196 protein-coding genes, 1 tRNA gene and 2 pseudogenes (2 of these 199 running past the window's edge) are annotated in these 230686 nt (G+C 31.9%); 77 read left to right on the plus strand and 122 right to left on the minus strand.

Annotation, left to right across the window (positions count from 1 at the left end; translation table 11 throughout):
• The 3 genes from ACQ654_RS22875 to ACQ654_RS22885 form a co-directional block, all read right to left on the minus strand.
• Positions 1 to 1029 carry the 5' portion of a S41 family peptidase gene (locus tag ACQ654_RS22875; RefSeq protein WP_430412667.1) on the minus strand. Its footprint begins 24 nt before the window's first position, so the window shows 1029 of its 1053 coding nt (coding positions 1–1029); the start codon lies at positions 1027 to 1029; the stop codon falls past the left edge of the window.
• Between the two features lie 191 nt (positions 1030 to 1220).
• The gene (purL, locus tag ACQ654_RS22880; protein ID WP_430412668.1) at positions 1221 to 4910 is read right to left on the minus strand and encodes a phosphoribosylformylglycinamidine synthase; all 3690 of its coding nucleotides are present in this window, start codon (positions 4908 to 4910) and stop codon (positions 1221 to 1223) included.
• Positions 4911 to 5098: 188 nt separating this feature from the next.
• Positions 5099 to 5641, minus strand: a complete 543-nt coding sequence (locus tag ACQ654_RS22885; RefSeq protein WP_430412669.1) for a DUF4287 domain-containing protein — start codon at positions 5639 to 5641, stop codon at positions 5099 to 5101.
• Positions 5642 to 5752: 111 nt separating this feature from the next.
• On the opposite strand from ACQ654_RS22885, the gene ACQ654_RS22890 reads away from it, so the two are divergent.
• Entirely contained in the window at positions 5753 to 6856 is a 1104-nt protein-coding gene (locus ACQ654_RS22890; RefSeq protein WP_430412670.1) for a bestrophin family protein, read from the plus strand.
• Between the two features lie 309 nt (positions 6857 to 7165).
• Entirely contained in the window at positions 7166 to 7999 is an 834-nt protein-coding gene (locus ACQ654_RS22895) for a carbonic anhydrase (RefSeq protein ID WP_430412671.1), read from the plus strand.
• A 64-nt stretch (positions 8000 to 8063) separates the two neighbouring features.
• Here the strand turns inward: ACQ654_RS22895 and fumC are convergent, their stop codons facing one another.
• Positions 8064 to 9461 (minus strand): class II fumarate hydratase, encoded by a 1398-nt coding sequence (gene fumC, locus ACQ654_RS22900; RefSeq protein WP_430412672.1) that lies wholly within the window; start codon positions 9459 to 9461, stop codon positions 8064 to 8066.
• 237 nt (positions 9462 to 9698) lie between these two features.
• Here fumC and ACQ654_RS22905 point away from each other — a divergent pair, with 237 nt between their 5' ends.
• Both ACQ654_RS22905 and ACQ654_RS22910 read left to right on the plus strand, forming a co-directional pair.
• The gene (locus tag ACQ654_RS22905) at positions 9699 to 11036 is read left to right on the plus strand and encodes a metallophosphoesterase (RefSeq protein ID WP_430412673.1); all 1338 of its coding nucleotides are present in this window, start codon (positions 9699 to 9701) and stop codon (positions 11034 to 11036) included.
• Between the two features lie 90 nt (positions 11037 to 11126).
• On the plus strand, positions 11127 to 11291 hold the full coding sequence (locus ACQ654_RS22910) for a hypothetical protein (protein ID WP_430412674.1): 165 nt from the start codon (positions 11127 to 11129) through the stop codon (positions 11289 to 11291).
• A 72-nt stretch (positions 11292 to 11363) separates the two neighbouring features.
• Here the strand turns inward: ACQ654_RS22910 and ACQ654_RS22915 are convergent, their stop codons facing one another.
• The 3 genes from ACQ654_RS22915 to ACQ654_RS22925 all read right to left on the minus strand — a co-directional run bounded on the left by ACQ654_RS22915 (position 11364) and on the right by ACQ654_RS22925 (position 13977).
• On the minus strand, positions 11364 to 12044 hold the full coding sequence (locus ACQ654_RS22915) for a type 1 glutamine amidotransferase domain-containing protein (RefSeq protein WP_430412675.1): 681 nt from the start codon (positions 12042 to 12044) through the stop codon (positions 11364 to 11366).
• A gap of 163 nt (positions 12045 to 12207) precedes the next feature.
• Positions 12208 to 12801 (minus strand): Crp/Fnr family transcriptional regulator, encoded by a 594-nt coding sequence (locus ACQ654_RS22920; protein WP_430412676.1) that lies wholly within the window; start codon positions 12799 to 12801, stop codon positions 12208 to 12210.
• Positions 12802 to 12927: 126 nt separating this feature from the next.
• Positions 12928 to 13977, minus strand: coding sequence for a hypothetical protein (locus tag ACQ654_RS22925; RefSeq protein ID WP_430412677.1), 1050 nt, complete (start codon positions 13975 to 13977; stop codon positions 12928 to 12930).
• A 234-nt stretch (positions 13978 to 14211) separates the two neighbouring features.
• On the opposite strand from ACQ654_RS22925, the gene ACQ654_RS22930 reads away from it, so the two are divergent.
• Complete coding sequence (locus ACQ654_RS22930; protein WP_430412678.1) at positions 14212 to 15849, plus strand: ABC-F family ATP-binding cassette domain-containing protein; 1638 nt, start codon at positions 14212 to 14214, stop codon at positions 15847 to 15849.
• 174 nt (positions 15850 to 16023) lie between these two features.
• A complete protein-coding gene (locus ACQ654_RS22935) occupies positions 16024 to 17469 on the plus strand; it encodes a DUF1254 domain-containing protein (RefSeq protein ID WP_430412679.1) in 1446 nt (481 codons plus the stop codon).
• 96 nt (positions 17470 to 17565) lie between these two features.
• On the opposite strand, the gene ACQ654_RS22940 is transcribed toward ACQ654_RS22935, so the two are convergent.
• The 3 genes from ACQ654_RS22940 to ACQ654_RS22950 all read right to left on the minus strand — a co-directional run bounded on the left by ACQ654_RS22940 (position 17566) and on the right by ACQ654_RS22950 (position 20311).
• Positions 17566 to 18828: a hypothetical protein gene (locus tag ACQ654_RS22940; RefSeq protein ID WP_430412680.1), complete on the minus strand. Its 1263-nt coding sequence runs from the start codon at positions 18826 to 18828 to the stop codon at positions 17566 to 17568.
• Positions 18829 to 18892: 64 nt separating this feature from the next.
• On the minus strand, positions 18893 to 19342 hold the full coding sequence (locus ACQ654_RS22945; RefSeq protein WP_430412681.1) for a hypothetical protein: 450 nt from the start codon (positions 19340 to 19342) through the stop codon (positions 18893 to 18895).
• Positions 19343 to 19390: 48 nt separating this feature from the next.
• Positions 19391 to 20311, minus strand: a complete 921-nt coding sequence (locus ACQ654_RS22950) for a LysR family transcriptional regulator (RefSeq protein ID WP_430412682.1) — start codon at positions 20309 to 20311, stop codon at positions 19391 to 19393.
• Positions 20312 to 20395: 84 nt separating this feature from the next.
• Between ACQ654_RS22950 and ACQ654_RS22955 the strand changes: the two genes are divergently transcribed.
• Genes ACQ654_RS22955 through ACQ654_RS22965 form a run of 3 tightly spaced genes read left to right on the plus strand, consistent with a single transcriptional unit; the run spans position 20396 to position 21955 of the window.
• Positions 20396 to 20662: a hypothetical protein gene (locus ACQ654_RS22955; protein WP_430412683.1), complete on the plus strand. Its 267-nt coding sequence runs from the start codon at positions 20396 to 20398 to the stop codon at positions 20660 to 20662.
• A gap of 11 nt (positions 20663 to 20673) precedes the next feature.
• Entirely contained in the window at positions 20674 to 20964 is a 291-nt protein-coding gene (locus tag ACQ654_RS22960; protein WP_430412684.1) for a hypothetical protein, read from the plus strand.
• Positions 20965 to 20992: 28 nt separating this feature from the next.
• Positions 20993 to 21955 (plus strand): sodium-dependent bicarbonate transport family permease, encoded by a 963-nt coding sequence (locus ACQ654_RS22965; protein ID WP_430412685.1) that lies wholly within the window; start codon positions 20993 to 20995, stop codon positions 21953 to 21955.
• Between the two features lie 64 nt (positions 21956 to 22019).
• On the opposite strand, the gene ACQ654_RS22970 is transcribed toward ACQ654_RS22965, so the two are convergent.
• The 15 genes from ACQ654_RS22970 to prfB form a co-directional block, all read right to left on the minus strand.
• Positions 22020 to 22409, minus strand: coding sequence for a hypothetical protein (locus ACQ654_RS22970; protein ID WP_430412686.1), 390 nt, complete (start codon positions 22407 to 22409; stop codon positions 22020 to 22022).
• Positions 22410 to 22711: 302 nt separating this feature from the next.
• On the minus strand, positions 22712 to 23458 hold the full coding sequence (locus ACQ654_RS22975) for a LytR/AlgR family response regulator transcription factor (protein WP_430412687.1): 747 nt from the start codon (positions 23456 to 23458) through the stop codon (positions 22712 to 22714).
• Positions 23445 to 24752 carry an ATP-binding protein gene (locus tag ACQ654_RS22980; RefSeq protein ID WP_430412688.1) on the minus strand — a complete coding sequence of 436 codons (1308 nt, stop codon included), beginning with the start codon at positions 24750 to 24752 and terminating at the stop codon, positions 23445 to 23447. The genes ACQ654_RS22975 and ACQ654_RS22980 overlap by 14 nt, the downstream gene beginning before the upstream one ends.
• Before the next feature lie 591 nt (positions 24753 to 25343).
• On the minus strand, positions 25344 to 25871 hold the full coding sequence (locus ACQ654_RS22985; RefSeq protein WP_430412689.1) for a hypothetical protein: 528 nt from the start codon (positions 25869 to 25871) through the stop codon (positions 25344 to 25346).
• A 103-nt stretch (positions 25872 to 25974) separates the two neighbouring features.
• Entirely contained in the window at positions 25975 to 26760 is a 786-nt protein-coding gene (locus tag ACQ654_RS22990) for a hypothetical protein (RefSeq protein WP_430412690.1), read from the minus strand.
• Positions 26761 to 26862: 102 nt separating this feature from the next.
• On the minus strand, positions 26863 to 27513 hold the full coding sequence (locus ACQ654_RS22995) for a hypothetical protein (protein ID WP_430412691.1): 651 nt from the start codon (positions 27511 to 27513) through the stop codon (positions 26863 to 26865).
• 283 nt (positions 27514 to 27796) lie between these two features.
• Positions 27797 to 28075: a RebB family R body protein gene (locus tag ACQ654_RS23000; protein WP_430412692.1), complete on the minus strand. Its 279-nt coding sequence runs from the start codon at positions 28073 to 28075 to the stop codon at positions 27797 to 27799.
• 47 nt (positions 28076 to 28122) lie between these two features.
• Positions 28123 to 29337 (minus strand): DUF4272 domain-containing protein, encoded by a 1215-nt coding sequence (locus tag ACQ654_RS23005; RefSeq protein WP_430412693.1) that lies wholly within the window; start codon positions 29335 to 29337, stop codon positions 28123 to 28125.
• 134 nt (positions 29338 to 29471) lie between these two features.
• Positions 29472 to 30515: a serine hydrolase domain-containing protein gene (locus ACQ654_RS23010; protein ID WP_430412694.1), complete on the minus strand. Its 1044-nt coding sequence runs from the start codon at positions 30513 to 30515 to the stop codon at positions 29472 to 29474.
• A gap of 77 nt (positions 30516 to 30592) precedes the next feature.
• Positions 30593 to 30892: a hypothetical protein gene (locus ACQ654_RS23015; RefSeq protein WP_430412695.1), complete on the minus strand. Its 300-nt coding sequence runs from the start codon at positions 30890 to 30892 to the stop codon at positions 30593 to 30595.
• 8 nt (positions 30893 to 30900) lie between these two features.
• Positions 30901 to 31497 (minus strand): aspartyl/asparaginyl beta-hydroxylase domain-containing protein, encoded by a 597-nt coding sequence (locus tag ACQ654_RS23020; RefSeq protein ID WP_430412696.1) that lies wholly within the window; start codon positions 31495 to 31497, stop codon positions 30901 to 30903.
• Positions 31498 to 31677: 180 nt separating this feature from the next.
• Positions 31678 to 34113: a TonB-dependent receptor domain-containing protein gene (locus tag ACQ654_RS23025; RefSeq protein WP_430412697.1), complete on the minus strand. Its 2436-nt coding sequence runs from the start codon at positions 34111 to 34113 to the stop codon at positions 31678 to 31680.
• 137 nt (positions 34114 to 34250) lie between these two features.
• On the minus strand, positions 34251 to 34592 hold the full coding sequence (gene arsC / locus ACQ654_RS23030) for an arsenate reductase (glutaredoxin) (protein ID WP_430412698.1): 342 nt from the start codon (positions 34590 to 34592) through the stop codon (positions 34251 to 34253).
• Positions 34592 to 35215: a hypothetical protein gene (locus tag ACQ654_RS23035; RefSeq protein WP_430412699.1), complete on the minus strand. Its 624-nt coding sequence runs from the start codon at positions 35213 to 35215 to the stop codon at positions 34592 to 34594. The genes arsC and ACQ654_RS23035 overlap by 1 nt, the downstream gene beginning before the upstream one ends.
• 65 nt (positions 35216 to 35280) lie before the next feature.
• Positions 35281 to 36388, minus strand: a protein-coding gene (gene prfB / locus ACQ654_RS23040; RefSeq protein ID WP_430412700.1) for a peptide chain release factor 2 whose coding sequence is annotated in 2 segments (ribosomal slippage) — positions 35281 to 36324 and positions 36326 to 36388 — 1107 coding nt in all. Because the reading frame shifts where the segments join, the coding sequence is not laid out codon by codon here.
• Positions 36389 to 36526: 138 nt separating this feature from the next.
• On the opposite strand from prfB, the gene ACQ654_RS23045 reads away from it, so the two are divergent.
• The gene (locus ACQ654_RS23045; protein ID WP_430412701.1) at positions 36527 to 38941 is read left to right on the plus strand and encodes a zinc-dependent metalloprotease; all 2415 of its coding nucleotides are present in this window, start codon (positions 36527 to 36529) and stop codon (positions 38939 to 38941) included.
• A 417-nt stretch (positions 38942 to 39358) separates the two neighbouring features.
• Positions 39359 to 39598, plus strand: coding sequence for a hypothetical protein (locus ACQ654_RS23050; protein WP_430408597.1), 240 nt, complete (start codon positions 39359 to 39361; stop codon positions 39596 to 39598).
• Positions 39599 to 39601: 3 nt separating this feature from the next.
• On the opposite strand, the gene ACQ654_RS23055 is transcribed toward ACQ654_RS23050, so the two are convergent.
• Positions 39602 to 42256 carry an N-6 DNA methylase gene (locus ACQ654_RS23055; RefSeq protein WP_430412702.1) on the minus strand — a complete coding sequence of 885 codons (2655 nt, stop codon included), beginning with the start codon at positions 42254 to 42256 and terminating at the stop codon, positions 39602 to 39604.
• 856 nt (positions 42257 to 43112) lie between these two features.
• Between ACQ654_RS23055 and ACQ654_RS23060 the strand changes: the two genes are divergently transcribed.
• The 10 genes from ACQ654_RS23060 to ACQ654_RS23105 all read left to right on the plus strand — a co-directional run bounded on the left by ACQ654_RS23060 (position 43113) and on the right by ACQ654_RS23105 (position 58452).
• Positions 43113 to 44282 (plus strand): hypothetical protein, encoded by a 1170-nt coding sequence (locus ACQ654_RS23060; RefSeq protein WP_430412703.1) that lies wholly within the window; start codon positions 43113 to 43115, stop codon positions 44280 to 44282.
• A gap of 3 nt (positions 44283 to 44285) precedes the next feature.
• A complete protein-coding gene (locus ACQ654_RS23065) occupies positions 44286 to 46787 on the plus strand; it encodes an NACHT domain-containing protein (RefSeq protein WP_430412704.1) in 2502 nt (833 codons plus the stop codon).
• A 165-nt stretch (positions 46788 to 46952) separates the two neighbouring features.
• A complete protein-coding gene (locus ACQ654_RS23070) occupies positions 46953 to 50795 on the plus strand; it encodes a hypothetical protein (protein WP_430412705.1) in 3843 nt (1280 codons plus the stop codon).
• 83 nt (positions 50796 to 50878) lie between these two features.
• Positions 50879 to 51430: a hypothetical protein gene (locus ACQ654_RS23075; protein ID WP_430412706.1), complete on the plus strand. Its 552-nt coding sequence runs from the start codon at positions 50879 to 50881 to the stop codon at positions 51428 to 51430.
• Between the two features lie 11 nt (positions 51431 to 51441).
• Positions 51442 to 52155 (plus strand): hypothetical protein, encoded by a 714-nt coding sequence (locus ACQ654_RS23080; RefSeq protein ID WP_430412707.1) that lies wholly within the window; start codon positions 51442 to 51444, stop codon positions 52153 to 52155.
• 29 nt (positions 52156 to 52184) lie between these two features.
• The gene (locus ACQ654_RS23085; RefSeq protein ID WP_430412708.1) at positions 52185 to 53036 is read left to right on the plus strand and encodes a hypothetical protein; all 852 of its coding nucleotides are present in this window, start codon (positions 52185 to 52187) and stop codon (positions 53034 to 53036) included.
• A gap of 18 nt (positions 53037 to 53054) precedes the next feature.
• Complete coding sequence (locus tag ACQ654_RS23090; RefSeq protein ID WP_430412709.1) at positions 53055 to 53978, plus strand: hypothetical protein; 924 nt, start codon at positions 53055 to 53057, stop codon at positions 53976 to 53978.
• Between the two features lie 74 nt (positions 53979 to 54052).
• On the plus strand, positions 54053 to 54796 hold the full coding sequence (locus tag ACQ654_RS23095; RefSeq protein WP_430412710.1) for a hypothetical protein: 744 nt from the start codon (positions 54053 to 54055) through the stop codon (positions 54794 to 54796).
• Between the two features lie 297 nt (positions 54797 to 55093).
• Positions 55094 to 56365, plus strand: a complete 1272-nt coding sequence (locus ACQ654_RS23100) for an SIR2 family protein (RefSeq protein ID WP_430412711.1) — start codon at positions 55094 to 55096, stop codon at positions 56363 to 56365.
• On the plus strand, positions 56365 to 58452 hold the full coding sequence (locus ACQ654_RS23105; protein ID WP_430412712.1) for an ATP-binding protein: 2088 nt from the start codon (positions 56365 to 56367) through the stop codon (positions 58450 to 58452). The genes ACQ654_RS23100 and ACQ654_RS23105 overlap by 1 nt, the downstream gene beginning before the upstream one ends.
• Positions 58453 to 58917: 465 nt before the next feature.
• Here ACQ654_RS23105 and ACQ654_RS23110 read toward each other — a convergent pair whose 3' ends face one another.
• The 9 genes from ACQ654_RS23110 to ACQ654_RS23150 all read right to left on the minus strand — a co-directional run bounded on the left by ACQ654_RS23110 (position 58918) and on the right by ACQ654_RS23150 (position 65873).
• Positions 58918 to 59082, minus strand: a complete 165-nt coding sequence (locus ACQ654_RS23110) for a hypothetical protein (RefSeq protein ID WP_430412713.1) — start codon at positions 59080 to 59082, stop codon at positions 58918 to 58920.
• Positions 59083 to 59255: 173 nt separating this feature from the next.
• Complete coding sequence (locus ACQ654_RS23115) at positions 59256 to 59444, minus strand: hypothetical protein (protein WP_430412714.1); 189 nt, start codon at positions 59442 to 59444, stop codon at positions 59256 to 59258.
• Positions 59445 to 59457: 13 nt separating this feature from the next.
• Complete coding sequence (locus ACQ654_RS23120) at positions 59458 to 59805, minus strand: hypothetical protein (RefSeq protein WP_430412715.1); 348 nt, start codon at positions 59803 to 59805, stop codon at positions 59458 to 59460.
• Between the two features lie 24 nt (positions 59806 to 59829).
• The gene (locus ACQ654_RS23125; RefSeq protein ID WP_430412716.1) at positions 59830 to 62514 is read right to left on the minus strand and encodes a TonB-dependent receptor; all 2685 of its coding nucleotides are present in this window, start codon (positions 62512 to 62514) and stop codon (positions 59830 to 59832) included.
• A gap of 5 nt (positions 62515 to 62519) precedes the next feature.
• Positions 62520 to 63260 carry a GLPGLI family protein gene (locus ACQ654_RS23130; protein WP_430412717.1) on the minus strand — a complete coding sequence of 247 codons (741 nt, stop codon included), beginning with the start codon at positions 63258 to 63260 and terminating at the stop codon, positions 62520 to 62522.
• 2 nt (positions 63261 to 63262) lie between these two features.
• Complete coding sequence (locus ACQ654_RS23135; protein WP_430412718.1) at positions 63263 to 64063, minus strand: GLPGLI family protein; 801 nt, start codon at positions 64061 to 64063, stop codon at positions 63263 to 63265.
• Between the two features lie 69 nt (positions 64064 to 64132).
• Entirely contained in the window at positions 64133 to 64549 is a 417-nt protein-coding gene (locus ACQ654_RS23140) for a hypothetical protein (protein WP_430412719.1), read from the minus strand.
• Between the two features lie 28 nt (positions 64550 to 64577).
• Positions 64578 to 64862, minus strand: a complete 285-nt coding sequence (locus ACQ654_RS23145) for a hypothetical protein (protein ID WP_430412720.1) — start codon at positions 64860 to 64862, stop codon at positions 64578 to 64580.
• A 744-nt stretch (positions 64863 to 65606) separates the two neighbouring features.
• Positions 65607 to 65873, minus strand: coding sequence for a hypothetical protein (locus ACQ654_RS23150; protein ID WP_430412721.1), 267 nt, complete (start codon positions 65871 to 65873; stop codon positions 65607 to 65609).
• Positions 65874 to 66118: 245 nt separating this feature from the next.
• Between ACQ654_RS23150 and ACQ654_RS23155 the strand changes: the two genes are divergently transcribed.
• The 5 genes from ACQ654_RS23155 to ACQ654_RS23175 all read left to right on the plus strand — a co-directional run bounded on the left by ACQ654_RS23155 (position 66119) and on the right by ACQ654_RS23175 (position 71131).
• Positions 66119 to 67792 (plus strand): helix-turn-helix domain-containing protein, encoded by a 1674-nt coding sequence (locus ACQ654_RS23155; protein WP_430412722.1) that lies wholly within the window; start codon positions 66119 to 66121, stop codon positions 67790 to 67792.
• 119 nt (positions 67793 to 67911) lie between these two features.
• Positions 67912 to 68148 carry a hypothetical protein gene (locus tag ACQ654_RS23160; protein WP_430412723.1) on the plus strand — a complete coding sequence of 79 codons (237 nt, stop codon included), beginning with the start codon at positions 67912 to 67914 and terminating at the stop codon, positions 68146 to 68148.
• Positions 68149 to 68216: 68 nt separating this feature from the next.
• Positions 68217 to 69884 carry a S8 family serine peptidase gene (locus ACQ654_RS23165; RefSeq protein ID WP_430412724.1) on the plus strand — a complete coding sequence of 556 codons (1668 nt, stop codon included), beginning with the start codon at positions 68217 to 68219 and terminating at the stop codon, positions 69882 to 69884.
• Between the two features lie 123 nt (positions 69885 to 70007).
• A complete protein-coding gene (locus ACQ654_RS23170) occupies positions 70008 to 70577 on the plus strand; it encodes a hypothetical protein (RefSeq protein WP_430412725.1) in 570 nt (189 codons plus the stop codon).
• A 32-nt stretch (positions 70578 to 70609) separates the two neighbouring features.
• A complete protein-coding gene (locus ACQ654_RS23175) occupies positions 70610 to 71131 on the plus strand; it encodes a hypothetical protein (RefSeq protein WP_430408578.1) in 522 nt (173 codons plus the stop codon).
• Positions 71132 to 71464: 333 nt separating this feature from the next.
• Here ACQ654_RS23175 and ACQ654_RS23180 read toward each other — a convergent pair whose 3' ends face one another.
• Entirely contained in the window at positions 71465 to 72460 is a 996-nt protein-coding gene (locus tag ACQ654_RS23180; protein WP_430408577.1) for an IS110 family transposase, read from the minus strand.
• Positions 72461 to 73777: 1317 nt separating this feature from the next.
• Between ACQ654_RS23180 and ACQ654_RS23185 the strand changes: the two genes are divergently transcribed.
• Positions 73778 to 75109, plus strand: coding sequence for a hypothetical protein (locus tag ACQ654_RS23185; RefSeq protein WP_430412726.1), 1332 nt, complete (start codon positions 73778 to 73780; stop codon positions 75107 to 75109).
• A 212-nt stretch (positions 75110 to 75321) separates the two neighbouring features.
• On the plus strand, positions 75322 to 76344 hold the full coding sequence (locus tag ACQ654_RS23190; protein ID WP_430412727.1) for a threonine aldolase family protein: 1023 nt from the start codon (positions 75322 to 75324) through the stop codon (positions 76342 to 76344).
• Between the two features lie 112 nt (positions 76345 to 76456).
• Here ACQ654_RS23190 and ACQ654_RS23195 read toward each other — a convergent pair whose 3' ends face one another.
• On the minus strand, positions 76457 to 76786 hold the full coding sequence (locus tag ACQ654_RS23195; protein ID WP_430412728.1) for a YegP family protein: 330 nt from the start codon (positions 76784 to 76786) through the stop codon (positions 76457 to 76459).
• Between the two features lie 249 nt (positions 76787 to 77035).
• Here ACQ654_RS23195 and ACQ654_RS23200 point away from each other — a divergent pair, with 249 nt between their 5' ends.
• A complete protein-coding gene (locus tag ACQ654_RS23200; RefSeq protein WP_430412729.1) occupies positions 77036 to 78718 on the plus strand; it encodes an OmpA family protein in 1683 nt (560 codons plus the stop codon).
• Positions 78719 to 78928: 210 nt separating this feature from the next.
• On the opposite strand, the gene ACQ654_RS23205 is transcribed toward ACQ654_RS23200, so the two are convergent.
• A complete protein-coding gene (locus tag ACQ654_RS23205; RefSeq protein ID WP_430412730.1) occupies positions 78929 to 79252 on the minus strand; it encodes a YbaB/EbfC family nucleoid-associated protein in 324 nt (107 codons plus the stop codon).
• Between the two features lie 139 nt (positions 79253 to 79391).
• Here ACQ654_RS23205 and ACQ654_RS23210 point away from each other — a divergent pair, with 139 nt between their 5' ends.
• The 3 genes from ACQ654_RS23210 to ACQ654_RS23220 all read left to right on the plus strand — a co-directional run bounded on the left by ACQ654_RS23210 (position 79392) and on the right by ACQ654_RS23220 (position 84071).
• Positions 79392 to 81452: a S9 family peptidase gene (locus ACQ654_RS23210; RefSeq protein ID WP_430412731.1), complete on the plus strand. Its 2061-nt coding sequence runs from the start codon at positions 79392 to 79394 to the stop codon at positions 81450 to 81452.
• Between the two features lie 83 nt (positions 81453 to 81535).
• Positions 81536 to 82576: a PLP-dependent cysteine synthase family protein gene (locus tag ACQ654_RS23215; protein ID WP_430412732.1), complete on the plus strand. Its 1041-nt coding sequence runs from the start codon at positions 81536 to 81538 to the stop codon at positions 82574 to 82576.
• A gap of 235 nt (positions 82577 to 82811) precedes the next feature.
• On the plus strand, positions 82812 to 84071 hold the full coding sequence (locus ACQ654_RS23220) for an aminotransferase class I/II-fold pyridoxal phosphate-dependent enzyme (protein WP_430412733.1): 1260 nt from the start codon (positions 82812 to 82814) through the stop codon (positions 84069 to 84071).
• Between the two features lie 63 nt (positions 84072 to 84134).
• Here the strand turns inward: ACQ654_RS23220 and ACQ654_RS23225 are convergent, their stop codons facing one another.
• From ACQ654_RS23225 to ACQ654_RS23290, 14 genes and pseudogenes are all read right to left on the minus strand, one after another.
• Entirely contained in the window at positions 84135 to 84821 is a 687-nt protein-coding gene (locus tag ACQ654_RS23225) for a hypothetical protein (RefSeq protein WP_430412734.1), read from the minus strand.
• Positions 84822 to 84844: 23 nt separating this feature from the next.
• The gene (locus ACQ654_RS23230; protein WP_430412735.1) at positions 84845 to 86557 is read right to left on the minus strand and encodes a hypothetical protein; all 1713 of its coding nucleotides are present in this window, start codon (positions 86555 to 86557) and stop codon (positions 84845 to 84847) included.
• A gap of 41 nt (positions 86558 to 86598) precedes the next feature.
• Complete coding sequence (locus tag ACQ654_RS23235; RefSeq protein ID WP_430412736.1) at positions 86599 to 88044, minus strand: hypothetical protein; 1446 nt, start codon at positions 88042 to 88044, stop codon at positions 86599 to 86601.
• 76 nt (positions 88045 to 88120) lie between these two features.
• On the minus strand, positions 88121 to 89377 hold the full coding sequence (locus ACQ654_RS23240) for a hypothetical protein (RefSeq protein WP_430412737.1): 1257 nt from the start codon (positions 89375 to 89377) through the stop codon (positions 88121 to 88123).
• A 5-nt stretch (positions 89378 to 89382) separates the two neighbouring features.
• Positions 89383 to 92844, minus strand: a complete 3462-nt coding sequence (locus tag ACQ654_RS23245) for a hypothetical protein (protein ID WP_430412738.1) — start codon at positions 92842 to 92844, stop codon at positions 89383 to 89385.
• Positions 92845 to 92846: 2 nt separating this feature from the next.
• Positions 92847 to 94358, minus strand: coding sequence for a hypothetical protein (locus ACQ654_RS23250; RefSeq protein WP_430412739.1), 1512 nt, complete (start codon positions 94356 to 94358; stop codon positions 92847 to 92849).
• A gap of 32 nt (positions 94359 to 94390) precedes the next feature.
• Positions 94391 to 94813: a hypothetical protein gene (locus ACQ654_RS23255; protein ID WP_430412740.1), complete on the minus strand. Its 423-nt coding sequence runs from the start codon at positions 94811 to 94813 to the stop codon at positions 94391 to 94393.
• A gap of 6 nt (positions 94814 to 94819) precedes the next feature.
• The gene (locus ACQ654_RS23260; RefSeq protein ID WP_430412741.1) at positions 94820 to 96313 is read right to left on the minus strand and encodes a hypothetical protein; all 1494 of its coding nucleotides are present in this window, start codon (positions 96311 to 96313) and stop codon (positions 94820 to 94822) included.
• Between the two features lie 158 nt (positions 96314 to 96471).
• On the minus strand, positions 96472 to 97101 hold the full coding sequence (locus tag ACQ654_RS23265) for a hypothetical protein (protein WP_430412742.1): 630 nt from the start codon (positions 97099 to 97101) through the stop codon (positions 96472 to 96474).
• Between the two features lie 19 nt (positions 97102 to 97120).
• On the minus strand, positions 97121 to 98161 hold the full coding sequence (locus ACQ654_RS23270; RefSeq protein WP_430412743.1) for a hypothetical protein: 1041 nt from the start codon (positions 98159 to 98161) through the stop codon (positions 97121 to 97123).
• Positions 98162 to 98354: 193 nt separating this feature from the next.
• Positions 98355 to 99848, minus strand: a complete 1494-nt coding sequence (tnpC, locus tag ACQ654_RS23275) for an IS66 family transposase (protein WP_430412744.1) — start codon at positions 99846 to 99848, stop codon at positions 98355 to 98357.
• 49 nt (positions 99849 to 99897) lie between these two features.
• Positions 99898 to 100250 (minus strand): annotated as a pseudogene (gene tnpB / locus ACQ654_RS23280) (IS66 family insertion sequence element accessory protein TnpB).
• Positions 100238 to 100588, minus strand: coding sequence for an IS66 family insertion sequence element accessory protein TnpA (gene tnpA / locus ACQ654_RS23285; protein ID WP_430412745.1), 351 nt, complete (start codon positions 100586 to 100588; stop codon positions 100238 to 100240). Before tnpA (ACQ654_RS23285) ends, tnpB (ACQ654_RS23280) begins: the two are co-directional and overlap by 13 nt.
• A gap of 330 nt (positions 100589 to 100918) precedes the next feature.
• A complete protein-coding gene (locus ACQ654_RS23290; protein WP_430412746.1) occupies positions 100919 to 101701 on the minus strand; it encodes a DUF4440 domain-containing protein in 783 nt (260 codons plus the stop codon).
• 304 nt (positions 101702 to 102005) lie between these two features.
• Here ACQ654_RS23290 and ACQ654_RS23295 point away from each other — a divergent pair, with 304 nt between their 5' ends.
• The 5 genes from ACQ654_RS23295 to ACQ654_RS23315 all read left to right on the plus strand — a co-directional run bounded on the left by ACQ654_RS23295 (position 102006) and on the right by ACQ654_RS23315 (position 109146).
• The gene (locus tag ACQ654_RS23295; protein ID WP_430412747.1) at positions 102006 to 103208 is read left to right on the plus strand and encodes a DUF4856 domain-containing protein; all 1203 of its coding nucleotides are present in this window, start codon (positions 102006 to 102008) and stop codon (positions 103206 to 103208) included.
• A gap of 102 nt (positions 103209 to 103310) precedes the next feature.
• Positions 103311 to 104423: an imelysin family protein gene (locus ACQ654_RS23300; RefSeq protein ID WP_430412748.1), complete on the plus strand. Its 1113-nt coding sequence runs from the start codon at positions 103311 to 103313 to the stop codon at positions 104421 to 104423.
• Positions 104424 to 104485: 62 nt separating this feature from the next.
• Positions 104486 to 105859 (plus strand): HTTM domain-containing protein, encoded by a 1374-nt coding sequence (locus tag ACQ654_RS23305; protein WP_430412749.1) that lies wholly within the window; start codon positions 104486 to 104488, stop codon positions 105857 to 105859.
• Positions 105837 to 108266, plus strand: a complete 2430-nt coding sequence (locus ACQ654_RS23310; RefSeq protein ID WP_430412750.1) for a TonB-dependent receptor domain-containing protein — start codon at positions 105837 to 105839, stop codon at positions 108264 to 108266. Before ACQ654_RS23305 ends, ACQ654_RS23310 begins: the two co-directional genes overlap by 23 nt.
• A gap of 361 nt (positions 108267 to 108627) precedes the next feature.
• Positions 108628 to 109146: a hypothetical protein gene (locus ACQ654_RS23315; RefSeq protein WP_430412751.1), complete on the plus strand. Its 519-nt coding sequence runs from the start codon at positions 108628 to 108630 to the stop codon at positions 109144 to 109146.
• A 482-nt stretch (positions 109147 to 109628) separates the two neighbouring features.
• Here the strand turns inward: ACQ654_RS23315 and ACQ654_RS23320 are convergent, their stop codons facing one another.
• Entirely contained in the window at positions 109629 to 110066 is a 438-nt protein-coding gene (locus tag ACQ654_RS23320; protein WP_430412752.1) for a hypothetical protein, read from the minus strand.
• A gap of 299 nt (positions 110067 to 110365) precedes the next feature.
• Between ACQ654_RS23320 and ACQ654_RS23325 the strand changes: the two genes are divergently transcribed.
• A complete protein-coding gene (locus tag ACQ654_RS23325) occupies positions 110366 to 110584 on the plus strand; it encodes a class I lanthipeptide (protein WP_430412753.1) in 219 nt (72 codons plus the stop codon).
• Between the two features lie 69 nt (positions 110585 to 110653).
• Here the strand turns inward: ACQ654_RS23325 and ACQ654_RS23330 are convergent, their stop codons facing one another.
• The 6 genes from ACQ654_RS23330 to ACQ654_RS23355 form a co-directional block, all read right to left on the minus strand.
• The gene (locus ACQ654_RS23330; protein ID WP_430412754.1) at positions 110654 to 112447 is read right to left on the minus strand and encodes a sodium:solute symporter; all 1794 of its coding nucleotides are present in this window, start codon (positions 112445 to 112447) and stop codon (positions 110654 to 110656) included.
• A gap of 120 nt (positions 112448 to 112567) precedes the next feature.
• On the minus strand, positions 112568 to 115099 hold the full coding sequence (locus ACQ654_RS23335) for a PIG-L family deacetylase (protein ID WP_430412755.1): 2532 nt from the start codon (positions 115097 to 115099) through the stop codon (positions 112568 to 112570).
• A 203-nt stretch (positions 115100 to 115302) separates the two neighbouring features.
• Positions 115303 to 115488 carry a hypothetical protein gene (locus tag ACQ654_RS23340; protein WP_430412756.1) on the minus strand — a complete coding sequence of 62 codons (186 nt, stop codon included), beginning with the start codon at positions 115486 to 115488 and terminating at the stop codon, positions 115303 to 115305.
• 67 nt (positions 115489 to 115555) lie between these two features.
• Positions 115556 to 115837: a hypothetical protein gene (locus tag ACQ654_RS23345; protein WP_430412757.1), complete on the minus strand. Its 282-nt coding sequence runs from the start codon at positions 115835 to 115837 to the stop codon at positions 115556 to 115558.
• Positions 115838 to 115862: 25 nt separating this feature from the next.
• Positions 115863 to 116048: a hypothetical protein gene (locus tag ACQ654_RS23350; protein ID WP_430412758.1), complete on the minus strand. Its 186-nt coding sequence runs from the start codon at positions 116046 to 116048 to the stop codon at positions 115863 to 115865.
• Between the two features lie 324 nt (positions 116049 to 116372).
• Positions 116373 to 116570 carry a hypothetical protein gene (locus ACQ654_RS23355; RefSeq protein WP_430412759.1) on the minus strand — a complete coding sequence of 66 codons (198 nt, stop codon included), beginning with the start codon at positions 116568 to 116570 and terminating at the stop codon, positions 116373 to 116375.
• Positions 116571 to 116740: 170 nt separating this feature from the next.
• On the opposite strand from ACQ654_RS23355, the gene ACQ654_RS23360 reads away from it, so the two are divergent.
• Positions 116741 to 118603, plus strand: a complete 1863-nt coding sequence (locus ACQ654_RS23360; protein ID WP_430412760.1) for a M1 family metallopeptidase — start codon at positions 116741 to 116743, stop codon at positions 118601 to 118603.
• A 400-nt stretch (positions 118604 to 119003) separates the two neighbouring features.
• On the opposite strand, the gene ACQ654_RS23365 is transcribed toward ACQ654_RS23360, so the two are convergent.
• A complete protein-coding gene (locus tag ACQ654_RS23365; protein ID WP_430412761.1) occupies positions 119004 to 119939 on the minus strand; it encodes a septum formation inhibitor Maf in 936 nt (311 codons plus the stop codon).
• 316 nt (positions 119940 to 120255) lie between these two features.
• On the opposite strand from ACQ654_RS23365, the gene ACQ654_RS23370 reads away from it, so the two are divergent.
• Entirely contained in the window at positions 120256 to 122811 is a 2556-nt protein-coding gene (locus tag ACQ654_RS23370; protein WP_430412762.1) for a T9SS type A sorting domain-containing protein, read from the plus strand.
• A gap of 208 nt (positions 122812 to 123019) precedes the next feature.
• Here the strand turns inward: ACQ654_RS23370 and ACQ654_RS23375 are convergent, their stop codons facing one another.
• From ACQ654_RS23375 to ACQ654_RS23390, 4 genes are all read right to left on the minus strand, one after another.
• A complete protein-coding gene (locus ACQ654_RS23375) occupies positions 123020 to 125815 on the minus strand; it encodes a CHAT domain-containing protein (protein WP_430412763.1) in 2796 nt (931 codons plus the stop codon).
• A 188-nt stretch (positions 125816 to 126003) separates the two neighbouring features.
• Positions 126004 to 127665: a T9SS type A sorting domain-containing protein gene (locus ACQ654_RS23380; RefSeq protein ID WP_430412764.1), complete on the minus strand. Its 1662-nt coding sequence runs from the start codon at positions 127663 to 127665 to the stop codon at positions 126004 to 126006.
• Between the two features lie 12 nt (positions 127666 to 127677).
• Positions 127678 to 128229, minus strand: coding sequence for a hypothetical protein (locus ACQ654_RS23385; RefSeq protein WP_430412765.1), 552 nt, complete (start codon positions 128227 to 128229; stop codon positions 127678 to 127680).
• Positions 128230 to 128240: 11 nt separating this feature from the next.
• Positions 128241 to 129020, minus strand: coding sequence for a DUF4412 domain-containing protein (locus ACQ654_RS23390; protein ID WP_430412766.1), 780 nt, complete (start codon positions 129018 to 129020; stop codon positions 128241 to 128243).
• A gap of 102 nt (positions 129021 to 129122) precedes the next feature.
• Between ACQ654_RS23390 and ACQ654_RS23395 the strand changes: the two genes are divergently transcribed.
• From ACQ654_RS23395 to ACQ654_RS23405, 3 genes are all read left to right on the plus strand, one after another.
• Positions 129123 to 129662, plus strand: coding sequence for an RNA polymerase sigma factor (locus tag ACQ654_RS23395; RefSeq protein WP_430412767.1), 540 nt, complete (start codon positions 129123 to 129125; stop codon positions 129660 to 129662).
• Positions 129662 to 130402, plus strand: coding sequence for a hypothetical protein (locus ACQ654_RS23400; protein ID WP_430412768.1), 741 nt, complete (start codon positions 129662 to 129664; stop codon positions 130400 to 130402). The genes ACQ654_RS23395 and ACQ654_RS23400 overlap by 1 nt, the downstream gene beginning before the upstream one ends.
• A 168-nt stretch (positions 130403 to 130570) precedes the next feature.
• Positions 130571 to 130780 carry a hypothetical protein gene (locus ACQ654_RS23405; RefSeq protein WP_430412769.1) on the plus strand — a complete coding sequence of 70 codons (210 nt, stop codon included), beginning with the start codon at positions 130571 to 130573 and terminating at the stop codon, positions 130778 to 130780.
• A gap of 275 nt (positions 130781 to 131055) precedes the next feature.
• On the opposite strand, the gene ACQ654_RS23410 is transcribed toward ACQ654_RS23405, so the two are convergent.
• From ACQ654_RS23410 to ACQ654_RS23425, 4 genes are all read right to left on the minus strand, one after another.
• Positions 131056 to 131649, minus strand: a complete 594-nt coding sequence (locus tag ACQ654_RS23410; protein WP_430412770.1) for a Maf family nucleotide pyrophosphatase — start codon at positions 131647 to 131649, stop codon at positions 131056 to 131058.
• Between the two features lie 3 nt (positions 131650 to 131652).
• On the minus strand, positions 131653 to 132570 hold the full coding sequence (locus ACQ654_RS23415) for a geranylgeranylglycerol-phosphate geranylgeranyltransferase (RefSeq protein ID WP_430412771.1): 918 nt from the start codon (positions 132568 to 132570) through the stop codon (positions 131653 to 131655).
• A gap of 284 nt (positions 132571 to 132854) precedes the next feature.
• Positions 132855 to 133385 carry a KdsC family phosphatase gene (locus ACQ654_RS23420; RefSeq protein WP_430412772.1) on the minus strand — a complete coding sequence of 177 codons (531 nt, stop codon included), beginning with the start codon at positions 133383 to 133385 and terminating at the stop codon, positions 132855 to 132857.
• Positions 133375 to 134280 (minus strand): Rossmann-like and DUF2520 domain-containing protein, encoded by a 906-nt coding sequence (locus ACQ654_RS23425; protein ID WP_430412773.1) that lies wholly within the window; start codon positions 134278 to 134280, stop codon positions 133375 to 133377. Before ACQ654_RS23425 ends, ACQ654_RS23420 begins: the two co-directional genes overlap by 11 nt.
• A 54-nt stretch (positions 134281 to 134334) precedes the next feature.
• Here ACQ654_RS23425 and ACQ654_RS23430 point away from each other — a divergent pair, with 54 nt between their 5' ends.
• The 4 genes from ACQ654_RS23430 (at position 134335) to ccsA (ending at position 138884) form a co-directional block, all read left to right on the plus strand.
• A complete protein-coding gene (locus ACQ654_RS23430) occupies positions 134335 to 134619 on the plus strand; it encodes a hypothetical protein (RefSeq protein ID WP_430412774.1) in 285 nt (94 codons plus the stop codon).
• 28 nt (positions 134620 to 134647) lie between these two features.
• Positions 134648 to 135085 (plus strand): hypothetical protein, encoded by a 438-nt coding sequence (locus ACQ654_RS23435; protein ID WP_430412775.1) that lies wholly within the window; start codon positions 134648 to 134650, stop codon positions 135083 to 135085.
• Complete coding sequence (locus tag ACQ654_RS23440; protein WP_430412776.1) at positions 135085 to 135474, plus strand: group III truncated hemoglobin; 390 nt, start codon at positions 135085 to 135087, stop codon at positions 135472 to 135474. The genes ACQ654_RS23435 and ACQ654_RS23440 overlap by 1 nt, the downstream gene beginning before the upstream one ends.
• A 119-nt stretch (positions 135475 to 135593) precedes the next feature.
• Positions 135594 to 138884: a cytochrome c biogenesis protein CcsA gene (gene ccsA, locus ACQ654_RS23445; RefSeq protein ID WP_430412777.1), complete on the plus strand. Its 3291-nt coding sequence runs from the start codon at positions 135594 to 135596 to the stop codon at positions 138882 to 138884.
• Positions 138885 to 138924: 40 nt separating this feature from the next.
• Here the strand turns inward: ccsA and ACQ654_RS23450 are convergent, their stop codons facing one another.
• From ACQ654_RS23450 to ACQ654_RS23465, 4 genes are all read right to left on the minus strand, one after another.
• Positions 138925 to 139098, minus strand: a complete 174-nt coding sequence (locus tag ACQ654_RS23450; RefSeq protein ID WP_430412778.1) for a hypothetical protein — start codon at positions 139096 to 139098, stop codon at positions 138925 to 138927.
• Positions 139099 to 139220: 122 nt separating this feature from the next.
• Positions 139221 to 140006 (minus strand): LytR/AlgR family response regulator transcription factor, encoded by a 786-nt coding sequence (locus tag ACQ654_RS23455; protein WP_430412779.1) that lies wholly within the window; start codon positions 140004 to 140006, stop codon positions 139221 to 139223.
• Positions 139996 to 141009, minus strand: coding sequence for a sensor histidine kinase (locus ACQ654_RS23460; RefSeq protein ID WP_430412780.1), 1014 nt, complete (start codon positions 141007 to 141009; stop codon positions 139996 to 139998). The genes ACQ654_RS23455 and ACQ654_RS23460 overlap by 11 nt, the downstream gene beginning before the upstream one ends.
• Before the next feature lie 270 nt (positions 141010 to 141279).
• A complete protein-coding gene (locus ACQ654_RS23465) occupies positions 141280 to 143649 on the minus strand; it encodes an outer membrane beta-barrel protein (protein WP_430412781.1) in 2370 nt (789 codons plus the stop codon).
• Between the two features lie 137 nt (positions 143650 to 143786).
• Here ACQ654_RS23465 and ACQ654_RS23470 point away from each other — a divergent pair, with 137 nt between their 5' ends.
• The 5 genes from ACQ654_RS23470 (at position 143787) to ACQ654_RS23490 (ending at position 150178) form a co-directional block, all read left to right on the plus strand.
• Positions 143787 to 143978, plus strand: a complete 192-nt coding sequence (locus ACQ654_RS23470; protein WP_430412782.1) for a hypothetical protein — start codon at positions 143787 to 143789, stop codon at positions 143976 to 143978.
• Positions 143979 to 144499: 521 nt separating this feature from the next.
• The gene (locus ACQ654_RS23475) at positions 144500 to 148510 is read left to right on the plus strand and encodes a chemotaxis protein CheB (protein ID WP_430412783.1); all 4011 of its coding nucleotides are present in this window, start codon (positions 144500 to 144502) and stop codon (positions 148508 to 148510) included.
• Position 148511: 1 nt separating this feature from the next.
• Positions 148512 to 148931 (plus strand): response regulator, encoded by a 420-nt coding sequence (locus ACQ654_RS23480; protein WP_430412784.1) that lies wholly within the window; start codon positions 148512 to 148514, stop codon positions 148929 to 148931.
• A gap of 311 nt (positions 148932 to 149242) precedes the next feature.
• Positions 149243 to 149440 carry a hypothetical protein gene (locus ACQ654_RS23485; protein WP_430412785.1) on the plus strand — a complete coding sequence of 66 codons (198 nt, stop codon included), beginning with the start codon at positions 149243 to 149245 and terminating at the stop codon, positions 149438 to 149440.
• Positions 149441 to 149977: 537 nt separating this feature from the next.
• Positions 149978 to 150178, plus strand: a complete 201-nt coding sequence (locus tag ACQ654_RS23490; protein ID WP_430412786.1) for a hypothetical protein — start codon at positions 149978 to 149980, stop codon at positions 150176 to 150178.
• 122 nt (positions 150179 to 150300) lie between these two features.
• Here ACQ654_RS23490 and ACQ654_RS23495 read toward each other — a convergent pair whose 3' ends face one another.
• The gene (locus ACQ654_RS23495; protein WP_430412787.1) at positions 150301 to 150549 is read right to left on the minus strand and encodes a CHAP domain-containing protein; all 249 of its coding nucleotides are present in this window, start codon (positions 150547 to 150549) and stop codon (positions 150301 to 150303) included.
• A 156-nt stretch (positions 150550 to 150705) separates the two neighbouring features.
• Between ACQ654_RS23495 and ACQ654_RS23500 the strand changes: the two genes are divergently transcribed.
• From ACQ654_RS23500 to ACQ654_RS23565, 14 genes are all read left to right on the plus strand, one after another.
• A complete protein-coding gene (locus tag ACQ654_RS23500) occupies positions 150706 to 151317 on the plus strand; it encodes a glutathione peroxidase (protein WP_430412788.1) in 612 nt (203 codons plus the stop codon).
• Positions 151318 to 151630: 313 nt separating this feature from the next.
• A complete protein-coding gene (locus tag ACQ654_RS23505) occupies positions 151631 to 153040 on the plus strand; it encodes an MATE family efflux transporter (protein ID WP_430412789.1) in 1410 nt (469 codons plus the stop codon).
• 47 nt (positions 153041 to 153087) lie between these two features.
• On the plus strand, positions 153088 to 154245 hold the full coding sequence (locus ACQ654_RS23510; RefSeq protein WP_430412790.1) for a trans-sulfuration enzyme family protein: 1158 nt from the start codon (positions 153088 to 153090) through the stop codon (positions 154243 to 154245).
• A 140-nt stretch (positions 154246 to 154385) separates the two neighbouring features.
• Positions 154386 to 155435 carry an FUSC family protein gene (locus ACQ654_RS23515; RefSeq protein WP_430412791.1) on the plus strand — a complete coding sequence of 350 codons (1050 nt, stop codon included), beginning with the start codon at positions 154386 to 154388 and terminating at the stop codon, positions 155433 to 155435.
• A 73-nt stretch (positions 155436 to 155508) separates the two neighbouring features.
• Positions 155509 to 156225, plus strand: coding sequence for a bacillithiol biosynthesis deacetylase BshB1 (gene bshB1 / locus ACQ654_RS23520; protein WP_430412792.1), 717 nt, complete (start codon positions 155509 to 155511; stop codon positions 156223 to 156225).
• An 11-nt stretch (positions 156226 to 156236) separates the two neighbouring features.
• Positions 156237 to 156455 carry a hypothetical protein gene (locus ACQ654_RS23525; RefSeq protein WP_430412793.1) on the plus strand — a complete coding sequence of 73 codons (219 nt, stop codon included), beginning with the start codon at positions 156237 to 156239 and terminating at the stop codon, positions 156453 to 156455.
• Positions 156456 to 156546: 91 nt separating this feature from the next.
• Positions 156547 to 156622, plus strand: a tRNA-His gene (locus tag ACQ654_RS23530).
• 499 nt (positions 156623 to 157121) lie between these two features.
• Positions 157122 to 157850, plus strand: a complete 729-nt coding sequence (locus ACQ654_RS23535) for a hypothetical protein (RefSeq protein WP_430412794.1) — start codon at positions 157122 to 157124, stop codon at positions 157848 to 157850.
• Positions 157851 to 157858: 8 nt separating this feature from the next.
• Positions 157859 to 158218: a fibronectin type III domain-containing protein gene (locus ACQ654_RS23540; protein ID WP_430412795.1), complete on the plus strand. Its 360-nt coding sequence runs from the start codon at positions 157859 to 157861 to the stop codon at positions 158216 to 158218.
• Complete coding sequence (locus tag ACQ654_RS23545) at positions 158218 to 158688, plus strand: hypothetical protein (RefSeq protein WP_430412796.1); 471 nt, start codon at positions 158218 to 158220, stop codon at positions 158686 to 158688. The genes ACQ654_RS23540 and ACQ654_RS23545 overlap by 1 nt, the downstream gene beginning before the upstream one ends.
• Positions 158689 to 158691: 3 nt before the next feature.
• On the plus strand, positions 158692 to 159966 hold the full coding sequence (locus ACQ654_RS23550) for a hypothetical protein (protein WP_430412797.1): 1275 nt from the start codon (positions 158692 to 158694) through the stop codon (positions 159964 to 159966).
• Positions 159954 to 160271, plus strand: a complete 318-nt coding sequence (locus tag ACQ654_RS23555) for a hypothetical protein (RefSeq protein WP_430412798.1) — start codon at positions 159954 to 159956, stop codon at positions 160269 to 160271. The genes ACQ654_RS23550 and ACQ654_RS23555 overlap by 13 nt, the downstream gene beginning before the upstream one ends.
• Positions 160264 to 160734, plus strand: a complete 471-nt coding sequence (locus ACQ654_RS23560; protein ID WP_430412799.1) for a PulJ/GspJ family protein — start codon at positions 160264 to 160266, stop codon at positions 160732 to 160734. Before ACQ654_RS23555 ends, ACQ654_RS23560 begins: the two co-directional genes overlap by 8 nt.
• A complete protein-coding gene (locus ACQ654_RS23565; protein WP_430412800.1) occupies positions 160731 to 161870 on the plus strand; it encodes a type II secretion system F family protein in 1140 nt (379 codons plus the stop codon). The genes ACQ654_RS23560 and ACQ654_RS23565 overlap by 4 nt, the downstream gene beginning before the upstream one ends.
• Before the next feature lie 99 nt (positions 161871 to 161969).
• Here the strand turns inward: ACQ654_RS23565 and ACQ654_RS23570 are convergent, their stop codons facing one another.
• The 7 genes from ACQ654_RS23570 to ACQ654_RS23600 form a co-directional block, all read right to left on the minus strand.
• Positions 161970 to 162179, minus strand: coding sequence for a hypothetical protein (locus ACQ654_RS23570; protein ID WP_430412801.1), 210 nt, complete (start codon positions 162177 to 162179; stop codon positions 161970 to 161972).
• A 566-nt stretch (positions 162180 to 162745) separates the two neighbouring features.
• The gene (locus ACQ654_RS23575) at positions 162746 to 163258 is read right to left on the minus strand and encodes a hypothetical protein (RefSeq protein ID WP_430412802.1); all 513 of its coding nucleotides are present in this window, start codon (positions 163256 to 163258) and stop codon (positions 162746 to 162748) included.
• Positions 163251 to 164357, minus strand: coding sequence for a hypothetical protein (locus ACQ654_RS23580; protein WP_430412803.1), 1107 nt, complete (start codon positions 164355 to 164357; stop codon positions 163251 to 163253). The genes ACQ654_RS23575 and ACQ654_RS23580 overlap by 8 nt, the downstream gene beginning before the upstream one ends.
• An 89-nt stretch (positions 164358 to 164446) precedes the next feature.
• Entirely contained in the window at positions 164447 to 166651 is a 2205-nt protein-coding gene (locus tag ACQ654_RS23585) for a type II secretion system protein GspD (RefSeq protein ID WP_430412804.1), read from the minus strand.
• Between the two features lie 6 nt (positions 166652 to 166657).
• Entirely contained in the window at positions 166658 to 168067 is a 1410-nt protein-coding gene (locus ACQ654_RS23590) for a GspE/PulE family protein (protein ID WP_430412805.1), read from the minus strand.
• Positions 168068 to 168069: 2 nt separating this feature from the next.
• Positions 168070 to 168513, minus strand: a complete 444-nt coding sequence (locus tag ACQ654_RS23595) for a hypothetical protein (protein WP_430412806.1) — start codon at positions 168511 to 168513, stop codon at positions 168070 to 168072.
• 35 nt (positions 168514 to 168548) lie between these two features.
• Positions 168549 to 168959 carry a prepilin-type N-terminal cleavage/methylation domain-containing protein gene (locus ACQ654_RS23600; protein WP_430412807.1) on the minus strand — a complete coding sequence of 137 codons (411 nt, stop codon included), beginning with the start codon at positions 168957 to 168959 and terminating at the stop codon, positions 168549 to 168551.
• 234 nt (positions 168960 to 169193) lie between these two features.
• Here ACQ654_RS23600 and ACQ654_RS23605 point away from each other — a divergent pair, with 234 nt between their 5' ends.
• Positions 169194 to 170123 (plus strand): DDE-type integrase/transposase/recombinase, encoded by a 930-nt coding sequence (locus tag ACQ654_RS23605; protein ID WP_430412808.1) that lies wholly within the window; start codon positions 169194 to 169196, stop codon positions 170121 to 170123.
• 86 nt (positions 170124 to 170209) lie between these two features.
• A complete protein-coding gene (locus ACQ654_RS23610; protein ID WP_430413048.1) occupies positions 170210 to 170476 on the plus strand; it encodes a hypothetical protein in 267 nt (88 codons plus the stop codon).
• A gap of 102 nt (positions 170477 to 170578) precedes the next feature.
• On the opposite strand, the gene ACQ654_RS23615 is transcribed toward ACQ654_RS23610, so the two are convergent.
• The 11 genes and pseudogenes from ACQ654_RS23615 to ACQ654_RS23665 all read right to left on the minus strand — a co-directional run bounded on the left by ACQ654_RS23615 (position 170579) and on the right by ACQ654_RS23665 (position 184876).
• Positions 170579 to 170812 carry an IS1 family transposase gene (locus ACQ654_RS23615; protein ID WP_430413049.1) on the minus strand — a complete coding sequence of 78 codons (234 nt, stop codon included), beginning with the start codon at positions 170810 to 170812 and terminating at the stop codon, positions 170579 to 170581.
• Complete coding sequence (locus ACQ654_RS23620) at positions 170813 to 171073, minus strand: transposase-like zinc-binding domain-containing protein (RefSeq protein WP_430412809.1); 261 nt, start codon at positions 171071 to 171073, stop codon at positions 170813 to 170815.
• A 172-nt stretch (positions 171074 to 171245) separates the two neighbouring features.
• Positions 171246 to 171668, minus strand: coding sequence for a hypothetical protein (locus ACQ654_RS23625; RefSeq protein ID WP_430412810.1), 423 nt, complete (start codon positions 171666 to 171668; stop codon positions 171246 to 171248).
• Complete coding sequence (locus tag ACQ654_RS23630) at positions 171640 to 172482, minus strand: RHS repeat domain-containing protein (RefSeq protein ID WP_430412811.1); 843 nt, start codon at positions 172480 to 172482, stop codon at positions 171640 to 171642. Before ACQ654_RS23630 ends, ACQ654_RS23625 begins: the two co-directional genes overlap by 29 nt.
• Before the next feature lie 127 nt (positions 172483 to 172609).
• Positions 172610 to 173266, minus strand: coding sequence for an IS1 family transposase (locus tag ACQ654_RS23635; protein ID WP_430408590.1), 657 nt, complete (start codon positions 173264 to 173266; stop codon positions 172610 to 172612).
• 460 nt (positions 173267 to 173726) lie between these two features.
• Positions 173727 to 181472 carry a DUF6443 domain-containing protein gene (locus tag ACQ654_RS23640; RefSeq protein WP_430412812.1) on the minus strand — a complete coding sequence of 2582 codons (7746 nt, stop codon included), beginning with the start codon at positions 181470 to 181472 and terminating at the stop codon, positions 173727 to 173729.
• A gap of 40 nt (positions 181473 to 181512) precedes the next feature.
• Entirely contained in the window at positions 181513 to 181911 is a 399-nt protein-coding gene (locus ACQ654_RS23645) for a LytR/AlgR family response regulator transcription factor (protein ID WP_430412813.1), read from the minus strand.
• 554 nt (positions 181912 to 182465) lie between these two features.
• On the minus strand, positions 182466 to 182573 hold the full coding sequence (locus tag ACQ654_RS23650; protein ID WP_430413050.1) for a DUF4113 domain-containing protein: 108 nt from the start codon (positions 182571 to 182573) through the stop codon (positions 182466 to 182468).
• Positions 182574 to 182594: 21 nt separating this feature from the next.
• Positions 182595 to 182894, minus strand: a pseudogene (locus ACQ654_RS23655) (SOS mutagenesis and repair protein UmuC); the annotation flags it as partial.
• Positions 182895 to 183251: 357 nt separating this feature from the next.
• Positions 183252 to 183902: a DUF4386 domain-containing protein gene (locus ACQ654_RS23660; protein WP_430412814.1), complete on the minus strand. Its 651-nt coding sequence runs from the start codon at positions 183900 to 183902 to the stop codon at positions 183252 to 183254.
• Between the two features lie 386 nt (positions 183903 to 184288).
• The gene (locus ACQ654_RS23665; protein ID WP_430412815.1) at positions 184289 to 184876 is read right to left on the minus strand and encodes a Crp/Fnr family transcriptional regulator; all 588 of its coding nucleotides are present in this window, start codon (positions 184874 to 184876) and stop codon (positions 184289 to 184291) included.
• A gap of 273 nt (positions 184877 to 185149) precedes the next feature.
• Between ACQ654_RS23665 and ACQ654_RS23670 the strand changes: the two genes are divergently transcribed.
• Complete coding sequence (locus ACQ654_RS23670) at positions 185150 to 185725, plus strand: hypothetical protein (protein WP_430412816.1); 576 nt, start codon at positions 185150 to 185152, stop codon at positions 185723 to 185725.
• A 93-nt stretch (positions 185726 to 185818) separates the two neighbouring features.
• Positions 185819 to 186715, plus strand: coding sequence for an alpha/beta hydrolase fold domain-containing protein (locus ACQ654_RS23675; protein WP_430412817.1), 897 nt, complete (start codon positions 185819 to 185821; stop codon positions 186713 to 186715).
• 68 nt (positions 186716 to 186783) lie between these two features.
• Here the strand turns inward: ACQ654_RS23675 and ACQ654_RS23680 are convergent, their stop codons facing one another.
• Positions 186784 to 188169 carry an exonuclease domain-containing protein gene (locus tag ACQ654_RS23680; protein WP_430412818.1) on the minus strand — a complete coding sequence of 462 codons (1386 nt, stop codon included), beginning with the start codon at positions 188167 to 188169 and terminating at the stop codon, positions 186784 to 186786.
• Positions 188170 to 188172: 3 nt separating this feature from the next.
• Complete coding sequence (locus ACQ654_RS23685; protein WP_430412819.1) at positions 188173 to 188943, minus strand: XRE family transcriptional regulator; 771 nt, start codon at positions 188941 to 188943, stop codon at positions 188173 to 188175.
• Between the two features lie 287 nt (positions 188944 to 189230).
• Between ACQ654_RS23685 and ACQ654_RS23690 the strand changes: the two genes are divergently transcribed.
• Positions 189231 to 189374, plus strand: coding sequence for a hypothetical protein (locus ACQ654_RS23690; protein WP_430412820.1), 144 nt, complete (start codon positions 189231 to 189233; stop codon positions 189372 to 189374).
• An 84-nt stretch (positions 189375 to 189458) separates the two neighbouring features.
• Here the strand turns inward: ACQ654_RS23690 and ACQ654_RS23695 are convergent, their stop codons facing one another.
• A complete protein-coding gene (locus tag ACQ654_RS23695; RefSeq protein WP_430412821.1) occupies positions 189459 to 189815 on the minus strand; it encodes a hypothetical protein in 357 nt (118 codons plus the stop codon).
• A gap of 96 nt (positions 189816 to 189911) precedes the next feature.
• Positions 189912 to 190814 carry an IS982 family transposase gene (locus ACQ654_RS23700; RefSeq protein ID WP_430409500.1) on the minus strand — a complete coding sequence of 301 codons (903 nt, stop codon included), beginning with the start codon at positions 190812 to 190814 and terminating at the stop codon, positions 189912 to 189914.
• A 234-nt stretch (positions 190815 to 191048) separates the two neighbouring features.
• Here ACQ654_RS23700 and ACQ654_RS23705 point away from each other — a divergent pair, with 234 nt between their 5' ends.
• On the plus strand, positions 191049 to 191198 hold the full coding sequence (locus ACQ654_RS23705) for a hypothetical protein (RefSeq protein ID WP_430412822.1): 150 nt from the start codon (positions 191049 to 191051) through the stop codon (positions 191196 to 191198).
• A gap of 80 nt (positions 191199 to 191278) precedes the next feature.
• Here the strand turns inward: ACQ654_RS23705 and ACQ654_RS23710 are convergent, their stop codons facing one another.
• The 3 genes from ACQ654_RS23710 to ACQ654_RS23720 all read right to left on the minus strand — a co-directional run bounded on the left by ACQ654_RS23710 (position 191279) and on the right by ACQ654_RS23720 (position 194200).
• Complete coding sequence (locus tag ACQ654_RS23710; RefSeq protein ID WP_430412823.1) at positions 191279 to 192844, minus strand: M28 family metallopeptidase; 1566 nt, start codon at positions 192842 to 192844, stop codon at positions 191279 to 191281.
• Between the two features lie 228 nt (positions 192845 to 193072).
• Positions 193073 to 193396: a hypothetical protein gene (locus ACQ654_RS23715; protein WP_430412824.1), complete on the minus strand. Its 324-nt coding sequence runs from the start codon at positions 193394 to 193396 to the stop codon at positions 193073 to 193075.
• A gap of 24 nt (positions 193397 to 193420) precedes the next feature.
• Positions 193421 to 194200: a DUF3108 domain-containing protein gene (locus tag ACQ654_RS23720; protein ID WP_430412825.1), complete on the minus strand. Its 780-nt coding sequence runs from the start codon at positions 194198 to 194200 to the stop codon at positions 193421 to 193423.
• 108 nt (positions 194201 to 194308) lie between these two features.
• Here ACQ654_RS23720 and ACQ654_RS23725 point away from each other — a divergent pair, with 108 nt between their 5' ends.
• The gene (locus ACQ654_RS23725) at positions 194309 to 194887 is read left to right on the plus strand and encodes a hypothetical protein (protein WP_430412826.1); all 579 of its coding nucleotides are present in this window, start codon (positions 194309 to 194311) and stop codon (positions 194885 to 194887) included.
• A gap of 79 nt (positions 194888 to 194966) precedes the next feature.
• On the opposite strand, the gene ACQ654_RS23730 is transcribed toward ACQ654_RS23725, so the two are convergent.
• The 12 genes from ACQ654_RS23730 to ACQ654_RS23785 form a co-directional block, all read right to left on the minus strand.
• Positions 194967 to 195341, minus strand: a complete 375-nt coding sequence (locus tag ACQ654_RS23730; RefSeq protein WP_430412827.1) for a DUF423 domain-containing protein — start codon at positions 195339 to 195341, stop codon at positions 194967 to 194969.
• Between the two features lie 19 nt (positions 195342 to 195360).
• Positions 195361 to 195756: a heavy-metal-associated domain-containing protein gene (locus ACQ654_RS23735; RefSeq protein ID WP_430412828.1), complete on the minus strand. Its 396-nt coding sequence runs from the start codon at positions 195754 to 195756 to the stop codon at positions 195361 to 195363.
• An 82-nt stretch (positions 195757 to 195838) separates the two neighbouring features.
• Positions 195839 to 197545: an efflux RND transporter periplasmic adaptor subunit gene (locus ACQ654_RS23740; protein ID WP_430412829.1), complete on the minus strand. Its 1707-nt coding sequence runs from the start codon at positions 197543 to 197545 to the stop codon at positions 195839 to 195841.
• A gap of 95 nt (positions 197546 to 197640) precedes the next feature.
• Positions 197641 to 198360: a heavy-metal-associated domain-containing protein gene (locus ACQ654_RS23745; RefSeq protein ID WP_430412830.1), complete on the minus strand. Its 720-nt coding sequence runs from the start codon at positions 198358 to 198360 to the stop codon at positions 197641 to 197643.
• Positions 198361 to 198459: 99 nt separating this feature from the next.
• On the minus strand, positions 198460 to 200058 hold the full coding sequence (locus tag ACQ654_RS23750) for a recombinase family protein (RefSeq protein WP_430412831.1): 1599 nt from the start codon (positions 200056 to 200058) through the stop codon (positions 198460 to 198462).
• A 2184-nt stretch (positions 200059 to 202242) separates the two neighbouring features.
• Positions 202243 to 203730 carry an IS66 family transposase gene (gene tnpC, locus ACQ654_RS23755; protein ID WP_430412832.1) on the minus strand — a complete coding sequence of 496 codons (1488 nt, stop codon included), beginning with the start codon at positions 203728 to 203730 and terminating at the stop codon, positions 202243 to 202245.
• 49 nt (positions 203731 to 203779) lie between these two features.
• Complete coding sequence (tnpB, locus tag ACQ654_RS23760; protein WP_430409483.1) at positions 203780 to 204133, minus strand: IS66 family insertion sequence element accessory protein TnpB; 354 nt, start codon at positions 204131 to 204133, stop codon at positions 203780 to 203782.
• The gene (tnpA, locus tag ACQ654_RS23765) at positions 204121 to 204453 is read right to left on the minus strand and encodes an IS66 family insertion sequence element accessory protein TnpA (protein WP_430409484.1); all 333 of its coding nucleotides are present in this window, start codon (positions 204451 to 204453) and stop codon (positions 204121 to 204123) included. Before tnpA (ACQ654_RS23765) ends, tnpB (ACQ654_RS23760) begins: the two co-directional genes overlap by 13 nt.
• A gap of 300 nt (positions 204454 to 204753) precedes the next feature.
• On the minus strand, positions 204754 to 205164 hold the full coding sequence (locus ACQ654_RS23770) for a hypothetical protein (RefSeq protein ID WP_430412833.1): 411 nt from the start codon (positions 205162 to 205164) through the stop codon (positions 204754 to 204756).
• Positions 205158 to 210326: a DUF6443 domain-containing protein gene (locus ACQ654_RS23775; protein WP_430412834.1), complete on the minus strand. Its 5169-nt coding sequence runs from the start codon at positions 210324 to 210326 to the stop codon at positions 205158 to 205160. The genes ACQ654_RS23770 and ACQ654_RS23775 overlap by 7 nt, the downstream gene beginning before the upstream one ends.
• A 13-nt stretch (positions 210327 to 210339) precedes the next feature.
• Positions 210340 to 213408, minus strand: coding sequence for a hypothetical protein (locus ACQ654_RS23780; protein ID WP_430412835.1), 3069 nt, complete (start codon positions 213406 to 213408; stop codon positions 210340 to 210342).
• A gap of 364 nt (positions 213409 to 213772) precedes the next feature.
• Complete coding sequence (locus tag ACQ654_RS23785; RefSeq protein ID WP_430412836.1) at positions 213773 to 214168, minus strand: LytR/AlgR family response regulator transcription factor; 396 nt, start codon at positions 214166 to 214168, stop codon at positions 213773 to 213775.
• A 1338-nt stretch (positions 214169 to 215506) separates the two neighbouring features.
• Here ACQ654_RS23785 and ACQ654_RS23790 point away from each other — a divergent pair.
• Positions 215507 to 215881 (plus strand): helix-turn-helix domain-containing protein, encoded by a 375-nt coding sequence (locus tag ACQ654_RS23790; RefSeq protein WP_430412837.1) that lies wholly within the window; start codon positions 215507 to 215509, stop codon positions 215879 to 215881.
• Here the strand turns inward: ACQ654_RS23790 and ACQ654_RS23795 are convergent.
• The 12 genes from ACQ654_RS23795 to ACQ654_RS23850 form a co-directional block, all read right to left on the minus strand.
• A complete protein-coding gene (locus tag ACQ654_RS23795; RefSeq protein WP_430412838.1) occupies positions 215878 to 216102 on the minus strand; it encodes a hypothetical protein in 225 nt (74 codons plus the stop codon). The two genes, ACQ654_RS23790 and ACQ654_RS23795, sit on opposite strands and share 4 nt — an antisense overlap.
• Positions 216089 to 216667, minus strand: a complete 579-nt coding sequence (locus tag ACQ654_RS23800) for a hypothetical protein (protein WP_430412839.1) — start codon at positions 216665 to 216667, stop codon at positions 216089 to 216091. Before ACQ654_RS23800 ends, ACQ654_RS23795 begins: the two co-directional genes overlap by 14 nt.
• On the minus strand, positions 216627 to 216755 hold the full coding sequence (locus tag ACQ654_RS23805) for a hypothetical protein (RefSeq protein ID WP_430412840.1): 129 nt from the start codon (positions 216753 to 216755) through the stop codon (positions 216627 to 216629). The genes ACQ654_RS23800 and ACQ654_RS23805 overlap by 41 nt, the downstream gene beginning before the upstream one ends.
• A 666-nt stretch (positions 216756 to 217421) precedes the next feature.
• A complete protein-coding gene (locus ACQ654_RS23810) occupies positions 217422 to 218645 on the minus strand; it encodes a TolC family protein (protein WP_430412841.1) in 1224 nt (407 codons plus the stop codon).
• Entirely contained in the window at positions 218635 to 222348 is a 3714-nt protein-coding gene (locus ACQ654_RS23815) for an efflux RND transporter permease subunit (RefSeq protein WP_430412842.1), read from the minus strand. Before ACQ654_RS23815 ends, ACQ654_RS23810 begins: the two co-directional genes overlap by 11 nt.
• 101 nt (positions 222349 to 222449) lie before the next feature.
• Positions 222450 to 222863, minus strand: coding sequence for an HYC_CC_PP family protein (locus tag ACQ654_RS23820; RefSeq protein ID WP_430412843.1), 414 nt, complete (start codon positions 222861 to 222863; stop codon positions 222450 to 222452).
• A gap of 295 nt (positions 222864 to 223158) precedes the next feature.
• Entirely contained in the window at positions 223159 to 223410 is a 252-nt protein-coding gene (locus ACQ654_RS23825) for a hypothetical protein (RefSeq protein ID WP_430412844.1), read from the minus strand.
• 47 nt (positions 223411 to 223457) lie between these two features.
• Entirely contained in the window at positions 223458 to 223646 is a 189-nt protein-coding gene (locus ACQ654_RS23830; protein ID WP_430412845.1) for a class I lanthipeptide, read from the minus strand.
• A 177-nt stretch (positions 223647 to 223823) separates the two neighbouring features.
• On the minus strand, positions 223824 to 224195 hold the full coding sequence (locus ACQ654_RS23835) for a response regulator (RefSeq protein ID WP_430412846.1): 372 nt from the start codon (positions 224193 to 224195) through the stop codon (positions 223824 to 223826).
• Positions 224186 to 226390, minus strand: a complete 2205-nt coding sequence (locus tag ACQ654_RS23840) for a PAS domain S-box protein (protein WP_430412847.1) — start codon at positions 226388 to 226390, stop codon at positions 224186 to 224188. Before ACQ654_RS23840 ends, ACQ654_RS23835 begins: the two co-directional genes overlap by 10 nt.
• Before the next feature lie 329 nt (positions 226391 to 226719).
• On the minus strand, positions 226720 to 227520 hold the full coding sequence (locus tag ACQ654_RS23845) for a hypothetical protein (RefSeq protein WP_430412848.1): 801 nt from the start codon (positions 227518 to 227520) through the stop codon (positions 226720 to 226722).
• 31 nt (positions 227521 to 227551) lie between these two features.
• On the minus strand, positions 227552 to 228121 hold the full coding sequence (locus ACQ654_RS23850; RefSeq protein ID WP_430412849.1) for a hypothetical protein: 570 nt from the start codon (positions 228119 to 228121) through the stop codon (positions 227552 to 227554).
• A 110-nt stretch (positions 228122 to 228231) separates the two neighbouring features.
• Between ACQ654_RS23850 and ACQ654_RS23855 the strand changes: the two genes are divergently transcribed.
• The 3 genes from ACQ654_RS23855 to ACQ654_RS23865 form a co-directional block, all read left to right on the plus strand.
• Positions 228232 to 228735 carry a putative phage abortive infection protein gene (locus tag ACQ654_RS23855; RefSeq protein WP_430412850.1) on the plus strand — a complete coding sequence of 168 codons (504 nt, stop codon included), beginning with the start codon at positions 228232 to 228234 and terminating at the stop codon, positions 228733 to 228735.
• A 686-nt stretch (positions 228736 to 229421) separates the two neighbouring features.
• Positions 229422 to 230186 carry a DUF6261 family protein gene (locus ACQ654_RS23860; protein WP_430412851.1) on the plus strand — a complete coding sequence of 255 codons (765 nt, stop codon included), beginning with the start codon at positions 229422 to 229424 and terminating at the stop codon, positions 230184 to 230186.
• A 249-nt stretch (positions 230187 to 230435) separates the two neighbouring features.
• Positions 230436 to 230686, plus strand: the 5' portion of a protein-coding gene (locus ACQ654_RS23865; RefSeq protein ID WP_430412852.1) for an Eco57I restriction-modification methylase domain-containing protein. It continues 3664 nt past the right edge of the window; 251 of the gene's 3915 nt are visible here — the first part of the coding sequence; it begins with the start codon at positions 230436 to 230438; the stop codon falls past the right edge of the window.

Here is a 230686-nt window from a genome sequence, read left to right on the forward strand (position 1 = left end):
TGCTTTGTCAATCACTTTTCCTTCGAGAAGGTTATTTAAGTCCAATTCTTCACTCACAATTATATCAGGAATGATTCCGTTGGTATGTACCGTTTTGTCTTTGCTCATATAATAACCTGTCATAGGAGCAAAAACCCATTTGTCTGATAACACAAACCATCCATTTGTGCTTGATAAACCACTTGTTTTCTCTCCAATAATTTTTATATGGTCTTGTGCTTTTAAACTAGATACCACAACTTCTCCAGAACTCGCAGTATATTTGCTCGTCAATACAGCAATTTTTCCTTTACTACTGATGTTTTCACATTGATTGTCTGCTTTGTAATTGGAATTTCCATTCTCATAGAAGTTTCCGTTTTCAAACGACCATTTTGAGTAGAAATTTTTTCCATCTTTTGTATCACCGCCTAAATTGGCATTTGGAATTAATTCAGCCAAACCAGCCATCATCGGATTCATGTTGCCACCAATATTACAACGCAAATCAATAATCCAGCCTTTCGGATTTTTCTTTTTTAATTTACAAATGGTGTTTCGGATTGTATCTCTCGCAGCATCAATTTGAGTTCCTTGCATAACGCCCGTTGCTAAAATTTCAAGGTACGCGATGTTGTGTTCTTTGAGGATTTCTCCGTGAACGGCATACGGCGAATTTATTTTAGTGGCACCAATGGTTCTGTACGTACTATCATTTGGTGGGCCTATATTTTTTGATCGATGATTGAAGGCAACTTTATAATCAAACATCAGCATTCCATGAACATCTCCAAGTGTTTTGAACATCAATTCAGCAGGCTTGCCTAGTTTGTCAATTGAATCATGATTTGTAGACATCAATTTCATTTCCTTTTCCAATTCGTCCCAGTTTACTGTTGCAGCGTAATATGAATTTTGTTTGGCAAGTGAAATAAGCGAATCTAACAAAATTGCTGTTTCTCCACTTGGAGTTGCTAGATTTTCTTGTGCAACATTTTTACAGCTTGTTAGCAATAGACAGAGACTAAAAATTATGATGAGATTCTTCATAAGGTTGGTGTTAGTATTATATGTAGTAAAAAACTATAACGCGGAATAAGATACAATATTTTAAAGTAAATAGTTTGTGAAGTATTAGACGTTAATTTATAGAATACGATCAATTTTTAACATACTAAGTCCAATACAAAAAAGACCTGCTGTTACACAAGTCTTTTTCTATATAATCTAGTTGATTTGAATTATTTATTTTTAGCCTCAATCCACAATCTAGCATTCACAAATGCTTCTAACCACGGAGAAACTTCGTCTTTTCGTCCTGCTGGATAATTTGCCCAATTCCATTGGAATGTAGAACGTTCAATATGTGGCATCGTTACCAAATGTCTTCCTGTAGCATCACACAACATTGCTGTGTTAAAGTCAGATCCATTTGGGTTTGAAGGATAGCCTTCGTAACCGTATTTGGCAACAATATTATAGTGAGATTCTTCTTGCGGAAGCTTAAATTTTCCTTCTCCATGAGAAATCCAAACACCTAACGTTGTTCCTGCTAACGTTGATAACATTACCGAATTGTTTTCTTCAATTTTGACAGAAGTAAACGCACTTTCGTGTTTTTGAGAATCGTTATATGTCATTTTTCCATGTGCATCATGTTCAGGATTAATAACTTCTAATTCCATAAACAATTGGCAACCATTACAAATTCCAACTGAAAGTGTATCTTCTCGTTTGAAGAAGTTTTTCAACGCCGTATTTGCTTTTTCATTATATAAAAACGCGCCTGCCCAACCTTTTGCCGAACCCAATACATCAGAGTTTGAAAATCCTCCAACAGCGCCAATAAACTGAATATCTTCCAAGGTTTCACGACCAGAAATCAAATCGGTCATATGTACATCTTTCACATCAAAACCAGCTAAATACATTGCATTTGCCATTTCGCGTTCAGAATTAGAACCTTTTTCACGAATAATTGCCGCTTTTGGCTTCTCGACTGCGCTCGAAGTAACATCTTTTAATTTTCCAGTAAAATGTGTTGGAAATGTATATGTTAATGGTTGATTCTTATAATTTTCATAACGATCTTTCGCTAAATCATTTGCCGTTTGTTTTTGATCGAGTAGGAAAGAGGTTTTATACCATGTATCTCTTTTCTCAGCAACATCAAACACAAACGAATCTTCGTGGTTTTTTATCGTAACTTCTGCTGTATTTGTCACGTTTCCGATGTTAAAGAATTCGATCGCATTCGCGTTAAGCGTTTCTTCTACAGAAGCTTCTGCTTGGAAAACAATTCCTGCATTTTCAGCAAATAATACTTTAATTGAATCTTCTTCTCCTAAATTTGAAATGTTTAGGTCTGCGCCTACATTGACATCGGCAAAACACATTTCGAGCAACGTTGTGATCAATCCGCCTGAAGCGACATCATGACCAGCGATAATTTTAGTTGACTTAATTAAGTTTTGAATTGTGTTGAAAACCGTTTTTACATACGAAGCATTTGTTACGTTTGGCGCTTCATTTCCAATTGTATTAAGTGTTTGATTGAATGAACTTCCACCCAATTTGAAATCATCTTGCGAAATATTGATATAGTAAATGTTTCCACCATTTAGTTGTAAAACAGGTTCTACCACTTTGCTAATTTCATTGCAATTTGCCGCCGCAGAAATCACAACCGTTCCTGGAGAAATTACTTCATCATCACCATATTTCTGTTTCATAGATAAGGAATCTTTCCCTGTTGGAACATTGATTCCTAAGTCGATAGAAAATTCTGAAATTGCTTTTACAGCTTCGTATAAACGCGCATCTTCACCTTCATTTTTACACGGCCACATCCAGTTTGCAGATAGTGAAACACTTTGTAAATTGTCTTTTAATGACGCCCAAATAATATTTGTTAATGCTTCCGTGATTGAATTACGACTTCCTGCAATCGGATCAATCAACCCAGAAATTGGCGAATGTCCAATAGACGTTGCAATTCCTTCTTTTCCGTTATAATCAAGTGCCATGACACCAACATTATTTAGCGGGATTTGCAAAGCACCAACACATTGTTGTTTGGCAACTTTTCCACCAACACAACGGTCAACTTTGTTTGTCAGCCAATCTTTACAAGCCACCGCTTCTAACTGTAAAACCTGGTTTAGATAGATGTGAATATTTTTAGTTTTGTATCTCGGATTCTTATAATTACGCTCAACAGTCACATCAGTCATGATGGTTTTCGGAGAACTTCCAAACATATCACTTAGGGCTAAATCCATTGGTTTGTCGCCTTTCGTTACCGATTCAAATGTAAAACGGTCGTCTCCCGTAACATCTCCAACCGTGTACATTGGCGAACGTTCACGCTCCGCAATTTTGTTGAGTGTTTCTAGGTGTTCTTCCGCAATCACGAGTCCCATACGTTCTTGTGATTCGTTTCCGATAATTTCTTTTGCAGACAGCGTAGGATCGCCCACAGGCAATTTGTCCAAATCAATCTTTCCACCAGTTTCTTCCACCAATTCTGACAAACAGTTTAAATGTCCACCAGCACCATGATCGTGAATTGAAACAATATAGTTTTCATCACTTTCCACCATGCCACGAATAGCGTTTGCCGCACGCTTTTGCATTTCTGGATTGGAACGTTGTACTGCATTTAATTCAATTCCTGTTGAAAAAGCACCTGTATCCGCAGACGAAACTGCCGCGCCGCCCATTCCAATTCGGTAGTTTTCACCACCAAGAATGACAACTTTATCACCAACTTTCGGTGTATCTTTTATAGCTTGTGAAGCTTTTCCGTAGCCAATTCCACCAGCTTGCATAATTACTTTGTCGTATCCTAATTTTCTAGGGTTTGCAGTACTTGAGGATGAATTTTCTTCATGTTCAAAAGTTAATACAGAACCACAAATTAGTGGTTGTCCAAATTTGTTTCCAAAATCAGAAGCTCCATTGGAAGCTTTAATTAAGATGTCCATTGGTGTTTGGTATAACCAATTTCTAGCTTCAAATTTTTCTTCCCAATATCTTTTTTCTTCCAATCGTGAATAGGAAGTCATGTATACCGCAGTTCCTGCCAATGGTAACGAACCTTGTCCGCCAGCAAGTCTGTCTCTAATTTCTCCACCAGAACCAGTTGCGGCTCCATTAAATGGTTCAACAGTTGTTGGAAAGTTATGTGTTTCGGCTTTTAGTGAGATTACAGATTCAAATTCTTGTGTTTTGTAAAAGTCTGGCTTATCAGCTGTTTTAGGTGCAAACTGTTCTACTTTTGGACCTTTTATGAACGCAACATTGTCTTTATAGGCTGAAACAATATCGTTTGGATGTTGTTTGGCGGTTTCTTTGATGAGTTTGAAAAGTGATGTTGGTTTTTCTTCACCATCAATTATAAACGTTCCGTTGAATATTTTGTGTCGACAGTGTTCTGAGTTTACTTGCGAGAATCCAAATACTTCTGAATCTGTAAGTTTTCTGCCTAATTTTTTAGATAAATTGTCTAAGTATTCAATTTCATCAGTATTTAATGCTAAACCTTCTTGATTGTTATACGCGGCAATATCATCAATTTCTAAAATTGCTTCTGGTTTGATGTCAATTGTAAACGTATCTTGATGTAAACCAGTAAATTTTTGAGAAATCATCGGATCGAACTCTGAGAAATCTTCAGCAACAGCGTTAAACTCTTCAATACGGATAATACCTTTAACGCCCATATTTTGAGTAATTTCAACAGCATTCGTACTCCAAGGCGTAATCATTGCGGCTCTTGGACCAACAAAAAAAGCATCCAAAGATGCTTGTTCTATTTTTGAGACGTTGCCAAAAAGCCAGTTCAGTTTTGCAACGTTTTCTGTTGATAATTCTTTTACTGTTTGTACAGCAAAAACTTTGCTGTGTGCGTTTCCAAAGAAATGAATCATTATGTAGTTTTTGTGTTGTTGTTTTTAAAAATGCAAATTTAATCTATTTACAGGTAATTTAACTCAAAATTGAGCGTATAATTAAGGAGTTATTCACGAGGTTTTGAACAGACTCACTTTGCTCTTGGATTTTGGTATGTTGTTATTCGTTGATTTGTTAGCAAACTAATTACCAAAACCCCAAACCATTACCCAGCCGCTTCATACGCTTCTTTGATCCAGTTTTTTATGGCTTCTGAAATATCTTCAATTGTAGTTAGGCGAATTCTGTGCGAACACATTGCGTTGAAACTTCCAGAAAGTTCTAATGCACCAGTAGCTTCTTTGCCTTTTAAATTTAATCCTAAATCAAGTCGTGTTTTGGTTGATGGCTGAATGATTGCAAATTGTTTTTTACGACGCACACTTACATAGGCTTTTTTTGGCGCAAATTCGATATCAGTACCTAAAGTTGCTATGTATGTTTTTAGAGCTTCATAAATTGGTTTTAAGTCAGACTTTTTTTCGTATTGTTGACTAACCAAATCAACTGTTTTTGTAGTATCTTTTTTAGAGATATGTACAATCGTATTGGCAAAACCATGTGTAACGTCATGCTCTTTTTTCAAGAAATTTACAGCTTCAGAATGTTTTGTAAATGTTTGTTTTTTTAGAATGATAAGCCATTGTTCAAGTGATTTTCCTGTTTTTTCGGGCATGTTGCCAATCATTGTTTCCAAAGCTTTGTCCATGATGAGAAGATTTTTATAATTAAGTATGAAAGATATAAATTCTTATCAAATTTAGAAAAAGAATAGTTTGGATCCTTTTTGTATCTTTCTAACACTAATTTAAACCAATTTATGTATACAAGACGAATATTTCCCGTTGCGGGCGTTTTAAAATGGACACGTCGCCATATTTTCTTTTTCTTTATTTTAGCGACAATTCCAGTAATTTTATTTGATGTTTTAGGAATGAAATGGTTTCGAGTACCTTGGTTGCCATTGGGCGTTTTAGGTACAGCCGTAGCTTTTATTGTCAGTTTTAAAAATAATGCTTCGTATGATCGTTTGTGGGAAGCCCGAAAAATTTGGGGTGGCATTGTAAATACATCACGGTCATGGACAATAATGGTGAAAGATTATATCACAAATGATTTTGCAGAAGTTGCTATTGCAGAAACAGAATTATATGGTATAAAACGTGAATTGGTACACAGACATGTAGCATGGTTGACGGCGTTGCGTTATCAACTACGAAAGGATAAGCCTTGGGAAATGCACATAAAAAAGAAACGATCTAATACAGAATTTCGTTCAGAACAATACAAAGTATGCGAAGATGAAGAACCAATTTCGGAAGTGATCCGATCTTATATTTCTCAAAAAGAACACGATGAAATATTCGCCAAAGGAAATCAAGCTTCACAGTTGTTAGGAATTCAATCGAAACGATTAAAAGAATTGAAAACGAAAGGTTTGATTGATGATTTTCGTCACATGGAAATGACCAATATTTTGGTAGAACTTTACACATTGCAAGGAAAAAGTGAACGAATTAAAAACTTTCCATATCCAAGACAGTTTGCCACATTGAATTATATTTTTGTGTGGATTTTCATCATTTTATTGCCTTTCGGAATTATGGATGGTTTTGAAACTATTGGCGATCATATTACAGCAGATTTGGCAACACACGATTCTACTTTTTCAACTATACATGCCATACAAGAATTTATAGCGAGCCATTTTGAATGGTTTTCTATTCCGTTTAGCGTACTGCTAGCGTGGGTTTTTCATACGATGGAAGCTATTGGAGAAAATACAGAAAATCCTTTTGAAGGCGGACCAAATGATGTGCCAATTACAGACATGAGTCGCGGTATTGAAATTGATATTAGACAATTAATCGATGATACAGATATTCCAACTCCGTACGAATGGAAAAATGATATTGTGATGTAGATTAGCTGTGTTGTGTTGTTGGTTATCAGTTGTGGATTGGTGTGAAATGTTCTTTTTGTATCATGCTATAAGCTTTAAACTGTTGATTTGTGTTGTCTTTTGGGAATTGAGAATTCAGGATTTCGTTTGAAAACTTCTTACTGCCTTCTAAATCAAGTTTGCGTTTATTCCACTTTTTTGGTCACTCATGCTAGAAAACATCACTTTTAGAAATCTTTTTCTTACAGATTTTCGTTTTTTATTTATCTTGATAGCGAATTTTTTAAACCAATGGGTTTAGAGATAGTAACTAACCAAAATAACTATAGTATGTGTCAAGAAGAAAAAAAATGTAAAGAATGTAAAGAATGTACAGGATGTCCTGAATGTAAAATTGACGATTCAGGTGTATTTCAACAAGATTGTGAAAAATGTCAAAATTGTAAAGATTGTGAAAATTGTAAAGATTGCGAAAAACAAAATAGACAAGAGAAATGTAATCAATGCAAGGGAAATATGCATGATCGTAGTGATTTTAAAGTAATTAAAACACGTTTAGAGGAAGGAAACAAGCGTTTTAGAGAAAACACACCAATACATCCAAACCAAAGTCGAAAACGCAGAGAATGTACTGCAAAAAAAGGGCAAAAACCGTTTGCTATAGTATTAAGTTGTGCTGATAGTAGAGTGCCGCCTGAATTGGTTTTTGATACAGGAATCGCTGATTTATTTGTCGTACGTGTTGCAGGAAATATAGCTAATATATCTTCCATTGCAAGTATTGAATTTGCTGTAGCTGCTTTAGGATGCCGTTATATCCTAGTTTTAGGGCATGAAGGTTGTGGCGCAGTAAAAGCAGCGATGTCAAAAGATCCTGCTCCAAGTGATAATTTGAGTCAATTGGTTGGACATATTTTACCTGCTGTTAATGCTTGTAAATGTTCATGTAAAGCTGAAAATGACGATTATTACACTATTGCAGAAGGAGAAAAAGAGCCTTTGAAAAAAGTCACTATTGAAAATGTATTTCATAGTGCAAATGAACTCACACGATGTTCCGAAATTATCAGAAATGCTGTTAATTCGGGTAATGTTAAAATTCAACCAGCATATTACAACTTAGGCAAGGGAAAAGTAGATTTTGATATAAAATCAGAATGTTAGTAAAAAATAAAAACCGCACTAAAACGATATTCAGTGCGGTTTTATATATTTTAATTTGAAACAATTATTTCATTGCTCCAACCATGTTTTCTGGTTTTACCCATTCGTCATATTCTTCTGGAGTTACGTAGCCTAAATTCACAGCTTCTTCACGTAACGTTGTTCCGTTTTGGTGCGCAGTATTTGCAATTTCAGCCGCTTTGTAATACCCAATTTTGGTGTTTAACGCAGTAACTAACATTAACGAGTTGTTTACCAATTCCGTAATTCTTGAATGATTTGGCTCAATTCCCGCTACACAGTTTTCATCAAAACTTACACATGCATCACCAATTAATTGTGCCGATTGTAATACGTTGGCAATCATCATTGGTTTAAAAACATTGAGTTCGTAATGTCCTTGCGTTCCACCAACAGTTACCGCAACATCGTTCCCCATAACTTGTGCACAAACCATTGTAATGGCTTCACATTGTGTTGGATTTACTTTTCCTGGCATGATAGAACTTCCAGGTTCATTAGCTGGTATGATTAATTCTCCAATTCCAGAACGTGGTCCAGAAGCCATTAAACGAATATCATTCGCTATTTTATTGATAGAAACGGCTAATTGCTTCAATGCGCCGTGTGTTTCCACCATGGCGTCATGTGCCGCTAATGCTTCAAACTTGTTTTCGGCAGTAATAAAAGGCAATTCAGTAAAACGTGCGATAAACTCAGAAACACGCTTTGCATATCCTTTTGGTGTGTTTAATCCTGTTCCAACAGCAGTTCCACCAAGTGCGATTTCGCTTAAATGTGGCAAGGTGTTTTCTAAAGCTTTTAAACCATGATTTAATTGTGAAACATACCCAGAAAATTCTTGTCCTAAAGTCAAAGGAGTCGCATCCATTAAGTGTGTTCTACCAATTTTTACAACATTTTTAAACTCTTCTGATTTCTTCTTTAATGTATCGCGCAATTGTGAAACACTTGGAATTGTATTTTCAACAATCTTTTTGTAAGCCGCAATATGCATTCCTGTTGGAAATGTATCGTTTGACGATTGAGATTTGTTTACATCATCATTTGGTTGAATGGTTTTTTCGCCTTCGCCAATCTTTTTTCCAGCAAGCTGCTGTGCTCTGTTTGCAATAACTTCATTCACATTCATATTTGATTGCGTTCCAGAACCTGTTTGCCAAATTACTAATGGAAACTGATCGTCATGCTTTCCTGCTAAGATTTCTTCACAAACTGTTGCAATTAAATCTCTTTTTTCAATCGGTAATACACCTAACTCACAGTTTGTAAAAGCCGCAGCTTTTTTCAAATAAGCAAATCCGTACACTACTTCTAATGGCATACTTGCAGGTGCGCCAATTTTAAAATTATTTCTTGAACGTTCCGTTTGTGCTCCCCAAAGTTTGTCTGAAGGAACTTTAACTTCGCCCATTGTATCTTTTTCAATTCTATATTCCATGGTATTGATGGTTTTTCAAGGTGCAAAATTAAATATTTTACATGGAGTAACGTAGTTTTTTAGACTTTTTTATGATTAATTATACACATAAAATCATCATTCTTGCTTACAAGATAGTTGTTGTTTATGTATCAGACACACAATTTGTTGCATACAAATCACGTGAAAATACTTGTATCAGATTGTTAGTGTTTTTAGTATCTTGTACGCTAACACATAACCAATACATAACGAATAATGAAGACAACTTTTTTATATGCGATGCTTTTTAGCTTACTATTTTTAGGGTGTAAAGGCAAACCTGAATCGCAACCTAAACCAACAACAACTCCGAAAGCTGACTCGCAAATAGAAATAGCAGCAACAACGACTGCTAAGTTTTTATCCTTGTCAGATGTGCATGTTGATGTAGATTTGAAGCAAACCACTTTCGGTTCAAGTAGTATAAGTGTAACAAGTGATGTTTTGTGGGGAAAAACAAAAACAAAAATTGAAAGTGTAGTAAAAGCCGAACAACCAGAATTTATGATCTATTTAGGCGATTTACCTGGCTATGATGATAATGAAAGAAAAGAAAACACACATGCAATGCTTGAAAACTTGCGAAGCTTGCAAATAGGAATTCCTATTTTATATTTACCTGGAAATAATGATTCGTTGGAAGGTGATTATCATTCTTTTACAAATGCTAATGGAAATACTGTATTGACTAAAGATGCAGATCCAAGCAATCCGTGGCCAATACTCAATACTAGTTCAACAATTACACGATCAACGAATTTAGACTTTAATAAAGAGTTTGGATATTATGCTGTAGACTTAATTACTAATGGAAAAAAATTAAAAGTAATAGCTTTAAACACCGTACTATTTTCAAATAGTGGTAGTCATCCATATACGGGTGATGATGGCGTTTCGCAACAAAAAGCAACACAAGATCAAATGCATTGGTTTGAAACTACACTGAAAAGCATGGACACTACGGATCGTGTTATGATTGTGATGCATATTCCTATCGGAATTGATGGTTATGGTGGGAAATCAATGTGGAAACAATCGCTTACATTTACAGATTTATCAGGAACTTCACATGCTTTGCAAAATGGATTTATAGATATTTTAGATCGTTATAAAACAAATATTACGGGACTATTAAACGGACATACACATACAGATGGATTGCGTCGTATTTACAAATCGCACACATCAGACGATAAGAATGATATGATTTCATATTCTATTTCAACACCTGGAATTGCTGTAAATCACGGAAACAATCCAGCTTTTAAGATTTTTACCTATGATACTTCTAATTTTGATCTATTAGATTTTAAAACGTATTATGCAGTTCCAACAAATACTGCTAAGAATGGAGATTTTCAATATAATGGTAGTCAGGTGTATACGTTTAAAAATGTCTATAAAGTTTCAAATGCAACAGAAACAATTTTTACTACGTTGTCAAATGATTCACAAACAGAAGTAGCAAACTATGTCAATGAAACATTAGGGACAAAAAGTAACCAAGGAGTAAAACTGAATTATGACAAAGCTGTAGATGTTCACAAAAATTAATTTTGATTGTTAATAATTCTGAACGATTCTATATGAATATTGAATTTAAACTAATATCTTTGTGGCTGAATTCGATAAATTCCGGAAAATATGTTTGAATTTCAACAATATTTAGGCTTTTTAGCTTTCCTTACAATCTTAACCATTGGGTTTTGGTTGATGATACTTTTACTAACGTTTATAGTACCTTATTGGGTAACTGGAGCGTTAAGAGAGCGTTTTGACGAATGGAGAGCATCAAAAAAAGAATCCTAAATACGAAAAGGACAAAGACAAAAAGGGAACTCATATGAGTTCCCTTTTTTTGTGCTGTGTGCGTATTATTTTCTATTTTAACCTTTCCAATAATAATTCGGCTACTTTCTCTGATGATGCTGGATTTTGTCCAGTAATTAACAAACCATCTGCTACAGCATATGGACTCCAATCATCTTTTTTTGAATACATTCCGCCATTTTCTTTCAACATATCTTCTACTAAAAAAGGGACAACATCTGTTAATTGCACAGCTTCTTCTTCAGTATTTGTAAAACCTGTTACTTTTTTTCCACTAACCAAAGGCGTTCCATCTGTGTTTTTTACATTCTTAAACACTCCAGGCGCATGACAAACAGCGGCTACAGGTTTGTTATTGTGGTAAAAAGATTCAATTAATTTAATAGAATTAGGATCTTCAGCCAAATCCCATAACGGACCATGTCCACCAGGATAAAAAACGGCATCATAATCAGCTTCATTAATAGTCGCTAATTTTAACGAATTGGCTAAAATTTCCTGTGTTTCTTTGTCGTCATAAAAACGTTTGGTGGCTGGTGTTTGAGAATCTTCACTTTCACTTTTAGGATCAATTGGTGGTTGTCCACCTTTTGGAGAAGCAATTGTAATGGCTATATCATGATCTTTAAGCGCATAATACGGAGCTGCAAATTCTTCAATCCAGAATCCTGTTTTTTCACCAGTTTTTCCAAGTTCATCATGACTCGTTAATACGAATAATACTTTTTTCATTGTTTTATTTTTTGTTTCGTTACTTTTAGACGACTCTTTGCTTTTCATAGTACAGGCAGTCACTAAAACAATAACCGCTAATACACTCATAATATATTTCATAAGAAAAATCGTTTTATACGACAAAATTACGGTATATGGAGAAGAAAAAAATTGATGTATGTTAAGAACCGCTTTTTGCGATTTCTTTTCGAATACGACTAAGGCTTTCTGTCGTAATTCCGAGATAAGATGCTATATGATAGTTTTTTACATATTGCTCAATATTTGGATACTCTTGTGTAAAGTTGAGGTATCTTTCTTTTGCAGATTGTGATAAATTGGCGAGAATTCGTTTTTGGAAACTAGCAAATGAGCGTTCTAGCTTTTTACGGATATAACTTTCTGTTTTAGGAATCTTAGCATAAATTTCTTCCATGTCATCTTTTGAAATTTTATACAAAGTTGCTTCTTGAATACATTCAATATTTAAGACTGCTTTTGATTCAGAAAAATAACCAATATAATCACTAATCCACCAGTTTTTAATTGCAAATTGAATGGTATGTTCTTTTCCTGATTTTGAAATAAGAAAAGTTCTTAGACAACCATCAAACACAAAATATTGATGTTTTATAAATTTGCCCGATTTCAAAATTATAGTGCCTTTTTCAAACTGAACGCGTTCATACTTACTTTCAATAAACAAAATTTCCCTTTTTGTAAATGAGAGTTCTTTTGAATAAATTTCGTAAACAATTGAGTTGGTTTCCTGCATGAAAAGGATTCTTGTAAGTTTAAATTTACGTATTTATAGATTAGATATAATCTAAAAGACAAGAATTCTTTTAAAAATACTATATTTTTAATGATTCTACATACCGACAAAAGTAGTAGTGATCAATTAAGTACTCTTTTTATATGGAGAACCGAAAGGCGCATTACTCATAAAACTTTTTATTTTTGTTTTCTTAAATAGCGCATATTTTTTTTGTATATCAGGGCTTAAAGTTGAAGGATCTATTAGTTTTCCACCAGTTGTAATAATTTTACCATCTTTATCAACCGCAATTCCTTTTTCACTTGAACCAGGATCCAATTCTGAAAGTAATTTTTTACTTGTAGGACTTGGAGAACGTGGACGTAAGTCTGTTGAATTTTTTCTTTTTCGACTTCTACTTTTTCGTATGTTTAAATGAATGGCGTCATTTACAGGTTGATTTACTCCAAAATGGGCTCCATAGTCAGGAACATTAGCGTGATGACTATTTGCTTGGCGTAAAAATTCTTTAAGTGTTTTATCATTTTGTGTATCTGTATATTCTTTGTGTGCTTTATTAAAGCTTGATTGCGAACCTTTTGCGCGTTTCAGTAATTCTGTACGCCCTTTTATTTTAGAAACATCTTTTTTCCTTTTACTTCTTTCCAATCGTCTTTCAATATGCTCAATACGTGTATCTCCTGATGTTTTTAAAAAGCGAATCATTGATTGAAATTGTTTTTTCTTTTGACCTGTGTGATATCCTTTTGTAACCTCTCTCATGTCTTTCCATGGAAATCTATGTGGTTGTGCGGCATTCAAAGAAGGTAAATTTGGTTTTTTAGGGTTAATTTGAAATGAAGATCTTTTACTTGTATTGTGGTGTAGTATTGCGCTTTGTTTAGAATCTGCTGTGAAAGAAGGCCTGTCATAAGGAGTTTTTTTAATCTTCTTTTTAACTTTGGTTGCTTTATTTTTGTTTAATGCATTACTGGTCGTAGTTTTTGGTTTCTTTTTCCCTAGTTGTATAACATCAGTGTTTGAAGTAATAGCATTCATAGCAAATTGAAGCTTTCGCTGAATTACACTACTACTGCGATTGTCTTTTAATTGAATTGGCTTATGTACATCAGAAGTTATAGAAACTAAAGAAGTATACTGTTTGTTATGAGGTTTCGTTTGATGACTATACATAGTGAATTTACTTTATATCAATAAATAATACTTTTTTATGTTTAAGAAATATTCAATACTAAAAGTAAGAATATTATTAATATAAATGATAATGTATGTGTGTGAATTCAATTTTTTCAATCTATTTAGGTGTTTGATTGATTTTGAAAATTAATTATTAAAATACTTAAAAACATAAAAGTTGTTCATAATGCTGTTTGCTTTTCTTAATTTTGCAATCTCAAAAAATAATACATGATTACTGTTGATAATATTGCCGTAGAATTTAGTGGAACGACCTTGTTTAGTGATGTAAATTTTGTCATTAATGAAAATGATAAAATTGCTTTGATGGGAAAAAACGGAGCAGGAAAATCTACGATGATGAAAATTGTAGCTGGCGTTCAGAATGCTACACGCGGAAAAATTGGCGCACCAAAAGATACCGTAATTGCATATTTACCACAGCATTTATTAACAGAAGATAATTGTACAGTATTTGAAGAAGCTTCAAAAGCATTCAAACATATTTTTGAAATGCGTGATCAAATGGACGCGTTGAATAAAGAATTGGAAACACGAACGGATTACGAAAGTGATGCGTACATGAAAATCATTGAAAGAGTTTCAGAATTGGGAGAACAATTCTATGCGTTAGAAGAAATAAACTACGATGCAGAAGTTGAAAAAGCGTTAAAAGGACTTGGATTTAAACAAGACGATTTTCAACGGATGACCAGCGAATTCAGTGGAGGATGGCGTATGCGAATTGAATTGGCAAAGATTCTTCTACAAAAACCAGATTTAATTTTGCTTGATGAGCCAACAAACCATATTGACATAGAATCTGTCATTTGGTTGGAAGATTTTTTGGTAAACAAAGCAAATGCCGTAATGGTAATTTCGCATGATAGAGCGTTTATTGACAATATCACAAATCGTACGATAGAAGTAACTATGGGACGTATTTACGATTACAAAGCAAACTATTCGCACTATTTAGAATTGCGAAAAGATCGTAGAGCGCATCAAATAAAAGCATACCAAGAACAACAAAAATATATTGCAGACAATCAAGCATTTATAGATCGATTTAAAGGAACGTTTTCGAAAACGAATCAAGTAGCTTCACGTGTTCGTATGTTGGAAAAACTAGAAATTATTGAAATTGATGAAGTAGATAATTCGGCTTTAAAATTAAAATTTCCACCTGCGCCACGTTCTGGAGATTATCCTGTAATTGTGGAAGAATTGACAAAGAAATATGACGAACATGTCGTATTTAAAAATGCTAGTTTTTCTATTGCACGTGGTGAAAAAGTATCCTTTGTTGGACGAAATGGTGAAGGAAAATCGACCATGATAAAATCTATTTTGGGAGAAATAGCACACGAAGGAAATTGCAAACTTGGACACAATGTAAAAGTGGGATACTTTGCACAAAATCAAGCTTCTTTATTAGATCAGGATTTAACAATTTTCCAAACGGTTGATGAAGTTGCAAAAGGTGATGTGCGAACGCAAATTAAAAATATATTGGGTCAATTCATGTTTAAAGGTGATGATATTGACAAAAAAGTAAGCGTACTTTCTGGTGGAGAAAAAACGCGTTTGGCAATGGTGAAATTATTGCTCGAACCTGTGAATTTGTTGATTTTGGATGAACCAACAAACCATTTAGATTTACGCTCCAAAGACGTTTTAAAAGATGCTTTAAAAGCCTTTGATGGCACGTTAATCTTAGTTTCGCACGATCGTGATTTCTTGCAAGGATTATCGCAAAAAGTATTCGAATTTAAAGAAAAACGTGTGCTTGAACATTTTGAAACAATTGACGCTTTCTTAGAGCGAAATCGAATTAAAAGTATCAAAGAAATTGATTTGAAGATGTAAAATTTTCTATCCCAGCAAACGCTTCAGTTCACTTTTTTTATAAACGATTACTTCACATATGGTTTTTGTAACTGCTTAATAGCAAAAACACGTATTTTTTGTTTTCATAAGACGTATTAATACGCTTTCATTTTGGATGATAATCTATAAATCTTTGTAGGAAACAAAGAAATTATGAAAGCAACAACAAAAAAACAGCAAAAATTAACAGTGACTAGTTCAGACAATAGTTGGGAACAAGCATATGCATATTCCTTAGGAATACAAGCGTATGTTTATGGTTTTCCTTGGGTATATCTTTCTTGGATAAAATGGTTATGGACCACGGAAGGAGGAAAGGCATATGCAAAAGAATCTGGAGCTACTATTCCTTGGGCTCCTGTAAATTCATTTGCTAAAAGCACTGCGTTGGCAACTCCACAAAATGCTACTGGCGGATCGCCAAACTGTGATACTTTGTACGCAACAGGTTGGTTAGATGTAACTGATGAGCCAATGATTTTAAGTGTCCCAGCAGTAGAAGACCGTTATTATTGTATTGAATTGGCATGTATAGATTCTGATAATTTTGCTTATGTAGGAACTTATGCTACAGGAATAGAAGCAGGAAATTATTTAGTTGGTGGACCTGGATGGAATGGAGAAATTCCAGATGATGTTATAGATGTTTTGCCAAGATCACGTACACCAGAAATTCTATTAATGGGAAGAACTGGCGTAAATGATTCTAATTCGCAAGAGGATTTAGACAAAGCAATAGCAATTCAAGATCAATATACAATTACTCCGCTATCTAATTGGATTAGTGGTGAGCCTTATCAACCAGTAGCTCAGGAAGATCCAGACATTCCATTGAATCCAACAGAAGATACGAAAGGTACTTGGGAAGCCATGAATAATGCTATGAATACAAACCCGCCAGGTGTGTTGCCAGGTGTTGATCAATCACAATTATTGAGTTTACTTGCAACAGTTGGTATTGGACCAAATCAATTATTATCAGAACAATCAGAAGATACTATAAAAGGATTAGATTTGGCTGCTGCCGATGGAATACAACTCTTAAGAGAAATGGGGAACGCTAATGCTACAGCAGCTTTAAATTATTGGTCGTATCCGCCAAGAGATATTGGTCAATCTGGACAAAATAGTGATTTCATTACACGAGCAGCATTGCAAGCATTGGCTGGAATTACAGCGCATTACCCAGATGAAGCTGTATATATTCATACATCTTTAGATAGTAATGGAGCATCTTTAAATTCTACTTCTCAATATAAAATGTCTTTTGATGATGAAAAAGCATTTCCAATATTTGACGACAATTACTTTGGATTTTGGTCAATTACCATGTATGAAACAAGCGATTTTAATTTGGTGCAAGATTCTAGTTCATATACTATAAATAGTTATGATCCTCAGTATCAATCAAGAGATGATAATGGAGGAATGACCATTTATTTGCAACGAGATCAACCATCTAAAAATGGCGAAAATGGTGTGTTTTGGTTACAAAGCCCAGAAAGTGGAGATTTCTATTTAATCTTAAGAGTCTATGTGCCTGGGCCTACAATTTGGAATACACAAACGTATGTTCCGCCTGCACTTGTGAAGCAATAGGATATACAAGTAGATACTTACAATTGATCTCAACGTGAAGCGAACTTCGGTTCGCTTTCTTAATTATGTAAAAGCTTAAGTGTAAAATTGTAGATTTTACTCTTTCATTTCAAAAATTGGTGTACTCGCTTTCGAATTTGAAATTAAAATTGCGTAATCTAAAAAGTCAGTAGTAGACATTCCTTTGACAGCTTCACTATTTGATGTTGCGTCTTTCATAATCACATCAATCAAATCGGGCATATTGTCAGCATATGGTGTGTTTTTAGCATTTATTTGAAATAACGTTTGATCAGATATTTTGGTTTCCTTCAAGTTGTCAATTCCTCTAAAATATTCTTTCTCATAATCGCCAATTCCAAAACCAGCTTCTGTTGTAAACCCTTTATAGTTGCCTTCATCATCATACAATTCATCCCAAAGTACTTCACTGTTTGTTAAATAGCCAATTACCGTAATAATGTCTTCTTTTTTGTAGATATTATTTTCGATTAATCGTGTAAAGAAGTATGGATATCCTTTTTCGCCTTCTCTAGATTTTTCGATGTGTGAAAAACCAATTCGTAGAAATTGAGCTTTGTTTTTAAAGTTGTAACGTTTGCTCAAATCTACATAATTTTGATAAATAGTAGGTTCGCGCAAGCGACTAAATTCGGTAAAAGTAACTTTGATATTTTTCACTACATGATTCCAAGATATAGTGTCTTTAATAGCTTTTTTATATTCACTTGAACGTGTTTCTACATCTTTCAAAAATCGTTTTAAAACACCTTTTGAATAACTATTGTATCGCGTTGAATAATCAGTTGTATCAAGTTGTATCATTTGTTCAAGTTCGGCTAATGCTTTTGATTCAATTTGATTTGTATCTAACAATTCAAGTATATGTCTTGAAGTGTATTTATAAGTGGTCAATAAATCAATTCCGACAACTGTAAGTTTTTTATTTTCAGGTAATTGATCATTAATTTTTTTTAATTGTTTCCACATTTTATACACAGCAATACTGCGTTCTTGTGGAACATTAGTTCCGTAATGAATTACCAAATCTTTCAATAAAAGTGTATCGCCAGTTTGTAGAAATTTATCAAAATAATGTGCGACGCTATAATCTGTTTCTGGTAAATAATAGGAAATATCAGTTGTTCTAAGTAATGATTTTAAAAGATGTAGCGAAGTATCTTCCGTTTTTACACTTCCGTGATACGCACCAAAACCAAGAATTTTAAAGTCTTTTTGCGGAAATTGGAAAGTTTCATTGTGTAAGTCAAAACGATGTTGTTCTAAATATTCTTTTTTTGATTGTGCAACAATACCAATAGAAATTAACAAGAAGCAAATTAGAATACTTTTTTTCATGAATAGTGATTTTTGTTTAAAAGAGTCTCAATTTTTAGTTTTGTTACACTCTTAAACAAAAAAATTACTCCATAAAAATCTTACTATCGCTATCAATATTGGTTTTCTTATTAAATTGAAATTCGTAGAAATTAGCTTCTCCCTTTTCAGCATTGATAATTTTTGTAGTTCTTCCCATTTCCAAGTCGTTATTATCAAATACTTTAAGTGATAGTGTGTCATTGAAATTCTTATCAAAAATCATATATACATTTAACATATTATCACGTCCGCCATAAATGCTTCCAAGTGTTATTTTACCAAACGAAACACCTTTGTTTTTTATATTTTCGTTGGTATTAATTTTAATTTGAAATGTTTCGTCAACACCTTCAGAAACACCTTTGCTAAACTCGCCAACCGATTCTCCAACAATTTTTCCACCTTCTTTGATAGCATTTTTTGTAGTTTCTTTGACTTTTCCGCAAGAAATACAAAGGAAACAAGCTATGAGTAGATATGCTACAAACTTCATTTTTTATTATTTAATTTCAATAACAATATAGTAATATTTTCTATGTTTTTACACGTTTACCCAACCAAAATACTTTTCAGTAATCGCTTCTTTTTCACTTGTCAAATATTCCGCAAAAGCCTTGGCAACAGGTGAAAGTGATTTGTTTTTTAGCCAAACAATATTCCATTGTGTATGAATAGGTAACCCAGGATAATCAATAACTTTGATCACATTCATATCAACTGCATTTTTAATTCCAATCATAGGCATTATTGAATAGCCCAAACCAGCAATAACGGCTTGTTTTAGAGCTTCATTTGATGTTAATTCAATCTTTTTTGTCACGGCAACATTACGTCCGTCAATAAATGCTTCCATGGCATTTCGAGTAGCCGAACCTTTTTCACGAAAGAGTAGTGGTTCCTCTTGAAAAATAGTCATAATATCGCCTTCACGATTTGCTTCTCGTTCAGCGCCACCAACAAGACATAAACTATTTTTTAAGAGTGGAATTGTTTCTAATGTTAAATGTTTTGGCAAGACTGAAACAAGCGCAAAATCGATTTTATTTTGTTCCAAATCTCGTACTACATTTTGCTTATTTGTTACATCAATGGAGAAGTCAACACCTGGATGTTGGCTTACAAAGTTAGAAATGTAATATGGCATTACATATTTTCCTGTAGAAACACTAGATATCTTTAGTTTTCCAGCTAGTTTTCCTTGATAAACTTTTGTTTTATGATCAATAGTAGCGACTTCATCTAAGATTTTTTGTGCAGTTAATGCGATCTCTCTACCAAAATCGGTTACGTATAATTTTCTTCCAATTACTTCAGTTAGTGGCAATGGAAATTGATCTTGAAATTTCTTTAATTGAATGGAAACTGCTGGTTGTGTGAGAAATAAAGTGCCAGCTGCCTTTGTAATACTTTCTTTGGTAACAATTTCTACAAAGACTTTTAATTGGTGTAATGTATAGTTCATAAATATCACTTATGTTTTTCATAATAAAGATAAATAAAAATATATGAATATTATGTATAATCTTTGCAGTGTTAAAAAATAGCAATGGAAAAATCAGTTACACTTAGCAATCAAACAAGAACAAGTATTAGTTCAATTCATCTCAACAATAACAGTTATGTTTTTTCTCTAAAGATAAACAAAGACTGGTTATTTACATGGGCGCGACGTATTGGAATTATCGCACTTTTAATTGGATACATTATGATAACCATTATGAGTTATACTATAAGTCCAGTATATTTTTGGACGTTCGTAAAAGCGGGCGTTGTATTAAGTTTATTATCAATTATCGCATTAAGCAAAAACTAAAATTCAGGATTATGACAACAACAGACGTAACACACAAAGTACAATTAGTAGACGGAAAGTTTACAGCAATGGAAGCTTCAGATGTAATCAACTCGTTATTAGATGAAAAAATTAATTTCCACAAAATTCACAGATTGTCTATGTGTGAAGGAAATGTAGATAGCGACACAACTTTTGACGATAGCCGTTTAGCGCAATTAATTAGAGAAAAAGAAAATTTCAAAGCTGTTTATCAAGAAGCAAAACGTGAAGGGAAACAATTTAGAATCAACGGAATTCTAGAAGTTGAAATTATTGACTAATAATTAGTGTACGTTTTAAAAATACCAAATGGATTTACATTTACTCTTCGATAATTTAACAAATCCTGCTTTATTGTTTTTTGGTTTGGGAATTATTGCCGCTCAAGTCAAAAGTGATTTAGAAATACCAAAAAATTCTTCAAAATTTATATCATTATATCTCTTGCTCGCCATTGGATTCAAAGGCGGGCAAGAACTTGCCCATAGCGAATATACAGCCGATATTGGTTGGTCTATTGTATTTGGAATTGTGATGGCTACAATTGTTCCCTTATATACTTATTTTATTTTACGACTTAAATTTTCGGTTGAAAATGCAGGTGCAATAGCAGCAGCTTACGGTTCGGTAAGTGCCGTAACGTTTGTAACAGCAGTCAGTTTTTTAGAAATGAAAAATATAGAATTTGGAGGGCATATGGTTGCCGTTATGGCGTTAATGGAAGCACCTTCAATTATAATTGGAGTGTTATTAATGCGAATTTATTCGAATGGAAAAAAGTCGTATAAAGAAATGTTTGAACTCGTAAAACACGCAGTAACTAACGGAAGTGTTTTACTAATTTTAGGAAGTTTGGTCATTGGTTTTATGGCAAGTGATGCACAAGCCGCAGGAATAAAACCATTTACAACAGATATTTTTAAAGGATTTTTAGCCGTATTTTTATTAGATATGGGAATTACGAGCGGAAAGAAAATTGGCGCTTTAATCAAGAAAGGTTGGTTTGCGTTGGCTTTCGCGATTTTAATTCCACTATTCAACGGAATTACAGTTGCGTATTCATCGGTGCACATACTATCAAGTGATGGCGATCGGTTATTATTGTCAATATTAGCCGCAAGTGCCTCATATATTGCTGTGCCAGCCGCCATGCGAATTGCCGCACCAAAAGCAAATCCAAGTTTATACTTGCCTATGGCATTAGCCATTACATTTCCACTCAACATTACACTCGGAATGCCTATTTACATGTGGTTTATTCAATGTACGTAATATATATAAAATGCGTTACTTCAATTGAAGTAACGCATCTTGTAATAATAAACATTTCAAATACTTAGTTTGATTTTTTAACTACAACTCTGATGAAACCACTATTATTATCTTTATCTGAGTCTACACAGTATAATCTCAGCTCGGGGCTGTCTCCACTTTCTGTAACGGTTATTTGAGTAAATAATCCAACCGAGAAAAAAGATTGTCCATTATTAAAACTCCCAACCATAGCGCCTGCAGAAAATGTTTGATTCGCTGTACCAATAGCAATAGGATGTGTGCTTATTCCATTTGCATTCGTTGAAAAACCTCCATCTTGAGATAAGTTCCATTGATCTTGAAAATCACATGTAATTGTTAGTAAATCTCCTTGTTGTAGTCCTAAGTTTTCAACTAGTTTTCCTGTACCACCTGTTGTACTATTTTGTTTTGCTTCCACTGCTACTTCCATAATTTTTAAAATTTATTTGGTTAATTCCTACTCTTAAAGCTTTTCGGGTTCCGCTTTCACTTTCAATCAACATTTTAGCATCCTAGTTATTACTTTGACTGAAACTCAGTTGGGTTGATACATTAAACGATTCATTAAAAATGATTATAGAATTAAAATTGCTAGCGTTTTATTTCTGAAGTAAAATTAGCTTAGAATAGGAGTGAAGATTGTAATAATGGAATGAGCATACGATTTCGTTCCATAAACGTTTAGATGTATGGAATAAGATTTTTAAAGAATACTTATATGAAGTTAATCGTTTATTTTATCGTTCGAAACTTATTGATAATGTCTTTATAAGTTCCGCTAAGTGTAGCTTTGTGGTTTCCCGTTAGTAGAATAAGGTTGTCGGCAGGAACAATTTCTTCTACTTTTTGAAGATTTACAATAAAGTTACGGTGTGTTCTGTAAAATTTTGTTTCATCCAGTAATTCAAGAATTTTTACGAGTGAGATGAGAATGACAAATTTTTCTTTTTCCGTGATGATGTTACAATATTTTTCTTCCACTTCTATGTAAATGATTTCATCAATATGAACTTTTTTGAGTGATTTCCCCTTTTTGATGAACAAATGTTCTGTACTGATGATGGTATTTTCTTCTTCATCTTGAAAAGCATCTTCTTGCCCGTAAAATCTTTCTAAGGCAGTTTCTATCGTGTATAAAAGCTCCAATTCATTAAATGGTTTAATCAAGTAACTAAACGGATGCGTCAGTTTTGCACGTTCAAAAATCCTACGATCTGTAGAACTCGTTAAAAATATAAATGGTTTCGCAGCATTTGACACTGCATTGATCGTTTCAGCGAAAGCGATACCATCAGGTCTTCCATCTAAAAAAATATCAATTATGGCAATATCGATGTCTTTATCATAAAACAACTCTATAGCTTCTTTAAAGGTTGGCGCAATTCCAACAACATTAAAATCATTTTCTATAAGTACGCTATTTAGCAATTCGCTTTCTTCGGGTGTATCTTCTACAATAAGTATGTTAATATGATTCATTTGGTAGGCTTTTAGGTAGTGAAATAATCATTTTGGTTCCTTTTCCAAGTTCACTTTCTATGGAAAATTTGCCATTATTTTTTTTTGTCATCGATTTACAGAGCTGCATGCCTAAACCTGTCCCGATGATGTTTTCATGTTTCTTTTTTGAGAGCAGAATCGTATCTTTTAGGAGTGCTTCCCGCGTTGCATTGTCCATCCCCATGCCTTCATCTTCAATAATTATATTACAGAAATGGTCATTTTTATTTTCAGTATAAATTTGAATCTTTCCTTTCGGATGTGAAAACTTAATTGCATTGTCTATTAAATTACGTAAAATAATTTTAAGAGATTCTTGATCGGCGAATACGACATCATTCTTTTTTACATTGTTGTCAAAAGAAATTTCTTTGTCTGCTAACATTGCTTTGTAATTATAAGCTACGTGTGTTACAATGCGAAGTAAGCGTAATTTTGTAATTTCAAAATATGATTGTTTGGTTTGAAGCATTGCCCAATTGAGCAAATTATCTAACAAATTATAGGCGCCATTTACAATGGAACTATTGTTTTGTAATAGACTGTTTACTGCTGTTAAATTTTCAGTTTCTAGTGTGTCAACCAATTTTGTATTACTCGTTTTGATGGCATTTACAGACGAACGCAAATCATGACTTACAATAGAAAACAGTTTGTCTTTTGTAGCGTTGAGTTCATCTAAACTTTCTTTTTGCGCATTGATAATTTTATTTGATTTTACTTTTTCACGATAAAAATAAAAGCTTGTAGCTAATAATAATAAGAGAATAATGGAAGAATAGAGTAATGTATTCCGTTGTGCTTCTTGTACTTCATTTTTAGCTTCCAAGATTGCGACTTGTTTTTGTTCTTTTTCTACGGCGATTTTCTCTTCTGCTTTTGCAGTTGCATAAATTCTACTTTGATTGTTTATAGAATCTTTCCATTGGTCATATTCTTTTAAGTATTCAATTGCTTTTGGGAAATTTTTACGATTTTCTTCTACTACAGCCATGTTTTTGGCTGTATTTTTTTTTGATTTAAAATCATCAGTATGTTTAGCTAATTCATAAGCTTTTATAAAATAGGGAATGGCTTGCGCATCTTTGTATTGTTCGTAATAAAGTGTCGCTAAGTTTCCATAAGAACCTATTAGTTGAATTGTATCTTTAGCTTGCTCTAATAGTAGTATACTTTTAGTTAAATATGGTTCAGCTTCCGCATAATTTTGAAGATGTAAATAACAAATACCAATGTTATCTTTAATACGTTCAATATTTGTGATTATGAGCAAATCGTTAGTTAGGTTTTCTATTTCTTTGAAATAAGCAAGAGCTTTATCATATTCATTCGATTCTAGGGTTATTGTACCTAGAAAAGCGGTTATAGTATTGTGAAATTTAAACTCTTTAGAGACTTTTAAGAACTCTCTTTTTGCTTCTTTAAAAATTTCTTTTTGATTAAAACTGTATCCACGAAAAAAATGGCAATAATCTATCAGTTTTTTATTTTTAGGAGAATTATTTAAACATTTTGTAGTATAAATTAAAGTAGAATCCCATTCCCTTTGAATAAAAAAAGTACGTGCTTTTGAAAAATGGTTATATGTTTTAAATTGATCAGTACTACTTTTTACCTTTTGCTTCAAGTTGTCAAACTCAAAATCTTTTTGTGAAAAAAGGAGGAGTGGGCTAATAGTAAGAATCAGAAAAAATATAGTTTTTAGCCTTAAATACATGTACTCTTTTTTATACAATGTAGGTAAAATTTTAAAATAAAAAAAGTAGTGATTTTGTACTCACTACTTTTATAGTAAGATATATAATTTAGAAATTTATTTTTATTATTTATCAGAATCTATTCAAGAGTTCTTTTTTTATTAATATTAACTACCGCTTGTAGGATTCTTAACAGTAGTAACTGTTCCCCGTGATGAAAGCGGATCAGTATCTACTAAAAAAGTTTTAATTGTTTTTACACGTCCATAACTACCTTTGATGCTCTTTTCTTTTAAATAAGTTTCTGTTAAATTTAGTGTTACCATATATGGTACATAAGTAGAAGCCTTTTTTTCTGTAGCTTTATAAGTAATAAAAATATTTAATTGAATGTCTCCTCTATCCGAAAAAGTAAATTGCTGTATAGCTTCAATAGTGTAATCATTTAAAGAATGAAAAGGAATCATAATAAGTGCCTCTAGGGTAATGCCATAAATTACATCTAATTTTTCAATTATCACGGTGTTATAATAAGCTTGAGTTAAAGGAGGTAAAAGCTCTAAAGTAGGATTTACGCTAAATTTTATAGGTGGATTTCCATCTTTTCCAGGATTTGCTAAAGGAGAACTTACTAAGATTGGTATTTCTAATTTTGTGCCAATTCCAACGCTTTCTAAAGGAATATTGTTACTCATAATATAATTATTTTAGTTTATTTTCCCTACTCTATTTAGGCTTTTCGGGTACCGCCTTTTACTTAATTATATAATTCTATGGCTTGTGGACTTGTAATTATAATTAGCTACCACTTGTAGGGTCTTTAACTGTAGTAACTGTTCCTCTTGAAGCCTCTGGATTCACATTGATAAGGAATGTTACGACATCATCTATTTCATCAGGGTTTAGTTTTTCATTTGTACACTGACCAAAAGGAATATGATTAATTTCGGCATTGACTATAGAAAATTTATGCATCCTGTAGATGCTTCCTCGTCGTTTGTTACTACGTTTAAAACATACATAATAGCATAATCGTAACCTGTCATCTTCGCCCATTGAAAAGTTTTGATAAATATCAAAATCATCTTTTGTAAATCCTTCTTTACCTTTTTCAAGTTTAAAATTTTCATAGAAATAAATATTTGTGTATATCTTAGACTCACAACTTCCATTACTATTCTCTATACTCCTTAAGGCACCTATAGTGGGTTGAATTGTAATGTCAAGTTGATTATCATATATTTCAGAAAACCTTTTTTCAATTTTATTTTTAGATTTTGGATGAAGTAAGTCTACTATCTGTTGGAATGCTTGTTCACATTTACATTTTTGAATTAATCTACGTAACCTTCTATAGTGTTGTCTTGCTTTTCTGTCGTTTATTTTTAATACTTTACGAAGTAAGTTTATGGCACGTTGTCTTCTAACTGTTTTAATCAATTTCAAAATTCTTTTTGCTAGTTTCTCTGCTTTTAATATTGATAACTGCCTATTTGGATCTGGAATGTCAGTAACAAATCCATAGTCAAAATGATTGTTAAGTAATCTTATCCCTGGGATAGGATGCGTTTTTTTTATACACATAACATTATTGATTTGGTTAATTTTTCCTACTCTATTAAGGCTTTTTGGATTCCGCCTTTTACTTAATTATATAATTCTGTAATTTGTGACTTGTAATTATGATTAACTACCACTAGTTGGGTTCTTAACAGTAGTAACAGTTCCTCTCGTAGTTGATGGATCTGTATCTATAAGAAAAACTTTTGCAGTTATGATTTCATTTAAATCAACACCTTGCATCTGTTTACATCCCAATCTAAGATTAAATGCATTAAACCAAAAGTCAGGGGTTTTAATACTATTATTATAATCAAATGATATATAGATATTTAATTGAGCATCTCCAGTATCGCTTAGTGTAAAATTATATCGAAATTTTAATTTATCCTTGCTTAGTGGACCTCCTGTTTTTGCAAACGCTACAATGCTTAAGCCAGCAAACTCATGACCATTGAGTCTGTAAGGTACTACTACAGGAGATATAACTTCTTCAGAAATAATTGCACCGTCGGGAGCGTGTTGTATTGGTGATTTTCTTGAAGCCACTATTGTGTAATAAGGTTCACCACAACAAACATTCCTTTTTTCATAAATTTCATGAGTTGTTGCGAGTATTTGTTTGATTCCAGACATTACACCATTGTTAACTTTTTGTGGCATTAAACCCTTATCATACAACATGTTTTCAATATTGATATCTAATTGATTATTTTTTATGATGATTGATTTTTTCTGCTTTTTCTTCGTTTTTTTACTCTTTTTTGATTTTTTCATAATTAATTGGTTTGGTTAATCAATTCCTACTCTATTTAGGCTTTTCGGATACCGCCTTTTTTTAATTGTAATCGTAACTTGTATAGAATTGCTATTTTTTAGTGTAACAATTCTATACAAAGAGAAGATATAAAGTTTTTGATTTTAAAGAAAATAGAACAAAACGCTCCTTTTTTGGAACGAAATTGAAAATGACTGGAATAAGATTTTCATTCACTATAAAGCACAAAAAAAGCGAACCGAAGTTCGCTTGCTGTATAGTATTTGAATTAAAATTTAGTTTCTATTTTTTCTTTTTGGCAAAAATTTCTTCGGTAGCAATACCAGCAGAAGCAGTATCTACATCATATAATGTAGTAATTGCTTGTACAGTGGCTGCTTGCGCAGTGGCTTCGGAAGGAATTTCTCCCGTAGTAGCATTGTGTGCTGCATTTTGTAATGCTTGCGAAGTCGCTATGGCAAGGTTTCCTAAAGATTCAGCTGGCGATTCGCCAAGAACTTTTGTATTTGCTTGCGTCACAGCATCTGTGATTTGTGAGTTTACGGTCTTTTTTTTTGACATATTACGTAGCTTTCTGTTATATTCAACATACAATTTACATAATTTCTCTAGGTATCACAACTTACATCATCCCAATCTTGATCCATGTACTGAATGAGCCAATTGAGCGCATAATGACGTTCATATACAGCGCCAGAAATCATTGTTTTCATTTGCTCACCTTTTATGCGTGCGTCAACACATGCCCAATCCATTCGGTAATACAAGTCGTTCATGTCCAGTATTTCTTCAACACTTCGTACTTCTGTAGCTTCTTCCACAAATATTTTAGGATTCGCATACGGATAGTTTCCATCTGGAATATTTACAAAGTCAATCATCGTATCCGGAAACGGAATAGAGTCAACTTTTTTCAACGCCCATAATAAAACCCAAATGCCTTCGCATTTCCACGATTCTTGATTTTTTCCTTCATCTGTAGGATTCTCAAGTAAGTATTTTTCTTTTGGTGTTGTAAATTCCCAAAGATGTAATTTTTGTAAAATAGTAATCGTGTCTTCTCCAGATAAAGCATTTAACGCAAATCCGTTAATGTATGCCATAATCGTAACACGTTGTGCAATTTCTTTTACAGAACGAATGTTGGTAGTAGCAATTGCTTCTATATACGGAAGATTTTTATTCACTTTTACATGATGGTTTACTAAAAAAGCTTCATTCTTTTCTTTACGATCTTTTTGCTCATCTAAAATTTCTGTCTGTTCCCCGTCAAAGTATTTAGAATCAATTTTAACGTCTAACGAATCGATTTCAGAATTTCCTTCACTATCAATAATCAATTGCAATTGATTGTTTAGAAAATGTTGCCCGTGCGCTTTTGAAATAACGGTTCCATCTTGAACAAAAAGTATTGCATCGTAAGCTATTGCCAATTCACGTATAATTGCGGGAATTTCTTTACTTGTTCCTTTTTCTTCAATAATTGAAAATTCAGCATTAAGCGAATGTACTTTGTGCAAAAATTGTTCTCTTAACGATTCATTTTCAATTGGCAACGAATGCGCAAAACCGTACAAACCTTGCAAATTACTATTTAAAGGGCAACTTTCGTCTTCAGTAATTTGATAATCAGGATGTATGCGTTCTCGATATGGAATTTTTAAAATCTTTTTAGAAGAAAAGAATCCACCTTTAATTTCAACTCTCAGAACTTTAAATTCGTCTTCTTCGTCAAGAAAGACAGCTGCTGTTGGAAAATACTTTTTTAGAATGGAAATAATTTTTGCATGACCAATTTCATGCGAATACAATGTGCAAATCATGTATGTTTAGTTTTTTGATGATGAAAGCTGATTTTTTATAAAATCAGTCGTGAATATACTGCTTTCTTCTAAAAAAACATCACAATTAAAAACCATTGTTTTGGGCAAGAAAAGCCTAGTTTTTGAGTAGAGAATTAAAATCTACTCAATATTTCTTTTCCTGTATCACCTAAAGTTTCAGCAATCATTTTCATTGCCAAAGCGCGTCCATTGTCACCATTGGTAAATACAATTAATCCTCTTTTAGATTTTGGTAATACAATAATAATAGCATTTACACCAGTATCACTTCCAGCATTAAATATGGCGTATTCTCCGTTTGGTAAATCTTTTAAAACAATACAACCCAAACCAAAATGAACTCCATCTTTCACAACAACTTGTGGATGCTCCATAGCTACATACATTTTTTCAGTAAGATGTTTTCTTTGTAAAATATTCACAGCAATATTTCCAAAGTCTTCAATGGTTGTCAATAAATTATCAGCTGCATTAGCTTTAGTTGCTTTGTCATATGAATATGGTTTTCCTTCTTTGTTGTGTGTGTTTGCAAATGTGGAAGTTTCCATGCGTTTATTCCACACAAGTGAACTATGCATCATGTTATTTGGCTTAAATACTAAAGAATCAACAAGTTGTTCAAATGACGTTTTAAACTTTGCTTCTAAGGCTTTTCGTAAGTATTCAAAACCTTCTCCTGAGTATTGAAATTTTGTTCCAGGTTCAAAGTCAAAAGCGAGTTTTTTATCATCATACATACGTCTCCAATTTTTGAAACCTGTGGTATGACTCAATATATGTCGTGTCGTAAGCTTTTTGTGTACGAGATCGTTTTTTACATCTGGATCAACCCAATATGGATATAAAGGTTCGTCTAAATCTAAAGAACCATTACTTACTAATTGCAGGCTAAGAATTGCAGTAATTGTTTTCGTTAAGGAAGCTACGTCAAAAACTGTTTTGGAAGTTGCAGGAATGTTTTCTTTTGTGTTTCCACGAACAACTATTTTTTTAATTTTATTTTGTTCTATGGTAGCAATAGCTATAGCTGGAACGTTGTTTTCTTTACGCCATTGATCAATAGTTGCAATGTCAGGAATAGGTACAGAAGTATTTTCTTGTGCTGTAAGTTGAAATGATTGTACTAAAAGAACAATAAGTAAAAGTTTAATTTTCATAAAAGTGTTTTTTGATGTGATACTTTTATGACGACTTATTAATTGAGTTGGTTACACTATTTAGAAGAAATAAGATTTTAAGAAGCTAATTTTGCAAATAAAGAGATCAATGTTACGATGAGTGCAATGATTCGAATAATGGTCCATACACTAATTGTAGCAGGTTTACCATACTTTCCGTGTTCTTCTTCATGAATTTTATTTAATTCTCTGTTTTTAATAACACGGTCTACTGCGGTTTTATCTCCTGAAAAATCTTGACAAGTGCTGTAAAATTTAGCTGTTTCATTTGTCAATCCGCAAACAATTCCTTTTTGTGAATCAAATTTTTGATGAGCGCATCTTTTACAAAAAGTTAATCTGTGTTCTCTATCCATGTATTTTTTTAGATTTCACTTTGTGTGATTATGTTTCGAATCCATTCGTTCGGAATCATATCAATAGTCAAATTTACACGTTCTTCAGTTCCGTTATTGATAACTCTGTGCGGATCGGTTAAGCGTAAATACCAACATTCTCCAGGTTGCATAGGAACTTCCGTATCATTTAAGAAAAACTGAACGCCTTTTTTGTTTAAAATTGGAACCGTTAAACGAATTACTGATTTATGAATTTCCAAACCAAGTGTAGGATCTGTGTGTTGTTGTACCACAGAGCTTGGCGCTAAGCGTAACAAACGAACTAAGGTTACTTTTGTATTTGCTTTAAATGTGTCTATGATGCTATTTATATATGGTGCTTCTTTTAAATAATCAGTATCTAACCAATCACACCATGAACCATCTGCATAATCGTCAGCTGGCGGCGGCATTGGAATTGAAGTATCTACCGTATGTGCAGGCGCGCGCAGTGGAATTACATTGTAATATTCAAAGTTTTGAAGTTTTAACGCTTCAAACTCAGCTAGCATTTTTTCAGCGTCAAATGTAAAGGGTAATTTTATTCGATCTTTTGTTTTTGCTGTTGGAGTTGCATGCGCCATGATATCTAGTTTTATGTGTGTGTAGTTTCTTAAAAATCTAAAATACTAAAAAAGTATACAATTGCGAGCAATAAAATAGCATGAAGCATCAAAATAGCGAAATTTACGTAAGATAAGTCGTATAAAAAAAGCTATAACGATTCACATTATAGCTTTTATAGTATATTATTTTAAACGAAATTATGGATTTGCACTAAAACCACCTTCGTCATTATCATCTTGATCTCTTCCGTTTCGTTCAGATTTCTTTTTCTGATTGAATCGATATGTGAATGAAAGATTAAACGTACGTTCTCTCCATTGAAATTCACCTTCACTAAAAAACGTATCAGTAAACGCTTCTGATCGTCGTATTCTTGAATTAAATAAGTCACTCACATTAAATGCAATAGAAGCTCTTTCATTCAATAAATCTTTACTAAAGGCAAGATTCGTAGTAAAAAGTCCTTTTCGTATGTTTTGTGCATCTTCGCTTGGTCCTCTGTAAAACAGACTCGTTTGCCAATCTATATTTCCAGGAAGTGTTACTTTATTATTAACTCTTACAAACCAACTTAAGTTTTCAGCATCAAAATTTACGTCGTTAAAATCACCACGGGTGATTGACTGGAATAAGTTGAAGTTCCCATTCAAACGCCATTTTTTAGTAGGATTATAGGTTAATGTGAATTCAAAACCATAACGATCATTTCGCGCTAAGTTAATTGGTGTTCTACGAATAATTGGCACTTCTTCTCCGTTAAGTATTGTAGTTTGTCCAGTTTCTTCACTAATAAAGTTGAAGACATCTGTAGCACGCTGAAAATAGATAGATGTATTTAATGTTAATTTTCCAAAACGATTCAAATAGCCTAAATCGATTCCGTTAGAATAACTTGGGTCAATATCTGGATTTCCTTGAAAAACATTCGTAATACTTGAACGTGATGGAAATGGATTTATAAATCGTGAACGTGGACGACGAATTCTTCTGTTATATCCTAACGTAATACTTTGACGATCACTAATTTCATATCCAATATTTACAGTAGGGAACAAGCCTACATAATTTTTTTTGTCCAACGTTCCACTCGTCAATTGATCAACGGTAATACGTGTACTTTCCATTCGTAACCCTAATAAGAAAGAAAACTTATTTACTTTATTTCCATATTGTGAATAAAAAGCATTTACATATTCACGATAGTTTAGTACGTTACTCAAATCTGTATCAGAAACAAAAGTATCATCTTCTAAAAAGGCAACTAAATAATCTGTGTTTAAATCTAAAAAGTTTCCGCGATATCCAAGTTCAAATTGTGCGTTGTCACCAATTGGAAGTGTATAATCACTTTGTAGCAAAATACGATCTTGATCTTCAACTGTTGCTACTTGCTCTGCAAGCACATTATCCACAGAAATAAATGAGTTTTCAGCTTCTGAACTACTTTCATACTGAAAATCTACGGTAAGCTTATGTCCACTTTTTTCAAAGTTTTTATCAAAATTTAATGAATATTGTACTGTTGTATCATCTTCAAATTCAGGATCAAAACGCGAACTTACACTTGTGACATCTAAATTTTCATCAAATTGAGTTAATACGTTTGTGGTGGTCGTTTCGTCATTACTATCTCTATATACAATTGCTGCCGTTAATGATGTAGAATTATTAATATACCATTCCACACCAAAATTTGAGTTGAAACTTTTTCGAAGTCGATCAAAATCGCGTTGTTCGTCTAAAAAAGTAGTAGGATCGTCATCATTGAAGTATTCTGTAAAAGTGTTTGAGTTTCCAGGCACGTCTCTTCGGTTATATCCAGAAGTTGTAAAGAAATTAAAATCTCCAGTTCGGTAGTTAATATTTCCTGAAGCGCCATATCCAAACGGATATGATACATTTGTAGTAATAGCTCCGTTGATTCCTTGTAACTTGCTACGACGAAGAATAATATTTAAAATTCCACCAGTTCCTTCAGCATCATAACGCGCAGATGGTGAAGTTATAATTTCTACTTTTTCAATAGCGTCTGCAGGTAACTGACGCAGTGCATCTGTTGAATTTAACCCAACCAAACCAGAAGGTTTACCGTTAATTAAAATACGAACATTATCATTTCCACGTAACGATACATTTCCTTCCACATCAACAGAAACCGAAGGTACATTATCGAGCACGTCACTTACAGTTCCACCACGAACCGTTAAATCTTTTCCAACATTATAAATTTTCTTATCAAGTTTAATTTCAACGGTAGTTCTTTCAGCTATAATTTCAACGGCTTGCAAACTTTCTAAATCTTCCGTAAGGAAAAAACTTCCTAAAAAAGTATCTTTTAAAAGTGATTTTTCTTTAATTTCTTGTGTTTTAAACGAAATAAATTCAACCTTAATATTGTAAACATCGGCATCGACTACAATGCTAAATTCACCTTGCCCGTTGGTAATTCCTCCAGTTACAGGTTTCTTTTTGGCAGTATCTTGAAAAATAATAGTTGCATATTCAAGTGGTTGCTTTGTTGTTTTATCAAACACTTTTCCAGTGATTGTGACTTTTTTTGTGGGTTTTCCCGTTTGTGCAATTCCAAAGGAAATAGTTCCTAAGAGAGTTAGGAGAAATAATAGTTTTTTCATTTTAGTGAGTAGTTTCTTTAATACAGCTTTTAGCTTTTTTACTTTTATTTTGGACTGCAAAGAAAAAGGATGGTTTAACGGAAATTGGTTAAAGTTCTGTTAAAAGAAAAACCCAGCAAAATTTGCTGGGTTTAAAACTATAGAATAGTTAAAATGTTTTCTGGCGGTCTTCCTATAACTGCTTTTTGGTTATTAACAACTATTGGTCGTTCCATAAGTTTAGGATTTGAAAGCATTAGTTTGATAATATGTGCTTTGGAAATCCGTTTGTCTTTGTAATTATCTTTCCAAAACACTTCATTTTTTCGGACTAAATCTATTGGCTCTATTTCAAGAAGTTCAATAATTTTTGTTAGTTCGGCTAAAGAAAGTCTATTCTCTAAATATTTAACAATTATAAATTCTTTTCCTGATTCTTTTAAAATGGCCAATCCTTCTCTCGATTTTGCACATCTTGGGTTATGGTATATTTTTATCATTATTTGTTTGTATAAATTTCTACTATTTCGCCTTTCGTATATAATGAGTCAATTCCCTTTTGTGTAAAGAAATAAATACTGTCATCAAAAAAGACATCAACGCTTTCACGTTCTTTTTTAAATGTATTTTCACTAGGCTTTCTACCTTCATAACTATAATTACTGTATTTCATGTAAATTGTATCATTGCTATGTTCATCAACTTCGGCAAACGTATATTCTTTTGAAGAAACTTTAAATACGATAATATCTTTTGCTTGAAGATTATTAACGTTTTTAGTCAATTCTTCATCGTGTTTGCCAGAAGCATAGAATGCATAACCAATGAACAATACAATAATAATTAATCCAGAAAACAGATAGAAAGGCGTTTTAAAATGGTGTTTCTCCATTTCTAATTTATCCTTCAATTGTTGCGGCATTTCTTTTTTTTGTAAAACTTGCTCACAATTTTTACAAACAGAGAAATACTTTTTGGTATATGGAAAAACTGGAATCCAAAAAACAGTTGCATATCGAGAAATTGCGTTTACGTATATGCCACTAGCTTCACAGTTTGGACATTTTGCACCTTGAATTTTTCGCGTTCCTAAATCTTTAGAACTAGTTCCGTAAACAATCATTCTTTTACTTGTGTTAAGTTATATCAAATGCAATAATACTTGAAATTTAGAAATAAAAGACTGTATTACAGTTCATCTTCTGCTGTATTCTGTCCAATAGACATCAAATACGCCTTTAAAAACTCGTCTATATTTCCATTCATAACAGCATCAACATTTCCAGTTTCATGCGCAGTACGGACATCTTTGACTAATTTATACGGATGCATTACATAGTTTCTAATTTGCGATCCCCATTCTATCTTCATCTTTCCAGCTTCAATATCTTCACGTGCTTCCAATTGTTTTTTCAACTCAATTTCGTACAATTGAGATTTTAACATTAACATTGCGCGTGCGCGGTTGTCGTGTTGTGAACGTGTTTCTGAACATGAAATTTGAATTCCAGATGGTTTATGTGTCAGTTGTACTTTTGTTTCAACCTTATTTACATTTTGTCCACCTGCACCACTTGATCGTGCTGTTGTAATTTCAATATCAGCAGGATTAATGTCAATCTCAATTGTATCATCAATTAACGGATATACATAAACAGACGCAAAAGAAGTATGTCGTTTTGCATTGCTATCAAACGGAGAAATACGCACCAAACGATGCACACCATTTTCACCTTTTAACCAACCAAAAGCAAAATCGCCTTCAAATTCGAGCGTTACCGTTTTAATTCCGGCAACATCACCTTCTTGATAGTTAAGTTCTTTAATTTTATATCCTTGTTTTTCAGCAAACATTAAATACATTCGCATCAACATATTTGCCCAATCACAACTTTCTGTTCCGCCAGCGCCAGCAGTAATTTGTAATACAGCGCTCATACTATCACCTTCATCAGACAGCATGTTTCGGAACTCTAAATCTTCAATTTTTATAGTAGTTTTTTCAAAATGCGCTTCAACTTCTTCATCAGTAGCATCACCTTCTTTGTTGAATTCGTACAATACTTCCAAATCTCCGATTAAATCAGCAACGGCATTATAATCGCCAACCCATTTTTTTTCTCCTCGGAGTTTTTTCATAATGATTTCGGCTTTTTTCGGATTGTCCCAAAAGTTGGGAGCATACGTTTTTTCCTCTTCATTTGCAATTTCTATAAGCTTGGCATCTATGTCAAAGATACCTCCTTAACGCACCAAGGCGATTGATAAGATCTTTGATATGATCTGATGTTATCATGTTTGTTATTTTTATACTTACAAAAATAAGATGTTTTATGTATATTCATAGCGTAAAACTGAAAAACCGAAAGAATATAAAAAGTACGTGCTTTTTATAGGATAATTTAAGGTTTGGTTTGAATAAAAAAATACTCCAATGAAGAAATGTACGCTGTTGATTTTCATTTTCTTATACGTATCGTTTGGCTTTTCACAAGAAAAAAAGAAACCACATCCACGTGAAAACTATACAGGCTACTTTAATTTTGCTTACGAAGAGAAAACAGATAAAATTTTCTTGAATGTACAGCATTTGAATGAAGATTTCCTATATGTATATTCGTTAGCAAGCGGAGTTGGCTCTAATGATATAGGATTGGATAGAGGTCAAATTGGTGATGGAGTTGTAGTTCAATTTCAAAAAATGGGGAATAAACTCATGTTGGTACAACCCAATTTACGATACAGAGCAAATACGTCTAACGATTTGGAACGAAAAAGCGTAGAACAAGCGTTTGCGAAATCTGTTTTATTTGGCTTTCCAATCGTTTCGGAGAAAGAAGGTGTGTATACTATTGATTTGACACCTTTTTTAATGCAAGATGCACACGGAGTGATTCAAAGTTTGGCAAATAGCAAACAAGGTAAATATAAGCTAGATGCTTCTAAAAGTGCCATAGCATTGCCAAGAACGAAAGCTTTTCCAAAAAATGTAGAGTTTGAAGCCTTGTTAACATTTAAAGGACAACCTACAGGGAATTATATTAAAAGTGTAACGCCAAATGCTGCTTTAATTACGGTAACACAACATCATTCTTTTGTAGAATTACCTGATGCAAATTACAAACCGAGAGTTTTTGACCCACGAAGTGGCGCTATTCATATTTCCTATTTTGATTATGCAACACCGATTCAAGAATCGATGAAAAAACGCTTTATTACAAGGCATCGTTTGGAAAAGAAAAACCCGAATGTGGAAGTAAGTGAAGCAAAAGAACCAATCATTTATTATCTCGATCCTGGAACGCCAGAACCTGTACGTTCAGCTTTGTTAGATGGTGCGCGTTGGTGGAATCAGGCCTATGAAAGTATTGGTTTTACAAATGCTTTTCAAGTAAAAATGTTACCAAAAGACGCCGATCCGATGGATGTTCGTTACAACGTAATTCAATGGGTACATCGTTCAACACGTGGTTGGAGTTATGGTGCAAGCGTTGTAGATCCGCGAACGGGAGAAATTATAAAAGGACATGTAAGTTTAGGAAGTTTACGAATAAGACAAGATTTTCTGATTGCACAAGCGTTACTAAACCAGCCTTTTGTAGCGAATGACAATAATTATCAGCCAATGTTGCAAATGGCGTTGGCAAGAATTCGTCAACTATCAGCACATGAAGTAGGTCATACCATTGGTTTTGCACACAATTTCTCGGCAAGTGCTAATAATAGAAGTTCCGTGATGGATTATCCGCATCCAACAGTAAAAATTACCAATGGAAAAATAGACTTGTCTGACGCGTACGCAACAGGAATTGGTTCTTGGGATAAAGTTACGGTGGCATATTCCTACACTGAGTACAATACAGCGGAAGCGGAACAAAAAGGATTGAAAACTATTTTAGACAATGCGTACGCGAATGGACATCGTTTTATTTCAGATTCAGATGCACGACCAGCAGGAAGCGCACATGCAACTGCACATTTATGGGATAATGGAAAAAGTGCGGCTTCAGGATTACAAGATGTGTTAGCAGTGCGTAAATTGGCAATACAAAATTTCTCTAAAGATAACATACGAAGTTATGAACCATATAGTGTTTTAGAAGATGTTTTTGTGCCGTTGTATTTCTTTCACAGATATCAAACGGAAGCTACTGCAAAAGTGATTGGCGGATTGGAATATAATTACGCAACAAAAAACGACGGACAGTTAATTACAGCTGTAGTTTCACCAAAGACGCAACGTGAAGCATTAACAATCATTTTACAAACATTAGATGCTAAAAACTTAGTAATTCCAGAAGATAAACTAGCATTATTTCCACCAAGAGCTTATTCCTTTTGGCGATCAAGAGAATCGTTTAAAGGAAATACAGGTGTTGGTTTTGATGCAATGGCGCCAGCCGCAACAGCTAGTGATATGACGTTGAGGTTTTTATTTCATCCTGAACGTGCCGCACGATTGATTCAACAAAAAAGTTTGGACAAAAAACAATTGGATTTCACGGAAATGGTAGACGAAGTATTGCAAAACACATTATACAAAACATATAAAAACGCATACGAATACGAAATTGGACATGTCATTAATGTAAATGTATTGAAGCATTTGATGTATTTGGCACAACATCCAAATGCGTCATCCGCAGTAAAAGCGCAGAGTAAATATTTGTTACATGATATAGCAAAAAAAGTGACTTCAAAACAATATAAAGATGCCGAAAAACCGTATCAATTCTATTATTTAGATATGATTGAACAGTTTAAAAAATATCCTGAAAAATTTAAAATTGAAGCTTCTCCAAAAATTCCAGATGGTTCGCCAATTGGAACAGATGCTTGTGGGTTTTAGATTTTGAGAGTCATGAATCAAGAGTTAGGAAGAAATAGAAAACAATAGAGACTTAATGGCTAAAAGTATAAGAATAAACTATAAAGTATTTCTCGATACAATTTTTCTCCATTTTATGATGAAAAATCAATCGAAGTGACGCTTTTAAACTATTTTTCTAACACACAACACACAACACACAACAAGCAGTTGGTTAATTTTTTCGCATCTGATTTTCAGTAGTTTACGGAATTAGGAGTCCGAAAAAGGGTCGATTTCTATGCTTTTCGGTACTCTAAAACGGTACTCTTATAACACCTTAAAACCACCTTATTTTCGCTTTATTTTCCAACATTTAAAAATTCAATTTTTGGATGAAAATATATCGCCAAATGACTATCCGTTTTTCTATGTATTTCTAATAAAATTACACGAAAAATGATAAAAAATAAACAAACAAAAAGAAAATCTATTTTAGACGGTTTGGACTTAAATTCGATTCCAAAGTCAACCAAACCATTAATTGATACCAAAAAGGTGTTAAAGCATCCTGTTACTAAATTAGTTATCTGTGGTGTTGCCATTTATGGAGTACTTAAAGTGTCAAAATACTTTGTAAATGGGTATGCAGAACTCATTAGAGCCACAAAAAACTTGCGTAATGCCCGCAATCAGTAAATTTTATACTTCATGTTGTTTTACTGCAATTTGAAGCTGTTTAATGATAACATCTATACTTGGGATTCGATTTCTTTTAAAACGCTCCCAAAGATCATACAATGAACCAATCACATCGGCAAGGTGTGGTTGGTTTTCTTTTGTAGGTGTTTCGTATGAAGGTTTTTCTTTTCGTCCATTAATAAGCACTACCATTTTTTCCTTTTTTTGGGATGTATTTTTGGTCAGAATTGAACTGTCTAAGTTGATAATGTCACGAATATGGTAATATCTACAAAGCCAATTTAGAACATCTCGGTAGTATTTAATTTTTCCTTCTTCATCAAAACAGATATGCCCATTTAATACAATGACAGCGTTTCCGTTATCTTTTAAGTTTAATAAAGCAAGCGCAATTACAAATGCCTGCTCACGCAAGTGACTCGCTAAAAAATATGCTTTCCCTAAGTATTCTTCTATAGTATCAAGTTTTTCATTTTTTGTTTTTGTTGATTTTATAAATGGCGGATTACAAACCACTATATCAAAGGATTTGTGCATTGCTTTCGGAGTTGGTTCAAATGGATTGTAATCTGTAATGGTTTTAAAACGTAAAAAGTCAAGGAATTTTTTTTTTAGTTGAGATATTTCATTGGCATGCGTTGCACTCGCTTTTGCACCCACTAATAAATTTCCACTTCCTGCGGTGGGATTGAAAATAGAAGTAGCTGTCTCCATTTGTAAATATCTCGCAATCATCATCGCAATAGGTAAGGGGAGAATGTGACTGTGTTCAAATCGCTGTTTATCATTGGTAAAGCTTCTGTCAAATTGTAAGTTTCCCCAAAAATGTCGCATTCCATCTATCCAAACATAATTTTCATCATAAAGGTATCTGCTTCTGAAAAAATCAATGGCACTTAGTTCAATAGCTTCTCCAAGAATTTCATCATTTGGCACTTCTTTTTGTTTGCCTAGACTTTCCACTTGTAGAAGTGTTGGTTTTTTATGTTTATAGTATAGAAGACTCATGCCTGCAACAAAACTATCAAAGTGAAACTTAGGAATTTTTGGTGTAACAATCATTTCATCAGTATCTATAAAATCAGTTTCTTCAAGTTGTTTGGCTAGTATACTTTCAATGTAGGCTTCAATACACTTTTTTGAGACAAATAAAGCGTCTATTTGTTCTTGAACATGTTTACGTTTTTTGATAAGTTCAGTGTATGAATAATCTCGCAAGCTTTGCCCTGTTTTTAAATCGATCAATTTTTCAGAAAACTTTTGTAGTTGACGATCAATGATATCTGTTCCTTTAGAAAGATCAGCCATAGGTCTAAAGTTCTGTATCAAATACAACCAGCGATACTTTTGTTTCTTATTATCTAAAATTTGTTGAAGTGTTTTTACAGAAACATATCCTTTAATTAAACTTACATAGGGATATTGTAAATCAACAGGATAACTAATATTTTTTAAAATATCAAAACCATTTATTTGCCAATGTCTGTTAAGTTCACGGCAATTAATATTGATACCTAAATTGTCAATTTTTTTTAACTGTGATATTTCAAAAAGTTCATATTCAAACAATCTATCTAACGTTTCAATAGTAACTTCAAACAATTGTGGAAATTCAATTTTTAGCTTTGGTATGTGTTGCAAAGGAATTGCACCTTTTTGAAAACATTCATGTACGTATAATGGAACAAGTACATTATTCACTTGATACTTCGTAAATACAAGATCGGTAGTAAACGATTTTATTTCAAAAGATTCGTTTGTAAAATCTAAAAGTGGACGCATTGCGATCGCTACACTCCCTTTAAAACAATTCGGGAAATCTTCAAACCATTCTCTATACAATCGAATGATGTGTTTGAGTTTATTTTGACGAAGCGTTTCTAAATTCATAGTAGAAGCTTCCTCAATTTCTGTAATTAACGTTTGAATCAATCGTGTATCAGTAACTTTAGTAGTTTGTTCAATAGATACTAATTTGTCGATTACTTCTAAAATCAATAGTTTATCAAAATCAGTTTGATCGTCCAAAATGCCTGTTTCGATAATTTGATTAGTTTCAATGGTATTTTTTATCTCAATTGAACTATCAGAATTTTTATCTTTTTGAACATCTTTGACCAATTCTACTAAAGAATCCATGAATTTAATAGGAATAAAAATTCCATCTTCATCAATGTCAATAACTTTCTGCACTCGCAATAATGTTCTTGCTCTTTCTTTATAATTACGAGGGAAAACGGTAAGTGAATCGAAATAATTCCCAAATGTGTGTCTAGCAAATCGTTCAGCAATTATCGTAGCGACTCTTTTATAATTTTCAAAAATGACATATTCATCTTCTATAATTTTATCATCTTTTTTGAAATTGATATCGACGATACAGAACTTTAAATCGTCAATCTTTTCAAAGCTTGGCTTGTAAGTAGGATATATGATAATAGATTTCCAGTCTTCTTCATTTTCCATTGCTTTTTTGAGATGATGAGCAAAGCATACGTAGGCAAAATGAAAATCAGCATACCATTTGGTTTCATCTTTAAAAAAGTGTTTGAATCCTAATTTTTGCAAAAATGTAATTAATTCTTTGTCTATAGGGTTAGAGAATATAATTTCAATTCCGTTTTTAGCCTTATTGTGTATTACTTGTACATTCATGTTTTAACAAATTAGTGTTGAAAACACTAAGCTAAAAAGCGCAATTCAAAAATCATTTGTCAACTTTTGGTACTTGAACCATTAATGTAGCTATATTTTTAATTCAGTATTAAAAAATGACCTCAAATGATAGATTCGTATTGAATTCTTGACCTATTAGTTGATTGCAACAAAATTACGTTTAATGACAAAAAATAAAATTTGAATTCTATTTTTTAGATATTCCAAATCAAAATATTGTCCATGCTTTTTTTTCTTAGTGTTGAAAACACTAAGCTACGAAGGGAAATTGGAAAATCATTTGTAAAATTTTGTGTAGTACACGTAGATTGTATGAAAGGAATTGTAGAAGAGTAAATATATGACTTATTTTAACTAATCAGAAAAAGCTACCTACTTCACTATCAAATAAACCAATAACCAATAAACAGTGATTATCCTATTACTAATAAATTAGATTTTACAGTAGTTGTGATTGTATTTAGTAGGAATAATACATACAATCAAACTTATTGATGATTTAAGAAAGCTAATTCATCAGTTTGATTAATAAATATTCAGATAGGTAGAAAACATTGAAGTATTGAGTATACATAGATCGATCAGATATACATATATAACTATTTGAAGAGAATCGGATTAGTTCCTTCAAATTAATATTATATTTCATTTAAATAGTTATCATTGGTAAATATCTGTGTGTTGATTTTAAGGCGATTACGCTAAAGTGTTTTAGGTAAATCTTATAGTATTACGGGAAACCTCATTTGTGAAATATAATCTTTATCTTATATTTATGTAAAATTTAGATTAAATGTTTAAAGTGAATTTTACGTATAAAATATAGAGGTAATTAATGGGGGTTTCAGATTTATTATCACTTATTGGTCTTTTTTTAGCAATAATTGCCTTTCTCGATAGTAGTGAAAGAAAATTTATTCTTAATAAATTTTCTAATCGAGATTTCTTTTTAGTATCACTTTATCTAATATTAGTAAACTATTTAATATTTTATCAATGGTGGACTAACCAAATAGAGTTTTTGAACTACTTTGAGTTTGAAGGGTTTCCTAATACAAATACTTGGGCATATTTCATTTCAATCATATTAATTTTTTGGTTTTTGTATAAAATAATGTATGCGTATTTTCCTAATGAAAACAAGGATAAAGTACTTCAGTTTTATAAATATCTCATCGCTAAAAAAGAGTATCAAAGTTTATTTAGTTATATAGAAAAATATGATTTCAAAAAATTGAGAAGCAAAAAAGTTGACTCTTTTCAAGTTATTTTGCTAGAAGAAATAATAGGGAATAAGTTATTTTTAAAAGAGACTGCCTCTTATAATTTTTTTTTCATAATTGAATTATTAAATACTAATGACAATAAAGTCCTAGAAAACAATTTTATATACTCACAACTTACAGATCAAAATAGTTATACATTGATGAATATAGAATCTCCAAATCAATCTTTTTTTAAATTATTATTTCATAATGATGAATTCTTTTTAAAATCAATTGATCACAATTTAAGGCATAATATGTCAGATTTAATTTTGCTTAATAAATACATTCTAAAATTCTATTTATTCACTTCTCAAAAAAAAATAGTTGAAAATACAGAAGTTATTGAGAATGTATTTTTAAAAATTATAGAACTTAAGAAAATTCACATACTAAATAAGTATTTTAGTAACTTCAGTAAAACTATTGTATTTGATAATAACAATAGTGACTCTTTTGCTTCATTATTTGATTTAATTGTGAATCAATTAAATCAAAGTTTAATAGTATTTGAAAATAATGAAGAATTAAAATTTTCATTTAATATCATATTAGATTTTAGTTTAAATCATTATGAAAAACCATATTTGAAAACTAAAGTAATACAATCTCTTACAACTAAAATAGATTCTGAAAACTTCATAGAATTCCGAAAATCATTATACGAATGTTGGCGAAAATCAAAAAAAGAAAATGAAAGCTTCAACAACAATATTATAGAAAAGATATCAAATTATTAAATTATGGAAAGAAAAATAGACTTTTACAAGCATCTACTTGAAGATTATAATACAAGTAGTTCTGAATTTAATTATTTCCCTAATAAATCTTTGAATAGTCATTCAGATCAAGGTGTTATTAGTTATGATTATTTTGTTGAAAAAGATAATAGACGAAATGAGAATAGCATTCACTTGTTTTTTAATAAAGGAGCTAGTTCAATTGCTACTGCTAATTACCTTAACATTCAACATCGTAAGATATTTAAAACAAATGTTTTTGTTTATTTATCTAGGAATAAGTCGAATAGTCCAAATCTAATCGATAGAATAAAAAAAATTATAACACCAACACATATTGATTTTGTTGAGGATATTTTAAAAGAAATAAGCGAAAAAAAAACAGGTATTAATTTTTCTAAAGTTGAATATGATACTCCAAAAGTATTTATCAATACTACTATTTATGAAAAAGACTTAAAAACTGATGAAAAGGTATATAGAATTGCAGATAAAGAGTTTATTAATTCTTGGTATAAGAAAGAAAATAGCCCCGTATTAGTTTTAATAGGCAAAGCTGGAATTGGTAAAACAACAATAGCACAATATTTTTCTAATACTATTACTAACGAAAATGAAAACACCAAAAATATATTAATCAACTCTGTCGAAGTTAAAAGAAGGCTGATTGATGACTATAAGGATAATTCTAAAATAAATTTATACGACATTTATCAATCATCTATTGATAAACAAAGCTTTTTAGATGAAAAATACTTTAGATATAATTTAGATACAGGAAATATATTTCTGATTATTGATGGTATTGATGAACTTATTTCAAAAGTTAATAATTTTGATATTTCAGATTTTTTGGATTCTGTAAATGAATATAATCAACAAATAAAAAATTCAAAAATAATTATAACATGTAGAAACGAGTTTTGGGATGCAACAGATCACAATGTTCAAACATTAAACTTGTTGTCATTTGATATTGAACAAACAAAAGAATTTTTTCATAATACATTTAATAAGGAAAAAAATAAGCGCAAATACGATAAAGCTATAAGTTTAGCTGTAGATTTTCATAAGAATAATGATGAGAAAACTAAAAATATTTACCATCCTTACGCATTAGATTTGATTACAAAAATAACTAGAGATGATGTTTTATTAAAAGAGGAACTAAACACTAGAATATTGAATCCAAAAAAAAATACAACGGATTATATTATTGCAAAAATGTGTTTTAGAGAGAATTATTTACTAGGTAAATCAAGAATTACAAATCTTAGTATAGATGAGCAAGTAAAGGTTTTTCAATATATATCAATAGTTAAAAATGGAGTTACAAACCTTGAAGAACTTGAAGAATCTGTATTTTTTGGGATTAATAAAAATATAAGTATATCCCAAGATTTTGAGACAAATAAACTTACAAAATCTTTTTCTTCACATCCTCTATTAACTGAGTTTAATGGTACAATAAAATTCACATATGATTTTTTAGTCGATTTTTTTAAAGCTACTTATTTAGCTTTTTATTTAGAATTAGAATTAGATAAACTGATTGAGATTGAAGATGATTTTTTAAAAATTTTAGAAGACTGTTCTTTTGGTTCTCAGTTGGTTTTAGACATAGCAGAGAGAGTTAAATCATGGGGAGATAAAGAAGTTACATACATTCAATTCTTAATAGAAAAAATTAGTGATTCAAGTTTTTCCATGAAAAAAAAGGTAAAGCTTTATTCTGGAGTTTTTAATATTGTTTATGAAATAAATAAGAAGTTTTTAAAAGATGAAGGACTAACACCCAATAAGATTGAAAATACTAAATTATTGAAAAAAGTTTATGGAGAAGATAAGGTTAGACATTTATGTATGTTCAATATTTCAGAAAAAATAGAGTTCAATTTTACAGGAATAACTTTATTTGAAAATTGCCATTTTTATAAATATGTATCCTTTTGGGGTAATACAGATCATAAGTCCAATAAGTTTTTAAATTGTAGTTTTCGTGAATTAGGAATAAAGAAGACATCAAATAAACCATTAGAATGGATCATTGATTTAAATTATACAAATTTTGGTTTTAACAGTCAATCAATTTTTAACCTTTCATCCTATGTGGGAATGGATTCTGAATTTTTAGAGCAGTTCAATAAGTCTAAAGGTAAAGATATATCCATACAAGAACAAGTAGCTATTCTAACATCAAGATTTATAGATTTTTTTTGGCGTAGAAACTATTTACAATCACAAAATTATACTGTATCTGATACTTCGTGTAAAGTTCCTTTTGTTCAGAAATTCAGAATATTTTCTGACCTCCCTGTTACTTTAGATAAATTTATGGAATTAGTAAAAGAGTTAGAGTTAATTGAATTTTCTGATTATCAAGGGATTAAAAAGATTAATATTTCAAAAAGATATAGACCTGAAATTACTGAATATTTAGTTCAAGGCTCTTTTTCAAATATTATTTTTTTATTAAAGAAGCGCCTCTATGAAATGGTTAGATAAAAGTGCTTTATTAAATTCCGTATAAGTAAAAATTTAGTCATTTAATTTTTAGAAATAATTAAAAGAAGTAATTATTTCGTATTCTCAAAATTCAATTAATTGAGCTAAAAAGCAAATTAGTATTACCATGAAAATAAAAAATAATTGTATTCGATAATATAAAAAATGCAACTTACAATCAATTATTCTGTTAAAGAAAAAATCAAATCATTAAGTAAGCGAATAGCCTATTCCACTTCAAATACTAGACACTCTGCTTATGTCGATAAAAACATAAAATCAGAAAATCTTCAATATAATCTTTCTTTACTATTAAGTCATATTATCCTGAAAATTGATATGCCAGATAGAAGTAAAGCATCTTTTTTTAAAATTATAGATGCATATAATCTGCAAAATAATACCAATCTAAAATTTGAGGATTTTAAAAAAATAAATTGGATACGTGTAGTTGCTGATGAAGTTTTACTTCCTGAATTAATACGTCATCTTTTGTGGAATATAGAATATTCAGAAAACAGAAAAGTTGATATTCCCGAGAATAAAGAACACATTTCTGCTTGCCTTAAAAATTATTATAATACATGTTTTTATGATTACAGCCTAACAATCAAAAAAAGTTGCTTACTTCAAATTTTAAAAAATCATTCAGTAAAAAATATCACAGTTGATTGGCTACTAGAAAAAGAAATTATAGCTATTCATTCAAATACAAAAATATATATTTGGAAAGCACACAACTATATACAGTACTTAGGAGATGAAATTATAGCTACACTTTGGCTACTAATTGGCGGGAAAAAGGCTACTGAAAAAAAGTTTAAAATATTCTTTAAGTATATTAATAGAGTTGGACTTTGGACACGAAATATAGAAAATTATTTGTCGGAAAAAAATATAGCTAAGATTAGTGAACATTCAATGTCTTTTTTTAATGCTGAAAATGATTTTCAGAATACAGATGTAGAGTTTGAGAAGATTTGGTTTGATGCTCCAAGATATACTCACAGAAATATAAATACACCAATACCCGAAGTTAAGTTTGATTATAAGAGTCCTTATGACTTTATTACTAGTATTGAATACCATGAAAGTAATTATCCTAGTGTTTTTGACCATCAAAGCATAAGAAGTGTTTGCCATTTATTGTTCAATATAATGATCGTTAATGAAAAAAAAGAGCATGTCTTTTTTGGAAATTTTATTGAAATACTACAAAAGATTACTCATACTCCTTTAATTTGGATTTTATATGAAAAAATAAGGCGTGATTTCTCTATTTTAATACCATATCTGCAAACTAATCTTGAATTGATTCCAATTGCATTTAAACTGATAGATGATGTTGAAATTAATCAAGATATTTTAAAAGAACAATCTGATCGTGAGTTAAAATTTGCTGATAGTTGTGAATTAAAAAACAGTCTTTGGTTTGAAATGCTAAATTTAACATTTGAACTATTAACTTCTAATCAAGTTGACGTAAAAATAAAAGGAGAAGTTTTATCAAAAATTTTGATTGATTTATCAAAGAAAGTATTCATTAGTAGATCGCATCGTGTCAATGGAAATACAGTACATAATTCTTTAGATAAACGTTATCGTAAAGCGTTAGAAACATTGAAGCAGTATAGAGTTCATGAAACAAATAGTTTTCCTATTAAGCCGATAAAATCAAGGTTTGTTTTTGATATATTACCTGCTATTATAGCTACACTAATAGCTGAATTTTATTCTTACAGGCATTATAGATCAAATCTAACGACTATAAATTTAGCACTTATTGACGTATCTGTCGAATTCCTTAAAATTTGCGACCTTAAAATCTTAGAAAAAGAAGTTTCTGAACAAATAAAAACAGAAATATTAGCTTCTAAAAATCAATTAATATCAGCATTAAAAACCTATCTGAAAGAATTTCAGATATTAAACGAAGTGAGTATTGACTTCTACGAAGCTATTCCTAAAGAAAATAGAATAATAAAAAGAGGATACAGTGAATTTGGTTTAGAAATAATCGATTGGGGATATTTATTATTGCTTTTCAAGGAAAAACTATTATTACAGTCGTATTTTGATATATTTAAAAAAAGTATTGTGTTTAATACAGCATCACATGAGTATGACGACCAGAACATAGAAGTATATCACAAAATTAAACACTTCTTAAAAGTACTAATGCTAGGTTTTGTATCAATCAATAAGAATAAAGACAAGCATGGAATTAATAACTTACAAGTAGCATCTACGCTCCATGAACTGGAACTAGAAATAATAGACTTATCGCTGACTTATTCAAGTAATCAAATTGATAAAGGTAAAATAGATGCTTTCGGTCAAAGATTTGACTTATATACTTCTAACCTTTATTTCAAAAGTCTATTGGAACTTTTGTATGAGAGTATCAATTACTTTGAAACATACGATAAAGCGGTTTTTAGTATCCGCTTTTTTGAAGATTCTAATGATGTCAGCAGAATGTTAAGTGCTGTAAATAGGTTAGATTCAACAAAACTTAAAAAAATTATCTCAGATAGGATTAATAATATTGATATAAAAGAGTTTTTAGATACAGTTTTTTCTTTTACAAACTTACAAAACACATTAATTGAAGCTGTTAATTCAGATTATCATTGGGAATTAGCAACACCATTAATAGAAGAAATTCAAAGACACTTATTACGTATTAATAAAAATGATTTTAATACTCAAATGCTTTTATTTGAAGTAAGTCTTCTGTTAGCTTTTAAAGAAAACGATTTTAAAAAATTAATAAACATTCCCATACCTAAAAAGGAATATTCTGTTAATAAAATCAATACAAAAGGGACTAATTTAAAGCAATTCTTTATTGCCATTTTTAATTTATATAACACTGAAAATTATGTAGAAGCCATTGAAATTCTTAAATCATTATTAACTAATGAAGTAAAGAATATTCGTTTTGCTTTTCATCTATATAGAGCAGAAACTCTACAGGCATTCAGCTTAAATAATACAACTCAACTAAAAAATAGTAAGAAAGATTGGAATGATTTTGTGAATAGGCTTTCAGCAGAAGAAAAAAATGGGCTTGTAAGCTATTCAGCATCATTAACTACAATCAATATTTACCATTATGCATCTTCCAAAGATTCCATTAAGTTTGACCAAATAATAAATACATTAATTCCTAAAGATTTATATTATGAATCTTTTATTGAAATTATATATAATCATTACATCAATAGAGGGCTTCATGTAGTGGCTTTTGATTATCTAATTAAAGCCCAAGATTATTATTCAAAAAATGAAATAGAATTGCCATCTATTATTGAGAAGCTAAGGCAACAACACTTTAATGAAGAAAATCTAAATACACTTAAAATAACGTTAGGAATTTTATCAAGTATAAGCGCAGAAAATATTCCTAAAGTATTACCAAATAACTTAAATAGAGAATTCACGCTCAATCTTTTCATCTTAGAAGAACTTATTCAGGCTTCAAGAGTTATGATGGATAAAATTGAATCCATAAGACAAATTACAGGTGAAAATCGTTTCAATGATTTATTAGTAGCTATTTTAAAGCTACGTTTTCCTATTTGGGGTTGGAATATCACAGACCAATCAAGAATAGGAATATCTGCTGGTGGAAAAGATGCTGGCTCTGCGGATATAGTCATTGAATCATCAGGTAATCAAAACATAGCTTTGTTAGAAGGTTTAATTTTACGGGATAAGGATTATACAGAAGAACATATTCTAAGGTGCTATAAATACTCAAAATCACTTGACTTGTATTTTATGGTGGTATACATTTTAGGGAAAGATACAGATTTCACAAAACAATGTAACAAATACAAAAAACATATTAAAGATATGGACTATCCCTCAGACTTTTCATTTAGCAAAACGCTATTAGATATAACTTCTGAATTTAAAAATGTAGGGCATTTACAAATTCTAAAATCAATTAGTTCAGATAAAAAAGTGATGTATCATTTGATTGTTAATCTAATACGCTAATGAAATCAAAAAATAATATTTAATAAAAAATAGAAATAGCAATATAGTACAAGTGACTTCATTGCAATTAAATTTAAGAATTAATGAATTTAAAAAAGTTTACTACTGAAATCGTTAAAGAATGGAACAGGCGTCCTGTAACTGAAGGCTTGAATAAGACAATGGGAACACCTCTAATAACCATAAATAAAGATACTGGTTTAAAAGGAGAAAAGACGGCATTAGAGCATCTTCAAAGAAAATTTGAAAAAGACGGATATAAATTTACACTCACAGATTATAGCAAAACCCCTGCTGATATAATAGGTTATAAAAGAACTTCAAAATATTGGCATTTTGTATTGTATCAAGTCAAAACCTCTAAAAATATTAAAAAGCTTACTCCTGAAATCTCTGAAAAATATTCACTTCCTGTCTTAGCAGATATAGTAAAAGATGTTTTCAAGGTTAGTGTAGAAACAAACTACCATAAACAAAAAGGAGCGTATATAACTTTAGGGTATTTGGGAATACGTCACTCAAAAAAGGGAAACAGAGTTGTAAAAAAAGTTGCCTATGATAAAGAAAGGACGCTTAACGGATTATCATTAAGTTATTCCGAAAAGCAAGATTTGAAAAAATTATTACATACCTAAATATTACTCACATGAAGAAAGAAGATCCAAAGAAACTCATTCCTGATAATTTGTTAAAGAGTTTAAAAGAATTAGAAAATGATAAAAATGAAACTATTAAAAGAGGAGATAATGTATTGCATTTAGAATTTTTGGGAGAACTCTCAGAAGAAGAATTGAAGGAGATAGAAACAAAAATAACAGATGCTAACCTTGAATTAAGCTATTATAATAAAAGTGGAATCCCATATGCATCATTAGAGGAGTATAGTTTGGTCACTTTTTTTATAATTAATCAAGCTTTACTGCTAGAAATTCTTAAAAATGCAGGAATGAATGCAACTTGGGATGTTATAAAATGGTCTTTAAAGTATGGATGGAATAAATTACGTGGCAAAAAATTTAATAAATATCAAGGTGGTAAGCTAACAGAGAAAGAAACTAAATTTGGTTTTACCGCTCAATTAGATAAAAATACTAGCATAAATCTTGAATTAAGTGGTCATCTTGATAATGAACAAATTGAAACTGTATTAGACAAAGTTCTTGGTTTTATTGAAAAGCGAGAACGAAATCAATCTTACAAGACGCCTAATTATGCCATGTATGATAAAATAAATGAAGAATGGGTTGAAATCGACGTTATGGAAGAGATTAGAAAGAAGTCCAAAAAAAAGAATAAAATGCTTGATAAAATTATCAAACAAAAAAAGAAAAAGAAAAAAGGTAATAAAAAGGATAAATAAAGAAGTTTGGTAAATTAAAAAATAGAAGTTTGAAAAAAACACTACATCATTTTGTGCATACTACACAAGAAATCAATGGTAAAGAAGTTACGAGTGAATTTCTAGTTCCTGATGTAATCGATCATACTCAAATGTTTATAGGACTATCATCTGGAAAAAAATACAGTAAAGCTACTATAGTGGCAACAAGTAGGGCTTGGGACGAAAAAGATTTACTTAAACTCTTAAAGAGAGTAAAAACAATCGGTTTTTTTGGTAATTCAAAAAAGAAATTCCTTTTAAAAAGATATATAGAACAGCTCATAAACATGAGAAAAAATTATAGTGATCTCGTAGTAGCTTTAGATCAAGACTTGAATCTTATCCGTATCGATTCTTTTAGTAATTTCATGAATAAAAAAAGCCTTAAACTTACACAAGAAACAGATGTAAAAAAGCAAGCCTATCGAAATTTATCTAAAATATGTCTTAATGAAAAAGACTATTTACAAGCTGAAATAATAATAAATAAGCTAAAGAATTATGATGGGCATTGGAAGCATGACAGTACTTTCAACTTTCTACTGAATCAATTAGAAAAGAAAGATATCTATTTATTTCTATGTTTTGATTGGAAATACTCAATAATAGATTTCTATGCATTTATTAAGATGGTAGTTAAAAAAAATTATAGATACAATCTTGAATTAAAATATCAAAATAATTATTCCAATAAGTCTACAATATCTTCTAAAGGTTTTTTCTTAAAATATAAAGACCAATTAAATAAAGAAGGTTTTGATTATTGTTTATTGGAGCAAGATGGCGATCAGTATGTAATTTTGATATGTGAGATAAATGATATCATTAATGTACAAAACTCAATTTCTATAATTGAATAATTAAAATACTTTTAATAAATGAAAATACTAACTAAAATTATATTACTAACGATTATGGGCTTTTTTACTTCGTGTTTCGGACAAAAGGAAAAACATATTTATCTGGCTGGTTGGGAAGCAGAGTTTAATGGAGATGCACAATCTCAAAAATTTCTTAAAACTCAGGTTATTGATAAAAAAACTGCAAATAATATTTGGTCATCAATTCATCTTATATTCAAAAATAATAAGTTAATTAAAGCATATGATATTGATGAAGGACATAAAACAGAAAGAACATTAAACGAAAAAGAAATAGGTTTTGAATATCAAGAATTAAAACCGAATCAAATTTTTAGCCTTAACCAAGCTTTGAAATCAGAAAGTTATCTAGGTGGCGAGATACCCAAAGAATTCACAATTCCTAAATTTGAATTTAATGCCCCTTTTCAATACTTAGGTAAGTTTTCTAAATCAGATGATGCTTTTAATTGGTTGCCTTTTGATGTACACATAGTAGCGCCTATTTATCTAAATTTTGATAAACTCTTTATTGATTATTCTGATCCGCTTAAACCAAAAGTTTTAAATATTGAACAGCTTAAAGAAACTGATAACTCCTTTGATGATTTAAAGTCAGATTCAGAAATAGTTTTTGAAAAAACATGTATAATTACAAAAAAGTCAAAGAACTTTGAGTATGGTATGGGGCATACTGGTGTTCCAAATTGGATACAATACCCTGATATTCCAACTTGTCCCAAATCAAAGAAAACTATGAAATTTCTTTGTCAACTCACTTATGATGGACTTAATATAAAGACAAAAAGATCGAATATAAACCCTAAAGAAGAATGGTACAAGCAATATTTTGATAAAATGAATTTTTGGGGAGACGGAGACTTATATATTTTTTTTGATCCAGTGAGTAAAGTAGCGTGCTATATAATTCAAAAAACATAAAAAGTCTTTCAGATGATTTTGATTTTGAGTAAGAAAATTGTAGTTTTAAAATAATTAAATTCTTAAAACCATCTATGTTAAAAGAGATTGAGAAAGCTGGAAAACCTTATATTTTTAGATATAGATCTGACAATGATTTTACATTAGATGAAATAGAAAATTCATATATCTACTTTCAAAAAAGAGAATTATTAAATGATCCATTCGACTCAACACCCGACTTAATTGAATTAAAAAAAAATGATCTCAAGAAACTATTCAAAGCATTTGAAGTCTTAGTTGGAAAGAAACAGGTAAAGTATATTGAAAAAAAATTAAGCCCAAAACAGTTAGAGGAAACAATAGTAGAGTCAATTCCTAATTTTATTAATAAACACGGAATAGCTTGCTTCTCATTACTACCTGGCGTAAATATGCCTTTATTAGCAAACTACGCCAATAATCACAAAGGACTATACTTACAATATAATATAGATTTAGATTCTACTTTTTTTAGAGGTTTGAGACTTATGAGCTATCAAAAAGAATTAAAAAAAATCCCAATTGAATTGCTTGAAAATGAAGAAGATATTTTTGAAATTTTTTATCTAAAATTAGAAGACTGGGCTTATGAAAAGGAATTGAGACTAATTAAAGAGAATTTTGGAAAATATCACATAAATAGAAATGCATTGCGTAATATAATTTGTGGATATAATTGTTCTGAGAAATACATTGAAAAAGTATTAAGAGCTAATAGATTAAATGAACACGTTTCTGTTTGGCAAATGGAAAAACCTTCTGAACATAATAGGTTGAAATTGAATTTAATAGCATAATGCTGTCCAACATCTATAAAATTGATTATCTAGTTTTAGCCTACTTGCGAAAACCCCATTTGATTTTCTATTATGTTTTTATTTACTAAATTAGAACTTGATCATACCATTAATCATATATAAATTGAAGTACATACTCCGAAAATTATGTTGAAACTTAAACCTTAACTAAAAAAGCCAACTGTGCAAATTGCACATTTAGTTTTTTGCCGACACAAAAACAAAAAAGCTATTTTATGCCAACGCTGGAAATTGAGAATAAATGTCTAAATTATAAAAACAAAATATAAATTATTAATGGCTGAATCTAAATTATATTTTTACAAAGGAAACGAAGAGATTTTGAAGAAAGTAAAAGTCGAATCAGACGAAAAAACTGAATCGGCTCTTCTAAATAAAATTCAAGATTCTTTTAATAAGGTTCTTGATGGAAAGAACCTATCCTTTCTTTTAGGTTCTGGCTGTTCTTCTTATCAAATTCTTAATAGTGATGAAGAGTGGGAAGAAATAGGCATACCAACAATGGCACCTCTTGCTAAAGATTTCTATGCCAACATACTAACAGAAGATGACCGAAATTGGCTAAAAGACGATGTAAAACTAGATATTACGTCAACAACATTCCAAAACAATTTAGAAACTTTTTCAGGCACACTTCACAGTCTTATATATTTCTATGAAACCACCAATCAAAATGGAACAGAAGAATTTAAAAAGGTCAAAGGCATCATAGATAAAGCAAGAAACTTCCTTTTAGAACAATGTCTGAATGAGACTAAACGTGGTAACGAAGATGACATAGATTTGGTAAATCTTTATAAAATGTTTTATCGCAAACTTTTATACAGAAATGCAAATCTTCCAAAACCTAGCATTTTCACAACGAATTACGATTTGTATTCTGAAATCGCACTTGACAGTTTGGGAATACATTACGTAAATGGATTTTCAGGTGGCATAAAAAAATATTTTAATCCAACCATTTTTAATTATGCTCTAGCTGAAAAAATGGATTTATCACAAGGTAAATGGAGTGTAATCGATAATTTTATTTACTTATACAAAATACACGGTTCTATAAACTGGATTCAGGACGAAGAACAGACAAAACTTTTTAGAGTAAGAGAAATTCAAGAAACAAGTTTAGAAAACCTCAAAAAAAAGGATGTTATAATGATACATCCTACACCTCTAAAACAAAACGCAAGTATGGGAAGTCCATATTCAGATTTATTTAGAGAGTTTCAGAAAAGATTAATGAGGAATAACAACATACTTATTTCTCTAGGTTATAGTTTTAGTGATGAACATATAAATAATCTTATTTATCAAGCATTTACGATACCGTCCTTTAGATTAATAGTGTTTGGAGATTTTACGAAAAGTGATGAAATCAAAAAACTAAAATCACTAAATGATCCGAGAATCTGGATTGTAGGCGGTAAGTTAGGAAACGGAGAAAGCCTGCATTATTTTAAGGGTTTTATTGAGCAAATATTGCCAGACTTAAGTAATGATGAAATTGATGACAAAATTGATAATGCTATAAAAACTCTATTCCCAAGATAATGAATAGAGAAGACAAACAAAGAGTAATTGGTAAAGTAGTAGCAATAAATTCAGACCGATTTACTGTAGAATTATTAGGGGGTATCGACAATTTTAATATTAGTGGATTTGATGATATACATTATTTTGCTCAACTCAACAGTTACGTTGTTTTGCCCTATCAAAATTACTTTATAGTAGCAGAAGTATCTGGAGTTCGAGAAAAAGAGCTAAATGTACCTTTCAGTAATCCGAAAGAACAAATTTTAAGCAAAAGCACTACTGGTAAATATTTAGAAATACTTCCTATCGGTACACTAAAACCAATAGATGATAAGCCAGATTATTTTAGATTTGATTTTGGAGTTAGTGTTTATCCTGCACTTTATACAGATGTTCTTTACATAAAAGAAAACGAACTTGATGCCATTTTTAATGTTAAAGAACAAATTGAGATAGTTTGCGAAAAACCAGACGAACATAAAGAAAAATGTGATTGTGAAAAAAGAAGATATATAACACTTTCAATTGGCACTTCCACTATATTTCCAGATTATGAAGTTAAAATTGACATAGATAAATTCTTTGCAGGACATTCTGCTGTTTTAGGAAATACAGGAAGTGGTAAATCTTGTACAATTTCATCAATTCTTCAATCTATTTATAAACTAAAAAATCATAGTGCAGTAGGAAGTACATTTATTGTTTTTGATGTCAATGGCGAATACAAACAAGCCTTTAGTGAGATATCCGAGAATACCGATATTGAAGTAAATAACTTTTGTATCGGTAGCACAGAAAAAGATGTTCAAGAGTTTGAATTACCTCATTGGTTTTTAACTATTGATGAATGGGCATTATTACTTCAAGCAACCGAAAAGACTCAAATACCAATCTTAAGAAATGCACTAGGTTTGGCAGCAATTTTCAATTCTGAAGATGATGTAAAAGACCTCAAAAATCACATTTTAGCAACCTGTATTAGTGAGATTTTAAGAGATGAAACAAGCAGTCCTTCTAAAAAGGATAGAATTACTTCAATTCTACAAAAATTTAATACAGAAGAAATTAATTTATCAAAAGAATTTTCTTTTATCGATGATGAAGGCAAAACTCATACACGTATTCAAATTGACAGAGGATATGTCTTGGATATTAACGTAAGAAATTGCTTAACAGTTCATTATGGCGAGATAAAAGGAATTCTTCATCTCATATCATATTTAGAACAAAACAATGAAGATGGTTCTTCTGTTTTTATTATTGACAATTTCCAAATGCCATCTTATGAGAAATATCAAAAGTTCGACTTCAATATTATTGAAGATGCTCTCGATTTAGCTCTGCTGTATGAAGAAGCACACGGAAATAGACATATTAGAGATTACTGTTCTTCACTTATAACAAGGGTAAAAAGTATTAAGGACAGAAAAGATTTTAATTTCCTAAAGAAAAACGATGGGAATATAGTAAACTATAAAAATAACCTTATTGGTCTTAACGATGTTGAGAAACAAAAACTAAAGACTAGTCAAATAATCGTCATTGATATAAGTGCAGTAGAAGACGAAATTGTAGAAGTTATATCCTGTGTAATATCTCGTATCATTTACGAAAGTGTTAAAGAAATAATACCACGAAACACATACCCTGTCAATTTAATATTAGAAGAAGCACACAGATATATTTCTAGGAATCCAATGGGAACTTTTTTAAAAGCAAATAAGATTTTCGATATAATCGCAAAGGAAGGTAGAAAATTTGGATTATTACTTTTAGTTTCTTCACAAAGACCAAGTGAATTATCTAAAACAGTTCTATCTCAATGTAGCAACTTTATAGTTCATAGAATACAAAACCCAGAAGACCTTTCACATATTCGACAAATTACGCCACACATTTCCGAAACAATTTTGAGGAGAATGCCTTCTATTCCGACTCAACACGCTTTAATTTTTGGACATTCAGTAAATCTTCCGACAACTTTTAAGGTTCACGAAGCAAAACCATTACCGAAAAGTGATAATAATAAAATAAGTGAAAATTGGTTCAGACAAAAGGGATTTTCATTAATGGAAAATGTAAAACCAACAGATGAGGAAGAATAAACGCCCACGCTTAAAGCCATACACATTTGCAATTCGCTAAAGCCAACGCTACACCAAAAATTGCAAAAGAGTATGTCTTGCCAACGCTCATTTCCGAACTAAAAACAAACATCGGAAAACCAAGCTGAACTTGAAAAGCTCTATACACAACAACAGTAACCTTTGCACAAACCTATAAAAAACATTAAAACCAATACATGAGGCTGTCTGAAAAGGTAGTTTTTTGTTACTTTTTTGCAGACCGTGTAAACATACTTGCACGCCATATGAATACCGTAAATGCAAAGTATGTTACTTTGTTGCGCACTAATTTTTAAGGTAGCAAAGCGACTGTAAAACTACCTACCATAGTCGCTTTGCTTATCTACGGGTGCATAGACAACGGTTATCTCCAACAAAACCGAACCTTGCGTAATTAGTATTACGAACTAATACACGTGTCTTGGTAACTAAATGTGACTATTATCATTTTTCTTTTAACTCTTTTTCAAGTTCCTCGTCTACTTCATTTTTTAGTGTTGGTTTTTGTTTTAGTTTAGAAAACAGTCTTACAAATACGATTACGACAATGATGATGAGTATAATTTCTATAACAATGACGCATACTAAAAACGTTTTATTTACATTCATTAGTTTGATATTTTTTAGTGTAATAGCTATCAATCGTAATGAATATTATTTTTTAAAAAAGCCATACATATAGCAGGCTATGCTATTGGGGGAGCATGGCTTTTCAAGAATACTCATGAAAAAAAAGTAAAATTATTATACAGTAGCGTTGCGTACTGTAAAAGAAAAATAACCTATTCGTTTTGAAGTTTTTCTATTTTCTCTCTATTCAATTCTGTTTGTGAATCCATTAGTTTAAAAAGTTTTAATACTAACTTTATACCAAGTACAATAACTGTAATTAAAAGAGCAATGATTACAATTTGATATATGGTTATAAAAATTCCGAATGTACTGAAAGAGTCATTTAAAGTTGTCTCCATAATTGATTTTTAGTCAAAAGTTAGTGTTCAATGAGTTTTTATTGTTGTTATCTTCAGGAAAAAAACGAACGATGACAATGGGTGTCAGTATACAAAAGATTCCAATGATTGATTTTGCTCCAAAACCTGCAATGAAATTCATCATAATTAAATAAAGCCCACTGATTAAAAAGGTAGCATTGGTTAATTTCTTATCCCAAATAAAACCAGCAAACACGTATGATATTCCAATGAGTGTAAACATTATACCATTTATAACCTGATTTGTTTCGGCACTATAATTCAGAAACCAATTCGATATTTTCCCAATAATTACAAGTAGTATTAAGAATCGAAAAGCTTTAATACATATTTCTTTCATTTTTGTCTGTTTTAATAATTTATCTTAAAATCTGAAATCAATTTTTAGAAGTAGATACCTTGGGAGCAAACGATACGAGTTATTTACAGAACTAACATCGCCAATAAAAATGTTTGTAAATTTATTTGTGTTCCAAATATTATTTGCGCTTAACTTTAGTTTTAACTTATTTTCTTTTATGGTGTATTGTGCATTAAAATCAGAGAAATAAAAAGAATTGTTTGTCTGTAAGTTCCCAAAATAGTAACGTTCATTTTTAAGTTGAATGCTCAGTTTTTTTGAGAAAATAAAATCAATATCTAAAAAAGAGAGATTATCAGTATTTGTATTCTCTAAAGTCGTTTTTACTTTTGTATACGTCCACTTAGTCCCTAAATGAAAATTAAATATCCCTTCAAACGCTGATCTTAATTCCGCACCATACAAATAGCTAGCACTAGTCACATTTCTAAGTTGTGAATCATTTACTATATTTTGTATATCACTCTTAGAAGAACTTACATTCAACTTTAAATTACTTGAAACGAAATCTATAAACGTATCAGTTGATATTGAAAGTGAATAAAATTCTTTATCGCCTAACACTATGGTAGAGGTCTGTGTGAAATTTGGAGCAATTAATGAATTTGTACTGCTATACGTATTATCGTTCTGATATAATAATGTAGCGTTCACTAAAAAAGAACTAGACCAATTGCCCAATGTATAATTAGTCATAAAGAAGTTTCCATTAAATTGTTGAAATTCTCCCAATCCTCTTTTGAAATTCCTATAGTTCGTTAATAAATATCCGTCATAAAGTGATTCAAAAGGTGCATTTTCAGTTTTGTATTTATAAAGTGTACTTACTACGTTTTTCTTGTTAATTTTCCATGTAAGTCCAATATTAGGAATTACATAAAAAGGATGCTCTTTTAAAACATTATCTTGAGAATTAACAGTCGTAAATAATTGATGAACTTCTAAACCTGAGTGTAAGACTAGTTTTTTACTAAGCTTATACTTATAATTAGCTTTGACAAATAAGTCTATAAAATCATACTCAAAATTATTTAAATACGTTTGTTCTTCATTGAATCTACTATTGTTTGTTTCTTTGAAGATTAGGTTACTATCAAGATGATCGTTCCGTTGTGAAGCACCCACATTAATATCAAAATTACTTTTTAGTTTATTGACATAATAGTTTGCTTCTAATCCTAAAAAACTAGTTTTCCTAAAAATATTTTGCTGTATGGCATCACTATTTTGTTGCTGAGGAAATAACTCTTCAAAAAGAAATGTATTCACATTGTATTGTTGCGGTTTTTCATCATAAATGTATCGTCCTGTAATTTGAAATGCTTTGTAATCTTGTATTTTTTTAGTGTATGTTACTCTATGATCTGTGTATTTAGAATCACTTAACAATTGTTCATTTAGCAGTTCATCATTAAAAAGGAGATCTGATTTATCTCTACCCTTAATAATACTATACTTTCCTGTATATTCTAGCAGGGTATTTTTATCAATGGTATAAATAGCATCCCATTTCCCAAAACCTGTTCGGCTTCTTTTTCTAAGTTTGTGATCTTCTGTATTGGTAAAACTGTCGTCTCCTAAAGTAAACTGTTGAATATTGCTTCTGAAAAAATCTGATTCGTCAGATGCAAAGAAAGAAAGACCTTTAATTTTTAGCTTCTTTGATGGATTGTAAATACCATTTAATGACGCTAATTCAGCATTATTAAAGTTACTTCTATTTTTTTTGAGATTGATGTAACCACCGTCCATACTAATAAAGTTTCTTGCAAGTATATTGTCTCCAACGTATTGTTGTTCAGAAAAAACATTAGGATAAATTAATTGATATATATCTCCTGTAGGATCATTCCCAATATTGTTTAGATTTCCGAAAAAATAGTATTTCGTTTTCTTGTTGAACGATATCAAGTTTAACTTACTTTCATAAAACTGATCTGTTCCATAGCCTACACTAGCATTTCCAAATAATGAAGTTTTTCTATCTTCTTTAAGTGTAATATTCAAAGCTACCTTATCACTATGTTCAATTCCTTTTAACATTGGATTATCTGAAAAGCGTTCTAGTATTTCTACTTTATCAATAACATCGGCATTTAAATTTTTAGTAAGTAGTTTGTACCCCTTATCAAATAAGTCGTCTCCTTCTACCATTACTCTTTCAATGGTTTTCCCTTGTACTTTTATAGTACCATCGTCCATTATTTCAATACCAGGTAATTTTTTTAAGATATCTTCTGCAACTTCTTCAGTTCCGTTGGTAAATGCTGCAACTTTTATACTAATAGTGTCTTTTTTTACAACTATTGGTCTGTCTGCATTAATAACTACAGCATCTAAAGAAAAAGTACCTTCTTTTAATACCACATCTTTAACAATTTCTTTCTGTGGATTTATACTATCTATCTGAAAAGGAATTTGTTTATTCTCATAGGACAATCCATTAAAGTTCAATATAAAACTACCTTTCCTCTTTAGACTTAAACTATAACTACCTTCATTATTTGTGTAACAATAAGCAATAACAGCACTTTTACCGTTATTATAGGTAACAAATACATTTAGCATTTCAATACCATTTCCTAGGCTATCTTTTGCAATTCCTTTAACTATAGTTTGACAATTTGCATTGAAAACTGCCAAATAAATTAAAAAGATGATTAATAAAGAAGTAATGTTTTTTTGCATGAAAATTAGTTTTCTGTAAAGATTTCTAATGCGCCTGTATTCTTACCTATTTCAACCTTCATTCCTCTGGGCATTTTAGACATAATTCTTTTTTTTACTTCATCACGATAATTACGTTGCATTTTCGCATACTGTTTAATAGAGATTCTTTCAAATTTCTCATTGGGTAATTTTAGCATCTTTTTATTCCCAATTTTCTCAATCGATTTGAAGATAAATTCAATTTTGCCTTCAGAATCACTAACTTTTAAAACTAACCCCGGAAGTCCTTGAAGTTTCCAAGGAGAAGCACTTACAGGGAAGGAAGTTGTAAACCATGCTATATACTTACGACCTCTGAAATTTCCAATAGCCTTTTGACAATCATAATCTCCAATTTTTTTAGTAATGTTAAGAATTGTCCATTGAATTTTTTCTTTTTTTTCTTGAAGTTGATAAACCTTATCTTCAAACCAACGTACTCTTGAGTACAAGCTATCTTTTTTAAAATCAGTAATTACGTAGTTACTTAAAGTATCCTTTCCTAAAAGTGAAATATGGAAATCATTTTCATCATTTTTAATTGCTCTCTGTTTATTCATTTTATAGACAAATAACAATTTATTTGTTTCTATATATAATGATGCATCATACTGTTTTGTGCTACTGAAATTTACATAAAAATCATAATCAACCTTTAAATAAGCTGATTGAGCATAACTTGAAATACATAAAAGAAGCGTCAATAAGAATAATTTAGATTTCATTTTTAATTTTCTGTATCTAGTTCAATATATTTTATTTTTCGGTCAACCTGTACATCAACAGAAACATTTCTAGGTAATTTAGATTTAAACTTTTTCTCTGTTTTTTTAGCATTAAAAAGGCTGTTTACGTATAAATCACGATCTTTTTTAAAAGCGTCTAATGTTATATAATTCAGATTCGGAAAATCAATATTTGGTGTTTTAGCTTTAGTTGGTATTTCTAATGATTTGAAGAAAAAGGCAATTTCATTTGTTGCATCAGTAACTTCTAATATTAAACCAGGTAAACCATGAAATTTCCACGGTCCATCTGAAATTGGAATTTTATTTGTGAACCATGCGGTATAGCTTCTACCTCTGAAACGAGTAATTGCTTTTTGACATTCAAAATTTGCTATTTTTTTAGTTTCTTCTTTTATTTCCCAATTAATTACAGGAACAGCTTCTTTAATGTAGTACAATTTCTTGGAAAGAAACACTCTATTTATTAAATCACGCTGTTTAAAATTTTTATAATTGAAAACACCTATACTATCAGTATATATAGCTTTATTGAATTTAATTTTTAAATTCATATTGTTTTCGTCATCAGTCTTTTCATCTATTGAGGTGCTATCTTTTTGTATTTTATAATTCCAAAAAAAGAAAGATTCATTTTTATCAAATACTAGGCTTGCATTATTTATTTTTTGTTTACCCATATTAAGAACCATAGTATATTCAACTTTTCCTTTGGTTGTATTTTGTGCTAACATAAAACTATTGACAAACAATAATGAGATTAATAGTAGAAGATTTTTCATATGTTTTTAATTGAGATTAAAAGGTATCCTTTTTAGTATATCAAAAAGGATACCTAAACTATAACTATTTTATTGAGCTAGTTGAGCCATAGCAATTCTTCTTGCTGTTGAAGCAGCTTCTGAAAGTGCATCTGCAATTTCTGCACACGATGCGGTTACAGATAATGTAATACTCGCAGATACTTCAATACCACCAAATCCAGGGACTCCAATATCTGCAGAAACAGTCACAGTCACGGAACCAGTTACTTCACAGTCATCTTCACCGTTATCAAATGATGAAAAGTCCATTTCGCTAATTTTACTAGTATCAAACATCTTTAATTGCTCAATACTACTAAATAGATATTCTAATGATATATCTGATTTTTTTACTGTTTTTTCAATATTAGAGTTAGACTCTTTATTTAATACTTGTGATTCATTGTTTGCAAATCCAACAATGCATACTAAAGCTAAGGTAATTGTTAAAAATATTTTTTTCATTTTGTTTTGTTTTAAAATTAATTGTTTTCTATTGAGTATCTCCAAATTTAGCGCGAATTTCTGCTATTTTATCTCTCATTATTTGCGCAAGACTAGAATCACATGGACCAGTTACTGTTAGAGTCATAGGAATATCTCCATATTCAGCTGAGTGAATAACTCCCGAAGAAGTGACCGAACACTCATAATTAGACTTTTCCTTAACTACTTCTTCTATTTTTTTGTTTTCAGTAGTTTTTGATTCATTCTTATCATGCGCAAAGCTTATTGAAAAGCATAGCAGGAATAACATTATGAATACTGTTTTTTTCATAAAATTAATTATTTAGTTATACCTACTCATTCGTTTTTCGGCATCCACGGCTTTGTTTTATAGTTACGAGAAGTGAGATGGTAGTATTAAGGTTTTTTCAATCTCTGATCTCAATACTAGCTTCACATTACCAAAAGGAAAAGCATTCCTTGTAAAAAACAGTTGCCGTGATACTAATCTTAAAATTTTGTATATTTGATTTTTCCACAATCAAATAGGCAACTGCTTATTTTTTATATAAAACGCTCGCTTTGGTGAGCGTTTTTTAGTAAACTCCGTTGCAAAACGGAGTTTGTGTGTTCTTTTCTCAAAGCATCATGCTAAACCCATGTACTGAACTCGATTCAGTATCTATCGGCATCTCACAATTCATTCTTTTTTACGTTGATTTATCATTAATTACGGTTCATTACTATTTCAAAGCGGTTGTTTACTCATTGTTAGCCCTCTCGGAACTATTTTGATGCGGTTATGTACCATTTATATGTGGTTACTTACCGCTTTTATTAGGTGCTGTAAGGGGTGTACCCCCTAAACGAACCCCTTTTTTGGGGTTCCGAACCCAATATATTCGTTACTGAACCGCTTTGTACCTATGCGGAACCGCTTTTTACCTTTGCAGAACCACAAATAACTTGTAAACAACCTTAATGATTGTACAAATATCCTAAATGAACCTATCTTATAACCACATTTATATGGTTTAGAACCTCATATTTTGGACAATGAACCATAAAGAAAGCTTTAAGTATCATCCATATCTAGTAATTCATTTTTTAGAGCTTCTCGTTTTTCACTTTTTTCAATAGTTTGGGTGAAAAGTTCTAATATGGCATTTTCAATTTTCACATTTTCATTGAGTCCGTTAAATACATTCCGAATCATGGATGCACCGTAGGGCTTACCTCTATTGCTAGTTATTTTCTTTTGTTTTAAAATTTTTAAAACACCAGCTGTATAATGATATCCTAATACTTCCTTTAGCTTTCTGCCTTGTTTTTTGTGTATCATACTTTATCTTTATTAGATGATGCAAAAAATAATTTTATTACAACTTTTCTTTCTTTTTAAAATATATCCTTTATTTTAGTTGTCAGATTTTTTTGATGGTGTAAATATACATTCATGAAGATTAAAAACTAAATATGTTTTGGAAGATTCAATGAATCTTCCGCGTATATTCCGTGAATTTACCCTGTATAATTAATGAGTGTTATGATCAGAGAATATCGCTATAACATGAGCTATTATTAAAAATGAATAATCTTTTAAAAACCATTTTCGCATTACTTATTTCCATTCCTCTGATTGCACAGGAAGATAATTTCATTACTCCAGATTCTCTTAGAGATAAGGGTTTTTCGGAATTAGAAGGACTTTTTTATAAAAGTAAGATTCAAAGTCATGATTTAATTTACAGTAATACTTATCATCAGAAAGCATTAAAAGCTAATGATTCTATCAAAATTGCTAAGAGTTATCTTTTCTTAACATCAAATTCTAAAAATGATTCTATCATAGAGATTCTGATAGATAAAGCTATTATATATTCAAAGAACAAAAATGATTTTCTAGTGCCGTGTACTGCATATTCAATGAAAGCTAGTATATGTAAGGTTAAAAGACAATTTAAAAATGCTTTAGATTATTATTTGTTAACTCACAAGTCTTCTAAAAGATCAGGAAATACTGAATTAAATTTAATTACAAAATACAATATCGGCGTATTAAAGACTAGTATAGGAGATTATGAAGAGGCTCTTGACTATTTCAAGGCTTTTTGGAATTTATACGGAAAAGATAAGAAAAATAGCACAAAAGCACTTAAAACATATTTTGCTTTGTCTAATGCCTATACCATGAATAGTGTCTTAGATTCTGCATCCTATTACAGTAATTTAGGTATAAATATTTCCAAAATAAATAATAACGAAAGGCATTATTATAGGTTTGTTTTTCTTGAAGGACTAAATCAATATTACTACCAAAATTATGAAGCGACTTTAGATAGTATTAAAAAATCAATCCCTTTTCTGAAAAAATATAATGATATTGATAATTTAGCAGTAGCATACTCTTATATTGGTAAGTCATATTTTAAAATTAACAGACCAAAACAAAGTCTCTTTTATTTAGAGAAAGTCGATTCAATCTTTAATGAAATTGATCATTTACTGCCAAGATGTAGAAACAGTTATAAAATTATTATTGATTATTACAAGAATGATAAAGACTATAAAAAACAACTTTATTATACAAATCAACTTTTAAAACTCGATAGTGTACTAACTGAAAAGTATATAAATCTTAATTCTACCATATATAAAGAGTATGAAACTGAAGAAGTTATTTCTGAAAAAGAAAAGTTGATAGAAATTCTCAATGAGGATAATAAATTTTTCAGTAAGTATGCATTGATACTCTTAATTCTTATGTCATTATTTGGAATTGCTCTAGGGTTCAATTTTTATAAAAGAAAAAAAGACCAAAAGAGATTTAACGATATTATAAATAAAGAACAAACAAATAAAGAACAAAGAAAGAATAAAAAAGAAAGAATAAATGAGATAGATGAAATAATAGTTCAAAATGTATTAAGCAATTTAAATTCTTTTGAAGAAAACAAAAGGTATCTGGATAAAGGATTATCAATAAATGAGCTTGCGAAAATTGTCGAGACTAACTCTAAGTATTTATCAATTATTATCAATTTCCACAAACAAAAAACATTTAGTAATTATATAAATGATTTGCGAATAGATTACATTATTAAAAAAATAAAACAAAATAAGAAATATCAAAAATATAATATGGTAGGTTTAGCTGAGGAATGTGGGTTTAGTAATAGACGATCTTTTTCTATTGCATTTAATAAAAGAACTAAATTATCATTAAAGTATTTTATTAATGAGTTGAGAAAAGAAAGTTAGCATCATATAATAGTAAAATAGTGGAATATTCCGTGAAAATTCCCTAATTAGGTTGCCATTGATGTATGTATCTTTAAATATTTAGATAGTTTTGAGAATAAATTTTAAATAAATCAATAATGAAAAAAAAGGTATTAAATTTTTTGAAATTAAAAAAAATAAGTATTGCTAGTTTAAGCAGTATTAGCCAATTATATGGAGGACAAACTAATCTTCCCGATTGTGGAGGGTCTAATACTGATGATGATTCAAAGATAATTAAGTTATGTCCTGGTATTCCAGATTTAACTAAAAATGGAGATAAGTCGTGTGTTAGTGGCTGTCCTACATTTGAAGATACTAAAGTGATATGCTAATTTTTAAATTGTCAAATCTTTTGATTATTTTAACCTAATGATTAAAATAATCAAAAGATATTTCATCTATGAAACACCTTCTTACTTACATATTTTTATTAATAATTTTGAATAGTTGCGCTTTTAAATTTGAAAATTTTCAATCAGATAAAAGAACCAAAGCATTACTTATTTCAAAGAATCAAAAACTTTCGGCTAATCAATGGCAAAACTGGCAACATAATGACCCTTTAAAAGATACTATTGCAGGGATTAGCACTTATCTCGCACATGATTTTCTGAAAAATAAAAAAGCAAAACCTGTCGTCATAGCTATTATTGACAGTAGATTAGATACTACACACAAAGATATCCAAAATATATTATGGGTTAACTCAGATGAGATTCCAAATAATAATATTGATGATGACAACAACGGATTTATCGATGATATTCATGGGTGGAATTTTTTAGGAAATTCTAATGGAAATCAAGTCTACAGATCAAATGGGGAATACACTAGGATAATTCGAAAATATGCTCCTAAATTTGAAAACTTACGAGACACTAATGTTCCCAAAAAGGTAGGTTATATTTATGAACATTATAAAAGAGCTATAAAGGAATATGATAACGAAATTAAAATAGCTAGTGAAAATATACATTACCTAGATTCCTTAGATCAAATAAGAAATAAAATAGAAACGCAATTAGTTTCTATTTTACCCAAGACCAATTTAAGTGTAGAAATAATTGACTCATTAATAAATACTAATGGGAATTATAAGAAAGAATTAAAAAGTCTAAGTAATTTAGTCGCAAGGGAAGCCTGGGCTAAAGGTAGGAGAGAATATGAGGAACTAAAATTATCAACTACTCTTAATATTGATTATGATGAAAGAGATTTAGTCGGAGATAATGAGAATGATATAAAAGATATTTCTTACGGAAACAATAAAATTTATATTGATTCTTCTTTTAATAGACATTCTCATGCTATAAAAACCATAGGCGTAATTTTCGCCAAAAAGAACGATAAAATTGGAGTTACTGGAATTATAAAGAATGAAGCAAGAGCAATGATTTTACCTGTTGCTCCTTATGGAGATTCACATGATAAAGATATTGCTTTGGCAATTAGGTATGCTGTTGATAATGGGGCAAAAGTTATTAATATGAGTTTAGGAAAAGAATTCTCATTACATGAAAATTGGGTTCTTGAAGCTATCAAATATGCAAATAAAAGAGATGTTTTAATTATTAAATCTGCTGGAAATCGTAGCTTCAATTTAGACATTATACTTAATTACCCAAATGATTCAAAAAATCATTCAAAAGAACTAACAAATAATTTTCTAAAAGTAGGCGCTTCTACCAATATGATTGACTCTACGCTTGTTCATTCTAATTCAAGTTATGGAAGAGAAGAAGTAGATATTTTTGCTCCTGGTAAATATGTTTTTACCACTTTAAATGATCAAAAATATGGTTATAGAAGTGGAACTTCTTTGTCATCAGCACTTGTTACAGGTGTTGCTGGTTTGATCCGTTCCTATTACCCAAACCTAACCGCATCCGAAGTAAAACAAATTATCATGGAATCGGGTGTTTCGTATGATATTATGGTTAACAAACCTTCTACAAGCAAGGAGAAAGAATTGGTTCCGTTTAGTTCGCTATCAAAATCAGGTAAAATACTAAACGCCTATAATGCGTTGCTCATGGCAGAAAAGGTTTCTAAAAAGAAGAAGAAATAGTCTTACTTCGACAAACTCAGTTAACTACATTAATAATTTAATAAAAAAAGCAGATTCTTGTCTCCACAGGAATGTAAAAAATAATAATTAAAGAGATTCCTGCCTGCGCGGGAAATGATGAATATGAAAAAAATACTATACATCGCCATTTGCGCTGTGATTCTAGGCTGTTCGTCTATGCACACTATACACAACAAAGAAAAGCTAAGAGAAGCTATAAGCTTTGCATATGTAGCACCTGTTTTTGATACCAATACAAACACTTCAAGTTCCAAACGAATACAAAGCTTTAAGAAGTATATACATTTTGGTGTAGACTCTTTGTTTACGGTGGATGCTAAAAGATATAACATATCAAAAAAGATACCTGTAAGTAATGCTAACATAACTAACATTGAAAATATGTTTACTGCGGATGCTAGTGAAAAGCTTGTGCTATCAAATGAGTTGCTATCATACTTTCAAAATTCCAATGAAAAACATGTTATGCTTCTTTCTTTTAAACCGAAGTTGGGATCTGTATTTGACAGGTTTGAAACAGTTAAATCTTCTGAAATGGAAGTTGTTATTATTGAAACTGCTACTGGAACTCTTATTTTTAGAGATACTTTTTATACATCCAATAAAGGAATCAATAAACAGCTGCTACAAAATATTCAACAACTGTTTTCAAAACTCAAAAAAGTGAAATGATTAAAAGTCGTATTAACTATATAAACAGATCTATGCGTAGGTTTCTAATACTTTCTATCTTTTTACTACTAGCCACAAGCTGTACTTCTTTAAAGGAACAATTGCAAGACGAAAAGCTGTTTACAGAATTGTCTGAAGGTTTTACGTTGCAAAAACTACCCAATTGGACATTTCATGGTTTTCACGGTGTTTTGAATTATACTCCAATTGATTTAATGGATATTGGAAAAGAATACATTTATAACAATGTTTCTGCTTATAAAAGTAAAGAACCAACAAGTAAAGATTTAAAAACGGTTATTACAGATCAACTTAATAGAAGATTTAGCCATATTTCAAATATGAAAATGTATACAGCTACTACCAAATATGGTCATAGTATTGTATTAACATATGATTCTCAATATGGAGAAACTACATATAATTGTATATACCAGTTTTATAAGTACAAAAGATATGTCTATAGAGTAGCTTATGTAGCAAAAGTAGAATATTTTGATACGTATTATAATGATGCTATTACCATCATGAAAACATTCACTATTACAGAGTAGTTCCACTTTTTAATTTATCGTAAAGCTAAAATTAAGCGAACTCTTGAAAGCTTCAATTGTAATGATTGGAGTTTTTTGTTTTACCTGATCACTTGGTTTGATTTTTCAGCTCATCGTATTCTATGATAAAAGCAAATAAAAATCCATTTATTTTCACAACTAATCACTAAGTGATGAGTGAATTTTTTCAACTTGTTCTTTAGCGATAAGTTGATATGAAAAACTAAATTCTTCACTATTTACTTAATGATGAGTTCGTTTTGTATCTAAATTTTAGCTTACTACTTAACAGTGAGTTGATTTTTCTTTATTATTTAAGCTTACCGAATAAATTCAGGAAGTATATTTTAGAGTGTTTACATACGGTGTTCCTCTTTCTACAATAGCAAAAACCCTAGCGACCAACTTGTTTCTAATAATATTCAAAGTGCTCATTTTATTTTTGCCCTCTTTGACTCTTTTCTGATAGTATTTTTTCATTTCAGGGTTAAATCGTATCGCTGACATTGCGCACATATTGAGAATAACTTTAATTTCTTTATTGGCTAAATGAGATACCCTTGTTTGCTTTCGTATGCTGGTTCCAGATTGATATGGAAAAGGTGCAATACCTGAATAGGAAGCAAATTTTCTCCAAGTCTTGAACTTCTTAAAATTATTAGTATAAACGATTATCATATAGGCAGCTTGTGGTCCAATTCCGCTAATGCTAGTTACTAAATCAAAAATAGATGTAAGTTCTAAATCCTGTTTTACAATTATCTCCATTTGTTCTTCAATTATAATTATCTGAGCTGTTAGATTATCAATCAATTCCTGCTGGATTTTAAATAAGACACCAAAATCTTTTTTATTCAGTATTGATTTTTGTTCATTCATGGAGCTTTTGAATCCTGCTCTCTGTTTAACTAATCTTGAACGTAATGTTAATAGTGCATGGAGCTTTTTAATCTTTAAACAGGTGTTAGTACTAGGTTTAAGTTCATCTCTTAAACGATATCCATACAGTGCAATTCTTTTAGCATCTACTTGGTCACTCTTACCACGAGTTATTCCTAGAGATCTTTTTATTTCTAGTCCAGGAACAATGGAAAAAAGTAGATTTTCTTTTTCAAGAAAATCAGCAAGTTGATGTGAATAAATCCCCGTATGCTCGAATACAAATAGTGTTTGTTTTTGAACTAAAGTAATGTTCTTCTTTATCCAAATAAGCATTCGTGCAAAACCTTTTGAATTGTTTTCAAAACATTCATTTAATTGATTAAAGTGAATACAAACATCAATTGTTAGCTTGCTAACATCAATACCTACAATTTCTTTTATTTTCATACATTTGATTGATTAGATATGGTTACATAAACTAAGACCTTTAAAAGGAGTATCCTGAAATTCTATATGGTTCTTAGTAACCAGTTATAAAGAACGGAGACTAATACGATGAATAGCTCATTAAGCTAGCTTAACGAAAAGTTCACTCCGTTCTTTTTTTTCATTTTCTACACCTTTAAAATAATATTTTAAAGGTGTAGAAAATTACAATAATTGACTTTTGATTTATGAATTATTTGCAGGTGCTAATCTAAAGGTTTAACGATAAGCTCGATTTTTTCACCAACAGCTAAGTAATAAGCCGATTTTTCAATAGTAGTTTTCAAAATTTTCACGAAGTAATGAATTAGTTTTTGGTTTTCTTTTCAACTTATTGTTTAACGATGAGTTTGATTTTCCACTAACTGCTAAGTGATGAGTAGATTTTCAATAGTAGATTTGCATATTTTTCATAGAGTAATAAATTCGTTTTTGATCTTTATTTCAGCTAATCGTTAAATGATAAGTTCGATTTTCAAACTAATCACTAAGTGGTGAGCAGATTTTCAATAGTAGATTTATCATGTTTTCAAGGAACAATCAATTCGTTTTTTATTTTTTTCAACTAATCGTTAACCGATAAGCTCGATTTTCCAGCTAATCTCTAAGTGATGAGTAGATTTTCAATAGTAGAATTACAATTTTTTTACAGAACGATTAGATAATTTTCCGTTTCATTTTAGTCTGCCATCTAGCCATCCATAGTCCAAAAAGATTAAAATGTAAAATTCCTGTTAAAATCCAGATGATTGTCAAAAAAATATCATTTCCAAACACTTAAAATTGAATTTCACTTCCATTTAATCAAAAAAATAAATGTTTTTCAAGTTTCCTACAATTTACTCTTACAATCCACGTGCATTGCACAAAATTTTACAAATGATTCTTCAAAGTTAATCCAAATCTTTACATACATGATACTTTAGAGCGTATCTCAAATCATTGAATTGGAATAGTAATTAAACTAAGAATGGCTTATTTGTCAATTGACTCGATACTGATTTGTCCTTAATTGTCGCGCTTAAAAAACATAAGTACTTAGTATGTAGCTATTTATGTTTTTAAATTATCCGAGTTACAAAAGCTGACAAATGAAATTTGACTACTATTTCAAAACTTTGTTTTCGTGATGTTTTAGAGAGCATCAGCAAAAAAGCGATTAGCATGGTAATTACATATTTAAAACTATATACGAATTACTTCCTATTCCCAATCAGAATTTATTAACGCAATTAAAATTAAAACAAAGGAGAAAACTGTATGGCAAAACGAAAGCACATGCCTAACAATAAACACAAAGGACTCTTTATTTACTGTCATGTATGTAAAAAACATTTTTCATGGACACGAAAAACTGTTTTACGGAACACTAAGAAAGTAAAAGAAGAACCAACGTGTGGAGAAACAGGCAAAAACTATTCTACCTGTAAAAACTTTGAGAAGCATCGGTACAAGTCACGTTTACACGTTCCTGGAAGTGATGGGCGTAAAGCGAGTAAAACACACGATGCAACAAATTATGCAGATGCAGTAATTCAAGCAATTGATTTTGAAAAAGAATTTAAAGCAGAATTACTAGGCTTAGGACAGCCTACTGAAATCAAAAATCGACAATATCTTTTCGATATACAATTAAGGTATATAGATTTTTTAGACAATATTGACGTTCCCGAACATCAAAAAAATACCTTGTCCGATCAGCGAAAAAATGAAATTGTAAACTGTTTAAAAATATTCAATGAAGCACTTACAAAACATAATATCAATAAAAAGCTATTAGTTATCAATCGTATTGGCGATATGTACGTTGGTCTGTTCCATGATTACTTATTAATTGATAAGAATTACAGGGGAGCTACCTATAATGGAAAAATGACAGCTGTAAAGAAATTTTTTATCTGGGCAATTGATAAGTACACTATTAATATGAAGAACCCATTTGAAAAAGTTCGACTGCTTCCTGTAGCAGTAAGACGTGATACGATCACAAAAGAAGAATTTAAAAATCTATTAAAAATTATAAAACCTGAAAATGGTATAGAAATCAAAGGGAAATACAAACGTAATAGATACAAACTATATTTAAAAGATGCTTTAGAACTTGCTTTACATACAGGCGGTAGGCGTGAAGAAGTTGTCGGACTCAAATGGAATATGATTCGTGAGAAAGATGGCGAACCTATTTATATAGAAGTTCCCAACCTAAAAGTAAAAAGAAAAAAAGGAACTCGTTTCGACATTGATGTTCCACCGAAGATTATTCCTGTAACAAAAAGCTTAAAAATGATATTATTTCGTTTGGGATATAATATGAACAAAGGAAAGGATAGACACCTTTTAAATCCAGATAAAAGAACGGCTTCATCTACCAAATCAATGAATGAAGCTTTGTCATTAGGATTCTCACATTTTTACAATCAACTAAATACAGGGCGAGAATTGAAGTTTAAATGTCTAAGAAAAACATACTTGACATATTTATCTTCGACTTTGAAAGGAGATGCAAAACGTCTATCTTCGCACGCAACAGATACAGTACTAAAAAAGCACTATATTGACGAGCGAATCGTAGATAAAGCTATTAAAGAATTAGATATATTTGAAGATTAAAAAAATAGTAAAACGGTACTCTTTGGCGGTACTCCTATGAAAATCAAGAAAATATGAATCAATGAAAAATAGAAGTAAGTGGCTTAAATTTAGGAACTTACAATTTTAAATTTTAGAAATTAAAAAACTGACCAACAGTTCACAACACACAACACACAACACACAACACACAACTAAACTAGGAACTCATACCCAAAACCCATTCAAAAAAAATGCGAATCAATTTAATAAGTGATACAGTTACCAAACCAACTCCACAAATGCTCAAAGCAATGTTTGAAGCAAAAGTAGGAGATGATGTTTTTAAGAAAGATGAATCAATCAATTATTTGGAACAAAAAGTAGCCGAAATGTTTGGTAAAGAAGCCGCGTTATTTTTTCCAAGTGGAACAATGGCAAATCAGACAGCAATCAAAATTCATACAAATCCAGGCGATCAGGTCATTTGTGATAAAGATGCTCATATTTACAATTATGAAGGTGGTGGTGTTAGTTTTAATAGTGGCGCATCGTGTAAATTGATAGATGGACACCGAGGAATGTTTACTGCGGAACAAGCAAAAGCCGCGATAAATCCACCAGATTTTTATCACAGTCCGTTAACCTCATTAATTGCCTTAGAAAATACTGCAAATAGAGGTGGCGGCGCATGTTGGGATTTTGATGAGATTGAAAAAATACATACGGTTGCACGTGAGCATGAATTAGGTTTTCACCTAGATGGCGCTCGTTTGTGGAATGCATTGGTTGAAAAAGGTGAAACACCTGAACAGTATGGAAAATTATTTGACACTATTTCTGTTTGCTTGTCAAAAGGATTAGGTTGTCCTGTTGGATCTATATTAATTGCAGACGAAGAAACCATTTATAAAGCATTGCGAATTCGTAAAATATTAGGTGGTGGAATGCGTCAGGCTGGATATTTAGCCGCGGCTGGTACGTATGCATTGGACAATCATATAACACGTTTGGCGGCAGATCATGCGAAGGCAAAAGAAATTGGACAGACACTAGAAAAATTAGCTATTATTAAAAAAGTAGAACCGATAGATACGAATATTATTATTTTTTACTTACAAGATGATATTGACGAACAAAGTTTCTTGAAAAAACTAGAAGCATTAGGAATTGATTTGATAGGAATGGGAAGCGGAAAACTACGTATTGTAACACATTTAGATTATACTTCTGAGATGCATCAAGCGTTTTTAAAAGTGATTCAAAACGTATTGTAAAAGTATAAAAAGAGGTTGCCTGAAAATTAGTGTACAGAGATTCTGAATCGAGCTTCAGAATGACACTTTTCAAGTTTTTTCAGGCAACCTCTTTTTTACGTATATTTTAATTCTATTCAGTTAAGTCTTTAACTTCGGCGCTTCCTGCATTCTTTTTAACAGATTCTATCCCATTTTCCATTCCTGCTTCACTTGCATACATTTGACTGCTACCAATTATTTGCCCGTTTCCTGCTTTTAAGTTAAAATGAAACTTTCCATTTTTAGCAGTTTTACGTTCAAATTTGCTATCGTCAGTAGAATTCTTTTTACACGATTCCACACCGTTTTTAGCTCCACTTTTATCAGCATATCCTTGACTAGACATGATTATTTGTCCATTTTTTGCCTTTAAATTGAAGTAAAACTTATCATTGTTTTCACTTTGAAATAATTCAAACATAGTTATTAGAGATTTAGTTATATGTAGTAAATATATCAAAAAAAAATTGGAAAAGAAATGCTATTTCAAGCAATTCAAAATAGACATACAGGATTTTTCCTGAAAAAATGCATTTAATCGGTAAATAAATGTATTTAAACTAAATCTTATGTGTGCATAACTTTATCATAATGGTTTGATTTCCCAAATCAATATTTTTGTACCTTGTAAGAAATAATAACAACAATTAAATAATTAATCATTAAAAACATGAGAAAAAAACTATTATTTGGACTAGCCTTAGCCTTTGGTTCTTTTGCTTTTGGGCAAGACTTGCCAACAAATCCTGAACCTGGAAAATGTTATGTTCGCTGTGTCACTCCTGATGTATACGAAAATCAAGACGTGCAAGTTATGGTATCACCAGCTTACAAAAAGTTGAAAGCTGTACCTGCTAAGTACAGATCTGAAAATGAAACAGTTATTTCTAAAGTAGCAGGTCAAGAATTAGCAGTAGTTCCTGCAGAATACGGAACAGAATCTTTTGAAGTAGTTACTAAAGAAGCTTCGCAACGTTTAGTGAAAGTCCCATCACAAACAAGTAGAGATACTGAAACAGTTGTTGTAAGTGAAGCAAGTTACAGATTAAAAATTGTACCTGCAGTTTATGAAACAAGAACTTTTGATGTTGTAACAAGACCTGCATATCAAAAAGTAGTAATTGTACCTGCAGTGTATGAAACAAGAGATGTAGTGATTACTACAAAAGAAGCATCACAACGTTTGGAAGTTGTTCCTGCAGAATGGGGAACTGAAACAGTAACGTACAAGAAAAGAGAGTACGGATCTACTGTGTCTATCGTTCCAGCATCTTTTACAAGTGATTTTGAAACAGTTGAAGTAAAACCAGCTGCAGCAGAATGGCAAATGAGTGAAATTGCTCCAGCTGACTGTAATTCTTCAAATCCAGACGATTGTAGATATTGGTGTTACAAAGGAATTCCTGCACAGAATGTAACAGTTCCTGTAAAGCGTTTAGCTGCTGATGCATCTTCTTCAGCAACACCTGATTGTGATCCAAGCAACAACGGTGGAAAACCATGTGGTGAAGGTACATTTACAAGAACAATTATGGTAACGCCAGCTACCACAAGAGTTATTCCTATTCCTGCTGTTACAAAAACAGTAAAGAAAACTGTAATGGTAACGCCTCCAACAACACGAATTGTTGATGTTCCTGAGATTAGAAAAACCATGAAAAGAAAAGTAATGGTAACACCTCCAACTACAGCACGTATTGAAATTCCTGCTATTAGTGAAACAGTTAAGAAAACAATCATTACAAACGAATCTACACGTGTTGAAGATATTCCTTCTGTAAGCAAAACGTATAAGAAAACAGTAATGACAACACCTCCAACAACAAGACCAATTGAGATTGCTCAGAAGCAAGCTACGTTAAAAACTACGAAGTTAGTAGAAGACGCTAGCGTAGTAACAACTGAGGTTCCTGCTGTATACAAAACAGTAACGAAAGAAGTGTTGACTAAAAAAGGTGGCTTGACAACTTGGAAAGAAGTTGATTGTAAGTTGTTAGTTTATAATGACTTAAATATTAACTGGAATTTAGGAAGTGCAACGTTAACTGCTGCTGCAAAGCGTGAAATTGATACTAAATTATTACCAGTATTACAAACAGGAGTTTCTGTAGAGATTGCTTCTCACACAGATTCAAGAGGTACAGCTACTAGTAACGAAGCGCTATCTCAAAGAAGAGCGCAAGCAGTTACAAACTACTTAATTTCTAAAGGAATTAATGCTAGTAAAATTGTTTCTAACGGATACGGAGAAAGAAGATTATTGAACAGATGTAAAGACGGTGTTTCTTGTACAGAAAGAGAGCACTTGGCAAACAGAAGAACTCAATTTAGAGTTTTAGATCAGAAGAACTAAGATTTTAAATACATATATTACTGAAAAGGGAAGTCAATTGACTTCCCTTTTTTTCATAATAAATGATTTTTAATTTATACAAACTAAACTTAAAACCATTTCTGAAAGCAGTTATCAATTAACTTCTGAAATTTGTTTTTCAATTTCTAAAAACAAAAAAGAGTCACTATTTACAGCAACTCTTTATTAAAAATTGTATGTATTTCTTGGTTATGAAAACATATCCATTCCAGGAATATTAGGCATTCCGTCTTTGGCAACAGCGGCAACTTCGGCTTCATGTACTTCTCCAGCACGTGCAATTGCTTTATTTACGATTAAAATTAAATAGTCTTCAAGTTGTTCTTTATCTTCAAGCAATTCGTCAGCAATTGTGATAGATTTAATAGTTCTATTTGCCGTAACCGTTACATTTAGAAGGTTATCCGAACTTTTTTCATCAATCAAAACTGAATGTAATCGTTGTTTTGTTTCTTCAACTTTTTTCTGGGTTTCTTTAAGTTTTCCCATCATTCCCATTAAATCTCCAAACATTTATAAATAATTAAAAGGTTAATTTTTACAAAATTATTAAATTGTAAGCTTTTAACATGCATTTCCAATGAAAAAAAATACAATACTACTGTTAATCAGTATAATGCTTATAAATTCCTGCAAACAGAATACACAAGAAATGAAAAATACCTTATCAGTACCTACAGTCGCCAAAAAACCTACAAAACTTGAAAAACATGGAGACGTTAGAGTTGACAATTATTATTGGCTAAAGGATAGAGAAAACCCAGAAGTAATTACTTATTTAGAAGCTGAAAATACGTATAACGATGAAATGACGGCACATACAAAGGATTTTCAGAAAGATTTATTTGAAGAGTTAAAAGGAAGAATAAAAGAAGATGATAGTTCTGTTCCGTACAAATTAAATGGATATTGGTATGTACGCAAATATGAAGAAGGAAAAGATTATCCTATTTATACGCGAAAAAAAGGAACATTAGATGCGCCTGAAGAAATATTATTTGATGTTAATGAAATGGCAAAAGGACATTCGTATTACCGACTTACAGGTGTTAACATAAGCCCAGATAACAAACTTGCGGCTTTTGGTGTTGATACGGTTAGTAGACGCCAATATGTAATTCATATCAAAAATCTTGAAACTGGAGAAATTTACAAAGAACGTATAGAAAATACAACAGGAAGTTCAACATGGGCGAAAGATAACAAAACACTATTCTATGCAAATAAAGATGAACAAACGCTTCGTTCTGAAAAAATATACAAACACAAACTTGGTGACGATGTTGCAAATGATACTGTAATTTTTCATGAAAAAGATGAAACATATATAACATTCATTTACAAATCAAAATCAAAAAAATATCTTGTCATAGGTTCGTACAGCACATTAAGTACTGAATACAGAGTGTTAGAAGCGGACAATCCTGACGGAGAATTTAGAGTATTTCAAGAACGTGTTCGTGGTTTAGAATACAATATTGCACACTACAAAGATCATTTCTATGTATTAAACAATAAAGATGCTTCTATCAATTTTAAGCTATCAAAAACGCCTGAAGCAACAACAGGAATGGACAATTGGGAAGATATTATTCCGCATCGTCCAAAAGTATTGTTAGAAGATGTGGAAATTTTTAAAGACTTCCTTGTCGTAAGTGAGCGTGATAATGGTTTAAATAAAATTCGTATTACACGATGGGACGGAACAGCAGATTATTACTTGCCATTTGACAATGAAACCTATACCGCTAATACAACTACGAATGTCGATTTTGATACAGAAGTATTACGTTATTCGTACAATTCAATGACAACGCCAGCTTCTGTGATAGATTTTAATATGGTTAGCAAAACCAAAAAAGTATTAAAAGAACAAGAAGTATTAGGTGGGAAATTTGATAAAAATAATTACACTTCTGAGCGTTTGTGGGCAACTGCTGTAGATGGGACAAAAATTCCAATGTCTATGATATATAGAAAAGGAATCAAAAAAGATGGAAGCAATCCTGTATTGCAATATGCGTATGGTTCTTATGGTTCAACGATAGATCCGTATTTTTCTTCAGCACGATTAAGTTTGCTCGATAGAGGATTTATTTTTGTAATTGCACACGTTCGTGGAGGTGAATACTTAGGTAGAAATTGGTATGATGATGGAAAACTAATGGACAAAAAGAATACGTTCACAGATTTTATTGATTGTTCAAAATATTTAATTGCAGAAAAATACACATCACCAGAACATTTATACGCTTCTGGCGGAAGTGCTGGTGGATTATTAATGGGCGCAATCGTAAATATGAATCCAGAACTATACAATGGAGTTATCGCATCGGTTCCTTTTGTAGATGTAATAACAACAATGTTAGATGATAGCATTCCGCTTACAACGGGAGAATATGACGAATGGGGAAATCCGAACAACAAAGAATATTACGAGTATATGAAATCATACTCACCTTATGATAATGTACTAGCAAAAGCATATCCAAATATGTTGGTTACAACTGGTTTGCACGATTCGCAAGTACAATATTGGGAACCGGCAAAGTGGGTTGCAAAGCTTAGAGAATTCAAAACTGACAATAATATTTTGCTCTTACATACCAACATGGACGCTGGTCACGGAGGTGCATCTGGACGCTTTGAAGCCTTGAAAGAAGTTGCCGAAGAATACGCGTTTTTACTAGACTTAGAAAATATAAAAGCGTAATTAAAAAATTTAACTTAAATTTGCAAGGTTTTGTGTTTTTTCAAAACTTACAAAAATAAAACCCTGTCAACATAATAGTCTTTATGGAACAACAAATTAATGCTTTTGATAATGTCCTCGAACTTATTGGGAATACGCCTTTGATAAAGTTGAATCACATCACTAAAAACATCAAAGGAAATTTTTACGCAAAAGTTGAGGCATTCAATCCGGGACATTCAACCAAAGATAGAATTGCTTTATATATCATTGAAGAAGCTGAAAGGCAAGGCATCATCAAACCAGGTGATACCATTATAGAAACAACTTCAGGGAACACAGGATTTAGTATTGCAATGGTAAGTATCATAAAAGGATACGAATGTATTTTGGCAGTAAGTTCTAAATCATCAAAAGACAAAATTGATATGTTGCGTTCTTTGGGCGCAAAAGTATATGTTTGTCCAGCGCATGTAAGTGCAGACGATCCACGTTCGTATTACCAGGTTGCAAAACGTATGCATGAAGAAACGAAAGGTTCTGTATATATCAATCAATACTTCAATCAATTAAATATTGATGCACATTACAAAACAACAGGGCCAGAAATTTGGAAACAAACAAATGGACTAATTACACACTTCGTAGCATGTAGCGGAACTGGAGGAACAATCTCTGGAACAGCAAAATACTTAAAAGAACAAAACGAAAATATTCGTGTTTTAGGTGTTGATGCCTATGGTTCTGTATTAAAAAAATATCATGAAACACGTGAGTTTGATGCCAATGAAATCTATCCATATCGCATAGAAGGATTAGGGAAAAATCTAATTCCTACGGCAACAGATTTTGATGTAATTGATAAATTTGTCAAAGTAAAAGACGAAGAAAGTGCACACAAAGCACGTGAAATTTCTAAAACGGAAGGTCTATTTGTAGGATACACAAGTGGAGCCGCAATGCAAGCTATTGAACAATTAGCTGAAGAAGGTGAATTTGATGAAAATAGTAATGTAATTGTTATATTTCCAGATCATGGTTCACGATACATGAGTAAAGTATATAGTGATGATTGGATGAGTTCACAAGGATTTTTTGATAGTAAAAACATTGAAGAGGCACAAAAAATAGAATACATTAAGTAAAAAATATTCTTAAATATAACATATTCAAAAGCAACATATTAGTAAATATGTTGCTTTTTGTTTTAAATATAAAAGTATCTTCAAATTATATCATAAAAAGCGATCAACTCAACATAAAAGTGTAATAATTATGATAGCCACATAAAAATATTTATTTTTGCCGTTGAAGTTTTTAAAAAACTTCTTAAATTACTACGATAACCCGAATTGATACATAAAGAAAAACTTAGATAGAATGAAGGACTTATTTGCTAAAATATACAGAGATAAAGGACCATTAGGAAAATGGGCATCACAAGCAGAAGGATATTTTGTATTTCCAAAGTTAGAAGGAGAAATCTCTAATCGAATGAAGTTTCAAGGGAAAGATGTAATAACTTGGAGTATCAATGATTATTTAGGATTAGCAAACCATCCAGAAGTTCGTAAAGTAGATGGAGAAGCTGCTGTTGCTTATGGTTCGGCTTATCCAATGGGTGCACGAATGATGTCTGGTCATACAGACTTGCACGAGCAATTACAAAATGAATTAGCAGAGTTTGTAGGGAAAGAAGCTACATACTTGCTAAACTTTGGTTACCAAGGAATGGTTTCTACAGTTGATGCATTAGTTTCTAAAAATGATATCATTGTATATGATGTAGATTCACATGCATGTATAATTGATGGTGTTCGTTTACATATGGGGAAACGTTTCACATTCAAGCATAACGATATTGAAAGTTTAGAAAAAAACTTAGAAAGAGCTACGAAGATGGCTGAACAAACTGGCGGAGGAATCTTAGTAATCTCTGAAGGAGTTTTTGGAATGCGTGGTGAGCAAGGAAAACTTAAAGAAATAGTTGCCTTAAAGAAAAAATATAATTTTAGACTTTTTGTCGATGATGCACATGGTTTTGGAACGCTTGGCGCAACAGGTGCCGGAGCAGGAGAAGAGCAAGGCGTACAAGATGAAATAGATGTATACTTTGCCACTTTTGCAAAATCGATGGCAAGTACAGGTGCATTTATTGCGGCTGACAAAGAAATCATTGATTACTTAAAATACAACTTGCGTTCGCAAATGTTCGCAAAATCATTACAAATGCAATTGGTCGTTGGTGCGTTAAAACGTTTGGATATGTTACGCACGATGCCAGAACTCAAAGAAAACCTTTGGAAAATTGTAAATGCATTACAAAGCGGATTAAAAGAACGCGGATTTGATATTGGAACCACAAAAAGTTGTGTAACGCCAGTATACTTAAAAGGAAGTATTCCAGAAGCAATGGCATTGGTAAAAGACTTGCGTGAAAATCACGGAATCTTTTGTTCAATTGTAGTATATCCAGTAATTCCAAAAGGATTAATTCTACTTAGAATGATTCCAACGGCATCACATACCTTACAAGACGTAGAAGAGACGTTAGTAGCGTTCTCTGCAATCCGTACTCGATTAGAAGATGGAACGTATAAGCGTGTTTCTGCGAAGTTAATTGAGATGATGGGTGAGTAGGCTTTACTTAGAAAATATATATTGAGAAACCCCGAAACTTGTAAGTTTTGGGGTTTTTTGTTTTTATTTAGTAGCTGAATATTCAATTTTTGGAATAATTTGAATTGAAAAGCGTTTGTTATTTTCTTCATTGTCATCTCTGCACAAGCCATTAAAACCACTTCCACAGATTAAAACTTCGGAATTATATTGTCTAAGATCAATACTATTTTTTTGCCAAAGATTATAGACTGCTAATGCTCTGTCGTAACTTTTTGAATAGCCGTAGTTATTATCTTTTCCATATTTTTTATCCCAGGTATTCGCCATGTTTCCTTCAATGATAACCAAATACGAAAAGTTGTTATTTGCAACGTTCAAATCTTTTAATAAGATTTCTAATTTTCTTCCGACTTCTAAGGTAGCATCTCTGTATGTAGACTTTATAGTTGCTTCATTGGGTTCGAAGATTTCTATGTTACTTAATTTTTTTGAAACATATTTTTTACATTCCGATAGATATTTGAAATCGTCATCATTTTGTAAGGGTTTGAATTGTTGCTCTAATTTTAGAATTTGATTTAAGCGTTCGTTTTCTACTTTCAATTCTTGTTGAAATTCAACATATTCTGTATTTTTATTTTGTAGCTCTTTTTGTTCTTTTTTTAGCATTACATACGTTATCACATACAAAACCAATACAACAAAAAACAAGCTTGTCATTAAATCGGCAAAACTGACCCAAAAGAGGTTTTTATTTGTTTTTTTCATTTGATTGGGTTTTATTTTTTTATCTAGTATTTTTTTGATTTTAAAAAAAGTAATACCAAAAAAAACGTATATAAAATTGAAATTAGAATGCTTATCCAATACTCTTTAATCATATACAAATTACATATATTTAGAATTATCAAGGATAGCCCAAATACTAAAGAAATAACTATCAATCCCCAATACCTAAGTCTAATTTTTGTATTGCTTTCATTTTTGTTTTTAACAGCTATAGAATGTGCATAAAAAAAGGTTAAAAATGCTACAGATAAAGAAGATAAAAAGTACAAGTTTACGAGATACACACAAGATGTAATAGGTAATACTGGTTTTAGCAAAACTGGTTTTCTCAATATGGTCGTTTTATTATCATGATTAAACTCTAAGAATATCTTTTCTGCATCATTTTTTTCTTCGGTGAACGATAATAAGTAATGTTTGTTTTTATTAATTCTTCCTACTTCAAATGGAAATAACTTTTGTATTTTTTCTGAATCTTTGTTATTTTTTGATTTGATTAATAAATGATTGTATTTGCTTTTGAATCTAATTGGCTTTAATAGAAAACCATAACTTAAAGTCAGATTAGGTGTTGATAAATTGTCATTCAGATGAAGTTTTCCAACATAGTCTTCTTTATGGTTTTCATTATTGTAAGAATGATACAAAATAATAGGCTCTTTGCTCTGTATAGTTGAACAAAACATACGGTTAATTTGAATCTCTTTGGGAAGATTAGAAGTCAAAAAATTCTGAAACTCGTAAAAGTTAAGATCATTAAAGGCTTTTCTAAAAAGACTCTTTACTCTATTAGAAATCACGATCTTGTTTTTGTTAGAACTGTCAAATGATATAAGATTCACTTGGTTGATAGAATTACTGAGATTATTTAATTCATCGGCAACTTCCAAAAATAGTGAATTTGACTTAACTTCCTCGTGCACAAAATCACTCAGAATTACTAAACTCGAATAATATCCATTATAATTTTTCTTTATTTTTTCTTTATTCAATTCACGTGCTAAATCATGAAAATTTGTTGCTCTTTTGCCAATTTTATAACGCTCATCTTTAATATTTTTTAGATCATCTAAAATTCTTTTAAAAATATTATATAAATCTGAACCTTTTAATTCCTGTTGAATAGTTAAATCGATAAAAGTTTTTTTACTTTTTTTTGAATACCCTTTGTAGAAAATAACTTGAACATAATTAGAATCATAATTTGTATCGTAAAAGATATTGTATAATGCGGTCAATAGAAAGATGTCTTCAACTTTTAAATAATCTATGCCATCAAATAGTTTATGAAATTTATCTTCCAAACTTTTCATTAATTCTTCTTTCAAAGTTTTTTTATACTCTATTCCTTCTCCATTAATTATTAATGAGCCAGTCTTATCTACGACAATTGTAATCTTTCTGTTTTTTACACTATCTATAAATTCATTTTTATTTATGATATTAATAGGGTATTTTTTTTGATTGATTTCAAATTGATCTGCAGGAAATCTCAATATATCATATAGATGAAACCAACTATACTGTGATTTTACATTTATATTGTATTTGTCATGACTAGAATATATATTACTGTGAATGCTAAAGATGAAAGCAATCAAAGCTAAATTTATGATTAGGAATTTGGATATTAGCTTGGGGATGGGGTAATCAGAGATGTCTTTTATTAAGATAAATCCTTTATCAAAGACAATGATTCCTAATGTAATTATCATTAGGAGTAAAAAAGAGAATTTTATGATGGAACAAAAGATTATCATACGTTTCTTTTAAACCATTTTCCAATTCTATTAAAAAAACCATTTTCGGCTCTACGATTACTCGTTTGTAATTCTTTTAAAATAGCCCCTAAAACTTGTTCATTACGATCCAGTTTTGATGAGGTTTCATTCCTTAAAGCAATCGAATTTTCAGTCAAATTATTTAATAATGATAAATTTGAGAGTTGACTTCTGTTTTCAGCAAATGACTTGGTCATTAAATCTTCTTCTCGTTCAGTAATTTCTTTAATCGCTTTTATTTTTGTACGCGTATGACTTTGTAGTTCGTCTAGCGATTTTATTAAAATATCATCTACACTTTTGACGGAATCGTTTAGGATAACTCCGTGTTTATTTAAAACTTGGTAATGATCATTTAAAAATTCTACCAAACGATTACTTAGCTCAACACGATCATCCAGTTTTTCAGCAAGTCCTTGAAAATAATCAGTTTTCTCTAAAAGAGCTAAAAAATAACCTGAGAGTTTTGTGGTTCCAGCAACGGAAGAATTTAATATGTTTACATATTCATTAAACTTTGAAAGGTCTTTGGTAGTTTCTTTCAATTCTGTCAATATGGTCACGTTTGCTTTGGCAAAAGATGTAATATCAATATTCTCTAAATTTTGTAATATTTGATCTTGCATTTTGATGGCGTCATAATTCTTCCCAAGCAAACCACTTAGATGACTGATATTTTGAGTAAAATCTGAATTGAACTGTACTAAATTAGAGTGTAATTTATGAACGCTAGAAGAAATATTCTGATTGAGTACAGGAAGCAATTCCGTTTGTATAAATGTGTAAAAATCATTTTTACATTCTTCTACAATTTTCCGAGCTGTTTTGTGTTTAAAATTGGAATTTTTAACAGTCCAAAATAATCCGTACACACTCGCAAACATGGCAATAGAAACACCTAGTAAAAACCCTTGAATTTCAAAATCGTTTCCACTACTGGATGCTATTAAAAAGTTAACGAGCCCGAAAATGATTCCGAGGATAGTTCCCATTAAGCCTAAATATAAAGGAATGGTAACTGTTTGACTGATATCTTCATCTTCCATATCTACATTACGTTCTGTGATATCTTTGATCAAATTAAAATCTGCGGTAGCGCCTTTATTTTTAAGTAAATACACATTAATTGCAGATAAAATTTTATCAAACACAGGATTCGTGCTGTTTTCAGGATTAATAAGACTTACTTTATTTTCTATTAGAGTATTTCTATCTTCATCTTCTGAAAAGTCATGGTTTTCGTCATCAATTTCAGTTTCGTTGACAGTTTCTTGGCTTTTATATTTTTTTAGACCTTTAAGAATAGTTACAGGCGGATTATTTTGTAAGTCGATGATAGGAATAGCGTATTCAAAAATTTTAAAAAAACCTTCTTTTGGTACAATATCTTCCAACTGCTCAATTTTTCTAGTAGTTTTCAAGGCTCTTTTGGTTTGCATATAAACAATAAAACCTATCAGCAGAAACTCTATTATAGTTACGATATTTATATGGCCACTATTCATAACGTATTTCGGCTTTTTCTTTAATAATCCATCCATCACCTTGCTTTATGGCAAGTCCAGGTTCTATGGTTATAATTTTTTTAGCATATTGATTTAACGCGTCTTTAGAATGACAAGCGAGTTCAATAAATTTTTCAGGTGAATCTAGAGCCATCGAAACACTTTCCATCGTGTTTAAGAATTCAAAGTTAGCTTCGCTATTATTTTGTAATGTGAATTTATAATACTTTCCTGTTTTTTCTGAATTAGAGAATGAGCTTTCTTCAAAAACACCTTCCTTATTTGGTTTGGAAACATACATGATCTTTTCTTCAGCTTTAGGAATTACTGGTAGCTCAGGCTTTTTATAAGTTAAACTTTTTTCAACTTGAGGAATTATTGGAGAAGTGATCTTTGATTCTTGTTTTTGTTTAAATTCTTCTAATTTAGTACTAATAGTAGTATTAATCTTAAGTTCTAATTCTTTTATTTTTGTATTTAATTTTCCTTCAAATTCATCAACTTTGAAAGAGACATCATTACAACTTTGCTTTGAGTTTAGTTCATTCGAATTTAATTTTTTATGTAATTCTCTTATTTTTTGATTAAAATGATAAAAGAGCATCACTGAGCAAATGATCGGTAGTAAAATAATAACCAACCAAATTAGGGAGAATGCTGATTCTTCTTTTGGGTCTATTAGTTTTTCAGGTTTCTTCTTTTGATTGTTGGGTTTCGTATTTGGATTGTTTTGAGAAACTAAAATTTTATCTGAAAAGCTCTTCAATTCTATTTCAAGTATATTTTTCAAATTTGTTACAGATGAATATTTATCAGCTATCGGTTTTATATTTGGATCTTGATAAAATCCTTCTATAATCAGTTCAGTAAATTCCTCTTCTTTATTTGTGTCATAGAATGATTTAACTCTTTCAATTGCGGTATTTAGTTTAGTTGCAAACGTCCTATATTTATTGCGAACCAAAAGTTCAATAAGTTCTGTTTGAGAAATACTTTTATCAATATCGCAATTACTTATTTTAGAAGAAATTTTATTTCTAAATGCTTCTTGTTCTTCTGTGAAAACGGATTCAGCAACATTTTCAGGTTTGCCATTTTCACTGTAACTTTTCGTATACGAATGACTAATTTCACACGCACAATAATTAACCATTTGATTAAAAATTTTTTTGTCGATTTCTTTTTGACCATACATGACAAAAATGCTAAAAACAAAAAGTAAGATACTTTGTATTATTTTATTTTTCATACAATTTATTTTTTAGCATTTTTGACGATCGTGTACGCCAAATTATTCAGCGAACCTTTCAATGGGTAAAAGAAGAGTGATTCTTCAATTTTTATATTGGTATCACCAGACAAAGCCACTTTTTTTTGTGTGAGTCCTTCTTTTAAAAACTTCATGGTATCTTTTTTCAAAGTATCCTTATACATATCAAAATTACTAGGGTTAATGCCAAAATAATTTTTAAAGTTTAGTTCCTCATGTAGAGAAAATAAAATGTCTATAAAGTTGTTTTGTTCTTGAACTATACTATCCAATATCAAATTATTCGTATTAATCGAGTTATAAGTGATTGGAGAAGTTGAAGAAATGGAGTTTTCAGTATCTCCAATGAGTATATTCCTAACAGCATCAAAATCTTTACTTTCTGTATCATCGATTTCTAATCCGCCTTTGCAAGTCACTTCTTTAGGGTTGTCTTCAATCTTGAGTTCTATATCTCTTGGAATTTGTTTTTCATACACTTTGGAGAAAATTAGTGTAGTAAGCTTATTTAACTTAGTTAGATTGCGACTTCCATTGGTGATGAAAATTACTTTAGCACCCGTACCACTGAAAAGAATTTCTTCAGGATATGCTAAATTCTTCACTTTCATTAATTTTGCTGTGTGGTATATAATAGAACTAAAAAATGTAAGAAATACAATCTTTAACTCTCCATCCTCTGATAAAATTTCATCTAAAATTATTGGAATTCGGTTTTTTAAGACAGTCGGGTTTGATGCCAACGAGAAGTAGAATGCAATAATGTCTTCAGATTTATTTCTTTTATTGATCTGGTTGATAGTTCGTTGTATTTCATTTAAGTTGTTTTTAGAAAACAAGTCGTTAAATGAATGCTGGTATTTTTGAATAAAACCATTAATGTTTGGAGAAGCTCCATAACCATCACCAAATATAGTATTAGCTGCATACGTAGCCGATGAGGAAATAATTGGTTTTCCATTTTTGAATACAACAATATCATTGGTGCCACCACCGATATCTACAGAAACTACTGGTCGATCAGAATCTAATACATTTCGGTGATTTTTATAAAAATAAAAAGGTGCTAAGGACTCAGAAATATGTATTGTTTTTTCAACACCCATATATTTTTTTAATGCTTTATTCCATGTTTTCTCCAACACTTCTCTTTTAATGACGGACATACTAGAAGGAAAAAACCAAATTAATTCCGTATTCGCTAAAGATCCATTACTAGAAAGTACTTTTCCTCGAATTAACAACACAAGTTTTTCAATAAATAGTTCTACTCTCGTTCGATTATTGCTATTATCATCATCAAAATCTGACCATTTTAAATTTGTGGTGATATCACTATTTCGCTTGCTTGCATATCTTTCGTAATCAAAAGGAATATTCAAATCTGCCAAAGTGTAAGGTGTTTTACTGTAATCAAGCGTATTACTTTCTCCAGTTACAGTTCTGAATGGAAACTTGAATTCATAATTTTTTCCAATTAAATTAGGAAAAAACTCATGACGAATATATTCGTTTATATTGTCTAATTCATCAACAGTGGATTCGTCTGCTTTATCATCATTTTTAAAATTTTCATGAAGTGTTTCGTATTGAAAATCTTCGGGTGAAATTTCAAAAGGAAAAGGACCTTCATCTTCTACTTTATATTCAATATGCGTATTAGTCGTTCCAAAATCGACAGCAAATTTTAATCGTTTGGTACCGTTTTCCGCTTTAAATTTTGGAATGATGACACCTGAAGCATGGCTATGTTGTAGTAACATAAAATCAAAATTATCTTTAATAACATAAAAAGAAGTTTCTATGACATCTTCATATTTTTTGGTTCTAGTCGTTTTATGAATTGCATCTGAATCAATTGCAGCATCATTTGCATAAAATGCCAAATTGTAGGTGTAATGTAGCGTATCACCTCTATCTTTATCTAAAAGCATCACTCTGTAATTTGAAGTACTATTCGTTGTTTTGATAAATGGATGAATTGCTAACGATATTTTATTTTGAATGATAATTCCTTTATTTGATTCTAAATCAGGAGTTTTTCCTGCTATTCCTGAAGTTTGATAGGTTCTTGTAAAAGTGACATATTTTACATTGTTATTTCCCTTAATAGGAATTCTAAGAAATACATCGACAGAGTTGGTATAGATTTTCATTTCAATCATTGGCGTGCCATCAAGAAGCGATTTTTGAATATCTTGCGTTGTAAAATATTCAAAAAAGGTACTGTTTAATGGTAGTAAAAACGAATCATTTTCACTGCCCGATTCGTAGGTGACATTTCCATTGAAATAGTTGCTGTCATTTTGTGAATAGGGAATTTTTATCAAATAGGGTTGTAAAAAATCACTAACGGTCAAGTATGGATATTGATCCAATTGCCCAGGTAAAGTACGTTGCTGTAGTGGTGTTTCATCTACATAAGGAACTTCCCAATGAGGATTCCAGTGTACTTTTTCATCGGTGTAAATCAATGCTTCGTTTAGTTTATTTTGTAATACTAAAGGTGTAAAGTCTCCTTCTTTAAGCGGTTTTGTATTTGCAATTACAAATTGACTGACATCAGCAATGATGTTTTTTCGGTCTGCTATTTTTCGTTTTTTTAGTGGAATTCCTATGATTTCTAAATTATCTCCAGGCATTCCTGTATCAACAGTTATATAGTTTTCATTAAACTTTTTAGAAAGGTTCTCTATATTTTCATTTCGTATTTCTGAAATATCTTTATACAAAGAATCACCTTCCAATTTTCTATAATTTTGATCTAGATATTCATAGAAGTCTTTCATTTTTTCTGTCAATTCTCCATGAATCTTGAATAATGAGTGAATGTATTTTTGAAATTCACCTTCTCTTTTGTACAATGGCAACAGTTTATCATCAAAGAAAATATCATTTCCGTTTTCAATATTGGCAAAACTCAAATCATTTCCAGAGGTAAAAAATAACGTAGTCGGAGAGGTGCCTCCAACGATTTTATTTTTATAGAATATAAAGTGAATTCGCCGTACATCATCAAAATTATTAGTGGAAGCATCTTGTTCTAAATATAACGCAAGTGTTTCTCCATATAAGCGATGTTTGGGATTTTGGGAAGTAATTAATTTGTATAAATCACGTTCTTTATCCCATGTTTGAATAGAAACTTCGCCTTTGAGTTTATCAATATTAAAGAATAACTCTGCCAAGTCTAGACAATCGGAAACTAATTGATGATAAATAGTATATCCTTCTAATTGTTGTTTTTGATTTACAAATTCAAAAGCGGTACGAACTAAATCCATACGTGCAAAAGGGCTCGGAATGGATGTTGGTGCTAGTTTAGATTGATCGCCATCTGGATTTTCTATTTTTTCGGTAAGACTTGGTCCGTAAGGCTCACTAATCGATTGCCAATCACGAATATCTTTATTTTCTCCTAGTAGGTTGAATAACTTTGTAGACATAATTAAAATAGTTTTTTATCGATTAATGATTTGGTAGCTTTTGAAAAAACACTCATAAAACGTTTTGGCATATCGGGTGCTTCTTTTATACTTGATGCGCCATCGTTTAAATGCGCTCTGTATAATTCGTAATTGTTTTTAGCGAAAGGATTGAATTTATTTTTTTGTTCTGGAATATTCTTCACTAGTGTGAAGATATTAGTAGAGCCAATTGAAAAGTCTATAATGTTCTGCTGATTGTCTTTCACACTCGTAATTTCGAAAGGAGTGAAAGCAATTTCATTTTCCTTTAATTCAGCCAACCATGCTCTAAAACTTTTATTAAAATCTACTAAGGTTTTGTAAAAGGTTTGATGAAAAAAATTGCTATCTAATATTGGACTATATTCTCTTGCATACGGGTCATTTAAGTTTTTTTCAATTCGTTCTTTATCAAATAAATTAAAATAGAAGTATTTGGTTAAGTTTTCCTTAATTAGATACTCAGTACCACTATACAATTCATTAAATGAAATTGTTTTTGAATCTTTCACCCCAAATTCTTTATACGTTGGATTTACGGCTGAGCCGTCACGAGTTTCCAAATGAATATCTTCCGTATTTGCAAAGTCAATGACAGAAAGGGCAGATGCAAGTTCAATAAAATGAGCATTATTTTTTTGAGACTGTCCACCTTCAATATTTTCGTATTCGTTTTTGGCAACATCGCCAATATAATACAGCATATTCACAGACTTTGTTCCAGTGACACTAGTGGCATAATAATTCAATGCTGCTTTTGTTTTGGTGATGAAGTTGTGACTATTAATTTCTGAATCATCATTTTTCTTCAACTTGAAATAGGGTTTCACCGTAATAGCTCCAATTTTTGCGTTTTTTAAAGATTCGTAGTTCGTTCCGTCGATTTTTCCTTTACGAATATTTTTTAACAATAATGGAAATCCTGCGGCACCTGTTCCTCCAAAAATAGAACTGATAATGAAAATTCGATCATCAGACTGAAAATTTGCAGCAAAACTTTGATAAAAATCTGATTTGGTAAATTGGTTTAAAACCACACTTCCAATGTTTGGATTTCCTTTAAAGCCTACTTCTAAGTTTGCGTTTAAATTTCTCTCAGAAAATAAAATATCTGTCAAATACTTATTATTGGTATCTAAGGAATTATAACCGATAAAGTCTTTAAATTTATCATTTTGAATGCCGTCGAGTTCAAACTGAAAGCTATCAAAAATTTTTCCTCCTTTGTTTTGATCTTTTGTGACGTTTCCTAATGTTGTGATTTTATTTTTGAAAAAATCACAATGTTCATAATTATCAATCGTTTCATGAATCAATTGATATTCTCGTAATATTTTTGAGGTTCTGTTAAGGTCACCACCAGCTCCATCAGGATCAATGATAATAGGAACAATATCAAATTTTGTTTCAACTCCAGTTGCTAATAACATTGTGAGTGATTTTAAGACTCTTCCACCTGTTCCTCCAATTCCAAATACGTAAAGTTTTGCCATAATTGATTTTTATATTTCTTATTAATTAAAAATTACCATTTACCAAATAATAATTTTGGAGTTCCTTGACAGTGTGATTTGAACCATTTAGATTTAGAAATGTACGTCCAGATGATGAAGAATACAGATGCAATGAGCGCATTTTTTAGACCGAAAAAGATGTAATCTAATAATTCGTACTCCAATTCTAATCTTGAGAAAACTCCTTTTGGATACAAAATTCCAATCAAAAAACAGATGATAAAATTCGTCAAAAGAAATAGTGCCCAATATTTAAAAGAATTCAATTTTGGTCTGTTCAAGATAAAATAGTAGAGAATGACAATAAAGAAACTGATAATTATGTTTGTAAAACCTAATTCTGAATAAATTCCTTCTTGATATAAATCATCGGAAAAAGTACCAGTTGGTCCGAAGGGTTCAAAAATTTTAGCGAAAATGTCGTTAATTTCCATGTGTAATTATTTTTTGATAGTTATTTTAATTTCTAAATGTGATGTGTTTTTTGGATTTTGAGTTTGATAGGCTTCTGCAACGCCTTTTATTAAATAATTAAGTCCAAAAGTTTTATCTAACTGTGATTTAATATCCAAGTCATTTGAACTATTACTAGCTTTTACCCATTCGGGTATGTCATTTGATAGTTGTAATGTCAAATTTTGAATAGGATAATTGTTACTTGTTTGGATAGTAAGTAGATGAGTAGCCGTTGTTTTTCCAATCGTTAAAAAATCACGCTTTACGATATTATTTTTATGAATTTCCTCTATGAATTTGATGTTGTAGCCAGTTGTAAGTTGATAATTTTCTGGTTGAAGAATATATTTTTCATCAACGGATAAGTTTTGTAAATCAACAGCAATCGAAAATTGAAGAATTCCATCTTCAAACTCTATTTCATTTATGGCATTTATTGTTTTGGACTTTCGGTCAATCTGTGTAAAATCTCCAATTTTATTGGTTTCTTTCAAGACGGTGAAGAATGGTTCTTTCTTTTGTGCTACATTGGACAATAGATAACTATTATCATATCCTTTCAAAGTTTTTAATTGAATCGTTTTAAGGAAAAACTTAATTTGCTCATTTGATCCGAAAACCCATATATAATAGGGTCTTGTTTCTTTGAGTAGTATTACGGGTTTGTTGTCTTTATCATAATATGTTCCATCAAACTTTGAATTCATTTTTAAAATGAGTGTAGATAAATCAAACTCTTTAGATTTTTCTAAAAACACTCCTTTAGTAAGACTCTTCTGAAACTCCAATGCGCCTTGCGTATCTTTGCCACCACTTAATGAATAAATGCAATCAGAAACCAAAATAGAAATGTTTTTCCTTGAAGTGCTATCCAAAATCATTTGAAAAACCTCATTTAACTTACTTACGCTTCTATTACCAACTTTGTAAGGAGCTTTGCTAGGTTCTAAAGCTTCCATAAATTGATTTACTTCTTTTACCTTAGAAGGATATACTTTGGTATTTATAAAATTCACATCAAAAGATTCATTATCATAATGATATTGTATCTGCACCAACAAGTCGGACAATGCAGCTTCAAATTCAGTAGCATTTTTTACATACCCATCCATGCTAGCTGAGTTTTCAATAAAAACTTGGATGTGTGGTTTTTCTAATGGTTCAACTGCTATTTTTTTTGGATTGAATACCGTTGGATTTTCTTTTCCTCTGCGCTTGTTGGCAATATTGAAAATTAAATGTCTCAATTCATTTGTATTGATTTCATTTTGCTCATTGATCAATGCGGGAAATTTATCTTTGTCTTCATTGATGTAACTAATAATGTTCTTCAATTCTTCTTCATCGACATCGTTATTACTTCGTAAGTCTACTTTTATTTTTCGTTCTAATTCATCTTCAGGATCAGTTCCGCAAGAATTGAATAGCGAGAATACTGTCAGTAATAAAAGTAATCGAGGAAAAGTATAGTTATTCATAGTTGTCTACAATTTTGAATTTTATATAACAAGTTCAAGTCTGAAATCGTCAGTAAAATTCTCATGCAACAAGTTTAGATAAAAGCAATGAATAAAAATTACGGAAAACCGTAATGGAGGCAAATTAAATATTTTGAAAACTAATTAACTAGGATAGCTTAGTCTTCATTTTTTGGTTTATATGCATAGAGCCAAAGTTCTATTCTGCGTTTTTTTTGGTTATAATCATCATTTGATACATCTAATCTTTGAATTAATTTGCTATTAATTGGATGAATGAATGGACCTGCTGAATATGGAAACCAATATTTAATTTGATTTAGTTCTTTATACTTCCTGAGGTGTTGATAGATACTCATAGCCCTCAGTAAACCAAGATCAGTGTTTGAATTATATTTGAAATTTATAATTTCAGTGCTGTCTTTAATGACTTCTAAAATATTTTCATCAAAAGATTTATTTTTATGCTTATTAGCATTAATATCATCAGTATGTCCTATGATATATATAGTATTACATTTAATGCAATTTTCTAAATCTGAAACAAGTTTCGGAACTAGTGAATCTTTTAAATAAGATTCAAAATCTTTACGAATTATTGATTGGCCAGATTTGAAGTAGTAATCTTGTGTTCCGTCAATCTCTATATGAGGAAGTGTATTATTTTGATAAATTTCAATTTGTTTTTTCATAATACCTTGATCTTCTAATAAAGCTGCTGTGTAAATAGAAAAAACCATAGCTATAAAAATAAAAATTTCGGTATGGCGTAATAAATCAGTTTTCATTAGTTTTACTTTAAAATCATTATTTATTTTTAAATAATTCTTCTCTAATAGTTCTTTTAATATTATCTAAGCCATTTTCTATTGTCCTAATCAAATCGATAGTTTCTTTACTATTTGAAATAATTAACTCGTTATAATTTAGTAAATTTTCAAAATATGTATTCAGATCATTATTTGATTTTTTTAATTCTTCTTCAAGATTTTCTGTAAATTTTTTGAATTGTGAAAGCTGATCACTCTGACTTTTATTTTGAATTTCCTGGGTACTTTTTGTAAGTGATTTTAATGATTCGAGATACATATCTTTATGATTTAAAAGAGACTTTTTAATATCTTCCAGCGTATTAACTACTTGATTTTTGTAATCAGCATTAGTCGCTTTTAATAGAATGAGTGTTTTGTTATATTCAATAATGCTATCCTGTTGATTTTTTAATAGACCATTAATGTTGGTAACAAATGTTTGAGTTGTATTTTCGTATTTATTTTTGGTATCTAAAATTTCAATAGACAAAAGCTTAATGTCATCATTTAATTTTTTTGTAGTAAAATTTAATAAATCTAAAGTTTCTGTTATTTTGTGGGAATTAATTGGAGGAGCAATATCACTACCAAAATACCAACCCATAATAGAGGTTACCAAAGACATTCCTATCGGGAAAGCTACTAACCCAAATTCTGGAGTAGTATCGCTATTTGCAATAGGAACTAAACTTAATATGGCTATAAAGAAACCTATTAAAGTTTGAATATATCCTTCCAACTGAATATATTCTTTATAAAATATTCTAAGATTGTCCTTATTTGAATCGGCTTTTTTTAATTTTTGTTTTGCATAAAAAAATAAAATAAGAATAAAACCAGTAGGGATAATCAATAGTGAAGATGTAATAATCAAATCATAGGGACTAGTTTGAAAATTTTCTAAAGTTTTTCGGCTCCAATCAAAATACTCGTCAGTCGAAATAAGATACAATTTAAAAAATGCAAAAAAGAATGTTAAATACAATCCACTTGCATATATCTTAAAATATACAATGTCTAATTTATCGTTTTTCATTGTAAGCATTCCGTAAACCCCGTATTGTATATTAGAAAATGATTTAGTATGACTCTATTTTACATAAAGTTAGATATGTTTATTTGTAAATTATTGAGAGGTAGCGGAGTAAGTTTTTCTAGCTATGGGATTAGTGTCTGATTTTACTGGATTCTCAGCTTCCGTAAGATTTTGTTGCTAAAACGCCATTTTCTTAACAGTTTTCGATACTGTTGTTTTTCCAGTTTTGTGGCAGTAATTCGTGTAATTTATTTGCTTTATGTTCAGGGATTTTTTTAAAGATATCGTGTAGCCAAGCAAATGGTTCTACATTGTTTATTTTACAAGTTGCAAAGAAAGAATACATCATGGCTGCTTTTTGAGCTGCCTTGTGCGATCCTGCAAAGAGATAGTTTTTTCGTCCTAAAGCAAGTGGTCTGATGGTATTTTCTATCTTGTTATTGTCAATTAAATACTTTCCATCTTCTAAGTACCCAATCAGATATTTCCATAAGCGAAGTGTATAGCCAACTGCTTTTGCAATGGAACTTTTTGGTAATAGTTGCGATCGTTGTTGCACTAACCAATCATAGAAGGTATCGAGTATCGGTTTGGCATAGCGATTTCGATAGCGTTTGATTACTTTAGAAGTGGCATTATGTTCTCTAATATTAGCTTCTAAGCCATACAATTTTTGGAACTGTTCCATTGCATAACTGGCTCTTGAATGATCATTATCAAGTGCTTTTTCAAAATATCGTCTGGCATGTGCCATACATGAGAGTAGCTTTAATTGTTGTGCAGTGGCTAGGTTTTGATAGACCTTGTATCCATCGGACTGTAAAGTTCCTTTATAGTTTTTCAGTATGGTTTGTGGAGCTTTTATAGACCGAGTGGCATCATACTTGAACAATACCAAGCCTTCCACAGGTGCATGATATACCCAATGATATCCTGTATGTAAACTTCCTGTTTTATAACTGTCTTGAACACCAATTGGACTTTCATCTACTTGCAAGTAATTACTTTGTAATAACTCTTTAGTCAACACATCATACAAAGGTTCTAGTAGTGAAGTCGCGGCATTAAACCATCCCGATAAGGTCGCATCACTTACTTGATATTGTTGTCGTTTAAATATCTGTCGTTGTCTATAAAAAGGAAGATGATCTACAAATTTACTCACTAAAATATGCGCTAAGAGTCCCGCGCCTGCATTAGATTTTGGAAGTGGCAGACTTGGAAGTTCCCCTATAATAACTCCAGCATAATCTTTTAACGCGTATTTTGGACGTACAATTCTGCGAACAAAAAGCTTGGCAGGATTGTATTCCAAGATTTCAGTCACTTCTTCTCCTATTTTAACGCTGTCTTGCGTAAGATTTTTTGGCTCGATGATTTCTTCGACTCTTGGAAGATGCGCAGGCAATATCGCTCGCTTGGCTACTTTCTTTGGTTTGATCTTTACTTTTGTCTGGCGTAAGACCTGTTTTTCAGCACTTGAAGATGACTCTTGCGACGCTTCACCAAATAATCCTAATTGACCAAGCAAAGCTGTGGAGACAAAACGTTCACTTTTACTCCCAAAAATCAGGCGTTTTAATTCTGTTAATTGTCGTTCTAATTCTCTGTACTTTTCCAACAAATCGTCATACTCTTTCTTGGAGATATAGGCAGTTTCTTCGGTAGTATCAGTAGCATTTTTCACAAGAGAAAAGTACTAATATTATAGATAAATCACAACGTTTTTATCCAATTTATACAGGTGATTTATACCGTTTTTTTCCTCGAACATGTGCAATAGAAACACCATCAATCAGTAGCACCAATTGCGAGTAACTCAACTTGATACTAGTGACAGCTTCATCATAAATAGGCAATTCAAAACGACCCGATTCCAACCGCTTGTAATACAAAACAAAACCACCTGCTTGCCATTGTAATATTTTGACCTTACACGGGATTTATTAATAAAAATGTAAGCAGTACCATCTTGAGCAGAAGCCTGCAATTCTTTTTGAATGATACCTGCTAGACTATCAAAACTCTTGCGCATGTCAGTAGGATGACGATACAAATGATACCGATGGGAAACGCCTAATCCAAACATGAGATCAGCTTTTGTAGACAAACAACTGTTTCTCTAGTGAATAAAAAAGAATCTAAATGCAGGCGAACTCCATTGGGATATGCAATGGTAATTGTTGAGTCAATACTGTCAGCAGAAGTTTCAATATCTATGGGAATGAACTCATTTTGGAATGTATCGTTTGTAGAAGTCGTTTCGCCTTTAAGTAGTCCATGAAAACTACGATAGCGTCTTATCCAATACGAAAATGTGTGATAATTCAGAGCTTCACGCTTGCAAAAGTCTTTCTTGCTGATATCCTCCGAATAAAGCTTGGCTACCAAAGCAAACATACGCTGCTGTGTCTTTGTGTTTTTCATGAAGCCAAAATACAATTGAAATCATTTCTTTACAATACGTGGTTTACCGAAGGCTTACTTTTCATTCACTATTGTAATTATTAAAGTTTACAAAAAATCTCAATTAGCAAGTATAAATAGTTTTCTAAGTATAAACTTACGGAAAACCGTAATTAGCTTAATTTTTAGGGTGATAAGTAAAGGTTAATTGATAATTTTTTATTATTCGCTATTGTGTAAATAGTAGTTATACCAATACTTTAAGTAGAAAAAATAATTTAAAAAGAGAGTAAAAAAAGCCTGCAACTTTTTTAAAATTACAGGTTTTTATTTTGATCAAAACGACAAACTTCACTCCACCCGCAAAGCTTCCTCAACAGCTTTCCCATTCTCAAAAACAGTAAACTTTACAACTTTTCCATTTACATCTTTCGCAAAATCAAAGCGCAATGGTGCTTCTTTAATAAATAGGGAAGTTTCAGATGTTGCAAACAATTCAGAATTCATTCTTCCAGCTTTGATACGCAACGTATTACTTTCTATAAAAATAGTTACAGTTCCTGTGTTTGGAGCTTTGTAGGTTCCTAACAATGATTTCATTGCATCAAGTGATAAGGTCATACTTGATTTCTTAGAATTTTCAGTAACCTGTTGGTGATCATAACTCAATACGCGACGCATACGCCATTTACCATTCTCGTTTTGCCAAACATGTGTAAACTTAGCCGATTCAACCAAACGTTCATTTTTGCCATTCTCTGAGAGATAAAAAAGATGCTCGCCAGTAATAATAGCGCCATAATTATTCAAAGGATACACATGGACAGTTCCGTTAACGGCTTCTCTGCGTAATTTTACATTTGGGTCCTTGCAAAGTCCAGTTTTGACTAAAGAAATTAGTTTATCAGAAGTTTCAGTTAAGCCACCTTTATCATGATAAAACTCCAAATCGTCAGTTAAGAACTGTTTAAAATCTGCTACAGCACATGAATTATAAGCGTTCCAAAATTTAGCATCTAAGGCTAAAATTTTGCCTTCCAAACTAGAAGTTGATTCTTGACTTAATACTTGATTCGAAAAAAGAAACATACTCGAAACGAATATGTACACGAAGTAATTTTTAATTGATTTCATTTTTTTTTGATTGATTGATGAATGATTTTATCACTAAGACGATAGTAGAATAAATAGGTTACAAGGATTCACTTTTTTTATAAAATAATCGCTCTAAAATGCAATTTTAACTCAAATCTTATCAAGTAATAAAAAATTAACATTCGTAAATTTTTATTATAAAATATTGAAAAACAATAGAGTATAAGCTTAGTCAAAATTATTGGTTAAGTTTATTAAGATTAAGTCTAAATAAACTTTGTCAATTCAAAAAGCCATAATATATTTGTCAAAAAAATAACAACATTTATAAATAACAATCATAATGAAAAAAGTATTAGTTGGATTATTAACGATTTCTAGTTTCGTATTCACATCATGTTCAAGCGATGATGATGTAGTAACTCCAGTTGACCCACAAGTTGTTGCACCTGCAACATATACATTTAGTAGAGACGGAAATTCTACCGTAAATTACAGCGGACAAACTACACGAATTCAAATGGGCGGTGAGTTTATTACTGCTTTAAGTGACAACACGAAAACAGAGGCTGCACTTGATGGAATGTTTGCACATGCAGAAGGAAACAATGACTTTAGTGATGCAGACTTAAATGCTTCTGGAAAAAGTATTCGTAGTAAAACAGCGGCTTCTTCAGACTATTTTTCGGCAAACACAACTGATGCCAATGCAATAAAAGCAGATTTTGATACTTGGATCGCAAATCAAGTTTCTGATGTATTTCCCAACTGGATGAACACAGCAACAGCAGGAAACGCAGGAAACTTGCAAGAAGCTGGTGGTGGATCTACACGTTACATCAACGGAAAAGGATTAGAATACAACCAAGCAATAAACAAAGGATTAATTGGCGCTTTAATGGTAGATCAAATGTTAAATAACTACCTAAGTACGTCAGTTTTAGATGCTGGTGATAACAGAGCAAATAATGATGCTGGAACTGTAGAAGATGGTGAAGCATACACAACTATGGAGCACAAATGGGATGAAGCATTCGGATATCTATACGGAACTGATAATGCAACTAATCCAATCTTAAATGAAGATAGTTTCCTAAACAAATACCTATCAAGAGTAGAAAATGATACTGACTTTGCAGGAATTGCCTCAGATGTATATGAAGCATTCAAGCTAGGTAGAGCGGCAATTGTTGCTAAAAACTATACAGTACGTGATGAGCAAGCAAACATCATCAGAGAAAAAATTTCTGAAATTATTGCAATACGAGCTGTGTATTATTTACAACAAGGAAAAGCAAACTTAGGAACTGATAATGCAAGCGCATTTCACGATTTATCAGAAGGATTTGGATTTATCTACAGTTTACAATTCACACGTAAACCAGCAACAAACGTGCCTTATTTCACAAAAGCACAAGTTGATGGATTCATTTCACAATTAATGGCTGGAAACGGTTTTTGGGATGTAACGACTGCAACATTAGACGAAATTTCTGAAACAATTTCGGCAGAATTCAACTTTACAACAGCGCAAGCTGGAAGCTAGAAAAATTAACCAGAATTAGTATAAAAAAGTAGCGAAACTGTTAGGATAACAATCGCTACTTTTTTACTTTTGCAATGTTTATTTAGAATAAATAGAAATAAGATGATAAAGAAAATTTTTCCAATATTCCTGTTAACAATCTTCATTGTAGCTTGTAGTTCAAGTGATGATACTGTAGTGTCTGACACGCCAGATACAACACCATTTGACAGAGCAGCATTGCTTCGAAACTTTGCAGACAATCTAATCATTCCTGCTTATGAAGAACTAAATACCAATCTAAATATGTTGGGAACTGCAAAAGATGATTTTGTAGCAACTCCAACTCAAGCAAATTTAGATGCGTTGCGTTCAACTTGGTTAACAGCCTACAAAACATGGCAACATGTAGAAGTATTCAACATTGGGAAAGCGGAAGAAATTTTATATAACTTTCAAATGAATATCTACCCAACAAACACAACAGATGTTCAAAACAATATCGCAAATGGTGGCTACGATTTAACACATCCGAACAATAATGATGCGGTTGGTTTTCCTGCGTTAGACTATTTATTATACGGAGTTGGTGCTACAGACACAGAAATTTTAGAAAAATACACAACAAATACTGAGTCAGTAAAATATCAAACCTATCTTTCTGATGTAATAAATCAAATGAAACTCTTAACACAAGAAGTTTTAAATGATTGGAATGCATCCTACAGAGCTACATTTATTGCTAGTACAGCAAATACGGCTTCAAGCGCTGTAAATAAAATTGTAAACGATTATATTTTTTATTATGAAAAAGGATTACGAGCGAACAAAATTGGAATTCCAGCCGGAAACTTCTCATCAACGCCTTTACCTGAAAAAGTAGAAGCATTTTACAATCAAGAAATATCCAAAGAATTAGCAGTAGAAGCAGTAACAGCTGTAGAAAACATATTCAATGGAACATCATTTAGAACAAGTACTGTCGGAATTGGCTTCAAGGGCTATCTTGACAACCTAGACAGAACTGAATTAGCAACTATGATAAATGAACAGTTTGGAACTGCTCGTGAAAAAATACAAGCATTAAATGCTAACTTTAATACACAAATTAATACGGATAATACAAAAATGACGCAAGCGTATGACGCGCTTCAAACGGCAGTTGTATTGCTAAAAGTAGATATGCTACAAGCATTCAATATCAGTGTTGATTATGTAGATGCAGATGGCGATTAGTACAAACTAAAATGAAATAAAAAAGGTTGTCTGTAACATAAGGCAACCTTTTTTTGTGTAAAATGACGAATCGTTTTCAAACATATCTTTCCCAAAAAACAAACGCTTCTCCGTTAGCGGTCTTTCGTATTGGTTTTGGTTTCATGATGTGTTACAGCATCATTCGTTTTTGGTGTAAAGGTTGGATTGAAACTGTCTATCTCGAACCTTCTTTTCACTTCTCATATTATGGTTTTGAATGGGTAAAACCTTTCGGAAGTTTTACATATATGCTATTCATTATCTGCGGATTATCAGCATTTTTTGTTGCATTAGGATTCAAATATCGCTTGGCAATTATCATGTTTTTTCTGAGTTTTACCTACATCGAACTCATGGACAAAACAACGTACTTAAATCATTATTACTTTATAAGTATTCTAAGTTTCTTGATGATTTTTCTTCCTGCAAATGCTACGTTTTCAGTTGATAATATCATTAGAAAAAAAAGCTATAAAAACATTCCAAATTGGTGCATTGATGCGATAAAACTCTTGCTCGGAATTGTCTATTTCTATGCCGGTTTAGCCAAAATAAACTCAGATTGGTTATGCAAAGCAATGCCATTAAAAATCTGGTTGCCATCAAAATACGATTTGCCAATTATTGGCGAAAGCTTGATGCAACAAAACTGGTTTCACTACGCCATGAGTTGGTCAGGAATGTTATACGACTTGTGCATTCCATTTCTATTGCTGTACAAACGAACACGTTGGTTTGCGTTTGCGTTAGTGGTATTCTTCCACATATTCACACGTGTATTATTTCCAATAGGAATGTTTCCGTATGTTATGATAATTGGGTCATTAATTTTCTTTGAAGCTGATTTCCACAAAAAAATCATTGGATTCATCAAAAAAATATTGCAAAAAGTAATTCAAATTAAAACGAATACAATCACAATCATGCCTGAATTTCGTTTGAAATTCAAATCTATAATCATTCCTATAGTAGTTCTTTTTTTCATGATTCAACTCATACTTCCGTTCAGATATCTATTATATAATGGCAATTTATTTTGGACCGAACAAGGTTATCGTTTTTCATGGCGCGTGATGTTAATGGAAAAAATGGGAAGCACAACATTTAAAATTGTTGATGGAAAAACCAAGAACTTTTTCTATGTAAATAACAGTGATTTTTTAACATCGTATCAAGAAAAACAAATGAGTTTTCAACCAGACTTCATTCTAGAATATGCACACTATTTAGGCGATCATTTTACGAGTCAAGGACATAAAAATGTGCAAGTATTTGTAGAAAGTTACGTAGCGCTCAACGGACGTTTTAGCCAACTATATATAGACAAAACGGTAGATTTATACCAAGAAAAAGAATCGTTCAAACCCAAAAACTGGATTTTACCCTTAAAAGATGAACAACATAAAGAATTTTAGCATACTAATTACATTTTTTCTGTGTAGTATTTCCCTAACTGCACAACAAAAAATTTCTGGAACTGTAACTGCAACAGCAACCAATTCACCAATTGCAAATGTTGACATTTATGACAAGGCTTCTGGAAAAATAACAACAACAAATGCACAAGGATATTACGAATTTGAAACAGAAAAAGAGAGCATAACGTTGGTGTTTTTTTCGTTTGAATATCAAGTTGTAGAAAAGAAAATAGCAGTAAATAAAGCCGTTGTTTTAAATATTGGTTTACAAGAACTCGGAGAGCAATTATCCGAAGTAGAACTAAATGTTCGTAAGAATAAAGTGTTCACATTAAAACGTTTAAGAGATGTTGAAGAAACGGCAATCTATGCTGGAAAAAAAACAGAAGTTGTCTTAGTTGATCAATCAATGGCAAACTTAGCATCCAACAACGCACGTCAAATATACAGTCAAGTAGTTGGGTTAAATATTTATCAAAATGATGATGCAGGTTTGCAGTTAAACATTGGTGGTCGCGGTTTAGATCCAAACAGAACAGCAAACTTCAACACGCGTCAAAATGGGTACGACATTAGCGCAGATGTGTTAGGATATCCAGAAAGTTACTATTCGCCAGCGGCAGAAGGGTTAAAAGAAATTCAAATCATTCGTGGTGCGGCTTCGTTGCAATACGGAACGCAATTTGGTGGTTTGGTAAACTTTGTCATGAAAGAACCAAACAAAGCAAAACCATTCGAATTTATCACACGAAATACCATCGGAAGCAACAATCTATATACCAATTTTACAAGTGTTAGCGGAACAGTTGGGAAATTTAGTTACTATTCGTTTTTCAATTACAAAAAAGGAGATGGATTTCGACCAAATTCGGAGTTTGAATCTAAAAATGCATATGCACATATTGGCTATCAATTCAATGAAAATACGAAGTTAGAAGGTGAAGTTACTTATTTGCGCTATTTGGCAAAACAAGCTGGCGGATTAACGGATCAAATGTTCAATGAAAACCCTTTTCAAAGCAATAGAGAACGAAATTGGTTTCAGGTTGATTGGTTATTATACAATTTAAAATTCGCGCATAAATTCTCAGAAGACACAAACTTTACATTCAATGCATTTGGTTTAAAAGCGTCGCGAAAAGCACTTGGTTTCCGTACAAACAGAGTAAATCAGGTTGATCCAGGAACGGAACGCGATTTAATAAAAGGCGATTTTAACAACTTCGGATTTGAAGCACGTTTGTTAAGCAAATATGAAATATTCGGGAAAAAGTCTACGTTTTTAATTGGTTCAAAATTTTACAAAGCAGACAATACAAGTCAGCAAGGTCCAGGTTCTGCAGGAAGCGATCCAAATTTTGAATTTCAATTAGATGATTTTCCAAACTATCAAAATCAATCAGCATATGATTATCCAAACTTGAATGTAGCGGTTTTTGGTGAAAATATTTTCTATGTAAATGATAAACTTTCCATTACACCAGGTTTCCGATTGGAACATATCAAAACAGAAAGTGACGGATTCTTCAAGCGAATCAACACAGATGCCGCAGGAAACGTTATTCTAAACGAAACGGTTGACAATAGCGAAGTGCGCGAACGCTCCTTTGTATTATTCGGATTGGGCGCAAGTTACAAACCGTCGGACGCGTTGGAAATCTATGGAAATGTATCGCAAAACTATCGTTCGGTAACGTTTACAGATATTAGTATAATCAATCCTGCGTTTGCGATTAGTCCAGATATTGATGATGAAAAAGGAATGACAATTGACTTTGGGTTGCGTGGAAGTTATAACACTATTGTTTCGTATGATATTGGTGCGTTCGGATTATTCTACAATGATAGAATCGGTTTTGTACAACGCGCTTTTGCTGATGGAAGTGTAAAAAGCGAACGTGGAAATATTGGTGATGCGGTTATGTATGGTTTTGAGTCGTTGCTCGATTTTAATCTGAATGAAATCTTCATCAAAAACAACGATTATAGTTTCAATTACTTCATCAATGCGGCAATTACAGATTCAGAATACACAAGATCGCAAGAAAATGGAGTAGAAGGGAAGAAGGTAGAATTTGTACCGAATATCAACCTAAAAACAGGAATTCGTTTTGGGTATAAAAACTTCTTATCTAACATTCAATATACGTACTTATCAAAGCAATTTACGGATGCTTCTAACGCAGTAGAAAGTAATTTGAGCGGATTAATTGGTGAAATTCCTGCGTATGATATTTTAGATATTTCCATGTCGTATACCTACAAAAACTTCAAGCTTGAAGCTGGAATCAACAATCTATTAGACAACAACTATTTTACACGACGCGCGACAGGTTATCCAGGTCCAGGAATCATTCCATCAATTGATAGAAATTTTTATACTACGTTGCAAGTGAAGTTCTAATTGTCATTCCTGCGTAGGCAGGAATCTTTTGGTAAATAAAACTGAATTTACTTCAGAATCTCATCACAGTGATTTTCAAGGATTATGTGAAACTGAATCAAGTTCAGTTTGACGTAACTTATGGTTTTAGCTTAAATTATTTAAATTTAGGAATTATATTCATAAACGATAAACTAATTACTTCATTATTACTCCTCTATATAAACAAATTAGTTTAAACTTCATAACATCAATATTTAAAACAGAATATTCTCAAGAGGGAACTACACTTCTTCTACTTTTTCTTATTATTTGTTTAATAATCATGATGTTGAACTCTTTATATAATAAAAGTAAAAGAAAGATATTTGAGAAAAAAAATTTGCAATTAGAGGCAAAACTCAAAAAATACACATTCCTCAAACTAGACAAACAACTCATTTCAAGCATTCATCAATATTTAGTATTCTTTTCTAATTATGTAAAAGAGAGTAAACAAGTTGATATTACCATGCATGCTTCTGAAGTAGAAGGCGGTTTGGATATTGCGTTTGACTTTCCAGAAACGACTACGAAAGAAGAGCTACAAACTTGGTTGGATGAATATTTAGGTTTTTTAACAACTGATAAAAATGATTTTCAAGTGAATACAGTTGAAGAAGTTACCAATGAACAAGCAGATGTTTTAATTTTAAGATTACGGAATCAAGTGCAAAGCTTTAGACATTCACTTGATATTCTTAGAGTTGAGAATAAATTATTGAAAAGTCAAAACGAGCAAATAGCAGATATTACAAAACTGTTGGCTAGTAAAAGTGATCAAATTTTTATTCCTATTGGGAATCATAACTCTTTAAGCAAAGAGCAAAGTAATATAATTGATAAAAAACATGATTCATAAGTTTTTAGAAACCTGTAATGCAGAAGCTACAAAATAAGTGATCAAAACTATTGTTGAAGTTGGGTTTAGTATATAGGAGAAACTTTTATATAATTTGATAGATTAAGTTTTTGTCTTTTTTCTTGATAAAAAAGAAACAAAAAATCAATCCTATCCTCAGGAAATTGCTGCGCATCATTCACTCACTAAGCTACATGCGTTACGCTGTGCGTCGCACTTCCGCTTGCTCGTTCATTATTTCTTCTGATAGGCAAAGAGTTTCAATTTAAAATACTAGTATATTTAAACTCCGTCAATTCGAGTGATTTTCAGATTGGAATGAAGAAAATAGTATCGAGAAGTAGTTGTAATTTCTAAGCAGCTCTCGATACAGGAATTCTAATTCATAATTATAAATTCAGAATTCAAAAATAAAAAAAAGCAGTTCCAACTAACAAGAAACTGCTTTCACTTTTAAAAAATATGGTAGGTAGGTTGTGGGTTTACTTATAAAACTCTGAATGTGGTTGTGGTTTGTCAGATCCCCAAACAGCAACAGATGCTACAGCAGTATTTTCTTCTCCGTTTACCGTTGCAGAATCAAAACGTAAAATTGTATTTCCTTTGTCTCCGCCAATAGCTGCTGTGCATAACTCAGCAACAATTTCTACATTGCCAGAAATCTGCGTAGGATCAATAACTAACTGAGAAAAAGCAGTCTTTTCTACGTTGTTATATTTGTAATTTGCCATTAAGCCAAACTTATTAGCGTTACTTCCATCATTATTCCATACATATGGATTTTGTCCGTCTGGTGTTGTACTCCAGTTTTGTCCTGTTTTTGGATCAACCATATTTCCAGCTTCTAATGCTGTTACGTTAGCTGTATATGCGGTTGCTCCTGTTGCTTTGAATGTAATTGTAATTGTTTGTGCGCTCATGATATAAAATTTTAAAATAAAAAACGATTCCTACTCTTTTATGGTTTTTCGGATTGCACCAGAAAATAATAATTTGCTATAAAACATGGTAGATTAGCTAATTAATTTCATGTCAAATAACTCACTTTTTACTGCTGATTTTATATGTGAAATTTACGGTTTGGAAAAGTTGCGTAAAATTACGTATTGATAGGTGTAAATACGTCGGAACTTTTTTTGATTAAAAATCTTTCGAAAAAGGGTAACAATTAGTTGATAGCTGAACTATAAAGTATATTAATCATAAAAATTTTTTAATCATGAAAAAAAGAAATTTAAAAAATTTGTCATTAAACAAGAGATCGATCTCTAATTTTAATGCAGAACAATTACACGCTAATTTAATGGGAGGACTTTCAGGAAGTAGATGTGATTGTTCTAATGATTGCCCATCTGGACCACCAGATGAGCCTTACGAACCATATACAAGTAGAAGTTTTACAAACGGTTTTCCAACGGAATGTGAATCATCTAACTAGTATTAAAAAAAGCGAACGGTAAACGTTCGCTTTTTGCTTTTAATTATATTTTTTAACTGAGTTTTTCAGTTACACTACTTTTTTCTGTGTCGATTGAATGATGGTTGCAATAATAATCACCAATACACAACCAAATAAATTTAACCATAAATACGGCATTAAATTTATCCACCAAACAAAAACAACAGCAACTTGCGTTATTAATGCGGCAACAAATACTGCATTTCCTTTTATCTTTTTAAAGAAGAATGCCAACAAGAAGATTCCTAATACATTTCCATAGAAAATTGAACCTATAATGTTTACCAATTGAATTAAATTTTCTGCCAAACTTGCAAAACATGCAATGATAATGGCTAAAATTCCCCAACCCAATGTGAACATTTTTGTAGCGTTTACATAATGTGCATCGTCTTTTTCTTCTTTTAAATTTCGTTTGTATAAATCAATGGATGTGATGGTTGCTAATGCGTTAATTTCAGAAGCTGTTGACGACATTGCCGCCGAAAGAATTACCGCTAATAATAGTCCAATTAAACCGGCAGGAAGGTGTTCTAGGATGAACGAAATAAACATATAATCGCGGTCATTTGTTTCACTATCTTTTGCAGATTCTTTATACCAAGAAGTCAATTCGGCCTTTTTGGCAACATACGCTTCACTTTCTGGATTTCCTTTCAGCGCTACTAATTCTTGCGTAAGCTTATCATATTCTTGCGCATAATCTGGATCAATGGTACGCTTGATTAAGTACTTTGCTTCCGCTCGGTATGTTTTTTCAATACTGTCTAATTGTAATAATTGTTTTTTATCAGCTTCATTGTATGATTGCGCCAATTGCAAACTCACCGTTTTTTTCTGATCAAATAACACCGTTTGTTTATCCTGTAAAGCCTTGTATTCATCACTATATTCAGAAGCCAATACTTTTTCGGTAGAAGAATCTATAAAGTTTAATGGTGCAGGACTGAATTGATAAAATACAAATACCATAATACCAACCAATAAGATGAAAAACTGCATCGGTACTTTTAACAATCCGTTAAACATCATTCCCCAACGCATTTCTTTTACAGATTTCCCTGAAAGATAGCGTTGTACCTGACTTTGATCGGTTCCAAAATAAGAAAGTGCTAAAAAACTTCCTCCAATCAATCCTGTCCAAATGGTATATCTATTTTCTAAATCGAATGAAAAATCTAACACTTCCATTCTTCCACTTGCACCAGCAATATCAAGTGCTTTTATAAATCCGATATCTTCAGGAATCAAATCAAGTGTAATAAAAAATGCAGCAAACATTCCAGCAAATATGATAAACATCTGTTGCTTTTGTGTGACACTTACAGCTTTTGTTCCACCAGAAACGGTGTAAATAATTACCAATACACCAATAATAATATTGAGCGTTACCAAGTTCCAACCCAATACAACAGATAAGATGATAGCTGGTGCAAAAATGGTAATTCCTGCCGCCAATCCACGTTGAATTAAGAATAGAATTGCCGTTAAACTCCTAGTTTTTAAATCAAAGCGATTTTCCAGAAATTCGTAGGCTGTATATACTTTTAGTTTGTGATACAAAGGAATAAAAACCATACAAATGATGACCATGGCAATTGGAACACCAAAGTAAAATTGTACAAAACCCATTCCGTCGCTAAAGGCTTGTCCTGTAGTTGATAAGAATGTGATGGCACTGGCTTGTGTTGCCATTACAGACAATCCTATAGTCCACCATTTTGTGGTACTTCCGCCACGTATATAATCTTCTGAGTTTTTCTTTCCGCGTGTTTTCCAAGTTCCATAACCAACAATTGCGGCTAATGTTCCTATTAATACAATCCAGTCTAATAATTCCATGTAGTCAGTTCGTTATGAGAAAATGTTCATGAGTATGTAAAATAATAAGATGTACGCCAAATTGGCAACCAAAATGATGGTATACATCTTTTTCCAGACAAATTTTTCAGTATTCATGAATTAGTTTTTTAGTTGTGGTTGTTTAATCACTTGTGTTTTTCCAACAGAAATCATATTGCTAAACAGTTTGTATGCGCCAGGAACTCCAGCAGGCAATTCGCGGAAGAAACTCAATCCTGTATAGATGTAATTTCCTTTTCCGTATTTGGCAACTAGTAAACTTCCAGTTTTTGGAGTTTCGTTTTTATCGTTCATGGAAAGAATTGGCGTAAATTCTGCTCCCCAATCATTTGGAAAATACAATCCGCGTTCTTGAACCCAACCATCAAAATCTTTTGCTTCAATTTTGTTTGGAAAGTTTACAATAGAATGATCTTTTGCAATAATTTCTACCGTTGCCGTTTCGTCTGTAACACGATCTCTTGAAAGTGATAGTTTATACGGTGCCAATTCGCCAGCACCAACTTTTAAACGACGATTTGTGTTGTATTGTACAATTACATTTCCACCATTTTTTACATAGTCTAAAATGTATTTTTGTTTAAATTTCAATTCATCAACCGTATTATATGCTCTAATTCCGATAACAATTGCATCAAAATCTTTCAGTGTAGCCGCATCAATTGAAGCAGGATCAATCACCGTTACATCGTACCCAATTTGTTGTAAACTCTCAGGAATTGCATCTCCAGCACCTTGAATGTATCCAATATACTGACCGCTTTTTTGAATGTCTAAACGGACAACTTTCGTTTCCGACGGTAATAAAACCGATTGTTTCGGAATGTGATCGTATTCAATTTCATTCAACGAAAGTGTATGTTTTTTATCACCAATAAATACTTCCGGAATCAATGTACCTTCACTTTGTGTTGCTGGCGGAATTACCGTAAACGTCAACGTAGCTTCATCACCTTTTTGCGCAATGACAAGTTTTAGTTTTTTAGGATATACTTGCCAACTATACGGATGATTAATGGTTACATACCCATCTAAATTGTCTTTTCCAGCTTTGATTGTTACAGGAATTTCTTTTGGTTTATTGTCTGAAAATATAATTACTGGATCTTTAAATTTTGCCGTAACTTCTGGTAATATTTCAAATGGTTGATACAACTCTCCTTTATCTGGTTTTGAATAACGATAGATAACAGGTTTTGTAATGGTAATTGCTTCTCCTTCAATTTCAAGATTAAATTTTAAAACGGCTGGTCTTGGTGTTTCTGGCAATCCACGTAGCTGTTGCTCTTCCACTTTGTACATTCCTAAGGTACCTTTTTCATACAACCAATATGGAGCAGAATAATCATTAGTAGCTAAGTTTACATCTAGTGTAAAGTTTTCTTTTTTATTAGCTAAAAGCGAAAGTGTTTTTGTAGTTGTTTTTTTATCAATTATAGAAGTGATAGAGTTTAGTTTGATGTTTGCATTACTTCTGTTTAATGCTTCAATATTCACTTGTACATTTGCTCTTGGTGTTGCACTTGATGAAGCTGCAGAAGCTTCTATATACAATCCGGCGCAAGCCTGAATAATATTTTCAATTTCAACTAATTTGATTGCTTTCCAGTGTTCATCTTCTATGTTTTGAATCATTCCGTACGCTTCCATTAATTTGGGTAAATGTGCCGCTGGATTTACAAAATTGAAGTTCGCTTCTATATTTGTTAGGATGTTTCCGATAGCTTTTCCACCTTTTACACGATTCCAAGACGTATCTATTCCTGAAAATATATTGCTTTTATCTTCTGGAAAATCTCCTTTTAAAAATTCTACATATTCTTCTTGAGAACCACGTGTTGAAAGGCGTCCAAAACCTTGGCATAAGTGTTGACTGCTTGCAATGGAAGCCAATTCATTGTTAGATAATCCTTTTAGTGGATAATATACTCCAATATCAAAATTTAACATTTTACTCTTATCAGCTTCTTCAAACTTTTTACGACTTCCGTAAAACCACCAAGACGTGTTAAAAAATAAACGTGTTGGTTGCCAAGCGTCATAGTCTGAAAGTTGTGAAGCATATGCAGTTTTGTCACCAGCTAAATCAAAAGCTTCCATACTCAACATGGCAGACGTTGTATGATGTCCGTGCGTTCTTCCTGGCGTTCTGTGATCAAAACGATTGATAATAACGTCTGGTTTAAATTTTCTAATTGCCCAAACAACATCACTTAATACTTCATCTTTATTCCAAATTGCCAACGTTTCATCAGGATGTTTTGAATAGCCAAAATCATTAGCACGTGTAAATAGTTGTTGTCCACCATCTACACCACGAGCGGCTAATAGTTCTTGTGTACGAATCACACCTAATTGTTCACGAATTTCTGGACCAATTAAGTTTTGCCCGCCATCACCACGTGTGAGTGATAAATAGGCAGTTCGTGCTTTTACATTATTAGATAAATAGGCAATGAGTCGTGTATTTTCATCATCTGGATGCGCGGCAATATACAGTGCAGAACCTAAGAAGTTTAACTTTTGTACTTTTTCATAGATTTGGTTGGAAGATAGTTTATCGGGTTTTTGTGCTATGCTTACAGATGTAAATATACATAGCACTATAATAAACAACATGTGTTTTCTCATTAGGAAGTATTTGGTTCAGTAACTTCAAAAATAGGAAAGTTCAACTACAGAAATATAGTTTTTAACGTTCTTTAACTTTCGTCGAAAATTTTTTAAAAACCCAACAACCTGTTTTAAGTTTTTTTAAGCTAAATTTTAAAACCTATAATCATAAAAAAAGCGAGCCGAAGCTCGCTTAATACTAGTAATTTGTAATAATTATACTAATCACAACAAAGTGTTGGTCTACGACTTTCCGGGAAAGGACAGTCTAACCAGTAGCAAGTTCCTACTTGTTCAGAGTAGCACAATCTATTGTTTGATCCGTATTCACCTTTTAGTGCGTCACTTTCTAATTTTGAAATTGAACTTTTGTTAAGTTTCAGTACTTTTAAATTTCTTTTTTTCATGGTTTTCATTTTACAGATTTATTTAAAATGTATCTATACCTAATTTAAATGTAGTACAAAATTTACTTTAGCAACCGCCGCCATTTGGCATTGATTCCATACAATCTTCCCAAGCGCAAGAATTGTTAGAACCACAATTAGCTTGTGTCTGGCAGTTATTGGTATTATTTCCGCCGCCACCATTATAAGGACAATAACAGTCACTCATAAAATTAGGGTCTCTAGACGGGCAATCTTGCCAAAAACAAGAACCGTTTTCAGATTGATATCCACCTTTAACTACATTTGTTTCTAAATTTGAAATCGACTTTTTGTTTAGATGTAAACTTCTAAGTTTTCTTTTTTTCATGATTTTTAGTTTAAATTATTAAAAATTAATAGCAAGCATAACATTGACCGTTATACCACTGAATTCCCCAGCCAAAACATTGTGATTGTGACCATCCGATTGGTATTCCGCCTGTTCCACCACAAAATTTAGTTTTTCCACCATTCACTTCTTTTTGAGTGTGTTTGTCTAATTCGTCAACTCCTTTTAAATTTAAAATGTTTTTTAACATGATTATTTTTTTTTGGTTAATAAGCTAAAAATAAGGAAAGTACTTATATTTTCTTTACGGAAATACCGTAGTTAACATTAAATTATTTCCATAAAAAAAGCAAACCGAAGTTTGCTTTTTAATGATTTGATACAACTTTGTCTTAGTAAGAAAAATCATTTGATGTTGTTATTACACTTCACAATCTTGCCATTGGCATGATTTGTTTTGAGATTGATCTCCGTCTTTTGTAGCACTAATTTCTATATTAGAAATTAACTTTTTACTCAGTTGTAAACTTTTAATATTTCTTTTTCAATGATTTTTAGTTTATCAAATTAATGATTAGTAACATGCGTAGCATTGTCCATTGTGCCAAACAATTCCCCAGCCAAAACAACGATCTTGTGACCAATTAATAGGTATTCCTCCAGTTCCTCCACACGGCTGACTAATAGGTCCAGGTCGTCGTCCTCCGACAATTTTTTGAGATTTTTTACTTAATACTTTTGTTCCCTTAAGGTTTGAAATGTTTTTTAACATGATTGTAATTTTTTTGGTTAATGATTTAAAAATAAGGAGAATAACTAATTTATCTTTACGGAAACACCTTACTTAACAGTTTGCTGGCGATTACTTTTCTGCTATTCTGAATAATTTACGTAGCTTTGAAAAGAATCATATTAATTCATATAATTACGCATTATACTTCTATGAAATTACTCAAAAATAGTATGCTTTTATTAATCGTTTGTTTGGTAATTAGCTGTTCAACTGCTGAAAAAGAATATAAAACTATGTCTACAACTTATGCGAATGACACACATTCATATGCAAAACCCAATGAAGCTGTTGCCAAACATTTACAGTTAGATATTGATGTTAATTTTGACCAAAAAATCATTTCTGGAACGGCAACATATACTATAGAAAACTATGCAGGTTCTGAAATTGTATTTGATGTAAAGAATTTAAAAATTGAGAAAGTAACAGTTGACGGAAAAGCAGTAAAATTTACGCTTGGCGCGAATGATGCCGTATTGGGACAATCATTAACGATTCCTATTGTAGCAAAATCGGAAGAAGTTGCCATCACCTACGAAACAACAGATAAAACGGAAGCATTACAGTTTTTAAATCCACAACAAACTGCCGATAAAGAATATCCTTTTTTACTAACACAAGGACAAGCTATTTTAACACGAACTTGGATTCCTATTCAAGATAGTCCGCAAATTCGTTTAACGTACAACGCTAATGTAAAAGTGCCAAAAGAGTTGTTAGCCATCATGAGTGCGGAAAACCCGAAGTCGAAAAATGAAAACGGTCACTATAGTTTTACCATGAAACAACCAATTTCACCGTATTTAATCGCTTTAGCCGTTGGTGATTTAGTCTATAAAGAAATTAGTCCACGAACTGGTGTATATGCTGAAAAATCAATGATTGAAAAGGTGCATTACGAGTTTGCCGATATGGAAAAAATGGTAAATACGGCCGAAAGTTTATACGGAACCTACGCTTGGGATCAGTTTGATGTAGTTGTATTACCACCAAGTTTTCCGTTTGGCGGCATGGAAAATCCGCGTTTAACGTTTGCCACACCAACTGTAATTGCTGGTGACAGAAGTTTAACAAGTTTGATAGCACACGAATTGGCACATTCTTGGTCTGGAAATTTAGTAACAAATGCTACATGGAACGATTTCTGGCTAAACGAAGGTTTTACGGTATATTTTGAAATGCGCATCATGGAAGCATTGTATGGAAAGGAATATGCAAACATGTTGGCTTCTATTGGACGACAAGATTTATCAGAAGAAATAAAAGGGTTTAGAGATCAGCCAGAAGCGACACATTTAAAGTTAAATTTAGAAGGAAAAAATCCGGATGATGGTATGAATAGTATAGCTTACGACAAAGGATATTTATTTTTAAGAACCTTAGAAGAAACTGTTGGGCGTGAAAAAATGGACGCTTTCTTAAAAGAATATTTCAATAAGCATGCGTTTTCAACCATGACAACAGAAAAATTTATCAGTTACTTAAATGAAGAATTATTGCAAAAAAACAATATAGATTTTAATGTTGACACTTGGGTATACAAAGCAGGAATTCCTGGAAATGCCGCCAAAATTAAATCTGACAAATTCAAAGAAGTAGACTATGCAATTTCTGACTGGAAACATAAGACGATATCGGCAAAAGAAGTTTGTGAAAAAAACTGGAATATTCAGCAGAAAATTCACTTTATCAGAAACATTCCTGAAGAGTTATATGTTGGCACTTTTGAACAATTAGACCAAGCCTGCGACTTTTCAAATGCTACCAATTCATACATTGCTATGGTTTGGTTTGAACAAGCAATCAATCATGATTATCACGGGAATAATGTTGATGCGCAAATGGAGCATTTTTTAATGACTGTTGGGCGTCGCTGGTACGTTTCTACAATTTACAAAGCTTTAAAACGAAATAACCGATTGGATGATGCAAAACGTATTTACGAAAAAGCACGTCCAAATTATCATTCAGTTACGGTAAATACGATTGATGAAATGTTGGAAGTTCATTAAAAGATTAAAAAATTCAATGATGATTCTTGAATTAGTATAGTAATTATTTGTCACTTCGAGCGCAGTCGAGAACTTAGTAAAACTAAACTTTGACTAAACACAAGATCCTGTTCTTCAACGGGATTAGTTCAACTTACAATTTTGAATTCGTCTTACAGTCTTTTCAAAATTGAGTTTTACTAAAAAAAAGAAAGGATAAAATAAGGGCATATTTTATCCTTTTTCTAAATGAGATATCTAAGCCAAGCAGGTTAAACGTGGAATATGACTTAAATATGTTTAGTAAATAATTTATCAGATTATTATACTTAAATATCGTGAAATTTTAGCATTTCCAGTTACGGTTTTACCATATAACAACTATACGATTGCTATTGACAAACGTTCATTTTTGTAGGATTTACAAACCTAACTCTTTGCGTAAAATGCTGTCTTTTACACTATTTTTAGACCAATACGGTGTTTTTAACTGTTTGATCTTTGTAGCTTTAGTTGTTAATGTTTTCGCATTTGTTCCATAACCACTTGTTGAAGTTTCCGTCCATCCTAAAATATCATATGGAAAGCTACTGTTGAATGAAATCTCTAATTTTCTGTTCAATTTTGGATAGTTTAATGTATATATTGAAGTGGCATTTGTTGTTGTTAATGTTGCAGTTGCTTCATATGTTTCTAAAGAAATATGTTTCATGCGCAATGTTTCAAAAGCTGGAACAATTTGGTGCGTTCCGATAGGTAATTTTGAAGGATCAATTCTGAGTTTTGTCCATAACTCATCTTCTAAAATTGCTTTATCAATTGAAAACTCTTGATCCGATTCACTTTCAAAATACGAATACGATTGTACTTCAAACTTCGCTCTATTGTTAAGTTGCGTAAAAATATGCCCACACCATTCTTGCATAGAAGAAGTCACTTTTATCGCATGTTTATTATTGTCAACAGGAAAAAATGTACTTGTCATAATGCTATACGGATAAATACCTGTGTAGAATTTTTTAGTACTATTCAACTTCAAAATAGGAACATTGTTTGCACGTTTTTGATCGGCTTTAACTTGTTTTTCTGGATTGAAATCTTCTGTAACATAAATCAATACGGACGTGCCTTTGTGAATTTCACCATATCTATTTTGTGCTAACTCAAAAGAAGTCAATTCGGCTGTTCCACTATACCAGTATTTCTTAAACGCTTCGGAAGTAGCTTGCGCAGGATTGCTTTCCTCTGCAACTGCTATTGTTGGAGGTTTTGTATCGTTTTTAATATTTGAACAGGCAATAATAGTTACAACTACGGTAAGTGCTGCCAAAATAAGTTGTCTGGAGATCGATTTCATCTTCTTTTTTTTATAAAGATATCTAAAAACGATCATTTTTCAATATGGTTTAACATTCTATAAAAGTTTGACAGCTTTTTTCATACATGTTCCAAACTGGTAGTAATTACTCCAAGATAATTGAAAAATTTTCTGATGATTCACGGAATTGAAGGTGGAATTCGCTGAATTCCAATACGCTTTAATTGACACACATTGCTTTTGCACGTTCTTTTGTTTTCGTTGTTAAAAATTATGCAACGCAACTTAAAAAACGGGTGTCATCCGAAAAACCTAAAAAATAGAGTAGGAACTAATCTTAAAAATCATTTTAATTATGAAACAAACTATTACAATGACAATACTCCTCTTTTTTATGGGAAGCTATATGAGTGTTTTTTCTCAGGTAACTGATGAATTAATGATAGCACACGAAAAAAGAGTTGAAGTATATATTCAAAAAAATCTTTCGAAACCTTTGCCGCAAACAGAACTAAAAAAGTTTATTACTGGCTTTAATGAAGGCGAACATGGATTGGCTTTTGAACAACTCTCAAAAGAAGAGCAAAACATGCACATTCAGTCGTATAAAAAAAGCTATTTAAAATATAATTACTTTACAGAAAACCCAAAAGAAAGAGAATTGTACAAAGCTGAAGTTGGACCTTTGTGCGAAAATGGAGATTTTGAGTATGGAAATTTTAACTTATACGAAGGAACATCTGCTTTTGGCGCTGGCGGTTATAGAGTTGGTGAATGTGAAGCGATACCAGTAGTTGGCGCAGGAACGTACAGCTGGATTCCAGACAATATGAGCAATCCTGATGTAGATAATTTTCAAATTGTAACGCAAGGATACGATCCTATTGTTTTGCAGAATGGAGGTTTTTTAAATAGAACAAATTCGGGTACATATGCGGCAAGAATTAATAGTCCTAGAAAACTAGTAAATCCAACATTACCAGGTCAGGAATGTTTTCCTAACTTTGGAATGAATCGACTAATTAAAACAATTACACTTACGGAATCAGGAACACAAACAATCTTATTTACATATGCTTTGGTATCTGAATTTCCTAGACATGGAAACCGAAATCCTTTTTTTATTGCGCGTGCTTTGGATCAAAATCAAACAGAATTTGATAGAATCTGTGTAATATCAAATCCAGCTAATAATCCTTATTTCAATGAATTTTTTCCAAATTCTTTCGACTGCCCAAATCCAACTAAAGTCTTATGGAAAGATTGGACATGTGCAGCATTAGAAGTTTCTGGAAATGTAGGTGATGTAATTACTTTAGAATTTATAATGACTGATTGTGCATTTGGAGGACATTATGGATACGCATATGTAGATGATATCTGTATCGAAAGCTGTGATCCAGGAACAGAAGGAAGTATTGATCTTGATGATTTAGATCCTTGTCAAGAATTGCCTTTTGATGTCTGTGGTGAATTTGAATTGCCAGTATTTGAAGGGCAACAAGGAACAATTGATGAAATTACCTTAGATATTCTTCAAAATGGTTTGGTAGTGAATACCTTAATAAATCCAACAATAACAGGAAATACGTTTTGCTTTACGGTAACTGCAAATGATTTTGGAACACAAACTGGTGGATATGATTTTAGAGTAAATGGAAGCTTTAATTTAGCAAATGGAATACAGCAACTAAGTGAAACTCACACAACACCAGGGAACAATAACGATTTTATCTTTGACAATCCTGATTGTTGTAAAATAGAAGCAAATGCTACAAATATTGTATGTGATGATAAAGGAACTCCAGATACTAGTGATGATACTTGGTCTTTTGATCTTACAGTAACGAATCCGACAAATACTGGATTTTGGGTAGCAAATAATGTATTAACTCAATCTGTTGCGTATGGAAACACAGTAACTGTTCAAATGGGAAGTATTTCAAACTATAATGCAACTGTAGACGTTGTGATTACTGATAAAGAAGATACGAACTGTACTACTACAATTACCATAAATGTACCAGATGCCTGCTCTCAAGGTTGTACGCTAGAAGCTGTAACATCTGTTGGTTCGTGTAATGATAACGGAACGCCTAACGATCCGAGTGACGATTATTACAACATTACATTAGATGTATTTAATACACAAGGAGAACCGTGGATGGTATTAAATAGTAACATGATGGTTATTTATTTTGGAAATGGAGACGAAAACAATGTAAATCTTGGAAACAACTATCTTGTATCTGATCAAATAGAATGGTTTTGGGTAAAACTAAACAACGATCCTGAATGTTTTGTTGATGTTACAGTGCTTGCGCCAGAATCGTGTAACTTCTCGTGTAATATAAGTGCAAATATTGCTACAGGAGATTGCAATGACAATGGTACGCCAAATGATCCGAGTGACGATTATTACTATATTACAGTTGATGTTCTTGGAACGAATGGAGTTTCCTGGGATTTAGTTGGATATCCTAATTATCAGCAAATTGCATATTCCGGAACAGGAAATCAAACAAACATACAATTAGGACCAATCAGCGCAAATGATCCATCTTGGGTAGTATACATTTCGCCAACAGGTTTAGTTGATACTACTTGTGGCAGGTTTGAAACGACCGTTTTTGCGCCTAAATGTTCTGAAAGAGGACCGAAAAATAAAATATCAATTACACCAAATCCAAACAAAGGAAAGATGGATATTGAAGTTGATATAGATGGTGATTCAGTTATTGAATTAAATATTTACAGAATAGATGGCGTACTCGTAAAAACAGTTAAAAAAGAGAAAACAAATACAAAAGTGTTCACATTTGATTTACAATTAGATGTGCCAAAAGGAATGTATCTGTTTAACTTTATAACTAACAAAGGAACGATCACCAAAAGAGTTATTATAGAATAAATAACATCATTCTAAAACTTTTAAAGAAGTATAACATACTATGGGATTAGCTATGCATTTAGTTAATCCCGTAGTTTTTTATATAACGAGTTCTTTCTGGAAATTATACTAAATTGTTTAAATCTTGCCATAAAATAGTACTTTGATGAAAAAGTACACCAAAGATGAATCATTAATAAGTTTTCTAAATTGTGGAAAATTTGTTTGCTTAAAACAACTTCAACGTATTCGTTTTTATTCTTCTAACAACTATAAAAGCAATGAGTAACGAGAATAACGTAAAGATAACAATGATAAATGGTGTGCACGATTTGTGCATTTCAATAGCTGTAGCATCACCATGTAAAACAAAACCTGCCCAGTAGAATGGAAGTTGAAAATTAGCGTCAGTTGTGTTTTTTAAATAATTAATTTTTGCATTGCGCAATGCCGTCGTTTTAGATTGTCCATCTTTTAAATTCTGATAGAAATCTACCATAATTTCCTGTGTAATTTTATCCGGAACTTCCCATAAACTTGCCAATGTTGACGGAACGCCAGCCATTGTAAATGCTCGGTTTAGCGAAACCATTCCTTTAGAAGAATCCAACGAGCCTTTTCCAGTGTTGCAAGCACTTAAAACGGCTAAATCTGCATTGAGATGTAAACCGTATAATTCTTCAACATATAATTTAGAATCTTGGTCATTTTCAGTGAAAAGTAAATGACTCAACTCAGGCGTTTCATTGTTAATATTCGCATGCATGGCCAAGTGAATGATTTTTGCCTTTGGCGAATATTTGATAAAATTATCTTTTGTAGCCAAAATCGATTCAAAAAGTGCGCTCGGAAATATTGTAGCCAATAGTTTTGATTCCTTCTCAGCACCAATCAAACGATATTTTTCATCGCGCAAAGCAACTTCATGCGTAGTTGCCATGTCCGAATTGTATTTTGGCGTAAACACAATAATATCATCATTTTTAACTTCTTCATTCACATCTATTCCATGATTTACAAATACTAAATGGGAAGCATAATTAATACTCACATCTTCAATTAAATAGGCAGCTGTAGGTGTTACGAGCGTTTCAAAAGGTATATAATGTAAAATATCGTCAGGAATAATGGTATACGCCGTAATATTTTGATCTCTAAACGGAAGTAATTTATTATGAAGTGTAGTTGCTAAAACTTTATCTTCTTGCTGATTGCTAAGTTGCTTATAATGAGTTTCTATAGCGGATTGTAACACTTGATCTTTATTGTCAATTTCGTAAAAATCAATACTATGTTTAGTAATTCTAAATGCATAAAACAGATCGCCAATTCTTTTATATTTCAAAATAGCTTTTGTATCGCTCAGTTGTTCTTGAACTGTTTTAATGTCAAATGTTTCAAAGGCAAATGTTGCAATATTTGGAAATTCGCGCTTTAGCGTAAATAATTGCTGTTGTAATTGTGTTGTATATTCAAAAATTGCAGTTGTATCTTTTCGTTTTCTTGCCGCAACTAATGCTTTTCGGATGTGATATTGTCTCTGTAAAATAGTATCAGAAATGGTTGCTTTATTGAGAAAACGATTTTGTTGAAACTGTTTCCAAGTCAATCTATTTTCAATAACTTCCATTGTATTCAATAAACTCTCTAGATTGAAATCGTGATAACCATACCCAAGTTTTTTCAATTTTAAAATTCCGCCAATTGCAGTTTGGTAATACGTAGTCAGTTTATCATTAAACGTTTCTTCGCGATAGCAATTTTCAAACTGAATTAAGCCCAATTTATACATGTTTGAAGCAAACGCAAGTACAGTAGCGTCTTTTGGATATTGTTGTACAATTTTAGCAGCCATTTCAACAAACAAACCAGTTTCATTTATGTCGTAACTTGGTACAAAGTTGGAATAATCTTTCTTCAATACAGTTGTATCAGTATGAATATGCGCAATTGATTTTTGTAAAGATTGTAAAACGGCAGTTTTGTTATGTTGCGCCAGAAAAATGCTAGCTTTTTCAGCTTCAAAATAGGAGAGACGCTCATCATTTTCAGGAAGTTTATCCAATATAGAATTTAACAAAGACAAGGCTTTATCATACTTTTTTTGAAGTTTATATGCTTTTGCTTTATTAAATAGAAATTGCGGATTGTGTACGTTTTTAAACTCCTTCGGAATTCTTTGCAATGCTTTATCTAAATAGAAATGTGCCGTTGTATAATCTTTTACTGTACTTGATTCGTTTCGCAAATAACAATCGCCAACAAAGTTTAAAGCAACTGCATACATACGTTTTTCGGCAGTATTGAATCTTTTTTGACGCAGTAACTTTTCTAAATTTTTAAGATGAATTCTAAGTTGTACAATATCATTTGATTTGATAACCGATTTGCTACTGATAATTTCAATTGCCTTATATTCAAACAATACAGGTTTTGAAACTTGTTTGCTATTTACAGGAATTTCATTTGAATGTTCTTCATATAACTGTTTGGCTTTTGCCAGATAATTCAAGGCTTCTTCTTGAAAACCTAACGAAGCCGAATTGCTTGCAATATCTGAATAAATAGATAGCAAATAATCGTAATTAGGCGTTTCAAGATTGCTCATTAGTAATGCCGCTTCTTTGGAACTTTCGTACGAATTTTGATAATCGCTCAATTCATATTCCGAAAATGCACGTTCGTACAATAATTCCGCTTTGTAATTAATACCAGCATCACTTGTTGGGCAAAATTGCATACCATTTGTATACGAATGAATAGAAGCCACAAAACGCTGTGTGTAATATTCGGACGCGCCTTTGTAAAAGTACAATTTGGCTACAGCCAAACTATCATCAACTATTTCTTCATCCAATATGAAATGGAGCGCATTTTGACTTGCTTGAATGGTTTTTTCGTATGCTTCTGAATTGTAAAGTAATTCTGTACTATCTAGATAAGATGTTACGGTTTCCTGCGCACAAACTAGTGCGCACGAAAGTGTTATAAATGAAATAATAATACAACGTATAATTTTTTTCACAAATTGATTATTTTAGGGAATCTGTTATAAAGCTACTAAATCTATAGATAATTTTGCATTATAAACTTATGAGATTGCCTTATTAATGTATAAAATGCTCAATATACTAGATAACTGGTAAATAAATAGTTGCGGTTTTAACACAACTATTTATGTATAGAACAATTAATTTGGAAAAAACCGACTATTTACTGTTTAATGAATGTGAGTGTTTTGGATTTTTTTCCTTGTGAAATTTGTAAAAAATAATATCCAGTTTGTAAGTTTGAAACATCTAGTTGTGAATTTACTACAGATAAAGTTCCCGAAATAATACGCTTGCCAGAAACATCATACATTGTATACGAACGATCTTGTTGTAAACCTTTCAAAGCTAAAATTTCTGTTGTCGGATTTGGATATAGAATAATAGTATCAGTTTCAATTTCATTCACGTCAAGTGTACTTGCATCTTGTAAACTTGTAAGTTCGGAACCATTTCCTGTTTTGTTTCCTTGAAACCATATTTTATTTTGAAACTCTACTAACGAAGAAGAAGAAACCGAAATAATTTCTTCACTGCTTCCCGTTAATTTTTCTGTACCAGAAGCTGTTCCATCCGTAACCCATAATTGTTGTGAATCAAAATAAAAAAGCTTATTTGCGTATACAATTGCATTAGAAAACTCAATAGATTCGCCAGTGTCCGTTGCAGTTACAGTTTTTACAGTTCCATTTTCTGTTCCGTCCGTTTTCCACAATTCAAAATCAGCGGTTGTATTGTCAGAAGCTACAAAATACAATTCATTATTATAAACTGTAAAATTTGGAATGTTCAATCCACTAGCCAAATTATCCGTATCAATATCTTTCACCAAACTAGCAGTTGTTCCGTCCGTTTTCCATAGTTCTGAACCAATAATTTGTCCAGAAGTTCCGTTATAACTTCGTGCTTTAAAATACAATTCGTTATTGAAAATGGTTAAATAACTAGGATTGCTACTCAAACCAAAAGCAGGATTTAGATTGTTGGGAAAAATATCATGTTTAATTGTTGTTCCTGCAGTTGTTCCATCGGTAGACCACAATTCGCGTCCTCCCGTAGTACTATCATCACCAGAAACAAAAATGAGTTCGTTATTAAAAATTATCATTTCTGAAATATTTTTAAGGCTACTTCTTACGAGTTCTGTATTGGCAGTTGTTCCGTCGGTTTTCCACAATTCACTTTCGCTTCCTCTATTCACGGCAAAATATAAAAGTCCATTATACACAACACCTAAAATATTTTTACCAGGTTTGCTCATAAATATTGGTGCGCCGTTTGTAGCATCTTCAAAATTCTTTACAGAAATAGTTCCGCTTTCCGTTCCGTTAGTTTTCCACAATTCGATAGAAGAGTTTGTGCTTGCGCGAAAGTATAATTCACCATTATATTCTACAAATAGTTGATTGTCATCGTTCGAATTAAAATCCAATCCACTTGATGCACCTGTCCGAATATCTTTTACCAAAACTGTTCCAGCGTCTGTTCCGTCTGTTTTACACAATTCCATGCCAACACCAGAAATAAATCCACTAAAATACAGTTCACCATTAAATTCATAAAACGATTCAGGCGAATAACCAGCGCCACCATTTAAGTTGGTTGCAATAATTTCTGTTCCAGCAGTTGTTCCGTCACTTTTGTAAAGTTTTTTAAACGAAGGCGTAATTTCAACAGCTTGAAAAAGCAGTTGTCCGTTAAATTTTGTAATGTATTTTGGCGAACCAGAATTGCTTCCAGACCAAATGTCAATGTGTTCAAATGTGTATTGTGCGTGCAGCTGAATTGCACAGAAAAAGAATACGCCAAGTACTATTTTTTTCATATTGTTCAATTTTTATTTTCTTCTTGATTCGTTTACTGTAAATACTACTTTTACGTTGGTTGTAATTGTTTTTTCAGAACCATCATCCATGCGAATTCTGAGTTTTGCTATATCCTCAAAAGAGCCTGAAATCGTTCTGCGCTTCTTTACAATTCCGTCTTTCCAATCTGTTACTTTTGTGATGTTGGTAACTGTACAACCTGTAAAATCTCCATCGATGCGTTTGTATGATTTACTATTGTTGAGGTCAATAAAATTGATACTTCCACAACCAGAAGTACTTTGTTTCGCTTTGTGTGTACCAACAGTTGCTTCATTCATAAAATAACGATTGATGTAGTGAATTTGGAAACCATCTTCTGTCATTAACTTGGAAGCGTTCATGTTGCTTGCGCCTTCAAATAATTCTAGGTTTGCCTGACTTGCATAGTTTCCTTTTTCAGGATAAAAAGTATGTGTTCCTTTTAATGGGCCATCACTAAAGGTGATTGTAATAAAATATTTTTTTGAAGCGGTAAAGCTACATGTTGTTAGTATAAATAATGCTAAAAGTAAATGTTTCATAGTTCGTTTTTTTACATTGATTTGTAGGCGCTTGCGTCAATTTTTACGTTTGTACTTGTATTGAGTTTCACTACTTTTATAGCGCCACTTTCATTGGTTGTTTTGTATACCAATTCCAACACAAAACCTTCGATCGGCCCGTTTTGTTTCATCCCAAGAATTGGAACAAATTTTTGAGTAATTGGAAAATTATTTGTTACCCAAACATGAACTTTTCCACCTTCATTTTCATAAAAATATTCATGACATGTATAGCCAAGAATTTTTTTCGTTTTCCCCGTTTTTACCAAGTCGCTTTTTTGTGGAACTTTATCTGAATAATCAAGATTCCCCATTTCTTCACTCGATACTTTTTTCTTAATCTTCATGCCAGGCATATTCATAAACATCGTACTCGATGTTGGTGTAATTACCGTATACACTTCTCCATCAGCATCATCATCACCACTAGCTAACTTCATACAAATCACTTCTGTGTTCTTACTGTCAAACAGAAAATCGAGTTGTGCTTTTTCGGTATCATCAGTTTGTATTTCGAGCGTAATACTTTGATTGAATGTGAACAAATCACTATTGTTTGCTACTTTTTTATCGTTCTTCTTTTTATTTCCCAAAACGTTGTCGAGCATTTTATCTGCGGCTTTTTCAGCTTCTTCCATTGCTTTTTGTTCTACCTTTTGCTCAACTTTATTTTCTACTCTTTTTTGCACTCGTTTTAAGAGTTGTGCATTGGTAATTTGTGTTGCAAAAAGTAGACAAATGCAACTGCCGATTTTAAAAAATGTTTTCATCGTTATTAGGTTTCGTTTCCTCTTTATATATTTACGAAAGGAAAGGTTAACAAAATTCTTTTTTTATTTTTCGGTTAACCTTTTGTTTTGAGTTTAGACTAAATGGAAAAGCAACAATTAAATTTACAAACCCGATTGCGCAATGATGATAAAAAAGCGTTGGAAGAAGTGTATCTACATTATAAAGATGCTTTTGTGAGTTATGGTTTGCGATTCAATTTAGATCGGGAAGACTTGATTGATGTGTATCAAGATAGTGTAATAGCGATGCATCAGAATTTCACTCAAAAACAAACACAACTAGACGGAAGTAGTTTAAAAACGTACTTATTTAGTATTGGGAAACATAAAATTTACGATCGTTTAAAAGAACAAAAACAATTGGTTGGCGCTGTTGTCATTGAAGATGATTATGAAGAAATAGAATTGGAAGAAAAGGTATTGTCTGAAGAACAAATGCAGTTGCGGAAGTTTTTTGGACATTTAGGCGAAAGTTGTCAACATGTTTTAAAACTATTTTATTATCGCGGTTTAAGCATCAAAGAAATTGTTGCACAAACCCAATACAAAGATGAAAATACGGTAAAGAGTCATAAATCGAGGTGTTTAAAAAAATTAATAACACTCATAAAGAAGGATTGATGGAAAACGACAAATTGATTCAAAAATATTTCCAAGGAATTTTAAGCGAAGCCGAACAACAACAATTTGATGCTTTGTTAGAAAATGATCCAGAATTTGTAAAGGCTGTAGCTGAATTTGAAAATGTACAAGCGGTAATTACTTCACATGAAAAAGATGTACTCAAATCACAATTGCAACAGTTAGAAACCACACAAGAAGAAACCAATACAACTATAAAACCTTCCAGAAATTACAAACGTTTGGCACTAGCAATTGCGTTAATTTTATTTTTTGGTTTGGTAAGCAATTACTTTATGCAGCTCGGAAATAGCAATGAAACGTTATATGCAACTTACTTTGAGCCGTATCCGAATGCATTACAACCTGTAACGCGGAATGCAACTTCTTCCAATGCATTAAAAGCTGCTTTGTATGCGTATGAATCACAAGAATACAACGTTGCTATTGAAAAATTTGAGGAAGCACTCAACACGAATCCGACACAAAAAACAGCGATTTTATTTTACAAAGCCATGAGTTTTCTCAATTTAGACAATGAACAAGAAGCAATTGCCATATTGAGAAGCATCAAACATAGTGAAACTAAATTTTCTCCACAGATTTATTGGTATGGCGCGCTAATTCACATTAAACTTGATGAAAATGAAAAAGCCATCAAAGCATTGGAATATATGGACACGAAGAGTTTTTCTTTTAAATCAAAGGAAAGAGAAGCATTGATCGCAAAATTGAAGTAAATTTTCTTAATATTTTTTTTCGTAATACAGCGAAGTCGTAATTTATAAATACCGTTTTATTTCTCTTTTTTCAAACCCAATAATTTATAAATCACGATAGATATTGTTTTGTAATCTTTTGACTGTGAGTTAGTTTTGACTCAATGTTTAACCACAAAATATACTATTATGAAAAAAAAGAATTTAAAAAGTTTATCGCTTAACAAAAAGTCAATTTCAGTTTTAGGTGCAGATGCTGCTAAAGGTGGATCATCAAGACCAGCAACAGGACAGTCTATAGATCAGACATGTACAGGAATGGCTTCTTGCGGAAATTGTACAGTAGATTGCTCAACAAATCCTTATGAAAGCATTTTCTTGTGTAACATGGACAAATAATTTTTAAGGTAAACTCAGGTTTAGTCTAGTCGGGAGAATTTTTCTTCCGACTTTTGTTTTTTAAGAGGGTTTAAGATTGTTAATTTGTTTTCTGTAGATTTGAAATTGACTTTCTATTCGTCTGATTGAGTGGATTTTTGCTAAGAAATTTGTATCGAAATCTACTTAGAAGTTAACCCTACTTCTCGATACAATTTTCTTCATTTTATTTCGAAAATCACTCGAAATGACGCTTTTGATTTCAGATGTACTGATAATTTACAATTAGAGAATTATTAAAACAACGTTTCAATTTCTGAAAACACTTTATACACCAAATGTCTAGGCAAACCAACAACATTTGAATACGAACCTTCAATTCGGGAAACCTTTGTGTATCCAATCCATTCTTGAATTCCGTACGCGCCAGCTTTGTCAAACGGTTTAAAATTGTTCACGTAATACCAAATTTCAGCATCCGTCATTTCTTCAAAAGTTACTTTTGTAACTTCATGCACTACTTTTTGCGAAGTCGCTGTTGTAAAACAAACTGATGTTATTACTTCATGACTTTTGCCACTCATCACTTGTATCATATCAAAGGCTTCTTGTGCATCTTGTGGTTTTGCTAGCGAAACGCCTTCATGCCAAACTACGGTGTCCGAAGTTACTAACACTTCATTCGCTTTTAATTCATTCTTGAAAACGGACGCTTTTAATATCGCCAAATAATCAGAGATTTCATGATGTTGTAAGTGTTCAGGATAGATTTCGTCTACCGATTTCAATCGGATTTCAAACTTTAGTCCTAAATCTTTAAAAAACTGTTGTCTTCTTGGCGAGCCAGAAGCTAAAATGATATGATATGTTGAAGAAAGTGTGTCTAACATAATTTAAAATAAAGGATCAAAATAATAAAATATAACAATTGATAGAATTCCGAATAGCATAATTATTTTCAGTAAAAACGACAACAGTTTATACTCCCATTTCGTATCTGCTTGCCATATTTTGATGATGAAATAGAGTAGTGGTAAGAGTAAAGTAATTAACGCGTAAATTGTAGTAACTACTTTTCCTTGCATATATTCACTAATAACATACAGAATAAAACACATTAGTAATCCAGCTAAAACGGCAACAATTTTATTCACTCTATTTCTTCCCAATACAATAGAAAGTGTATTCATATTTGCGTTGTAATCTCCGTTTACGTCTTCATTATCTTTTACAAGTTCACGAATTAGGTTGATGCAAAAAGCAAATAGTGCATATAAAATTAAAACTCCTATTATAAGTCCGTTAATAAATAAATTATCTTTTGTGAAAATTGTAAGATCAAAAAAAGCTAGGATCAAAATACTTGAAGCTACTAAAAGTGATACAATCATATTCCCAATGATGGCGACTTTTTTAAAGTAACATGAATATAAAAATAGAGCACAGGCAACTCCAATGAATATAAGTGAATACAACGGTTTTTTAATTATGAAAGAGACATAGCAACCCGCCAAAATTCCTGAAAATGTAATAACGGAATATAGTAAATAAGCTTTCTTTTTGGAGATATAAGTGTCAATAAATAGTTTGTGAGGTTTGTTGATACGATCCGTTTGTACATCATAAATATCATTAATGATATTTCCGCCAGCGGCAATACAAATCGTTGCAAAAACTAAACAGAAAAATATAAATCCATCCGTAGCAATTTGATCTCCGTACGGATTAATTAAGAAGTATTTAAAAAGATATTGCGTCAATGTAATCATGACCAAGTTAGGAAAACGAATAAGTTGTAAAAACTTTATCACACAGTTAGTTTTTTATTATGAATTTAAATTTATATGATTCATAGCATTATTGAGAAATTTCTAAAAGCGTATTTTTTTACTCTTTCTTTGCTCGCACAAAGAAAAGTAACAAAAGAAAGTGTGCTTTTCCAGAGGTATTTTTAGTTTTCTCTTTATTGAAGAAAACTAAAACCACATAAATTTTTCTAAATTTTTTCCAAGGTTTCAAAAATTTTTAACGAAAAATTGATGCTATACTTCGGAAAAGAAAAATTCATTCTTATTTATACACAAACAATAAGTTTTTAATCGTACTTAGCGTCAAAATTATCATCCCATTTTCCTTGCACTTTCATTACTTGACGAATGACGTCTCTTGCAGCGCCTTTTCCGCCATCAACATGTGAAATGTATTTGCAGATTTCTAAAACTTCATAGGCTGCATCTTGTGGACAAGTTGATAAGCCAACACGTTTTAACACAGGAACATCAGGAATATCATCGCCCATGTACAACACGTTTTCAAGCTTCACATTTTTCTTAGCAATATACTCGTCTAGTTGTTCTACTTTTTGATGCGCGCCTAAGTAAATATCTGTAATTCCTAAACCTTGTAAACGCTTACGAACACCTTCATTGGTTCCTCCAGAAATAATACACACATTATATCCATTTACGACGGCAGATTTTAACGCATAACCATCTTTAATGTTCATACGACGCAACATTTCTCCTGAAGAAGTTACCGTAACTGTTCCATCTGTCAATACACCATCAACATCAAAAATAAAGGTATTGATGTGGTTTAAATATTCTTTATAGCTTTTATCTTCCATAGGTTTTTGCAATTGATTGCGTGAGCAAGGTATATATTTCTTTGTGAATGTCTTTGTCTAATTTTTCTAAATGACTGTCAATCGTTTTCTGATCGCCGCGTTTTGCAGGACCTGTTTGCGCCATATATGGCGTTAAGTTTGTAACTTTCTTGGCAGTTTCTTGAATTAGTGGATTCAATATTTCAAACGGAACATTGTTTGTTTCGCAAATTTCATGTGCAATTCGGTATAAATGATTGCTGAAATTATTCACAAAAACGGCCGAAACATGCAACGCACGACGTTGTTCCGAACTTATTTTATACGAAGTACTTCCAATAGCATCCGCAACAGCTTTTAGGATTTTAAAATCGGGTTTTTCGCCACTTTCCAAACAAACTGGAATGGTAGAAAAATCAACAGTTATCCCTTTTGTAAAGGTTTGCAACGGATAAAATATACCACGTCTATTCTTTTTGTGCAATTCGTGCATGCTTACACTTCCAGAAGTATGCACTACCAAACGATCTGTAAACGGTAATTTATTTGCAATAGAAGTAATTGCATCATCCGCAACGGCAATAATATAAAGGTCTGCTTCCGCAAGATTTTTCAAACTCGTAGTTGTTGCCGTGTTTTTGAAATAGGGCAATGATTTTTTCGATCTGTTATACACTTGAACAACAGAAAGCGTTTCTGTACGTTGAAATGCTTTGTATAAATGTTGCGCAATATTTCCAGCGCCTAAAATGACCACTTTTATCATGCCGCTAAAATAGGAACACTTTGCGGTTTTTGAAACTTTACGAGTATACTTTTGGTCATATTCAAATAAAAAAGACTTACTATAATCTTCTTGAAATCTAAAAAGTTGTTTGAAATTCTGAACAAATTTTCCAAATATGATATATATCATGAAAAAAAATAAATAGAGTACGGACATTTGTCAAGAACAAAAACGATAACAAAAATGACTTTATATACAAAATACTATAACGAATTTCACGACAAATATACCATGTACATTCCGTTAACAATTATTCTACAAAGTTGTATAGGATCAATTGCGGCAATGTATATTTTAATGACAGGATTAGACACAATTTCTTCCTTAATACAATTATTCTTATGTGTTATTTTATGTATGTTTTACAATGCTGCAATTTTGGCACAACTAAGAGATAAGTGGGTATTTAATATGTTAGTTATGAGTTTGGTATTTAATATCTCGTTTATTATAATTAATGCTGTATAGTACTTTCTGATTAGATAAAAATACGATAATGTGGAATTTCTTGAAAGTACACAAATACCTAATCTTACTGATTTGGGTAGGAATGGTCTTGGCAATCAGTTTTATGGAAGCTCCTTTAAAATTTCAATCTGAATTAGTTGATACACGAGTTGGAGTTAGTATTGGTAGAATTGTTTTTACAGCACTCAATAGAGTAGAAGTGGTACTCTTAACAATTTACACCATACTGACAGTGGTTTCAGGTAATTTTAAAAAAAGTTATCTGCTACATATTTTGATTGGAATTATACTAATTCAAACATTTTTATTGCTACCTTTTTTAGATGATAGAGCGCTACAAATTATACAACAACAGCCTGTAGAAGATTCAATCTTACATATAAACTATGTATTATTAGAAATCATAAAAGTAGTTGTATTATTGTGGATTAGCATTTATGAAATAAAAAAACGAACAAATCACTAATGAAGCACGATATTCAAAACAGAGCAGCTGTAAAATTGTTAGTGACTACGTTTTACGCAAAAATTAGAACAGACGAAATACTTGGTCCTATCTTCAACGATCGTATTTCACATTGGGAAAAACATTTGGAGCATTTGACAGACTTTTGGGAAAGTAGTTTATTCTTTGTCAACAAATACAAAGGAAATCCACTAGAAAAGCATGTTGAGGTTGATGCGGCAATCAAAAATACAATCAATGAGCATCATTTTGGTATTTGGCTCAACTATTGGATTCAAACTTTAGACGAACTCTTTGAAGGTGAAAAAGCAAACATTGCTAAAAATAGAGCTCGTAAAATGGGAACTTTCATTTACATCAAGTTATTTGAGGCGCGAACGGCTAAATAATTAACTATCTTAGAATATTCCTAAATTAAGGATAATTTGAGTGTTAAATAGACATTAAATTATGTAAAATACCGTATTTTTGCATATTGAAATTTTGATCTAAACGATAACGCTACATAATGGGTAATTTCATCAAGAATATTCTCTTTTCTACACGATTAATGGCTGTCCTCTTTTTTATATTCGCTTTGGCCATGGGAATAGGAACTTTTGTCGAAAGCGAACACGGAACAATAACAGCAAGAATTTGGATTTACAACGCATGGTGGTTTGAGTTCATCATGTTGTTTTTTATGATAAATTTCTTCGGAAACATGTTTCGATACCGATTGCTACGTAAAGAAAAATGGGCAACGTTACTCATTCACTTATCCTTCATATTTATCATTTTAGGAGCGTTTATTACACGTTATGTAAGTTATGAAGGTGTAATGCCAATTAGAGAAGGTGCTACTGAAAACACCTTTCTTTCTGAAAAAACATACATTACAGCTTTTGTAGATGGAGAAATAAACGGCGAACCCAAACGAAAAGTTCTCAAAGGCGATTACCTAATTTCCCACAAAGGAATTGCGCCAGGATCTTGGTTAAATGGAGGTTTTCCTTGGAAAAATGACTTTAACGGACAAGACTTTACCATTGCATACAAAGGATATATTCAAGGTGCAGAAGAAGGAATTATAGAAGATAAAAACGGTATTGAATACCTTAAAATTGTAGAATCAGGTGGCGGAAATCGTCACAATCACTTCTTAGAATCTGGTAAAACTGCAAGCATTCACAACATTTTAGTCGCTTTTAACAAGCCAGAAAAAGATACGATAGATACAAACAAACCAATCATCAGTATTCGATCAACAGCTAGTGGTTATACCATTCACAGTCCGTTTGAAGGCGATTACATGATCATGGCGTTGCAACAAGGTGGAAAAGTTGTCAAAGACAGCGTACAACCATTTCAACTACGTTCATTATACAACTTAGGTGGATTGCAATTTGTAATTCCCGATCCTTCAATTAAAGGGAAAATTGGTGTTGTTGAAACGCCTAAAAAACTAAAAGATCAAGCTGACGCGATTATTTTAGAAGTAACAACCAATGGTGAAACTGAAGAAGTTCGTATCATTGGTGGAAAAGGAAGCATAAATCCACCTATAACAACTAAGATTGGCGGATTGGATTTTCACCTTTCCTATGGTGCCGATCGTATGAAACTTCCGTTTAGCATTAAACTGAATGATTTTATTGCCGAACGTTATCCTGGAACAGTTGGACAAGGTGGTTATAAATCATTTATGAGTAGAGTAACATTGGTTGATGATACGCCGTTTGACTACGATATTTACATGAATCATATTATGGATCATAAAGGATATCGCTTCTTTCAAGCACAGTTTGATAGAGACGAAAAAGGAACAATTCTTTCTGTAAGTCATGATTATTGGGGAACAAATATTACCTATTTAGGCTACTTTTTATTATACCTAGCATTAATGGTTATATTATTTGATAAAAATACACGCTTTGGCGATTTGAAAAAGCAATTGGAAAAAATTAAAAAGAAGAAATCTACATTAACAATCATTGCATTGTTATTCTTTAGTTTTAGTGTATTAGCACAGGAAACTACACAACAAAAAACAACACAACAAGAAACTGTCGCTCAGCAAGAAAATCACGAAGGACACAATCATGCGCCAGGAGAAGATCATGAGCATGAAGTTGTAACCAAAGTAATTACGGATGTACAAATTGACTCTATCATTGCGGCAAATGTAGTTGCTAAAGAACACGCGGATAAATTTGGACGTTTGGTCATTCAAGATGACGATGGACGTATGAAACCTGCCAACACGTTTGCACAAGAATTGGTGCGTAAGCTAAGTAAATCGAACACGTACAATGATTTATCTGCGAACCAAGTATTGTTATCCATGATTCAATATCCAAAACTTTGGTACAATGCAAACATTATCAGTGTAAAACGTCAAAAACACGATAGTTTACGTAAAATCATCGGAATAGAGAAATCTGATAATTTTGCAAAACTCACGGACTTTTTTGATGAAAAAGGACGTTACAAACTTGCGCCATATTTGGAAGATGCATATGCTTCAAACACACCAAATCAGTATCAAAAAGCAATCAAAGACTACGACCTAAAATTAGGACTATTAAATAGAGCTGTTTCGGGCGATATCTTAAAAATATTTCCAATTCCAGCGCATGAAAATAACAAATGGATTTCTGGTAGAAACTACTTAGACAATCCAGATCAAGGAATTAAAGATTCAGCGTATGCGAAATATGTGAAAAACGCAATGCCAGTTTACACCTTGATTTTAAACGCTTCACAAAAAAATAATGATTACAAAGAAGCTGACAACATGCTTAAAAGTTTCCGTAAACGTCAAGAAGAATATGGAAGCGCAGTATTACCTTCTTTAAAGAAAATTGATGCTGAAATTAAATACAATCAATACAACGTTTTTGAAAAGCTAATGATGTATTATTTATTAGCAGGAGCATTGATGTTTTTCTTTATCATCTTTCAAATTTTCAAGGACACTAAATTCACACGTGTAAGCATACAAGTGTTTAAATGGGCAATTGTATTTCTATTTTGTTTACATGTATTAGGATTAGCAATGCGTTGGTACATTTCAGGGCATGCACCTTGGAGTGATGCGTATGAATCTATGATTTATGTAGCGTGGGCGACCATGTTATTTGGCTTGTTATTTGGACGAAAGTCAGATTTAACAATTGCTGCAACAGCTTTCGTAACAGCTATGATTTTATGGGGCGCACACATGAATTGGCTCGATCCTAACATTGCAAACTTACAACCTGTATTGGATAGTTATTGGTTATTAATACACGTTGCCGTGATTGTAGCAAGTTATGGCCCATTTGCGTTGGCAATGATTTTAGGTGTTGTTTCACTTTTACTTATACTTCTAACCACGAAGGAAAACAAAAAACGCATGGAGCTCAACTTAAAAGAAATTACCATTATCAATGAAATGGCAATTACTGTTGGTTTGGTAATGCTTACAATTGGAAATTTCCTTGGCGGAATGTGGGCAAATGAAAGTTGGGGACGTTATTGGGGTTGGGATCCAAAAGAAACGTGGGCATTAATTAGTATTATGGTATATGCGTTTGTATTGCACATGCGTTTAGTACCAGGATTGCGCGGAAGATGGTTTTTTAATTGGATGGCAATTGCAGCTTTTGGGTCAATTTTATTTACCTATTTTGGTGTAAACTTCGTATTAAGCGGATTGCATTCATACGCTACAGGAGACGCAGTTTTAGGCCCTAAATTTGTAATTATAGCAACAATTACATGGCTAGTTTATGGAGGTTTAACCTATTGGCGTTACCGAATTCATTACAAGAAATAATTGTTTTTTTGATAAAAGATGCAGATTGATTGTAACGATATTACGTTGCAATCAGTGTGTTAATTTCGTTAATAGTTAGTGTTGTTTGAATTTTATCAATATTGACTAATGATATAACTGAATGCGCTTCATATGCGGCAAATGATACAATGTGATCTACATTTACTTGAAACTCCACATTGTCAAGGTCAATGATTTCTATAAACTTTGGCATGACTTATTTTTTGAAACAAAATAGTAGAATATTATAAAATAATTCGCAGGATAAACACCCTTTTTTTGAGCTTATTAGTAAATGGACTTAGCAATTCATAAAACCAATTCTTTTCAAATTTATCATTGTTCCAACCATTTTCTAAAATCTGAAGTGGTAGATGAACTAGTCATAGCTTTTTCTTTAATGCCTGTTAGCTGAATGAGTAAACGATTTTTGAAATGACTTTCGATATTCTCAATGTATTCAATGTGTACAATTTGACTTCGATTGATGCGGAAGAATTTTAACGGATTCAACATTTCAAAAATAGTGCTCAAATTATGCGAAATCGGATATTTTTTACCAGCATAATCTATCGCCATGCAAAAATCGCCAGAAGCTTCAATTAAACAAATATCACTTACATTTAACAATTGAATTCCTTTTGATTTTTTGATTACAAAACGTTTTTTATAGTGAATTTCTTCTTGCTTTAATGCCGTTTTTAACAAGTCAATTGTTTCATTATGAATCGGTTGGTAACTTTTAGTTTTAAAAAATGATTGAAATTTTTGCAAGGCTTGTTTTACATCTTCTTGCGTGTACGGTTTTAAAATATACGCGATTCCGTTGGTACGAAATGCTTGAAATAAATATTCATCATGCGCCGAACAAAATATAATTGGACAGTTTATTGTAACCGAATTGAACACATCAAAGGAAATTCCGTCCAATAATTGAATGTCAGACAGAATTACATCATACGTGTTTTCAGTTAGCAAAATGGTAGCTTTTTCGTTGGAACGCGCCCAATCATGTGTGATTTCTTTATCAAAATAGACATTCAAATTTGCTAAAAGCTTTTCGTAAGCAGGAATTTCGTCTTCTAAAATTAATATGTGCATGTTCGGTAAATTATGACTCATTGCTAAGTTTGATGATTGGAATTTTTACAGTAAATCCATCTAAAGTATCTGAGATAATAGGCTTCCTATCAGATAGTAACCTGTATCTATATTCTAAGTTTTTTAATCCAGTTCCTAATGATTCTTGTGTTGGTTTCATGTTGCTTTTTGTATTTGAAACCGTTAACCAATCTCCGTCAATATGAATACTAGCTTTAATGGCTTTTCCATGTTGCGCTCTATTGTGTTTGGCAATATTTTCAAGCAATGTTTGAATGGCGCCCGTAGGAACAAATTTGTTTTCTAAAGAACTATTTTTGCTAATTTCAAATTCGTAATCATCTCCAAAACGCGTTTTTAATAAGAACATATAATTCTCAGCAAAATTCATTTCTGCTGTCAATTCCATCACTTCTGCATCTTTCGTTTGAATCAGATACCGATAAATCAACGACAACCGATTGATGTACTCTTTTGCCTTTTCCGTATTGCTATCAATCAACGCATCCAACGTATTTAGATTGTTAAATAAAAAGTGCGGACTGATCTGTGAGCGTAGTAACTTCAATTCGTTTTCTTTCTGTTTTTCCTTAATAGAACCAAATAATATTTGATTTTCATAGTATTTTTTGGCCAATAACAATCCGAAAGGCAAACCGATGCTTTGTGCCGTACCTGAAATATAATTTATCATTTGCTGTATGTCATATTTAAACTGACTCCAATCATTGTCACCACTAAAATGACCCACAGCATCTTCTAAAAATCCAGCGATAATCATCAATGAAACTGCCCAAAACGTAAAGTGTAGGTACTTTTTTTGGTTGATAATATAATCTGGCAACAGCCAATACATAAATATGAGAACCATTCCAACGTCAAGGATTATAAATGCAGGAATATCTAGCAGGTATTCAATAAGATTGTGTCCCGTTTTTGAATATTCATAAATAGTCATTAGCACAGACACGCCATAATAAATAACGAAAAGCATAAAATCAGATTTGTTCAGTTTTGTGTCCATAATGAGTTCTTAAAAATAGTTTATTTTTTTGGTGTAAAAAATTTGATTCAACTTTTATAAATGTGTCTCTGATATATACTATAAAGGATTCTTTTTCCGCAGTATAGTAGTTGTTTTTCAGTAAGAGTTTTTGAAGCCTTGAAAAAGTGCACTTTCTTTTGATGAAGCCTGTGCTGAACTTGATTTAGTATTTTTTCTGCAAGCAACGAAAATGAAAATAATAAAATATTTAACTTCATAATATTTTAGATAGATTAGATGAAATACCAATTACTGTTGCGTTTTAATACGATCAACTTCGTCACCAGCGCCACTTTTTCTGTTTTTCGATTTGTTGTATTTCTTACCAAAACTATAGCTAAATTGTAAAAACACATTTCTACGTGGCCAATCGCTTATAATAGTTGCATTGATGTTATCATAATTAATTGCTCCGTTAAACTTTCGATCTAAAATTTCTTCTAATTCTAAGCTAACTTTCAATGTATCGTCTAAGAATTTTTTGCTAAACGCGATATCAATTCCAGCAATCCAATCAAATTCAATTTGTCCGTCCAATCCACCAGATGTGTAATATCCTGAGATTTCTGATTGAATATTCCAAGGTAATTTATATTCCGCACTTGTGTACCAAGTCATGCTCCAAAGCGAATTGTCTAAGACAGGATTTAGATTTTCTGACATGAATTTGTTATAATTTACAATGACGCCTGTATAGCCTTCCAAACCGTCTACAAAACTTAACGGAGCAAACAAACTAAAACTCCAATTTTCATTATTTGCCAAGTTAATTGTGGTACGAGAAGTTTCAGAAGTTGCATCATTTTGCGCCAGAATTTGAAACAATGTATCATCTGTTCTACTATAACTTGCGCTGAAAAACGGTTGGTTTTCATATGTTAAATTAAAACGAAAACTATTTGTTAAGGAAGGTTTTAAGGTCGGATTTCCTTCTTCAAAAGTAAATGGATCGTAATAATATACAAACGGATTTAATGTTTCATACGACGGACGTTGAATTCGGTAACTATACGCAACATTAGCGGAAATTTCATCTGTAATTTTTCGTGAAATACTCAAACTTGGGAAAAACTTGGCAATAGTTCTATCTAAAGAAGTATTTAAATTTTGAGAAGTTCCGACAGTTTCACTTTGTTCCCAACGCAATCCACCAGAAAATGACCATTTATCCAACGTAACGTTCAGTTTTGCATATGCTGCCATGATATTTTCATCAATCAAAAAGCGATTGGTTTGATTGACATTATTCACAAAATTACCAGTTGCATCTTGAACCAATGATTGTAAATCACTATCCGAATCTACATCCGAATATTTAAATCCAGCACTCAAAACAGCTTTTTTGCTCAACTGACGTTTGTAATCTGCTTGATAGGTGTAAATTTTATAATCAGCATCCTGAAAATAACGTTGATTATCATAATCTACGGTACTTTGTCCAACTTGAAACAGGTTGTTTTCATTAGTAGAACCGTAATCTACATAATTAAAATCGAGTGTTAATTTATTTACGTCATCTTCATATTCATAATACGGATTGATGACATACAAAGCCCAATCGCGCTCAAAACGATTGTCAGTATCTAAGGCTTCCATAATTCCGTTACTTGTAATATTGGTCACGTTATTTGTCACTCTATTTGATGAACTTCCCGTTCGTCGTACGCTAATTCCTGTAGTATGTTTTTTATTGATGTAATAATCCAATCCTGCGCTCAAACGCAATGTATTTGGATCAAAAGGCGAACGGGAAAGTTGATCGTATACGTCATCACCAACGTTTCGAATAATTTGTAAGTCTTCTCGCCAAGAACCACGCGAATAACTTGCGCTTGCTTGCCAATTAATTTTATCTTTAAAACTTGCAATAGAAGCACTTGTACGATACGTGAAATCGTCCACATAACCAATCATACTTTTTAATGTTCCGTAAGTTCCCAATTTTACATTTTTCTTCAAAATAATATTAATCAACGCGCCTGAACCATCTGCATCGTATTCTGCTCCAGGTTGTTGCACCAATTCTATCTTAGCAATATTGTCCGCAGGCATTTCGCGCAACAGCGTTTGCATGTCCATATAATTGGTTTGTTTTCCGTTAATTAGGATGCGAACATTGCTTTGTCCGGCATAACTCAAATTTCCATTGGCTACAATAACGCCTGGAATTTTTTTAACGACATCTCGCACATTTGAATTCACCATTTCGGAGTTTTCTAAATTCACGACTAATTTTTCTGCGGTTTGTGTAATGACAGGTTTTTTAGCAACTACAGTAACTTGATCTAAACTTTCGGGCAAATCTTCTTTCAGTGTAAAATCGAAGGTTACATTTTTGCTCGATTCAATTTTTAATACAATAGATTTTTCTGTTTTGTAGCCAAATAAAGATGCTTCTACTGTGTACGTTCCGTTTTTAATACTCTTAAAAATATACGTTCCGTCGTCTGCAACCATGACAGCTTTGATAGCTTTGTTGGTTTCTGTTTCATATAAAACTACATTTGTAAAAGATAAAGGTTGTTTTGCTTCGTCCATAACTTTTCCTGAAATGGTACTTTGCGCAAACATAGAAAAGCTTGCAAGCAATAAAATGGTGTTGAGTAAAGTTTTTAACATAACTGTTCGTGTTTTTTGATACGCAAATATGTTTCAGAATCCATGTATATAAAAGTAGATTCTGCCGAATTGGGATTAAAAAAAGGTGAATTGGGGATATTTTACGGTTGAATTCATCATCAAAAAAAAACGAATATATGCGAGTTTTCCGTGTAATAGCACATGTTTTAATTGTTCTCTTACTAACCATCTTAACACAAGTTGGTGGTTTGGCGTATGTAATCTATTTAGGGTTGAAACGTCGTATTCGGAATTTAGCAAGTTCAAAAATACGTTTTCATGGTTGCTATGCGGTTCGTCATGACGATCATATTCATCTGCAAATTTAAACAACCAGCAACTTTATATTCAAATGAATAGGAGTAAAAAGTACTCTTTTTAGACCAAGATAATCATAACGCTATTTATCATTTATTTAGTTACTTCTACTAAAGAAAAAGACGTCTACTTTAATGTTAATTTTGAGCTTCGAAAATGATATGAAATTCGTTCTATTTTCTAAATTTTAAAATAATATTATATTTTATCGGTAAAAATAGGCTCTTTATCGGGTTTTTTGTATTTTTCACTGTCAGTATATTCTTCGAAACTTGAAAGATATATTTTCATGATTAAAAGTTTTAGATAGATAATATTGATCAGTTTTAAGATGCTTGGTAAATCCTAATTTTGAGGAAGTAAAAAAATCACAACATCTTTTTACAGGATAATTTGTATTGATTTTATTTGAATTAGTCTAAAGTTTTTAAAGTCTTATGTAAATAATTAATGTGCGATGAATCAATTATTTAATTACTTAAAAAAACAAATAAAGCAAGTACAGTGTATTTGTAAATTATATAAACAGTAAATGGATCATACCCAAATTCAACAACAACTAGATACACAACAAAATAAAGAAACTTTATATGTTATCGGTATTGGAAGTTCAGCTGGTGGCTTAAAAGCATTGGAAGAATTTTTTGATAATTGTCCTTCAAATACAGGCTTTGCTTTCGTAATTATACAGCATTTGTCTCCAAATTATAAGAGTTTAATGCCCGAACTTTTATCACGGCATACAGAAATGAGCGTAAAGGAAGCTAGAGAAGGTGATATTGTATTGCCAAATCATGTGTACTTAATTCCAGGAGAAAAAAATCTTCAAATTAAAGATGGCAAACTAGAATTGACAAAACGTCCGCCAAGCAATCAAATTAATTTTTCGATTAATATATTTTTCAATTCGCTTGCAATGGAGCAAAAAGAAAAAGCCTTAGCAATCATTTTATCAGGTACAGGATCTGACGGAACAAAAGGAGCAAAATCTATCAAAGAAATTGGCGGAACTATCTTTGTGCAAAGTCCAGAATCTTCTTCGTTTGATGGCATGCCCAAAAGCGTAATTTCAGAAGGATTGGCAGATTTTATCTTAGAACCTGAAGAAATGGGACGTGAAATTATTGACTTTTTAGCACATCCAAGTTATGCAATGCCAATACCAATTGATGGTTTTCGAAGTAATGAAGAATCGCTTGATAGAATTTTAAAAATTATAAAAAATCATATTGGGTATGATTTTTTCTCTTACAAAAAGCCAACATTGTTTAGAAGAACAGCCAAACGAATTAGCATTACTAAATGCCAAAGTGTCAACGATTATGTTGATTATTTACAAGATAATGTAGATGAAAAACTCATTTTAGCACAAGAATATTTAATTGGTGTTACAAAGTTTTTTAGAGATTATAAAGCATTTGATGTTTTAAAAAAAGAAGTAATTCCTGCAATTGTAAAAAATAATCCCAAAGGGAAAAACATTAAAATATGGACTGTAGCTTGTTCAACGGGAGAAGAAGCGTATTCCATTGCTATTTTATTACAACAATATTTAACAGAAAATGATATTGATGTAACGTATAAAATTTTTGCCACAGATGTCGATGAAAGAGCTATAACCGTTGCAACTAAAGGAATTTATGGTGGCAGTATAGAATCGGAAGTATCGCCTGAAATACTAAATACGTATTTTATAAAGAGAGATCATAAATTTCAGATTCATCCGAATATTCGTAAAAATATCATCTTTTCAAAACATGATATTTTACAAAATCCTCCATTTAATAAAATGGATTTGGTTTCGTGTAGAAATATGTTGATTTATATAGATAATAAAGCACAGGCGAAAATTTTGGCGAGTTTGCACTACTCCTTAAATATGGATGGATATTTATTTTTAGGATCATTTGAAACCTTGGGTGCAATTGAGCGTAATTTTAAAGAAATAAACGGACGTTGGAAAATTTATAAAAATATACGTCCAGAGCGTGTTTTTAATATGAATAGAGATAATGTGTGGCAAATTGATAGAGAAAAAAAATCTCAAATTGGTTTTACACGACAAGGAAAATCAATAGAAGATAAATTCTCAAAATCTATTAATAAAATATTATTAGATGAATTTTTAGCAGTCAGTATTTGTATTGATGAAGACTTTGAAATCGTATACGCGTCAGGGAAATTAAAAAAGTACATACAATACCCAGAAGATGGATATTCAAATAATTTACTTAAAATGTTACCTGATGAACTAAATATTCCAATTGGTTCAGCAATTCGAAAGCTCAATTTTGATGCTGATTTGAATATTGAAAAAAATATTAAACTTATAGCAAATAAAAAACTAAAACATTTGCGAGTGTTGATAAGTACATTTAATGTGTATTCCGTTCACAGTCGTTTGTTTTCAGTCACAATTATTGAAGAATCTGCACGTAAAATATCCGATGATGAAAAAGGACTAATTGTACCAGCTACAATTAATAATAAAGAACAATTATTAGAACTTAAAGATGCATTAAACGAAACTCGCGAAAATTTACAATCTACTATTGAAGAGCTGGAAACTTCCAATGAGGAAATGCAAGCAACCAATGAAGAATTGTTGGCTTCTAATGAAGAATTGCAAAGTACAAACGAAGAATTACAATCGTTAAATGAGGAACTACATACTGTGAATGCTGAATTACAAGAAAAAAATATACAATTAATTCAGTTGAATTCTGACATAGAAAACTTGATGGAAAATATTAATGTTGGAACTATTTTTCTTGATAGAGCGTTTCAAATTAGAAAATATACACCATCAATCAATCAGCACTTTCAATTGCGGATGGAAGATATTGGGCGTTCCATAGCTCATTTTTCTGGAACTATGGGCGGTGAAGATTTAATTACGCACTCCAAACAAGTTATACAAACATTACTTCCATTTCGAAAAGAAGTGTGTAGCTCAGGCGGAAAGTGGTTTGTAATGCAAATATATCCGTATAGAAGTCAAGAAGATTTTATTCAAGGAGTTGTGATCAATTTTCTAGATATTGACGAACTGAAGTCTGCGAATTTAGAATTGGATAAGTTGAATAAATTCATGCAGCATTTGACGTCTACAAATCCTGCTATTATATACATTTATGATCTTATAAGTCATAAAAATTTATATGCAAGTTCTAGTATTTGGGAAAATGCAGGTTATACGGCAGCAGAAATTCAAGAATTGGGCGCAGACTTATTAGAAACTATCGTACATCCTGATGATATAGCAGCAATTTCTTCTCATCATGAGCAACTCAAAAAAATTGACGACACTGAAGAATTATTATTTGAGTATCGATTGATCCATAAAGAATCTAGAGAAATTATTTGGGTTTTATCTACTGACAAAGTCAATCAGCGAAACGAAAAAGGAGAAGTCATTACAATTTTAGGTGTCGCCATGATTATTACAAAAAGTAAAAAAATGGAACGCGAATTAAAAGAAAGCGAAGAGCGTTTTCGTCTGGCAATGACAGCTTCACGTTCTGGACTTTGGGAATGGAGTAATATAAAAAATGATAGTGCTTGGTGGTCAATTGAATTCCAAGAACTTCTAGGATTTTCATTAGAGGAAGAAGAACATCACTTCAGCAATCTTTTACAACTTATTCATATAGATCATGTTGAGATATTTCAAAACGCATTAAAATCGCATACAGAAGAAGAAAAGCCGTTTGAGGAAGAGATTCAAATAAAAACCAAAGATAAAGGATTTCGTTGGTTTCGAATTAATGGGAAAATGCAAGTCAATAATACTGAAAAAGTAAAAAAAATAGTAGGAACACTTTTAGATGTAACTGAACAGCGAGAATCGCTACAAAAAATGAAAGAGTTAAATATTGAGTTGGAACGCTTTGCATATTTGGCTTCGCATGATTTAAAAGAACCTTTAAAAACAGTCACAAGTTTTACGAATTTATTCAAAGAAGAATACAAAGGACACTTTGATGAAAATGCGCTTAAATATTTAGATTTTATAGAAAAAGCATCTTCCCGAATGATAAAGTTGACAAACGATTTGCTAGTATACTCACAACTAGACGACAAATCACTCAATTTTGAACATGTAAATTTGAATACTATAATTTTAAAAATAAAAGAAGATTTGCAAAGTATTATTTCAGAAACTAATGCTGAAATTAGTATAGGTACATTGCCAAATATTCTGTGTGATGCTTCTCAAATAAAACAATTATTTCAAAACCTCATTTCTAACAGTTTAAAATACAGAAGTGATAAAACACCAAAAATACAGATTAGTTATATAGAGAAAACTCCATACTACGAATTTTGCATACGTGATAATGGTATTGGAATTAAAGAAAAATACCATAAACAAATTTTTGAAGTTTTCAAACGATTGCATAGTCATAATGAATATGAAGGTACAGGAATTGGATTGGCAAATTGCAAACGAATTATAGAGAATCATAATGGGAAAATTTGGGTAAAATCGTCAGAAAACAATGGTTCTGAGTTCTTTTTTAGAATTCCTAAAAAAAAGTAAGATGAAAAAAATTGAATGCATATTGTTGGTAGATGATAGTACTTCTACCAATTTTTATCATAAAAAGCTAATCGAAATTTCTGGAGAAGCTACACATGTTTTTGAAGCCGAAAATGGTTTGGAAGCGTTAGATTATATGAATAAAAAAGGAAAATTTACGTCTTCGCATCCACGACCAAATATTATTTTTTTAGACATTAATATGCCAAAAATGGATGGTTTTGAATTTTTAGAGAATTATGCCAAACTTGACGATGCAAAAAAAGCGGATATCATAATTGTGTTTCTAACAACATCCAATTGGACAAAAGATAAAATAAAAGCTATTGAAAGTAAATTGGTATATGACTTTATAGAAAAACCACTAACAAAAGAAACATTGCAACACATTTGTGCATATTACCGAGAAACCTATCTATAAATCATCGTTGCAATTTGTGTATAGTGCGTAATATTCTTTCTTTGATTTCTTAGCTTTATAATACCCAAGAACAACCAATGACATTGGAAAGAAAATAATAATCGCAATTGTATCTCTAGTAACATGTGTAACCATAAAAACATGTTGAAAATTACCGAGTATGCTATATTAAATGAAAGTGAATTTTGAGAATAAAATGTAACTATAGCTCTTAAGTTTAGGCTTACTATTATTGAATACTCGATTTATAAATTGCAAAATCATTTTCGAAGGCGTAATTTGTAGTACCAAAATTTTTAAATTATTTAATCATGAAAAAACAAATCTTAAACATCGGAAAAGTTTTAAGTAAAACGGAACAAAAAGCAATTAACGGAGGCGCACTTGGTGGTATTGGAATTAATCCATGTCCGATAGTGCTACTAGCTACACCACCAGAAGGTTGTCATTATGTACCTATTGTAGGAACATGCAATTATGAACTAGTGTGTCTATACTACACGCCATAATCTTAATTCTAAATTAATTAAAACAAGCTGTCTAAAAAGTTTTAAATGAAGTCATTCTAAACCAAATTTAGTTTGACATTTTTTCACTTTTTAGGCAGTTTTTATAAATACGTTTCCATGGTTTTAAAATCGTTAGCTATGATGATTGTATCTATGTGAAGTTGTAACATAGCTTGTCAAACTTAAATTGATAGTTTCATTATTTTAGCAAGGTGATCAATATTCAAATCGAGTTAACGTACCATTTTTCAATTCAATTCGGATGCCGTCTTCAGCTATTTTTTGAAAAATAACAAGCATTCCGTTTGTATCACTTTTAAAATGCTCTTCTAATTCCTTCCTAAAATCAAGCGTTGAAAATTACTGAGTATGCTATACTAAATGAAAGTGAATTTTGAGAATAAAAAGTAACTATAGTTTTCAAGTTTAGGCTTACTATTATTGAATACTCGATTTATAAATTGCAAAATCATTTTCGAAGGCGTAATTTGTAGTACCAAAATATTTTAGTAATTACTAATTTTAAATTATTTAATCATGAAAAAACAAATTTTAAGTATTGGAAAAGCTTTAAGTAAAACGGAACAAAAAGCAATTAATGCAGGATCATTAGGACCAATTTCAATTGATCTTCCGTGTGAAGAACCAGTATTAGCACCACCACCAGTAGGATGTTTCTATAGACGCATTGCACCATGTACTTATAGATTAATATGCTTGGAGGTTACTCCATTCTAAATTTAATAAAAAGAAGCTGTCTAAATAGCTATCATTGTAGATTACTTCGTTTTTCTATAATGAGTATGTTAGGAGTTTTAGACAGCTTCTTTACGTTTTCTCATGTAGGAATAGTTGCAGACTTATTCTTTACGCAACCAACCTATAATTTTTTTATCTGAAATTTCCCAACGATTATTTTTGTGAGTCAAATTATAAGAAACACGCGTGTTGCTAAATGAACCCGCATTTTGTTGAATAATAGTAATTGAATGATTGGAAACTTCCGTAACAATAGCAACATGACCAAACGAATTATACCAAGAACTTTTAAAAACTAAAATATCATTTGTTTTTGGTTTAGAAATACTTCCGTTGGTGTATTGAATCAAATTGCGTTGTATATTGCGTTTTCCATCTTTTACAGTTGGATTGAAAAAATCTATGCGATTTAAAAATAAAAAATCACAAGATTCATGATAAATGTGTCAGAAGCAATCTGTATCTAAACGAATACTTTCGTATTTTTACAAAAAACTAAAAACCTCATGAGAATATTCATGCTATTAATGGTTGTATGTATGGTAAGTTGTACCTCAAAACCGAAAGAAAAAGCAACAGAAACTGCTTCTGCAGAAGAAACTACGCAAAAAACATCATCTGAAAAAACTATGGAAAAAGGATCAATTCATCAATTCACAGTAAAAGATATTACTGGAAACGATTTTAAATTAGCCGATTTAAAAGGGAAAAAAGTAATGTTTGTAAACACAGCTTCTGAATGTGGATTAACGCCACAATACGAGCAATTACAAGAAGTTTATAATACTTTTAAAGATGAAAATTTTACGATTGTTGGTTTCCCAGCAAACAATTTTGGCGCACAAGAACCTGGAAGCGATCAGCAAATAGCGAAATTCTGTAAAGCAAATTACGGTGTAACGTTTCCGATGATGAGCAAAATTTCTGTAAAAGGAGATGACATGCACGAAGTATATCAATTCTTGACACAAAAATCGCAAAATGGATTGGAAGATTCAGATGTAGCATGGAACTTTCAAAAATATTTAGTAAACGCAAATGGTGAACTTGAAAAAGTAATTTCTCCAAAGACATTGCCAAACGATGAAAGTGTTTTAGCTTGGATTGAAGGGAAATAACATACTATTTTCTAAATCATTCATAATTCAGAAAAAGAACTCAAAAAACGTTAATTCGAGTGTTTTTTATCAAATTGACATTAGTCAGAAAGATAAAAAATATATCGAGAATCGTTTTTTGTAGACTGACTCAAGTTAGTACCAATATCATAATATCGCTTTTTTTAGATTTGTACAATCGAAAAAAAAAGCGATATTTGTATTCTTATGGAACTGTAAGTAGTATATATTCGGAACTCGTCGGCGCTTGCTGACCCTTTAAAGTGACTCAATTTTCTTGAAGTCGCTACATTTCAATATATAATTTTATACAATGTCACAAGACCATAAAATCTCAATCAAACAACTATATTCATATTTCAAAGAAGCTTTAAAAGGCACACAAAATAATTTTACGACAGGAAGCATTCGAAGAGCAATATTTATGCTTTCCATTCCCATGATTCTGGAAATGTTGATGGAATCTATATTTGCCATTGTAGATATAGCATTCGTTTCTCAGATAAGCACAAATGCTATAGCCACTATCGGACTTACAGAATCTGTCGTTACATTAGTATATGCCGTCGCAATTGGCGTTAGTATGGCGGCAACAGCTATGGTAGCGCGAAGAATTGGAGAAAATGATCCAGAAGGCGCTTCAAAAGTAGCCGTTCAATCACTGTTTTTGGGAGTTTTAATAGCAAGTATTGTCAGCATAATAGGAATTATCTATCCAAAAGAAATCTTAGGACTCATGGGCGGCGAACCAGAACTTATAGAAGAAGGATATGGGTATACGCAAATTTTACTTGGTGGAAATATGACCATTATGTTGCTATTTCTGATCAATGCAATCTTTAGAGGCGCCGGAAATGCATCTATAGCAATGAAAGCGTTGATATTATCCAACGGACTGAACATCTTATTAGATCCAATATTTATTTTCGGATTTGGACCAATTCCAGCTTTTGGAGTCGAAGGCGCCGCAATTGCTACAACTATCGGTCGTGGAAGTGCTGTCCTATTTCAATTAGGAATTCTTTTTTATGGTGCGAGCGTGATTAAAATCAAGTTTAAAAACTTGGTAATTCAATCAAAAATCATGTTAAGTCTTCTAAAAATTTCCCTTGGCGGGATTGGACAATTCATCATTGGAACGTCTAGTTGGATATTTCTAATGCGTATTATGTCTGAATTTGGAAGTGATGTTTTAGCAGGATATACAATTGCCATTAGGGTTGTCATGTTTACACTTTTGCCATGTTGGGGAATGAGTAATGCCGCCGCAACATTAGTTGGACAAAACTTAGGCGCAAAACAACCTGAAAGAGCGGAAGCGTCTGTTTGGAAAACTGGAAAATACAATGCTTGGTTTATGGGAATTGTTTCTATAATCTATCTAGTATTTGCCAAAGAAATCATTCAATTATTCACTTCAGAAACGGTTGTTGTAGTCAATGGCGCATTATGCTTACAAATTGTCGCCGCAGGTTATATTTTCTATGGATATGCCATGGTAATAATTCAATCATTTAATGGCGCAGGAGATACCAAAACACCAACATACATCAACTTTTTATGTTTTTGGTTGTTTCAATTACCGTTTGCATATTTGATGGCAATTCACTTTGAATTTGGTCCAAAAGGAGTGTTTTGGGCAATAACTGCCGCAGAAATTTTAATTGCAATTGTTGGAATGTTAATCTTTAAAAGAGGAAAATGGAAAGCTGTTAAAGTCTAGGTTTATACACCGTAGTTTTGTAATTTAGGAGCAACAAAATTAAGTTCATGAACAAGAAAAATTTAGGAGTCAATACCGTCTGCACACATACAGGAGAAGTAAAAGATGAACAGTTTAAAGGAGCTGTATCTCCTTTGTATATGAGTAGTTCATACGCGTTTGATGATGTAGATGTAAAGCGTTATCCGCGCTATTTTAATACGCCAAACCAAGAAGCACTAAGTAAAAAAGTAGCTGCGTTAGAACATACAGAAGCCGCTATGATTTTTGGAAGCGGAATGGCGGCTATAAGTACGAGTTTATTAGCTTTTTTACACAAAGGTGATCATATTGTATTGCAAAATGCCTTGTATGGCGGAACGATGAATTTGGTATTAGAAGAATTTGACAAATATGGAATTGAATATACGTTTACAGAAAGCTTGGCGATCAAAGATTTTAGAAAGGCAATTAAGAAAAACACAAAAGTGATTTACATTGAAACGCCTTCCAATCCTTTATTGAAGATTACAGATATTAGAAAAATTGCCAAACTTGCCAAAAAGCACAATTTGGTTTCCATGATTGACAATACGTTTGCAAGTCCCGTAAATCAGTTGCCAGCCACGATGGGAATTGATATCATAATTCACAGTGCAACCAAGTATTTTGGTGGACATAGTGATATTTTGGCTGGAGCTGTAGCCGCTTCCGCAGCACACATGGATCGTATATTTCAATTGGGAAAAAATCTAGGTGGAAGTTTAAGCGATTTTACCGTGTGGATGTTGGAAAGAAGTATGAAAACGTTAGGAATTCGTGTAAAGGAACAAAACAGAAATGCTTTAAAGTTGGCTAGTTATTTAGAAAAAAATCCAGCGATAGCGAAGGTGTATTATCCTGGATTACGATCGCACAACGATTATGAATTGGCAAAATCACAAATGACAGGTTTTGGCGGAATGATGTCGTTTGAATTAACATCTAATTATGATGTTTCAACATTTTTCAAATCGTTAAAATTAATCAAACCATCTATGAGTTTAGCTGGCGTAGAAAGTACGATGTTAAGTCCGACAAAAACGTCACATGCACTATTAACGCCTGAAGAACGAAAAAAACAAGGAATTGCGGACGGATTGATACGTTTCTCGGTAGGAATTGAAACGCGAAAAGACATTATTGCAGACATTAAACAAGCGATTAAAAAATCGAAGAAGAAGTAAATTTATATTCATTACGAAATACCTCAATCATTTTTGGTTGAGGTTTTTTCATTTCTGAGATAATTCTTGCTTGACAATACTTAGCATTAAATATCAAAAAATGCAAGTATCTTTACAGAATAAAATTGTATGCTGTTTCCATGAGTATTTTTCAAAAAATATTTAAAAATATCCCCGTAGAACTCACACGAGATAAACTTCGTGATGCATTTCGTTTGGCGTTACAGTCTTCCATAGCTGCGGCACTTGCTTTTACTGTTATGGAATCGTTTGGATTGCCAGAAGTGTTCTTAGCAGTGCTTTCGGCAGTACTTATTGTTGAACCAAGTATTGGTGATACTTTTAGTAATGCAAAAGGAAGAGTTTTAGCAACAATTGCAGGAAGTATCATTGGTTTTATATTTATAAGCCTTATTCCGTGGGGATTTGGTACTGCTATTTCATTGTTAATAGGAATCTTTATTATGACTGGAGTAGCGAGTATTCATCCAAGTTGGCGCTATGGAGTTGTGGCGGTTGTGGCAATTTCATTAGCATCAGAAGGAGAAGCTATAGGTATGTCTTTAGATCGATTATTTGCTATTGCTATCGGAATTGTAGTTGGTTTAGTATGTACTGCTATTATATGGCCTGAAAAAGCGAGTAAACGTGCAAATAAACATTTACGGAAAGCTTTGAATGCTGCTTCAAAACGATTTGAAGTTGCGTATCGGAATACAAAATCTGATGATAAAGATGATGCAAAGAATATAGCAGATGATTTTCATACTAGTTTGGGAAAAGCAAAAGGAGCAGCGAAGGTTATTCGTTTGAGCGATACACAAAGAGTTTTTGATCAAATTGATGCAACAGAAAAATTATATAATTCTATTTTGATTATTCATCGCGTTGCCGAAAGTGCAGATACTACAATTTTAGATGATAATGCAGGAATTAAAAATGATACAGAAAAACTAAAAAAACATGCTTCTGAATTGATCAAACAAATGGTGAATAGAAAAACTATTGCACAGGAAGACATGGATGATTTTTCAGATTTGGTTGAAAAAATTAAAGGAGAAGTAAATGTGGATAGTGATAATGTTGAACAGAATATGTTTCGACATGCGTTTGTATTTGGAATTACAGAAATAAAGGAAAGTTTACAATTGTTGTATGATCAATTGGAAGATACAACAGAAGGAGACTAAACTTGATGAAATACACGTATTTTTCAGTTCATCAGACAAAATACCGTAGTTTTGTATTAAAGGAAAAGAATATATGAAATTAGACATATTAGCAATTGGAGCGCATCCTGATGATGTAGAATTGGGTTGTGGTGCAACTGTTGCAAAAGAAATTTTCAACGGAAAAAAAGTAGGTATTCTCGATCTGACTCGCGGAGAACTTGGAACACGCGGTTCTGCAGATTTACGAGATATTGAAGCCGCGAATGCCGCTAAAATACTAGGTGTAGCAGTAAGAGAGAATTTGGCTTTCGCAGATGGATTTTTCAAAAATGATAAGGAACACCAATTGGAAATCATTAAAATGATTCGCAAATACCAACCAGAAATCGTGTTGTGCAATGCAATTGATGATCGTCATATAGATCACGGAAAAGGAAGTCAATTGGTAAGTGACGCATGTTTTTTAAGTGGATTATTAAAAATTGAAACTCAACTTGAAGGAGAAATTCAAGAAAAATGGCGACCGAAACATGTATATCATTACATTCAATGGAAAAATATAGAACCAGATTTCGTAGTTGATGTTTCAGGGTTTATAGGTAAAAAGCATGATGCTGTGATGGCATACAGTTCACAATTCTATGATCCGAAAAGTAACGAAGCAGAAACGCCTATAACGAGCAAAAATTTTATAGATAGTATAAACTATCGCGCAAGAGATTTAGGTCGTTTAATTGGCGTTAATTACGCTGAAGGCTTCACTGTAGAACGGTATGTTGCGGTAAACTCTTTAGATGATTTAATTTAATACGCTGAGATATGGAACAAGAACACATTTATGACCCGTTACGATTTCAGTATGCGTCTAATCCACGTAGATTTTCATTGCGATTTAAGGTTGTAGCAATAGTTTTGACTTTGATTTTTCTTTCCATTCCTTTGTATGAGATAAATGAGCATACATTTCAATTCAATGCAACCATTTTTAACTATACAGGCACTTGTTTTGGAAATGTACCATATTGGCAACTTTTTTAAAATCAAGTAGATAAAAAATAATGTGAAATAAATTAAATAAATGCTTTGTATGAGAATTAAAATATCATATATTTGCATCCGCAAAACAAATGGTGATTGTAGCTCAGCTGGTTAGAGCATCGGTTTGTGGTACCGAGGGTCGCCGGTTCGAACCCGGTCTTTCACCCTTTTATAAACTCCTCATTATGAGGAGTTTTTTTTGTTTTTGGAGAATTCGCAGAAAAGGAAAAAATGGCTTTTTTTCCTAGGAACACCGTTTCAATGCATTTTTAGCAAAAAATACCTAAATTTTTAACTGCTTTGATCACTACTTTCTTATCTATATAATGCTTTTGAGGTACTTGTTAGTACAGTTCGTAATTCGAAATGTAATTCATAAAACTAATACCCATAAAAAACGCTTCAATCATAACAAGTTTAATTTTGAATTGAACTTAAGAATAATAATAGACCAATCTTGAATAATACAAATGGAATAAATTTCTATGATATAGAGATACTAACGCATAAACTGTTTAAATTTTCTGAACTTTAATTTTAAAGGATTATTTATTTTAGCTAACATAAAGGATTAGAAAAACTAAACGCTCATACAAAAAACACAACGTTTATACATTATTTTCTTCAATTCAAATATCTTTGAGTAATTTTATAAAAATTGTATACATGAAAAAGTGTTTATATAGCTTTATTGCTCTCTTAACAATTATAAGTTGTAAAAGTATATCGGTAAATCAACAACCGCAACTAGTAACAGAAACCCCTGTAGAACTAGGCGCTATAGGAATAGTACATGACAATATGTTGCATAAGAGTTTTGAAAGTGTTGCGATACCATCTTTTAAAAAAGAATTGAAATTGTATGTGCAACCTGTTTCGTTTTCGAAGCAGACATTTAAAGCGTTTCAAAAAGCAAATACGCTGCATAAAAAAGTAAATCTTACATATGAAGACTCTTTACAAAGTAAACCGCAATATGTATACTTGCAATTTCTTGACCGTGTATCGATAACAGATCAATTAAACAATAAAACAAATGTTGGCCTTCGCTCATATCTTGAAACAAAAGAAAGAGCACAATTAGTTACCAGTATTGCAATTGCATTTTCTGAAAAAGAACTGAAAAAAATTAGTGCGGCAGATGAAGTTTTTCTGATTCAATCAGCCACAAAGAAATTTAGTTTAGAACTGAAAAGTTTAGATGGAAAAAAAGAACAACTAGAATTTAATAATGGTGTTGTTTTTGCCTATCAACTTTCGGGGTTTTGTTGGAAAGAAAATGACAGGCACAAACTTATCATTGGCGATATTGTAAGTAATGCGGAAAGTTGTCCAGCCAATACCTATAAAAAAGCTTCCAAAGCTACTCAAAAAGAAAATTATTTTAAATTATAAATGTACCAATGAAAAAATACATATATCTATTTTTATTAGTCATAACTATTTCAAGTTGTTCAGATATTATAGAAGTGTCAGATATTTCAAGTAATACTGTTGAATTGCTTGCTCCTGCCGATAATGTAACACTGAATACTACATCATTAACATTGTCATGGGAAAGTGTTGAAGATGCAGAAAGTTACCAGATACAAGTTGCGCGTCCAGATTTTGAGAATGCAGTAGAAGTGATATTAAATTCTACAATTACTCAAAATTCAATTTCTGTAGAGTTGGAAGCCACTAATTCATATGAATGGCGCGTTAGAGCAATAAATAGTGGCTATGAAACACCGTATACAACGTATTCATTCACAATAGAATAATGAATAAAAAAGTAAAAACATATATATTATTAGGTATTGTTTTAGGTATTTGGGGAACGATTGGATATCAAGTTTACACAAAATTGAATCCAGATGAAGAACTCATAACTACTTCAAACGGAATGGTTTCTTTTACGCCTAAACAACATATTGTCAAAGACACATTTAGTATTAGCCCTGCGCATCATGACCCTTTTTTAAATAAGCCCTATCAAAAAAGGAGAGGGGCAACTACAGGAAAAAAAACTACTAAAAATAACAAAACTATTGTATTTCCAAAAGTGGTTTATAAAGGAGTTATCTCTAAACAAAAAAGTTCTAATAACATTTATATAATTGAAGTTAATGGAACACAACAACTTTTTAAGGTTGGAAAAGAAATTGATAGTATTCGACTTGTCAAAGGAACTAAAAAATCAGTCTTAATTTCTTATAAAGGAAAACGAAAAGAAGTTACTATTCAGCATTAATATATGAAACTACACAAACTAAAAGCAGGGTCATTGCAATTTGCCATCTTGATTTCGGCAATCATTGCTGTATTGCTAGCTGTATTTGTGATACTTGTAAATTCACATACGTTGTTTGCTAAAAAATCCGATCTACTTATTGAAACCATTCAACAAGCGGATAATACAATTAATTATAGTCTACAAGATTTTTCTACAGCACGCGACACAAGTTTTATAGTTGTTGATGAAGATAAAAATATCACTTCAAAATATCACCGTAGTTATTGGGGAATGTTTGGGAAAGTATATTCACAAAGCAAAGCCAAAACAAAAACATTTGAAAAAATAGCACTCGTTAGCGGCTGGCAAACTGTTACAGATAGAACGAGTTTATATCTAAAAGAAACCAACAGATCACTTATACTGGTTGGTAATACTAAAATTCAAGGAAAAGCATACCTTCCAAAAAGAGGTGTGCGTGCAGGAAATATTTCGGGGAATTCGTATTATGGTAGTCAACTAATTTATGGAAACATTTTAAGAAGTAATGAGACGCTACCAAAGCTTCCTAAAAAACTTGTAGATCAAATAGAGGTGTTACAACACATGTCACTTCCAATTTCAAATGAAGATTATATAGACATTCAGGTAAATAAAAGCTATACAAATTCTTTTACGAAACCTACAAAAACAATCTATGCAAAAGGGTTATTAGCGATCTTTAATGTAAAACTTATAGGAAATATCATTGTCCGTTCAGATACAAAAGTAAAAATAGCGGCTTCTAGTGTATTAAAAGATGTATTGATAATTGCACCAGAAATTGAAATTGAAGACAATACCAATGGTGTTTTTCAGGCAATTGCTAGTATAAATATAACTATTGGAAAAAATTGTATGCTAACTTATCCTTCTGCACTTGTGATACGTGCGGAAGATGATCTTGAAAGCAATTCGAATCAAGAAGTGAAAAAACATATTTTTATCGATGAAAATACAACCATCAGAGGAATGATTTGTTATTTACAAGATAAAACGAATAACAGATTTGAACCACAATTGCTTGTCACAAAAAATACTATTATTGAAGGATTTGTGTATTGTCAGCAACAAATGGAATTAATTGGAAGCGTTTACGGAAGTGTGTACACTAGCGGATTTATCACTAAACAATTTGGTTCGGTATATCAAAATCATATTTATAAAGGAACTATTTCAAGCACAGAACTGATGGATTCGTATGTAGGTTTTCCATTTGAAAATCTTGATTATAAAGTAGCAAAATGGTTGTATTAAAAAAAATAAAAGCATCTACGCTCATGGAAACCTTAGTTGCTACGGTTATCATTGTGCTCATTTTTATGATTTCAAGCTTTTTGCTAAATTCACTTTTTAATAATACTATCAAGCACGATACAAATCAAGTGCAAACGCACTTATCAGAACTCATTTATTTGTCAGAGCATGCACAAATAAAAATTCCATATGATGATACATTTAAAGATTGGATTATTTCTGTAGATAGAGAATCTAAAAAAGTTGTTTTTGAAGCTACACACAAAGAGAGTAAAAGAACGATTCGAATTGAACGATATGAATAAAGAAGTTCATAAAATAAAAGCCTTTACACTAAGTGAAATGATTATTGTCGTTTTACTTACTGTTATTGTGGTTGGGCTTGCGTTTTCTGTATTGCAATTGGTTCAAAAACATATGTATTCGATTCAACGTAATTTTGAAAACTCAACCAATGTTACTTTATTGGAACAGTCACTTTGGATTGATACAAATAGATCAAATAGTATTCAATATGATACTTATGAAGAAAAACTACATTTTATTTCTGAAATAGATACGGTTACTTATGCATTAGAAAAGGCATATATTATAAAAGATATTGACACTTTTACAGTATCGCTCTCAGAAAAATTATTCTATTTTGAAGGAAAAGAAACGACAAGTGATAAAATTGATGCTTTTAAATTTATCACAGAAAAAGAGTATCAACATAGAGCTATTTTTATCAGTAAACGAAATGACGCAACACTATACATGAATCCATGAGTTTTGATCTAAAAAACATAGAGCAAAAAAAGACAACAGTTAAATCCGATAAATCGGAATGGTCTGCTATTTTACAAAAAGAAATTGTTCTTTTTGGAAATGGTTTTTCCATTAAACTTAAAGAAGATTTTTATACTGAATTGAGCGTTTTATTGAGCGCTGGTGTATCTTTAAAAGAAGGACTGGAATTACTCTCCAATTCTCAAAAGAAAAAAAATGCAAAGGAGATTCTGGATGTTATTGTTACTGATCTTGTGGAAGGAAAAAGTATGTCCAACGCTATTAAAACTCACAAAGCGTTTAGCGAATACGAATATTATTCCATAAAGATAGGAGAAGAAACTGGAACATTGTCTGCTGTTGTAAAACAATTAGGCGCATTTTTTGCTAGAAAGAATCAACAACGTAGAGACGTAATTAGTGCGCTTACGTATCCAATAATCGTTTTTACAACCGCATTTTTAGTCGTCTTGTTTATGCTTCAATTTGTTGTGCCTATGTTTCAAGATATTTTTAGGCAAAACAAAGTAGAATTACCCTGGATTACAAAATTTATTGTCAGTGTTTCAGAATTTGTGAAATCGTATGGATTACTAGTAATTGGAGCAATTATTCTTCTTTTTGCTTCTCGTTTCTTGTTCAATGAAAAAGAATGGTATCGTCGTTTTAAAGATCAATTTATTTTAAAAATTCCATTTTTTGGAAACTTTATAAAAACAGTATATTTATCACAATTTACACAAGCTATTGCTTTATTATCTGCATCTAAAGTTCCTGTTGTAAATAGTATTCAGCTTGTAAAAAAGATGATTAAATTCTATCCATTGCAAGATGCTTTGCATACAGTAGAAGCTTCAATTCTCAGAGGAGCAACACTTAGTGAAAGTTTAGCTTCTCATGCTATTTTTAGTGATAAAATGATTGCATTGGTAAAGGTCTCTGAACAGACAAATCAAACAGAATTTATTTTTGATCGGTTAAATACCCAATATCATGAACAAGTACAACGACAATCCAAAATGATGTCTACTATTATGGAACCGCTTATTATTGTGTTTGTTGGAATTATGGTTGGAGTTATTTTAATAGCAATGTATTTACCAATGTTCAAGTTGGGAACTGTTTTAGGAGGTTAAAATGAAGAATATAAAAGGATGAACATTGTGCCCGTCCTCTTATATTTAAATTCCTGTGTTACATTTTTTACATTAAAAATAAATCAGAATTGAATATTTTTAAGCTGTACATGTATCAATACTTCTACATGAATCATCACTTAGACAATCATAACATGTATCATTAAATTGTGTTTGACAGAGGAGTGTAATTATACTAGTTGTACAGAAAAATGTAAAAGTCCCAATTTTCCCTCCATTTATTTCTGGTTGAAAGTTTGAAATTGACTTCTTCTTTAGTGCTAAAATTTTAAGATTCTTTTTTTTCATACTAATAGTTTTAAAAATTAATGTTTAATGAGTTTATTAAATTGACTTCTAAATATTAATGAGTTGACAAAAAAAACTTCAAAAAAAATACTAAATCTCTCAACACTCAGATTATTGAATATTCTCTTTGTTTCGTTGAATTCTAATATTTAAAATTTATTTTTCATAATTAATGAGATTAAAGCATTAATGCTAAAATGAAGATTTAAAACACACTCGAAACCTCTTTTGTTATTACAACAAAGCAACATCTAAAAACATGAATTTACAACTCAAAAAAAGTAACATTCATGAATCCGTAGAATAGATTCATGAATCTATACTTTCTTTTTGAAAAAGGAATTACATCAAAAGAAATAGCTTTCTATTACTGAGATAAAATAGTTTTGAGTTGTAAAAAAAATGAAATTGGGATCTAAAAAATCTATAATTTATTTTGAAGAAACTAAAGATTTAGAAAGGAGATTTTTTATAGGAAAGTGTTTTGAGTAGATAAATAAAAAGAATAATCACATTACTATGGCGCTAGTTCATCAATCAGAGAAGAGCATTTGTGATGATGCTAACTACCCAAAACTTTGCAATAGAATTGTAGCTTGCAAGTATGAAGTTCCCGTTCGGTAGTTTTTCTTTTTTTCATACGAAACACTTACAATTTCACCATATTTCGTTTTTTGTTCTAATGTGTAAATGAGTTGTAATATGGAATTGAAATGTCCTTCTACAGTAAAAGAGTAGGAATTTATTTTTAGAGATTTATTTACATACGTATGAGGTTCTGAAAAATCAACCACTTTTAAATTGTGCTTATTTGAAAATGTTGTGACAGTATTTAGGATGTTATTTTGCAATGAGGTTCCGCCAATTTTATATACCTGTAATAAAGAGTCGTAATACTGTTCTTTCTTTTTTAATAGTGCAATTTGTTTTGGTGTATTTTTAAATAGTTCTTCTTGCTTGGAGAGCTTATTATATTCATCTTTCAACTCAACAGTATTCGCAATAGCAAATTTATAACAGATAAATAATACAACTATGAATCCGCCAATGAGCAATCTGTTTTTTAGGATATTATTCATGTGATAACTGTATTTTTAAACCAAAATTTGTACTGTTTTTTGCTGTTGAACCATAATTTATTGGTGTCACATGTAGAATCCAATCAAAACTTTCTAGTGTATGAATCCAATTTAAAAATAAATCACTATCAGTTGAAATTCCAGAAATTACAATGGTATGTTTCTGTAATTCAACTGGTTTTTCTTTTTTTATTCGTTTGACAATAGGTTGATAATTCAATTCTGATAATTGTATCGTATTTGGCAGTGATAACGCTATTTTATCAATATAATATGAACTTCTCGATGTTGCATTTTTCAAAATATCATCAACCATTTTTTGCTTTTCGTCCGTGGATACTTTTAGCTTTAATAATTTATCTTTTTTAATCACATTTACTTGTGATGTCTCTTTCAACATTTCTACTTCAGTATAGTAAGAACTAAAGACAAAAAAATTCACTAATAAAATCATGAGTACAAAACCTAATCCAGATAAAAGAAACTGACTAAAAAAACGTTGTTGTTTGAAGTTTTGCAACAAACTCAATTCTTTTTCTTCAAAGTTAGAAACAGCTTCTTTTGTTTGTGTAATGAATGACAAAGCTCCTGAGAAAGCTAGTAATTGTGTGTTTTGAATACGCAAACCATTGATTTCATACGATTGTTTTGGCGTTTCTTCAAAAAGTTGAATTTCTGTAATTACATCATTTTCCTTTGTTATTAAGGCATTAGAAGTATAATATGTTGCATTATCTATAAGGCTATTTACAAGGGAGACATTCGTATTGCCAAGCGAAAAACCAATAATGCTAATATGGTGTTTTTTATATTCATCAATGAACTTATCAACAATTGATTTTCTACAAATAGAAATTGTATGATAGTTTTGATTTGAATTTATTTCATAATAAAATTCATTTAATGAAACACTTGGAAACGCATTGAATAGTAAACGATTACTTTCTTTTTCATTACTCTTAATGTGTTTACTTAAAACTTCATTGTTATTGACAATTAAGAACGCATGTTGCTTTTTAGGTAGTTTTCCTGCAATTTCTTCAACTGTCTCACCTTTGAAAGAATCACTAATTTCAAGCGTGTTCTTTTTCTTTTGCAACAAAACTGTTTCAATACAAGACTTGTTAGTATGTTCGATGCCGCAATAGGTATTGCCAAATAACAGATATGTTTTTAGTTTAGCAACCATTAGTAAATTACTGTTGGTTTTATAAGTACTGTTAATTTTGATTTAGAATCCTTTCGTGTACGCTTGCTAAAAAGCCATTTAATTATAGGTATTCTTGATAAAAACGGAACGCCATCTCCTTCGTCTCTTTTTTCTTTTGCTTCAATTCCTCCTAATACGGCAATGTCTTGATCGTGCATTCTAATGATTGATCTAAATTCTCTTGAACTAATATCTGGCGGCGCATCATCACTAATTCTAGTTCCAAAAGAGGATTGAATTACAAAGATATCTAGTGTTACTTGTCCATCTCCTGAAACTGTTGGTTTTATAGAGATTCCGAGTTCTGCGTCAATAGGATAGTAATTTGTGATTTCTGAGGTTTGCGGATTGTCTGTTCCGTAAATATTACGTTGCGTAACGGCATAATATGAAGTTGTTCCATTTGATAAAGTAGCTCGATGACCATTTAAAGTTGATATTTTTGGCGTAGAACGAATTTTAATATCACCATCTTTTTCCATAGCCGAAATGTTTGCAAAGAAATTAGGTACAACTTTACCCAAATTAAACGAACCGAAGCCATCAAAACCACCAATAACACGATTGATTGTATTTGCTCCCAAATTCAAATTTGTAGTAGGGAAAATACTTCCGCTAGTTTGTTTAGGTTCTTCTCCAATTCCCCAACTAATTCCTGTGTCTACAACGGATAATTTACTCACATCAATAAGCATTACCTCAATTAAGATAACAGGAACAGGTTTGTCTATTTTTTCAATGAAATTTCGAAAACGTACCACACTTGAACTTGGTCCACTTACATAGAAACTATTGAGTTCATAATCAGCTTCAATTTGTAAGTCACTAATCAAATCTGCAGGTAAGATATTAATAAGTGCTTCTGCTTTACTATTGTTGGTATTTCCAAGACCATTTCCTTGTGTAGATTGTCCAGTTGTACTTAATGTTGTTCGACCAGAACTTCCGCCATTTGAGAATGAATCAAATTGGTTTCCACCTCCAAAACCTGAGTTTTGACCAACATTACTGCTACGTGCTCTTGTGGAATTACTTCCGTTAGAATCTGTTAATAATTCTATGGAACGATGCATTAGTGGAATAATAGATATTTCACGTAAACTCAGTTGATTTGCTGTTCCAAATATGTATACATTTCGATCTTTTTTAAAGGTGAAAAATGAAGTATTTGTAGCTACATTTTGAGTGTTCGTATTTGATCGTCCATTTCCATTTCCTGAACGTGTATTTCCTGAGTTTGTTGTTGTTGTGATTTGCGTTTGACTACTTTCAAACATGGTTGTAAGCAAATCGTCAAAATAGATACGTTTAGATTTTACACTTGCAACACCTGCATTGGTAAGTGGTGTTGCCGTAAATATATCAACATTCAGCGCATTTGCAATATCATGTACTACTGCATCAACAGGTGTATTAACAAAATCTACTTCTACAATTTTACGTTTGGCATCTAATATCTTAAAGTTAAAGTTTGCTTTTCTTCTTCTTGGTGAACGTTGTACTTGTGTATTTGTCTGTCCATTGGTAGCAACGGGTTGTGTATCATCTTCAAACATGTAAAAACCGTTGCTTGTCTTTTCCATAAAAAGTGTATTGGCAAAAGCGAGTTTTTCCATCGCATCATCAAACGAAGCATCTTTGATATAAAAGGTTAACATTCTATTTTCTAAGCCTGGAGAAAACACTAAATTTTTACCTGTCTTATCCATTATTTTCTTAAAAACAGTATATAGCGAATCATTTTTAATGTCTAAACTTATACGTTCTGTTTTAAGATCAAATTGAATAGGAATTTCTTTTGCTTGAACTTTTTCTAATGGTTTTATATATTTTTTGATAGATAGAATATTTCCTGTAAATTCAATAGTAAGTTCATGTTCTTTACAAAGAAAAACCAACAAATCTGCTACCGTTACATTTGGAAAGTTTGTAGCGATAGATATTTTATTTAGTTCTGATGAGATATTAAAATTAAGTTTGTGTACATCTGCAACAGCTAATAAGAAACTACTGAGTGAAACATTAGTGACACTTATATCCGTTTTTACATTTTCAGTAAGTCCAACATTATCAATAGCTAATGCTTCTATTTGGTTTTTAATCGCTTCAATACGCGCTGGTTCTTGTCCAAATGCTGTGAATTGGACGACGCATACAAGTATGATAAGAATGATTTTCTTCATTATATTTTAATTTGAAAGTAATGCATATACTTCATCAATTGAGGTCGTTCCATCTTTGATAAGTACAATTGCATTGTCTTTTAGTGTATGTATATTTTTTTCTATCAGATAGTCTGAAATTTCTGTTTCGTTTTGTTTGATCTGATTTATCAATCCTGTATCAATAGGAATGATTTCATAAATGGCTTTTCGCCCTAAATATCCTGTTTGATAACAAGCATTACAACCAACAGCGACATGATGCGTTACAACATCTTTTGGCATGGAAAACCCTTTAGGTAAAGTTGCTTTGTGGATAGAAGCTTCTTTTTTACAAGCGTTACAAAGTTTTCTGACCAAGCGTTGTGCAACACTCATATTGAGTGTACTGGCAATCAAAAACGGAGGAATATCCATATCGATCAATCGTGAGATCGTTGCCCAAGCAGAGTTGGTATGTATAGTAGATAATACCAAGTGTCCTGTTAATGCAGCACGAATTGCCATATTTGCGGTTTTTGAATCTCTAATTTCTCCAACCATAATCACATCAGGATCTTGACGTAAAAATGTGCGAAGTGTACTTGAAAAATCGAGTCCGATGTTTTCTTTGAGTTGTACTTGATTGATACCTTCAAGTGTATATTCAATAGGATCTTCAATGGTTAAGATATTCGTCTCAGCATCATTCAGCAATTTTAATGTTGCGTATAATGTGGTGGTTTTTCCTGAACCTGTCGGACCCGAAATTAGAATAATTCCATTCGGTTTTTTAATTATTTCTTTGTAAGTGTACAATTCATCTTTAGAGAATCCTAATTCTTCAATATTGATGTGATTTGCATCTTTACTCAAGATTCTAAGTACAATTTTCTCACCATGTAACGTTGGCAGGGAAGATACACGAATGTCAAATTCGCCTTGGATATTATTTATGGTGATACGTCCATCTTGCGGTAACCGTTTTTCTGAGATATCAAGTTGCGCTTTTATCTTTATTTTATTAATAATCACAGGATATTCTGAAGCAGGAATTATGTATTGTTCTTTTAATTTTCCATCCAATCGAAAACGAATTCTACACGAATGTTCATAAGGTTCGAAATGAATATCACTACTTCCAATATCTTTTGCGGCAATAATGATTTTCTCTAAAAAATCTTCGGTATAGTGTAATGCTTCTGCTTTGTTACTAGCTGTTTTTCGAAAGTTTGTTGCTAAGTATTTTTCAATATTTTCGGACGTTTCAACAATTAGATTGATGTTGGTATTGAAAACTATTGATAGTTCTTTTTTTAAGGTTTCATGTACTGATTCCGATTTAAATGTAATAGAATCGTTAACATTAGACACAGGTATAATACGATAATGATACGCTTGCGAGGCGCTAATTAATTGTTGTAATGATACCGCTATGTTGTAGTCTTGAGTTTCCACAATTAAATACTGTATATATTAGGGATAAAACCTATCCAATGAAACAAATACACAAAAGTGAAAAATAGACTCATGTACCCTGCTAATGGTACAGTTTGCTCTTTAACTTTTTGTTTTAAAATTAAATGAACTAAGAGTGAAAACAATAATGAGAATACAAAGAGTATAATAAAAGAAGTAACAGGAAAAGCTAAACAAAGTCCAACAAATAGTACTGCATCACCGATACCAAATACATCTTTTAGTTCTGTTTTTAGTTTGAATTTTGCATACAGATGTAATACTAAAAATATAATTCCAATCACACTTAAATTCATAAGTGATGTTCTCCAGAGTATTTCAAAAAAAGTAGTGGTTAGATATAAATATCCAGCGCAACCAAAAAAGATTACAAATAGAAACCAATATACTTTTCGTTCTTTGAAGTCTTGAAAAAATATAGTCATAAGTACTACTATTAATATGATTTTCACAAAAACTATCAATCTCTTATGACTTGTTTAGGGTTTCCTTTTTCATCTATTTCCCAAACATTGAAAATTCCGTCTCCATCAAAATCTTCAATAGCTTCCGCGCGTGCTTTGAATGTGTTTCCTTCGGCAGAAATAATTTCGTATTTGTAGCGTGCATTTCCACCTTTGTCACTGGTTATAGGAGCTTCAAAATCAATCTCATTGAAATCGTCACTATAGCGAGCATATAAGTACCTATATTGTGTTTGCGCTGTGTATAAACTTTTAAGCTGTATTTGCGCTTCAATTGCTTTGGTTTTAGAAATATATGGAAGCAAATTTGGTAATGCTAATAATAACAAGATTCCTATTATTGCGAGTACAATTAGGATTTCTTGTAAATTGAATGCTTTTAGTTTTAGAGATGTATTTAGTTTCATCTGCGTGTATTTACTAATTCTTTAAAAAATAAAATTTGTGAATCATATTTTGGGGAAATATTAATACGCTAATATACAGATTCTATTACTTTTTATTAGTGACGCTTATACATTTTTCTTAACGTTTATGAATTCGTAATTGGTATTCCGAAAGTAAGTTTTGAGTATTCATATATTTAAAATCATCCGTTCAATTTTGTATTATACAGAATTATATTTTTATTAACTAAAAATATGAATGACCACTCTTTTCGAAAAAGCTGGTATACCGCTGTAAAACATCTCGCTCGCCACGAAATTTTAAATGACGCTTCAACTCCAGAACAAATTGCTACCATTCCTCGTTCCAATATTTCTCGGTGGAAATATGAACATGATGACAAGTATTCTTTTTGTGAAATTAATAATATCATCAAAGAAGAAATTCAACTTATAAAACGGATCAATCAATCTTCTCGTATAAAGAAAATTAATGAATCATATTTCAAACTCTGTGACACCTTCCATGAAATTGTTTCCAACCTAAAAGGAGTAAAGTCACTTATAAAAGATAGCAAAGAACTTGTCGTAAACACTATTGATGCTGTGAAAAATTGTATTCAAATTAATGATGCACTTAAAATATTCAATATCTCAAGAACAACCTTTGAAAACTATAAATCCATCGTCATTCATAAATGTAATGCTTCATATCTCAAATGGTGTACAAAGCGATTTTCAAATCAACTTTTACCAACAGAAGTAGAAACCATACAAGAATATATGAATGATGATAACTATAAATATTGGTCAAAAGCTTCGATATATCTTAAAGCTATTCGTGATGAAAAACTCAAATGTTGTATTTCTACTTTTTATAAATACTGCCAACTACTCGGATTTAAAAACAGACCTCGAAAACGAAAATCTGATGATTATATGCCAGTAAGAACCTCTAAGCCTAATCAATTATCGTGTGCGGATGTAACGATCTTTAAAACCAAAGATCATGTCAAACATTACATTCATTTTCTAATTGATCATTTTTCTAAATACATTATCGGATATAAAATCTGCAAAAGTCCTTCATCAAGTGCTATTAAAGAATTACTACATAATGCATGTAAAATTCACAAACCTGACAAACTACAATTTCTTACCGCGATGGCGGAAGTGAAAATGTAAATACAACTGTTGCTAATTTTATTAATAGTCCTGACGTTCCCATCGAACATATTATCGCTCAGAAAGATGTGGTGTTTTCTAATTCTATGGTGGAAGCTCTTAATAAAGTAATCAAGCATCAATTCTTGTATCCGCATCAAATAGCAAATTCAAATCTGCTTTATAATATTCTTAAAGAATCCGTTTCACTATATAACGAGATACGACCACAAATGAGTCTTGGTGGAAATACTCCTCAAGAAACATTTCACGGAATTACTATTGATTTTTCTAAGTATTCGCAAGATTTCAATGAACATAAAGTCTACAGAAGACACCAAAACAAGAAAAATACTTGTAAAATGTGTTTGTAAAGCAAAAGCATATTTCAAAAGCAAAAAGTAACATTGAATAAACAACATTACTTTTTACTTCTTTTTTAAATCTCTTAACTATTTCATTTCTAGCACGATCCCTTATAGGGAACACATTATTTTAAAATAGTCGTAGAGATAGCAATGGAGTAGGAGAACTTTATCAATTAATGGTCTGACGGTTTCTTTGGTTTTTCTTCCAACAAAAAAGTCAATTACAGACTTTATCTGCTGTTCAATGGCGTAAGTAATCCAAGTGAAATCTTCTTTTCGCTTTATGAATGTCCATAGTTCATCAACTTCAAATTTACATCCAAGTCTATTGAAATATGGAATTTAGATTTCTTTAGCTATTTTCAACATTCTTGACAGAACTGTCTTCTTTGAAATTCTCAATACTCTTGAAATACTTCTAATACCACAACCCTCTTTTAATAAAGAAGTTATAAAGCTATTAGTATGTTCATTATAAGCTTTATAAGTATATTTTAAATGGAATTTTTTATTGCAAGATGTACATTTATAACGTTGTTTACCACTTTGAAAACCATTTTTAATTGCTCGATTTCTACATTTTGGACATTGTATTTTTTCCATGCCCTAATGTAACCTACGTAGAATTAACAATCCCTTATTTTATAGGATTTAAGAAACGTTCGTATTTTTTAACATATCAAGCAACAAAGAAAAACAGTAGCTAAATATTTTATTAACTACTGTTTTTCAATTATTTATATTTCAAATTAAAGCTATGCCCTAATTTATACCATTACCCATCTTTATTATTAATGACATATTCAATAATATTAATTATCAGCGAGTCTTGGTTTGTAATATTTTTCTTTTTCATTAACTCAGCTCTAATAAGTTCTAACTGTTCTGATCTACATTTAAAAAACAGATCGGAATAAACAGATTTTTTCCTAGAATCGGGCGTTTTCTTATGAATATTATAAATAGATTTAAATTCATCATCAAATTCGTTATAGTATTCTATTATAAAAAAAGGAATATTGTTTGTTTTTGGATTATATTTATTAATACTATCTGCATATTTTGTAAATTTCTCTTCGATAGAATATGTCATGTCATTTACATCAATCAAATCATTTTGTTGTCCTTTTTTTTGATTACTACAACTAATCATTGACATAAGACAAAAACTAACTATCACTAGGCAAAACTTCCCCATTTTTCTTTATTTTTTTATTATTACCATTTATATTTTGATATTGAGGAGTTCCACCACTATTTCTAATGGCTTTATCAGCTCTTCTTACAGCATTTTTTTCTACTCCTTCTTTTCTATATTTTGTTTCCATTTTTGCACTCGTTTGAGCTGTCATTTGATCAAAAAAGTTTCGATAAGCATTCCCAACATCTTCCTTACTTTCAAGCGTTCCAGCATACTTTACAAATTCTGCTGTACAAGCATCTAAGCATCCAGTAAAGAAGTTATCTCCAAATGAAAAACTATATTCTTCCTGTTCTAAAATTTCTGAAATTTGATCATAATGCCCATCTTCATGTTTTTCAACTTCATTTCTTAGACCCGGGTTTTCTTTATCTAAATCACTTCCTTCATCCAATTCTTCATTTACCTTTACAGATATTTCAACTTGTAATTCATAGTTTTCATCGCTATGTTTAATTATTGTCATATTGGAAATAAAAGTTACACCTAAATCATGCACTGTTGTAATTATTTCTTTAGATTTCCCTCTTTTCTTTACAGGATCAACTTCTTCTTCACTATTAGCGATAGGTTTCATTCCATCAGGATCAATAAAAAATATTGGATTATCAAAGGCATAATTATAGGGAGAATGTCTACGCATTTGTTCGGCAAGCGGATCAAGATTCATCCATCTTCCTAGAGACGCTTCATAATTTCTAGCTGCAAAATCTTGCCATTCTAAACCAAGTTCACTTTGCTCTTCTTTTCCACCAAAACCATAATTATGATTTCTTCCAGTTATTTGAGAATTATACCCTTTATGTTTCAAGCCAAAAGGGTAGAAGTCCGCTTTTATGTTTTTGAAAGAGTGTTAAAAACCAGCCTATTATCTTAATTCTTAATGAGTTATTTTCAATGAACGTGTATTTTTATTGAGAATTTTCAATTTATCATTACTATCCCCAAAAGTAAATCTTTAAATGAGCTTCAAGATAAATCTTACTTTTTGAAAAACAAATTGTTCTTCTAATTAATCGCTTGATATGTGTTCGTAAGGTTAAATTCATTCTTTCAATTTTGTTGGTACAATATTGAAAGCGTTTGTGAATTTCTTTTGGAATTAAACTTGAATAAATATTTAAACGATCTGTATAAATTCTATTGGGTTGGAGTAGGAGAACTTTATCAATAACAAATTTCAAGTTTTCTGTGTTTCTATTGCCAATTACAAAACCAATTACATCCTTGGTTTTCCGTTCGATAGCATAAGTCAAATAATTTTTTGTTTCTTTATTTCCGATTCTCACGAACATTTCATCTACTTCAAACGTGCATCCAAACTTATTGAAATATGGAATCTTAATCTGTTTACTAATCTTTAACATTCTTGACAGAACTGTTTTTGGAGAAATTTCTAATATTCTTGAAACATCCATAACTCCACAACTATTTTTTAATAATCTGGTAATCCAAATATTGGTAGTTACTTTATAAGCATTGTATGTATAATTATCTTGAAAATTGTGTTTGCAATTTTTACAATGATAACGTTGTCGACCATTTCGTTTCCCTTTTTTGATACAATGTGATTGATTACATTTTTTACAATTCATAACCACAAATATACCAAGCACCAATTTACACCACGAAGGGAAATAGATTCTTTATTTTATACACTCTAAGGAACTTTTAGTATTTGAAAGAACTAGAATGAGCCTCAATTAAGAGACTCATTTTTTATTTATAAAGAGTTACTTCCTGAACCTACTAAATCCAATATAGGTATTGATAATAATATTGAAATAATTATTAAACACCATTTTAAAATATTGTTCTTAACTAATTTTACAATTAGATAATATATTAATGCTAAAATAAAAACAAAAACTATAGTAAGACTAATACTATCTAATTGCTTTGTGAACTCTATAAAATAAGCATAAGCTAATCGATGTATACTAACAATTAGATTGTTGGCTGATTTACTATAATTAAATGATATTAAATTTACTATAATAAATAAAATAGCATAAATATTATATTTCTGTTTTTTAAATAAAGGATTCATATTTATTAATCGTTTTCTACTGACTTTTTTTGTGCATCAATATTATTTTGTATTAATTCGTCTAAATTTTTCAATGTTTGTTCGCTACAATTAGAACTATTACAGACTTTATCTCTTAATTGCGTCAACATATAATTATTAATTGCCCTATCGTAAAACTCCGTTTTATTTGCTCCAATTCCACTAATAGGAAATTTTAAATCTACACCACCCGCATTCTTAACTAAAGATTTGACAAAACTGTTTGAATTTGGACCAAAAGCATTGTAATCAGGTAAGTTTGCAAAATCCTTTTTCCCATCTACAGTTGTTTCACTATTTTTAAAATAATTAGCAAATTCAATTATACTGTTTTCAAATTCATAGTTGTCGTTATCTCCTTTCGGTTCTATTAAATCTCCAGAACTTACAGCACTTCTACCATTAACATTACTCCAACTAAAACCATCAACTCTTGGTATTCCAGTTCTTAATTGTTGTCCAGTATCTGGGTCTGTTTGACCCCATAATTCCACTATAACATCTTGTTTATCTGTCTGTACTCTTAAAAAAGCGTGATGTCCAACTATTACTCCTTTCTTTCTAACAGCTTCTGTGAAAACCCAAACAGAATCTCCTTGTATTTCTCTATTAGAAATAGGATTATTTTTGGTAAAATGATAAGGATTATCGCTATAATATTTTTCAGCAAATCTATCTATCTTATTAAACCTTGCTTTAGCTGGGTCGTAATCTCTCCAACCATACGCAATAGTATTTAACCCTAACTCTTCTTCTTTTTCTTTGTTAGCATATTTAAATTTCTTTGCCACACTATTACTGTTGGCACTCACAACATTGTTGTACCCTTTATGTTCAAGTCCAAAAGGATAATAATGATTTTCTTCTTTGATCTCAGTTATTGGATCAATTGTTCCATTAGCATCCATGTCTTGATAGGAAAGTCTGATGTTCCCTAAATGATCTTTGTATTGATAAGTGTAATCAAAGTCAACAATTCTGTTTCCTCCACCTTCATTGTCAACTACAGGTTCTATGTAACCTTCTTCACTGTTAAAGAACGTAAGTACCACAGGCGATTGTGCTGAGCCCTTTTTGTAAATGTAGTTTCCTGCATAAAAAGTAGATTGACTACTTGAGAGGCTACTATCAAATACTATTTTCTCTTGCTTCATCCCTGTTGCGTCGTAAATGTATGAAATTGTACTTTCATTAACAAAGGTTATTTGCTCTGGTAAGTTTAAATAGTTGTAACTAATATTTGTAATATCCTTGTTTTTATCTTCAATCATGTTTCCATTGGCATCATAGCTGTAATCATCACCTGTGGTATTTCCATTTTTGAATCCATAATCAATGTTACTTGCATCTGCGACACTCATCAGCTGATTACCAACATAGAAGTAATTCAAATCATCCATTATTCCAAAGACCGTTGCATTGGCATCGGTATGACCTATTCTGACCAGTTTTTCAATATTTCCATTTAGATCATAATCTACATAATCAAGACTGTAATTTCCTGTATTGTCTTTAGCACTTGTAATTCTGTTTAATGGATCATAATCATATTCATAGTTCTTTAATGAACTGTCTGCTCCTTTGGTTCTCCATAGCGTACTACTGATGTTTCCATTGAATAGTTTCCTGGTCGGATCAGTGATGTCATTGTATTTCAGTGCAAAGCTAAATAGATCGTTTCCTTGATCATTTACATTATTAATACCTTTGAGCCATCCTCTGATGTTATACGTATAATCAACCTCTTGAAGCTGTTTTTCCAAATCTATCAAGACAAGATCTTGTACTTTTCCTCCAGAAGAGTTTATACAAACATCTCCCACAAGCGGGTTGCCATTATCAGAGAATTCTGAAATATAAAATACTTCTTCATTTTTTAGATAATAGATTTTGTTATCTCGACGTTCTACTTTTAATACATCTCCTAAAACATAGTTTCCTTTTAGACCTTTGTTAGTACCAGACTCATAAATATTTATATTTCCCCAATAGACATAAATTGCATAATCAATAGAGTTGTAATGATCTGTTCCACTGATATCATCTGATAAACCAGCCATGAGGTAATCTGAGATTTTTACAGGACTGAAACTCACATATCCGTCTCCATTTATGGTGGTATCGGTAACTAGCCCTGCATCCCAAGTACTGGTACTGCCTGCTGTTTTCTCAATGATATTTCCACTTACATTCAAATTAGAGTTTACATGAGTATAGGTGCTGATACTTGGAAGCGATCCGCCAACTTGTTTTTGTACCAGTTGTCCAAGTTCATCATAATTATTCTTTGCAATCAATTCTTTGTTGCCTCCATTGATTTGTTTGGTTTGATATAATAATCGTGAACTTTTGTCATAACTATAATTATCAATAGTAACAATAGGATTGTTCTTTTCTTTGAGATGTGTTGTTTTTTGCGCTAATACTTTACCACTAAAGTCTAATAAACTACTGCTTACATCTTGTGTATGGAGATACTCATTTTTAGAAACACCATGTATGGGTCTTCCCTTTTCATCATAATAAGATTCCGATGTAATCCATTTATCAGTTCCTAACACACGTACTTTACTTCCTGTAGCCAATCCTTTGACATTGGCTGAAAAAGCTTGTCCATAACTAGCATACCCGATATGCATGTCTTCAATAGCGACCTCAGGGTCAAAGAAGGATGCATCTCCTATGAGTACTCCTGTGTACGTTGTAGCAACTGCATGAAAGATTTCATCGTTCTTTTTAAAGAGTATTTGATTTGCTGAACGTTCTACTTTAAAAACATCACCTACCTGATAGGTCGTTGTTGAGAGACTTTCAAATACACCTTCTTGATATAAATAAACACGTTGTAATCCTCCATACCCTGTATAGATGGCATAATCAATGGTGTCGTAATGATCATTTTCAGCTGAATTGATAGCAGAAAGTCCTACCATGAGTTTTTTATCTGTAGAAGTTACTTTGTACTGAATATATCCATCTCCATAGATATATCCTGCTGTAGTAAAACCTGTATTCCATCCAGTAGAAGCATTTGCTGGTTTTGAGATGGTATTACCTGTAACATCTAAACCACTTTGCGTGTCTAAATTATAATCTGCTTCCAAAGCACTGCCTGCACTCCAAAGGTAATCGTCATAGTAGTTTACCGTAAGTATCTCTAGGTTTTCATCTCCTTGTGGATAAACATCTGCGGTATAATAAATATCTGTTCCATCATAATTATGAACAGTCACAGTTCTAGTTTCAAATAAATTATTTTCTTCATGAGCACCTTGTCTAATATCATCAATATGATCATCATTTGTCATGGTCCCTGTATATGCAATTCTTCCAAACGCATCATATTTAGTAAATAACCATTTGTTTATAGTCCTAAGATTGATATCTTGTGTTAAGACTGGACGATCTAATTTGTTATACACAATGTATTCCCATCCTTTGGCAGGAATTTTCTTTTCAATCAGTCTGTTTCTATGGTCGTATTTGTATTGGTAACATAATTCGTCTAATACTGTTGTGTCAATGCTTGTTTTTATAGAAGCCTCTGGTGGTAATACATAGGTCAGATTTCCAAAATCATCATAGATGTAATAAGTATCTAGTACTTCTATTCCATTATAGGTACGCTTAAGTAGTACTTGTCCTAATTTGTTTTTAAATTCCTCTGTGGTATGATCTTTTGTCCATAGACTAGGATCAGTACCATTAGGTTGCCAGTTTTCATCTTTAAGAATTGATTTATAGAGTTCACCTGCTAAATAAAAACCATCTTCTTGTAAACTTACATCAGTATAACCGCTTCCAAATGAGGCTTTAAAACGACGCACGTTATCAAATTTTTTATCAGTAAGGATTCCGTTATGAGAGTTTGTTTGATATCCCATTTTGATCGTATGATCATCATCTTTGGTTTTATTGATTTCCCAATCAAGTCCTGGTGCACCAACTTCTTGTACACGATTAAGTGGCGAATCTTCAAAAAATTGCTCACTATAAGCATTGAGGGTATTTTCATATTTTACCACATTGTAAAATGTTGCTTGATTTACTAGCGCATTGGAATGAATAGCTCCTTGCAAGCTTGTCGTGGCATATGGCAAGAATTCTTTCTCTTTTCGTCCAATAGCATCATAGTCAAAAGGTGTAACAATGTCTTCATTATTTCCACCTTGTCCAATTGCAATGGATTGTTTTGTACGTCCAAGCCCATCTACATAATTTATGTTTTCTAAGGTATTCCAGTCACTAACATTAAGTCCGTCTTGAGTAGCCTCATTGTAGATGATAGTTTTTACATAATTGTCTAAGGCATCATTGCTTGTACGATAAAAATATTCATTGCCTGCTAAGATATTACCATCAGCATCCTTTACTTGTTTTAATCGATGAAAATCATCGTACACATAGGTTGTGATATAACCTCTTGCGTCTGTTCCGCTAATAACCCCGATCATAGGATCATAGGTGTAATGACTAAATTGTGTCTCTGGAAAACTGGTTTGTAAATTGCTTATTTGCGTATTACTTAGCCCAGAGCTTCCAGTATTGAAGTTATTACCCAACAATGTTTCAATCTCAGAAAAACTAACTCCGATAAGCTGTGCTACAGGGAATGTTTGATCATAACCCCATATATAACTGATGGGTGTTCCGTCTGTTTGACTGACCTGTAAAATATTGCCATAGGAATCATAGCGCTGATATTCCAATCGGTTTTCTAAGGCGTCTGTTCCTTTTGAAACAGCAACTATTTTTGGTAAAATAAGATCTGTTTCAAACTCGTGATATTCTGTTTTTATTTGGTTTAAAAACGAACCATTTTTATAGCTCTGAGTCTCCAATACTTCATTGATTTTATTTAAGCTTACAAGCGCATTTCGAATGGTTGTACTATTGCCTCCGCTAGGGAAACTCGTATCAACAGGGTAGTAATACTTAGTCATATAATCCTGCTCTGTGCCTTTTTCATCAAAGAAACTATGCTTTTCTTTTAATTGAAAATTTATTGGATGGTATGAAAATGTTTCTCTTGTAGTAGTTGCGTTTTGATTCGATGCTAGATCATAAAAATAATCATTCGTGATGGTCTCAGTTAACTGAGAAATACCCGCATAATAATAGTAAAAATGTGAATCGATATAACTTGAAGCATCCCCGCAATTATTAGCAATTGGAGGCGGTATGTACCCTTCTTCACCAAAAGGTATGGGCACATAATTTTTTTCTACAGAACTCGTAAGATAACCATTATATGTATTAAAAAATTGATCCCATTCACAACTGGTAAATTGCTTAAGGCTCATTTGTACATTTGTAGCAACCTGCTTCGAAGAAGAAGTGTAACTGTTGATTACTTCTTTGAGTTTACGATTATCATCATCAAAAATTTCTTGTTTGGTCAGTAATCCGCGTTTATGATCTAAATCTGGTTGCGGTACAAATGGATAGACTAGACTTGTAAAGGTTGGATCATCTTTTGGAGAGGTAAAGGTGTATTTTGTTGCTCCATTATTTTCTTTATACACTCGAACATTTTGATATCCTACATAATTCCCTTTGGTCATTTGCACATTCACAGCATTGCTGTAATTTTGAACTTGATATTTTACAGAACTAGGAATCCAATTAATATTATTAATCATCGTATATCTTCGACTAATTGTATATGGTTTGTCATAAAGTTCACCATCAAATGATCCACTTGAAACTGTTGAATCTACAAACTCCGTGTAATCATAGTGAGTTTTTGTCGCTACAGTATCTTTGTCTTTAAAAGCAATAGACCCAATACGCAGACCGCCACCATTAAAGTATTTTTGATTTGGTGTGAATTTTGGATAAGTAATTGAAAAATCAACGGTTACTTCATTAATATTGGAAGAGATATACTGATCATGATCTAATTCTACAAAGTACCACCCTGTCGATAAAATTGGTTGATGTGATGTGGTTGTGACTTTATAGGTAAATGAATTATCATAGTTAGCTGGTTCAAAATCTGAAACACTTCCTGGCCCTTGACAAAACCCTGTACAATCTGGATCAAATCCAACCGATTCGAGTATTGTTACTGGTGTTATTTTTACGTGAAAATTATCAAGTTCATTACCAAATGGTTGGTTTGAGGCGGTAGTAATTGAATTGATATTAAGTGTGGTCGCTGTTGAGCGTCCTTCTATATAAATGAATTTGACCGTTGGCGTAAATCCTGAGTTTGGATTAAGCTGATCTGTCATCAAATAATCAGCAGTATAGCTTGTTTGATTCTCAGGAATATCGCGAAGGTTTACGGGTTGATCACCAAAATAACTAAAAGTATTGGATTCAAATCCAAATGATTTTACACCACCTGTTGGATAGCGCATTTCCGTTAAGACTCCTGTGGTAACATCACCTGCATTAAAATAGCCCCAACGATTTTTTTGAATATCACCAAAAGCAGGTAAATTTTCTTTATTATGATAGCTCATCACATAGGGAAGGGTTATATTTCCTCTGGTGTGATTGACTTGATTTAAAAATAAACGATTGCCTGTAGTTGTTTGGCTGTAAGTAAATGAAAACGTCTCCACGATTGCACCATTAGCATCTTTACGTTGTACCTGTGTCAGTTTTGCGCCTGTATGATTTAGCACAGGCGTGATAGATCCGCTATATTCTGGGTGTCCAATGCTATGCGTAAAATCAAGGCTAGAATTATCTTTGGATAAAATAATACGGCTTAGTTTTTTAGACTGTATTTCAAGTGCGCTAGCAGAATAAGAATTCCCAGACTCTAATAACCCTTCATTATATTGACTGTGATCTGAGTCAGATGTATTAGGATTACCTAATACTTTTTTAATCGTATGATTTTCAGGTGTTTCAAAATTTTCTTGAATGTCTGAGTATTCAAACTCGCAAAGCGTTTTTAGATTACTGGTCGTTACCTTTTTTAACATCCATGCAGAATAGTAGATATCACTAGAAACATTGCTACTTCCACTAACACTAATTCCACTTGATAGAGGTGTAGAAACCGTTTTTTCTTTATATTCCTCCCCCTGTCCAAAGGTATAAATCGTTCCTGAGGTATCGATAATTTCAAACCCATCAATGACTAAGGTCACAGGGTTGTAGATTAAAACAATTTCTAGTTTTTGATCATAGGATAACAATTTAGCTTCTAAATTTCCTGCAGTATTTTTAATCACTACAAAACGTCCTGAATTTCCTAAATAACTAAACTGGTATAAATCAAGCTGTGTATCATAACGTTCAATTCCTCTAACACCTTTCCAAAGGAATTCATTAGAAGCGGCAGGATTATTAGTAAAAGGATAATTGAAATAGTTATTATGTAAGACACCTATCCCTTGATTGGGCACATTTTTTTCATCAGGCACACCAACCACGGTTCGTGAGATTGCCCCTCCAGCATCTAAACTCCATCCCGTACCTGTCCAACCAGAACGTTCATCGATACGAATACCAGTAGCGTTATAGCGTAGTGATACATTCAGTCCGACCGATGGCGCGAGTTGTTTTCCAAATAAAGGAATCCCAATATCAGGAACACCTGTGTATTGACTTACGGGTACTTCTTCAAATTGCATGAGATTTGCAACTGTTGGTGAGGCGGGAATAATTGTTGGTAGTTCTGTTGGGTTTGGGTTGTCCTGTGCGTGTAATTTTGGAAGTACGGTTAATCCAAAAATCACACACATCATCAGCATGATTTGTTTTTTCATAAATGTAATTGTTTTAGTGATTTTTCTTTAAATTTTAATTTTATGCTACTTCTTGTGTAGCTTGGGGAAATACTTGATTGTTAATAATTTTGGAAATACTTGTTTTTTTTCTATAACTAACCGACAATATGTTTTGATCGCTCAGATGCAACAAACGATATTTTCCTTCATATTCTTTGATATGAATTAGATGTACCAAAAAAGAACGATGGATACGTATAAAACCTATACTAGTTAGTAAGCTCTCGTAGTATTTTAAACATTTACTACTCAGTATACGTCCTCCGTTTTGAAGATGTATAAAAGTATAGTTTTCACTAGCTTGTATATAAATAATATCCTTTACATAAACATGCTTTCCTTTGTGTTTACTTCCGATACGAATCGTATTGTTATTTTTTATACACTCCTGCCGCTGTGTTTCTCTTTTTTTAGTCATATATGCATTACAATTTTGTGTTTTATTAAAAAGGGGCGGTGAGTAAAGTGGCTGTTTTCTATACAAAGAAAAATAGTTTTCATATATCTGACAACTATTTTTTGTAAACGTTACATTTTTTTAATAAACGTTGATTTTTAACATAAAAACAGCTTTTTTAAACTAAAAATATAGTCTTCACTCCCGTGATTATAGATAATTAGTGCATGCAAAAATGTTAAAAAATAGCTAGTTTTTGCATATAATTTTAACTGTAATTCTGTAATTGCAGTACTTGAGTATTTTTTTAAGGCAGTTATACCCAGTAAGAAATCAGTTCTAATTTCTTTTCTTAAGTTTTATGAGTAAGTAATTAGATGCCAAAACCGATGACTACAATTTGAATTTCTAAATATAAACCAGCCTCTTTTTTAAACAGAAACATCACTGTTTCTATATATCTTTTGTTACTTTTAAGGGGTAAGTAGTTATTTCACCTAACTATTATTACGCTATGAGTGTAATTTAATGCTTAATTACATGAAAATAATATTAGATAGTATTATTTGTAAAGTTTAAAAATTACAGTTTAGAGTTATGATATCGTCAAAATCAGTAGTATGGTCTGGCGATACATTATTCTGACGTATTGCCCATTCAGAATCCAATTTTTGACTTGCAATGTAAGCGTATTTTTACCATATTTTAAGTTCTGAGTCAATTACATACACACCGTCAGTTTTGCTATCAAACTTTTTGGCAATCTTGTTAGCCAATTTAGCAAGTGCTTTTGTCGGTGCTATTCTAATACTTTTGGGTAACCCAATACATTGTAATAAAGTTCTTTTAATTTTTTGACTAAGCTTTTCAAGATCAAAGCGATCATAGCCTTTGAATTGAAGAAATGCTTCGTCAATACTATATATTTCTACGTCGGGTGTAAATTGAGGTAATATGTGCATAAGTCGATCACTTAAATCACCATAGAGTGAGTAATTAGAGGAGTGGCATTACGCCAACGGCTAAGTTTTTTTTGAATTGATATCAGCACAAACAGGATTTATTCAATTTTCATGTAACTTTACTGAAACACATCTAGCCAAAATGAATTTGCATTATAATTGTATATAAGTTTTCGTTTGTGGAGTATTTTTAGTCGATGAATTCTTCTTTTTTAGGAATAATAGTTCTTTGATTGATAAAATATTTTTTTTAATCAAAATAGGAGAAATTACAGTATAAATGTGAAGAAGTTAATTATAAATGTTTTATTAACTTGATTTTTAAAAACTATATACATTCACGCTAGTAACGGTACTGCATTTGCTATGATTTCGGAATAATTAGTAAATTTAATTAGTTCATTTTTTTGGAGTTTTAACTCCCATTATTAAAAACCAAAAACAAAGAGAGAATTCTCCAATATCTGCAAAAATAGTGATATTGTCTAGTAAAAGTGATTCCGCATTTGGAAAAAGAAAATACACTAAAACTTCTATTAAATCTCCTAAAAAACCTAGAATTAAAAAGACTCCGATTATTTTAGGAACAATGCCCGATTTAATAATCATATAACCCAATGGAAATAGATATAATCCATAAAATATCTGATTTACGGCGTATCCTTTTATATGAATATTTTGAAAAAACATTGATAAAATATGCAACTGCTCTGGTTTAAACGCTTCTGGATAGACTGGATTTATCAATAATTTTAAAACAGCAAACTGATTTAATGAGTTTTGACAAAACATAGCAACAGATATTACGGAGCATAACAACAAGAATAGTGACATATTCTTATTCACAGATTTAAAAATAAGGTACAGTACATATCCATAGATAAAGAATAGGGTAGACATTGCCAAATCACTTACAAACCCAAGACGGAAGAGCCATTGATTTTCAATTATATTTTGAGCCGTAGCTTCATGATTATTAATTATATACAATTTTTGACGAACAAAAAATTCTGCAAAAATTCCTGTAATAATTAGAATAAAAAGTAGCAAACCTGCAAGTTTTCCCGTTTTCTTATTTAGGTATATTTCTTTATTTTTTTATTTAAAACGATTTCATTTATATCTTTTTTAGCCTATCAAGTTTAAGCTTGATGGTAGAATCATACGTATCTCCAAAATATATTAGTATGAATTAAACCTAGCAACCACAATATCTTTATCATACTTATTCCGTTGAGAAGCATCAGTGAGAATGTTCAATTTTTTTGAATTGTTTATATGTATGCTTTAATGATTTTTTCTGAGAATAACCAATTGCATTGTAGATACTAGATAATATAATAGGTGTATTTTGAAATTAGCTTCATTTCTTATAAATTTTCGATAAACTTACTTGTAATTAACTAATAAATACTTGACATGAATTAAGATCAAATTTACAAAATTACTCGATTGCCATTTGTTGTATTTCCTCTAATTCTACTTAATGTTTCTGGAGTAATATTTAGGTACGAAGCAAGATGTTTTAAAGGAACTCTTTGAAATAGTTCTGGTTTTTTAGCAAACAACTTTTCGTAGCGTTCTCTAGCATTATGAAAGTGTAAATCATTAATTCTTTCAATTAAATTTACATGAAGTTGTTGCACAAACAATCTAATAAAACGTTCAAACTTTGGGTTTTCAATCAATAAATTTTCTATATCAAAAAATGATAGTTCCATGGCTTCAACATCTTCTAACGCTTCAATATTAAACTTACTTTTTTTGCGTTTTACATAGCTCTCAAAAACGGAAGCACTATCTTTTTCAGTACAAAAATGTACCGTAACATCTTTATCTTCCTTGAAATAAAACATGCGAGTAATGCCAGAATTTATTATATATAAATGATTACAAATTGTTCCAGCTTTACACAAAAGACTTCCTTTCGGAAACTTTTTGTAAACCATTATCTTTTTGAACTCTTCAGCAATCTCAGGGTTTTCGAGTAATAAAGATGGATTTTGCTCGTATAATGAACTCATTATTTTTGAATTGTTTAAAATATAATACATCTAAGCGAAGATATTATATATGATTTTATAAGTGCTTGACAAATATCAATAAATAAAAGTAAGGAGTAAGATGAAGTAACAAATGTTCTGTTTAAAATTTATGAGCACAGTAATTCCTTTGCTCAAATACTACATATAGTAAAGTTACATGAAAAAAAACAAAGTGATTAATTGATAAATATCAAGGAGTTTCATTTGCGAATGAGACAACTTTGCTAAAAATAATTACTCAAAATTTATAAAATGAAAAAAATAGTATTAATCTTAATTATGTGCGGGCTATCATTTGTAGCTAAATCTCAAAATACCAATGTTGATGCAAGTGTAGAAAAATCAATTTTTGGTATACAAACTGGACTTTTTGGAATCTGGGCACATAATGAAACTAAACTATCAAATAAAATAGTATTGCGAACCGAACTCGGATTTGACAACGAAACTCGGAGCGATGATTATTATAAAGGCGCTAGTTTTTTTGTGACGCCTGTCATTATAGTTGAACCAAGATTTTATTACAATTTGAATAAAAGAGTTAAAAAATCACGTAGAATTGATGGAAATAGCGGAAATTTTATTTCACTAAAAACAAGTTACCATCCAGATTGGTTTGCTATCTCAAATATTGATGATGTAAACTTATTTAGTACTATATCTATAACTCCAACTTGGGGAATTAGAAGAAATATTGGGAAACATTTCAATTATGAAGCAGGAATTGGTGTTGGTTACACATATAAATTTAGCAAAAGAGCTGGTTTTTTAGAAGATAAAAGTTTATTCAGAGTTGATTTAAATCTCCGAATAGGATATAGGTTTTAACATCACTATAAAATATAGTTGATTAGATATATAAATACTACTTAAAATCAGAAGTTTAGTATGCGCTCTGGTTAACCATGAAAACGTACACCAATGAGACATAGCTTAACATATTATATTACGATATTGGTTATTAAACTAAAAGGACTCAAAAAAAAGTTTAGTCAAAACCCGATAGATTTTAAGAAATTAAGAAAAGAAGATGTCCAGTATCCAAAAGGTTCTTTTTTTAAACAAAATATAAAGAGAACCTTTAAAGTTTCTAATTCTTTAATAACAGAAATTGGATTAAATGATTGTTCTGAAAACCTATTACTATTTATTCATGGAGGAGCTTTTATTTCGGGTCCTGCAAAACACCATTGGGACACAATAAAAAAAATTGCACAACAAACTGACTATACAATTTGGATGTGCGATTACCCAAAAGCACCCGAAAATAAGATAACTGAAATATCAAAGAATATAGATGGAATATATACTACAGCAATTGCGGAATATCAGTCAAGTAAAATTTTACTTCTAGGAGATTCTGTAGGTGGAACTTTGATTGCGAGCTTACTTCAACGTTTGGTAAAGAAAAGTTTAAAATTACCTCATAAAATAATTCTTGTTTCACCTGTTATGGATGCGAGCATGTCCAATCCTGAAATAGAAAAAGTAGAAAAAAAAGACCCAATGCTTTCGAAAATTGGAGTTGTAAGTGCAAAAAGAATGTGCATTGAAGATGATAATTTGAGAAACATACTGATTTCGCCAGTATATGGTAGTTTTGAACAATTTCCTCAAACAATTCTATTTTTAGCAGAAAATGACATTACGTATCCAGATCAAAAAATAGCAGTCAGAAAATTGCTCGAAGCAAAAGTTGATCTTGAAATTATAGAAGGAAAAAATATGCTGCATATTTGGCCATTCTTACCAGTAATGAAAGAAGCTAAAATATCATTAAATGAAATAATAAGAATTTTACAAAAAAATGCAGTATAATTTTGAAAAAAAGAATCAGTTCCTTTACTTCATAAATAGTAATAATTTCTTATTCTATTCAAAATAAGCTAACAAGCAATTGTAGTAATACGACTGTGATTTGAAGCTGTATTTAATAATACTTTTTTCAAAATTCGTTGCACATCTACATTGTCTTTTTGCTTGATTAAATGATCTTCTAATTCCTCCGTATGTTGTATTTGTAATTCGTTTCCAATAAATCCATATCCCAAGTACAATCCATTTTTGACAATAATAAAAGCTTCTTCTTCAGCAGTACGTCCAGCTTCTTTAATAACAACATTTTTAGAAGCATGTACTGTATGATAAATAGCTTTCTCAACGCGTTCGTTGTAATTAGCAACAGTTTCTTCGTTTCTACAAATTCCTTGACAAGTTTCCAATAGAAAATGTGAACATTCCGTAACACGTTCTTGCAAATGACAATATTTTGGACACAAATCAAATTGCATGCACAAGCGTTCTATAAACGTTCTGCAATCGCGAAGATTATAAAATGTAATGAGCGGATTAGGAATCATTTTGGCATCATTTACCGCTAAATGTTTCACACCACGACGATCTGAATATTCAAAAATGGCATAGCTTTTTGGCGTTCGTTTTGATGCGCTGTTATATCTTGGGTAATGATGTTTTATGGCGGCATCTTCCATTAATAAAGCAACCAATTCACTTCCCGATAATTCAAAGTCAATATCTGCAGTTTCTCTACACAAATCGAGTTCTTTCTGTGTTTTATTGTAAAAGTGACTCAATACACGTTTCTGTATATTTTTTGCCTTTCCAACATAAATAATTTTGCCTTTTTTATTCTTAAAATAATATATGCCAGGTTTTATTGGCAACGCTTCAAAAATTTTGCTTGGTAAATGTGCAGGCAACGTTGCCTCTTTAGACGTCCGTTTTAGAAACTTTTGAAAGGTTTCTTCGGCATTTTCTTGCGTGAGCAATAATTGAAATAAAATTACAGTTGCGGCGGCATCACCTCTGGCTCTATGTCGATCTGAAATATGGATGTCTAATGATTTACATAATTTTCCTAAACTATACGATTTAAATCCTGGAATCAAACTTCTAGATAGGCGAACTGTACATAGTTTTTTTCGTCTAAATTCAATATCAATTGCTTTGAATTCATTGCGAATTACATTGTAATCAAAATTTACATTATGCGCTACAAAAATAGTGTTTTCGGTAATGTTTAGCACATCTTGGGCAATTTCGGCAAACGTTGGCGCATTTGCAACCATGGCATTATCAATTCCGGTAAGCGCTGTAATATGTGCAGGAATGTACGCGTTCGGATTTACAAGTGACGTAAACTCATCAATAATTGTAGTGCCATCAAATTTAAAAATAGAAATTTCCGTAATTTGATTGCTACGTCCTGTAGTTTCAACATCAATAATGGTATAGATTTGGTTTTTTGACATGATTTAAGACATTTTTCGAACAGCTTCTAATTCTACTTGTAATTCTCTAAACATGGTCATAATACTGCTCAATTTTAATTCTTTTTCATCATATTCTTGCGTATTAATGCAACATGTAAATTCCCAAACTTCCAATACTTCCTGAATCGGAATTTCATACGGATCGTAGGTTTTATTATCACTGCTCAACAACAATGTTTGGTTGTCCGCAATACGATTGTACACACGTTTGTACACCAAACCATCACTTTTGGTGAGCACAATGTAGGTCCGTCCGTCTTTAATGTCATACACATCATCAACAAATTTCGCCACAATGAACGAACCGTCTTTTACAGGCAACATAGAATCTCCTTTGATAGGAAAAGCTCTGTGCGTTCCTGTTGGTAAAAACGGTAGTTTTATTTTTTGCAATTGTTCTATATATTCAGGATCTGCATAGCCAGATAAATAACCCGCAGATGCTTTTGTTGGAATGATTTCGATGAGTTCATCATCATTTTCATCTACTGAAATTGGAAATAGCAGCCGTTGGTTTCCAATTTGCATAAAAGAAGTGTCTTTTGCTTGCGATAAATCATTTTTGACTAGAATATCAATTGGGAGTTTGAAATAGTCTGAAATGTCAATTAAACGATCAATTGGCGGTTCGGAACGACCTTCTTCGTATGATCCTACCATAGAACGCGTCCAACTGAGTTCTTGCGCAAAACGTTCTTGTGAGAATCCTTTTAAGGAACGAAGGTGTTTTATGTTGATTTGAATATTTTTCATAATACAGAATGTTAAAATCAGTATTGCTACAAATATAAGTAAATATTGCTACAAATAATAGTTTCGGTATGAATTGTTGAAATTAAGTATGTTATTCTTCTTTAAGTTCCGTGTAAAAACTCGGTAATTGAAAGCGTAGGAGTAGCAATGTTTTTTTTAGAAGAAAAACTATATTTTATGTAAAAGTAGAGAAAATACGTTTTATAGTGTATGTTAAGAACGGTTTTACTGTAAAGTTGTATTAATTGTATTTACTAGATTTAGTGCATCACCAAAATCTTTATACTATGAAAAAAAAGCAATTAAACTCATTGAACTTGAACAAACAATCGATTTCAACTTTTAATCTGTCAAAAATAAAAGGTGGCGGACATACACAATTGGCTACAAATTGTGTAACGGCTTGTATTTCTTGTCATGATCCGAGATAAAGTTGTTCATTTCATTTTACAAAAAAAAGCTATCTAAAAAGATAATTTTACCTTTTAGATAGCTTTTTACTATGTAAATTTCGTTTATTTCGCTTCTACAATGTCTAAAATGTATGTCGGATCTTCTGCATCGTTCAATACAAATTCAACAGAATTTATTTGAAAATCTTCCCAATCACTTGGATCAATTGGCCAACCACCAATTCTATTGTCATCTTTATCAAATACATTAAACATTGGATAGTTATAATCTGTTGTTCCTACAGCAATACCACCAAATACAGAAACACCATCAGAAAATTTAGCATATGAAGCCGCCATAAAGCCACCTTCACTAACGCCTTCGGGGATTTTAAATTTTGATGGATCTTGCATCATTTCTGTCCAGATATTTTTTCCGTTTTTAGGAATTGTCATTGTTGCTGTCAATTTTGTAGCCATAATTAAAGTTTTAAATGATTTGCATCAAAGTTAATTGGAAGATTGGGTTTAAAATAGCGTATAAATACCTTATTTAACGTGAGTTCGATATAACTTTTAGAATAGAATGAGTTGTTTAGTGTCTACCAGATCCTTTTTCAATGATGGTTTTTTCTCTGTAAAATTATACGCTATTAGTGCAGAAAAGATATTAGTAAAATAATTAACTGGACTTCTATGTCTTGAATGTTCTACTTGAAAAATATTCTTTAATTGATCAAAAATAGTTTCAATAATCGCTCTTTTTCTTAAATGATATGCATCCATTAATGGTGTGACACATTTAGTTTTCATATTTCTTTTGAGCTTTGTTACAAGATGAATTCCGTTAGAAAATAAATTCGTAAATAGCTCTTTAGATAGATAGCCTTTATCTCCAAATAATTTACCAAATAACTTTTTCAAAAAAGAAGCTGTTTTTAATGGTTTTCGATCATCAACATTTCCCTTAGTCAGCATAAAATCTATGATTCCTCCACAATCATTAGTTACAATGTGGAGTTTAAACCCATAAAACCAACCCAAAGAACAATGACCTCTTTCTGCTAATTTTTTAAAAGTTTTGTGGCCGTTAATTCGTCTGTTATGACAAACTCTAAGTGGTGTAGAATCTATAAAACTAATTCCATTACATTTAGCCAAACCAAGTGTTTTTAAGTAAATAGCTAACGGCATAAAACTTTGTTGTTTTAATTCAACCATTCTGTTATAACTTACCAAATCAGGAAAGTCCTTTTTAAGATACTTGCATACATATCCTATATAGAATTTTTTGAAATTCCTAAAGCCAGAAAGATGGAACAGCACCTCAATTGTCATTACTTCTGCTAAAGACATTTTACTTTTTCTAAATCGTTTTTTACCATTATCCAATAAACTTTTTTGCCAAAAAGGAACAAAATCTTTGCAAAAATCATCAAATGAACAGAAAATTTGTGTAATTTTAGTATCAGAAATCATAAGCAGATGTTTAGATAATGAATTGAAATTCAACACTTTAATTTACTAAATATTCTGCTTTTTTTATGTTAATTAATTGACTTTTTATATCGAACTCACGTTATTTACAGATTTTAATATGCGATTTTTTGAGATAGAAAAGTAAACTTAGAGTTTTATGTATTGGAAGTTTGGGTAACACAATTATAGAAAGTACACTTCTAAAAGTATATTATAACTTAAATCAAATACATTATGAAAAAACAGAAAATCAACAAATTAGCAATTAAGAAACAAAGCATTGTATCATTGAATAGTATTTACGGTGGTGCTTTGCCAACAACACAACAATCAACAGTTGTTAAGTATACCAAAGAAGGCATCCTTTGTAATTTAAAACTTTAATAAGTTTTTTGTGTAAAAAAAGATAGCTTCCAATACTATATAGTATTGGAAGCTTTTTTGTTTTATATCTATTGTATAGTTTATTTTGTTTCTGTTGCCTTGTCAACAATCACTTTGTTTTCTCTATTTGCCAATTCCCATGCGGTGTAAAATACCAAACGAGCACGATTTGTTAATAAATCGTAATTGATTTTATCTGGCGTATCCGTTGGCTTGTGATAATCGTCGTGTGTTCCGTTGAAATAGAATATTACAGGAATGTTATTTTTTGCAAAATTGTAGTGATCTGAACGGTAATAGTAACGATTTTTATCGTTTTTATCATTAAACGTATAGTCTAATTCAATGTTTGTATATTTTTTGTTGGCAGCTTCTGAAATTTCGTGTAATTCAGTACTTAACTTGTCTGATCCGATAAGATATACATAGTTACGATCACCTTTTGTACGTTTTGGATCAATACGTCCAATCATGTCAATATTTAGGTTTGTAACCGTATTTTCTAATGGAAAAATTGGATCGTGATCTGTGTAATATCGTGAACCTAACAACCCTTTTTCTTCTCCTGTAACGTGTAAAAATACAATAGAACGTTTTGGACCATTTCCTTCCGCTTTTGCTTTTTTGAATGCTTCTGCAATTTCAAGAATTGCTACAGTACCAGATCCGTCATCATCAGCGCCATTGTATACTTTTCCATTTTTAATACCTTCATGATCTAGGTGTGCTGAAATGATTATGTATTCTTCTGGTTTTTCGTCACCTTTAATAATTGCGGCAACATTTTCAGAGTTAATTTCCTCAATTTCATCAGCAATAGTAAGTTTTGCATTTACGGCAATCGTTTTTGCTGTAGCATCATTTAAAATAGTAGAATTGATCGCTTTTGCCAAATCTGTATTCACAAAATAATAGAAAAATTCGTTTGTATCAGGAGTTCTTAACTTCATTCGACTACTATTTTTTACATACTGAAATTGCGACTTTATACGTGTATAATCGTCTTCAACATAAAAGAAAACTCCTTTCACTTTATTTTCTCTAGCAGCATTTATTTTGGCAGACATTTCTTGGCGTAAGTAAGCAGACCATTTTGTTGCTTCTTCAGTTCCAGAAATAATATACGTTCCGTCAGCATTTGTGGGTTCACCAAGCTTGATCATAACCACTTTGCCTTCTAAATTTTTTCCTTTGTAATCAGAATATTTTTCATCATCAATTCCATATCCAATATATTCAATCTCAAATATATTTTTTACACCTTTCGGATTTGATGCGTATGTTAAAAACTGATCTTCAAACGGATAGTCTTTTCCATTAATTGTTAATTCAGATTTTAAATTGCTTCCTTTTTGCAATGGAACATTATGAAAATAGTTTCCATCTTTTTTTGCCGCTGGAATATTAAGATTTTTATATTCATCTCTTAAATATGCAACAGCTTTCTTTTGCCCTGGATCTCCCGTATTTCTTCCTTCAAATTCGTCAGAAGCATACGTATACAAATGCGTTTTTAATTCCGCTTCTGTAATAGTTTCTCCATAAGGTATTGGATCAAGATTTTTAGTCATTTTTTTGTCTGCAGCTTTGTAATTTGTACCACATCCAACAACGGCTAAAAGGGCTAAGGATAGTAATTTTTTCATCTATATTTAAGTTTATTAAGTGTATAGTTTACTTAGATAGTTGTCACGAATTGTATATAAAAATGATTTTTCTAACTAAACTAGTTTTTAGGATGCTCAAAAGTACTGAAAACCAATACGTCTTTTAGTTATAGATTTCTTAAAAAAGTGTGAAAACCTTCACTTTTCCGCAAAAAAAAAGTCTATCAGTTATATTTCTGATAGACTTTTGTAAGATTAGTTATAAAATTATTCTATTCCTTCAATACCTTCTATTTCTTGAATATCTTTTTGTTTTTGTTTTTCTTCTTTTTCAACTTGCTCTATATCATCAGCAACTTTATTTTCTTTGAATAGATTCATTGTAGTGATGGCTCCAGCCAAAAAAGACAAAGCAATAATTAGTTTTGGAACGCTTTCACGCATTCCTTTTTTTCTTGAAAGTATCAGTGCAATAGCTCCTAAAATTAGTCCAAGTACCACAGGAATGTATGCAAAACTTTCTATAATAAATGAAAGGAGAAAGCCTAAAACAGCGGCTATACTTCCTAGTATAATACAAAATGTTCTCATGTTTTTATTTTTTGGTTTAGTTGATTAGTTGGCAACACCAACTGCATTTGTTAGTTGTAACATTCCGCTTCCAATTGGAATGGTGAATTTTGCTTGCACAGGAATTTTGTTAGCGTCAGCAGTAAGCCAAAGTGTTCCGGATTTTAAGAAATCGCCAGAAGTAATTACCTCTAGTTTATAGCACTCTTTACTACCTAAGTTTCCTGCGTCTATAGTTTCTTTTCCTACGTATTTAATGGTAACAGGTGTTTCTTTTCTATCAAAAATAACCTTAAATGTTTTTGTATCTCCAATACGAGCATTTGCAATAGGTAAATCACGTAAGTTATACAATGTAGATACTACATCCATTGCTTGATTACTAAAATTGAAATTTGTTTCTTGAACCCAATCCGTTCCGTCACCTCTGCGTTTTGTTTGTGTACTTTTTATCGTATTATTTTTTCGATTGTACACATACTTCATCTTCTTTTTATAACCACCTTCTTCAATATTTCTTCTGTATAAAAAAGGAACTAATGAAGATTTACTTACATACGATTCATATAAATCTCGAATTCTAAAAAAAGCATCAAATTTTTTATAGGTGCTTGCACGACATTTAAAATGATATAATGAGCTATTTGTCGTTTTTACTTCTGAAGTTTCCATGCTCAATTGCGCAAGTTGCGTCATAAAGCCAGACATTTTGTATGATGCTGTAAAAGTTAATACTTCTCCATCTTTAAAAGCCGTTTTTGGTTGTGCATTAGCAGCAAACTGAAACAGGCATGATATTAAAAATAAGCATACGATCTTTTTCATATTCCTTTATTTTATTCTTTATTTATTAGATACTATAACGCTCAGTTAAACACTTATTGTGCCAAACCGATTATTTACATTAAAAATATCTTTTTACATTTTGTAGCTTTGGCAAAAATACATGATTCGAAATTAGTGGAAAAATTTATATACCATAAACGAAACTTTTTTAAAAACACATATTGTGTTTTTACTGCTGTAGATCGCAGTATTTTGGCGGATAAAAAACCAGATTACACAAGTAGATCTGGCAGTCAATATTATTACACAACTGCTGGTGTATATCGTATTTCTTCACATTGGGGAAGAGCCGCTACTTGCAAATGGCGTATACAAACGGATGTTTCAAACGTTAAAAATGGTGCTAAAGTTGGTTTTGCAAAATGGACTAGTTTTTACAAGGATAATGAAGTTGAAAAACTGTATTATATTCAAAAAAGTCGTTTTACACAGAAATACGAATACTTCCATAAAGAAGAACCAAGTTACGCTACAGAATATATTTTACGTACTGCTGTAGATACCAAAAAAGTATTGCGACAGCTTAAAGTAATCACTTCAGAAACCAAATGGGCAAAATACATTCCGCATGATGATTTAGAAGATTTACGCCAATTCTTAATCAACGGATTAATTACGTCTACCAAAACATTGCAAGAGCTGAAACGTGCATACAATAGTGATTAGGTGGTATATAAAACTATTCTTTCCTGTCATATTGAGCGCAGTCGAGATGCAATCAAACAAACATTTTTTTATAAAAATCTTACCAAAAAGAAACGCCTAGTAAAATCCAACCGATGACTAATAATAAGCCGCCAAGTGGCGTAATTGGACCTAAAAAACGAAGCTTCTTTCCTTTAGCACTGCTAATACACAATCCGTAGATACTGAAAGAAAACAGAAATACGCCCAAAATAAAACACCAAGCAATTGCTGTTTGTAAAGTTTCAGTAAATGAAAATTGAAAACCGACCACCAACAATACAATAGCGTGATACATTTGGTATTTTACGCCAGTTTCAAAGCTTTTTAATAACTCTTCTGAAAATGTTTTCTTTAGCGCATGCGCACCAAAAGCACCAAAAATAATTCCCAATGCGCCATACAAAGCCGCAATTAATAATACATATTTTGTCATGGCACAAAGGTAAAATATATTACTGATTCATAGGCATATTTGCATCAAACTTACAACACTTTGGTAAGTTTTTATAAGCAACTTTGTCGCCAGTAGCTTGGTCAGTATCATAGCCAGCGGCAGCAATAGCCTTGTGAAATTCTTTTTCCTTTACTTTAGCTTCATCATATGTAATCGTAATACTTTTCTTTTTTACATCCCAAGTTGCCGCTGTAACACCGTCTACACTTTTGGCCGCTTTTTCAATTGTTGTTTTACACATGCCACAATTTCCACGTACACCAAAGTTTGCCACGGATAATTCTCTTCCTTCTACCGTAGTAGTTGGAACTTCTTTTTCTGTTTTAGCTTCGTTTTTACAGCTAATTACTGTTAATGATATAATTGCGATTACACTTAAAATTACTTTCTTCATATTTTCTCTGTTTATTTATTTTTTCTCAATTCTTTGTTTATTTACTCTTTCTCAATTCGTTTATTTCAAATCCACCTAACATCTAATCCGCAGAACCCAACACTTTCATTACACTTCCGCAGGTAAGCATTGCGTCACCAAAATACGGATTTCTGATGATTTTTTCGGTACTTAACCAATATGCGCCTTTGTCATTGCCTGCCATTGGGCAAAATTGCACTACAAGTTGTTGATCGAAGGATTTTAAGTTTTCAGCAATTGCAATCATATGATCAGAAATGATTTGAAAACTCTTGCGTTGCACTTCAATTGAAGTATCTTTATTTATACGTTTCGAAGTCTTATGCATCACTGACCAATATGCGTTTAATTTTTCTCGTTGCGAACCCGTAAGTTGCTCCAAAGCGTTTCGGAAAGCTTCACTTTTTGCTGCGGTTAAAGTTGCATCACTTTTTACAAATGCATCTTTTAGCTCAATATATGCGTTCATAGTTGATTGAAACATCTTTTCAAATGCAGCATCAAACTCCATCTTTTTAGTAAGGTTTACTTTCGTAGAATTTTTACTTGGCGAATGCATCATTGATTTTTTTCCTTGTAACTGCGCCGCGGCATCTACTGTAAATGCTCCGTTTGTCACAATTTGATCTTCCGCAGAAAGTCCAGAAAGTACTTCATAACGATCAGAAGTAGCATTTCCAAGTGTAACTTCTCTAGCTTCAAAAACAGGTTCGTTAGCTGAAGTTTTTACATATACAATAGATCGTTTTCCTGTCCATAGTATTGCAGATTTCGGAATGGTTAGCGTTGTATTTTTTGTCGTTTTGTTTGCCAACGTTCCAGTGACAAACATGCCAGGTTTTAATTGTTTATCACGATTGTTCAATTCAACTTTTACGGCAACGGTTCGTGTGGCGGTATTCAATACAGGATCAATAAAGGTAATTTTAGCCGAAATTTCCGCATTAGGGTTCGCGTTGGTTGTAATGCTAATATTGTCACCTTTTTTCAAACTTGATAACTGTTGTTCGTACGCATCAAAACTAGCCCAAACGGTCGTTAAGTTTGATACTTTAAACAATGCGCCGCCTTCCATCACATGATTTCCTTCTGCTACCATTTTTTCTGTAACCACACCAGAAACACTTGCATAAATCGGAAATTTTGAAGAAACCTTTTTTAAAGTTTCGATTTGTTGAATTTGTGCTTCGGAGAGTTTCCATAATTTCAACTTATTCCGAACAGCTTTGTACAAGGCAGGTTGCGATTCTTTCATGCGCATTGCTGTAATCAATTCTTGTTGTGTTGTAACCAATTCCGGTGAATAAATCAAGGCAATTCGTTGTCCTTTGCGAACTTCTTCACCAGTAACATTTACATATAATTTTTCAATACGTCCACCAAAATGCGCGGTTTGTATTGCGTTTGTTTTTTCGTTTGCTTCAATAGTTCCTGTGAGTTGTAATCCTGCACTTTCAGAGTTTCCTTCGGCAACCGTGGATGTTTCAATATTTGCCAAGGTAAGTGCGTTTTCCGTCATGCGAAACTGATCAGAAGACAATTCCGTCGTACTTGTTTGTGCAGGAATCAAATCCATGCCGCAAATAGGACAATCGCCAGCTTCGGGTTGTAGAATCTGCGGATGCATCGAGCAAGTCCACAAACTAGCAGTTTCTGCAGTTGCATCTTCTGCATGTGAATGATCGTGCGTTTTTTCTCCCGAAAGGGCAAACTTTCCAATCACAATTCCCACAATAAGTATAACGATATATATGATATATTTTTTCATCTGTATATTTTTTATGTTCTAAATTTTGTCAGATGGAATTCGCCAGCAATCATATCAATTGGTATCAACAGATTGTCATGGCTCATTTCATAATCTTACGCGTGTAAATTAAATAACATCCAAACAGCCATGACGAGCATAATGCTGTTTTCAATAAAAGTAGCTTTGGTCATAGGAAGCTTTAAGGCAGTTCCTAAACACGCACATTGAATCGTTTTTTTGTCAAACAATGCTTTCGTGACGCCAAGCGTTGTAATTCCTAAAACAATAATTGTTACAATTAATGCAATCGGAATTTGATATCTGAATAAAAATAGCAATCCAAGTACAACTTCTATAAACGGATATATCCATGCGTATATAGGAAGTTGCTTGGCTAACGGATCGTACATTTGAAATGATTTTGGAAATCCTGTATAATCTAAAAATTTGAAAAAGCTAAATACAATATAAAATAAGCCCATAAAATCGAGCATGAATTCTGACGTTTCCCAATTGTTGAAATTCTTTAAAATACTTGCTGTTGTAATGTAAAAGAAGATTAAAAACAGCGGAAATAGCTGTTGTAAATCGCTTTTTTCAACGGTTGTTGCTTGCTCAAAAATGTTCGTAACCTGATCCTTAATTGTATATTTTTCGGGCAATGCAGTTTGTAACGATTGCAAATCGAGTGGAGTAGAAGCTTCAATACTAACTTCTGAACGTTCTAAATTCACAGTTGCAGAAGTTACATCGTCCAAATCATTTAAGAGATGTTCAACTTTAGCTTTGCAACCACTGCATGTCATTCCTGTAACTATATATTTCTTTTTCATTTGTATTATTTTTTATGATGATTTTCTTTGCTTACCCAAAGAAAACGAACCAAAAGAAAGGGTACTTTTATGAGGTATTTTTAGTTCTTTTGATAAGCACTAAAACCGTAGCATTGATGCTAAATTTCTTCCAAGGCTTACCTTGCGAAACTTTTTCGTTTCCTCTGTATTTTGGGTAGTGTCATTTTCATTGTAACTAATTGATAATGTATTTATTAAATTCAACACAGGGTTCACTTCTAAACTTAGATAACTATCATTTTGGCGATTGTATCGTATACCATTAGGAAACAATAGATTTTGCAATTTCTGCTTCACTACGCAGTTTGACAACTCCCACATATTAGGCAAGTTAGACAATAATTTTATTGAATATTCAACATATAAATCAAACTTAGATTTTTCAATACTGCTATTTTGTATTTCCTTTTCTATTGCTTCATATTCTAACTTTAATTTTTCAGTATGTTTTTTGTAAAGTTCCATATTTATTTCGCCATATACAAAACGCTCTTCTACTTTTTCAGTCTTTTCTTGTAATACCTTTAAATTGTACTTCAAATGTTCTTTAACGTCTTTGTTTGATTCGTTGTAATAATCAAAAGTATATTTCATTTGAAGCTTTAACGGTGCTACAAGCTTTTCATTTATTTGAAAAGCATCTAACAAGTTTTTAAACTTTTCGTTTAGCTTATCAGCTCTACTGTAACCGCTACACCCTTTTGCGTTGCATCTATAATAATTAATCTTGTATATCTTCTCTGTATATCCTGTTATTGGTTTTCCGCATGTATCGCATGTTACGAATCCTTTCATTGGTAAGTTTGGGTTGTTCTTTTTATGTTTGAAACCCGCGCCATTATTTTTTGCGGTGATATTATTTACTTTTAAAAACAATTGCTTTGATACAATTGGCTTGTGATTTCCTTTTACGACTTTACCATCTAGCAAACTGTTTGATATGAGTCCGCAGTATACAGGATTTTTAAACATGATCGTAAGTCGTGGCGGGTTTAGATTAACTCCGTAATTCTTTAAACGTTTTATAATCTCAACATTTGACAAATTTTCGTTTGATTTCCACTCAAATGCCTTGCGAACAAATTTTGCTTTGTCTGAATGAATTAATATAGGGCGGTTCTGTTTATCTCTAGCATTTTTAAAACCTATTGGAGCGTTACCAATGTAGAAACCTTGCAAAAGGCGTTGGCGCATTCCTGTCTTTGTTTTTTCGGTTCGTTGGTCGTTATCGTATTTACTGAATAATAAATTGAGGTTTTGAAAGAATGTCCCCGTTGAGGTTTTGGTATCTATTGGTTGTGTTACCGATATTACATTGATTCCTTTTGCCTGTAATTTTTCAACTGTTGTAATAGCTGTAGAACCCGCACGCGAAAAACGATCTATACTATATACAATGATGTTTGATATTTTTTTCTGACGTACAAAAGCTAACATTTTTTGATACTCTTTTCGGTCGTCATTTTTTGCACTTTCGTTTGTTCCACCAAAATAAGCACTTATTTGAAGTTTGGCACGTTCTGCGTATAGTGTACAATATTCACGTTGTGATTCTAAGCTTGTATTTTCTTTTTGTTTTCCGCTAGAAACTCTCGTGTAAATAACTGCTTTATTATTATTAATAACGGTTTTATTACTTCGCTTTCCAAAGCTTTGAAATTGATTCAGATTTTCCATGATTCGTAACGATGTTATGTGTTAATAATGATAATTCTTTAAGGGTTTGTATGATCTGCTGAGCTTCTTGTATAGACATATCAGCGAAGCCATCGAAGCTTTGTAATTGCTCAACCGAAATCGTTTTTAATTTTGATATGTCTTTTACATTTTTCATTTAAAGGAATTAGCATATAATTACCAACTGTGGCTGTTTTACAGTTAGGTATTATTCCTTTATTTAAAATTGTAGTATTGCTTGAAATCATATTTCAATAGTACAAAGAATCGAAACGAATTCAAAGGTTTCAACTGTAAATTAATAGTTAAAATCTTACAATTATAATTTAAGGAATGTTTATTTCTATTTTTTAGGGGTAGACTTATGTTTTACTTCTTACGTATCTTTTCTATACAGTTTCGTCAAAACACTTTATAAAAAAGTATGTGTACTGTGCTGTAATTGTGAGTACTAATTTTATTTACATAGAATTGATTTTTTTTGATAATTCAAAGGTTTAAAAAAATATCGAGGTATCATTTGTTCACTTTTGTAACTTGAACCTAAAGCCTACAAAACATATTTTATAACTAGATGAAGTCACATGAAAATGCTGTCAGCTAGATTGTTTGAAAAATGACTTTTTAATGAATTTGATTTTTTCACTTCTTTTTTAAGGTTAAACATTCGTTTTAAATACGCTAACTCATTATTTTATGATTGTTACGACTTTAAATTAATTTCAGAAATGCAGGATTCTGTATTTATGATTACAAAGATTTGAAACAAATCCGATATATCATTTGTAAAATTTTGTGTCCGACACACAGATTATAAGAAGAAATTGTAGGACTCTTAAAAAAGAAAGATTTATTCTAATGTAATTGAGGTTAAATTATAGAGTAATTAGTAGAAAATTTGAAAATTATTTTTGATTTAACAAATATTTTCTGATTTCCTGTTTTTGTTTATGGTGTCGTTCATTAAGTGATTGGAAAAGAAGATAAAAATAGTTTCTCTAGTTGTTTTTTAAATTATTTCCGAAAATTTACTCATCATTAAGGGATAAGTAAAAAAATGATAAAAAAAATCAACTTATCATTAAGTGATGAGTTCATAATTTGCTTCTTAAAAAATTACTCATTGCTTAGAAATCAATAAAAAAATGGTGAAAAAGATCAACTTATCATTAAGCGAGAAATTCATAATTTACTTTTAGAAAATCTGCTCACTACTTAGCAATCTGTAGAAAAATCGGACTTATCGTATAGAGATAAGCGGAAATGAAAAAATGAATTCAATTTATTTTTAAGAAAGTACTTTGAAAAAAAATTCGGTTTATAAAATTTTATAAATGATATCACTAATTTCTTCCCAATCTTTGTTTTGTAAATTAGATCCTATTGAAACAGAAGTAAACCACATCTTAAACAAAAAAAGTTTTATGAAATTTAAAGTTTAAAAATGACTAATAAATGACCTTAAAGTTACCAATAAGTGATTCAAGAGTTCCCTGTAAGTTCCCAAAGAGTGATTCAGAAGTGTCCAATGTTTTACCAAAGAATGACTTGAAAAAACAAAAATGACCTAAAAGTTACCAATAAGTGATTCAAGAGTTCCCTATAAGTTCCCAAAGAGTGATTCAGAAGTGTCCAATGTTTTACCAAAGAATGACTTGAAAAAACAAAAATGACCTAAAAGTTACCAAGAAGTGATTCAAGAGTTCCCTATAAGTTCCCAAAGAGTGACTCAGAAGTGAGTTAGAAGTACCCATAAATTACTTAAAAACACCTTTAAAAATTTAGACTGTTGATTACCAGATTATTACGTTCTTTCGATTTGGCAAACTAGTTTGGTGAGTCACTTTAAATTCAAAAACCGTTGAACTCATCGTTGGTATTGTAAAAACGTAAGCATTCGGTCTTCTACGTCTAGGATTAGATGTTGTATTTTACATAAAATGAGTTATGAAAAAACGCAACCCATTAACAAGTAGAAGTTTAAGTGTTCCTAGTTCTTGGGTAAGCATTCGGTCTTCTACGTCTAGGATTAGATGTTGTATTTTACATAAAATGAGTTATGAAAAAACGCAACCCATTAACAAGTAGAAGTTTAAGTGTTCCTAGTTCTTGGATAGGTATCTGATTTTAAAGTATTGTTGGTTTAAGAGAGATTTTATTAAGAAAAAGGTATTTTTTTAACAGTTAAGAAAGCTGTTGTTTCTTCCAATTTTGTGGCAGTAATTCTTCTAATTTATTGGCTTTATGCTCTGGTAATCTTTTAAAGACATCATGCAACCAATGATATGGATTTACATCGTTGATTTTACAAGTAGCAAAGAAAGAATACATCATCGCAGCATTTTGTGCTGCTTTATGATTGCCAGCAAAGAGGTAATTTTTGCGACCTAGGGCTAAAGGGCGTATTGAGTTCTCTATTAGGTTATTATCAATGCAATATACTGGATTATCGATGTAACCAATAAGTGACTCCCATAATTTTAGACTATAAGTAAGTGCCTTTCCTATAGCACTTTTAGGAAGTACTTTAGTGTACTGATCTTGCATCCAAGTGTATAATAAATCTAAAATAGGTTTAGCGCATAATGCTCTATAACGTGTTATCGTTTTCGAGTTTAGATTACGCTCTTTTATTTTTCGTTCTACACTATAGAGTTTTTGGATTTGCTCCAATGCATAACTGGCTCTTGACTTATCATTAGCAAGTGCTTTTTCAAAATATCTTCTAGCATGTGCCATGCATGCTAAGTGTTTTAAGCCATAGTTTTCAATCACTTTTTTATAGGCAGTATATCCATCAGTTTGTAATGTTCCTCTAAACTCTTGTAATAGTACTTCTGGAACTTCTGCTGCTCTACTAGGTGCATATTCAAAAAGTACTAATCCTTCTACTGGAGCATGTAATACCCAATGATAGCCTTTATGAGTACTCCCTTTTTTATGACTGTCTTGTACTTTGATTGTTGATTCATCTGCCTGAAGATAGTCACATTGCAATATTAATTGTTTATGAACTTTATACAATACTTCCAACTGCTGGGACGCTTTAGTAAACCAGCCAGATATGGTTGCTGATGCAATAACAATATCTTGTCTTTTTAATATTTGTAGTTGACGGTAGAAAGGTAAGTGATCAATAAATTTACTGACAAAAATATGCGCTAATAACCCAGCTCCTACATTAGACTTAGGTAAGATTAAGCTTGGTAGCTCCGCAATACTAATTCCTGAGTCCTTTGGTAATGCATATTTAGGACGAACTATTTTTCGAACATACACTTTCTGCGGAGTGTATTCCAATAGTTCTGTGATTTCTTCTCCAATTTTAACACTACCTTCTATGATATTTTCTGGCTCAATAACTTCTTCAACTCTTGGCAAGTGTGGAGCTAATGGTAAACGAACAGGATGTTTCTTCTCTTTGGTTATAGTTTTGCTATAACTCACCTGTTTTTGTTCTGATACTGGAACATCTTCTGAGATTACTTCTGTAAATAATCCAAGTTGATTAGATTCCGATGGAATAAAACGTTCACTCTTAGTGCCAAAAATAAGACGTTTGAGTTCTAGTAGTTGATGCTCTAAATGGGTAACTTTTCCTAGTAGCTCATCATACTTCCTTTTAGGAACATAATCATCAAGATTTATAAGTGTTTCCGTCTGTTTTTCCACGGATTAAAAATACGAAAACTACTTCGATATCACAATGCCTTAAGCTACTTTATACTGCTAATTCGTATCGTTTTTTTCGTTGCAAATTATTAATGAAAACTCCATCTATTAATAATACGAGCTGCGAATAATCTAACCCAATACTTCCAACTTCTGGATCGTAATTTGGCAACTCAAAACGCCCTTGCTCTAATCGCTTATAATACAATACAAATCCTCCGTTTTGCCAATGTAATAACTTGACCTTATCTCTAGCTTTATTGATAAATATGTAAACAGTTCCATTACTAGCTGGAGTCACTAAATCTTTTGCGATTAATCCACATAATCCGTTAAAACTTTTTCGCATATCAGTTGGTTTACTGTATAAATGAAAATCATGATTAATACCTAATCCAAACATGATACTAGTTTCTTTAAGGTTGATAATCCTTCCATGTCTAAAACTGTAGATACTGCTATTTGAACTCCATTAGGATAGAAAATCTGTAATGTTTCTTCCTTGATTTCAGGAGCCATAACCTTCACTGGAATGAAGTTTAAATTAGAAGAATCTTTAACTGAATCTTGCTTCTTTTCTGATTTGTATTTACGTAACCAATAACGATAGGTATAATAATTAAGTTTATGAGCCTTGCAATAGGCGTCTAATTTCATTCCACTACTAGCAAAACCTTCTATTAATGGATACATCTCCGATTTAGTTCTGTGATTTTTTTTCATGATGTAAAACTAAAATCACTTTACCAATGTCACAATATGTAGACTACGGAGTGTTTACTGATGTAAAACTAAAATCACTTTACCAATGTCACAATATGTAGACTACGGAGTGTTTACTGTAATGGATGTCTATAAAACCAAAGCTCCTAATAAAAGTAAAGAGTAATACCAAAAAAATGATATTACTCCTTACTATAAATTTTTAATTCTTATTCAATTCTCTTAACTATTTCATTTTCAATATCTGTTCCTTAAATGGGACACGTTATTTTAAAATAGTCGTAGAGATAGCATGGGACACTAACGTTGCACACCAATCTGTTCCATTACTTTTTCTAACAATAAAATTGTATTCCACAAAGAATTCATTGTAGCTTTATTATAAAGCCAAATTTTTTTTTGACCATCTAGTTTTAGATATTTATAACTCGCGAATAATTTCCCTTTTTTCATAGCATTATTTTGCAAAATATTAGAAAAATCTTTAAGTTCTATTTGATCTTTATCTCCAGACAGAGTAGAAAAGTAGACAAATTTTTTGCCTAAAATAGTGTATATACCATCTTCTCTGTAAATACCCAGCAAAGCTTCTTTATTTTCTTTTTTCAAAAGCTTAACAATTTCTGAGTTTTCATCAACGAAGAATTTACCTGCGTTTTTTTCTAAATTATTACGTTTTATTCTAGCTTTTAGGATATTTGTTTTTACCATAATTCTTTTATTAACATAAAAGGGTAAAAAGGATTCCATCTTTTTGATACATTATATCCTTTATATTTACCTCCCTTATTTATTAAATAATTAAATATTTTTGTAATTCTAGGTTTTGGAACATTTGTTATTACTTCTATTCTTTTAGCTCCATTTGCTTTAAGAGTTTGTTCTACTAACTCTAAAGCTTCATCACTTATTTTTGTAGTAAAACTAATATCAATCTTTGCAACTCCATTTTTTATATGAACAAAAAAATCATATGTCCCTAACTCTTTTACAGCAGCAGCAGCTTCATCACTAAATTTTACCGATCCAGCTACTACATTAACTCCTTCTGAAACTTGTTTAGCTTTATATGTTTTGTATACCCATGCACCTCCTTGAAAAACCTTTGCAAAAGCCCATTCTCCTGCGACAAATAAAAATAACTCTCCAACAGCATCTTGTTTTGCTTTCTCATTCTGAGCAATATCTGCTTCAGTAGGATTGTATGGATCATTCCCATTTAGGTATGCAGTCCTTGATGCACCATTATATGCCATTGCATAAAATTCTCCAGCAGTCATATCTTTTACTGCCTTCTTTTTAGCTTTTTTCTTTTTATCCTTATCTCCAGGACCGCTTCCTGAACTACCACTTGCTGTATAAAGACTTACTGCTGCACCAGAGCTTATCGTATGCCAATTACCTCTACCATCTCTCAACTCTATTCCATTTTGACTATCTGCTCCAGATGGGTCAGCCCAGAATATAGGGTTGTTGTCAAACGCCTGATACGGAGAATATCGGTGATGCGTTACAGGATCAATAACCACCCAACGTGCAATCGCAGGATCGTACTGCCGCATGTCCATTTCGAGTATATTGTTTCCTAACTCATTGCTTTCCTCAATTCCATTGTATCCATAGTTATGATCTCTACCTGTAATTTGGTTATTATATCCTTTATGTTTAAGCCCAAAAGGATAATAATGATTTTCTTCCTTGATCTCAGTTATTGGATCAATTGTTCCATTAGCATCCATGTCTTGATAGGAAAGTCTGATGTTCCCTAAATGATCTTTGTATTGATAGGTGTAATCAAAGTCAACAATTCTGTTTCCTCCACCTTCATTGTCAACTACAGGTTCTATGTAACCTTCTTCACTGTTAAAGAACGTAAGTACCACAGGCGATTGTGCTGAGCCCTTTTTGTAAATGTAGTTTCCTGCATAAAAAGTAGATTGACTACTTGAGAGGCTACTATCAAATACTATTTTCTCTTGCTTCATCCCTGTTGCGTCGTAAATGTACGAAATTGTACTTTTATTATCAAAGGTTATTTGCTCTGGTAAGTTTAAATAGTTGTAACTGATATTTGTAATATCCTTGTTTTTATCTTCAACCATGTTTCCATTGGCATCATAGCTGTAATCATCACCTGTGGTATTTCCATTTTTGAATCCATAATCAATGTTACTTGCATCTGCGACACTCATCAGCTGATTACCAACATAGGAGTAATTCAAATCATCCATTATTCCAAAGACCGTTGCATTGGCATCGGTATGACCTGTTCTGACTAGCTTTTCAATATTTCCATTTAGATCATAATCTACATAATCAAGATTGTAATTCCCTGTATTGTCTTTAGCACTTGTAATTCTGTTCAGTGGATCATAATCATATACATAGTTCTTTAATGAACTGTCTGCTCCTTTGGTTCTCCATAGCGTACTACTGATGTTTCCATTGAATAGTTTCCTGGTCGGATCAGCGATGTCATTGTATTTCAGTGCAAAGCTAAATAGATCGTTTCCTTGATCATTTACATTATTAATGCCTTTGAGCCATCCTCTGATGTTATACGTATAATCAACCTCTTGAAGCTGTTTTTCCAAATCTATCAAGACAAGATCTTGTACTTTTCCTCCAGAAGAGTTTATACAAACATCTCCCACAAGCGGGTTGCCATTATCAGAGAATTCTGAAATATAAAATACTTCTTCATTTTTTAGATAATAGATTTTGTTGTCTCGACGTTCTACTTTTAATACATCTCCTAAAACATAGTTTCCTTTTAGACCTTTGTTAGTACCAGACTCATAAATATTTATATTTCCCCAATAGACATAAATTGCATAATCAATAGAGTTGTAATGATCTGTTCCACTGATATCATCTGATAAACCAGCCATGAGGTAATCTGAGATTTTTACAGGACTGAAACTCACATATCCGTCTCCATTTATGGTGGTATCGGTAACTAGCCCTGCATCCCAAGTACTGGTACTGCCTGCTGTTTTCTCAATGATATTTCCACTTACATTCAAATTAGAGTTTACATGAGTATAGGTGCTGATACTTGGAAGCGATCCGCCAACTTGTTTTTGTACCAGTTGTCCAAGTTCATCATAATTATTCTTTGCAATCAATTCTTTGTTGCCTCCATTGATTTGTTTGGTTTGATATAATAATCGATTGCTTTTGTCATAACTATAATTATCAATAGTAACAATAGGATTGTTCTTTTCTTTGAGATGTGTTGTTTTTTGCGCTAATACTTTACCACTAAAGTCTAATAAACTACTGCTTACATCTTGTGTATGGAGATACTCATTTTTAGAAACACCATGTATGGGTCTTCCCTTTTCATCATAATAAGATTCCGATGTAATCCATTTATCAGTTCCTAACACACGCACTTTACTTCCTGTAGCCAATCCTTTGACATTGGCTGAAAAAGCTTGTCCATAACTAGCATACCCGATATGCATGTCTTCAATAGCGACCTCAGGGTCAAAGAAGGATGCATCTCCTATGAGTACTCCTGTGTACGTTGTAGCAACTGCATGAAAGATTTCATCGTTCTTTTTAAAGAGTATTTGATTTGCTGAACGTTCTACTTTAAAAACATCACCTACCTGATAGGTCGTTGTTGAGAGACTTTCAAATACACCTTCTTGATATAAATAAACACGTTGTAATCCTCCATACCCTGTATAGATGGCATAATCAATGGTGTCGTAATGATCATTTTCAGCTGAATTGATAGCAGAAAGTCCTACCATGAGTTTTTTATCTGTAGAAGTTACTTTGTACTGAATATATCCATCTCCGTAGATATATCCTGCTGTAGTAAAACCTGCATTCCATCCAGTAGAAGCATTTGCTGGTTTTGAGATGGTATTACCTGTAACATCTAAACCACTTTGCGTGTCTAAATTATAATCTGCTTCCAAAGCACTGCCTGCACTCCAAAGGTAATCGTCATAGTAGTTTACCGTAAGCAATTCGATACTATCATCATTTGGATAGTTTGTATTTGAATAATATATAGCTGTTCCATCGATAGTCATAGTCGTTGGACTTGTTGTACGCGATTCATAAAGAGCTGTTCCATCAATTATGACTTGCAGACTTGCTCTACTGCCACTATTGATTACTGTTCCTGTATAAGCTACTCTTCCAAATACATCATATTTGGTAAACAGCCATGTGTTTGCACTTCGTAAGTTGATGTCTTGTGTTAGTACAGGACGATCTAATTTGTCATACACAATGTATTCCCATCCTTTGGCTGGAATTTTCTTTTCAATCAGTCTGTTTCTATGGTCGTATTTGTATTGGTAACATAATTCGTCTAATACTGTTGTGTCAATGCTTGTTTTTATAGAAGCCTCTGGTGGTAATACATAGGTTAAGTTTCCAAAATCATCATAGATGTAATAAGTATCTAGTACTTCTATATAAGTATCTAGTACTTCTATTCCATTATAGGTACGCTTAAGTAGTACTTGTCCTGATTTGTTTTTAAATTCCTCTGTGGTATGATCTGTAGCATATTGCTGATTCGGTTGCCAGTTCTCATCTTTGGTGATCGTTTTAATGAGTTCTCCTGTAGCATATCCGTCTGAATTTGGTACTAATTGAATCGCTTCAGGAGTTTCTAAAGGATGTGTTACATCATATCGTTTTACCGCATCGATTGTATGATCGTTAAAATCATATTCCATCTTAATGGTATGATTAAATTCTAACGACCAATCTTTTCCTGGTGCCGCTGCCTGTGTCACTCGACCTATCTTATCATAGGTATTGGTACTATAGGATGGATAAATGAGTCCTGTTTCTGGAGTGTTATTTATAATGTCATCCAGTAAGTCATCAGGAATATTATCGAGTGCATTTAGCATGCTCAGTCCACCATTAGTGGTGGTAAAACTAGGTACATCTTCTCTATATTTATTGTGATAGAATTGTTGTTGTTCTTTGATTTCCTCATTGATTGCAGGATCAATGTTGGGTGAGCCAACTATTTTATTGGTAAAGCCTCCTCCTTTTTGCGTCCCAACATAGGGTAAAAACTTGGTGTTGGCACGACCAAACTCATCATACGAAATAATTGTTTTGATATCGCGACCATCTTTTGGTGATTGCCCAATAGCTACCTGCATTTGTCCGCGTCCCATACCATCAAAATAGGTAACCTGTGCTATTTTATCTTTCTCTTCCACACTGGCTAGTTCAACCAAATCAAATGGCTGTGTGTAAGCAATAGTATGAACATAGTTTTTATTGTCATTGATTCCTTCAACAGTAGTCACATCTGGACAACCATTGTAATCTCCACCAATAGTTGGGCAATTATCTCCTGCATTGTCTACATAACCAGCTGGTGCACTTCCTGAGCAGGAAAGCATGATTTCTTCAATATTACCAAAGCCGTCGTCATCGATATCTGAATAATACAGGGTTGATTGATTTAATGCGTCATTGCCATCATCACAATCAAGTTGTAGATACGAAAAGTTTTGAAGTACTGCATTTTCTCCAATTAGTACGGCATTTGAATTGCTTGGAGCATCGCATCCTCGAACAATAGATCCTATTATAAAATGATTATCTCCATCACCATCTATTAATATTGCCCAACTACTATTTGGATTAATCAGCGGGTTGGAATCATCACAATCTGTGCTTCCACAAACGAGTTTGTTGAGTTCCTGATATTCTGGTGTAACAATTTCTGAGCCAGTATAGGCGTTTGTCCCTCCAAAACCATCATTGTCCATATCATAATAATAAGCTGTACAAATTGAGGGATCAAGAGATATTTGTGCTCCTGCCGTGGTTATAAAACCACATAACAATACAAGGGTGTATATATATTTTTTCATCTGTATGTAGTTTTTAATTGTTTTTATAATGATAATTATTCTCACTCAGTACATGCTGCTCATGATCTAACACATATTTTAAGCGTCCCATGCTATCATACTGATAATAGGTGTTTCTGCCTCTTGGGTCGCTAGTTTGAATCACGCCAATCATAGGCTCATAGATAAAAGTGCTTACCATTGCATTTGGCAATGAGCTTCTAAGATTTGATAATGCCGATTCAAGAGCTGAACCTGTTAAATTCTGAATACTTGATTCATTGATAACTGCATTTACCTCTGTGAAAGTCGTATTTTCAATCTTTGCTATCGGATAGTTGTAATTATAGCCCCATAGATACGTAATATGTGTTCCATCAGTTTTGGAGACTTCACGCGGTTGTCCATACGGCGTATAATCATGATAGGTTACACGCTCTTCTGATGCGTTTGATTTCTTTGCGCCTTCTATTGAAGCGGGAAGTAAGTTACTAAGGTTATTGACCGTACCTGCAAAGACCGAGAAATTCATCTTGGTTGTTTGCATAAGCTCCGTACCTTTGTATTGCTCAGTGATTAGCGGCGTATTGAGCCTGTGTGCAGCTAAAAGCCCTGCATGGTTTTCTTCAAAAGGATAGCGAATTACAGTTTCATATACATCTCCTTTACTATCGGTAGTAATCGTTTTGGTTGGATTATGATGATTGGGAATACTTTCGTATAAACTTTCCGTTTCTTGTGTTAATTCGCGTGTACCTTCCTTGGAAACAGTTATTTGTTTATTAGGTAGCCATTGTCCTGAAGATAGTGTATAAAGATGTTTACCTAATGAGCATACATTTGATAAAGCACATGTCTGCATTTTATTCAAGTTATCAAGACTGTAGTACGCTAAACGCATCTCTCTATTGAGTGCAATCCCTTGAACATTATCTACTTGATAGTTATCTATTTTTAGATATTGATGATGTGTGGTGTTTTTATCCTCTACTTTTTCTAGTAAGAGATTCCCTGCCATCCATTCAAAAGTAAAAGGTACTCCTGGAAAGGGAATATTAAAGAATTCCCCATCAACATCACTGAAAAATGAATATTTTCTGAAAATCTCACGAGGTTCAGAAGTGGAACTACCAAGAGTGCTATACCCAGTTTCGATGGATACTGGATGGATAAGTTCCTTTACTTGCCCATAGCCTACATATCCTGATTGGGTTGTCAGTAATGGTACCCAGCTTTGAGAGACAAACTTTTGAACATTGTCTGTCGATATAGAGAAGTATTCAGGTTGGCTTAAAATATATCCAAAAGCATATTCAAAGCTTCTATAAGCCGTTAGCTTGTTTTTATCATAGGTTTTTATTCCCTGCACGCGAAGTCCTCCAAAATAATCAAAAAACGAGTCAGGGTCAGGTGGATTTAAGTTTTCTTCAAGCCATTTTACAGTTAACTCACTACTATGCTCTGACATATTGTACTGATCAAAAGTGTCAATAATCTCTATCGCTAGTTCATAGTTTTTTCCTTTGGTTAGTTCAATAAATCCATGATCCCAAATAGAACCGCTATGCACCAAAACTCCATCTGTGGTATTGGTAATGGTAAAGGTCATAAAATCACATACCTGATCACCTGGAGTTCCATAAAATGAATCTTCATTGTCACATCGATTTGAAAAACCAACAAAGCTTACCTGCGTTTTCGTACTATCAATGACACTTGACTTAGCATTATTAGAAATACTAAAGGTACTTGTAAAGGTATAGGTATTTCCCGATCCATTTTCTACAATAGTATATGGATAATTTGGTTTCGCCTCCACTTTTACTTCTTCTTCTCGGTAAGGAGGAATATCTACATTTTTTACATCCCCACGATTGTTTTCGTAAAACAGTTTGGTCACGCCGCCTTCAGGATAAGTTATCTTATTCAAGACACATGCCGAACTATAGGCAGGATTGGCATCTCGATTAGAAATAAAGTTTATATGTGGGATTAAACTATTGTTAGCAGTTGCGCCATTGTAATAGCCCCAATGATCTTGTGCTTGTGAGCGTTTGTGCGGAAGCTTCACATCTGTGTTATAGCCAAATCTATAGCTATAATCATCAGCTGTATTATGTCCTCCGTACATTCCCTTAAAAATAACCCTGTCTAGTTTCATTCGCTTACTTAAAAAACTAGCTGTATTGGCAGGAATGGAACCGTTTGATGTTGTCAAAACAAACTCATTCTCTGTACTTGGAGTACTTTCAAAATAGGAATGTTCCAAACTTACGCGCTGAATCTCATTGCCAGCGGCATTTAATATTTTTATATGCTCCAAACGCTGTTTAGAAGATTGCGTATCTTCACGATCTACACTTGCACGCACAAATTCTACCGAACCTTTACTACTGGTGATTTTAGAAAGCAATGTATAGCTTCTGTAGACAACCGAATAGGCTATAATATGACTGTTAGGTGTCTGTTGCTGACTACCTGTTTCTTGTCTCCCATCAAATACAATAAGTGATTCTGAACCTTTAGTGGTTGTTACATCATTATAAGGGTCACTTGCTATATGATTCGGAAGTATTGGGCGATCATATTCCAAGGTAATAATATCTCCATTGGGACTGGTCATCGATATTAAATCCCATGTCTCGGTATAACTCTCAGAACTGTTTCCGCCATTTGGAAATTCCAATCCATTGATATCTTGAAAAGTGTTAGATTGATAAAAGATATTTCCTTTAGTAAATTTAAATATATTTCCGCTGGCATCTGTGATTTCCCATGAGATAATATTTCCTGTACCTGTATCAAAGGTAGGTTCAATTTTTACGTCTTTATTGGGAAATTGAATGATTTTGCCTGTGGTTATAGTACTTCGATCCTGACTAAACATAAAACGACCAGATCTACCAAGCATACTATAGTTAAAATCATCTGGCTCAAAATCAAAATTATATCCATTACTTTGAGCTGTATAAAATTCACAAGAATTATTGTAAGGCAATGGAGGGTCTCCTGGGTGTGGATCACAAGTTCTACGTACAATATCTACTGTGTAATCCGTATGGATAAAACCATATGGAATTTTATCATCCATCCGTCCGCGCACCGTTCTGGTGATTTGTCCGCCTGCTGATAGATTCCAACCCAAGCCAGCCCAGCCTGCTTCTTCAGATACACGATGTCCGCCTGCATGATATGATAGATTAATCGGTGCTGAAAGTTCTCTCCCTTGTAGGGTGTAGATAGGAACGCCAACATTGGGAATTCCATTATAATATGATACAGGAACTTCGCTGTAGCGTAATAAAGACGATACCTCAGGAGCCTGAGGAATAACCGCGGGTGTGTCATACTGTAGTATGTTACCTGTCTGTCCGTAGACAAAAGGTGTTAACAACAATAGATACATCCATACCAATTGTTTTTTCATAAATGTAATTGTTTTAGTGATTTTTCTTTAAATTTTAATTTTATGCTACTTCTTGTGTAGCGTAGAGGAATTCTTTATTGTTAATAATCTTGGAAACTCTTGATTTTCTTCTGTAACTAACCGATAAAATTTTCTTGTCACTCAGATGTAACAACCGATATTTACTCTCATATTCTCGTACATGAAGTAAATGCACTAAAAAAGAACGATGAACACGAATAAATTCTTTGTTGGAAAGAATATCAGCATAGTACTTTAGATATTTACCACTCAACAAACGTTCTCCACTAGCAAGGTAAATAAAGGTATAATTATCACTTGCTTCTAAGTAAATAATATCTTTTATAGAAACATGCCTACCTTTATGCTTGGTTCCAATACGAATGTTGTTTTTTTGATCTTTAGCCGTTTGTTTCTCGATTCGTTTTTTTTTCATTTTTATGCATTACAGTTTTACGTTTTAAGCAATGGGGCGGTGAGTAAAGTGGCTGTTTTCTATACAAAGAAAAATAGTTTTCATATATCTGACAACTATTTTTTGTAAACGTTACATTTTTTTAATAAACGTTGATTTTTAACATAAAAACAGCTTTTTTAAACTAAAATATAGTCTTCACTCCCGTGATTATAGATAATTAGTGCATGCAAAAATGTTAAAAAATAGCTAGTTTTTGCATATAATTTTAACTGTAATTCTGTCATTGCAGTAAATGAGTAAGTGTTGTAAGGCAGTTGTACCGATAACGAAAATAACTTCATTTTCTTAGATTTTATGAGTACGTATTTAAAATTAATGATTATCTCATTAGTATTTTAAATAATGTCAAAGCTAATGGATACATCTCAAAATTCAAAGAACTATACAACAGGAAAATTCCCCTTTTTATAGTATAATGTTTTCCCCTTTGTAGTGATGTCTAGTAAAATCAATCATCTATAAAATTTCCATTCTTATCTTATATAAACTACATATATAATTCCAATAAAGACTAGTACAATACCAACAGCTAGGCAAAAGCCAATGACAAACCCTTTAAAAAATGTAAATTGTTTTGCATCCATATAGGTTCTTTATAAGTCTTTGTAAGATATTTTTATTAACTTAATTGAGGTCGCGTATAGGTAACTTCAGTAAAACATTTCTACAGTATTTGTCACTAGTATACGCTATAAGTTGTTAGCGTATCAAGAAAATATTAAAGAAATATCGTTTTCTTTTAAAATAGTATATCATCGTATTACATGGTTTTTTAAATTACATACTCTCTTTTAATTATTTGTTATCCATCATTCAAATAAAGAAATAAAAGAAACACACTAAAAGGGAGAATGTGATGATTCCTTATTTTGAATGAGGCAACAACAATAGTGTAGATTTAAATAGTTGTACTAACCATAATCTATTGAAATACATCCTTTATGTTTCATAACATATAAAATTAAATAAGCCGACGCTTTAAAAAAGGAGGGCGGCTTGTCCCATTGTCCAAAATTATATGCAACACAATCTTAGGGAATAGGAATAATTATTTACTTTATCTCTTATTACTTGAAAATAGGACTATCTTAGTTTTTTACTATCTTAGTTGCGTAAAAAGAATACTAAAATAGAGTTGATAGTCCTATTTAATTTGTCTCCATACTAAAAATCAGGAGAAACTTTAATCATAAGCTCTTTTTCTAGTAAAAGACTATTTAACTAAAACAAATATAATGTTTTATTTTATAAAATCAACTGATATTGTATAAAATATTCATTATTTTAATTTTATCAATGGATATAAAAGAAAAAATAAAAGAGATATTAAAGTTTTATAATCTAAAACAAAAGGGGTTTGCTGAAAAAATTGGAATTACACCTCAAATGGTAAGTGATGTTCTAACTGGTAAAAAAAATGCTGGAGATAAAATAATCAATGGAATATTAGATAACTGCCAAGAAATAAACCCGCTTTGGTTATTTAGAGATTCCGAATGTATGCTTATCAATGATGTAAATGGAAAAAAGCAACTATCTGATTTCTCCGAAGAAGAAATCGCTTTGTATATAGTCAATAATGAATCTAAGTTTATGGAAATTCCTATTTTTTCCAACATGGTGGAGAAAATTGCAGCATTAAAAGCTATAGATATATTAAATAAAGCTTAACTATTTCTATTCATTAATTTATAAAAATTAGTTGCCTTTATTTTATTACCTTCAAATTTTGAATCTATTAGTTCCCTTATTTTAGCTGCTAATCTATTAAGTTCATTTTCTTGCTCAATTTCCATTTGATCTGTCAAGAGCCTTATATCTTGTAAATAAACCTCATAGTCTGAATTTTCTATATAACCAGAATTTCTTATTTTGTCATTATGAGTTTTCATTTTCTAAAATAGTTTCTTGTGTAATGATGGTTCTTTCTTTTCGATATTCGTTTAATCGATCATCTTTAACATATCCTTTTTTATCTAAAGAATATAGAAAAGAAATTAAGTTTCTTATAGTTTGCTTGGTTTTTTCTATTCCTATTTGATACTTATTATACAATCTATTAATAATATATATAGGAACTAAACTAAGAACAGTTATGGAGCTATAGTATGCAGATTTAGGTAAATCAGTGGCTGCCCAAAATATCCAAATAAATTGAAATATTGAAGAGTATAAAAATACCAAACCGCAAATTTTAAAGAAAATTTTTGGTACGCTCTCAAATATATATTTTGATGCTAGTATCAGTAAGAATGAGCAAACCAATAGAGAATATGGAGTACCCGAAGCATACATAAATGATCTTAAATTTCTAAACCCAAATACTTTTACTATTGATGTTTTACTAAGTGGTATGTGAATGTAAGGTGCAATAAAAGATAATACTATTATTGCACCAAAAATTGATAAAAGTAGCTTAGTCTCTATCGTCAGGACTTTCCACTTCTTCTTTATCAATTCCGAATTGTTCTGTTTCATTTTCTACATTTGTCGGCGTGCATGCAATAATTGATAAGCATGCAAAAAATATAAATAGTCTTTTCATGATAATAAGTTTATATGATTAAAATTTCTAAAAGAAATTTATCATAAAACTCATAATCTCTACTAATGTAAATAGAATATTTATTCTTAATTTATCAACATAAATAATTGAAAACAAAAGTACTAAAGAGGATTTTCATATTTTACAGTTATCCCGTAAAATAAGTATGGTTTTTACTAGAGTTAAAGTTTTATACGCATAAAATAGTTTTTAACATTACGGATTTCCGCAAGTGAGCAAAAGTAATTTTAGTATTAGACAATTGGATATATCTTGACTGTCATTAGACTACTATTTGACTGTTCCTAGAAATTCGTTAAAATTCATTGAGTTTGTTTTGACTGCTCGTTGAAGAGTTTTTTTAGAATGACACATATAAAAAAACCGTAGTACAACTATATTTTAGTTGTGCTACGGTTTGTATTACTTAGCTTGCTTCAAGTAATTCAGAATTGTTTTCTAAGTATTCCCCAAAAGATATAATATCTTTGATGGAAAACTTAGATTTTGGAATGTTGTGGGTTCAGAAATTTTTAACGCATCAATGCTACTACACTGCATAAAAGAAGAAACCTAGATATGTTCAACTTTTTCATTAGAAATTTAATGATTCTTGATTCATTGTTTACAATCATTTCTGTGATATTATATGTTTTTTTTATATTATTATTCTTGTGTTATAAAGTCAATGATGGCAGTATTGGTAAAATACGTTTGCACATCAGTTACTTTTTGTAATTCGAAACCTAGTTTTAATTGATCTAACGCTAATAATTGTTCAAAATCCATTTTTGCCGTTTGGTATGCCGCTAAAATTACTTCTTTGGCTTGTTTAGCTTGAAGAATATTTTCATCTTGTGTATGAATACTTTCTTGTGCATTCATCATTTTATTTTTTGCATCTTCTAAGGCAATCAATAATTGATTCTTTATGGTTATTTTCGTTTGCGAAATGGCTTCTTGCTCCAACTGTAATTGTTTTTGCTTTGCAATATGTCGCTTATTAAACAAAGGAATCGAAACGGTAACCATTGGCATAATGATATCTTTTCCATTATCTGGTAATGAAATGCCCGATCGTTCAGAGACCAACACATAATCTAGCCCAAAACCTATAGACGGATTTCCTTCTTTTTTGGCAACTATTTCCGATTGTTGCAATGCATTTTGCATATGTTCCAACTGTTGCAATCTTGGATGTTGCCTAATGGCTTCATCGTTTTCAAATTGTGGTGTTTTTGCTATTTGTAACGAATCTAACACTAAAACTTCATCCTGAATTGGTTTGTTTCGTAACAAATTGAACCGAACCTTTTTACTTCGAATATCTTCCGAAATCGCTTGGTATTGTTGTAAAAGCGTATTCTTTTTCATCTTAATGTTTAGCACATCAACCATATTGGTTCGATTGTTTTCTAATTCGTTCAACGCTAACTTTTCATACGTATCTAAAATTTCAACATGTTCCTGTGTAATTATTTGTTGTTGTTGCAACGTGTACAGTTCATAATACGCAATTTTCACATTCAGTGAAAGCTGTCTTTTCAAGAAATCAATTTCACTTTCTTTTGCATTTGCCAATAGTTTTGCGCTTTCCTTTTTCGCGTTAAGCGTACCAAACCAAGGAATTTTTTGACTTGCCGAAAAGCGTGCTCTTTGCGGTCCAACTCTCGTTTCTACAGCTTGTGCAAATACACCAACGCCCAATTGTGTGTTTGGCAAACTACCAACTTCGTTTACTTTTTCCAACGCACTTTCGTATTGAAATTGCTTGGCTAAAATTTCTGAGCTGTTTTTTTCGGCTTCCGCCAGATAGTGCGCAAGCGTTTGCCCATTGGCGATATGTACAACCAAAAAGCAACTTAGTAAATAGATCAGTTTATGCTTCATGTGTATTGTTTTTTAGGTTACTTTCTTGATGCCAACTGTATAAAACGGGCACAATAAATAGTGTGATTAATGCTATTAACATGCCGCCAAAACTCGGAATTGCCATCGGAATCATAATATCGCTTCCGCGACCTGTAGAGGTCAGAATTGGTACTAATGCTAATAATGTGGTTGCTGTTGTCATTAAACACGGGCGAATACGTTTTTTTCCAGCAAAAACAACTGCTTCGCGAATTTCTTTCTTCGTTTTCGGAATTCTCTTTTTGAACGATTGTGTCAAGTAGGTTGCCATAATAACGCCGTCATCGGTGGCAATTCCGAACAAGGCAATAAATCCTACCCAAACTGCAACACTTAAATTGATAGTTTTAATTTGAAACAACTCGCGCAGGTTGGTACCAAAGATGGAAATATCTAAAAACCACGATTGTCCGTAGAGCCAAATCATAAGGAATCCGCCAGCGAAAGCGACAGCAATTCCTGCAAATATGAAAAAGGAAGTCGCTACCGATTTAAACTGAAAATACAGGATTAAAAAGATGATGATTAATACAATTGGTACAATAATGAGTAAGGTTTGTTCAGCACGGACTTGTTGTTCGTACGTTCCCGAGAATTCAAAGTTGACGCCTTTTGGAACGATTATACTTCCATTGTCAATTTGATTTTGAATGATGGTTTGCAATTCTTCTACCAACGTAACTTCCGAAACATTTGATTGTTTGTTGAACAATACATAACTGACTAGAAACGTATCTTCACTTTTAATCATTTGTGGTCCTTTTTCGTAACCGATTGTCACGATTTCTTTGAGCAGAATTTCAGCTCCATTTGGCAACGGAACACGTATATTATCTATATCACTAGGATTAGAACGCAATTCGCGCGGATACCGAATGCGTACATTGTAACGTTCGCGTCCTTCAATGGTTTGTGTTACTACTTTTCCGCCAATGGCAACTTCTAAAATGTCTTGTACCGCTTTTATGGACAATCCGTAACGCGCAATTTCATCACGATTGATATCTAAAATTAAGTATGGTTTTCCAATCAGGCGTTCTGCAAAAACAGTTTCTTTCTTTACACCAGGAACTTCTTTTAGAATACTTTCCAATTGCAAACCAAAAGCTTCAATTTCTTCCAAGCTTTGCCCTTTTATTTTAATTCCCATTGGCGAACGCATTCCTGTTTGCAACATAATCAAACGTGTTTCTATCGGTTGCAACTTTGGTGCAGCTGTAATACTTGGGAGTTTTGTTGCTTTTACAATTTCGTTCCAAATATCATCTGGCGATTTTATATGCGGTCGCCAATTGCGATAGAGTTTTCCGTTTTTGTCTGGGATTAATGATTCTTTTTTTATGTTTTGAACATTGGATCTCGATACAACACTCGTACCTCGCGCCACTCGATCTGACGCAGTAATGAACAAACCTTCCTCGTTTACTTTAAAACGTTGTGGTTTTCCGTTTTCACCTAATATATATTCTGGTTTGTATATAATAATATTTTCATACATAGACAATGGCGCAGGATCTAAAGCACTTTCTACACGTCCTGCTTTTCCAACTACCGTTTCAATTTCTGGAATGTTGGCGACTGCCATATCCAATTGTTGGAGTATTTTTTTGTTTTCGGCAATTCCCGCATGTGGTAACGAAGTTGGCATGAGTAAAAATGAACCTTCATTTAATGCTGGCATGAATTCTTTTCCTGTGCTTCGCCATATTTGAAAACCTGCAACTAAAATGACCAAAGGAATGCTTAAGAATAGTAATTTGTTTGCCAATGCCCAACGTAACATTTGTTCGTAATATTTTATAAATACTAGAAATGTACCAATGACTACGATACAGGTTACCGCAACAAATAGAAAGTTTGTTGCTAAGTTGTTGGTATGCCCTAATGGTCGCCAATAGTTGGTGAGTACTATTAGTAATACTGTAATTGCTGTGATAATATGTATACGTTTTGCAATAAGCTGTGTAATGACTTTTTGTAGCTGCACAAGGTTTGTAATTCCAAAGATGAGCAATGCAATTCCTAAATAAATTCCATTTGCAATTGCGTAGACACCAAGTAAAATAAGCATCCCATTTAATACATATTTCAATTTTTGCGAAGTGTTTTTCCAGCCAAATACCCAAGCGGCTACTGCTGGTAATATAAACAAGGTGACAATGATTGCAGAAACCAATGCCATCGTTTTGGTGTAGGCAAGCGGACTGAATAGTTTTCCTTCGGCACCAACCAACATAAATACTGGAATAAAACTCACAATGGTTGTTAACACTGCCGTGAGAATGGCGCCAGATACTTCCGAAGTAGCTTTGTATACAAGCGTGTTTATGGGCGTATTCTCAGAATCTTCTTCAAGATGTCGTGTAATGTTTTCTATAAGGACGATTCCCATGTCTACCATGGTACCAATAGCAATGGCAATTCCCGAAAGGGCAACAATATTAGCATCTACATTTCCGAGTTTCATCGTGATAAACACAAATAACACAGCAATTGGCAAAACACTTGCAATTAGTATGGAAGCTCTTAGGTTTAACACCATGATGATGATAATTAAGAGCGTAATGAGTATTTCTAAGGATAAGGCTTCTTCTAGTGTGTGTAATGTTTCTTCAATCAACTCCGTACGATCGTAAAAAGGCACCACCGTTAGTTGTGATATACGTCCATCTTTTAGTGTTTTGGTAGGCAAACCAGTTGCAATAGTTGCTATTTTACTTTTTACATTGTTGATGACTTCCATCGGATTCGCGCCAAAGCGAGCTACGATAACGCCACCAACTACTTCCGCACCTTCTTTGTCGAGAATTCCTCTTCTTTCGGCCGGACCGAGATATACTTTTGCAACATCTTTTATACGAATAGGAGTAAAACCTTCCGAATGAATGGTCGCGTTTTCAATGTCTGTAATTGATTTTATATATCCCAAACCACGCACTACATATTCTGCTTGATTGATTTCAATGGTTTTTGCACCAATTTCCTTGTTGGTGTTTCTAACCGCATTGACAACTTGTGTTAGTGAGAGTTTGTATTTTTTTAAGATATTTGGGTTTACATCAATTTGATATTCTTGTACATACCCACCAATAGAAGCTACTTCCGATACATCGGCTGCACTAGATAATGCAGGTTTTACATAGTAATCTTGAATGCTTCGTAATTCTTGCAAATCCCAACCGCCTGTAACGTTTCCGTTTTCGTCTCTACCTTCTAAGGTGTACCAAAATATTTGCCCGAGTCCTGTAGCATCAGGTCCAAGTGTTGGCTGTATATTTTCGGGTAATAGCGAACTTGGTAGCGCGTTTAGTTTTTCTAAGATTCGACTACGACTCCAATAGAAATCTATATCATCATTGAATATGATATAAATACTGGAAAACCCAAACATAGACGAGCTTCGAACCGTTTTTACACCCGGAATTCCCATTAATGCTGTAGTTAACGGATAGGTGATTTGATCTTCAATATCTTTTGGTGAACGACCTTGCCATTTGGTGAATACGATTTGTTGGTTTTCGCCAATGTTAGGAATAGCATCTACGGCAACTGAATTTTTTGGAAATGCTCCCAAGTTCCAATTGAATGGCGCTGTGCTGAGTCCAAACCCAATGATGACAACGAGTAGTAGTACAGCAACAAGCTTGTGATGTATTAAAAATTGAATGCTTTTATTGAGCATGAGTGTTTATATTTATACGTACAAATAATACTAGAAAAGTAATGTCGTTGTATTTCCAACATGAAAGATTCATTGGAAAGTCAACGTTTGTAACGTATAAATCAAATTAGGAAAGTCTCGCTAAGTAGCTGTATGTCTTTTATTAGCGGCGGTGGAATGTACGGTTTGTATACTGCTTTTTCTTGATCTTCCGCAGGAAGAATGTATATGTAGCTATATACAAATGCTTTTATGAATGTTTGTGTAGTAAACGAAATATCGTTGTAGTTAGACTGCAATTCGTTTTGTCCTTGTATGAAGGTACTGATATCATTACAACACGGTGTTTGTTGTATGGTTGTGATGTTAGAAGGCGATTGCTCCATTTCCATACCGCAGTTTTCAGCAGGAATACCAATAGCCATGCTCATTTTTTGTCCACCACAGATATGTTCATTTATGGTGAATGAAAATGTAGAGCACAATACAAGTAGTGCTAATACAAATGAACTTGTATGTTTTATAGTTTTTTGCATTTAAAGTGTAAAAGTACGATTTTTTTTTGGATGGCTTCATTTCTGCTTCGCTCAGTGCAAGTGCTTTTGGGTCGCTTCGCGTGAAATTCTGAAAGAATTTTGTATCGAGAAGTATTTTAAAACATAAAAAGAAGCTGTCTAAAAAGTCAATAATAATGTCATTACGAAAAATTATTGATTTCGAAGCAATCTGTAAATCAATAACATAAATTTTACAGATTGTTTCATTTCATTCGCAATGATGACTTTTTAGACAGCTTCTTTATAACTGGTAAATTCACTTATATGCTATCTCTTAGCAGATAGGAAGTGTGCTCGGATCTACTTCAATAGTTTTACAACGGTTTTGAGAGTTGTAAGTACCACAACCAAGTTGGAATGTACAGTTGAACGTACAATTGAATGTACAAATAATGGTTTGTGGTCCTGTTCCGCATACTACATAGTGTGTGTTTGGAACTAGCGCACCTCCAGTAAGTGTGCTTTTGTTTAGGTTAGAAACTGTTGATTTTTTAATGTCTAGACTTTTTAACTTTTTTTTCTTCATGATGAATAATTTTATATGATTAATAATTTGGTTTAAATTAGGTGTGATTAGCAAATACATACCGTATAGTTTGTATTACATTGAATACAAGTATCTAATACGTTTGTTTCTGGTCTTATACACTCAAGTGTACATCTGTTATTTTCGGTGAAATTTCCACCTTTAATTTGTGTGTGCGTTAAGCTTGAAATGGCTTTTTTATTGACTGTTAATTTCTTTAGATTTCTTTTTTTCATGAATAGGTAGGTTTGCAATCATTTAAATTAAACAAAACTAATAGGAATGCAGTACGGTTTTGCCGTAAAAAATAGTAGTGTACTTGTTTTTAGTTGTTTGTTGGTCGTTTTACTCCGTTGTCGGTTATCGGTTTTGGGTTGTGAGTACAGAACACATCAACAAACCTTCAAGTAGTATTAAAGTTTTAGTTTGTCTATTTCTGAGCGTAGTAGTGGGAAGTCAACTGGTTTGGAGAAGTAGTTGTCAAACCCAATGTTTTTAAAGCGTTTTTCATCGTCAGGCATAGCATAAGCAGTTACAGCAAATACGGGTGTTGCATGGGCAATTTTTAGTTCTTGTAGTTTTTTGAGGACTTCGCATCCGTCCATTTGGTTTTTGCCTAAGTTGATATCGAGCAGAATTAAATCGAGTTTGTTTTCTAGCGCAATATCAATGGCTTGTTTTCCGTTTTCAGCAATTATAATGGCAGTATCATTTTTAGATAACATTTTATCCATTACCATAGCATTGACTTTGTTGTCTTCTACGTATAAAATTTTTAATGGCATACAGGAAGTTTTATGATGAATTCCGAACCTTTTACAACTTCACTTTTTACGGTGATGCTACCATCTAAGATTTCTATATATCGTTTGGATACACTTAAACCAATACCTGTGCCTTCGTATTTACGACTTAGCCCAATACTTTCTTGTACAAACGGATCGAATATTTTAGTAAGATTTGCTTCTTCTATTCCAATACCTGTATCTTTTACAGATATGTATGCGTTTTCTTGTGCTTTGTCGGTATAAATATGAATTGTAATGTCGCCAGTATGTGTATATTTTATTGCATTGTGAATGATGTTGTTGAAAGCCGTTCGAAAGAGTTCTTTATCAATGTTAACTTTTGGCTGATTTTCATCTAAGAGTAGTTTGTAATTTAGTTGTTTGCCTTCTGCCAAATGGTCAAATTCTCGGTATGAACTTTCTACAATAAAATTTAAATCGCAAATAGTGACATCAATATTCGATTTTATGGCTTCAACTTCACTAAAATTAGATAGGTTATTGATGGTTTCCAGCAAGCGATCTTTACTTTCAGTAAGGTAATGTAATAGTTTTTCGCGTTCAGTTTCGTCTTCTTCAGTAATGAGCAAATTACTTATTGCCATAATACCATTAAGCGGCGTACGTATTTCGTGACTAAAGTTGGCAAATATGTTTGTTTTGAGACTGTTGAGTTCTTGCTCTTTTACATGTGCATCTTTTATGGCAAGTTCTGCCATTTTCCGTTCCGAAACATCTAATATGCCAATTAGCACTGAAGTTACGTTTCGTTCTTCGTTAAAAACGGGCGTATATTTTATTTCTAACCATTGCGAGTTTCCTTCATTGGTAATACGTTCCAACTCTTTGCGAGTTGTGTTTCCTTTTAAGGCTTCATTGAACGAATCGGCAAATGTATTTTTAAAGTTGAGCGGCAATACATCAATAAAACGGCAATTGGTTGTATTTGGATTTACTTTAAAGTCTTTCTCTATAATGGCAACTGATGCTTTGTCGGTCAGTAATATTTCGCCCTCTTTATTTAGTAGAAATGTGTATAGAAACCCATTGTTTACCATGGCTTGCAAACGACGTTGATTTTTTAGTATGAGTTGTTCATGTAGCTTCCGTTTGTTTACATCAATTAGGTTTCCAATCATGCGACTTACTGTACCGTCAGCATCTTTTTTAAAATAGCCGTAGACTTCATAAAAACGATATTCCCCATCTAAATGCCGCAATCGATAGTGATTGAAGTAATGTGGATCGTTTTTTTTAAGATTGCTTATGTGTCGTGCATTGGCTTCATTTACATCTTCAGGATGAATCATTTTTCTGAAATCTTCTTCAGGCACAAAATCTTCTTTTAGTGAAAGCCCTAGCATTTTTCTGAAGGACGGACTGTAGTATACCATATTGGTACCGATGATATGATCGAACAAGCCAGATCGAATTCCTTTTAGCGCAAGCTTTTTAGTTTCTTCACTATATTTTAGTTGTTCTATATAGGTTTGTGTTTCCGTTATATCTACCACAATTCCATTTACAAAAATAACTGTACCATTATGAATTACAGGTGCAGCCATAATTCGGAAATAGCGTGTTTCGTCATCTTTTTTATCATTTACTTTAATAAAATCAAATGATTTTTTCGTGTTGATGAGTGTTGTAATGTGTTCACGGATACGATCTTTGTTTTTATCTTGATATGAGTTTTGTCGTTTCGTCTCTCTCTCAGGATCATTCGGATCAATGCCGTGCATGTTATAGCACTCGTTAGACCAATAGAATTCCGTAGTTGTTGGGTTGTAATACCACGTAGCTATATCGCCAAATTTTGAAACAGCCATAAATACCTGACGCTCTTTTTCTTGCTTGGTAGTTTCTGAACCTATTGCATAAATATATCCATTGTCCAAAACAAAATCGAGTTTTAAGGTCAATACACCATCTTCTGTGGTTGTACAAAACTTTAGGTATTGATGGTGAACGCCTTTTGTATCAGTAATAGAGTTTAAAATATTTTGAAGCGTTACTTTACAACTATCAAGGACAAAATTTAAGATTGATTTGCCAATTACAATTTCATTAGCAACATTAAAACGTTTTTCAGCATGTGTGTTTATATGCTGAATGTTGCCTTTGGGATCAAGTATAATGAGGAATAGACTCGATTTTTCTAAGACACTCGATTGTAACTTATTCGTGTGCATTAATGGGTTGGTTAATTTAGGTTATTAAATGTATGAAAATCATTTGAATTGAATTCGTTTTTGACCTTTTAATTATTGTGATGGTCTTCACTTTTACAGTACTTCAATTTCGTTCAGGGTAAGTATTTAATGTACATTTTTAGTAAGCACTTACTTTGCTGTTGCGCTGCCAACGAAAGTATATATGTGGAAGGTTAAATTTTAAATGTGGAGTTTTTCTTTTCAATAATCGAAAAAATGAAATGTATTACTGCGCAAACCATATTCAACAAAAAGACAACTCACAAAATACTTTATGAGTTGTCTTTTTACTGTATGTATGTGTATTTCTATACTTCTAAATCACCATCTTCATCAAAAGTGATTTCGGAGAATTCTAGTAAATCATCATCTGGCATTTTTAAGGCATTTTTATTATTTCCTAAGGTTACCATTGTTTTGTTAGCTTTAAATATAGGAGCGCCAAGGAATGGTTTTTTCACTTTGGACACTTTAAAAAGAGGCGTCAATCCTTTTTCAGCAATTATTTCAGCGGATACGTTATTAAAAAAACTAACACTTAAGTCTAACGATGGGTTGGTTACTCTCATATTTTTACTTGTTACTTCAGTCTCAGCATTTACTTTAATATCTACAGAACCTTTTCTACCTAAAGAAATTAAAATTGTAGAACTATCGGCTTTCATCAATTCTGTAATAACAACCCAATCTTTATCCCATTTTTTAGCATCATATAGTTTTAGAATTTCTTTTCCGAGTGTTATTGAACTTTTTATACTGTGATTATAAGTTCCTTCTGCTTCAAAAAATATGGCTTTCTCCTTTGAGAACGAGATGTTGAATCCTAAATCTGTTTTTTCTAGTGTACTACCTGTTGGTGGAACAGTTCCTGAAGCTTTGGCAGTGAATGAAACTCCACTTTTGGAGACGTACTTTACACTTCCAGGTGTTGTATCTTCTCTAACTTCAAAGTCGATCCCCAAGTCACTTTTAATATTTCCGATTCGGGTAAACTCTTTTCCTTTCAAAACGCCAATATCTCCCAATTCTAACGGAACATTTGGTTCCCAAGTAGCTAGATATTTAAAATTTCGATATAATTCTCTTGTGTACTTTTTACTTATTTTCATAATGTATGGATTATTAATATGTATGATAATTCTATAATTCTATAACTCTAAACCATTTACAAAACCTTCTTTCAAACACTCCTATAGTATCTACAGTTCCGTATTGGTCTTCTTTTCCTTCAGAAGCAAAAAAGCAATGTTTTCGGGATGCACCCACAACGCCTTTGTATCTCCAAATGCCTCGTCTTTTTATATTTTTCACATTGTACCGTAGTCCTAACCAATCTGCACCATGCGTGTACCATTCTCCGTCGTTTAAGGTTTCTATGGCTTCGGCATACGTCATATTTGGAGTGTCATCGTTTTCTTCAGTTTGCGCTCTTTTTGCCATTGCAGCAAAACATAGATTGGCGTATTCAAAAATTTCCTGATTGTTTAATACAATGAATTTTGAGCCTTCTATAGCTAATGCTAGTTCTTCCTTTGTAATGTTTAGTGTGTAATCATCTTTCATCAATATTTTACAATTATCGCCTTCCCATTGATGTATAAATATTTTGTTGATTCCAAATACTTGTATTCCAGCTTTTATGATAGCAATAGACACACAATTGCCTTCTCCTCCTTGTTTAAATGATTTTATAATATCAACTGTTTCCATAACTCTAATAATTTGTTAGTGTAAAACTAATTCCTATACATACACGAAGTAATACCCAAGAGTAGGGATATTTAGAAGATAGTGTGTATACTTTACCTAATGTTTTATATATGATTAACTCTGATTATAAAAAAGTTTTTAAAGGAATTGATGATGAGGCTTACATACAAAAAGTTAAGGATGATTTTAATTTGAAACGAAAAGATCACAAAAAGTCTAGCGGACAAAAAAATGTATTTTATGGAAGGTGGAAAGAGAAAGGAAATCCTGAAAGTAAACGCATTATTCGTTTATATGTAAAATACAAACCATTTACCGGACACGAATTTAACCTAGGACATTATTACAGGCATTTGTTTAGTACAGTAACATATGTAGTACAGCAAGAAGGCAATTTACTAAACAAAGCACAAGTACAAGAGTATCTAAAAACATTGCGTTCGCAACTCTCAGCCGCTGAGCAAATAATGTTATACTATCATTTTAGAATGGATCATGCGCCTGAATGGGAACAATATCTTAAAGCTGATTATAATATGATTGCCGACTTACCCGAAGAACGTTTAAAGTATATAGAAACACCTTCGGAGTATTTTAAAAAAGTTACTACGTAATCATTCCTACAATAGAATACAGTTGTAAAAACTGTTCCCATTGATTTTTTTGAATTTCAGAACGTTTATTTCGGCGTATCACCTATTTAATTGCAAAGGCTTACATCACTAGCATCCAAAACTTTGATATAAAACCGTTTTACTGCAAAAACAAGGATACTTTACAAGTTGAAAATTAACATTTTTAGTATGCTGGTTTTTGGCAAATTATAGTTCCTTTTGAGGAATAATCTTTTTATAAAGAAAAATCTATTTTCTTACTTCTCAATTCTTTCTTTCCAATAACCCAATTACTCAACGCTTATGAAGTATTTTCAACGCTTATAAAAACTGTAGTGCATTTTTCAAAATATTTTTCGAGTTTCACACCATGAGACAGGATCACAATATGCTTTTGCAAGTAAAGGAAAGCTTGCCGCACGTCTGCGAGACGCTTTCAAATCCGTTGGAAAGCCTGTTGCAGCCCTGCGAGAACGTTTCAAACACGTTTGGAAGCTTGTTGCAGGGTTGCGAGAACGTTTCAAACGCGTCGGAAAGCTTCCTGCACGTCTGCGAGACGCTTCCAAACGCGTTGGAAAGCTCCCTGCATTACTGCGAGAAGGTTTCCAACGGCTTTTTATTACGAATTATGCAATGAAATGCTTAAAAAATGTTAAAATATTGTCAAATCATTAAAACCGATTATTATGGAGATACCCGTATTTTCACGCTACAGAAATAGCGAATTTTTACAATACATGAAAGATGTATTAGAAATTGTCAACGATACCGATGTTGACGCATTACAACTTACCAAACAACGTGATGCGCTTGCTACACTTGCCAATGTAATGGACAACTTGTTTCAGCAGGAGCAAAGTAGTGGCATTACCCAAGAACTCATTGACTTGGATACCCGACGCGATAAAGCTTTTATGGGAATCAAGGCTAGTTTAGAATCTTTTGGATATCATTATGATGAAAGCTTGCAGTCGGCGGCACGTAGTTTATTGTTCAATTTGAATAATTACGGAACTAATATTCCGCGTATGAATTACCAAGCCGAAACCGCCGTGATTGATAGTATGTTGTCCGATTGGGAAACCGAAACCAATTTGATTGCCGCTGTTACCACGGTACAATTAGCAGATTGGATAGCCGAACTTAAGACTGCCAATGCTACTTTTAACGCCCGCTATATAGCACGTGTGTATGAGGAAGCCGATACGCCCGCCACAAGTTTTACGGCTATTCGTGAAGATGGTACAAGTGCTTACAAACAGTTAGTAGCCCATATGGAAGCACATGCTACTTTGGGAAGCAATGCCATGCATCAAGATTTGGTAAACCGTATTGGTACGCTGGCAAAGCAGTATAACGTAACGGTAAATGCTCGGTTAAGTGCTGGAGATGCAGATGCCATTGCTAATGAAGAGTCGTCGGACGATACTACCGATACAAATGATGTTTAAATTTTAATAGACATTTTTTATATGCCACCCATATTAGTTGCTTAACTTTTTGGGTGGTTTTTTTGTTTATAATGTTTACGGGTTTCCGTAAAAGTTATAATCACATATACTGTAGTATTGTATTTTGTATATCTTAAGGTATTAGTTTGGCTTGTGTTTTTTATGTTAATTAAAAAAATGTGCAATTCCGTAAGCTAATTATCAAAGAAGTTACTATTTTTAAAATTCTTACAAACGTAGCAGTATAGCATGGCATTATATCAAAAATCAGTAGTAAATACATATCTTAAACAACAAAACTTTACACAGCTTCAAAAAGCATATAAAAAGTATGCAAAATACTTTTTATCGCCTGCCATACAAGAAAACATACGCCATACCAAAGAGGAACAATATCAAGGATTATTTCTTACGGAACTTTTTGTCAACGTACTAAACTATACACTAAAGCCAAATAAGGACTTTAACTTAGTAGCCGAATATAAAAATCAAAATAATGC

Source organism: Kordia sp. (assembly GCF_965283645.1).
Classification (GTDB): Bacteria; Bacteroidota; Bacteroidia; order Flavobacteriales; family Flavobacteriaceae; genus Kordia.

Coding starts and splice junctions, on each gene's coding strand:
- purL (WP_430412668.1), bottom strand. CDS start 4,910: ATGATTCATTTCTTTGGAAACGCACACAGCAAAGTTTTTGCTGTACAA.
- ACQ654_RS22885 (WP_430412669.1), bottom strand. CDS start 5,641: ATGGACAAAGCTTTGGAAACAATGATTGGCAACATGCCCGAAAAAACA.
- ACQ654_RS22890 (WP_430412670.1), top strand. CDS start 5,753: ATGTATACAAGACGAATATTTCCCGTTGCGGGCGTTTTAAAATGGACA.
- ACQ654_RS22895 (WP_430412671.1), top strand. CDS start 7,166: ATGTGTCAAGAAGAAAAAAAATGTAAAGAATGTAAAGAATGTACAGGA.
- fumC (WP_430412672.1), bottom strand. CDS start 9,461: ATGGAATATAGAATTGAAAAAGATACAATGGGCGAAGTTAAAGTTCCT.
- ACQ654_RS22905 (WP_430412673.1), top strand. CDS start 9,699: ATGAAGACAACTTTTTTATATGCGATGCTTTTTAGCTTACTATTTTTA.
- ACQ654_RS22910 (WP_430412674.1), top strand. CDS start 11,127: ATGTTTGAATTTCAACAATATTTAGGCTTTTTAGCTTTCCTTACAATC.
- ACQ654_RS22915 (WP_430412675.1), bottom strand. CDS start 12,044: ATGAAAAAAGTATTATTCGTATTAACGAGTCATGATGAACTTGGAAAA.
- ACQ654_RS22920 (WP_430412676.1), bottom strand. CDS start 12,801: ATGCAGGAAACCAACTCAATTGTTTACGAAATTTATTCAAAAGAACTC.
- ACQ654_RS22925 (WP_430412677.1), bottom strand. CDS start 13,977: ATGTATAGTCATCAAACGAAACCTCATAACAAACAGTATACTTCTTTA.
- ACQ654_RS22930 (WP_430412678.1), top strand. CDS start 14,212: ATGATTACTGTTGATAATATTGCCGTAGAATTTAGTGGAACGACCTTG.
- ACQ654_RS22935 (WP_430412679.1), top strand. CDS start 16,024: ATGAAAGCAACAACAAAAAAACAGCAAAAATTAACAGTGACTAGTTCA.
- ACQ654_RS22940 (WP_430412680.1), bottom strand. CDS start 18,828: ATGAAAAAAAGTATTCTAATTTGCTTCTTGTTAATTTCTATTGGTATT.
- ACQ654_RS22945 (WP_430412681.1), bottom strand. CDS start 19,342: ATGAAGTTTGTAGCATATCTACTCATAGCTTGTTTCCTTTGTATTTCT.
- ACQ654_RS22950 (WP_430412682.1), bottom strand. CDS start 20,311: ATGAACTATACATTACACCAATTAAAAGTCTTTGTAGAAATTGTTACC.
- ACQ654_RS22955 (WP_430412683.1), top strand. CDS start 20,396: ATGGAAAAATCAGTTACACTTAGCAATCAAACAAGAACAAGTATTAGT.
- ACQ654_RS22960 (WP_430412684.1), top strand. CDS start 20,674: ATGACAACAACAGACGTAACACACAAAGTACAATTAGTAGACGGAAAG.
- ACQ654_RS22965 (WP_430412685.1), top strand. CDS start 20,993: ATGGATTTACATTTACTCTTCGATAATTTAACAAATCCTGCTTTATTG.
- ACQ654_RS22970 (WP_430412686.1), bottom strand. CDS start 22,409: ATGGAAGTAGCAGTGGAAGCAAAACAAAATAGTACAACAGGTGGTACA.
- ACQ654_RS22975 (WP_430412687.1), bottom strand. CDS start 23,458: ATGAATCATATTAACATACTTATTGTAGAAGATACACCCGAAGAAAGC.
- ACQ654_RS22985 (WP_430412689.1), bottom strand. CDS start 25,871: ATGAGTAACAATATTCCTTTAGAAAGCGTTGGAATTGGCACAAAATTA.
- ACQ654_RS22990 (WP_430412690.1), bottom strand. CDS start 26,760: ATGTGTATAAAAAAAACGCATCCTATCCCAGGGATAAGATTACTTAAC.
- ACQ654_RS22995 (WP_430412691.1), bottom strand. CDS start 27,513: ATGAAAAAATCAAAAAAGAGTAAAAAAACGAAGAAAAAGCAGAAAAAA.
- ACQ654_RS23000 (WP_430412692.1), bottom strand. CDS start 28,075: ATGTCAAAAAAAAAGACCGTAAACTCACAAATCACAGATGCTGTGACG.
- ACQ654_RS23005 (WP_430412693.1), bottom strand. CDS start 29,337: ATGATTTGCACATTGTATTCGCATGAAATTGGTCATGCAAAAATTATT.
- ACQ654_RS23010 (WP_430412694.1), bottom strand. CDS start 30,515: ATGAAAATTAAACTTTTACTTATTGTTCTTTTAGTACAATCATTTCAA.
- ACQ654_RS23015 (WP_430412695.1), bottom strand. CDS start 30,892: ATGGATAGAGAACACAGATTAACTTTTTGTAAAAGATGCGCTCATCAA.
- ACQ654_RS23020 (WP_430412696.1), bottom strand. CDS start 31,497: ATGGCGCATGCAACTCCAACAGCAAAAACAAAAGATCGAATAAAATTA.
- ACQ654_RS23025 (WP_430412697.1), bottom strand. CDS start 34,113: ATGAAAAAACTATTATTTCTCCTAACTCTCTTAGGAACTATTTCCTTT.
- arsC (WP_430412698.1), bottom strand. CDS start 34,592: ATGATAAAAATATACCATAACCCAAGATGTGCAAAATCGAGAGAAGGA.
- ACQ654_RS23035 (WP_430412699.1), bottom strand. CDS start 35,215: ATGATTGTTTACGGAACTAGTTCTAAAGATTTAGGAACGCGAAAAATT.
- ACQ654_RS23045 (WP_430412701.1), top strand. CDS start 36,527: ATGAAGAAATGTACGCTGTTGATTTTCATTTTCTTATACGTATCGTTT.
- ACQ654_RS23050 (WP_430408597.1), top strand. CDS start 39,359: ATGATAAAAAATAAACAAACAAAAAGAAAATCTATTTTAGACGGTTTG.
- ACQ654_RS23055 (WP_430412702.1), bottom strand. CDS start 42,256: ATGAATGTACAAGTAATACACAATAAGGCTAAAAACGGAATTGAAATT.
- ACQ654_RS23060 (WP_430412703.1), top strand. CDS start 43,113: ATGGGGGTTTCAGATTTATTATCACTTATTGGTCTTTTTTTAGCAATA.
- ACQ654_RS23065 (WP_430412704.1), top strand. CDS start 44,286: ATGGAAAGAAAAATAGACTTTTACAAGCATCTACTTGAAGATTATAAT.
- ACQ654_RS23070 (WP_430412705.1), top strand. CDS start 46,953: ATGCAACTTACAATCAATTATTCTGTTAAAGAAAAAATCAAATCATTA.
- ACQ654_RS23075 (WP_430412706.1), top strand. CDS start 50,879: ATGAATTTAAAAAAGTTTACTACTGAAATCGTTAAAGAATGGAACAGG.
- ACQ654_RS23080 (WP_430412707.1), top strand. CDS start 51,442: ATGAAGAAAGAAGATCCAAAGAAACTCATTCCTGATAATTTGTTAAAG.
- ACQ654_RS23090 (WP_430412709.1), top strand. CDS start 53,055: ATGAAAATACTAACTAAAATTATATTACTAACGATTATGGGCTTTTTT.
- ACQ654_RS23095 (WP_430412710.1), top strand. CDS start 54,053: ATGTTAAAAGAGATTGAGAAAGCTGGAAAACCTTATATTTTTAGATAT.
- ACQ654_RS23100 (WP_430412711.1), top strand. CDS start 55,094: ATGGCTGAATCTAAATTATATTTTTACAAAGGAAACGAAGAGATTTTG.
- ACQ654_RS23105 (WP_430412712.1), top strand. CDS start 56,365: ATGAATAGAGAAGACAAACAAAGAGTAATTGGTAAAGTAGTAGCAATA.
- ACQ654_RS23110 (WP_430412713.1), bottom strand. CDS start 59,082: ATGAATGTAAATAAAACGTTTTTAGTATGCGTCATTGTTATAGAAATT.
- ACQ654_RS23115 (WP_430412714.1), bottom strand. CDS start 59,444: ATGGAGACAACTTTAAATGACTCTTTCAGTACATTCGGAATTTTTATA.
- ACQ654_RS23120 (WP_430412715.1), bottom strand. CDS start 59,805: ATGAAAGAAATATGTATTAAAGCTTTTCGATTCTTAATACTACTTGTA.
- ACQ654_RS23125 (WP_430412716.1), bottom strand. CDS start 62,514: ATGCAAAAAAACATTACTTCTTTATTAATCATCTTTTTAATTTATTTG.
- ACQ654_RS23130 (WP_430412717.1), bottom strand. CDS start 63,260: ATGAAATCTAAATTATTCTTATTGACGCTTCTTTTATGTATTTCAAGT.
- ACQ654_RS23135 (WP_430412718.1), bottom strand. CDS start 64,063: ATGAAAAATCTTCTACTATTAATCTCATTATTGTTTGTCAATAGTTTT.
- ACQ654_RS23140 (WP_430412719.1), bottom strand. CDS start 64,549: ATGAAAAAAATATTTTTAACAATTACCTTAGCTTTAGTATGCATTGTT.
- ACQ654_RS23145 (WP_430412720.1), bottom strand. CDS start 64,862: ATGAAAAAAACAGTATTCATAATGTTATTCCTGCTATGCTTTTCAATA.
- ACQ654_RS23150 (WP_430412721.1), bottom strand. CDS start 65,873: ATGATACACAAAAAACAAGGCAGAAAGCTAAAGGAAGTATTAGGATAT.
- ACQ654_RS23155 (WP_430412722.1), top strand. CDS start 66,119: ATGAATAATCTTTTAAAAACCATTTTCGCATTACTTATTTCCATTCCT.
- ACQ654_RS23160 (WP_430412723.1), top strand. CDS start 67,912: ATGAAAAAAAAGGTATTAAATTTTTTGAAATTAAAAAAAATAAGTATT.
- ACQ654_RS23165 (WP_430412724.1), top strand. CDS start 68,217: ATGAAACACCTTCTTACTTACATATTTTTATTAATAATTTTGAATAGT.
- ACQ654_RS23170 (WP_430412725.1), top strand. CDS start 70,008: ATGAAAAAAATACTATACATCGCCATTTGCGCTGTGATTCTAGGCTGT.
- ACQ654_RS23175 (WP_430408578.1), top strand. CDS start 70,610: ATGCGTAGGTTTCTAATACTTTCTATCTTTTTACTACTAGCCACAAGC.
- ACQ654_RS23180 (WP_430408577.1), bottom strand. CDS start 72,460: ATGAAAATAAAAGAAATTGTAGGTATTGATGTTAGCAAGCTAACAATT.
- ACQ654_RS23185 (WP_430412726.1), top strand. CDS start 73,778: ATGCCTAACAATAAACACAAAGGACTCTTTATTTACTGTCATGTATGT.
- ACQ654_RS23190 (WP_430412727.1), top strand. CDS start 75,322: ATGCGAATCAATTTAATAAGTGATACAGTTACCAAACCAACTCCACAA.
- ACQ654_RS23195 (WP_430412728.1), bottom strand. CDS start 76,786: ATGTTTGAATTATTTCAAAGTGAAAACAATGATAAGTTTTACTTCAAT.
- ACQ654_RS23200 (WP_430412729.1), top strand. CDS start 77,036: ATGAGAAAAAAACTATTATTTGGACTAGCCTTAGCCTTTGGTTCTTTT.
- ACQ654_RS23205 (WP_430412730.1), bottom strand. CDS start 79,252: ATGTTTGGAGATTTAATGGGAATGATGGGAAAACTTAAAGAAACCCAG.
- ACQ654_RS23210 (WP_430412731.1), top strand. CDS start 79,392: ATGAAAAATACCTTATCAGTACCTACAGTCGCCAAAAAACCTACAAAA.
- ACQ654_RS23215 (WP_430412732.1), top strand. CDS start 81,536: ATGGAACAACAAATTAATGCTTTTGATAATGTCCTCGAACTTATTGGG.
- ACQ654_RS23220 (WP_430412733.1), top strand. CDS start 82,812: ATGAAGGACTTATTTGCTAAAATATACAGAGATAAAGGACCATTAGGA.
- ACQ654_RS23225 (WP_430412734.1), bottom strand. CDS start 84,821: ATGAAAAAAACAAATAAAAACCTCTTTTGGGTCAGTTTTGCCGATTTA.
- ACQ654_RS23230 (WP_430412735.1), bottom strand. CDS start 86,557: ATGATAATTACATTAGGAATCATTGTCTTTGATAAAGGATTTATCTTA.
- ACQ654_RS23240 (WP_430412737.1), bottom strand. CDS start 89,377: ATGAAAAATAAAATAATACAAAGTATCTTACTTTTTGTTTTTAGCATT.
- ACQ654_RS23245 (WP_430412738.1), bottom strand. CDS start 92,844: ATGTCTACAAAGTTATTCAACCTACTAGGAGAAAATAAAGATATTCGT.
- ACQ654_RS23250 (WP_430412739.1), bottom strand. CDS start 94,358: ATGGCAAAACTTTACGTATTTGGAATTGGAGGAACAGGTGGAAGAGTC.
- ACQ654_RS23255 (WP_430412740.1), bottom strand. CDS start 94,813: ATGGAAATTAACGACATTTTCGCTAAAATTTTTGAACCCTTCGGACCA.
- ACQ654_RS23260 (WP_430412741.1), bottom strand. CDS start 96,313: ATGAATAACTATACTTTTCCTCGATTACTTTTATTACTGACAGTATTC.
- ACQ654_RS23265 (WP_430412742.1), bottom strand. CDS start 97,101: ATGAAAACTGATTTATTACGCCATACCGAAATTTTTATTTTTATAGCT.
- ACQ654_RS23270 (WP_430412743.1), bottom strand. CDS start 98,161: ATGAAAAACGATAAATTAGACATTGTATATTTTAAGATATATGCAAGT.
- tnpA (WP_430412745.1), bottom strand. CDS start 100,588: ATGAAAAACACAAAGACACAGCAGCGTATGTTTGCTTTGGTAGCCAAG.
- ACQ654_RS23290 (WP_430412746.1), bottom strand. CDS start 101,701: ATGAAATCAATTAAAAATTACTTCGTGTACATATTCGTTTCGAGTATG.
- ACQ654_RS23295 (WP_430412747.1), top strand. CDS start 102,006: ATGAAAAAAGTATTAGTTGGATTATTAACGATTTCTAGTTTCGTATTC.
- ACQ654_RS23300 (WP_430412748.1), top strand. CDS start 103,311: ATGATAAAGAAAATTTTTCCAATATTCCTGTTAACAATCTTCATTGTA.
- ACQ654_RS23305 (WP_430412749.1), top strand. CDS start 104,486: ATGACGAATCGTTTTCAAACATATCTTTCCCAAAAAACAAACGCTTCT.
- ACQ654_RS23310 (WP_430412750.1), top strand. CDS start 105,837: ATGAACAACATAAAGAATTTTAGCATACTAATTACATTTTTTCTGTGT.
- ACQ654_RS23320 (WP_430412752.1), bottom strand. CDS start 110,066: ATGAGCGCACAAACAATTACAATTACATTCAAAGCAACAGGAGCAACC.
- ACQ654_RS23325 (WP_430412753.1), top strand. CDS start 110,366: ATGAAAAAAAGAAATTTAAAAAATTTGTCATTAAACAAGAGATCGATC.
- ACQ654_RS23330 (WP_430412754.1), bottom strand. CDS start 112,447: ATGGAATTATTAGACTGGATTGTATTAATAGGAACATTAGCCGCAATT.
- ACQ654_RS23335 (WP_430412755.1), bottom strand. CDS start 115,099: ATGAGAAAACACATGTTGTTTATTATAGTGCTATGTATATTTACATCT.
- ACQ654_RS23340 (WP_430412756.1), bottom strand. CDS start 115,488: ATGAAAAAAAGAAATTTAAAAGTACTGAAACTTAACAAAAGTTCAATT.
- ACQ654_RS23345 (WP_430412757.1), bottom strand. CDS start 115,837: ATGAAAAAAAGAAAACTTAGAAGTTTACATCTAAACAAAAAGTCGATT.
- ACQ654_RS23350 (WP_430412758.1), bottom strand. CDS start 116,048: ATGTTAAAAAACATTTTAAATTTAAAAGGAGTTGACGAATTAGACAAA.
- ACQ654_RS23355 (WP_430412759.1), bottom strand. CDS start 116,570: ATGTTAAAAAACATTTCAAACCTTAAGGGAACAAAAGTATTAAGTAAA.
- ACQ654_RS23360 (WP_430412760.1), top strand. CDS start 116,741: ATGAAATTACTCAAAAATAGTATGCTTTTATTAATCGTTTGTTTGGTA.
- ACQ654_RS23365 (WP_430412761.1), bottom strand. CDS start 119,939: ATGAAATCGATCTCCAGACAACTTATTTTGGCAGCACTTACCGTAGTT.
- ACQ654_RS23370 (WP_430412762.1), top strand. CDS start 120,256: ATGAAACAAACTATTACAATGACAATACTCCTCTTTTTTATGGGAAGC.
- ACQ654_RS23380 (WP_430412764.1), bottom strand. CDS start 127,665: ATGAAAAAAATAGTACTTGGCGTATTCTTTTTCTGTGCAATTCAGCTG.
- ACQ654_RS23385 (WP_430412765.1), bottom strand. CDS start 128,229: ATGAAACATTTACTTTTAGCATTATTTATACTAACAACATGTAGCTTT.
- ACQ654_RS23390 (WP_430412766.1), bottom strand. CDS start 129,020: ATGAAAACATTTTTTAAAATCGGCAGTTGCATTTGTCTACTTTTTGCA.
- ACQ654_RS23395 (WP_430412767.1), top strand. CDS start 129,123: ATGGAAAAGCAACAATTAAATTTACAAACCCGATTGCGCAATGATGAT.
- ACQ654_RS23400 (WP_430412768.1), top strand. CDS start 129,662: ATGGAAAACGACAAATTGATTCAAAAATATTTCCAAGGAATTTTAAGC.
- ACQ654_RS23405 (WP_430412769.1), top strand. CDS start 130,571: ATGAAAAAAAAGAATTTAAAAAGTTTATCGCTTAACAAAAAGTCAATT.
- ACQ654_RS23410 (WP_430412770.1), bottom strand. CDS start 131,649: ATGTTAGACACACTTTCTTCAACATATCATATCATTTTAGCTTCTGGC.
- ACQ654_RS23420 (WP_430412772.1), bottom strand. CDS start 133,385: ATGGAAGATAAAAGCTATAAAGAATATTTAAACCACATCAATACCTTT.
- ACQ654_RS23425 (WP_430412773.1), bottom strand. CDS start 134,280: ATGATATATATCATATTTGGAAAATTTGTTCAGAATTTCAAACAACTT.
- ACQ654_RS23430 (WP_430412774.1), top strand. CDS start 134,335: ATGACTTTATATACAAAATACTATAACGAATTTCACGACAAATATACC.
- ACQ654_RS23435 (WP_430412775.1), top strand. CDS start 134,648: ATGTGGAATTTCTTGAAAGTACACAAATACCTAATCTTACTGATTTGG.
- ACQ654_RS23440 (WP_430412776.1), top strand. CDS start 135,085: ATGAAGCACGATATTCAAAACAGAGCAGCTGTAAAATTGTTAGTGACT.
- ccsA (WP_430412777.1), top strand. CDS start 135,594: ATGGGTAATTTCATCAAGAATATTCTCTTTTCTACACGATTAATGGCT.
- ACQ654_RS23450 (WP_430412778.1), bottom strand. CDS start 139,098: ATGCCAAAGTTTATAGAAATCATTGACCTTGACAATGTGGAGTTTCAA.
- ACQ654_RS23455 (WP_430412779.1), bottom strand. CDS start 140,006: ATGAGTCATAATTTACCGAACATGCACATATTAATTTTAGAAGACGAA.
- ACQ654_RS23460 (WP_430412780.1), bottom strand. CDS start 141,009: ATGGACACAAAACTGAACAAATCTGATTTTATGCTTTTCGTTATTTAT.
- ACQ654_RS23465 (WP_430412781.1), bottom strand. CDS start 143,649: ATGTTAAAAACTTTACTCAACACCATTTTATTGCTTGCAAGCTTTTCT.
- ACQ654_RS23470 (WP_430412782.1), top strand. CDS start 143,787: ATGCGAGTTTTCCGTGTAATAGCACATGTTTTAATTGTTCTCTTACTA.
- ACQ654_RS23475 (WP_430412783.1), top strand. CDS start 144,500: ATGGATCATACCCAAATTCAACAACAACTAGATACACAACAAAATAAA.
- ACQ654_RS23480 (WP_430412784.1), top strand. CDS start 148,512: ATGAAAAAAATTGAATGCATATTGTTGGTAGATGATAGTACTTCTACC.
- ACQ654_RS23485 (WP_430412785.1), top strand. CDS start 149,243: ATGAAAAAACAAATCTTAAACATCGGAAAAGTTTTAAGTAAAACGGAA.
- ACQ654_RS23490 (WP_430412786.1), top strand. CDS start 149,978: ATGAAAAAACAAATTTTAAGTATTGGAAAAGCTTTAAGTAAAACGGAA.
- ACQ654_RS23500 (WP_430412788.1), top strand. CDS start 150,706: ATGAGAATATTCATGCTATTAATGGTTGTATGTATGGTAAGTTGTACC.
- ACQ654_RS23505 (WP_430412789.1), top strand. CDS start 151,631: ATGTCACAAGACCATAAAATCTCAATCAAACAACTATATTCATATTTC.
- ACQ654_RS23510 (WP_430412790.1), top strand. CDS start 153,088: ATGAACAAGAAAAATTTAGGAGTCAATACCGTCTGCACACATACAGGA.
- ACQ654_RS23515 (WP_430412791.1), top strand. CDS start 154,386: ATGAGTATTTTTCAAAAAATATTTAAAAATATCCCCGTAGAACTCACA.
- bshB1 (WP_430412792.1), top strand. CDS start 155,509: ATGAAATTAGACATATTAGCAATTGGAGCGCATCCTGATGATGTAGAA.
- ACQ654_RS23525 (WP_430412793.1), top strand. CDS start 156,237: ATGGAACAAGAACACATTTATGACCCGTTACGATTTCAGTATGCGTCT.
- ACQ654_RS23535 (WP_430412794.1), top strand. CDS start 157,122: ATGAAAAAGTGTTTATATAGCTTTATTGCTCTCTTAACAATTATAAGT.
- ACQ654_RS23540 (WP_430412795.1), top strand. CDS start 157,859: ATGAAAAAATACATATATCTATTTTTATTAGTCATAACTATTTCAAGT.
- ACQ654_RS23545 (WP_430412796.1), top strand. CDS start 158,218: ATGAATAAAAAAGTAAAAACATATATATTATTAGGTATTGTTTTAGGT.
- ACQ654_RS23550 (WP_430412797.1), top strand. CDS start 158,692: ATGAAACTACACAAACTAAAAGCAGGGTCATTGCAATTTGCCATCTTG.
- ACQ654_RS23555 (WP_430412798.1), top strand. CDS start 159,954: ATGGTTGTATTAAAAAAAATAAAAGCATCTACGCTCATGGAAACCTTA.
- ACQ654_RS23560 (WP_430412799.1), top strand. CDS start 160,264: ATGAATAAAGAAGTTCATAAAATAAAAGCCTTTACACTAAGTGAAATG.
- ACQ654_RS23565 (WP_430412800.1), top strand. CDS start 160,731: ATGAGTTTTGATCTAAAAAACATAGAGCAAAAAAAGACAACAGTTAAA.
- ACQ654_RS23570 (WP_430412801.1), bottom strand. CDS start 162,179: ATGAAAAAAAAGAATCTTAAAATTTTAGCACTAAAGAAGAAGTCAATT.
- ACQ654_RS23575 (WP_430412802.1), bottom strand. CDS start 163,258: ATGAATAATATCCTAAAAAACAGATTGCTCATTGGCGGATTCATAGTT.
- ACQ654_RS23585 (WP_430412804.1), bottom strand. CDS start 166,651: ATGAAGAAAATCATTCTTATCATACTTGTATGCGTCGTCCAATTCACA.
- ACQ654_RS23595 (WP_430412806.1), bottom strand. CDS start 168,513: ATGACTATATTTTTTCAAGACTTCAAAGAACGAAAAGTATATTGGTTT.
- ACQ654_RS23600 (WP_430412807.1), bottom strand. CDS start 168,959: ATGAAACTAAATACATCTCTAAAACTAAAAGCATTCAATTTACAAGAA.
- ACQ654_RS23605 (WP_430412808.1), top strand. CDS start 169,194: ATGAATGACCACTCTTTTCGAAAAAGCTGGTATACCGCTGTAAAACAT.
- ACQ654_RS23610 (WP_430413048.1), top strand. CDS start 170,210: ATGGTGGAAGCTCTTAATAAAGTAATCAAGCATCAATTCTTGTATCCG.
- ACQ654_RS23620 (WP_430412809.1), bottom strand. CDS start 171,073: ATGGAAAAAATACAATGTCCAAAATGTAGAAATCGAGCAATTAAAAAT.
- ACQ654_RS23625 (WP_430412810.1), bottom strand. CDS start 171,668: ATGGGGAAGTTTTGCCTAGTGATAGTTAGTTTTTGTCTTATGTCAATG.
- ACQ654_RS23635 (WP_430408590.1), bottom strand. CDS start 173,266: ATGAATTGTAAAAAATGTAATCAATCACATTGTATCAAAAAAGGGAAA.
- ACQ654_RS23640 (WP_430412812.1), bottom strand. CDS start 181,472: ATGAAAAAACAAATCATGCTGATGATGTGTGTGATTTTTGGATTAACC.
- ACQ654_RS23645 (WP_430412813.1), bottom strand. CDS start 181,911: ATGACTAAAAAAAGAGAAACACAGCGGCAGGAGTGTATAAAAAATAAC.
- ACQ654_RS23665 (WP_430412815.1), bottom strand. CDS start 184,876: ATGAGTTCATTATACGAGCAAAATCCATCTTTATTACTCGAAAACCCT.
- ACQ654_RS23670 (WP_430412816.1), top strand. CDS start 185,150: ATGAAAAAAATAGTATTAATCTTAATTATGTGCGGGCTATCATTTGTA.
- ACQ654_RS23675 (WP_430412817.1), top strand. CDS start 185,819: ATGAGACATAGCTTAACATATTATATTACGATATTGGTTATTAAACTA.
- ACQ654_RS23680 (WP_430412818.1), bottom strand. CDS start 188,169: ATGTCAAAAAACCAAATCTATACCATTATTGATGTTGAAACTACAGGA.
- ACQ654_RS23685 (WP_430412819.1), bottom strand. CDS start 188,943: ATGAAAAATATTCAAATCAACATAAAACACCTTCGTTCCTTAAAAGGA.
- ACQ654_RS23690 (WP_430412820.1), top strand. CDS start 189,231: ATGAAAAAAAAGCAATTAAACTCATTGAACTTGAACAAACAATCGATT.
- ACQ654_RS23695 (WP_430412821.1), bottom strand. CDS start 189,815: ATGGCTACAAAATTGACAGCAACAATGACAATTCCTAAAAACGGAAAA.
- ACQ654_RS23700 (WP_430409500.1), bottom strand. CDS start 190,814: ATGATTTCTGATACTAAAATTACACAAATTTTCTGTTCATTTGATGAT.
- ACQ654_RS23705 (WP_430412822.1), top strand. CDS start 191,049: ATGAAAAAACAGAAAATCAACAAATTAGCAATTAAGAAACAAAGCATT.
- ACQ654_RS23710 (WP_430412823.1), bottom strand. CDS start 192,844: ATGAAAAAATTACTATCCTTAGCCCTTTTAGCCGTTGTTGGATGTGGT.
- ACQ654_RS23715 (WP_430412824.1), bottom strand. CDS start 193,396: ATGAGAACATTTTGTATTATACTAGGAAGTATAGCCGCTGTTTTAGGC.
- ACQ654_RS23720 (WP_430412825.1), bottom strand. CDS start 194,200: ATGAAAAAGATCGTATGCTTATTTTTAATATCATGCCTGTTTCAGTTT.
- ACQ654_RS23730 (WP_430412827.1), bottom strand. CDS start 195,341: ATGACAAAATATGTATTATTAATTGCGGCTTTGTATGGCGCATTGGGA.
- ACQ654_RS23735 (WP_430412828.1), bottom strand. CDS start 195,756: ATGAAGAAAGTAATTTTAAGTGTAATCGCAATTATATCATTAACAGTA.
- ACQ654_RS23740 (WP_430412829.1), bottom strand. CDS start 197,545: ATGAAAAAATATATCATATATATCGTTATACTTATTGTGGGAATTGTG.
- ACQ654_RS23745 (WP_430412830.1), bottom strand. CDS start 198,360: ATGAAAAAGAAATATATAGTTACAGGAATGACATGCAGTGGTTGCAAA.
- ACQ654_RS23750 (WP_430412831.1), bottom strand. CDS start 200,058: ATGGAAAATCTGAATCAATTTCAAAGCTTTGGAAAGCGAAGTAATAAA.
- tnpB (WP_430409483.1), bottom strand. CDS start 204,133: ATGTTTGGATTAGGTATTAATCATGATTTTCATTTATACAGTAAACCA.
- tnpA (WP_430409484.1), bottom strand. CDS start 204,453: ATGAAAAAAAATCACAGAACTAAATCGGAGATGTATCCATTAATAGAA.
- ACQ654_RS23770 (WP_430412833.1), bottom strand. CDS start 205,164: ATGGTAAAAACAAATATCCTAAAAGCTAGAATAAAACGTAATAATTTA.
- ACQ654_RS23775 (WP_430412834.1), bottom strand. CDS start 210,326: ATGAAAAAATATATATACACCCTTGTATTGTTATGTGGTTTTATAACC.
- ACQ654_RS23785 (WP_430412836.1), bottom strand. CDS start 214,168: ATGAAAAAAAAACGAATCGAGAAACAAACGGCTAAAGATCAAAAAAAC.
- ACQ654_RS23790 (WP_430412837.1), top strand. CDS start 215,507: ATGGATATAAAAGAAAAAATAAAAGAGATATTAAAGTTTTATAATCTA.
- ACQ654_RS23795 (WP_430412838.1), bottom strand. CDS start 216,102: ATGAAAACTCATAATGACAAAATAAGAAATTCTGGTTATATAGAAAAT.
- ACQ654_RS23805 (WP_430412840.1), bottom strand. CDS start 216,755: ATGAAAAGACTATTTATATTTTTTGCATGCTTATCAATTATTGCATGC.
- ACQ654_RS23810 (WP_430412841.1), bottom strand. CDS start 218,645: ATGAAGCATAAACTGATCTATTTACTAAGTTGCTTTTTGGTTGTACAT.
- ACQ654_RS23815 (WP_430412842.1), bottom strand. CDS start 222,348: ATGCTCAATAAAAGCATTCAATTTTTAATACATCACAAGCTTGTTGCT.
- ACQ654_RS23820 (WP_430412843.1), bottom strand. CDS start 222,863: ATGCAAAAAACTATAAAACATACAAGTTCATTTGTATTAGCACTACTT.
- ACQ654_RS23825 (WP_430412844.1), bottom strand. CDS start 223,410: ATGAAGAAAAAAAAGTTAAAAAGTCTAGACATTAAAAAATCAACAGTT.
- ACQ654_RS23830 (WP_430412845.1), bottom strand. CDS start 223,646: ATGAAAAAAAGAAATCTAAAGAAATTAACAGTCAATAAAAAAGCCATT.
- ACQ654_RS23835 (WP_430412846.1), bottom strand. CDS start 224,195: ATGCCATTAAAAATTTTATACGTAGAAGACAACAAAGTCAATGCTATG.
- ACQ654_RS23840 (WP_430412847.1), bottom strand. CDS start 226,390: ATGCACACGAATAAGTTACAATCGAGTGTCTTAGAAAAATCGAGTCTA.
- ACQ654_RS23845 (WP_430412848.1), bottom strand. CDS start 227,520: ATGAAAATAAGTAAAAAGTACACAAGAGAATTATATCGAAATTTTAAA.
- ACQ654_RS23850 (WP_430412849.1), bottom strand. CDS start 228,121: ATGGAAACAGTTGATATTATAAAATCATTTAAACAAGGAGGAGAAGGC.
- ACQ654_RS23855 (WP_430412850.1), top strand. CDS start 228,232: ATGATTAACTCTGATTATAAAAAAGTTTTTAAAGGAATTGATGATGAG.
- ACQ654_RS23860 (WP_430412851.1), top strand. CDS start 229,422: ATGGAGATACCCGTATTTTCACGCTACAGAAATAGCGAATTTTTACAA.